This is a genomic window from Albirhodobacter sp. R86504 (genome assembly GCF_042466415.1).
GTDB lineage: Bacteria > Pseudomonadota > Alphaproteobacteria > Rhodobacterales > Rhodobacteraceae > Albirhodobacter.
The window spans coordinates 1-230,686 of sequence record NZ_JAXHCH010000002.1 but is presented as its reverse complement, the minus strand read 5'-3'; the positions used below and the strand labels follow the sequence as shown (position 1 = coordinate 230,686).

208 protein-coding genes, 4 tRNA genes, 1 other RNA gene, 4 pseudogenes, 1 CRISPR repeat array and 2 riboswitches (1 of these 220 cut by a window edge) are annotated in these 230,686 nt (G+C 59.3%); of the genes and pseudogenes, 75 read left to right on the top strand and 142 right to left on the bottom strand.

Annotated elements, in window-relative coordinates; genetic code table 11:
* From lnt to miaB, 7 genes are all read right to left on the bottom strand, one after another.
* On the bottom strand, positions 1-277 hold the start of the coding sequence (gene lnt, locus SJY32_RS03175) for an apolipoprotein N-acyltransferase (RefSeq protein WP_376871494.1). Its footprint begins 1,346 nt before the window's first position; the window shows 277 of its 1,623 coding nt (coding positions 1-277); it begins with the start codon at positions 275-277; its stop codon lies beyond the left edge, outside the window.
* 81 nt (positions 278-358) lie between these two features.
* Positions 359-1,243 carry a hemolysin family protein gene (locus SJY32_RS03170; RefSeq protein WP_376877547.1) on the bottom strand — a complete coding sequence of 295 codons (885 nt, stop codon included), beginning with the start codon at positions 1,241-1,243 and terminating at the stop codon, positions 359-361.
* A 147-nt stretch (positions 1,244-1,390) separates the two neighbouring features.
* A complete protein-coding gene (ybeY, locus tag SJY32_RS03165) occupies positions 1,391-1,909 on the bottom strand; it encodes an rRNA maturation RNase YbeY (RefSeq protein ID WP_376871491.1) in 519 nt (172 codons plus the stop codon).
* Between the two features lie 114 nt (positions 1,910-2,023).
* The gene (locus SJY32_RS03160; RefSeq protein WP_376871488.1) at positions 2,024-3,037 is read right to left on the bottom strand and encodes a PhoH family protein; all 1,014 of its coding nucleotides are present in this window, start codon (positions 3,035-3,037) and stop codon (positions 2,024-2,026) included.
* A gap of 261 nt (positions 3,038-3,298) precedes the next feature.
* Positions 3,299-3,613 carry a hypothetical protein gene (locus tag SJY32_RS03155; protein ID WP_376871486.1) on the bottom strand — a complete coding sequence of 105 codons (315 nt, stop codon included), beginning with the start codon at positions 3,611-3,613 and terminating at the stop codon, positions 3,299-3,301.
* 10 nt (positions 3,614-3,623) lie between these two features.
* Complete coding sequence (locus SJY32_RS03150; protein WP_376877545.1) at positions 3,624-4,112, bottom strand: OmpA family protein; 489 nt, start codon at positions 4,110-4,112, stop codon at positions 3,624-3,626.
* A gap of 324 nt (positions 4,113-4,436) precedes the next feature.
* Positions 4,437-5,852 (bottom strand): tRNA (N6-isopentenyl adenosine(37)-C2)-methylthiotransferase MiaB, encoded by a 1,416-nt coding sequence (gene miaB, locus SJY32_RS03145; protein WP_376871484.1) that lies wholly within the window; start codon positions 5,850-5,852, stop codon positions 4,437-4,439.
* A 214-nt stretch (positions 5,853-6,066) separates the two neighbouring features.
* Between miaB and SJY32_RS03140 the strand changes: the two genes are divergently transcribed.
* Together SJY32_RS03140 and hemP are read left to right on the top strand one after the other, a co-directional pair.
* The gene (locus SJY32_RS03140; RefSeq protein ID WP_376877542.1) at positions 6,067-6,933 is read left to right on the top strand and encodes a hypothetical protein; all 867 of its coding nucleotides are present in this window, start codon (positions 6,067-6,069) and stop codon (positions 6,931-6,933) included.
* Between the two features lie 534 nt (positions 6,934-7,467).
* A complete protein-coding gene (hemP, locus tag SJY32_RS03135) occupies positions 7,468-7,596 on the top strand; it encodes a hemin uptake protein HemP (protein ID WP_376877539.1) in 129 nt (42 codons plus the stop codon).
* A gap of 181 nt (positions 7,597-7,777) precedes the next feature.
* On the opposite strand, the gene SJY32_RS03130 is transcribed toward hemP, so the two are convergent.
* Together SJY32_RS03130 and SJY32_RS03125 are read right to left on the bottom strand one after the other, a co-directional pair.
* Positions 7,778-7,851, bottom strand: a tRNA-Gly gene (locus tag SJY32_RS03130).
* 181 nt (positions 7,852-8,032) lie between these two features.
* Entirely contained in the window at positions 8,033-9,607 is a 1,575-nt protein-coding gene (locus SJY32_RS03125) for a bifunctional metallophosphatase/5'-nucleotidase (protein WP_376871482.1), read from the bottom strand.
* Between the two features lie 240 nt (positions 9,608-9,847).
* On the opposite strand from SJY32_RS03125, the gene SJY32_RS03120 reads away from it, so the two are divergent.
* Genes SJY32_RS03120 through SJY32_RS03110 form a run of 3 tightly spaced genes read left to right on the top strand, consistent with a single transcriptional unit; the run spans position 9,848 to position 11,573 of the window.
* Entirely contained in the window at positions 9,848-10,186 is a 339-nt protein-coding gene (locus SJY32_RS03120; protein WP_376871479.1) for a DUF952 domain-containing protein, read from the top strand.
* Positions 10,183-11,253, top strand: a complete 1,071-nt coding sequence (locus SJY32_RS03115) for a quinone-dependent dihydroorotate dehydrogenase (protein ID WP_376871477.1) — start codon at positions 10,183-10,185, stop codon at positions 11,251-11,253. The genes SJY32_RS03120 and SJY32_RS03115 overlap by 4 nt, the downstream gene beginning before the upstream one ends.
* On the top strand, positions 11,244-11,573 hold the full coding sequence (locus SJY32_RS03110; protein WP_376871475.1) for an ArsC/Spx/MgsR family protein: 330 nt from the start codon (positions 11,244-11,246) through the stop codon (positions 11,571-11,573). The genes SJY32_RS03115 and SJY32_RS03110 overlap by 10 nt, the downstream gene beginning before the upstream one ends.
* Positions 11,574-11,588: 15 nt before the next feature.
* Here the strand turns inward: SJY32_RS03110 and SJY32_RS03105 are convergent, their stop codons facing one another.
* From SJY32_RS03105 to SJY32_RS03060, 10 genes are all read right to left on the bottom strand, one after another.
* Entirely contained in the window at positions 11,589-13,826 is a 2,238-nt protein-coding gene (locus SJY32_RS03105; protein ID WP_376871473.1) for an exonuclease domain-containing protein, read from the bottom strand.
* Positions 13,823-14,257 carry a response regulator transcription factor gene (locus SJY32_RS03100; protein WP_376871471.1) on the bottom strand — a complete coding sequence of 145 codons (435 nt, stop codon included), beginning with the start codon at positions 14,255-14,257 and terminating at the stop codon, positions 13,823-13,825. The genes SJY32_RS03105 and SJY32_RS03100 overlap by 4 nt, the downstream gene beginning before the upstream one ends.
* A 14-nt stretch (positions 14,258-14,271) precedes the next feature.
* On the bottom strand, positions 14,272-14,784 hold the full coding sequence (locus SJY32_RS03095; RefSeq protein WP_376871469.1) for a hypothetical protein: 513 nt from the start codon (positions 14,782-14,784) through the stop codon (positions 14,272-14,274).
* Between the two features lie 42 nt (positions 14,785-14,826).
* Positions 14,827-16,650, bottom strand: a complete 1,824-nt coding sequence (locus SJY32_RS03090; RefSeq protein ID WP_376871467.1) for a putative nucleotidyltransferase substrate binding domain-containing protein — start codon at positions 16,648-16,650, stop codon at positions 14,827-14,829.
* 90 nt (positions 16,651-16,740) lie between these two features.
* On the bottom strand, positions 16,741-18,483 hold the full coding sequence (locus tag SJY32_RS03085) for a sodium:solute symporter family protein (protein ID WP_376871464.1): 1,743 nt from the start codon (positions 18,481-18,483) through the stop codon (positions 16,741-16,743).
* Positions 18,484-18,495: 12 nt separating this feature from the next.
* Positions 18,496-18,753: a DUF4212 domain-containing protein gene (locus tag SJY32_RS03080; RefSeq protein WP_376871461.1), complete on the bottom strand. Its 258-nt coding sequence runs from the start codon at positions 18,751-18,753 to the stop codon at positions 18,496-18,498.
* 64 nt (positions 18,754-18,817) lie between these two features.
* Complete coding sequence (locus tag SJY32_RS03075) at positions 18,818-19,525, bottom strand: adenylate kinase (RefSeq protein WP_376871459.1); 708 nt, start codon at positions 19,523-19,525, stop codon at positions 18,818-18,820.
* Positions 19,526-19,529: 4 nt separating this feature from the next.
* A complete protein-coding gene (acs, locus tag SJY32_RS03070) occupies positions 19,530-21,491 on the bottom strand; it encodes an acetate--CoA ligase (RefSeq protein WP_376871456.1) in 1,962 nt (653 codons plus the stop codon).
* A 469-nt stretch (positions 21,492-21,960) separates the two neighbouring features.
* Complete coding sequence (locus SJY32_RS03065; protein WP_376871454.1) at positions 21,961-24,249, bottom strand: glycosyl hydrolase family 28-related protein; 2,289 nt, start codon at positions 24,247-24,249, stop codon at positions 21,961-21,963.
* A gap of 243 nt (positions 24,250-24,492) precedes the next feature.
* Positions 24,493-26,139: a lysine--tRNA ligase gene (locus SJY32_RS03060; RefSeq protein WP_376871452.1), complete on the bottom strand. Its 1,647-nt coding sequence runs from the start codon at positions 26,137-26,139 to the stop codon at positions 24,493-24,495.
* A 127-nt stretch (positions 26,140-26,266) separates the two neighbouring features.
* On the opposite strand from SJY32_RS03060, the gene SJY32_RS03055 reads away from it, so the two are divergent.
* Complete coding sequence (locus tag SJY32_RS03055) at positions 26,267-26,689, top strand: tellurite resistance TerB family protein (RefSeq protein WP_376871449.1); 423 nt, start codon at positions 26,267-26,269, stop codon at positions 26,687-26,689.
* Between the two features lie 53 nt (positions 26,690-26,742).
* On the opposite strand, the gene dacB is transcribed toward SJY32_RS03055, so the two are convergent.
* From dacB to SJY32_RS03015, 8 genes are all read right to left on the bottom strand, one after another.
* Positions 26,743-28,245, bottom strand: coding sequence for a D-alanyl-D-alanine carboxypeptidase/D-alanyl-D-alanine-endopeptidase (gene dacB / locus SJY32_RS03050; RefSeq protein ID WP_376871447.1), 1,503 nt, complete (start codon positions 28,243-28,245; stop codon positions 26,743-26,745).
* Positions 28,246-28,316: 71 nt separating this feature from the next.
* Positions 28,317-28,943, bottom strand: coding sequence for a nicotinate-nucleotide adenylyltransferase (locus SJY32_RS03045; RefSeq protein ID WP_376871445.1), 627 nt, complete (start codon positions 28,941-28,943; stop codon positions 28,317-28,319).
* A gap of 99 nt (positions 28,944-29,042) precedes the next feature.
* Positions 29,043-30,098, bottom strand: coding sequence for a diguanylate cyclase domain-containing protein (locus SJY32_RS03040; protein ID WP_376871442.1), 1,056 nt, complete (start codon positions 30,096-30,098; stop codon positions 29,043-29,045).
* A gap of 40 nt (positions 30,099-30,138) precedes the next feature.
* Complete coding sequence (locus SJY32_RS03035) at positions 30,139-30,744, bottom strand: heme NO-binding domain-containing protein (RefSeq protein WP_376871440.1); 606 nt, start codon at positions 30,742-30,744, stop codon at positions 30,139-30,141.
* 63 nt (positions 30,745-30,807) lie between these two features.
* Positions 30,808-31,809: a hypothetical protein gene (locus SJY32_RS03030; RefSeq protein WP_376871438.1), complete on the bottom strand. Its 1,002-nt coding sequence runs from the start codon at positions 31,807-31,809 to the stop codon at positions 30,808-30,810.
* Positions 31,806-32,579 carry a hypothetical protein gene (locus SJY32_RS03025; protein WP_376871436.1) on the bottom strand — a complete coding sequence of 258 codons (774 nt, stop codon included), beginning with the start codon at positions 32,577-32,579 and terminating at the stop codon, positions 31,806-31,808. The genes SJY32_RS03030 and SJY32_RS03025 overlap by 4 nt, the downstream gene beginning before the upstream one ends.
* Before the next feature lie 85 nt (positions 32,580-32,664).
* Positions 32,665-33,372, bottom strand: coding sequence for an HAD family hydrolase (locus SJY32_RS03020; RefSeq protein ID WP_376871434.1), 708 nt, complete (start codon positions 33,370-33,372; stop codon positions 32,665-32,667).
* Positions 33,373-33,404: 32 nt separating this feature from the next.
* Entirely contained in the window at positions 33,405-33,683 is a 279-nt protein-coding gene (locus SJY32_RS03015) for a DUF3572 domain-containing protein (RefSeq protein WP_376871431.1), read from the bottom strand.
* 106 nt (positions 33,684-33,789) lie between these two features.
* Between SJY32_RS03015 and SJY32_RS03010 the strand changes: the two genes are divergently transcribed.
* Positions 33,790-35,190 (top strand): diguanylate cyclase, encoded by a 1,401-nt coding sequence (locus SJY32_RS03010; protein WP_376871429.1) that lies wholly within the window; start codon positions 33,790-33,792, stop codon positions 35,188-35,190.
* Between the two features lie 90 nt (positions 35,191-35,280).
* Here the strand turns inward: SJY32_RS03010 and SJY32_RS03005 are convergent, their stop codons facing one another.
* The 4 genes from SJY32_RS03005 to SJY32_RS02990 form a co-directional block, all read right to left on the bottom strand.
* Complete coding sequence (locus SJY32_RS03005) at positions 35,281-35,793, bottom strand: periplasmic heavy metal sensor (protein ID WP_376871426.1); 513 nt, start codon at positions 35,791-35,793, stop codon at positions 35,281-35,283.
* Between the two features lie 10 nt (positions 35,794-35,803).
* Positions 35,804-36,229: a hypothetical protein gene (locus tag SJY32_RS03000; RefSeq protein ID WP_376871423.1), complete on the bottom strand. Its 426-nt coding sequence runs from the start codon at positions 36,227-36,229 to the stop codon at positions 35,804-35,806.
* Complete coding sequence (locus SJY32_RS02995) at positions 36,216-36,812, bottom strand: RNA polymerase sigma factor (protein WP_376871420.1); 597 nt, start codon at positions 36,810-36,812, stop codon at positions 36,216-36,218. Before SJY32_RS02995 ends, SJY32_RS03000 begins: the two co-directional genes overlap by 14 nt.
* Before the next feature lie 92 nt (positions 36,813-36,904).
* Positions 36,905-37,570 (bottom strand): EF-hand domain-containing protein, encoded by a 666-nt coding sequence (locus SJY32_RS02990; protein ID WP_376871417.1) that lies wholly within the window; start codon positions 37,568-37,570, stop codon positions 36,905-36,907.
* A 241-nt stretch (positions 37,571-37,811) separates the two neighbouring features.
* Here SJY32_RS02990 and SJY32_RS02985 point away from each other — a divergent pair, with 241 nt between their 5' ends.
* A complete protein-coding gene (locus SJY32_RS02985; protein WP_376871415.1) occupies positions 37,812-38,225 on the top strand; it encodes a DUF983 domain-containing protein in 414 nt (137 codons plus the stop codon).
* Positions 38,215-38,883: an NUDIX domain-containing protein gene (locus SJY32_RS02980; RefSeq protein WP_376871412.1), complete on the top strand. Its 669-nt coding sequence runs from the start codon at positions 38,215-38,217 to the stop codon at positions 38,881-38,883. The genes SJY32_RS02985 and SJY32_RS02980 overlap by 11 nt, the downstream gene beginning before the upstream one ends.
* A 27-nt stretch (positions 38,884-38,910) precedes the next feature.
* Here SJY32_RS02980 and SJY32_RS02975 read toward each other — a convergent pair whose 3' ends face one another.
* From SJY32_RS02975 to SJY32_RS02945, 7 genes are all read right to left on the bottom strand, one after another.
* Positions 38,911-39,798 carry an EamA family transporter gene (locus tag SJY32_RS02975; RefSeq protein WP_376871409.1) on the bottom strand — a complete coding sequence of 296 codons (888 nt, stop codon included), beginning with the start codon at positions 39,796-39,798 and terminating at the stop codon, positions 38,911-38,913.
* A gap of 25 nt (positions 39,799-39,823) precedes the next feature.
* The gene (locus tag SJY32_RS02970) at positions 39,824-40,366 is read right to left on the bottom strand and encodes a hypothetical protein (RefSeq protein WP_376871407.1); all 543 of its coding nucleotides are present in this window, start codon (positions 40,364-40,366) and stop codon (positions 39,824-39,826) included.
* On the bottom strand, positions 40,354-40,692 hold the full coding sequence (locus SJY32_RS02965) for a hypothetical protein (RefSeq protein WP_376871404.1): 339 nt from the start codon (positions 40,690-40,692) through the stop codon (positions 40,354-40,356). Before SJY32_RS02965 ends, SJY32_RS02970 begins: the two co-directional genes overlap by 13 nt.
* A complete protein-coding gene (locus SJY32_RS02960) occupies positions 40,692-41,738 on the bottom strand; it encodes an aldo/keto reductase (RefSeq protein ID WP_376871401.1) in 1,047 nt (348 codons plus the stop codon). Before SJY32_RS02960 ends, SJY32_RS02965 begins: the two co-directional genes overlap by 1 nt.
* 157 nt (positions 41,739-41,895) lie before the next feature.
* The gene (locus SJY32_RS02955) at positions 41,896-43,608 is read right to left on the bottom strand and encodes a sensor histidine kinase (protein WP_376871399.1); all 1,713 of its coding nucleotides are present in this window, start codon (positions 43,606-43,608) and stop codon (positions 41,896-41,898) included.
* A gap of 100 nt (positions 43,609-43,708) precedes the next feature.
* Positions 43,709-44,392 (bottom strand): RNA polymerase sigma factor, encoded by a 684-nt coding sequence (locus SJY32_RS02950; protein ID WP_376871397.1) that lies wholly within the window; start codon positions 44,390-44,392, stop codon positions 43,709-43,711.
* The gene (locus SJY32_RS02945) at positions 44,379-44,534 is read right to left on the bottom strand and encodes a NepR family anti-sigma factor (RefSeq protein WP_376871394.1); all 156 of its coding nucleotides are present in this window, start codon (positions 44,532-44,534) and stop codon (positions 44,379-44,381) included. The genes SJY32_RS02950 and SJY32_RS02945 overlap by 14 nt, the downstream gene beginning before the upstream one ends.
* A 112-nt stretch (positions 44,535-44,646) precedes the next feature.
* On the opposite strand from SJY32_RS02945, the gene SJY32_RS02940 reads away from it, so the two are divergent.
* Positions 44,647-45,459 (top strand): response regulator, encoded by an 813-nt coding sequence (locus SJY32_RS02940; RefSeq protein ID WP_376871392.1) that lies wholly within the window; start codon positions 44,647-44,649, stop codon positions 45,457-45,459.
* A 57-nt stretch (positions 45,460-45,516) separates the two neighbouring features.
* Here SJY32_RS02940 and SJY32_RS02935 read toward each other — a convergent pair whose 3' ends face one another.
* Positions 45,517-46,014 carry a gluconokinase gene (locus SJY32_RS02935; RefSeq protein ID WP_376871390.1) on the bottom strand — a complete coding sequence of 166 codons (498 nt, stop codon included), beginning with the start codon at positions 46,012-46,014 and terminating at the stop codon, positions 45,517-45,519.
* Positions 46,015-46,025: 11 nt separating this feature from the next.
* Positions 46,026-46,793 carry an SDR family oxidoreductase gene (locus SJY32_RS02930; RefSeq protein ID WP_376871388.1) on the bottom strand — a complete coding sequence of 256 codons (768 nt, stop codon included), beginning with the start codon at positions 46,791-46,793 and terminating at the stop codon, positions 46,026-46,028.
* A gap of 235 nt (positions 46,794-47,028) precedes the next feature.
* Here SJY32_RS02930 and gndA point away from each other — a divergent pair, with 235 nt between their 5' ends.
* The gene (gndA, locus tag SJY32_RS02925; protein ID WP_376871385.1) at positions 47,029-48,432 is read left to right on the top strand and encodes an NADP-dependent phosphogluconate dehydrogenase; all 1,404 of its coding nucleotides are present in this window, start codon (positions 47,029-47,031) and stop codon (positions 48,430-48,432) included.
* Positions 48,433-48,541: 109 nt separating this feature from the next.
* Here gndA and SJY32_RS02920 read toward each other — a convergent pair whose 3' ends face one another.
* The gene (locus tag SJY32_RS02920) at positions 48,542-48,706 is read right to left on the bottom strand and encodes a hypothetical protein (RefSeq protein WP_376871382.1); all 165 of its coding nucleotides are present in this window, start codon (positions 48,704-48,706) and stop codon (positions 48,542-48,544) included.
* Between the two features lie 121 nt (positions 48,707-48,827).
* On the opposite strand from SJY32_RS02920, the gene glnT reads away from it, so the two are divergent.
* A complete protein-coding gene (glnT, locus tag SJY32_RS02915) occupies positions 48,828-50,186 on the top strand; it encodes a type III glutamate--ammonia ligase (RefSeq protein WP_376871380.1) in 1,359 nt (452 codons plus the stop codon).
* Between the two features lie 55 nt (positions 50,187-50,241).
* On the opposite strand, the gene SJY32_RS02910 is transcribed toward glnT, so the two are convergent.
* Entirely contained in the window at positions 50,242-50,859 is a 618-nt protein-coding gene (locus tag SJY32_RS02910; protein ID WP_376871378.1) for a TetR/AcrR family transcriptional regulator, read from the bottom strand.
* 120 nt (positions 50,860-50,979) lie between these two features.
* Between SJY32_RS02910 and SJY32_RS02905 the strand changes: the two genes are divergently transcribed.
* Positions 50,980-51,984 (top strand): hypothetical protein, encoded by a 1,005-nt coding sequence (locus SJY32_RS02905; protein WP_376871376.1) that lies wholly within the window; start codon positions 50,980-50,982, stop codon positions 51,982-51,984.
* A gap of 802 nt (positions 51,985-52,786) precedes the next feature.
* Here SJY32_RS02905 and SJY32_RS02900 read toward each other — a convergent pair.
* Complete coding sequence (locus SJY32_RS02900) at positions 52,787-53,968, bottom strand: ATP-binding protein (RefSeq protein ID WP_376871374.1); 1,182 nt, start codon at positions 53,966-53,968, stop codon at positions 52,787-52,789.
* 309 nt (positions 53,969-54,277) lie between these two features.
* Between SJY32_RS02900 and SJY32_RS02895 the strand changes: the two are divergent.
* The 4 genes and pseudogenes from SJY32_RS02895 (at position 54,278) to SJY32_RS02880 (ending at position 60,853) form a co-directional block, all read left to right on the top strand.
* A pseudogene (locus tag SJY32_RS02895) lies at positions 54,278-55,444 on the top strand (IS3 family transposase).
* A 43-nt stretch (positions 55,445-55,487) separates the two neighbouring features.
* Positions 55,488-55,850, top strand: coding sequence for a hypothetical protein (locus SJY32_RS02890; protein ID WP_376871372.1), 363 nt, complete (start codon positions 55,488-55,490; stop codon positions 55,848-55,850).
* Between the two features lie 273 nt (positions 55,851-56,123).
* Positions 56,124-58,859 (top strand): AAA family ATPase, encoded by a 2,736-nt coding sequence (locus SJY32_RS02885; RefSeq protein ID WP_376871370.1) that lies wholly within the window; start codon positions 56,124-56,126, stop codon positions 58,857-58,859.
* Positions 58,856-60,853: a DUF7017 domain-containing protein gene (locus SJY32_RS02880; protein ID WP_376871368.1), complete on the top strand. Its 1,998-nt coding sequence runs from the start codon at positions 58,856-58,858 to the stop codon at positions 60,851-60,853. The genes SJY32_RS02885 and SJY32_RS02880 overlap by 4 nt, the downstream gene beginning before the upstream one ends.
* Before the next feature lie 520 nt (positions 60,854-61,373).
* Here SJY32_RS02880 and SJY32_RS02875 read toward each other — a convergent pair.
* A pseudogene (locus tag SJY32_RS02875) lies at positions 61,374-61,688 on the bottom strand (DUF6634 family protein); the annotation flags it as partial.
* Between the two features lie 103 nt (positions 61,689-61,791).
* Here SJY32_RS02875 and SJY32_RS02870 point away from each other — a divergent pair.
* A protein-coding gene (locus SJY32_RS02870; protein WP_376870199.1) for an IS3 family transposase occupies positions 61,792-62,945 on the top strand; the annotation gives its coding sequence in 2 pieces (ribosomal slippage) (positions 61,792-62,059 and positions 62,059-62,945; 1,155 coding nt in all).
* On the opposite strand, the gene SJY32_RS02865 is transcribed toward SJY32_RS02870, so the two are convergent.
* Positions 62,942-63,109, bottom strand: coding sequence for a DUF6634 family protein (locus SJY32_RS02865; protein WP_376877536.1), 168 nt, complete (start codon positions 63,107-63,109; stop codon positions 62,942-62,944). The genes SJY32_RS02870 and SJY32_RS02865 overlap by 4 nt on opposite strands.
* Positions 63,110-63,143: 34 nt before the next feature.
* Between SJY32_RS02865 and SJY32_RS02860 the strand changes: the two genes are divergently transcribed.
* Entirely contained in the window at positions 63,144-64,076 is a 933-nt protein-coding gene (locus tag SJY32_RS02860; protein ID WP_376871366.1) for an IS5 family transposase, read from the top strand.
* Between the two features lie 237 nt (positions 64,077-64,313).
* On the opposite strand, the gene SJY32_RS02855 is transcribed toward SJY32_RS02860, so the two are convergent.
* Positions 64,314-64,730: a helix-turn-helix domain-containing protein gene (locus tag SJY32_RS02855; protein ID WP_349540047.1), complete on the bottom strand. Its 417-nt coding sequence runs from the start codon at positions 64,728-64,730 to the stop codon at positions 64,314-64,316.
* Positions 64,731-64,800: 70 nt separating this feature from the next.
* Here SJY32_RS02855 and SJY32_RS02850 point away from each other — a divergent pair, with 70 nt between their 5' ends.
* The 5 genes from SJY32_RS02850 (at position 64,801) to SJY32_RS02830 (ending at position 69,169) form a co-directional block, all read left to right on the top strand.
* Positions 64,801-65,571 carry a transglutaminase family protein gene (locus SJY32_RS02850; protein WP_376871363.1) on the top strand — a complete coding sequence of 257 codons (771 nt, stop codon included), beginning with the start codon at positions 64,801-64,803 and terminating at the stop codon, positions 65,569-65,571.
* On the top strand, positions 65,571-66,206 hold the full coding sequence (locus tag SJY32_RS02845) for a cation transporter (RefSeq protein ID WP_376871360.1): 636 nt from the start codon (positions 65,571-65,573) through the stop codon (positions 66,204-66,206). Before SJY32_RS02850 ends, SJY32_RS02845 begins: the two co-directional genes overlap by 1 nt.
* On the top strand, positions 66,206-67,096 hold the full coding sequence (locus SJY32_RS02840) for a methyltransferase family protein (protein ID WP_376871358.1): 891 nt from the start codon (positions 66,206-66,208) through the stop codon (positions 67,094-67,096). The genes SJY32_RS02845 and SJY32_RS02840 overlap by 1 nt, the downstream gene beginning before the upstream one ends.
* Before the next feature lie 121 nt (positions 67,097-67,217).
* A complete protein-coding gene (locus tag SJY32_RS02835) occupies positions 67,218-68,192 on the top strand; it encodes an MBL fold metallo-hydrolase (RefSeq protein ID WP_376871356.1) in 975 nt (324 codons plus the stop codon).
* A 71-nt stretch (positions 68,193-68,263) separates the two neighbouring features.
* On the top strand, positions 68,264-69,169 hold the full coding sequence (locus tag SJY32_RS02830) for an AraC family transcriptional regulator (RefSeq protein ID WP_376871354.1): 906 nt from the start codon (positions 68,264-68,266) through the stop codon (positions 69,167-69,169).
* 495 nt (positions 69,170-69,664) lie between these two features.
* On the opposite strand, the gene SJY32_RS02825 is transcribed toward SJY32_RS02830, so the two are convergent.
* Both SJY32_RS02825 and SJY32_RS02820 read right to left on the bottom strand, forming a co-directional pair.
* Positions 69,665-70,936 carry a hypothetical protein gene (locus SJY32_RS02825; protein WP_376871352.1) on the bottom strand — a complete coding sequence of 424 codons (1,272 nt, stop codon included), beginning with the start codon at positions 70,934-70,936 and terminating at the stop codon, positions 69,665-69,667.
* A gap of 425 nt (positions 70,937-71,361) precedes the next feature.
* A complete protein-coding gene (locus SJY32_RS02820; RefSeq protein ID WP_376871350.1) occupies positions 71,362-72,276 on the bottom strand; it encodes an AraC family transcriptional regulator in 915 nt (304 codons plus the stop codon).
* 87 nt (positions 72,277-72,363) lie between these two features.
* Here SJY32_RS02820 and SJY32_RS02815 point away from each other — a divergent pair, with 87 nt between their 5' ends.
* Positions 72,364-73,098: an SDR family oxidoreductase gene (locus SJY32_RS02815; protein WP_376871348.1), complete on the top strand. Its 735-nt coding sequence runs from the start codon at positions 72,364-72,366 to the stop codon at positions 73,096-73,098.
* A gap of 244 nt (positions 73,099-73,342) precedes the next feature.
* On the opposite strand, the gene SJY32_RS02810 is transcribed toward SJY32_RS02815, so the two are convergent.
* The 4 genes from SJY32_RS02810 to SJY32_RS02795 all read right to left on the bottom strand — a co-directional run bounded on the left by SJY32_RS02810 (position 73,343) and on the right by SJY32_RS02795 (position 78,526).
* Positions 73,343-74,341, bottom strand: a complete 999-nt coding sequence (locus SJY32_RS02810; RefSeq protein ID WP_376871346.1) for a metallophosphoesterase — start codon at positions 74,339-74,341, stop codon at positions 73,343-73,345.
* 1 nt (position 74,342) lies between these two features.
* Positions 74,343-74,786, bottom strand: coding sequence for a DUF6634 family protein (locus SJY32_RS02805; protein ID WP_376871344.1), 444 nt, complete (start codon positions 74,784-74,786; stop codon positions 74,343-74,345).
* Positions 74,787-74,875: 89 nt separating this feature from the next.
* Positions 74,876-75,925 carry an AAA family ATPase gene (locus SJY32_RS02800; RefSeq protein WP_376871342.1) on the bottom strand — a complete coding sequence of 350 codons (1,050 nt, stop codon included), beginning with the start codon at positions 75,923-75,925 and terminating at the stop codon, positions 74,876-74,878.
* 321 nt (positions 75,926-76,246) lie between these two features.
* Entirely contained in the window at positions 76,247-78,526 is a 2,280-nt protein-coding gene (locus SJY32_RS02795) for an adenosylcobalamin-dependent ribonucleoside-diphosphate reductase (protein WP_376871340.1), read from the bottom strand.
* Positions 78,527-78,891: 365 nt separating this feature from the next.
* On the opposite strand from SJY32_RS02795, the gene SJY32_RS02790 reads away from it, so the two are divergent.
* A complete protein-coding gene (locus SJY32_RS02790; protein ID WP_376871338.1) occupies positions 78,892-79,308 on the top strand; it encodes a DUF1489 family protein in 417 nt (138 codons plus the stop codon).
* 101 nt (positions 79,309-79,409) lie between these two features.
* Here the strand turns inward: SJY32_RS02790 and hisG are convergent, their stop codons facing one another.
* Genes hisG through hisS form a run of 3 tightly spaced genes read right to left on the bottom strand, consistent with a single transcriptional unit; the run spans position 79,410 to position 82,671 of the window.
* Entirely contained in the window at positions 79,410-80,099 is a 690-nt protein-coding gene (gene hisG, locus SJY32_RS02785; protein WP_376871335.1) for an ATP phosphoribosyltransferase, read from the bottom strand.
* Positions 80,096-81,163 carry an ATP phosphoribosyltransferase regulatory subunit gene (locus SJY32_RS02780; protein WP_376871333.1) on the bottom strand — a complete coding sequence of 356 codons (1,068 nt, stop codon included), beginning with the start codon at positions 81,161-81,163 and terminating at the stop codon, positions 80,096-80,098. The genes hisG and SJY32_RS02780 overlap by 4 nt, the downstream gene beginning before the upstream one ends.
* On the bottom strand, positions 81,163-82,671 hold the full coding sequence (gene hisS / locus SJY32_RS02775) for a histidine--tRNA ligase (RefSeq protein WP_376871331.1): 1,509 nt from the start codon (positions 82,669-82,671) through the stop codon (positions 81,163-81,165). Before hisS ends, SJY32_RS02780 begins: the two co-directional genes overlap by 1 nt.
* Before the next feature lie 196 nt (positions 82,672-82,867).
* On the opposite strand from hisS, the gene SJY32_RS02770 reads away from it, so the two are divergent.
* Positions 82,868-83,065 carry a SlyX family protein gene (locus tag SJY32_RS02770; protein WP_376871329.1) on the top strand — a complete coding sequence of 66 codons (198 nt, stop codon included), beginning with the start codon at positions 82,868-82,870 and terminating at the stop codon, positions 83,063-83,065.
* On the top strand, positions 83,016-84,152 hold the full coding sequence (locus SJY32_RS02765; protein ID WP_376871327.1) for an AbrB family transcriptional regulator: 1,137 nt from the start codon (positions 83,016-83,018) through the stop codon (positions 84,150-84,152). Before SJY32_RS02770 ends, SJY32_RS02765 begins: the two co-directional genes overlap by 50 nt.
* 4 nt (positions 84,153-84,156) lie before the next feature.
* Here the strand turns inward: SJY32_RS02765 and SJY32_RS02760 are convergent, their stop codons facing one another.
* A complete protein-coding gene (locus SJY32_RS02760) occupies positions 84,157-84,852 on the bottom strand; it encodes a YoaK family protein (protein ID WP_376871325.1) in 696 nt (231 codons plus the stop codon).
* 116 nt (positions 84,853-84,968) lie between these two features.
* Positions 84,969-88,427, bottom strand: coding sequence for a DNA polymerase III subunit alpha (dnaE, locus tag SJY32_RS02755; RefSeq protein ID WP_376871322.1), 3,459 nt, complete (start codon positions 88,425-88,427; stop codon positions 84,969-84,971).
* Between the two features lie 327 nt (positions 88,428-88,754).
* On the opposite strand from dnaE, the gene xdhA reads away from it, so the two are divergent.
* The 8 genes from xdhA to SJY32_RS02715 all read left to right on the top strand — a co-directional run bounded on the left by xdhA (position 88,755) and on the right by SJY32_RS02715 (position 98,766).
* Complete coding sequence (gene xdhA, locus SJY32_RS02750) at positions 88,755-90,128, top strand: xanthine dehydrogenase small subunit (protein ID WP_376871319.1); 1,374 nt, start codon at positions 88,755-88,757, stop codon at positions 90,126-90,128.
* Positions 90,125-92,383, top strand: coding sequence for a xanthine dehydrogenase molybdopterin binding subunit (xdhB, locus tag SJY32_RS02745; protein WP_376871317.1), 2,259 nt, complete (start codon positions 90,125-90,127; stop codon positions 92,381-92,383). The genes xdhA and xdhB overlap by 4 nt, the downstream gene beginning before the upstream one ends.
* Positions 92,380-93,285, top strand: a complete 906-nt coding sequence (gene xdhC / locus SJY32_RS02740; RefSeq protein ID WP_376871315.1) for a xanthine dehydrogenase accessory protein XdhC — start codon at positions 92,380-92,382, stop codon at positions 93,283-93,285. Before xdhB ends, xdhC begins: the two co-directional genes overlap by 4 nt.
* 53 nt (positions 93,286-93,338) lie before the next feature.
* A complete protein-coding gene (locus SJY32_RS02735; protein WP_376877533.1) occupies positions 93,339-94,883 on the top strand; it encodes an ABC transporter ATP-binding protein in 1,545 nt (514 codons plus the stop codon).
* Positions 94,880-95,950, top strand: a complete 1,071-nt coding sequence (locus SJY32_RS02730) for an ABC transporter permease (protein WP_376871313.1) — start codon at positions 94,880-94,882, stop codon at positions 95,948-95,950. The genes SJY32_RS02735 and SJY32_RS02730 overlap by 4 nt, the downstream gene beginning before the upstream one ends.
* Entirely contained in the window at positions 95,950-96,879 is a 930-nt protein-coding gene (locus tag SJY32_RS02725; RefSeq protein ID WP_376871310.1) for an ABC transporter permease, read from the top strand. Before SJY32_RS02730 ends, SJY32_RS02725 begins: the two co-directional genes overlap by 1 nt.
* A gap of 95 nt (positions 96,880-96,974) precedes the next feature.
* The gene (locus tag SJY32_RS02720; protein WP_376871307.1) at positions 96,975-98,057 is read left to right on the top strand and encodes a BMP family ABC transporter substrate-binding protein; all 1,083 of its coding nucleotides are present in this window, start codon (positions 96,975-96,977) and stop codon (positions 98,055-98,057) included.
* A 211-nt stretch (positions 98,058-98,268) separates the two neighbouring features.
* Positions 98,269-98,766, top strand: coding sequence for a GNAT family N-acetyltransferase (locus tag SJY32_RS02715; protein WP_376871305.1), 498 nt, complete (start codon positions 98,269-98,271; stop codon positions 98,764-98,766).
* A 106-nt stretch (positions 98,767-98,872) separates the two neighbouring features.
* On the opposite strand, the gene SJY32_RS02710 is transcribed toward SJY32_RS02715, so the two are convergent.
* The 32 genes from SJY32_RS02710 to SJY32_RS02555 form a co-directional block, all read right to left on the bottom strand.
* Positions 98,873-99,754: a hypothetical protein gene (locus SJY32_RS02710; RefSeq protein ID WP_376871302.1), complete on the bottom strand. Its 882-nt coding sequence runs from the start codon at positions 99,752-99,754 to the stop codon at positions 98,873-98,875.
* A gap of 176 nt (positions 99,755-99,930) precedes the next feature.
* On the bottom strand, positions 99,931-100,788 hold the full coding sequence (locus tag SJY32_RS02705; protein ID WP_376871299.1) for a universal stress protein: 858 nt from the start codon (positions 100,786-100,788) through the stop codon (positions 99,931-99,933).
* A 10-nt stretch (positions 100,789-100,798) separates the two neighbouring features.
* Positions 100,799-102,289 carry a SulP family inorganic anion transporter gene (locus tag SJY32_RS02700; protein WP_376871297.1) on the bottom strand — a complete coding sequence of 497 codons (1,491 nt, stop codon included), beginning with the start codon at positions 102,287-102,289 and terminating at the stop codon, positions 100,799-100,801.
* Between the two features lie 143 nt (positions 102,290-102,432).
* Positions 102,433-103,479, bottom strand: coding sequence for an aldose epimerase family protein (locus SJY32_RS02695; protein ID WP_376871295.1), 1,047 nt, complete (start codon positions 103,477-103,479; stop codon positions 102,433-102,435).
* 19 nt (positions 103,480-103,498) lie between these two features.
* A complete protein-coding gene (locus SJY32_RS02690) occupies positions 103,499-104,155 on the bottom strand; it encodes a GntR family transcriptional regulator (RefSeq protein WP_376871293.1) in 657 nt (218 codons plus the stop codon).
* A 176-nt stretch (positions 104,156-104,331) separates the two neighbouring features.
* Complete coding sequence (locus tag SJY32_RS02685) at positions 104,332-105,117, bottom strand: hydroxymethylpyrimidine/phosphomethylpyrimidine kinase (RefSeq protein WP_376871291.1); 786 nt, start codon at positions 105,115-105,117, stop codon at positions 104,332-104,334.
* Entirely contained in the window at positions 105,114-106,127 is a 1,014-nt protein-coding gene (locus SJY32_RS02680) for a HesA/MoeB/ThiF family protein (RefSeq protein WP_376871289.1), read from the bottom strand. The genes SJY32_RS02685 and SJY32_RS02680 overlap by 4 nt, the downstream gene beginning before the upstream one ends.
* The gene (locus SJY32_RS02675) at positions 106,124-106,735 is read right to left on the bottom strand and encodes a thiamine phosphate synthase (RefSeq protein ID WP_376871287.1); all 612 of its coding nucleotides are present in this window, start codon (positions 106,733-106,735) and stop codon (positions 106,124-106,126) included. Before SJY32_RS02675 ends, SJY32_RS02680 begins: the two co-directional genes overlap by 4 nt.
* On the bottom strand, positions 106,732-107,493 hold the full coding sequence (locus SJY32_RS02670) for a thiazole synthase (protein WP_376871285.1): 762 nt from the start codon (positions 107,491-107,493) through the stop codon (positions 106,732-106,734). The genes SJY32_RS02675 and SJY32_RS02670 overlap by 4 nt, the downstream gene beginning before the upstream one ends.
* Before the next feature lies 1 nt (position 107,494).
* Complete coding sequence (thiS, locus tag SJY32_RS02665; protein WP_376871283.1) at positions 107,495-107,692, bottom strand: sulfur carrier protein ThiS; 198 nt, start codon at positions 107,690-107,692, stop codon at positions 107,495-107,497.
* Positions 107,692-108,747 (bottom strand): FAD-dependent oxidoreductase, encoded by a 1,056-nt coding sequence (locus SJY32_RS02660; protein WP_376871281.1) that lies wholly within the window; start codon positions 108,745-108,747, stop codon positions 107,692-107,694. The genes thiS and SJY32_RS02660 overlap by 1 nt, the downstream gene beginning before the upstream one ends.
* Entirely contained in the window at positions 108,744-110,558 is a 1,815-nt protein-coding gene (gene thiC, locus SJY32_RS02655) for a phosphomethylpyrimidine synthase ThiC (RefSeq protein WP_376871278.1), read from the bottom strand. Before thiC ends, SJY32_RS02660 begins: the two co-directional genes overlap by 4 nt.
* 130 nt (positions 110,559-110,688) lie before the next feature.
* A riboswitch (TPP riboswitch) is annotated at positions 110,689-110,812 on the bottom strand.
* A 149-nt stretch (positions 110,813-110,961) separates the two neighbouring features.
* Positions 110,962-112,041: a dipeptidase gene (locus tag SJY32_RS02650; protein ID WP_376871275.1), complete on the bottom strand. Its 1,080-nt coding sequence runs from the start codon at positions 112,039-112,041 to the stop codon at positions 110,962-110,964.
* Entirely contained in the window at positions 112,038-112,796 is a 759-nt protein-coding gene (locus tag SJY32_RS02645) for an ABC transporter ATP-binding protein (protein WP_376871273.1), read from the bottom strand. Before SJY32_RS02645 ends, SJY32_RS02650 begins: the two co-directional genes overlap by 4 nt.
* On the bottom strand, positions 112,793-113,626 hold the full coding sequence (locus SJY32_RS02640; protein ID WP_376871271.1) for an ABC transporter ATP-binding protein: 834 nt from the start codon (positions 113,624-113,626) through the stop codon (positions 112,793-112,795). Before SJY32_RS02640 ends, SJY32_RS02645 begins: the two co-directional genes overlap by 4 nt.
* Positions 113,623-114,540: an ABC transporter permease gene (locus tag SJY32_RS02635; RefSeq protein WP_376871269.1), complete on the bottom strand. Its 918-nt coding sequence runs from the start codon at positions 114,538-114,540 to the stop codon at positions 113,623-113,625. The genes SJY32_RS02640 and SJY32_RS02635 overlap by 4 nt, the downstream gene beginning before the upstream one ends.
* Entirely contained in the window at positions 114,537-115,601 is a 1,065-nt protein-coding gene (locus SJY32_RS02630) for an ABC transporter permease (RefSeq protein WP_376871267.1), read from the bottom strand. Before SJY32_RS02630 ends, SJY32_RS02635 begins: the two co-directional genes overlap by 4 nt.
* Entirely contained in the window at positions 115,598-117,166 is a 1,569-nt protein-coding gene (locus SJY32_RS02625; protein ID WP_376877531.1) for an ABC transporter substrate-binding protein, read from the bottom strand. Before SJY32_RS02625 ends, SJY32_RS02630 begins: the two co-directional genes overlap by 4 nt.
* 467 nt (positions 117,167-117,633) lie before the next feature.
* A tRNA-Phe gene (locus SJY32_RS02620) sits at positions 117,634-117,709 on the bottom strand.
* A gap of 171 nt (positions 117,710-117,880) precedes the next feature.
* Positions 117,881-118,057: a DNA gyrase inhibitor YacG gene (locus SJY32_RS02615; RefSeq protein WP_376871265.1), complete on the bottom strand. Its 177-nt coding sequence runs from the start codon at positions 118,055-118,057 to the stop codon at positions 117,881-117,883.
* Positions 118,054-119,094 carry a ribonuclease E/G gene (locus SJY32_RS02610; protein WP_376871262.1) on the bottom strand — a complete coding sequence of 347 codons (1,041 nt, stop codon included), beginning with the start codon at positions 119,092-119,094 and terminating at the stop codon, positions 118,054-118,056. Before SJY32_RS02610 ends, SJY32_RS02615 begins: the two co-directional genes overlap by 4 nt.
* Before the next feature lies 1 nt (position 119,095).
* Positions 119,096-119,674, bottom strand: a complete 579-nt coding sequence (locus SJY32_RS02605; RefSeq protein ID WP_376871260.1) for a Maf family protein — start codon at positions 119,672-119,674, stop codon at positions 119,096-119,098.
* On the bottom strand, positions 119,671-119,889 hold the full coding sequence (gene infA, locus SJY32_RS02600) for a translation initiation factor IF-1 (protein ID WP_376871258.1): 219 nt from the start codon (positions 119,887-119,889) through the stop codon (positions 119,671-119,673). Before infA ends, SJY32_RS02605 begins: the two co-directional genes overlap by 4 nt.
* A gap of 100 nt (positions 119,890-119,989) precedes the next feature.
* The gene (locus tag SJY32_RS02595) at positions 119,990-120,859 is read right to left on the bottom strand and encodes a carbon-nitrogen hydrolase family protein (protein WP_376871255.1); all 870 of its coding nucleotides are present in this window, start codon (positions 120,857-120,859) and stop codon (positions 119,990-119,992) included.
* On the bottom strand, positions 120,856-121,446 hold the full coding sequence (locus SJY32_RS02590) for a GNAT family N-acetyltransferase (protein WP_376871253.1): 591 nt from the start codon (positions 121,444-121,446) through the stop codon (positions 120,856-120,858). Before SJY32_RS02590 ends, SJY32_RS02595 begins: the two co-directional genes overlap by 4 nt.
* Positions 121,443-121,850, bottom strand: a complete 408-nt coding sequence (locus SJY32_RS02585; RefSeq protein WP_376871251.1) for a ketosteroid isomerase-related protein — start codon at positions 121,848-121,850, stop codon at positions 121,443-121,445. Before SJY32_RS02585 ends, SJY32_RS02590 begins: the two co-directional genes overlap by 4 nt.
* A 6-nt stretch (positions 121,851-121,856) precedes the next feature.
* A complete protein-coding gene (locus tag SJY32_RS02580) occupies positions 121,857-122,306 on the bottom strand; it encodes a low molecular weight phosphatase family protein (protein WP_376871248.1) in 450 nt (149 codons plus the stop codon).
* 2 nt (positions 122,307-122,308) lie between these two features.
* Entirely contained in the window at positions 122,309-122,788 is a 480-nt protein-coding gene (locus SJY32_RS02575; RefSeq protein WP_376871246.1) for a UPF0262 family protein, read from the bottom strand.
* Between the two features lies 1 nt (position 122,789).
* Positions 122,790-124,100, bottom strand: a complete 1,311-nt coding sequence (gene hisD, locus SJY32_RS02570; RefSeq protein ID WP_376871243.1) for a histidinol dehydrogenase — start codon at positions 124,098-124,100, stop codon at positions 122,790-122,792.
* 101 nt (positions 124,101-124,201) lie between these two features.
* Positions 124,202-124,681: a DUF2948 family protein gene (locus SJY32_RS02565; protein WP_376871241.1), complete on the bottom strand. Its 480-nt coding sequence runs from the start codon at positions 124,679-124,681 to the stop codon at positions 124,202-124,204.
* Positions 124,682-124,757: 76 nt separating this feature from the next.
* Complete coding sequence (murA, locus tag SJY32_RS02560) at positions 124,758-126,029, bottom strand: UDP-N-acetylglucosamine 1-carboxyvinyltransferase (RefSeq protein WP_376871239.1); 1,272 nt, start codon at positions 126,027-126,029, stop codon at positions 124,758-124,760.
* 93 nt (positions 126,030-126,122) lie between these two features.
* Positions 126,123-126,314, bottom strand: a complete 192-nt coding sequence (locus tag SJY32_RS02555; RefSeq protein WP_376871237.1) for a hypothetical protein — start codon at positions 126,312-126,314, stop codon at positions 126,123-126,125.
* Between the two features lie 134 nt (positions 126,315-126,448).
* On the opposite strand from SJY32_RS02555, the gene SJY32_RS02550 reads away from it, so the two are divergent.
* The 3 genes from SJY32_RS02550 (at position 126,449) to SJY32_RS02540 (ending at position 133,254) form a co-directional block, all read left to right on the top strand.
* Positions 126,449-126,523 (top strand) — tRNA-Thr (locus SJY32_RS02550).
* A gap of 92 nt (positions 126,524-126,615) precedes the next feature.
* Positions 126,616-128,214 (top strand): integrase, encoded by a 1,599-nt coding sequence (locus SJY32_RS02545; RefSeq protein ID WP_376871234.1) that lies wholly within the window; start codon positions 126,616-126,618, stop codon positions 128,212-128,214.
* 348 nt (positions 128,215-128,562) lie between these two features.
* Positions 128,563-133,254 carry a DUF3320 domain-containing protein gene (locus tag SJY32_RS02540; RefSeq protein WP_376871232.1) on the top strand — a complete coding sequence of 1,564 codons (4,692 nt, stop codon included), beginning with the start codon at positions 128,563-128,565 and terminating at the stop codon, positions 133,252-133,254.
* Between the two features lie 205 nt (positions 133,255-133,459).
* Here the strand turns inward: SJY32_RS02540 and SJY32_RS02535 are convergent, their stop codons facing one another.
* The 10 genes from SJY32_RS02535 to SJY32_RS02490 form a co-directional block, all read right to left on the bottom strand.
* Positions 133,460-133,699: a lysozyme inhibitor LprI family protein gene (locus SJY32_RS02535; protein WP_376877528.1), complete on the bottom strand. Its 240-nt coding sequence runs from the start codon at positions 133,697-133,699 to the stop codon at positions 133,460-133,462.
* A gap of 162 nt (positions 133,700-133,861) precedes the next feature.
* Positions 133,862-136,350: a CRISPR direct-repeat array (repeat unit 28 nt; unit sequence TCTCTCAGCCGCCTATCCGGCGGGAAAC).
* 93 nt (positions 136,351-136,443) lie between these two features.
* Entirely contained in the window at positions 136,444-139,785 is a 3,342-nt protein-coding gene (locus SJY32_RS02530) for a hypothetical protein (protein ID WP_376871230.1), read from the bottom strand.
* Complete coding sequence (cas1f, locus tag SJY32_RS02525) at positions 139,778-140,731, bottom strand: type I-F CRISPR-associated endonuclease Cas1f (RefSeq protein WP_376871228.1); 954 nt, start codon at positions 140,729-140,731, stop codon at positions 139,778-139,780. Before cas1f ends, SJY32_RS02530 begins: the two co-directional genes overlap by 8 nt.
* Positions 140,721-141,320, bottom strand: a complete 600-nt coding sequence (locus tag SJY32_RS02520) for a hypothetical protein (protein WP_376871226.1) — start codon at positions 141,318-141,320, stop codon at positions 140,721-140,723. The genes cas1f and SJY32_RS02520 overlap by 11 nt, the downstream gene beginning before the upstream one ends.
* Positions 141,321-141,379: 59 nt before the next feature.
* A complete protein-coding gene (gene csy3, locus SJY32_RS02515) occupies positions 141,380-142,465 on the bottom strand; it encodes a type I-F CRISPR-associated protein Csy3 (RefSeq protein WP_376871224.1) in 1,086 nt (361 codons plus the stop codon).
* Positions 142,458-143,312: a type I-F CRISPR-associated protein Csy2 gene (locus SJY32_RS02510; RefSeq protein ID WP_376871222.1), complete on the bottom strand. Its 855-nt coding sequence runs from the start codon at positions 143,310-143,312 to the stop codon at positions 142,458-142,460. Before SJY32_RS02510 ends, csy3 begins: the two co-directional genes overlap by 8 nt.
* The gene (locus SJY32_RS02505) at positions 143,309-144,442 is read right to left on the bottom strand and encodes a hypothetical protein (protein WP_376871220.1); all 1,134 of its coding nucleotides are present in this window, start codon (positions 144,440-144,442) and stop codon (positions 143,309-143,311) included. Before SJY32_RS02505 ends, SJY32_RS02510 begins: the two co-directional genes overlap by 4 nt.
* Positions 144,443-144,725: 283 nt before the next feature.
* A complete protein-coding gene (locus tag SJY32_RS02500; protein WP_376871217.1) occupies positions 144,726-146,681 on the bottom strand; it encodes a DUF927 domain-containing protein in 1,956 nt (651 codons plus the stop codon).
* Between the two features lie 129 nt (positions 146,682-146,810).
* Positions 146,811-146,975 carry a hypothetical protein gene (locus SJY32_RS02495; protein ID WP_376871215.1) on the bottom strand — a complete coding sequence of 55 codons (165 nt, stop codon included), beginning with the start codon at positions 146,973-146,975 and terminating at the stop codon, positions 146,811-146,813.
* Between the two features lie 110 nt (positions 146,976-147,085).
* Positions 147,086-147,616: a hypothetical protein gene (locus SJY32_RS02490; RefSeq protein ID WP_376871213.1), complete on the bottom strand. Its 531-nt coding sequence runs from the start codon at positions 147,614-147,616 to the stop codon at positions 147,086-147,088.
* Between the two features lie 986 nt (positions 147,617-148,602).
* Between SJY32_RS02490 and SJY32_RS02485 the strand changes: the two genes are divergently transcribed.
* The gene (locus SJY32_RS02485; protein ID WP_376871211.1) at positions 148,603-150,927 is read left to right on the top strand and encodes an ankyrin repeat domain-containing protein; all 2,325 of its coding nucleotides are present in this window, start codon (positions 148,603-148,605) and stop codon (positions 150,925-150,927) included.
* 355 nt (positions 150,928-151,282) lie between these two features.
* On the opposite strand, the gene SJY32_RS02480 is transcribed toward SJY32_RS02485, so the two are convergent.
* Positions 151,283-152,137, bottom strand: coding sequence for a recombinase family protein (locus tag SJY32_RS02480; RefSeq protein ID WP_376871209.1), 855 nt, complete (start codon positions 152,135-152,137; stop codon positions 151,283-151,285).
* 234 nt (positions 152,138-152,371) lie between these two features.
* A pseudogene (locus tag SJY32_RS02475) lies at positions 152,372-152,851 on the bottom strand (IS3 family transposase); the annotation flags it as partial.
* A 372-nt stretch (positions 152,852-153,223) separates the two neighbouring features.
* Between SJY32_RS02475 and SJY32_RS02470 the strand changes: the two are divergent.
* Positions 153,224-153,474, top strand: a pseudogene (locus tag SJY32_RS02470) (transposase); the annotation flags it as partial.
* Between the two features lie 56 nt (positions 153,475-153,530).
* Here the strand turns inward: SJY32_RS02470 and SJY32_RS02465 are convergent.
* Positions 153,531-154,397 (bottom strand): MurR/RpiR family transcriptional regulator, encoded by an 867-nt coding sequence (locus SJY32_RS02465; protein ID WP_376871207.1) that lies wholly within the window; start codon positions 154,395-154,397, stop codon positions 153,531-153,533.
* A 128-nt stretch (positions 154,398-154,525) separates the two neighbouring features.
* Here SJY32_RS02465 and SJY32_RS02460 point away from each other — a divergent pair, with 128 nt between their 5' ends.
* The 5 genes from SJY32_RS02460 (at position 154,526) to SJY32_RS02440 (ending at position 159,593) form a co-directional block, all read left to right on the top strand.
* Entirely contained in the window at positions 154,526-155,557 is a 1,032-nt protein-coding gene (locus SJY32_RS02460; protein WP_376871205.1) for a PotD/PotF family extracellular solute-binding protein, read from the top strand.
* 115 nt (positions 155,558-155,672) lie between these two features.
* The gene (locus SJY32_RS02455; RefSeq protein WP_376871203.1) at positions 155,673-156,752 is read left to right on the top strand and encodes an ABC transporter ATP-binding protein; all 1,080 of its coding nucleotides are present in this window, start codon (positions 155,673-155,675) and stop codon (positions 156,750-156,752) included.
* The gene (locus SJY32_RS02450; RefSeq protein WP_376871201.1) at positions 156,749-157,633 is read left to right on the top strand and encodes an ABC transporter permease; all 885 of its coding nucleotides are present in this window, start codon (positions 156,749-156,751) and stop codon (positions 157,631-157,633) included. Before SJY32_RS02455 ends, SJY32_RS02450 begins: the two co-directional genes overlap by 4 nt.
* Positions 157,633-158,448, top strand: coding sequence for an ABC transporter permease (locus tag SJY32_RS02445; protein WP_376871199.1), 816 nt, complete (start codon positions 157,633-157,635; stop codon positions 158,446-158,448). Before SJY32_RS02450 ends, SJY32_RS02445 begins: the two co-directional genes overlap by 1 nt.
* Positions 158,445-159,593 (top strand): P1 family peptidase, encoded by a 1,149-nt coding sequence (locus SJY32_RS02440; RefSeq protein WP_376871197.1) that lies wholly within the window; start codon positions 158,445-158,447, stop codon positions 159,591-159,593. The genes SJY32_RS02445 and SJY32_RS02440 overlap by 4 nt, the downstream gene beginning before the upstream one ends.
* A gap of 1,035 nt (positions 159,594-160,628) precedes the next feature.
* On the opposite strand, the gene SJY32_RS02435 is transcribed toward SJY32_RS02440, so the two are convergent.
* Positions 160,629-160,796 (bottom strand): hypothetical protein, encoded by a 168-nt coding sequence (locus SJY32_RS02435; RefSeq protein ID WP_376871195.1) that lies wholly within the window; start codon positions 160,794-160,796, stop codon positions 160,629-160,631.
* Between the two features lie 11 nt (positions 160,797-160,807).
* Complete coding sequence (locus tag SJY32_RS02430) at positions 160,808-161,014, bottom strand: hypothetical protein (RefSeq protein WP_376871193.1); 207 nt, start codon at positions 161,012-161,014, stop codon at positions 160,808-160,810.
* A gap of 297 nt (positions 161,015-161,311) precedes the next feature.
* Here SJY32_RS02430 and SJY32_RS02425 point away from each other — a divergent pair, with 297 nt between their 5' ends.
* The 3 genes from SJY32_RS02425 to SJY32_RS02415 all read left to right on the top strand — a co-directional run bounded on the left by SJY32_RS02425 (position 161,312) and on the right by SJY32_RS02415 (position 163,321).
* Entirely contained in the window at positions 161,312-161,710 is a 399-nt protein-coding gene (locus SJY32_RS02425; RefSeq protein ID WP_376871191.1) for an XRE family transcriptional regulator, read from the top strand.
* Positions 161,707-161,874 (top strand): hypothetical protein, encoded by a 168-nt coding sequence (locus SJY32_RS02420; protein ID WP_376871189.1) that lies wholly within the window; start codon positions 161,707-161,709, stop codon positions 161,872-161,874. The genes SJY32_RS02425 and SJY32_RS02420 overlap by 4 nt, the downstream gene beginning before the upstream one ends.
* A 439-nt stretch (positions 161,875-162,313) precedes the next feature.
* A complete protein-coding gene (locus SJY32_RS02415) occupies positions 162,314-163,321 on the top strand; it encodes a glycosyl transferase family protein (protein ID WP_376871187.1) in 1,008 nt (335 codons plus the stop codon).
* Between the two features lie 54 nt (positions 163,322-163,375).
* On the opposite strand, the gene SJY32_RS02410 is transcribed toward SJY32_RS02415, so the two are convergent.
* The 4 genes from SJY32_RS02410 to SJY32_RS02395 are packed head-to-tail and all read right to left on the bottom strand — an operon-like array spanning position 163,376 to position 168,160.
* A complete protein-coding gene (locus SJY32_RS02410; protein ID WP_376871185.1) occupies positions 163,376-164,476 on the bottom strand; it encodes a DUF1513 domain-containing protein in 1,101 nt (366 codons plus the stop codon).
* Between the two features lie 16 nt (positions 164,477-164,492).
* Positions 164,493-165,506: an imelysin family protein gene (locus SJY32_RS02405; protein WP_376871183.1), complete on the bottom strand. Its 1,014-nt coding sequence runs from the start codon at positions 165,504-165,506 to the stop codon at positions 164,493-164,495.
* Positions 165,506-166,873 (bottom strand): di-heme oxidoredictase family protein, encoded by a 1,368-nt coding sequence (locus SJY32_RS02400; protein ID WP_376871180.1) that lies wholly within the window; start codon positions 166,871-166,873, stop codon positions 165,506-165,508. The genes SJY32_RS02405 and SJY32_RS02400 overlap by 1 nt, the downstream gene beginning before the upstream one ends.
* 9 nt (positions 166,874-166,882) lie before the next feature.
* Positions 166,883-168,160 (bottom strand): imelysin family protein, encoded by a 1,278-nt coding sequence (locus tag SJY32_RS02395; protein ID WP_376871178.1) that lies wholly within the window; start codon positions 168,158-168,160, stop codon positions 166,883-166,885.
* A gap of 400 nt (positions 168,161-168,560) precedes the next feature.
* On the opposite strand from SJY32_RS02395, the gene SJY32_RS02390 reads away from it, so the two are divergent.
* On the top strand, positions 168,561-169,292 hold the full coding sequence (locus SJY32_RS02390; RefSeq protein WP_376871175.1) for a hypothetical protein: 732 nt from the start codon (positions 168,561-168,563) through the stop codon (positions 169,290-169,292).
* Positions 169,293-169,364: 72 nt separating this feature from the next.
* Here SJY32_RS02390 and rpmG read toward each other — a convergent pair whose 3' ends face one another.
* The 8 genes from rpmG to SJY32_RS02350 form a co-directional block, all read right to left on the bottom strand.
* Entirely contained in the window at positions 169,365-169,532 is a 168-nt protein-coding gene (gene rpmG, locus SJY32_RS02385) for a 50S ribosomal protein L33 (RefSeq protein ID WP_011750518.1), read from the bottom strand.
* Between the two features lie 260 nt (positions 169,533-169,792).
* On the bottom strand, positions 169,793-170,503 hold the full coding sequence (locus SJY32_RS02380) for a DUF533 domain-containing protein (protein ID WP_376871169.1): 711 nt from the start codon (positions 170,501-170,503) through the stop codon (positions 169,793-169,795).
* Positions 170,504-170,677: 174 nt separating this feature from the next.
* An RNA gene (gene rnpB, locus SJY32_RS02375) (RNase P RNA component class A) lies at positions 170,678-171,121 on the bottom strand.
* A gap of 72 nt (positions 171,122-171,193) precedes the next feature.
* A complete protein-coding gene (locus tag SJY32_RS02370) occupies positions 171,194-171,871 on the bottom strand; it encodes an N-acetylmuramoyl-L-alanine amidase (RefSeq protein ID WP_376871166.1) in 678 nt (225 codons plus the stop codon).
* 9 nt (positions 171,872-171,880) lie between these two features.
* A complete protein-coding gene (locus SJY32_RS02365; RefSeq protein WP_376871164.1) occupies positions 171,881-172,741 on the bottom strand; it encodes a hypothetical protein in 861 nt (286 codons plus the stop codon).
* Between the two features lie 79 nt (positions 172,742-172,820).
* Positions 172,821-174,299 (bottom strand): Asp-tRNA(Asn)/Glu-tRNA(Gln) amidotransferase subunit GatA, encoded by a 1,479-nt coding sequence (gene gatA / locus SJY32_RS02360; protein WP_376871162.1) that lies wholly within the window; start codon positions 174,297-174,299, stop codon positions 172,821-172,823.
* The gene (gene gatC / locus SJY32_RS02355) at positions 174,296-174,583 is read right to left on the bottom strand and encodes an Asp-tRNA(Asn)/Glu-tRNA(Gln) amidotransferase subunit GatC (RefSeq protein ID WP_376871159.1); all 288 of its coding nucleotides are present in this window, start codon (positions 174,581-174,583) and stop codon (positions 174,296-174,298) included. Before gatC ends, gatA begins: the two co-directional genes overlap by 4 nt.
* 173 nt (positions 174,584-174,756) lie before the next feature.
* A complete protein-coding gene (locus tag SJY32_RS02350) occupies positions 174,757-175,227 on the bottom strand; it encodes a nucleoside deaminase (RefSeq protein ID WP_376871157.1) in 471 nt (156 codons plus the stop codon).
* Positions 175,228-175,352: 125 nt separating this feature from the next.
* Between SJY32_RS02350 and SJY32_RS02345 the strand changes: the two genes are divergently transcribed.
* From SJY32_RS02345 to SJY32_RS02300, 10 genes are all read left to right on the top strand, one after another.
* A complete protein-coding gene (locus SJY32_RS02345; RefSeq protein WP_376871155.1) occupies positions 175,353-176,987 on the top strand; it encodes a pseudouridine synthase in 1,635 nt (544 codons plus the stop codon).
* 287 nt (positions 176,988-177,274) lie between these two features.
* The gene (locus tag SJY32_RS02340) at positions 177,275-178,219 is read left to right on the top strand and encodes a 5-bromo-4-chloroindolyl phosphate hydrolysis family protein (protein WP_376871153.1); all 945 of its coding nucleotides are present in this window, start codon (positions 177,275-177,277) and stop codon (positions 178,217-178,219) included.
* Positions 178,220-178,273: 54 nt separating this feature from the next.
* On the top strand, positions 178,274-179,443 hold the full coding sequence (locus tag SJY32_RS02335) for a toxic anion resistance protein (protein ID WP_376871151.1): 1,170 nt from the start codon (positions 178,274-178,276) through the stop codon (positions 179,441-179,443).
* Between the two features lie 10 nt (positions 179,444-179,453).
* The gene (locus SJY32_RS02330) at positions 179,454-180,512 is read left to right on the top strand and encodes a DUF2927 domain-containing protein (RefSeq protein ID WP_376871148.1); all 1,059 of its coding nucleotides are present in this window, start codon (positions 179,454-179,456) and stop codon (positions 180,510-180,512) included.
* 12 nt (positions 180,513-180,524) lie between these two features.
* Positions 180,525-181,640, top strand: coding sequence for an SPFH domain-containing protein (locus SJY32_RS02325; RefSeq protein ID WP_376871145.1), 1,116 nt, complete (start codon positions 180,525-180,527; stop codon positions 181,638-181,640).
* 15 nt (positions 181,641-181,655) lie between these two features.
* Positions 181,656-182,756 (top strand): primosomal protein N' (replication factor Y) - superfamily II helicase, encoded by a 1,101-nt coding sequence (locus SJY32_RS02320; RefSeq protein ID WP_376871142.1) that lies wholly within the window; start codon positions 181,656-181,658, stop codon positions 182,754-182,756.
* A 128-nt stretch (positions 182,757-182,884) separates the two neighbouring features.
* Positions 182,885-183,811: a carbohydrate kinase gene (locus SJY32_RS02315; RefSeq protein ID WP_376871139.1), complete on the top strand. Its 927-nt coding sequence runs from the start codon at positions 182,885-182,887 to the stop codon at positions 183,809-183,811.
* The gene (dtd, locus tag SJY32_RS02310; RefSeq protein ID WP_376871137.1) at positions 183,811-184,260 is read left to right on the top strand and encodes a D-aminoacyl-tRNA deacylase; all 450 of its coding nucleotides are present in this window, start codon (positions 183,811-183,813) and stop codon (positions 184,258-184,260) included. Before SJY32_RS02315 ends, dtd begins: the two co-directional genes overlap by 1 nt.
* A 358-nt stretch (positions 184,261-184,618) precedes the next feature.
* The gene (locus tag SJY32_RS02305) at positions 184,619-185,959 is read left to right on the top strand and encodes a DEAD/DEAH box helicase (protein ID WP_376871135.1); all 1,341 of its coding nucleotides are present in this window, start codon (positions 184,619-184,621) and stop codon (positions 185,957-185,959) included.
* Between the two features lie 249 nt (positions 185,960-186,208).
* Positions 186,209-186,787 carry a thymidine kinase gene (locus SJY32_RS02300; protein WP_376871133.1) on the top strand — a complete coding sequence of 193 codons (579 nt, stop codon included), beginning with the start codon at positions 186,209-186,211 and terminating at the stop codon, positions 186,785-186,787.
* Here the strand turns inward: SJY32_RS02300 and urtE are convergent.
* From urtE to SJY32_RS02260, 8 genes are all read right to left on the bottom strand, one after another.
* Positions 186,784-187,479 carry an urea ABC transporter ATP-binding subunit UrtE gene (gene urtE, locus SJY32_RS02295; RefSeq protein ID WP_376877525.1) on the bottom strand — a complete coding sequence of 232 codons (696 nt, stop codon included), beginning with the start codon at positions 187,477-187,479 and terminating at the stop codon, positions 186,784-186,786. The genes SJY32_RS02300 and urtE overlap by 4 nt on opposite strands.
* 1 nt (position 187,480) lies before the next feature.
* Positions 187,481-188,221, bottom strand: coding sequence for an urea ABC transporter ATP-binding protein UrtD (gene urtD / locus SJY32_RS02290; protein WP_376871131.1), 741 nt, complete (start codon positions 188,219-188,221; stop codon positions 187,481-187,483).
* Positions 188,218-189,444 carry an urea ABC transporter permease subunit UrtC gene (urtC, locus tag SJY32_RS02285; protein WP_376871128.1) on the bottom strand — a complete coding sequence of 409 codons (1,227 nt, stop codon included), beginning with the start codon at positions 189,442-189,444 and terminating at the stop codon, positions 188,218-188,220. Before urtC ends, urtD begins: the two co-directional genes overlap by 4 nt.
* Before the next feature lie 118 nt (positions 189,445-189,562).
* Positions 189,563-191,551 carry an urea ABC transporter permease subunit UrtB gene (gene urtB / locus SJY32_RS02280; protein WP_376871125.1) on the bottom strand — a complete coding sequence of 663 codons (1,989 nt, stop codon included), beginning with the start codon at positions 191,549-191,551 and terminating at the stop codon, positions 189,563-189,565.
* A 63-nt stretch (positions 191,552-191,614) separates the two neighbouring features.
* Complete coding sequence (gene urtA, locus SJY32_RS02275; protein WP_376877522.1) at positions 191,615-192,874, bottom strand: urea ABC transporter substrate-binding protein; 1,260 nt, start codon at positions 192,872-192,874, stop codon at positions 191,615-191,617.
* A gap of 341 nt (positions 192,875-193,215) precedes the next feature.
* Positions 193,216-193,863: an urease accessory protein UreG gene (gene ureG, locus SJY32_RS02270; protein WP_376871123.1), complete on the bottom strand. Its 648-nt coding sequence runs from the start codon at positions 193,861-193,863 to the stop codon at positions 193,216-193,218.
* On the bottom strand, positions 193,860-194,501 hold the full coding sequence (locus SJY32_RS02265; RefSeq protein WP_376871121.1) for an urease accessory protein UreF: 642 nt from the start codon (positions 194,499-194,501) through the stop codon (positions 193,860-193,862). Before SJY32_RS02265 ends, ureG begins: the two co-directional genes overlap by 4 nt.
* The gene (locus SJY32_RS02260; protein WP_376871119.1) at positions 194,494-195,126 is read right to left on the bottom strand and encodes an urease accessory protein UreE; all 633 of its coding nucleotides are present in this window, start codon (positions 195,124-195,126) and stop codon (positions 194,494-194,496) included. The genes SJY32_RS02265 and SJY32_RS02260 overlap by 8 nt, the downstream gene beginning before the upstream one ends.
* Positions 195,127-195,236: 110 nt before the next feature.
* Here SJY32_RS02260 and SJY32_RS02255 point away from each other — a divergent pair, with 110 nt between their 5' ends.
* Positions 195,237-195,584: a hypothetical protein gene (locus SJY32_RS02255; protein WP_376871117.1), complete on the top strand. Its 348-nt coding sequence runs from the start codon at positions 195,237-195,239 to the stop codon at positions 195,582-195,584.
* Between the two features lie 51 nt (positions 195,585-195,635).
* Here SJY32_RS02255 and ureC read toward each other — a convergent pair whose 3' ends face one another.
* The 14 genes from ureC to gltX all read right to left on the bottom strand — a co-directional run bounded on the left by ureC (position 195,636) and on the right by gltX (position 208,142).
* A complete protein-coding gene (gene ureC / locus SJY32_RS02250) occupies positions 195,636-197,342 on the bottom strand; it encodes an urease subunit alpha (protein WP_376871114.1) in 1,707 nt (568 codons plus the stop codon).
* Positions 197,343-197,378: 36 nt separating this feature from the next.
* Complete coding sequence (locus tag SJY32_RS02245) at positions 197,379-197,693, bottom strand: antifreeze protein (protein ID WP_376871112.1); 315 nt, start codon at positions 197,691-197,693, stop codon at positions 197,379-197,381.
* A 22-nt stretch (positions 197,694-197,715) separates the two neighbouring features.
* Positions 197,716-198,021: an urease subunit beta gene (locus SJY32_RS02240; protein WP_376877519.1), complete on the bottom strand. Its 306-nt coding sequence runs from the start codon at positions 198,019-198,021 to the stop codon at positions 197,716-197,718.
* A 29-nt stretch (positions 198,022-198,050) separates the two neighbouring features.
* Positions 198,051-198,302 (bottom strand): hypothetical protein, encoded by a 252-nt coding sequence (locus tag SJY32_RS02235; protein ID WP_376871110.1) that lies wholly within the window; start codon positions 198,300-198,302, stop codon positions 198,051-198,053.
* Between the two features lie 12 nt (positions 198,303-198,314).
* The gene (locus tag SJY32_RS02230) at positions 198,315-198,617 is read right to left on the bottom strand and encodes an urease subunit gamma (RefSeq protein WP_376871108.1); all 303 of its coding nucleotides are present in this window, start codon (positions 198,615-198,617) and stop codon (positions 198,315-198,317) included.
* Positions 198,618-198,628: 11 nt separating this feature from the next.
* Complete coding sequence (locus tag SJY32_RS02225) at positions 198,629-199,462, bottom strand: urease accessory protein UreD (protein ID WP_376871106.1); 834 nt, start codon at positions 199,460-199,462, stop codon at positions 198,629-198,631.
* A 140-nt stretch (positions 199,463-199,602) separates the two neighbouring features.
* On the bottom strand, positions 199,603-199,944 hold the full coding sequence (locus SJY32_RS02220) for a tRNA-binding protein (RefSeq protein ID WP_376871104.1): 342 nt from the start codon (positions 199,942-199,944) through the stop codon (positions 199,603-199,605).
* A complete protein-coding gene (gene proC, locus SJY32_RS02215; RefSeq protein ID WP_376871102.1) occupies positions 199,941-200,753 on the bottom strand; it encodes a pyrroline-5-carboxylate reductase in 813 nt (270 codons plus the stop codon). Before proC ends, SJY32_RS02220 begins: the two co-directional genes overlap by 4 nt.
* A 28-nt stretch (positions 200,754-200,781) precedes the next feature.
* Positions 200,782-201,285, bottom strand: a complete 504-nt coding sequence (locus SJY32_RS02210; protein WP_376871100.1) for a YbjN domain-containing protein — start codon at positions 201,283-201,285, stop codon at positions 200,782-200,784.
* 204 nt (positions 201,286-201,489) lie between these two features.
* Positions 201,490-201,933 (bottom strand): thioredoxin family protein, encoded by a 444-nt coding sequence (locus tag SJY32_RS02205; protein WP_376871098.1) that lies wholly within the window; start codon positions 201,931-201,933, stop codon positions 201,490-201,492.
* 132 nt (positions 201,934-202,065) lie between these two features.
* On the bottom strand, positions 202,066-204,900 hold the full coding sequence (gcvP, locus tag SJY32_RS02200; RefSeq protein WP_376871094.1) for an aminomethyl-transferring glycine dehydrogenase: 2,835 nt from the start codon (positions 204,898-204,900) through the stop codon (positions 202,066-202,068).
* A 5-nt stretch (positions 204,901-204,905) separates the two neighbouring features.
* Entirely contained in the window at positions 204,906-205,265 is a 360-nt protein-coding gene (gcvH, locus tag SJY32_RS02195; protein WP_376871092.1) for a glycine cleavage system protein GcvH, read from the bottom strand.
* A gap of 32 nt (positions 205,266-205,297) precedes the next feature.
* On the bottom strand, positions 205,298-206,407 hold the full coding sequence (gene gcvT / locus SJY32_RS02190) for a glycine cleavage system aminomethyltransferase GcvT (RefSeq protein ID WP_376871090.1): 1,110 nt from the start codon (positions 206,405-206,407) through the stop codon (positions 205,298-205,300).
* A gap of 159 nt (positions 206,408-206,566) precedes the next feature.
* Positions 206,567-206,657: riboswitch (glycine riboswitch) on the bottom strand.
* 156 nt (positions 206,658-206,813) lie between these two features.
* The gene (gltX, locus tag SJY32_RS02185) at positions 206,814-208,142 is read right to left on the bottom strand and encodes a glutamate--tRNA ligase (RefSeq protein ID WP_376871087.1); all 1,329 of its coding nucleotides are present in this window, start codon (positions 208,140-208,142) and stop codon (positions 206,814-206,816) included.
* 221 nt (positions 208,143-208,363) lie between these two features.
* On the opposite strand from gltX, the gene SJY32_RS02180 reads away from it, so the two are divergent.
* Positions 208,364-209,308, top strand: coding sequence for an MBL fold metallo-hydrolase (locus SJY32_RS02180; RefSeq protein WP_376871084.1), 945 nt, complete (start codon positions 208,364-208,366; stop codon positions 209,306-209,308).
* A 133-nt stretch (positions 209,309-209,441) separates the two neighbouring features.
* On the opposite strand, the gene SJY32_RS02175 is transcribed toward SJY32_RS02180, so the two are convergent.
* Positions 209,442-211,106, bottom strand: a complete 1,665-nt coding sequence (locus SJY32_RS02175; RefSeq protein ID WP_376871082.1) for an NAD+ synthase — start codon at positions 211,104-211,106, stop codon at positions 209,442-209,444.
* A 282-nt stretch (positions 211,107-211,388) separates the two neighbouring features.
* On the opposite strand from SJY32_RS02175, the gene SJY32_RS02170 reads away from it, so the two are divergent.
* The 8 genes from SJY32_RS02170 (at position 211,389) to SJY32_RS02135 (ending at position 222,432) form a co-directional block, all read left to right on the top strand.
* Entirely contained in the window at positions 211,389-213,398 is a 2,010-nt protein-coding gene (locus SJY32_RS02170) for a 2-isopropylmalate synthase (protein WP_376877516.1), read from the top strand.
* Between the two features lie 366 nt (positions 213,399-213,764).
* The gene (locus tag SJY32_RS02165; RefSeq protein ID WP_376871080.1) at positions 213,765-215,324 is read left to right on the top strand and encodes a 2-isopropylmalate synthase; all 1,560 of its coding nucleotides are present in this window, start codon (positions 213,765-213,767) and stop codon (positions 215,322-215,324) included.
* 312 nt (positions 215,325-215,636) lie between these two features.
* Positions 215,637-216,674 (top strand): rod shape-determining protein, encoded by a 1,038-nt coding sequence (locus SJY32_RS02160; protein WP_376871078.1) that lies wholly within the window; start codon positions 215,637-215,639, stop codon positions 216,672-216,674.
* Between the two features lie 72 nt (positions 216,675-216,746).
* Positions 216,747-217,718: a rod shape-determining protein MreC gene (gene mreC / locus SJY32_RS02155; RefSeq protein ID WP_376871076.1), complete on the top strand. Its 972-nt coding sequence runs from the start codon at positions 216,747-216,749 to the stop codon at positions 217,716-217,718.
* A complete protein-coding gene (locus tag SJY32_RS02150; protein ID WP_376871074.1) occupies positions 217,711-218,250 on the top strand; it encodes a rod shape-determining protein MreD in 540 nt (179 codons plus the stop codon). Before mreC ends, SJY32_RS02150 begins: the two co-directional genes overlap by 8 nt.
* On the top strand, positions 218,247-220,211 hold the full coding sequence (mrdA, locus tag SJY32_RS02145; RefSeq protein ID WP_376871071.1) for a penicillin-binding protein 2: 1,965 nt from the start codon (positions 218,247-218,249) through the stop codon (positions 220,209-220,211). The genes SJY32_RS02150 and mrdA overlap by 4 nt, the downstream gene beginning before the upstream one ends.
* A 13-nt stretch (positions 220,212-220,224) precedes the next feature.
* Entirely contained in the window at positions 220,225-221,364 is a 1,140-nt protein-coding gene (rodA, locus tag SJY32_RS02140) for a rod shape-determining protein RodA (RefSeq protein ID WP_376871069.1), read from the top strand.
* Positions 221,365-221,475: 111 nt separating this feature from the next.
* Positions 221,476-222,432 (top strand): 2-hydroxyacid dehydrogenase, encoded by a 957-nt coding sequence (locus SJY32_RS02135; RefSeq protein ID WP_376871067.1) that lies wholly within the window; start codon positions 221,476-221,478, stop codon positions 222,430-222,432.
* Between the two features lie 93 nt (positions 222,433-222,525).
* Here SJY32_RS02135 and SJY32_RS02130 read toward each other — a convergent pair whose 3' ends face one another.
* Positions 222,526-223,353: an SseB family protein gene (locus SJY32_RS02130; RefSeq protein WP_376871065.1), complete on the bottom strand. Its 828-nt coding sequence runs from the start codon at positions 223,351-223,353 to the stop codon at positions 222,526-222,528.
* Positions 223,354-223,616: 263 nt separating this feature from the next.
* On the opposite strand from SJY32_RS02130, the gene SJY32_RS02125 reads away from it, so the two are divergent.
* The 3 genes from SJY32_RS02125 (at position 223,617) to kdsA (ending at position 226,913) form a co-directional block, all read left to right on the top strand.
* A complete protein-coding gene (locus SJY32_RS02125; RefSeq protein WP_376871063.1) occupies positions 223,617-224,276 on the top strand; it encodes an ABC transporter ATP-binding protein in 660 nt (219 codons plus the stop codon).
* Entirely contained in the window at positions 224,254-226,014 is a 1,761-nt protein-coding gene (locus tag SJY32_RS02120) for a capsule biosynthesis protein (RefSeq protein ID WP_376871060.1), read from the top strand. Before SJY32_RS02125 ends, SJY32_RS02120 begins: the two co-directional genes overlap by 23 nt.
* Before the next feature lie 65 nt (positions 226,015-226,079).
* The gene (gene kdsA / locus SJY32_RS02115; RefSeq protein WP_376871057.1) at positions 226,080-226,913 is read left to right on the top strand and encodes a 3-deoxy-8-phosphooctulonate synthase; all 834 of its coding nucleotides are present in this window, start codon (positions 226,080-226,082) and stop codon (positions 226,911-226,913) included.
* A 72-nt stretch (positions 226,914-226,985) separates the two neighbouring features.
* On the opposite strand, the gene SJY32_RS02110 is transcribed toward kdsA, so the two are convergent.
* A complete protein-coding gene (locus SJY32_RS02110; protein ID WP_376871054.1) occupies positions 226,986-228,179 on the bottom strand; it encodes an NAD(P)/FAD-dependent oxidoreductase in 1,194 nt (397 codons plus the stop codon).
* A gap of 96 nt (positions 228,180-228,275) precedes the next feature.
* Between SJY32_RS02110 and SJY32_RS02105 the strand changes: the two genes are divergently transcribed.
* A tRNA-Gln gene (locus SJY32_RS02105) sits at positions 228,276-228,350 on the top strand.
* 226 nt (positions 228,351-228,576) lie between these two features.
* Here SJY32_RS02105 and SJY32_RS02100 read toward each other — a convergent pair.
* Positions 228,577-229,227, bottom strand: a complete 651-nt coding sequence (locus tag SJY32_RS02100; protein ID WP_376871051.1) for a hypothetical protein — start codon at positions 229,225-229,227, stop codon at positions 228,577-228,579.
* 149 nt (positions 229,228-229,376) lie between these two features.
* Between SJY32_RS02100 and SJY32_RS02095 the strand changes: the two genes are divergently transcribed.
* Positions 229,377-230,384 carry an NAD-dependent epimerase/dehydratase family protein gene (locus tag SJY32_RS02095; RefSeq protein ID WP_376871048.1) on the top strand — a complete coding sequence of 336 codons (1,008 nt, stop codon included), beginning with the start codon at positions 229,377-229,379 and terminating at the stop codon, positions 230,382-230,384.
* Positions 230,385-230,686 lie beyond the last annotated feature (302 nt).

The window sequence follows — 230,686 nt, the reverse complement described above, 5'->3', positions numbered from 1 at the left end:
AGAATGGCTCGACGATCCAGCACATCGCCGTGACGCCATAGCCCGCCCCCAGCATGAACCCCGTCCAAACTGCGACGCGGCGCGGCTGGCGCGCCATTACCCGCAAGGCCACGACCAGAGCAATCAGCGTTACCGCCCAAAACTGCAACGGTGCTTGACCGGTTGCGATAATCGCACCCAGCAGGGCCGCGCCCAGCGCCCGCCGCCATGACAGCGGGAACCACCCCGAGCTACGCGCAGCCGTATTGCGCCGGAAGGACAGTCGGTTCCGCGTCATCCAGGTCTCACTTAAACTATGGCCATTCCCGCCCCCGCAGCGCAGACGAGAGTTTCGCCCGACCTCCGGTGGCCAATTCCGTCACTGAGGGATCAATCCCGCAGGCAGACGCACCCGAAGCCGCTTGATACGACGAGGATCGGCGTCGACCACCTCAAATTCCACCCCGTTTTCCATCGGAATGACCTCACCGCGCACAGGAATCCGCCCCAGCAGCATGAAGACAAGCCCGCCGAGCGTATCGATTTCCTCATCCGCCTCACTCAGCTTCGCGCCGATTTCGGTTTCGAATTCGTCAAGTGGCGCACGCGCTTGAACGATGTATTGACCGGGCTTTTCGACCTTCCAAAGATCGCCCTCGACCTCGTCATGCTCGTCCTCAATCTCGCCAATGACCTGTTCGACCAGATCCTCCAAGGTGACAAGGCCGTCCACGCCGCCATATTCATCAATCACCAACGCCATATGCGTGCGCTGGCTTTGCATTTTTTGCAACAACACCCCGATCGACATCGACGGCGGCACGTATAGCAAGGGGCGCATCATTTTGCGCACAGAGAACCGGCCCGAGCTCGCACCGAACCCGTGTTCAAGCGCGAGATCCTTGAGATGCACCAATCCGAGCGGCGTATCGAGCGTGTCCTTGAATACCGGTAGGCGGGAATAGCCGTGTTCGCGGAAAATCTCGACCAATTCGTCGCGCGTGATCGTGACTGGCACGGCGATGATCTCAACCTTCGGCAAGGCCACGTCATCGACACGCATCCGACGCAAATTCCCAATGCCCGGAAGGATTTGAGGCGCAGGAGCCTCGAGCGGGCGGGTGTCCTCTTCCGAGGATTTGCTCCCGAAAATTCGCCCAAAGAAGCCTCGGCTCGAGGCGTCAGCGGACGCATCCCCCCCCTCCTCACCATCGGCCCATTGATTGGGCTCCAAGGCCTCCATCGCGGATTTATCTGCCGCCATTTTATTCGCGGATAAGTGACTAGGCGTACTCTCGCCCTCGTCCAAAGTCTCACTCGACCGTTCTGCGCTCTGTCCCATCAAACCTTCTCAAATTAGCCCAACACGGGCAAACCTTCGCCCCAAACGGGCCCCCTCTGACCGAGGGTCTTAGTCATATGGGTTCGCAAGCCCCAAAGTTGCAAGGATGCGGACCTCGGTATTTTCCATCAATGTCGCATCGCCGTCGCGAATATGATCATATCCAAGTAAATGAAGTATGGCATGGACGATGAGATGCGTCACGTGATCTGCCATCGATTTGCCCTGTTCGGCGGCTTCGCGCTCGCAGGTTTCCCATGCGATAGCGATATCGCCCAGCCCGTCTGAAAACGGGCCATCAAGATCTGGCGCGTCAGGCATGTCGCCCTCGACCTCGGCCGCGAGCTCATCGGCGGGCCAGCTCAAAACATTTGTTGGCGTGGGTTTTCCGCGAAAATCCTCGTTGAGGATCGCAATTCGCGCGTCGTCACAGGCAAGGCAGGACACTTCATGCCCTGCGAACGCGTCGCCCTCTTGCCCGAAGCCGAGCGCGATAAACGTCGCGCGGGCGGCGCGATCCGCGAGCGGTTGCAAATTGAAGCTTTCCCAGCGGGAGTCCTCAAAGACGATATCGACAAGCTGTTCCATTAGTCTGCTCATAGGGGCAAGCGGGCGAGCTCGCAAGACAATCCCGTCACGGGCGCATAGAACCCCGCGCCGCGGTCGAAACCACGGCGCGGGAGGGGAGCGATCCGCTCCAGTTTAGCTTTGCGCTTCGTCGCGCTCATACGCCTCGATCACGCGCGCAACCAGCGGGTGACGGACCACGTCTTTGGACGAGAAGTAATTGAACGAGACGCCCTTCACCCCTTCCAAAATCCGTTCCGCATCCCGCAGGCCCGATGTCGTGCCGCGCGGCAAATCGACCTGCGAGCGATCGCCCGTGATCACCATCCGCGAGCCCTGACCCAGACGCGTCAGAAACATCTTCATCTGCATCGTCGTCGCGTTTTGTGCCTCGTCCAACACAACAAACGCGTTTGACAAGGTGCGCCCGCGCATGAAGGCCAGCGGCGCGATTTCGATGCGCTTATCCTCCATCAACTTCGCGAGTTGTTTTTGCGGCAGAAAATCGTTCAGCGCGTCGTACAGCGGCTGCATGTAAGGATCGACCTTATCCTTCATATCGCCCGGCAAGAACCCGAGCCGTTCGCCCGCCTCAACCGCAGGGCGCGACAGGATAATCTTCTCGACATGACCGCCGATCAACATCGTGACGCCCACGGCAACCGCGATGTAGGTTTTACCGGTCCCCGCAGGGCCGATGCCGAAGGCCATCTCGTTTTGGAACAGGTTGCGCACATAGGCTTTTTGCGCGTCAGTGCGTGGCTCGACCTGTTTCTTGCGCGTACGGATCTCGAAGTGACCGGCGGCGAACATTTCCAACTGATCGTCTATCCGCACCGCATCTGTGCCAAAATCATGCATGCGGATCGCGGCTTCAATCTCTGCGGCATCGACCTCTTTGCCTGTCTCAAGCCGCGCATAGAGCGCTTGCAACACAGCAGCCGCTTGTTTTTGCACCTCTGGCGATCCGACCACCGCGATTTGATTTCCACGTCGCAGGATATGAACAGAGAGCTTATGCTCGATCTGTGCTAAATTGCGGTCAAACTCCCCGCAAAGCTCGATCAAAAGCCGATTATCCGGAAACTCGAGAAGCGTTTCATGCGCATCTTGAGAGGTGGGCGGGGGGGTGATCGCGCTGAGGCCCAATAACGACTCCTTTGCACTAAGTGTGTACAGGTATGGTGCACCCGACCGACGAAACCCGCAAGCCCTAGGTTAACCCCCCCTCAAATTTCATGAAGACTTCACAAACTGCCCGCGTTTTGCGCAGATCCGCCGTGCTATCTGACCTACAGAGATCCAAAGCAAAAGGCCGCGCGAGAGTCGCACGGCCTTTTCAAATCTATTGCATCGAACACACGGGGAGGTCGGGCAGACAAAGTCGCCCCCCTTTCGCCCGCTAAATCCTTAGCCGGTCACCAGTTCCGGACGCGGATCGAAGAAATCGGAGCCCCGCTTGAACGGACCAACGGTGGTGTTCGCAGGCGCCGCACCTGAACAGATCGGCTTGCCGTAATCATCTACGCGCTGGGTCAGGTAGCCCTCGACACCGTCGTCAATGATCCAGTGGTCGCAGCCCTCCGGATCAACCCAGATGCCCGCTTTCAGCTGGCTGAGGTGTTTTTTGTCAACGCCAGCGTCATAGGATTTATCATCTCCCTTCGCGCAGCCCGACACGATCGCCGCGAGCCCGATCAGGACGAGAGGTTTGAGCAAGTTCATGTCTCTATCCTTACTTTACACAGATGATTTCGACGCGGCGATTTTCTGCCATGCCTTTTGTGGTCGCATTGGTTGCGCGCGGCATCCGCTCGCCGTACCAGTTTACCGCGAGAACAGACGCCCCGACGCCCTCCGCAACACCAGCCACCGTGGTGGCGCGGCGCTTGGACAGGCTCATGTTATATTCATCCGAGGCGCGGCTGTCTGTGTGGCCCGTGATGATGAAGGACCGTGCCTGCGCGGTGCGGAAAAAGTTTTCCAAATACTTGCGGCCGGATCCGGTGATCGCGGATTTATCCGTCGCGAAAAGCTGATCGGTCGGGATGACACCGCAGACATCACGGTGGCACACAGGGCGACCGTCGCGCGTTTGGCGGGCATCCATATACCCCTCGACGCCGTCATCCATGACCCAATGCTCGCACCCGTCCGGATCGATCCAGATCGTGGGAACATATTTTTCCTGCACCGAATCCTGCGCCAGAACCGGAGCCGCCATCGTTCCAAGTGCGAACGCCGCAACCGAAACAAGACCACCAACCGATTTCAGAGCTTTGGAGAATTTATAATCCACCGCTTTCGCCTCCTGATAACCATTATCTGCTCGCCTTGATCGAAGGCAGCACAACCGTGTTCACATAATTGCCAGCATTCTACCTAAAAACCGCCGTATGGGAAGCTGTTTCGCCCATATATTGTAGCGATAAACGGGACAAACACTACCTTAAGGGACGAAAGCGGTTATTCTAGCAACGATCAAGGCATTCGCAATTTCGCAGGCGGCTCCGCGGCCGGCCGATATGCACGCGGCACGCGAAACTGTTTAAACCAGTTCAGCCGTGAGGGAGTTCGCTTGCGCTTGCGTTACCCGCACACGCGCCAAAACACCCGCACCGAGCGGCCGATCATCCGTTTCGCGCACATGCACCGCATGGAGGTAATCGGATTTCCCCACCCACTGCCCCTCATTGCGGCCCCGTTTCTCGATCAGCACGGAAAGCTCTCGCCCGACCATCGACGCCAATCCGGCGTCTTGCTGGGCATTCGTGAGATCCTTGAGCGCCTGCAAGCGCGCCTCAACGATGTGATCCGCGATCAACGGGCGGTCCGCCGCGGGCGTGCCCGGACGGGCGGAATATTTGAATGTATAGGCAGATCCGTAATTCACTTGCCGCACAAGGTTGAGCGTCGCCTCGAAATCTTCATCCGTCTCGCCCGGGAACCCGACAATGAAATCGCCCGACAGCATGATATCGGGCCGCGCGGCGCGGATACGCTCGATCAGGTGAAGGTAGCTTTCGGCGGTATGCTTGCGGTTCATCAGCTTCAAGATCCGGTCCGATCCTGATTGCACGGGCAGATGCAGATACGGCATCAATTTGGGCTCCTCGCCATGCGCCGCGATCAGATCCTCCGTCATGTCGTTCGGGTGCGATGTCGTGTAGCGAATACGGGCCAAACCGTCGATTTCGGCCAGCGCCCGCACGAGCTGCGCGAGGCTCCAATGCGCCGTGCCGGATGGATCGGCGCCGTGATAACCGTTGACGTTTTGCCCCAGCAACGTGACTTCGCGCACGCCACGCTCTACAAGCTTGCGCGCTTCGGACAAGATGCGCCCCGCCGGACGCGACACTTCCGCGCCGCGCGTATAGGGCACAACGCAAAACGCGCAAAACTTGTCGCAGCCTTCCTGCACCGTCAAAAACGCCGCAGGGCGCGCCGCCATCGGGCGCTCGGGCAGATGCTCGAACTTATCCTCAACGGGAAATTCGGTATCAACGGGTCGCTCACCGCGCGCAACTGCCCGCACCATCGCCGGCAAACGGTGATAATTTTGCGAGCCAACAACCAAATCAACCGACGGCATCCGCCGACGGATTTCCGCGCCCTCGGCCTGCGCCACGCAGCCCGCGACCCCGATCGTCAAACTCGGCTTTGCTTCTTTGAGAACGCGCAACCGGCCAAGATCGGAATAAACCTTCTCGGCGGCCTTCTCGCGGATATGACAGGTGTTGAGCAACACCATATCCGCATCCGCCGCATCATCGGTTAGGACGTAGCCTTCTGTGCCCATCGCCTCAGCCATGCGTTCGCTGTCATACACATTCATCTGACAACCGAAGGTTTTGATATGCAGCTTTTTGGCGGGCACGGTCGCCGGTGCCTCGCTGGCCACAGCGTCGCTTTGAGGGGCCAACTCGTGAGCGGGCATGGGGGATGGCGTGGTTTTGGGGCTCATTGCGCGGTCTCCTGATCGCGTCTGCCATAGCGCAAACCGCCCCCTTTCCGCAAGCAAGCCGCGCCTTGGCGCCGCCGCAGGTCGGTTGGGCTTGCAATCACCCTGCCCTTGATCAATCTTGGCCCAGCCTGCCGACATGGGCGCGCAAACCACTCGCGCGGCGCGTTCGAGCTTGTTTAAGCGCCCCCAACCGACCAGTTCAGAGTATCTTGATATGGATTACACCTCCCTCGACGACTTTATCGCAAACGCCGAGCCCGGCGCATTCAAGGGGCCGGTTGCGATGATTTTTGTCGAGGATCTCATAGAGGTGGAGAGCACAATCCAATACCATCTGAAGGCGGGCTTCAAACCGGTGATCGTCTTCGCACCGGCGGCGCTGTCGCTGCCCGACGAGATGAGCAGCAAAATTCACCGCGTTCGATACGATCTGTTCAAGCCCAATGCCGTGACGAGCGCCGTGAACAGGCTGATCTCCGAGGTCCCGCCAGGCACATGGATTTATTACTGCTATAATGCGGAATATCTGTTCTTTCCATTTTGTGAAACGCGGACCGTGGCAGAGCTGCTGGCCTTCCATACCGAGGAACGCCGCAGCGCGATGCTCGCCTATGCGGTCGATCTCTATGCCGCCGATCTCGACACCGCCCCTAACGCCGTCGACTTGCAAAACGCGATGATCGACAAATCCGGCTATTACGCCCTCGCCCGCAAAGACGCCGACGGGTCCATCAAGGACCGCCAGCTTGATTTCCACGGTGGCTTGCGGTGGCGGTTCGAAGAATTCGTGCCCAAAGAACGCCGCAAGATCGATCGTGTTGCGCTTTTTCGCGCGGCCAAAGGGTTGGAATTGCAAAATGGCAACTTGTTCAACGTCGAGGAATACAACACCTACGCCTGCCCTTGGCACCACAATCTGACCGCCGTGGTCGCCTCTTTCCGCGTCGCAAAGGCGCTCAAGTTCAATCCGGGATCGACCTTCGATATCACCACATTCAAATGGTACCACTCGGTGCCATTCGAATGGCACTCGCAGCAGTTGATGGATTTGGGACTGATGGAGCCTGGGCAATGGTTCTGACAGCCCATCACTGACTCCCGTCATTGATCCGCCCCTTCAGCCTCCCCGTCTGGTTATCAGGCGGGGCTTTTTCATGTCCGCGAGCGCCATCGGCCCCGCGCAATTGCCTGTGTAAAAGAATCAGATTTACAATCCCGACTAAATAAGTCAGAAATATAAACATACACCACACCCTCGGCGCCACGCCGCAAGAACGGAGAACGATATGCCCTTGATGACCGCGCTCAACCGTCAACGTTTCCGCGCAAACGCCTGCCATCTGGGATGCGCGCTGACGTGCCTCGCCTCCGTTTTTTCCGCAGGCGGACTCTCCCAATTTCTTGACCGTATAGAGGCCATGTCATGAACGCACGCACGCCCTTCCCCGATACATTGAGCCTGAGCCCCGCCGTCGGCGCCGCCATGACCCGGACGTTGAGCGCAAAGATTGATGCGGCACGTGGCGGCATCCACCGCGCCGAAATGCATCCGGCCAGAGATCCGGCAGCAGATGAGGCGCCCCGCGTTGAAGATCGCGCGCGTCATGCCCTGCCGATGACCGACCTACCGGTGCATGACGCGCAATCCCTTACCCAAGGCGGCGCGCAGGCGCTGATCCATCTCGACGGGAAGATCTACACGCTACGCATCACCCGCGCGGGCAAGTTGATTCTAACGAAATAGGCGGGCGGCTGCCCGACACGGATTACCGGAAGAGGTGTCGCAACTGCCTTCCGCGCCCCCGTCCACCCTTCGCGCGTCCCTCATTGGCGTGAAGGGTGGGCGGGTTTTTTGAATCGACATAGAGACGCCCCAGCAAATGCTGAGTCTCAGGCGATAAAGGCATAAAGATATGGGGGGATTTTGGAGCGGGCGGCGGGAATCGAACCCGCGTCATCAGCTTGGAAGGCTGAGGTCTTACCATTACACAACGCCCGCGTTGCCCTCCGTCTATACAATCGCTCGCGGGGCGAGTGCAAGAGACCGCGCGGCAAAAATTGCACTTGCGGCGGCGTTTTGATGGCAGACGTTCAAATCCGCGCACGCGCGCCCTCGCCGGATAAACCAATGGCGCGCAAGAGAGCCCCTGCGCGCCACGGACATCAAAGCTTGGTGTGCGTTATTTTTTGGTTATGCGGCCATCCACATAAGGCTGGTAAGGGCCGGATGCGATCATGAACTCGGCCAGAACATCGGCCAGATCAGGGCCGAAATCATAGGCGTTCGTCCCCTCGGCATCAAACACCGCATAGCCGTCCCCGCCATTGCGCAGGTAGTTATTGGTAACAACGCCGTAGCTTGCAGCTTCATCGATGGGCGCGAACCCGTCCGCCCCCTCAACCAGAACTTCGCTAACGCGCTGTCCCGCAGGCTGGTTGATATCCCACGTGAACTTGATCCCTGCAACTTGCGGGAAGCGGCCCGCACCTTCTTCTGCTTGGCTCAAGCCGTTTTCCAGCGCCGCAATGATGGTCGAGCCTTTGGCTTCAAACGTCGAGAGGGTGTTTTGGAATGGCAGCACGGTCAAAACCTCGCCCATCGTCACCGGACCCGCATCGATCGAAGACCGCACGCCGCCGCCGTTTTGGATCGCGATCTGAATGCCTTGGTCTTTCACACGGTCCAGCATGGCATCCGCGATCAACGTCCCCATCGGGCATTCGGCCGAGCGGCACAGATCGCGCGATCCATCGATTTCTTCCACGGTTTCCGCAACGACCTTGTTGCGGATCTCGTCGAGCGGGATGGCCAGCTCGGCGATGCGCGCAACCGTTTCGCTGTCCTCAGGCACTTCGCCATCCATCAACAACGGCTCGCCCGCAGCTTCCTTGATCTTGCCCTCGTCATCGAAGACGACATTCAACTCGCCCAAGAACTTACCGTAGGCATAGGCCTGAACGATTGCCGTATCGCCCACCATGGTCGGGTAAGGGCCCTTCGCGCCCTCGATCGTATTCGACAACAGCGCGTTATCATGGCCGCCCACGATCACATCCACGCCCGTCGTTTGCGCCGCAATCTTCTGATCGACGTCATATCCCGAATGCGACAGAACGATGATCTTGTTCACACCCTCACTGGTAAGCCTGTCGACCTCCCCTTGCACGGCCTCAATCGGATCGGAGAAGGTCACGTTTTTGCCCGGAGAAGACAGCTCATGCGTGTCATCAGGGGTCAAACCGATCATCCCGATTTTCTCGCCCGCCCGCTCGATCACGGTCGATTTCATCAGCTTGCCTGCCAGCGCCGGCTCGGCCGAAACATCCGCGTTGGACATCAGAACCGGGAATTCGACAGCACCCATGAAGCCTGCGAGCACTTCGGGACCGTCGTCGAACTCGTGGTTGCCGACTGTCATCCCGTCATAACCGAGTTTATTCATCATCTCGGCTGCGACTTTTCCTTTGTAATAAGTGTAGAAAAGCGTGCCTTGGAATTGATCGCCCCCGTCAACGAGGATCGAATTTTCGGCCCGTGCGCGCGCCTCGGCCACCGCCGAAACGAGGCGCCCCGTGCCACCGAAGCATTCGCCCGCCGCGATCGTCTCCGCATCGCATGTGTTGTCATATTTGCTGATCGGTTCAAATCGCGCGTGAAAATCGTTGGTGTGCAAGACGGTCAGCGCGAAATCGGCCTTCGCGGCGCCTGCGCTCAACGCGATCAGGGCGGCGGTTGCGAGAAGGCGTGCTTTCATGAGGAATCCTCCGTTTGGAAAAGATAGATGTGGACGCGGGTCTTAAACTTGTCCGAATGGTCAAACTGTGGCGCAAGTTCAGGCGGCCTGTCAAAAGCCGTTTGCACAATCCGTCTCGCAAATCGGCACGACACTGATATGACAGTTATGTGACGTAACGTCATAGTACGCGGCGATTCATCTATCGCCTCCCCGATAAGCGGGATTGACCATTTTTAGCGCACAGGGCATTTGACGGGAATGATAATTTATAAGATTTTCCGCCGCCCCGAATGGGCGACCTTCGATGCGCAGGGCGAAACCCTCGGCGCGTCCATCGATTTGGCCGATGGGTATATCCATTTCTCGACCAAAGATCAGGCCGCTGAAACCGCCGCGAAGCATTTTGCGGGCGAAGACGATCTGGTGCTCGTGGCGCTTGACGCAGAGACACTCAAAGACGCACTCGTGTGGGAGCCATCGCGCGGTGGGCAGTTGTTCCCACATCTCTATCGCGCGCTAACCCGCGCCGATTGCCTGTGGGTCGCGGACCTACCGCTTGGCCCTGACGGCCACCAATTTCCGAAGGACATGACGTGAAACTGATCGAACGCGCGGGGCTCAAAGCACTCCATTGTCTAGATCCAGAAACCGCCCACACCCTCTCGCTCAAGGCGATGACGGCAGGTTTTGTTCCGCTCAGCGGAATTGTGAGCTCCTCGCGCCTTGCGACCAATGTCGCGGGCTTGGCGATGCCGAACCCCGTCGGACTTGCGGCGGGCATGGACAAAAATGCCACCGCTGTGAGCGCGTTGATGCGCGCGGGCTTCGGGTTTCTTGAGGTCGGGGCCGCGACGCCGCGCCCGCAAGAGGGCAACGCAAAGCCGCGCCTGTTCCGCCTGACGCAAGACCGCGCCGTGATCAATCGTTTCGGATTCAACAATCAAGGCATGGAGGCCATCACTGCGCGCCTCAAAGCCCGCCCAAGCGGCCTGTCCGCCGATATTCCGGTGGGCCTCAACCTTGGGGCCAATAAAGACAGCGAGGACCGCGCCGCCGATTTCGCGCGCGTTCTTGCCCATGCCGGACCGCATATCAATTTCGCGACCGTGAACGTCTCCTCGCCCAACACCGAGAAGCTGCGTGACCTTCAAGGGAAAGAAGCCCTCACCGCGCTGCTTAAAGGGGTGACGGATGTGCGCGACGGGCTGCATCGCAAGATCCCCGTATTCCTGAAAATCGCGCCCGATTTGTCGATTGAGGAAATCGAAGAGATCGCGGAGGTCGCTCTGTCGTCCAAGATTGACGGGATCATCGCGACCAACACCACGCTCTCGCGCGACGGGCTGACCTCCTCGTATAAAGGCGAAGCGGGCGGGCTGTCCGGCGCGCCTTTGTTCGAGAAGTCGACCCGCGTGCTGGCGCAGCTCTCGAAGCTGACAGATCGCCGCATCCCATTGATCGGTGTCGGCGGGATCAGCACAGCCGATCAAGCCTATGAGAAAATCCGGGCGGGCGCCTCGGCGGTGCAGCTCTATTCCGCGTTGGTTTACGGCGGCCTCTCGCTGGTTTCCGAGATCGCGCGCGGGCTGGATGCGCGCCTTGCGCGCGACGGGTTCGCCAATGTCGCAGACGCCGTCGGCACGGGGCGCGCCGATTGGCTGTAACTGTGATCTGGCACAATCCGAGATGTTCGAAATCACGCGAGACCCTCGCGTTGATCGAGGGTTATGCGCCTCAAATTCGTCTATACTTGCAAGATCCGCCCTCTCTTGAAGATTTGCGCGACGCAGCCGAACGCCTCGGTTCGGCGCGGGCGTTGCTGCGCGCCAAAGAAGACGGCGCGCCTGCTCCGGATGCGGACGATGCGGTAATCCTCGCCGCGCTGGTCGCAAATCCGAAATTGATCGAGCGGCCCTTGGTACTGCATAAAACGCGAGCCGCGATCGGAAGGCCTCCGCAAGCGGTGCTCGATCTCTTTTCTTAGCGATCATTGCGGGCTTTAGCTGTTCATGTCTTTCAAAAGCCGGCCATGCTGTCGCTGCGCCGCGACGACATCCCCGAATGTCGCAATGCCCCGCGCTTTGAGCGCCGGCAACAGCTTCAAAAACGCCTCCGCCGTTGCAACCGTATCGCCCAAGGCCGTATGGCGAACCTCTTGCGGGATGGTGATCCCCAAACGATGCGTAAGCGCGTCGAGGCTATGAACCTCTGATTGCCCGTAAATCACCGCGGACAGCAGCACCGTATCGAGCACCGGATGATCGAATTCCACGCCCATCTCGTGCGATCTGCGACGCAAAAACGCCAGATCAAACGGCGCGTTATGCGCGACAAGCACGGCGTCTTGGGCGAATGCGTGGAACTGCGGCCCGACTTGCGCGATCATCGGCGCATCTGACACCATCGCATCGGTAATTCCGTGCACCTTGGTCGAGGCCGACGGTATGGGCCGCTGCGGGTTCACCAGCGTATCGAACACCTCGCCCCCGATACGCCGGCCATTCACGATGCGCACAGCGGCAATCTGACAAATCTCGTCGCCGCGCTCGCTGTGCAGGCCGGTAGTTTCGGTATCGAACACGACGTAAACCAGATCATCAAGCAACGTGTCATGAAGATCAGTGTTGCGCGATTTATTGAGCAAGTCGAAATCATACGCCGCGCGACGCGGCAAAGCGGCGACGGGTTGCACCGCACGGCGGGCGGATCGCACGGGAAGGCAAATCCGCCCACGTTCGCCCTGCGGATCACCCGCGTTAAAGCCCACGGCTTGCCCCCCGATGCGCTCCGGCCAAATATCTGTCCCCAATTGCGTCAAAATCTGGCGACCGGTTTGCCCCCCCTGCTGCAACCCGCTTGGACCGGCGCCCGCAGCCGGCATGACGGCCAGATCAAGCCAACGCTCCAGATCGTTGAGCGGGAGTGGCGGGCCATCCCATTCGAGGGAAATCATCGCACCGGCTCCCTCCTCAACGATCTCCAATCTAAAACCGCGTCTCGGCGCGGTCTCATCGCCCTTTTGAACCATCCGCAAAAGGCTGCTCAGGAATGACACCATAGAAAACCCGTCACAGCGCAAGATGAGCGGGGCGGCGACCACCATCAAATCCGGCAACGCGGACGTCGAAGGCGCGTCTGTTCGCCCGAAAATCTGCGCACGCACGGCGTCCAGCAAATCCGACGCACGGACCGACAGGCCCAATGCGGCCGTGGCGTCCCGCAACGCCTCGCGCCGCGTCGAAAGTTCGTGAATTGCCGAAGAAAGCTGCCCCGCTTCGCTATGGGCGGCGGAACGGATCTTTTCGCGCGCCTCTCCTTGTGGTCCGTCCGCCTCTGTCAGCACCCCAACCAGCGACCGGATCGCCGCTGCCGGACGGCGGACTCGCTCGAACATCTCGTCAATCAACTGATCGCGCGCTGTCTGGGCCGCAAGATCGCGCGAGACATCATGCAGGGTCAAAACATAGCCGCTCGCGAAGGCCGGCTGTCCGACACGGAGCGTGGTCGGGCCGGTCTGCCCCGCGTGGCCGAGCAACCGCATCCGCGCGCCCAAAATAGCGCCGCCGTTCTTCGCGCTACACAACAAGTCTGACGCCCCGTCGCGGTCATATGCGCTCATTAGGCGCTCAAATGCGTGACGGACGGGCGGCTCATGCAGGTAGTCGAACACGCTGCGATCCAATGCCGGGCCTTGGCCTTGCGCATCCATCCCGCCCAGAAGATCAACCGCTTTTCCGTTGTAGAACACAAGCTTATGATCATTGGAGCATAGCAAGACACCTGCCGGAACATCATCCAGAAGCGCCTCCAGCCAATCCTTTTGCGATGCGATGGCGCGGGTTTCGCGGTCAACAAAGTCTGTGAGGGCACCTTGCGCTTGCGTCAGCCGCTGCGTCACGTCCTGCGCCGCCCGCGCAAGATCCCCCATATATGCCATCGCGTCGAGTGGCATCGGGGTTTTGACTTGGCCCTGTGCCCGGGCACGCAACTCACCGGTGAGGCGGTCTATGGGGCGCGCGAGATGGCTGTCTACCACGGTCCATATCAGGGCCGTGAGAGCTAGGATTGCGAAACTCGCCACGATGCCAACGACCATATAGGTGTCGCCTACGGCTTGCTCTGCCGCAGCGCGCGCCGCCCCCCAAACCAAGGCAAGGTTCACTGCGATGACCGCGCCGACACCCAAGACCGCAAATATAAGCAGCAGTTTCAAGCGTATCGACAGCCCTCCGATCATGCGCCAGCACCCCCTCGCCCAGCCGGCGAGTTATGTTCTATCGCGCCGCCGCCCGCGATCAGTCGCCGCGCCTCGGCCCGCAACTCGCCTAACTCAAACGGCTTCGCGATGAACCCGTCTGCCCCCAGCGCAAGGCCCTTGCGACGCTCCATCGCCGAGCCCCGTGCCGTCATCATCAAGATTTTGACGTCAGAGAGCGCCGGATCACGCCGCACCTCCTCGCAGATCTCAAACCCAGATATTTCGGGCAACATCACATCCAGCAACACCAGATCGGGGCGCATCTGGGCAATCTTCGCGACCGCCCCCGCGCCGGTGGCGATGCGTTCCAAACGATAGCCCTCGCGCGTCATTAGATAATCGAGCGCGATGGCGATGTTGTCCTCATCCTCGACCACCAAAACCTGCGGCACGCGCGGCTCTTGCCCCATCAATCGTCCCCCTCCTATGCCTCACATGCAGCTTGCAACACCGGATCTTGCGCGGGCAGTGTGATCCACTGCGCCCCCGTCAGAACGCCCGCCTCCAGTTGCGCGCCCTCGATTAGATCGGCCCTCTTTGACTGCGCGCAGTCGAACACTACCGGAACCTGCAAGGGGGCCTTCCAGCGCGCGATCAACAACAGATCCGCACGTCGGAAATCGCCTTCCGGCACGATCCGGTCCAGCGCGATAAACCGCGTTGTCAGGGGCACAAGGAATGTCCAAGGCCGGTAAATCATGCGGCTCTCGACCTGTTGCGCGATAACCGTTTGCGCGGGCAATTTCGCAGCAAGATCAGGGAACCAGCGATATTCCGCATAGACCGTGTACCCCAACATCGCCACACCCGCCGCCGCAGGCATCGCCCATTTTGGCAAAGCGGTCCCGCGCAGCTTTCGGCTGAGATGGTTGGCGATATAGACACAGATCACCGCAAGCACGGCGGCTGCGATCATCGAGATGAAGTCGTTAATCATGGAAAGTCCTGAAATAAGGGCGAGGGTGGAGGGCGGGCGTGATCATCCAAGCACCCCTTTTCCCTGCGACAGCGCGGATTGCATGGTGCGCACAACGACGAAGGCGTCCCGCAGATGCGAGCGCTCAAAATCTGAAAGATCCGACGGCGCAAGATAGTTATCGGGTTTTCTGCCCGAACGCACAAGGTGCGCCTGCGCCTCCAGCCGCGTCTCTGCAATCAAATCATAGGCTTCGATCAGGTCACGCGCGCCCGACACAGAAATCACCCCGCCCTCCTCCGCCGCGGTGAGGCGCGCGCGCGTGTTCACCTGCGGGAGACGACCTTGCAGGGCGTAAATGCGGCCAAGATCCGCGAGCGGCACAAGGCCGTTCATTTTCATATCGATATGGTTGCGATGCTCGCCCGAACGGATGGTTGCAAAGCCCCGCAGCAGGCCCAATGGGGGCGTATGTTTGAGCGCGTTCGACACCATATGTGCCACGAAAATGGAATTGCCGGAGGCGCGTTTGAGCACCTCTGATTGCAGATCCGAATAGAGCCGCGCCGTGCCACCAATGGGCCGCAGATCAAACATCACCGAGGCCAACATTTGGGCTTCTGTGTCGGGTTTCGAAATCCAGCGGTCAAAATAGCCGCGCCAAACCGATTGCCGCTGACACCAACGATCCGCCGTCGCCATCATGTCGCCGGGGCAGTAAAAATACCCGCAAGCATCCAGCCCGTCCGACACGATCTTGGCCAACGCCTTGAAATACAACATATCGCCATCTGTCGCCGCGTCATCAATGACGAGGCAGTTGTCCTGATCGGACATGCCAGTTTGCTCCTGCCGCCCTTGCGAGCCGCAGGCAAGCCAGAGATAAGGCACTGGCGCCGCCCCAAGCTGGGCCTCGGCCATTTGCAACAGGCGGCGCGTTACGGCGTCTGCGATATCGGTAATCAGCCGCGTTGTAATCTCGTGACGGTGGCTGCCGCCGACGAGCTGCGCGAGAAGTTGCGGAATCTGTGCGGTGACGGCCGCCATTTGCGCCACCGTTTCGGCCTGCGCCACATCGCGGATCAGAACCGCTGAGGAAACAGCTTGGAACCGCGTGAGATCGGTTTGGGTGATCATACCCGTCAACCGCCCCTCATCGGTGATCGGCAAATGACCGATGCGATGTTCGAGCATGACATGCAAGATATCCGATCCCAGCGCCGAAGGAGGCAGCGTCACCGGATCGCGCGTCATCACCTCGCCCACCGGCGTTGCGGCGTCGCGCCCCTCCGCCAAAACTTTTGTCGTCAGATCGCGCACCGTGATGAGGCCAAGCAACTGCCCCGCATCATCGACAACCCCGAGCGAGGACACGGCCGCATCGCGCATCATCCGCGCGGCGTCAAAAACCTGCAAGTCGGGCCCGCAGGATAATGGCGCACGCGCAATCAGATCAGCAACCCGTTGCAACGCGATATCCGTTGCCGGACGGGCCCCGCGCTTGCGATTGAAAAAGCGCGCGTAAGCGGGATAGGCCGCAATCAACACCCGAAACTGCGGCGCAGGCAACCGCAAGATGACGCACTCCTCGCTCGCGCGGGCTTGGGTCGCGGCGAAGCCATCGCGCAGCAGACCCCGCTCCCCAAACGAATTGCGCGGCCCCAGCAAAGACACCAGCGCCCCGTGCGCATCGGTGATCTCAACGCCCCCCGATTTCACGAGATAGAGTCCCGCCATCGTATCCCCGTAGGCATAAATCACCTCACCGGCGGGAACCACCATGCGGCAAAAAGAACGGGCCACGCGGGCCAGCTCGTCAGGCGGCAGGGTATCGTAGGGATGGACAGATTGCAAAAAGGCGAGAACGGCTGGGTTGGTCTTTTCCATCAAGTTCTCCCGTCTTTTAAGGTTATTCGCGCATTGAGAGGTGATTTCGGGCGGCAATGACGCCGCCCGAAACATGCTCATCTGTGCGGCTTAGTGGCCAGTCGCAGCGCCTGCGCCACGTGGGACGCGGATGCCTTCGACAAGCTCTTGCACTTCAAGCGGCGGCTCCTCGGTCGCATTGGACACGAAGTAGGCCACGACGAAGTTGATCAACGCGCCGATCGCACCGAACGAGGTCGATTTGATCGAGAGCAACATCGGCTCCGCATCGGAGAAGGATGCGGTATCCGCGATGAAGAACCAGCCTTTGTGCAAGAAGATATAAAGCAGCGTCGAGATCAGACCTGCGAGCATCCCTGCGACCGCACCCTTGTTGTTGATGCGCTTGGAGAAGATCCCCATCATCAACGCAGGGAAGATCGAAGCCGCTGCGAGACCGAAGGCAAGTGCCACGGTTTGCGCCGCGAAGCCCGGAGGGTTGAGGCCGAGATAGGTCGCAACCGCGATCGCAACACCCATCGCAATCCGTGCCGCCAGCATTTCGTTCTTTTCCGAGATCGACGGGTTCAGTTGACCCTTGATCAGATCGTGCGAGATTGCCGAGGAGATCGCCATCAACAGACCCGCCGCCGTGGACAGAGCTGCCGCCAGACCGCCCGCCGCGACCAGCGCGATGACCCAGCCCGGAAGGTTTGCGATCTCAGGGTTGGCCAGCGTGATGATGTCGCGGTCGATGGTCAGCTCGTTCGCATCCGCATCCGCAACGTAGCTGATCAGCCCGTCGCCATTCTTGTCGTCAAAGGCCAGAAGTCCGGTTTTCTCCCAGTTACGAACCCAATCGAGCGACTCGCTGCTCTGGATATCGGACATCGAGAGCGCCTCGGATTGCGTACCGTTGGGGTAGAAGGTCGTGATCAGGTTGATCCGAGCCATCGCAGCCACAGCCGGCGCCGTGAGGTAGAGAAGCGCGATGAACACCAACGCCCAGCCCGCCGAGGAGCGCGCATCGGCGACGGTCGGCACGGTGAAGAAACGCACGATAACATGCGGCAGGCCCGCGGTCCCGATCATCAAGGACACGGTGAACAAGAACATGTTGAGGGTCGTGTCATGCTGTTCGGTGTAGGAGGTGAAGCCCAGATCCGAAAGCATTCCGTTCAGTGTTTCCAAGATCGGCGCGCCCGTGGATTTCGCATCCGAGAACAGGCCCAGCGCCGGCACAGGATTGCCGGTGAGTTGCAGCGAGATAAAAATCGCCGGAATGGTGTAGGCGATGATCAACACGACATATTGCGCAACTTGAGTGTAGGTGATGCCCTTCATGCCGCCCAACACGGCATAGGCAAACACGATCGCCGCGCCGATATAGAGGCCGGTTTCCTTCGAGACTTCCAAGAAGCGTGAGAAAGCCACGCCCACGCCCGTCATCTGGCCGATCACGTAGGTCACCGAAGCGATGATGAGGCAGATAACAGCCACCATCCGCGCGGTCGGCGAGTAGAAGCGATCCCCGATGAATTCCGGAACGGTAAACTTGCCGAACTTGCGCAGATAGGGCGCGAGGAGCATTGCGAGAAGCACATAGCCGCCCGTCCAACCCATCAGATAGGCCGAAGTATCATAGCCGCCGAAGGCAATAATGCCCGCCATCGAGATGAAGGACGCCGCCGACATCCAGTCCGCGCCGGTCGCCATGCCGTTCATGATCGGGTGAACGCCTTGGCCGGCCGCATAGAATTCTGCGGTCGAACCGGCACGTGCCCAGATCGCGATGCCGATATAGAGCGCGAATGTCGCGCCCACGACCAGCAGGTTAAGGGTAAATTGATCCATGTCCCGCTCTCCTTATTCTTCTACGCCGTGTTCGCGATCGAGCTTATTCATCCGCGCCGCATAGGCGAAGATCAGCACGAGGAACACGAGAACAGCACCTTGCTGCGCGAACCAAAAACCTAGATCCGTGCCGCCGATTTTAATTCCCGAGATGAGCGGGCGTAGAAGGATGCCGAAGCCGAAGGAACACATGAACCAGATGACCAGATAGATTTTGATCGTCGAGATGTTTGCTTTCCAATAGGCGTTGGACGAAGATTTATCGACCATTGCTTAACTCCCTGTTTTTTTTGTGACTCCAGACGGGCCCGTTCGGGCCACGTCCCTCCCCTCATCAGGCCGATATGCGTTGCACAATCGCCCCGAGTGCGGACCCGACCGAAGCGATATCTCCCATCGCATCTACCGTTTCCAAAACGCCGTGACGCCCGTAATGGGCAATCAATGGCGCCGTCTGCGCGTGGTAGGCCTCCAACCTTGCACGTGCAGTTTCCGCTGTGTCGTCGGCGCGGCGCTTGAACGCTGTGCCGCCGCATTTATCGCAAACACCTGCCTTGACGGGATGTTTGAAATCGTCGTGATACCCTTCACCGCAAGCGGCACAGGTATAGCGGCCCGCGACGCGTGCGATCATCGCCTCGTCCTCGACCTCCAGTGAAATCGCCGCCGTGACCGACAGCCCCGAGCGCGCTAGCAAACCATCGAGCGCCGCGGCCTGTCCTTGCGTGCGCGGAAAGCCGTCAAGGATCACGCCATGCGCGACATCCGGCTCCGCCAAACGGTCCTGCAAGACGGCAAGGACAATCTCGTCAGAGACCAGCCCCCCCGCCTGCATGACGGAGCTGGCCGCCAAACCCGCAGGGGTGCCCGCAGCCACCGCGCCGCGCAACAGATCCCCTGTCGAGAGCTGGATCAACCCGAAGCGATCCTCCAGCATCCGCGCCTGAGTCCCCTTTCCCGCCCCCGGAGGCCCCATGAGGATCAACACGAGCGGCTTGGAAACCGTTTCCGACGTCTTTGAGTGTGCCCCTAGCTCGCGCATCCGATCAGACCTTATTCGCGCGATTGTCGATCAGATCCTGCACGACGGACGGGTCCGCGAGGGTCGAAATATCACCCAAGCTGCCATAGTCGTTCTCGGCGATCTTACGCAAAATGCGGCGCATGATCTTGCCCGAACGGGTCTTGGGCAAACCGGGCGCCCATTGGATCACATCCGGCGACGCAATCGGCCCGATTTCCGAGCGAACCCATTTGACCAGCTCCTTGCGAAGCTCCTCGGAGGGCTCTTGATCGTTCATCAAGGTCACATAGGCGTAGATGCCTTGACCCTTGATATCATGCGGGAACCCAACGACCGCAGCTTCCGCGACGGCGGCATGTGCCACAAGTGCGGATTCGACCTCGGCCGTCCCCATCCGGTGGCCCGAGACGTTGATCACATCATCGACGCGGCCCGTGATCCAGTAATAGCCATCCTCATCGCGACGGCACCCGTCTCCGGTGAAGTAATACCCCTTATACTGGCTGAAATAAGCTTCCTCGAAGCGCTCGTGATCCCCCCAAAGCGTCCGCATCTGACCAGGCCAGCTATCGGAGATACACAGCACGCCTTCGGCCTGCGTCTCGGATTGGATCTCTGCCGTCGCAGGGTCCAATACGACTGGTTTCACGCCGAAGAACGGATGCGTCGCGGAACCTGGTTTGGTCGCCGTCGCACCGGGAAGCGGCGTGAGCATATGGCCGCCCGTTTCTGTCTGCCAGAACGTATCGACGATCGGGCATTTCCCCTTCCCGACATGGGTATCATACCAAACCCACGCCTCGGGGTTGATCGGCTCACCCACCGATCCCAGAACCCGCAAGGACGACAGATCGTGCTTCTCGACCCAGTCCGTGCCTTGCCCCATCAACGCACGGATCGCTGTCGGCGCGGTGTAGAACTGGTTGACCTTGTGCTTGGCGCACACTTCCCAAAACCGCCCTGCGTCCGGATAGGTCGGGACGCCCTCGAACATCAATGTCGTCGCCCCATTCGCAAGCGGCCCGTAAACGATGTAGCTATGCCCCGTCACCCAACCGACGTCCGCGGTGCACCAAAAGACGTCGCCATCATGGTAATCGAACGTGTATTGATGGGTCATAGCGGCATAAACCAGATAGCCGCCTGTGGTGTGCACGACGCCCTTTGGCTTACCGGTGGAGCCTGACGTGTAAAGAATGAACAGCGGATCTTCCGCGTTCATCGGCCGCGGCGGGCAATCGGGCGAGACCGTCTCCATCAATGCCAGCACATCGACGTCTCGGCCATCAACCCATGTTGTCTGATCGCCCGTGTGCTTCACCACAAGGCAACGCACCTTGTCCGAGCAATGCAGCAAGGCCGCATCTGTATTGGATTTGAGGGCGGTGCGACGTCCGCCGCGCGGGGCGGTATCGGCGGTGATCACCAGCTTCGCGCCGGAATCGTTGATCCGGTTGGCCAAAGCATCGGGCGAGAAGCCCGCGAAGACGATCGAATGCACCGCGCCGATCCGTGTGCAAGCCAGCATCGCATAAGCTGCTTCCGGGATCATCGGCATGTAGATCACAACACGGTCGCCGCGCATAACGCCCTGCGACAACAGGACATTTGCCATCCGGTTCACTTTGTCGGACAGCTGGCGATAGGTGATGTGCTGGGCAGGCGTCGCCGGATCATCAGGTTCGAAGATGATCGCTGTCTGGTCACCGCGTTTCTCAAGGTGGCGATCGACACAATTCACCGAAGCGTTCAACACGCCATCTTCAAACCACTTGATCGAGACCTGACCAAGCGTGAAATCCGTGTTCTTGACCTTGGTGTAGGGTGTCATCCAATCGAGACGCTTTCCCTCGCGCCCCCAAAACGCCTCTGGTGAGGACATCAATTCAGCGTACATGGCTTGATATTTGGCGGCATTGGCATGCGCCCCGTCAAAGCCCGCCGGAATGCTACGAACTGTCGGTGCCTGAGTTTGATCGGCCATCTGGCGTCCTCCTTTTTTAGCCTGATCAGCTCTGCGCGATCACGCCATTCCCTGCGCCGATCCGTCGATCAGCGCCCTCCATCCTACAGGAAGTGTAAACCGGAAGCCCGACACCATGTAAGCCCTTTTATTAAAATGTTTTTCTTGTAAATTATTTAACTTACACCAAGATAAATGTGTAAATTTTCTACCGCGAGCAGAAAATCGCCATACTGCATCAACCAGTTGTAAGGCGCGATTGGTCAGCTCGCGCACCTCCCCGTAAGCTGAAGCGCTTCCCCAACCGGTAAGGCAAAACAGGCCGGAACAGCGAAGAGTGTCGTAGAGCCAGCTCGTGGCCTTCGCGTCGCATTAGGTGACGCTGCGTGATTCGCTGCGCCGCGACATGCCCAAAAGGGGCGGTTCCCCGCCCCTTTCCGCCGCAACTCACCCATTAAAACGCCGAAGTCCTCGCCCCCCAAACCAGTGGTTAATTGGGGTTATCCATACGGATTTTCAGATGGGTCCGCCCCTTCACGGCTTGCGACCAGTTCACCGTGACTTTGTCTTTGCTCGCCCCTTGCGAGGTCAACACATACGGCATCTCGGTCACGCGCCCGCCCGTCGCAGTGGTCATCATCCCCTCACACACGAGGCTCTCGACCTTCCGCGCATGCCCTTCAAACGGCAGATAGCGCGTCGGATCAATCGTCCACACCGTTTGGGCCGTCGACTGATCGTGCTGGATCAACACCGGATTGATCGTCGGATTGGTGATACCCTGATACGTGTTGCTCTCGAAGGTCACGTTGCGGTTTGACGCATGATCGAGGGCGGCATAGGTCGTATCGACTTTTTCGATGCGATCAATCGCTCCCGAAATTGTGCGGAACACGTTGCACGAAACATTCAGACCGTAGAGATAATGCCCGCTGCCGTAAGGCTTCACCACAAGCCAGCTAAACCACGGGGCAACATCGATGGCGGTAAAGATATTCCCCGTGAGTGACAGCCCGCCAAACGAATATTGAACACCGAAATCGGGATCGGATTCGTATTCATTCGTCCATTCAATCGTGCAATTGTCGATATAATTGCCCGTCACAATGGATTTCACATGGGTCTGTGTGAAGATCAGCCCACCCGTGCGGATGCCGTCGGGTTCGTAATCACTCTGGAACCAGTGGTTGCCAACGATCAAGCTCCCCTCGCCGCCAATCACCATCGTATGATGGAAATTAACGAACCGGTTGTTACGGATCTTCAGGTCGTTCTTGTTGGAATTGAACGCGATAGCGGTACGCTGCGAGACCGGCAATTCCATCTCGGGCGACAAGAATTCGCAACGGTCAATCACCATATCCTGACACCCGTTGCCCGGCGACGTAATCGCCCGCGCTTTGGGGCGCAACATCAGGCAATCATGCATGTGGAACATCTCACCTTCGGGCGCCAACAACACACCCGAACAAATCTTGCTGCACAAGAATTCCACTTGATCGATAAAGAACCGATCAAGTTGCGCCATGCCCGAGAAATCAAGCATGTATTGGTTGCGCGTAAAGGTGAAGGTGCGCGTAGCCGATCCGCCGTAGAGACGATTTGACAACGTGATCGTCGACGAGCCGACATTGACGGCCTTGACGTAAATCTCGCGCCCGACCCCCGCGCCCGTGATCAAGGAGCCAACTTTAATATTCGCGATATTGGGCACATTGGTCAGAACGTAGGGCGAGTTGACATTATAGGTCGCTTGCGATGTCACAACCACAGGCGCCCATGCCGGCCCATCAACAGCGTTCAATTGGCCATTTGTCAACACGCGGCGGTTCGACCACGTCGTCAACCCGGGCGCATAGTCAGACACCATCAAGGGCGCTGTCACTTCGACCCGCCGTCCGCACAGATCAAACACCGTATGATCTGTATAGGTCATCAACGCCTGAAGCCCCTTGCGCAAGCCCAATTCTTCGTTCCCGAAAGCCTCCGCATAGGTCGGAAAATCATAATTCGACAACAGCGCCAACCGGCTCGACGGATCCATTTTAAGCGTCCCCTCGAACTTCACGGGCGCTGAAATGGAGATCGAATTATTGAGGTAATACGTCCCTTTGGGGACAAAAATCTGCCGGCCATTCGCGGCTGCATCCGCCGCTAGAAATGCTGGAATGTCATTGGTAACACCGTCCCCGACGGCTCCGTAGTCTTTCACATCCACCACATCCAGCATATCGCGCAGGTAGATATTGCTGACGTCCTCAATCTCGATCAACTCAATGCGAACAATCCCGCCGTTCGCCCCCGTCAGGTCGAGCCCGAAATGCCCATAAACCGGCGCGGTCCCCCACGCCATAGTCACGCCACCTTTGGCGCCCGTCCCCACAATCGCCGTGACCTCGACAATATCGCCATATGCCGTCAGAGCTTTCGACGGGCCGATCTCCACCAATCCCGATACATGGGTCGAGCCGCTCATCGCGTAGCCGGCAATGCGCACCGACGGAAGATTCCCGCTCATCGCTTTAACGCGCGCACGTATTTGGAGATAACAGCCAGGATATAGCTGCGTCTGCCCCATATAGCGCAGCTTGGTTGTGCTCGAGAGCTTCACAAGTTCAAGACACGATCCGAAATCCTGATCGCCCGTCACAATCGCCGCATTGCCCGCGCCATTATACGTAGCCGATCCCGTCGTTCCGTTTTCGCTCGACCAGACGCCCAGCCCTGCACTGAATGCGGACGGCATGAAAACCAGCCCATCCGTAATCGCCTTATTCATCCACGATCCCCTTCGCCAATACCCGCCACCTTCGCCCTATTCCGCCGACGCAACCGCGCGCGTCCGGAAATCGGTCGTTCTGGCTCAAAACCCCCAAAGCCTGTGCCTCGGTTGTGATGACAGCTATCAACAATGACTAAAGAGACCTTAACCGCACCGTGCGCTGCCTCCCGTGCAAGCGCCCATGAAAAAGCCCCGCCAAGCAGAAGCCTGACGGGGCCGGACATCTCAGCTAGTGGGCTTTTAGCGGGCGAATTCGCCCGCCAAGGCGCGCTCGATGAGGTCGATCGTTTCATTCACCCCGTAAAGCGCGATGAACCCGCCGAAACGTGGCCCTTGGCTTGCGCCCAAAAGGGTCTCGTATAGCGCTTGGAACCATGTCCGCAGGTTCTCGAACCCGTTGTTTTTGCCGACTGCGAAAACAACCGATTGCAAGAATTCGTCAGAGCCGAAATCAGCTTCCGGCAGCGGCTCGTCATTGCCCATATCCGCGTTTTTCTTCGCAATCGCGGCCAATGCCGCCTCGGGGGTTTTCAACGCCGTGACCAAATCGGCCAGCGCCGCGCGCTCGCCTTCCGTGGGGGCACGGAACACGCGGCTCGGTGCCACGAAATCGTTGAAGTAGCGAACGGCAAAGCCTGCCGCTTGGTCCAGATCGGGATGCGTCTCGGGTGTTGCATCTGGCGCGTAGCGCTTGATGAAGCCCCACAGCGCGTCCTTCTCCGTCGCGCCTGCAACGGAAGCGAGATTGAGAAGCATCGAGAACGGCACAACCATCTTGCTTTGTGGAACATCCCCGCCGTGGATATGCCAGACAGGGTTATCCAACTGCTGCGCCTCGGTTTGTGTCTCAAAAGCGCGCAATTGCTGATGATATTCGTCCACGGCTTTCGGGATCACATCGAAATGCATCCGTTTCGCCGTCTTAGGCTTCAAGTACATGAAATAGCTTAGAGATTCCGTCGACGCATAGGTCAGCCACTCGTCAATCGACAAGCCGTTGCCCTTCGATTTCGAAATTTTCTCGCCGTTCTCATCCAAGAACAACTCATAGGTAAAGTTCTCCGGCCCGCGACCACCAAGAACTTTGCAAATCCCGCCGTAGATCGGCGTATTTGCGGCGTGATCCTTGCCATACATTTCAAAATCAACGTCAAGCGCCGCCCAGCGCGCCCCAAAATCAGGCTTCCACTGCAACTTCACGTTCCCGCCAGTCACAGGCAGGGTCCACTCGCGACCATCCTCATCATCGAATGTGATCGTCCCCGCCACCGGATCGACCGATTTCATCGGGACATAAAGCACGCGGCCCGTCTCGGGATGGATCGGCAAGAAGCACGAATAGGTCGCACGGCGCTCCTCGCGCAGGGACCTGAGCATAATTTTCATGATCGCGTCGTAGCGCTCAAGCGCCAGAAGCAAAATCGCATCGAACTTGCCCGCTTTATAATACTCGGTCGCAGACGCGAACTCGTATTCAAACCCGAACGTGTCCAAAAAGCGGCGCAACATCGCGTTATTATGATCGCCAAAGCTCGGAAATTCGCCGAACGGGTCAGGCACGCTGGTCAAGGGCCGCTGGAGATTCTCTGTCAAAAGATCCTGCTGCGGCACATTCTCGGGCACCTTACGCATGCCGTCCATGTCATCCGAAAAGCACAGCAATTTCGTTGGAATATCGGAAATCAGTTCGAACGCACGTTTGATCATCGACGTCCGCGCAACCTCGCCAAAGGTTCCGATATGCGGCAAACCCGACGGCCCGTAGCCCGTTTCGAACAGAACATACCCCTTCTCGGGCGGGGCTTTTTCGTACCGTTTGAGCACCCGGCGCGCTTCCTCAAAAGGCCAAGCTTTGGAGTTCATCGCTGCGTCGCGCAAAGTGCTCATGGTAATCCTCTCAGGGGCGCCCCATGCGCCCAGCTTGATCCACCTATTGAACGCCGTCGCAATCGTCAATATTTTGAACCACAGCAAGGGCAGCTTCCGCCCGCATTCCGTCCCGAAAGGACCCGAAATGACCGAGATTCTCGCCGCTCTCTCCCCACAAGACAGCCTCGTCGCCGTCATGGTCGCCGTTTCCGTCTCTGATGAGGACATCCGCACGGTCGAACTTCTCGCGATAGAACGCATGGTCAACCATATGCCAGTCTTCGCGGATTACGACCTGGACCGGATCAATCCGGTCGCGAGCACTGTCTATGCCTTGTTTGAGGAGGAAGACGGATTGGAGGCCTTGTTTGGCATTGTGCGCGAAAGCCTGCCTGAAAAGTTCTTTGAGACTGCCTATGCGCTGGCCTGTGACGTCGCCGCGGCTGATGGCACATTGCGGGAAAGCGAGCTGCGGATGCTCGAAGAAATCCGCTTCGAGCTGAATATCGATCGCCTGCACGCCGCCGCAATTGAACGCGGCGCCCGCGCGCGCCATTTGAAAATGTGACCTCGCAAACGGCGCGGCTCGCTACCGCCGCGCCCGCGGCTCAAAACGGGCGTTTACCGCCCGTAAAGCCCATCCCAACGCTCGATCAAACGTGATTGCAAAATTTTTGACCGTCGCACCCACGCGCCCGACCCTTCCGGCGTTTCTTGGTCTTTCGCCCGTGCGCGGCGTTGCAAATCTCCGGTGAACACCGCGAAAACCAGCTCAGTGCCATCCTGTGCGGTCATATACCCCGCCAAAGTTGACACAAAGTTCAACGTCCCCGTCTTCGCCTGCACCTGCAACGGGTGCCCCTTGATGACGCCCCCTTGCGCATCTCGCATCCCGAAATCGCGCATCACCCCCCGCAGACCGATCGCAGGCCCATGCGCCGTCAAGGCCCGCACCATATCGAGCGCCGAAATCCGCGAGTTGACTCCCAGACCGGAATGATCCTCGAGCTTGGCGGATTTGAGCCCCGCTGTCTGCTTGAGCCAAGAGCTCATCGCACGCCCGGACGCTGATCCACCACCAGCAACGCCAAGCTGCGCGGACGCCGTCATACCCACGGCTTCGGCCGTGATATTGGTGGAATACCGCAGCATATCGCGCGCGATCTCGCTCAAAGGCTCCGACGTCAAATCGGCAATCACTTGCCCGCGCGGCGTGCCGCGTAGATCGGCAGGATTGGGCAAATCAACTCCGCGCGCGCGCGCCAAAGTCTGGAACACGTCGCCGGCATAGGCGTCCGGCGCCCGAACAGGCAGCCAACGACTTCCCCCCGACCCCAATGCCCGCGCCGAGACTGTCCACTGCTCTTTGCCACCGGTCTGCGCGTAGGTGTAAACCGGCTTCTCCCGATTGCTGAGCCCCGCCGTGACGGTATACGCCCGCGGCCGCTCGCGACTGCCGCGCGCATCCATAGCAAGCTGATACCCACCTTGCCCGCGCTTCCATTCAAAATGAACGCGGTTGTAATTCAAAATAAGCCCCGAGACGGCCGGATTATAACCAACATAGACGGGTTGATCATCGGCGATCTCCTCGCGAAACGGCAAAGCCCCACCGTAGGTCAAAAACCGGCCCGAAATCCGCGTAACCCCGAGGTCCGCCAGCTTGCCCGCCAAGATCGCCAATCCATCGGTCGACAAAGTAGGATCGCCGCCCCCCATCAAGATCAAATCGCCGTTTAAAACACCACCCGCGATCGGCCCTGTCGCGACAAGCCTCGTCACAAACCGATACGAGGTGCCAAGGGTCGAAAATGCATAGCAGGTCGTCAAAGCCTTCATCGTGCTGGCTGGCGCCATCCCGAGATCGGCATTCATCGTTTCAAGAACTTGCCCAGTCTTCAAATCCGCAACCGCGTATGAAACCTGCCCCCCCAGTTGCGCCGCCGCGACCAAATCTGCGGGCAACAATCCTTGCGCTTTTACAGGAGTGGCTCGCCCAGTTGCGCCGATCGCAAACGCAACGCCACCCAAAGCCGCCTGACCCAGCAGCGCGCGGCGTGACACTTTCGCGCAACAGCCTATCTCACCAAGACCAAATGCAGTCGAACCCAATTCCTTGGTCATTTCTTCACTCCCGCCCTCAATCGCTCTACGACGCGGCTCATAGCCATCAGATACAGGCCAATTGGCGTGTATCATGTCGTGGACGATGCACCAAGCTTCGTCGGCCACTGCCCCTGCGCCCGTATCGCAGAAGAGGATTGGCTGCGCATTGGAACATTTACAAAACACCACGCCGGCAAGGGCGCGCGCGCCAAGCCTCGTGCCTGCTCCGCCCCCAAACGAGAGGTCGCGTATATCTCCGCCGCGACCGAGCCACGCGCCGCGAGCCGTGCGCCAGGGCGCGCCAATACGCCGACCGGCACCTGCGCCATGATCTCGCGCCAGTTATCCCACAGATGGAACTGCGCCAAATTGTCAGCGCCCATCAACCACACAAACTTAACACCGGGGTAAAGCGCGACGAGTCTCTCCAACGTTTGGGCGGTAAACCGCGTGCCAAGTTGGGCCTCAAGCCCCGTAACCTCAACCCGAGGATCGTGCATGACCTCGCGCGCCCGTGCGATGCGGCGCTCCATCGGCGCGGGCCCATGTTCTTTCAGCGGGTTTCCGGGGCTGACCAGCCACCAAACGCGATCAAGCCCGAACCGCCTCAAGGCTTCGCGCGTGATATGCGCGTGGCCGTCATGCGCCGGATCAAATGATCCGCCGAGCAATCCGATAACCATACCGGGCGTGGCAATGGGAAATCCCTGTTTCATATTGGAGGCGTAGCCGAAAGCCACCCCGGAATGAAAGCAGAATTCCGCGCACTCGGGCGGTTTTGCCGATCTCTTCTTCCACGCAGCCACATAGGCCGGTTACCCAGCGCGCTGTTCCTCCGCGATAGCATCGCCTTCACGCCGAATAGTGCACCGCCCGCGCCCACGCCGTTTAGAAGCATAAAGCGCACTATCGGCATCCGCGAGAATATCCTCCGCCAATAAATTCGGGTAACTCGGCGACATCGCGACGCCAATCGATCCCGAGATCCGACAACACTCGCCCTCAAACATGACTGGTTGTTCCAGCCGCTCGATAATGCGGTCGCCTAGTCGCTGCAAATCATCCTCATCGGCACGCCCGCGCATCAAAATCATGAACTCATCGCCCCCGACACGGGCAACAACATCCGATCGGCGCGTCTCTGATGTGAGTATCTCGGCAACCGCGAGAAGCACGTGGTCGCCTGCCGCATGGCCCATCGTATCATTCACGCTCTTGAACAGATCAAGGTCAAGATGCGCGACGGCGAAGGGGGTCCCGGTGTCTTGGGTCAGTAGGATAGAACGGGCGAGCGCCTGATCAAATGCCCGCCGATTTCCTAAACCCGTTAACGGATCGGTCAATGCCTGATGTTCAGCGACTTGCCGCGCGGTCTCCAATCGAGAATTCAGTGCCCTGAGCTCCCCCATCACAACCGATTTTGCTTCTTGCAGATAGAGCAATTCCATCGCGAGATCGCTCGGCGCGAAATCGGCCTCCGTCAGAGAGTGATCCCGAACCGCTTCCGCCAGGCCAACGCCGAAGGTCGTGTTAAACAGAAAGCCACGCTCGAGCGATCCAGGCAGGCCGACCGGCACAGCAACGCCGCGCAGAATTGTCGCCGCCGCCCGTTTGGGCACAAGATGGAGGCGTTGGCCGATCAGATCCCCGAGCCGCTCGCCCCGACATGCCGACCTTCCGCGACGAAGATCGAAGTGATCCGAGAACAAGCCGTTCTTCGCGTCCTTACCGATCAGTTTTTCAAGCGTTGGCCCCAGCATCCTGATGCGATGCTCGTCGTCGATCCACAATGACATCGGCATAAGCCGACCGATAACTTCCGGAAGCAAGGGGATCAAATCCCGCTCCGGTGAAGGCGAACCCAAGTCCATCAACACACTCCCGCGCACCACTGAAACGGCGCGACCACACTCATAAAACAGCTTCCGGATGCGTTAAGGCAAAACTCCGCCCCTCAACATAACTCGCATCCAAAAGCTCAACACTCACATACTCTACCCATTCCGACTGATCTGGCGAGACCGGTTTTGGCCGCTGGCTCTCGATGAGCACCAAAGCGCCGTAATCATCCGCCATTGCCCGCACGAGACCCGCCATAACCGCCGACCACCCCGCATGCGCCGCCCGAATGCTGAATTCATAACTACCGCCGCATTGGTCTTCCAACACAATTTCGGGCAACTCCAGATCCGGCAACGCAAGCTGTCCCCGACTTTGAATCTCGTCGAGAGACATCAGGAAGTCCGAAAACCCCGGCCCACCGAATCGCAAAAGGCGGCGCAGGGCTTCAATCGTCGCCAAGAAGGCGCCCAAATCCTCCAGAAAGACAGATATCGGCCGGTCCAAGGCCTTGGCACCGGCCACGACAATTGCCTCCGTCAAACCGTCTTCATAGCGCAGCATAGTCTCAAACCCTGATGCATTGATGCGCGCCTGCGAGGCCACCCGATCCCACTGGGATTGGCCGTAGGTTTCGATCAAGAAAGCCTGAATCGATCTATTGATCAAACCATGCATCAGCACCTCGCTTTGTTTCGCAAAGGGTAGAGACCGATAGTTAAAAAATCCTAAACAACTTCGTTAGGACCGCGGGCGTAGCAGCGCGCCGTCCAGTTCGAAATTGTAGGTTTGGGCGGGCACTAGACGCACGCCGTCCCGCCAAAAAGCGTCAATCATGTCTGAGACGCTCATACCGCTCGGTTGCTCCCAGAACGACTGACGCCGCTCGCCGGCGCCGTCAACAGCGCGCGCCAAAACCATCGGCGTCGCATCAGCACTCAGAATAAGCATCTCTTCGCCCTCCGCGCGGCCATCGACATCCGCTAGCACAATCAAACATTGCGGGTGTCCCGCCTTGGTTTGACGCGCGCAAACCGCCTCAAAATTGCGTAAAGCCGAGGCTTGTCGCCCCACTGCGCCCAAAAGTGATTCCAGCGTTGCATCGTCCAAGGAACGGCCCTCTGGCAACACCGGCACGATGTTCAAAAGTGCCTTTCGCCCCTCCGGAGTATCAAAACCGCTTTGGTCAAAGGCATATCTCGAACCGGATCGATCCAGCACCGCGAGGCGATCTGCCAGTGCCGGGCTCGCATCCTTGCGCAGCGCCTCAAGCGCAGATTCGCCCGCCCGCCCCCACTCATGCGCCATCTCCCAAAGAGGAAGCCGCTCGACATCCGAGGCAGGATCAAGCCGCGCAAGTTGTGACACAACAGCAACCCGCTCCGGTGTCAGCCAAGGGTTTAACCACATCACGCCGAGACCAATGACGCCCAGCGCCACTGCCACATTCCCTGCGCGTATCCCGCGCCGCCACGCCGCGCCGCGCAGCAACGCAAGGAGATAAGCCCCCCCGTAGCTCACGACAATCGCTGACATTGCGGCCGCCGAAACCCGCTCAGGCGTCCATCCGTATTGGCTGACACGCATCCACACAGACGCCACCGCAAGCCCGCCAAGGCAGATCACCAGCGCCGCCATGATCCGCGCCGACAGATATAAAATGCCGTGTGCAGGCCCGTCGAGATCATCTTTGCCCACGACGACCGACACCAAGCCGATCGCGCCCAGTCCCGCCGCAATCAAGCTCCCCCCGTCGAGACCGATCCGAACAACGCCGTGAGACCACGGACCGGCACCATCGCCAAGAAAACGGCCAACACCAATAGGACAAAAGGCGTTAACAACCGGACAAGCCGCAAGGCGAGATCGGGCGAGATCATATCATTCAATTCGGCAACAACCGCGAGACCAAGACCCACCGTGCCGCCGAGCAAAATGGCTATAACCATATCCTCGCGAAGAAGGTCATGCAGCAGCTCGACACCGACCAATCGTAGTAGCTCCGCCGAGGCAAACGCCACCGCCAAAACCAGCCCCGCAAATGCCCATGCCGCCGCGCTGCGGACTAAAATATCCCAAGATTCAATGTATAAATGCCGGTACGATATGCCTGTCCCACGATAAAAGCAGGTCAGGAATGGCAATGGCAGGATTGCCAAAACGAGGAGCGCCGTCGTCGGATGGCCGGCATTGAAAAAGCCCTGCGGCGTCGCGAACCCACCCATCGACACCCAAGCCAGCGCACCGACAAGCCCGCCCAGAATTGCACCGGTCCTAACCGCCCGCGCAGGCCCCAGATATGCAAGCAAAACCCCTGACGCGCTGAACCCGATCCATGCCAAGATCGTCAAGGCCGCCGCAATGCGGCCAACCTCCCCCGCCCCGGAGACCTCGTCCAACGCCCAAAGCGTGAGCCCAGCCAAAATGCCCAAAACGACATGCGGCGCCCGTCCGCTCCGCAGGCGCGGGCCCGCTTCAAGCGTGGTTCTCGTTTGATGATCGCTGTTTGACATGAAATCCTCCTGCTCGCGCAAAGCTGGTCGGCCCCGCGCCAGCGCATCATCACGCTATCGCACCGCATCCGTGATGAAAAGCGCCCTACCGCTGCGAAAGCCACTGCGGCAAATCGGCAATCGAGGGCAAAATCACATCCGCGAGATCCGCAAGATCGGTGTGTTTCGCAGGGCCCGTCAGAACGCCGACCGTCACCATACCCGCAGCCCTGCCCGCGCTCAGATCATGGCGACTGTCGCCGACCATAACGAGGTTTTCGGGGGCGAGGTCGATATGCCGCGCAAACGCTAATAGCGGCTCTGGCGAAGGCTTCGCCCCGTGACCACTATCAGCGCCAATCACCACCTCCAACGAGCCGCCGGCCGCGACATCCGCCACCCCGACAGCCGCAAGATGTGCACGCGCCGAAGCCTCGGAATCATTGGTCATAACCCCCAAACGCAAACCGCGAGTGCCGAGATCCGCAAGGAACTTCGCCAGCGGCACAACTTCGACCACCTGCGCAGCCGCGGCTTGCGCATCAAGATAATCTACCAAATCGGATGGGTCACATCGGGGCAAACCTCCCGCAAGTTGCAGCGCGATTTCGGGCACGGTCGCCGCAATAATCGGACTATTTGGTGCAAACCCTGTCTCGAAACTATACCCGACCCGCGCGCCCAAGGCGTCACGATCAACCTCTGCCTGCGCAGCGAGATCGGTCAAGACGCGGCCGGCCCAAGCCCCCCATGTCGCGTTGAAATCGAACAAGGTGCCGTCTTTATCGAATAAGATTCCTGCAATCGTCGTCATGTTTTGCTGTTCCTCGCCCCAAATCGGGGCCGTTACGTCCAATGACGGGTATCGCCATGCCCCAAAACCGCGCGGGCCATCACCACGCGCTCTGGCGCCATGGACGACGCGGACGCGAATTCGATGACCCATTCATCCTGCAACATCACAAAATCGAGAACCTGCGTCAGGAACCCGTCCTCGCCCGCAAGCGCGCGCAGATCCTCTGGCCGCGCGCCAGTATTCATGAGGAAAGCTTCGAATACAGTCTCTTGTGACGCGATCCAGCCAAGAGCATTTACGCCGATAAGTTGAGCATCTTCTTGCTGCATTTACATTCTCACGATAGGGTGTGGGCGTTGGTAAAGACTTTGTTAACCTTTGATGCCGCAAGCTCATGGCGTCAACCATCGCGACAAAAAGGGAGCGGCGAAACCCATGTCAGGAACTATCCTGATCGTGGACGATGTGGCAACAAACCGTATCGTGCTGAAGGTCAAGTTGACCAGTGCGCGCTACACTGTGCTGCAAGCTGCTTCTGCGCATGAGGCGCTGGAAGTAACGCGAACACATCTTCCCGATCTTATTCTCCTTGATATGCAACTGCCCGATCTCGCTGGCGCCGACCTTGTGCGGCAACTGCGTGCTGCGCCCGCAACGGCGCTTGTGCCTGTCATCATGATTTCATCCTCAAACGATAGTCGATTGCGGCTCGAGGCGCTACGTGCCGGCGCTGATGATGTGATGACCAAACCGCTGGATGAGCTGGGCCTGCTCGCGCGGCTGAGGTCACTCTTGCGGGCGCGCGAAACCAACGAGGAATTGCGCCTACGTGAGACAACATCGCGCGCGCTCGGGTTTGACGAAGATCCCGCTCCTTTCGAACCGCCCTACCGGATTGGTTTTGTCTCGGCTCAGCCCGAGGACGCGATTGGATGGCGCCGTGCCCTCGCGAAATATCTCCCCGATGCGGATCTTCGTTTGATAACTCGCGACAATGCCCTCGCACAATCGCAAGACGACGCCTCATTCGATGCATTCGTTATGACGGCCGATCTCGCGCGGGCGGGCGACGGGTTGCGATTGATGTCGGAACTGCGCTCGCGAAATGTGACGCGGCATTGCGCGATTTGTATCGCTTTGCCAGAGACCATGCGCGAGACGGCCTCGGTTGCGCTGGATCTTGGTGCAAACGATGTCCTCCCCTTTGACCTTCGCACGGAAGAGGCGGCACAAGAGGCGGCGCTGCGTATTTCGGCCCAGATCCGCCGCAAACGCACATTGGATCGTCAACGTGATACCATCGCGAGCGGGCTACGGCTGGCAACGATTGATCCGCTGACGGGGTTATACAACCGGCGCTACGCTTTGCCTCACCTGCGGCGCATCGCACAGCGTGCCGAACAAAACGCGCGCGTGTACGCACTGCTTCTTGTTGACATCGATCATTTTAAATCCGTGAACGACACTTACGGACATAGCGTCGGTGATCACGTTTTGGTCGAAGTCGCGCATCGCCTTTCGCTTAATATGCGCGAGGTCGATATGGTCGCGCGGATCGGCGGAGAAGAATTCCTTGTCGTGATGCCCGACACATCGCTGGAGATCGCAAGATCTGTGGCGCAAAGGCTCTGCGACGTGATCCATAATCGCCCTGTGCGGATCGACTGTGATCACGCTCAGCCGGTAAAATTGCCGGTGTCGGTCTCGATTGGCGTCGCCATTCATCAAACCGGCGATGAGAGTGGTTTGACCTTCGACAACGCCGATAGCGCATTGCTCCTTGCCAAAGCGCAGGGACGAAACCGGGTTGTGGTTTTCGATCCCGACCATCCGTAAACTGAAAGATCTGCGACGCGCGCGCCACAGATCATTCAGGTCCACTGTCATGTCAGCTTTTTGGTGCGACCTCAACGGATCGAAGATCGGTCAGTTCTCCGGCGGTGGCGGCGGCGTTTTACCGCCCCCTTTGCGCGGACCACGGTCCTCCAAACGCTGCGCGAAGGCGGCACGTTCGGTGTCGGTCATCTCCGCCAACCGCTCGATCACGAGGCGCTCCCCCAAACGACCACGTTCCTCAAAACGGGTGCGCATGGCGGCCAAAGCCTCTTCCATCTCGGCCCGATCCCACGGCTGCGCGCGAAGCGCTCCGATCAGGCGGGTCACATCCGCATTCATCTGACGCCGCGCCTCGCGCAGATCAACGCCCTGCTCTTGCACGGCGCGCCGCAAGGCATCACGGTCGGCCTTGTCAAATGCATTGGTCAGCGGCCCCGCAGTGACCGCACCCACCAATTCTTTCGGCGCCGGCCGCTCGTTGCGCGCCATTCCGCCCATAACGACGCCCGCCACGAGAAAATTGAGCCCGAGCGAGACCGCCAGCAAAACGCGCCCCCAGCGGAAGCCGCGCGACGCTTCCTTCGGCGCTTTAAAATCGTCCACTGACATCCCCTTAGCCCTCGATTCCGCCAACCATCGCGAAGATATCATCGCCCGGCATTAGCTCCAACGCATAGGACGAGTTCACCCCGCCCGATGTGCCTTCGAAATATTCCACCCCGAAATAGCTCGCAACATCCGGCCCCGACACAGCGCCGATCCAGACACCGGTCAGCGCCGCCGTCATCAGGCCACCCACAGCGCGTGGCCCGCCAACCAATGCAACAAACCCGCCCAAAATGGACCAAAGGCCGCCGCGCGAACTGCGCCCAGTGTCTGCCGCGGCGCGCGGCTGCGCGGCCGTTTGCGTCAAAAGCACTTGATCCGCATCCGCCATGATCCGCGCCAAAAGCGCGTTTGACGGCTCGACGGCCTGCGTTTCATCGCGCGCCTGCGCCAGCAACCCGTCCAGCATCGCCATCTCGTTATTCTGCGTCATAGCCCAACTCCTCGCGCCGTCCGGCCAATGCCGCCGCCAACGCCCGTTTGCCCCGCGCGGTCAAACTCTCAACCGCCTCGACACCAATATCCAAAACCAACGCAATCTCTGGGTTCGACAACCCTTCGATATGGCGCAATATGACTGCCTGTCGCTGCCGTTCCGGCAATTGATCCAGCGCCTGTTGCAGCGCTTCTGCACGATCTTGATCCATCATCTGCGTCTCGACGCCCGGCGTCTCGTCGGCAACTTCGGACGCCTCATCCAACCCGATGCCAGAGCGTTTACCCTTGCGCTTACGCAGACGGTCCGTCGCAAGATTGGTCACAACGCGGTAGAGCCATGTCGTGACCTTTGCCTCGCCTTGCCGCCATTCCCGCGCGATACGCCAAAGCCGCATCATCGCCTCTTGCGCCACATCCTCAGCTTCCGCCCAATCACCCAGCATTCGCCGCGCGACGCGCAAAGCAAGCGGAGTCAACCGCAAAGTCAACGCCTGCGCCGCCGCCCGATCGCCGTTTCCGTAGAGAACTAGGAGTGCCTCATCCGAAACATCTGATGCTATGTCTAAAGCCATATTCATTCCACAAGTGGCTACCCGTAATTCCGCTTGGACGCAAACCTGATCATCCTCTCCCCGCACCAATTGGTGCGGGGAGAGGCGTTTCGCTCGACTTAGCCGTTGTCTGGCGTTTCAGCTTCCATGCGGCCTTCGCCACGGCGCTCCATGCGCTCTTGCATTTTGGCTTCCATCGCGGTGACTTCATCTTGCGTCACAACACCGTCGTCATTGGCATCGATCCGGTCGAACATGTCTTTACGATCGCCTTTGCGGTCACCGTCGCCTTTGCCGTCGGCCTTCCGGTCGCCTTTATGCGCCCCGTCACCCTTGCGCTCGCCGCCCTTACGGTCGCCGCCTTTGTGATCACCCTTGCCGCCATGCGCCGCCATTTCCTCGGTCGTCAGCACGCCGTCACCGTCCGCATCCATCGCGGCCACCATAGCCTCCGCGCGCTTTTGTGCGCGCTCGGTTGCCATCTTGTCTTGATGCGCAACAAGTTCCTCTACAGTGATCTTGCCATCCTTATCGGCATCGAGCTGCGCGATGCGCTCGGCTTGCATCGAGGCGCGGTGCGCCGCAAACTCTTCCTGAGTGATTTTGCCATCGCCATCTGCATCAACAGCCGCAAAATCAAACTTCGGACGCATCTCGCCGCGCTTGCCGCCCTCATGGCCCTCAACTTGCGCCGGTGCAGTGGTGTCTTGCGCGAAGGCGGGGCTCATTGCAGCGCCCGAAACAGCAACCATGATTGCAGCGGTGATAAAAGTCTTGAAAGTCATCGTCATCTCCTTGGTTGACGTATGCGTCTCTCGACGCTCACATCTAATAAACGGAAGATGGCGGTGTTTCCGTCGCCCCCATCACCGCGACGTGAACCACATGTGATCACGGCCTTTCGCAGCTTCACTATCGAGGCGTTGGGAAGCTGTTAAAATTCGCCTGATGAGGATCACGCTGCGACGTCATGCCTCTTTCACCGACTCAAGCTTGGGCCTATGCTGCCCCAAACTCGGAGGCACAATGTCACACCCTATCCCATCCAGCTCGATACAAGACGACGATCGCCCGATGAAACGTGCAGTCTTGCGCGGCCTGCTTTGCCGTTGCCCCAACTGCGGGAAGGGCAAGTTGCTTCAGGGATATCTCACCGTGCGCGACTCGTGTTCAGCTTGCGGCGAGGATTTCACCGCTCAGCGCGCTGACGACGGCCCCGCCTATCTTACCATTCTTCTCGTGGGCCATCTGATGGCACCATTGATGCTGGCCGCTTTTGTTGCTTATCGCCCCTCCGCGATGACATTGATGCTGGTGTTCGGGATTGGCTGCGTTGCCTTGACGCTCGCGCTATTGCCGCGCTTCAAGGGCCTGATCGTCGCGATTCAATGGTCACGCCGGATGCACGGCTTTGGCCATGGCGAGGCCGATGTCGCCTGATCTCCCGCCGATCCGCGACGCATCCACCCTCATCCTATTGCGCCAAACCGCACAGGGGCCGCGTGTTTTGATGGGCCAACGCGGCGCAGGCGCGGTCTTTATGCCTTCCAAGTTTGTCTTCCCGGGCGGCGCGGTCGACGATACGGATGGCGATGTGACCTTTAGTGCGCCCATCAACCCATGTTGCGCCCGTCGCCTCACGCTGGAAACAGATCCCGCGCGGCAGACCGCAACGCCTCCCGCCCTCGTTGCGGCGGCGTTGCGCGAAGTGTTTGAGGAAACAGGTTTGCCGCTCGGCTCGAAAGAAAGCTGGCCCTGCGCCAGCGGCCCCGCCTGTGCGACGCCCCTGCATTTCATGTTCCGCGCGATTACCCCGTTAGGTCGCCCGCGACGGTTCGATGCCCGTTTCTTCATGGCAGATGCCGCACAGATAGATGCCGATCCGGATGATTTTTCTCGCGCGGAGGATGAACTATCGCATCTGCACTGGGTGCCCCTTCCCGAAGCACGCGCCCTCAGCTTGCCTTTCATCACCGAGGTCGTGCTCGCCGAAATCTCTGCGCTCATCGCCAAATATGGCGAGATCTGCGCCGATCCCGACGGGGTCCCGTTCTTTGACAATTCAACCGAGATCGCACGCTTCAGGCGCTTGATCTGACGCCTGTGCCCTCAAGCAGCCTCGCGCTCAGGTCGCAGCCACGATCATCAGCAGGCTGATGATCACCAACGCCATCCCGCCAAGTTCACGCGCGCTGAGCCTCTCTTTGAACACAAGCGCCGAGACCAGCAGCGTAAAGACAATCTCAACCTGCCCGACTGCGCGAACAAGGGCCGCGTTTTGCAACGAGAACGCAGCGAACCACCCCGCAGAGCCTAAAACCCCCGTCACACCGACCCAAACCGTCTTGCGCCATGCTTGTAAGACGCGGCTCAATTCGTTTGGCTCGAACATCCGCAGATAGATCGCCATCCCAATGGATTGCGCGCATGTCACAAACGACAGGGCAACCAACGCGCGCGCCACAAACGACATCGGCAGAAGCTCGGCCGTTGCCCCACGATACCCGATGGCGGAGATCCCAAACAACGCGCCTGCCGCCACCCCGTAGAGCGCGGCCCTGCGATCGAACCGCACGCCCTTCGCGCCACGGATCAACAGGATCACCCCGATAATCCCAACGGCAATCGCGACGAGTTCAAACGCTCCGACAACCTCGCCCAGAACCAGCCATGAGAAAAGCGCGACCTGCACTGTTTCAGTTTTCGTGAATGCGACCCCGACCGCAAAATTCCGCAAGCTAAACAGCGCCACGGTGAGAAACGTCGCGATGACCTGAGCAAGGCCGCCCAAAAGCGCGAACCCGAAAAACGCGGCGCTTGGGCGGGGAACAACCTCCCCCCCGAGGGTCAGAACCGTGAGCGCCGCCAGAGCCGCAAGCGGCGCCGCGAATAGAAAGCGCGAGAATGTCGCCCCGCCCGTCGAGAGGCCAATCCCTTTCAGGCGTTTTTGCAGCATGAAACGCAGCGTCTGAACGAGTGCCGCGAACAGGGTGATCCAGATCCAAAGGCTCATGCCCGCCCCCCAGGTCGCTGGCGTCTCACTTCGCCAATCCCTCAGGCGCGTAGCCGTTGAAGGCCAAGACCTCCCGCGCCGCAGAAATTAGATCCGCCCGCGCCGCGCCTGGCCGCGCGAGGATAACCGCGTGATGGCCCGAAGGCGCGCCCAGAGCCGCAACGCGGTAATCCTGATCCATCCAAAGAACCCAAAGCGGCTCATCGCCATACCCGCCCGACGGCATAATCCGCCCGCCCGGCCCCACAAGATCCGCCCGCGCTGAAAGCGCCGCTGGGGCTGGCCCCGTGCAATCAATTCCCGAAATATCCCAACCGTAATCGCGTCGCGCCCATGTTTGATCCGCGCCGCGACAACCGGCCGTGTGGCTCGCCTCAACGCGCCATTCCCCCGCGAAGCGATCGGCCTCGAACAGCGAGGCAGACGAAATCTGCGCCGCCGTATCACGCCGGTTTTGCGGCGCGTCTGGTGGTGTTTTTGCGCATCCGACCAGACTTGCCGCACCGATCATCATGATGCCCGCGAGTGTCAGGCGCCGGCGCACATCTGCGCGGTTCAATTTACACATTCTGTGACGCGAGCCCCTGAATTGGTGATAATCTCATTGCACCCGCGCAGGGGCGAAACCGGCGAACAGGTCATTGAGCGCGCCAGACAGGCCCCCTCGCAATCCGAGCCGATACGGCATGATTTGCCGCCGTCGCGCGGCTCTTTGCGGCACAGGCTCAGAACACCCATCTGCACCAACTCGCCCCCTTGCGCCGCGCAAGTGTCGGACTCGAGCGCGATCAACCGGTCGCCGACCGGCGGCAATGGCTCCGGCCCCTCGGGTTCGCACGCGGCGAGAAAACCAAGGGCACATAACGCCATTACCCCAAGGAACGCGCGGCGCATCAGAATGGCATCGGATGGGCGCGATGCGCCGCGGAGATTTTCGCCTTGATCTGATCGTCGAGGACGAGATCCGCCGCATCAATCGCCGGATCAAGCTGTGCGATGGACCGCGCGCCGAGGATCGGAACGCAAGAAAACGGGCGCTGCATGGAGAATGCGACCGCCATCGTCACTGGGTCCAACCCAGCTTCCGCAGCAATGGAGCGATAGGCTTCCACCGCGGGCCAGACCCGCGCCGTCGCCCGCCCGCCCAGATCAGGCACCTTCGAGCGGCGAGAGCCGTCCGGAATGACCGTACCGCCGCGATACTGCCCCCCTAAAAGACCCGCCCCGAGAACGGAATAGGCCAGCAAAGTCACGTCTTCATTGACGCATAACTCGGACATATCCAGATCAAAGTAACGGCACAAAAGGGAGTATTCGTTTTGGATGGTCGCCGCACGCGGCCCGTGCCCCGCTTCCGCGAGGCGCAGCCATTGCGCCGTTCCCCAGGCGCTCTCGTTCGAAAGGCCGAAATGCCGGATTTTCCCCTCACCCTTCATCGCGTCCAGCGTCTCGAGGCACTCCGCCATATGCGCGAATGTCTCCTCGCAATTCTGCGACGAGGGGTCATAATTCCACGTTTTACGGAAGTGATAACTGCCGCGGTTTGGCCAATGGATTTGGTAAAGGTCGATATAATCGGTCCGCAGGCGCTTGAGAGATCCTTCCACTGCGCTGCGCAAGGTCTCGGGCGTTACCGGCGCACCGTCGCGCACCGCTTTCGCACCGAAGGACGCAACCTTGGTCGCAATCACCACGTCGTCGCGCTTTGCGCGCTTTTCCAACCACGTGCCGATGATCGCTTCTGTTCGGCCCGAGGTCTCTTTCGCAATCGGATTTACCGGATAGATCTCGGCTGTATCAATAAAGTCGATCCCGCGAGACAGGGCATGATCGAGCTGCGCGTGACCGTCCGCCTCGGTGTCCTGCGACCCCCATGTCATCGACCCTAGACAGATCGCGGACACGTCCAAATCGGTGCGGCCTAAGCGAATTTTTTTCATGGCATACCCTCTCTCAATTCGCGCGGACACTGCCACAGCGCATGGGTTTGGGAAAGCCCCGCACCGCATTCTCCCGCATAGAAAAGCGCGCGGCCTTTGCATGGCCGCGCGCTTTTCAAGTCATCCGCTGGTGATGTGCGTGCCCAGCTTGGGCGTTTTAACTGGCTTGCGGGGGGGAGAATTCCGCGATGGGGAATTCCACCGTCAGGCGGAACGAGCCTTCAAGCGGCTCCATCAAAGCACGGCCGCGCATCTGCATCGCAAACGCTTCAATCAGTGACGTGCCCAACCCGCCGCCTTCGGAGCTTTGTGTAGCCAGCTCGGGGGCGCTGGAGTTCTCCGCGATAAACCGCGCGCGCTTTGCATCGAGAAGCTCAAGTCGCACTTTGATCCACGCCCGTTCACCCGGGGCAGCTGAACCGTAATATTTAAGCGCGTTCGTAACCGCCTCCCCTGCCATCAACGAGAGCGGCACCGCCTGATCGGGATAAAGCGCAATCGGCGCGTAATCGAGATCAACATCCAACTCGGCCGCCGCCGTCGAACCCGCCTCAATGGTCATATCAACCACCGCATGCAGCAACTTATCCGCCCGCACACGTCCAGACTGGTCACCCTCATAAAGCGACCGGTGCACAGAGGCGATCGACATCACGCGCATCTGGATGTCTTGCAACGCCGCCCGCACACCGGGGGATTGCACCTTGCGCAGCTTCATATTGATGATCGAGGAAATCAGTTGAAGGTTATTCTTGACGCGGTGGTGCACTTCTTTGAGCAAAACCGTCTTGTCATGGATCGTCCCTTCCAGCTCGGCCTCGTCGCGCACGACCGTCTCGGCCAAATGCAGCCAAGTCTGTTCGATTTCGCGGATCTCTGTCGGCATTGACCGGCTGATCGGTTGCGGGTTGAATTTGCGCGTATCGATGAACGCGTTCATCTCCGCCCCCATGCGCTTGATATGGCGGATCACCAGCGAATGAATACCGAAGAACGCAATCGCCAGACAGGCCGCCCACATCAAAACCGGCAGAACCAGCGGCGAGATCACCGTCCAGAAGCTTGAGAATACAAAACGTTCGCGCGGCCATGCGCCAATCGCGTAGAGCGTGCCCTCCACAATCGGCACAACGGCGAAGGCCATCTCGTCACCGCCATTCGTGCGTCCGGTGAAGGCCATTCGGCGATCCGTTGTCAGCGCCGCGAGATCGACTTTGGCTGGCAACCGTTTCTCCACCCCTTCCAAACCGTCCCGCGCGCTCATCACGACGCCGGTCTTGTTGAATGTGATCAGATCAATTGGCACCTGCCCTTTTTCTACCGCATCGAAAATACGCGCATGCGGCAGGGAGACGGCAACATAGCCTTCAAAGACGCCCTCAACAAAATAGGGCTGCGACAAGATAACCACCGAGGTGCGCGAGATTGGCGCGTCCGCGTTCATCGTTGCGCGGCGTTTAGGGTCGCCCGATTGCGCGGTGAACGAGGTCGAAGTTTCCAAGCTCCGTCCGACACCTGAATTGGCGCAAACCAGTAGACCGTCTTTATTGATGTAGCCGGCAAAGGAATAAACCGCGCTATTGGCCACATAGCTCCGGAAGAACTGCGAACATTCGGCAGGGTTTTCGAGCAAACGCGGCATCGCCAACATCATTGCATCCAGTGCGCCGAACCCCTCGCGCACCAGCGCGATTTCGTTCCCCGCAGCCTCCGCAGTCAGCGCCAAAAGCGCCTCTTCGGAGCGTTGATCGACTGTTTCAGCGATGTGGCGCGATTGCAAAACCGCAATCAGCCCGATGGGAAATAATGCAACCGCGAGTAGCAGCGCCAACCGCACCGCGACTTTGTCAAACCGACGTGTTAGCCACATCTGCCATCCCATCTAATCTGCTTGCGCCCTGAACGATCAAGAGCAGCGGTAAAATTTGCTCACCGTTGCGCTCGGTGCGTATAATTCAGGGGGATGGCCGTCACATAGACCGCCCTCCCGCACTCATATTCACAACGGCAACAGTCGCGCGGTCTGTCAATTCCAGTGTCTCAGTTTCCGACATCTGCAAGAGTTCTACAAGCCGTTTCCGCCCCCTATTTACCCTACTCTTAATTGTGCCCACCGCGACATTGCAAGTCTCTGCCGCCTCCTCGTAAGCAAAACCGGATGCCCCGACCAATATCAACGCCTCGCGCTGCTCATCGGGAAGTTGCGCAAAAGCCGTAAAGAAATCCTTCATAGCGAGACGGCCATCATGATCAGGCTTGCTGGAAAGTTGTGCCGCAAAGACGCCATCAGGGTCAGATACTTCGCGCTTTGCACGGCGACGGTCAGAGTAATACGTGTTTCTGAGAATGGTAAAAAGCCACGCGCGCATGTTCGTACCGACCGTAAATTTGTCGATATTGCGCCACGCCTTCACGATAAAATCTTGGACAAGATCATCCGCACTTGCCCCGTTTCGTGTGAGCGAAAGGGCGAAAGCACGCAGCGACGGCAGGTGCGTCACGATCTCGTCTCGCGGATCGGTAAAACTTTCATCCGGCGACTGAGGATCGGAATTCTGCCCATGCACGCCGGCAGATTTTGGCTCACCCAAATCGCTTACGCGTTCAATTCCATCCGCCGCATCGACGGGTTGCAATTTTTCATGCGCGGTCATGCTGGTCTTCCTGATCTTTCAACTCTTTGAGAAGTTGCAAGAATTTATCTGGAACAGGCTCCGAAATCTTTTCCTGAAACACCCGGCGCAGGTTCACTTCGATCTGGCGATCCAAATCATTATCTTGATTATTGTGCTTCATGTTCTGGCTTACTCCGGGCATTTTTCTGTGCAAAAACTATCTGACCTATGGAACTAAACTCGATGACGGACGTTTTGTTCCCGAGATAAACAGAAAAATATGAGGAAACATCATGACGGCTGACGCTTCGCCGCAACACCTCTCGCGCATCATCGCGGATTTGCTGCCTTACCTGCGTCGCTACGCGCGCGCCCTGACCGGAAGCCAATCGGGGGGGGACCGCTATGCTGCGACGACACTCGAAGCTTTGCTGATAGATCGGTCCGTGTTCCAGCGTGGCCTGTCCCATAAGGTTGCCTTGTTCCACAGCTTCCACCAAATCTGGTCCAGCTCTGGCGCGCCGGTTGAGGAGGGTGAGACTGGCCTTAAAGGACGCGCCCAAGAACACCTCAAGCGGCTGACACCGAATACGCGCGAGGCGCTTTTGCTGCGTACCATTGAAGAATTCGAGCCTGAAGAAATCGCAACCATCATGGATATCGAAACTGACGAAGTTGAATATCTGTTGCGTGTTGCCGCGGACGAGATGCGTGATGCGGTCGCGGGCCGGATCATGATCATCGAGGACGAAGCGATCATCGCCCTTGATCTGCAATCTATCGTGGCCGATATGGGACACCGCGTGACAGGCGTCGCGCGCACGCATGAAGAGGCCGTCGCGCTGTTCGAGGCCGAGCGACCCGATATGATCCTGTCGGACATCCAACTTGCCGATGGCTCCTCGGGGATCGAAGCCGTGAACGAAATCCTCGCCACGGCGGGCGATGTTCCCGTCACATTCATCACCGCCTTCCCCGAGCGCCTGTTGACGGGCGAACGCCCGGAGCCGGCCTTCGTGATCACCAAGCCTTACTCGGAGGCGCAGGTCCGCTCCGCGATTTCGCAAGCAATGTTCTTCGCCTCGACAGAGACGCTGATCGCCTGATCACACCGCATCGATGATACCGAAAGGCCCCAATTCTTTTCGGGGCCTTTTTATGTATTATCCCTGCAAAGAGGCCAGAAACGCCGCCACGATCTGCTCGGGGGTGAGATCGACAGAAAGTGTCACTGCGGTCTCATCGGGCGCTGGCTCCTCCAAGCTTGCCAATTGGCTGTCGAGCAGCGAAAGCGGCATGAAATGGCGTGTCCGCTGCGCCATGCGGCGCAATAAGACGTCGCGACTGCCTTGCAGATACAAGAACTCGACTCGCCCCCCCGCCTCGGCCGCGATCAGATCTCGGTAGCGACGCTTGAGCGCCGAACATGCGATCACGCAGGGCGCGCTCAACTCCGCGGCGTCCTCTGCCGCGCCGCGCCGGAAGACCCCTCCGACCCGCCGCAACCACGGCAAGCGATCCGCGTCGTCGAGCGGCTCCCCGCGTGCCATCTTGTCGATGTTGGCCTGCGGGTGCAGCGCATCCCCATCAACAAACACGCCCCCGATCCGCGCGGCAAGGAGCTCCGCGATCGTGCTTTTACCGCATCCGCTTACGCCCATGACAACCACCCTCATAGCGACGCCGTGATGCCGCCGTCGACGTAAATCGTCGTGCCGTTGACAAAGGAAGATGCCTCGGACGACAGGAAAATTGCTGCTCCGATCAGTTCTTCGACCTTCCCCCACCGCCCCGCGGGCGTCCGCTTGGCCAACCACGCGCTAAACTCGGGATCATCGACGAGCGCTTGATTGAGCGGTGTCTCAAAATATCCGGGGGCGAGGCCATTGCACTGTAGCCCGTATTTCGCCCAGTCCGTCGCCATCCCCTTCGTCAGATTGGCAACAGCGCCCTTGGTGGCCGTGTAGGGAGCGATGCCCGGGCGCGCGAGCGCGGTCTGCACCGAACAGATATTGACGATCTTGCCCGCACCGCGCGTGATCATATGCCTCGCAACCGCCTGCCCCACATGAAACACCGACGCGACATTGGTCTGCAACAACCGCTCGAACGCGTCTGCCGGAAATTCTTCGAGCGGCCCGCGGTGCTGCATCCCTGCGTTATTGATCAAAATGTCAATCGCACCGGTCTGCGCCTCGAACCCGTCCACCGCGGCGCGCACAGATGCGTGGTCCGTCACATCGAACGCCAAACACTCGACCTCTCCGCCCTGCGCGCGGATCGCCGCCGCCATCGCCGAAAGTTTGTCGCGATCCCGCCCATTGAGGACAATCGACGCCCCCGCCGCCGCAAGACCGGCCGCAAGAGCCGCCCCGATCCCCTGCGAAGATCCTGTGATCAGCGCCCGTTTTCCTGTTAAATCGAATAATTGAAGGCTCATGCCACTCCCTTTCCTCGCTCCCTGAACGACGCCCCGGTTAATTTACGCGTCGATACCCTCAAAACGCGGCCCACTGCCTTGTCACGAAAGGCTCGGTCCGCCTCGTCAAAAAACAAATTTACCCTTAAACAGTCTCGAATATTTTTACGCACAAGCCTATGTAGACCCTGCTTGAGAGAGCGACGACACCGTCGTTCTACCGCGTCAATCTTAACAGCGAAGGGGTTCAGCGCCCATGACAAAAAGTGAAATCGGCCTGATCGGCCTTGGAACGATGGGCTCGGCGCTAGCGCTGAACATCGCTGAAAAGGGCCATGACATCGCAGTCTGGAACCGGACAACGGCGACCACCAAAACATTTTTCGAGACCGCAGGCGATCTCGCCGCGCGGATCACACCCACCGAAACTCTCAAAGAGTTCGTGGCGGCGCTGGCAACGCCGCGTGCCATCATCCTCATGGTGCCCGCAGGACACCCCGTCGACGATCAGATTGACGCGCTCTTGCCGCTTTTGGAGGCGGAGGACCTGATCATCGACGCGGGCAACGCAAACTTCCACGACACCAACCGTCGGATGCGCGCCCTTACACAGCCCTTCCTCGGGATCGGCGTCTCGGGCGGCGAAGAAGGCGCGCGCCACGGCCCGGCCATCATGGGCGGTGGGCCACGCGCGCTGTGGGACCGTGTCGGGCACATCCTACAAGCCATCGCGGCCAAACATGGCGATAGCGCTTGCGCCGATTGGATGGGCGAGGAAGGCTCCGGCCATTTCGTCAAAGCAGTCCATAACGGTATCGAATACGCCGATATGCAATTGATCGCAGAGGTCTACGGCCTCATGCGCGACGGCCTCGGGATGGATGCTGATGCAATCGGCACGATTTTTGAGGGCTGGAATGAGGGCATCTTGCAGTCTTACCTGATCGAGATTTCCGGTAAGGTCGCGAAGGCCCAGGATACCCAGTCAGGCGGCCCTTTGCTTGAGGTCATCAAGGATTCGGCGGGTCAAAAAGGCACCGGCCGCTGGACGGCCATTGAGGCGCAGCATCTTGGCGCGGCGATCCCCGTCATCGAGGCGGCTGTCGTCGCGCGGAATATGTCGGCGCGCAAAGATCAACGCGGTGACATGGAAGCAATCTATGGCAAAGCACCGCAAGCCATTGATGGTGCTACCCTGCCCGTCGAAATGTTGGAGCAAGCCCTCATCGCGGGTAAAATCCTGTGCTACGCCCAAGGTTTCGAGATGATCGCGGCAGCCTCGGCGCAATTTGGCTGGTCGTTGGATTTGCCAGCGATTGCGCGCGTCTGGCGTGAAGGCTGCATCATTCGCTCTGCGATGCTCGACGACATGGCAAGCGCCCTCGCGCAAGCGCCCGATCGTTCGCTCATGGCGGCGCCGTTCTTCTCGGGCAAGCTGAAGGAGACGCATGGCGCCCTGCGTCAGGTCGCATCGATTGCTGCGTTGAACGGATGCCCAGCCCCTGCCCTTAGCGCAGCACTGGCGTATTTCGACACGATGCGCACCGAACGCGGGACGGCGAACATGATCCAAGGCCAACGTGATTTCTTCGGCTTGCACGGGTTCGTCCGCTTGGATGACGCGCGCACCGATCAGCACGGCCCTTGGGCCGCGAAATAATCACCCATTCACCTCCGGCGCCTCCGATCTGCGGCGCCGGAGACCTCACTTGTGCAGGCATAGCTGCCCCAAGACCGAGCTCGCGAGACCTCGGCGCAGGCCGCATCTCTTACGGCCCTTCCTGACAACGCCCCGAAATTTCGCGCTCCGTCTCCCAGATGCGCGCGGCGACGCGCCCTCTTGGCATCTCGCGCACCGCAAGCAATGCGACGGTCGATCGCGCGTCCTCGCAAAGCCCCGTCGCCGACAGCGTCGTCGCCTCGGCTGATCTCATACCCTCTCAAACAGCCCTCTCCGCGTCACGCGCGCAATCCGCCTGATCCATGGCTTGACAAAATTAATTAATCGATCAATCTATTATTACGAATAACAAAAACTTTCACAGGGATATGACAATGAGCGAACCAACGGATTTCGATATTTTACAAGCAGAACTGGCCGAGAAGGGCGTCAAATATCTACTGCCGAGCTATGTTGATATACATGGTGCATCGAAGTCCAAATTGGTCCCGATTGCCCATCTTAAACGCATGATGAACGGATCAGAGCTGTGCACGGGGGCGGCTTTGGATGGTGTGCCGCAGGTGATCAGCGATGATGAGGTCGGCGCACATCCCGATCCGGCCTCCTGCATGATTCAACCCTGGCAACCCGAGGTTGCGTGGTTTGCCAGCGACCTGTGGTGCGCAGGAAAGCCGTTTGAACCTTGCAGCCGCAACATCTTGAAACGTGTTTTGGCCGAAGCAGAGGCGATGGGCTACAAAATCAATCTCGGCATGGAAGCCGAGTTCTTTGTCCTCCGTGAAGGCGAGGATGGCGAGGTGCTGCCTGTCAGCACGCGTCATAACCTTGCTAAACCTGCCTATGACGTGCCGCGCGCGCTGGAAAACATGGGATGGCTTAGTGAAACCGTCGATGCGATGAATGAGCTGGGTTGGGATGTATATTCATTTGACCACGAAGACGGAATTGGCCAGTTCGAAATTGACTTCGCCTTCTCCGATGCGCTGACCACGGCGGACCGTTTCGTGTTCTTCCGCCGCATGGCTGACGCGATTGCACGCAAGCATGGGGCGTTCGCAACGTTTATGCCTAAACCCTTTGGGAATTACGCGGGCAGTGGCGCGCATTTCAACATCTCAATTGCCGATGCCAAGACCGGAAAGAACCTATGTGTGCCGGAGGGCGAAGACCCGCGCGGCTGTGACATCTCCGAGATCAGTTACCAATTCGTGGCGGGAATGTTGAAGCATCTGCCGACCCTCAGCGCCGTCGTTGCACCAACGGTGAACAGCTATAAGCGTTTGATCTTGAAAGGCAGCAACTCTGGATTTACTTGGGCGCCCGTTTTCCAGTGCTATGGCAACAACAACCGCACCAACACGATCCGCATTCCAGGCGGTGGCGGACGCATGGAGTTACGGTTGGTAGACCCGATGTGCAACCCCTATCTGGCGGCAGCTTTAACCATCGCGGCCGGGCTGGAAGGCATCAGGGAAAAGGCAGACCCAGGTAACCCGCATTTCGAAAATATGTACGAGAAAACACCGAAAGAACTTGAGGCATTGGGGGTCAAGACACTGCCTCGAACACTGGAAGAAGCGCTTGACGCGTTTGAGGGCAGCGCGCTGGCAAATTCGGTCTTTGGCGACCGGATGTTTGCATCTTGGCTGGAGTACAAGCGTGGAGAATGGTTGAGCTATCTGAACCACGTGTCTGACTGGGAAGTAAAACGCTACATGCAGTTCTACTAAAGTCCGCCTGATGTGCGGGGGCCCTCAATGGGGCGCCCGCACATCACAATGCGCGTCATGTAGCGGCATAGCCCAAAATCGCCCAAAGGGTCTGCTCGAATTCTTGGATCGCCCGCTCAATGTCATACTCTTCCGCGATCTGGGTGCGGACAACTGCACCGTCCAGAAATGTCGAAATCAAGGTGCTTACGTGCTCAGGTTCTCCGGCCGTGAAGACACCAAGGGTTTGCCCCTTATTGATGCAATCAATGATGAGCCGTTTTTCGGTGTCGTAGAAATGTGCGATGGCCGCGTCAACGCGAGTGCTTTGGCTGCTCGAATGATTGTAATCGATTACCAGTGTGAGAACTTTGGCGATCTCACTATGCAATTCCACATGAAGCTGCAGCCACTCGTGGATCAACCTCACAGGATCATCGGTGCCCTCACTAACCTGCTCAAATCGCTTCAGCGCCGTCTCCAGCGCGTGTTCGATAGATGCGTTAAACAGGTCATTCTTATCGCGGTAATGGTAATAGATCACGGCGGTGGTCACGCCCGCCTCATTACCGATTTCCTTGATGGTTACGGCACTAAAATTTTTCCGCGAGAACAGATCAAGCGCGCTCTGCTTCAGAAGAACGGCGACATCACGCGGCGTGTTAGAGTGCTTTGGCCGCCCGACTTTGGTCATTCCGCCTCCCGCTGCGTGACGCAGATACTCTTGACGTCTCAATCCTCAAAGACACCGCAAGCCCTTTGTGATCCTTCCGGCATCACATGAGGGCAAATTCCATAGAAAGGTCCCCCTTGAATGCGACGCTTTACTGCAAAAAATTTCACTCTGCAATCGGGTACGACGGTGCCAGAACTGCACATCGCCTTTGAAATCTATGGGGAACTGAACGCCAACCGCGATAATTTGGTGGTCTTTCCAACCTATTACACGGGTCGGCAAACCAGCAACGCGCCTTATTTCGCGGCGGGGCGTGCGCTCGATCCGGCGCGTCACTGCATTCTTGTGCCGTGCTTGATCGGCAATTCGGAATCGTCCTCCCCCAGCAATACAGACGGGGCGTTCGCCGGAGCCAATTTTCCCAAAGTCACTCTCCACGACAATGTTCGCCTGCAGCGCGCCCTGGTCAACGCGGTATGTCCTGTTGAGCAGATTGCGCTGGTGACGGGTTGGTCGATGGGCGGATGCCAGGCATTCGAATGGGCCGCGCAATGCGGGGATGGTGTCGCACGCGCTTTACCATTTTGCGCCACCGCCAAATGCAGCACGCATAACCACGTCTTTCTGGAGGGCGTGAAGGCGGCTTTGACCGCAGATCAAGATTGGCATGGGGGGCATTATGATGCTCCGCCTGAGAAAGGGCTTCGCGCGTTTGGGCGGGCCTATGCAGGATGGGCCTATTCAAGCACTTATTTTGACAAGGCACTATACTCGCAACGCGGGTTCAAAGACGTAGACGCCTTGCTGTCAGACTGGGAAGAAGACCATCTGAGCTGGGACGCCAATGATCTGCTGTGCAAGCTTTGGACATGGCAGCATGCGGACATCAGCGCGAACGCCCGCTTCAGCGGTGATCTCTCAACTGCGCTGCGAAGCATCACGGCAAAAATGATCGTGATGCCGTCCCAGACCGATATGTATTTCAACGCGGAAAACAGCGCGGCCGACTCCGCCCAAATTCCGAACGCGGAGTTCAGGCCGTTTCCGTCCGCATGGGGCCATTGCGCGGCAACCCCTTCTGCACCAGATCCGGCATTCTTCGCATTTTTCGATCAGGCAATTGAAGATCTGATGGCGCGTTAGACTCTGCAACATGGCACCAAACGCACCCGCGTCATCGCGCGGGAGTTGACCGAGCGCGTGCGACCGCGTCACTCCCTGACCCGCCTGAAAAAGGCGCGCCGCCTCACGCTTTGCAGACCGGTTCAGGGATTTCCCCCTATCCGCAACTGCTCCCTAAAGGCAGTTCCTCGACCAAGCCGTAAAACCGGCGCGTGCCTCACAATCCGCCAAGGCCCGGCTTGTCTCGCATGCGAATTGTTTCTGCTCCGGCCTCTTATCTCCGCATATTCGAGAGTTGCGATCGACGAGCCAATCTCGAGCCGGCTTCGATTTGCGGCGCAGGGATGGTGCCTGCGGAAGAAACTGCCCTCAACCGACAAGGACTGCCCGCATCCATCCCATCCAAAGCTGACCCAGATATCTCTAGACAGCCCGAATTCGGCGCTCTCGCTTGGGCCATACACCACTTAACCGGACGAAACCTGCACCTGAACCAAGCCTAAGGCAATGCCTGCCAAGCGAATTAACGCTCGACAGGCATTGCGCACCCTATTGCTTCTTTTTGGGAAGACTATTCATGTTTCTGACTACTCTCTGACGTCCGACATAGGTATTACGTCTTAAGACAAACTGATATCAATATGAATCAATGACTTACGCCTTCACGCGACATTTAGGGCCCCGACTTCCGACACGAGAAAACCGTTCTACGACGCATAAAAACCGTTTCTAACCGGAACCAAATACTTCTTATAAAGGAGCAAAAACGAAAAAGCCGCCCAGAGGGCGGCCATTGTTCCGACAGGATATTGAACCTGGGAGTTTACTTGGGGCGGCGCCTGTTGACCTGCCGTTCTTCTTCGTATCGCTGCAATGCTTTCATCGTATCAATCGTCGACCAGTGCTCGGCAACGAAAGGATTCAATTCTTCATCGCAGTCCATACGGATCTCGTAGGCGTCCGCAAAGTGCCCCATATCAATGACGTCGCCTCCCTCCCCCAAGCATCCCCCAATTGCCTCAATCGCCATTTCAATGGCAACACCGAACCGACCGGCGGACGCGTGTATAAGAATTCTGACGAATTCATCGAGAGAAAGAATGCCGGGGTCAGAGATACCCGCATCATTGAACAGCCGCATAAGAGCATTGCGAAGCATCTGCCCGTCGGCATCAAATGTCATTGGGCGCATCTCCATGGGCCGCAGCCTGCGCTTCAGGGGTTCGTCCATATTGACCAAATGCTGGGCCTCTGGCGTTGCCGTCATAATGAGGCAGACCGGCCATTCTTTGTGCTGCATCATGTTGCGAAAAACCTTGAGGAAAGTTTCCACGCTGTCCTTGGTCTTGTAACGCCCGCTGTCCTGAACCTCATCAAGATGAACCGCCGCAACACGGCATTCCTTCAGGTACTCCATGACCAAGTTTGTAAGATAAGTTTCATCCCGCCGCCCCTTCGCCGGGTGCCCCAGAGCATGCAAAATGGCGGTGAGACTTTCCTTAACGGTGGAGCGACCAGGAACGACAACACTCAAAATCCTCGTACCGAAACGCCAATTTCCAGACAGTTTCGTCAACGCTTGGTGTTCCGCGATGATCTCTTCCGCAATCCGCGACTTGCCCGCCCCCGCGGGGCCGATAAGCACCGCCCCCTTCAGTTCGGTCTTTCCAACCCTCAGACGGGACTCGCGCATGGCCAGAACGCCGAAAACACGTTCCCGAAAGCGGTGGTATGTCTCCGTCTTCTCGAAGTGATCTTCAAGACGCACAAGGCGATCTGCCAGCTTAACGCTCTCATTAAAGTCGGCAATAGATTCCGAGCTAACCTGAGTGTCGTAAAGTTGGTCAGGCGTGTAAGGCGCAGCACCGGCGATGGCGTCTCCGCCATCGATGTCGGCAGTAGTTTCGGCGTGAGTATCAATCATGGCATAACTTTCCTGTTCGCGACCATCGTTAGATGACGCGTGATGTTCGGTTTTGGACTTGGGAAAGACCTCTGTGGTCATTTGGCCTGGCTGACGGGACCAGTGATAGATTGTCAGCATGCTTAGGTGTGTAATCGAAAGTGCATGCCATATCCGAATGGCGACCTCACGAAACACAACGCATCGGCGGATGCGGGTATTTACTTGGTGGCGGATGACACCACACCTGAGCGTTAGAGCCTCCTTGTTTTGTTTGTTACGATGACACAAGGGCATCGTACCGTTGATGCAACCTCAGACTGAGGCTGCTTAGGGATGTGCCTGTGGAGTGCCCCCACTGAAGTGGTCCACCAACTGGGATAGTATAATCCCATTTCAGGAGGACCAGAGATGGCTGGAAAGAGAGACAAGCCCGAAGAGATCGTGCTGAAGCTGCGGCAGGTTGAAGTGTTGCAGGGGCAATGCAGCTCGCTTGCCGATGCCGTGCGTCAGATTGGCGTGACGCAGCCGACCTACTATCGATGGCGCAAAGAGTATGGTGGCATGAGCCGGGATCAGCTCAAACGGCTGAAAGAGTTGGAGACCGAGAATACCCGGCTGAGGCGCGCCGTGTCGGATCTGACGCTGGACAAGATGATCCTGACCGAGGCCGCCCGGGGAAGCTTCTAAGCCCTTCCCGCCGTCGTCGATGTATCGACCATGTGCGGCAGACTCTCAGCGTATCAGAGCGCCGAGTTTGCCGCACCTTGGGACAGCATCGCTCGACCCAGCGCAAGGTGCCCATCGGTCTGCCCGACGAAGAACGGCTGACCGAGGACATCATCGCGCTGGCGCGAGAGTTCGGACGCTATGGGTATCGCATGATCACTGGAATGCTGAACAACAGCGGCTGGCATGTGAACCATAAAAGGGTCGAACGGATCTGGCGGCGGGAGGGGCTGAAAGTCCCGCAAAAACAACCTAAGAAGTGTCGGCTTTGGCTGAATGACGGTTCTTGCGTGCGGCTGCGGCCGGAGCGTCCGAACCATGTCTGGTCCTACGACTTCGTCCAAGACCGAACCCATGACGGGCGGATCTTCCGCACGCTAAATATCATCGATGCGCTGCCTGGCAGGCTTTTGCGCAGCAAATGCCGAGAGGGAGTTCACGAAGGAGGCTCTGGTGATCCGTGTCAAACGCAAGCTGAATTCTACAGACGTGGTCGACGCATTGACCGACCTGTTCATTCTCCGCGGACCGCCGGAATACATAAGGTCCGACAATGGCGCCGAATTTATCGCCAAGAAGGTGAGGGCATGGATCGGAGCTGTAGGCGCGAAAACCGCCTTCATCGCGCCGGGTTCACCATGGGAAAACGGCTATCGCGAGAGCTTCAACGCACGGTTCCGGGACGAACTTTTGAACGGCGAGGTCTTCACCACATTGCGCGAGGCCCAGGTCCTGATCGAGAGATGGCGTCGTCACTATAACACCGTCAGACCTCACAGCGCCTTAGGGTACCGTCCACCAGCGCCCAAAAGCATCGTCCCGATAGACCAGAGGCCGACCATGCACTAACATTCAAACTGGACCACTCGGTGGGGGCAGACCAGGAACTTTGATGACTGTTTCCATTTATCGATCTTCAAAATTCAACTACGCGCATGAGCAGTATTATGCTGTCACAAGTGGTCACACGGTGCTCCGCCTGACATTTGGCGCGATCGATGGGCAACCCGGCGGAGCGTTCAAATCGGCCACCGCGAGTGATCTCGGCACGGCGCCAAACTATCCTGATCGGGTCGTGTTGTCCCAAGCGATGCGCCACGGTGTTACGAGCCTCGGTGGTAGAGCGCAGGATGTGAGCATTGCGTTTGACGGCAAGGGGCGCCGCTGCGCGGAAATCGCCTTGTCGGGATCACGGGAGCAGTTCATCAAGGCAATGCACCTGCTCGCCGAGCGAATGGAGCGCTACCTCCGTTGACCGTCGGATGCCGCTCGCGTCAACGGATGTATTACTTTGCGCGGCACCCATTATCAACGTCGCCATGCCGTGGGTGCATGAGCCTCGTTTCCGGCTGAAAAGGCTTCCCGTCGGAAGGTCAATCAGGAAAAACTGCCCGTGACAGTTGGTGAAATGTCATAATTGCCCCCAATTTTTGCCTGATTTCAAAGGCAGATCTTTCGAGGGTGAGCTGGCGAAGACGTCTGGGGTTCTTTTGGCAAACGTTGCCGTGCGCCAGTAGAGGGGGAGAAAATGGAAATGACGGCCGCAGAACTTTCGGAGAGCTTCGGCCTGCTGCTCCCGCTCTGGCCAGACCTGCATACTCTAGCAGACGAGGCAGAGCGAAATACCGACAAGCTCCCTGACTTCTCGACGATCCGGCTGCGCAGCTTTTCGGAGGCCATGGTCAGCCATCTATTCAGGCAGCACGGTTTCCCACTGACCGGCGATGAGACCCAGTTTGATCGCTTAAAGCTGCTTCAGGGCGAGGATCTGCTGGACAGGCGGGTTCTTGGGCTGCTCCACACAATCCGGAAACTGGGAAACATCGCAGCACACGGCAAACGCCCAGTATCGACAGATGAAGCCCGAGATCTTGTTGATGATGCCCGGTCGCTTACTGCGTGGTTTTGCCTCCATATGCGGCCCGATATTGACTGGAACGCGCGGCAACTTTCCTCGCCAACTTCGACTAGGTCGTCTCACGAGACCGCATCCGGGGCACATCCGGTCAGAGCGAGCGCGATCGGAGCCCAAGTGCTTGCCACTGGCTTGGTGACGGGCACTAGCCCGCGTGTGAGGCCGCCGCAGACACGGATCTCGCTGCGGGATATGTTCGAGGAAGAGCTCACGGCCGACCAGCAGAGTTGTATCGCGGCGCTCGACGGTTTTCTGTCAGATGACACCCAACGAGTGTTCCTGCTGAAAGGCTACGCTGGGACGGGAAAGACGTTCCTTGCCGGCGGCCTGACTGAGTTCTTGCTTACCCAAGGGCGGATGTTTTCGCTCGCCGCTCCAACGGGGCGGGCGGCCAAAGTGATCGCTAATAAAACGGGGCAGTCAGCGCGTACGATCCACAGCCTGATCTACGACTATAGCGACATGACCGAGCAGACCGAAGATGACGACGATGGCTCGGCTACTTTCAAGATGATGGCTAAGGTCCGGAATAACGAGGACTTTATCGATGCAGTTGCCATCATCGACGAAGCTTCGCTCGTCTCGAATGTGTATTCCGAAAGCGAATTCTTCCGGTCAGGCAGCGGACACCTGCTGCAGGATCTGATCGCGCACGTAGGTTCAACCCATTCAGGCAATGCCCGTAAGATCATTTTCATCGGCGACCCGGCGCAGCTGCCTCCTGTAGGCATGTCCACCTCGCCTGCGCTAGACGCAGATTACCTTCGCGAGAGATTCGGGCTTGATGCCGCCAGTTATGAATTGACCGAAATTGTCCGCCAGAAGGCCGACAGCGCAGTAATCCGCAATGTCTTGCCGTTGCGCGAAGGTGTCGTCAGCCAACGCTTTAGCAGCCTGTCCTTCTCATTCGACGATGACGTCATCCCCCTGCCCAAGAACAGCGTCACACCGCTCTACATGAAGATTCGCGAGGGTCGCGGCCCCCAAGCGCCAATCATCGTGACCCACTCAAATGCCGAGGCTGCCAATTTCAATCGCGCGATCCGGACGATGCTGTTTCCGGGGACGGCGACCGTTGCCGCCGGTGACAGCGTTATCGTTGCTGCCAATGGCTTTTGCGGGTCGCATTACATTGCCAATGGTGAAATCCTGCGGATCGATTCAGTTGAAACGGCGGTCGAGCGGCGGTCGGTGCAGTTGCGCCAGAAGATTGGCAACAGTGGCATTTCGGAACCCGTTAATATTGCGCTGAGTTTCCGGGACGTCATGGTTGCTCTGCCGCAACCGGATGGCGACGATCTGATCCTGAAGGCCAAAATCCTCGACGATTTTCTGCACGGCGATGACGCCAGCCTGGAATCGGCTCAGCAACGCGCCCTCTACGTCGATTTCCTTAAGCGTCATATGCATATCGATCGGAAGGAGAAGCATGACGAGTTCCAGCTTGCGCTACGTTCAGACCCGTATTTCAACGCGCTTCGCCTCCGGTTTGGCTATGCCATTACCTGCCACAAGGCGCAGGGTGGCGAGTGGAGCCATGTGATTGTCAGTTGCGCGACTCGGCAGAACCCACGCTCGTCGGACTATTTCCGCTGGCTGTATACGGCGATGACCCGGACCAGCGGTAAGCTCTATCTTGTCGACTCCCCGGAAATAAGGTTGCAGCAGGCTGGGACCGGCTTCACACCGTCCTCCGCTCAACCTGTCCGGCCAAGCGGTGAACCGGGACCATCTAACCTGCGCGGCAAGCCGCCTGAACCAAACGGGTCTCCGTCCAGTGCTGCATCGCCACAGTCCGTGTTCCGCACCTGGCTCCAAACTGAGATCCGTAACCGGCTGGATGACACCGGCGTCGAGATCGAGGACGCTGCTCACCACCAGTACCGAGAAGCACACTTCTTCAAGCGCGGCGCAGAAGCTGTTCGAATCGACATTGGCTACAAGGGAAACTGGACGGTATCTGGCGTGACTTGCCACAGACCTGACAGCTTCGCGGAGGAGATCATGGCTCGCCTCGCCGACTTGATTGGGCAGAAACCCGGAGCTGGCGGGTCGAGCGCGTCCGGAGCGAGCGCCCCGGACCGTCCGTTTTTAAAGGATTTCCATGATCGCCTGGTGGCTGCGCTGACGCAAAAGGGCATTAGAGTGCTTAACTTCAAAGAACATGCCTGGAGCCAGCGCTACGCGCTCGCGCGCGGATCGGACTCGGTCACGGTGGATATTTTCTATAATGGCAAGAACCAACTTACCAGGTTCATGCCTGTCAACCCATCGCCCAACCCAGCGCAATCACTCGCGAAACTGCAGGATGATGTCGTGACAGTACTGACACTCAAGGTGCAGCCATGAGTATCATCCGTGACATTGCCAGCCGAAAAGGCCGGGGCGGCAGCAATTGGAACCATCGCTCCAAAGAGGTCACCGAGCTGAGGAAAAGTGGTCAGCTTGAGGCAGCTTATGTGCTTTCGGTGGAGCGTACCGCAGATCCTGAGGCGGATGATTTTGACCGGGCCGCCTATGCGTGGTGCCTCATTGCGCTTGTGAAGCATTACTCCGCCGACCACGATCGACAGATGCTCTCAGAATATCTGGAACATTTGCGGCGCGTCGAAGTCCCCGCCACAGATGGGATGTTGACCGAACACCGCGACAAGGCACTGGCTCTTGCGGACCCCGATCGGCGCGCCGCACAGGCTGCACGCAACCTCAGCAAGCAGGGTAAGCACGAGGAGGCCGCGCGGATCTACGCCAACATTAATGCCAGCGGAAATTTGGAGCCGGACGACCGGAAGTCCTGGGGCTGGGAACTCTACCGGCTGATCAAAGGCGAGCTTGAAGGTAAGCAGGATGACGAACTCTCATCGCCAATCGTGCAGCGCGTAAAGAGGCATCTAAACACCTACCTGAAGCTGGACGTTGGAGGTCCCGATCTACTGCACAGCCTCATGCTGCGTCAGGCGTTGCGGCTGACTAAAGGGGACCACATCAAAGTACTCCCCTTCCTTCGCCTCTGGAACCCGGACAAATTCAGTGACGAAGATTTCACGCGGCAGACGGGAAAGGACGGTAAGATCTACCCTGCGCTCGTCGAGCAAGTGATCCAGGCCGCAGCGTCCGAGGCCGCCGAAAGCGACCGCGCGGATAATCGCCATTTCATTCTGCCGCTTGTTCAGGATGCCATGAAGCGCTTCTCGGATAACATCTGGCTGAAGCTCAACCTTACAAAACTATTACGGGTTATGGGGCGCACTGATGAAGCGCTGAAGCTGGCTGTGGAATTTGCCCAGGAGAAGGCTTCTGAATACTGGGCGTGGGAACTGATCGGCGACCTGGTGCCAAACGATATCGATCTGAAACGTTCTTGCTATGCCAAGGCACTGAGCTGTTCACAGGACGATGATTTCATCGGCAAGCTCCGCGTCAAGTTTGCAGCCTTGCTGGAAGAAAGCCATCCTGCCGAGGCTCGTTTCGAGGTCGAACGGATGATGGCTCACCGGGCCCGCACCGGGTACCAGATTCCGCGCGAAGCCCTGAGCCTTGCCGAAAGGCTTGCGGCTATCAGCCAGAACCCGACTGATCGCACCTTCTATGGCGAGCTTAGCGATGCGGCTGAAGCTTTGCTCTTCTCTCACTTTCCATGGACTGATGCTTGCCTTGGGGACGTTTTCACTATCGATGCGCGGGATGGTCAGAAGCCTCGACGGCGACGTCGGATCTATGTGAAGGGGAATCCGTTCGCAATCGAACTGAGCCTGCCCGAGAACCATGCGGACATCCGTGGAGTGCCTGAAGGCACGCCAATCAAAGTTCAGCACGAAGCCTCGAAGGCCGAGCCATGGCGGGCAACAATTCATCGGATTTGCCCACGAGTTGACGGCAAGCCTATGGATATCATGGCCTCCCGCGTCGGCGTCATCGACCACATCAATCTGGAGAAGTCTTTGATCCATGTGGTTGTCGCTCGAGGAATTGATGGCATCTGTCCGATCGCGCTTTATTCCGGCCAAGCCAAGATCGGCGACGCCGTCGCAGTTCGCCTTGCTCAGCATAATTCAAAGAGCGGCCCCCGCATGCGGATTGTTGAAATCGAAGCGACAGATCAAGCACCTTCCGCCGAAGTATGCCGCCAGTTTCGAGATACAACCGACGTAACGCCGAACGGGCTAGGGTTCACAGGTGAAGACATATTCATTCCGCCGCACATAATCACGGCTGAAGGGATTCAGGCCGGTGATATTGTTGAAGGTATCGCTATTGCCAGTTTTGACAAAAAGCGCGGGAAATGGGGGATGAAGGCAATCCAGGCCAAGTCAGTAGCACCGAATCATTTCGATTTCGTGTAGGAGTGGACCTACCCGGGTTTGGTTCCAGTGAGGTGCTCATGTTGGGCTAACCTTTGTGTTTGAAGGCAAGCCGTGCCATCGACGAAGCCACGTGAGGCCAGTATTTTGGGCCCGAAAAGGTACAGGAACTCTCCGGTTGTTCCTGTATGGGGCTGTAAGAGGGCAGCCTTCGCCAGCCGAGGTCAGCGCCTCGCCACCGTTATCGGCAACCCGGCGCGGTTCAATATAGATGTTCCCGATACTGCGAGCGGCTTCGGCTGCCAAATATCACTACTTATCATCAGTATCGCCGCCTTCTCCCTTGTTTGCCCGGTAAAGGTAAACCCCCTTTTGCGCTCTCTTTCCTGTGAGAAACGAAACCCTGTCAAACCGTAGCTTTCGAAATGGCATGTTCTCCCGCTGCAACTCGCTTGCCGAGACTTCTCCTCGTGCGAGGCGTTCTTCGTCATTTTGGCGGCTACGTGCTTTCTGCTGCTGGCGTATTTCAAAATCGATGTGCTTTGGGCGATCTTCGGACAAATTATTTCCCTCCCGAGTCGTCCTGTGATATCCGGTCCCGCCAGGCCACCAGAAGTTGATTGAGCAGCGACATGTTATCAAGCGGCCGATAGCCAGGAACATCGATCTGCACGAAACCAGCAGGCGCCGCCTCGATCCCAAGGCCTTGGGCTATTGTTACCTCATAAACGGAAAAGGGTTGGCCCAGCGCGTACCACCGCGACGCGGTGCGCGCCCAACCCTGGTCGACCTCAATCGCGACAAGCTGGGAGGTTGTGATCCAGCCGCCTCTCAGCCGAGGGTGACGAGACGCGATCCCCCAAAGTATGGGTGCGCCATGGCGGGATACATGTGGACGCCTGAGCTACCCCCTAAAATTAGGACACTGACGTAAGCTGCGATTTGTTGTCTGTTGATCTTCAACACGAAGGAGATCGACGATGTCGAAACGGAAGCAACATCATCCAGAATTCAAAGCCAAGGTAGCGTTGGAAGCGCTGAAGGGCGAAGAGACGGTCAGCGAGCTGGCCAGTCGGTTCGGCGTGCATCCCACGATGATCCATCAATGGAAACGTGCTCTGCTTGAAGGTGCGTCTGGCGTATTTGAGCGTGGCGGCCGGAAGGCACCGGAAGTCGATGAAGAGCAGGTCAAAGACCTGCACGCCAAGATTGGGGAGTTGGCCGTCGCCAACGATTTTTTGGCAAGAAAGCTCAAACCCTGGACCGACAAATGAGGTGCAAGATGGTTGAGCCCAATCTGCCTGGGCTGTCTGTTGGGAAGCAATGCGCGTTGCTGTCGATCTCTCGATCCTCGTTCTATTATGAGCCGAAAGGCGAAAGTGAAATGAACCTCGACCTGATGCGGCTGATTGATAAGCAGTTCCTGGAAACCCCGTTTTACGGCGTGCGCCAGATGACTTGGCACCTGCGAAATGAGGATCACGTCGTAAACGAGAAACGGATCAGACGCATTATGCGGCTGATGGGCCTCATGCCCATCTATCAGAAGCCGAACACCAGCAAGGCGGCAAAGGGGCACAAGATTTATCCTTACCTGCTGCGTGGGTTGCGGGTAAATCGGCCCAACCAAGTCTGGTGCGCCGACATTACCTATCTGCCAATGCGGCGCGGATTCTTGTATCTTGTGGCAATCATGGACTGGCACACACGCAAGGTGCTGGCTTGGCGCATCTCAAACACGCTGGAGGCAGAGTTTTGCGTCGATGCGTTGAACGAAGCGATCCACAAGTTCGGCCCGCCTGAGATTATGAATACCGACCAAGGCTCACAGTTCACATCGTTTGCATGGACAGACCGACTGAGCCGCTCAAATGTCCGCATTTCAATGGATGGCAAGGGCCGCTTCCTTGACAACATCTTCGTCGAACGACTGTGGCGGTCCCTGAAGTATGAATGCGTCTACCCGCATGCTTGGGAAACCGGATCGGAGGCGAAAGCAGGCATCAGAAAATGGATCGAGTTCTACAATCACAAGCGACCGCATTCCTCGCTTGGCGGCAGGCCACCTGCCGTGGTCTATTGGCAGAGAATTAAAACAACCAACCCCGATCAGCAGGTGCAAAGAGTAGCTTAATTTACGCCAGATCCTGTCCAACAAATGGGGAGTAGCTCACGCCAATATGTCAGTATTGGAGCCTCGGCGAGGTCGGTTTCGGAAGGTCCAGCATCAGCAGCCTTAATGGCTGAACGTAATTTCTGAGCCCAGAAGGGCTCTGTTGCACAAAGCCTGTGAGGGATTCATCTTGTGAATCCAGCGTGGTAGCTGGTATGCATGAGCAGACACACACCTCCGAGCTACAAGACAAGAAACTGGCCAGCCTACAATGAAGCGCTCAAGCGCCGGGGCTCGCTGACGATCTGGTTTGATCCCGAGATGACCTGGGATGCCGCGCCGACAGGCAAGCGTGGTCGCCAGCAGACCTACAGCGATACTGCCATTCAGACTTGCCTGACGATGAAGGTGTTGTTCGGCATGGCACTCAGGCAGACGACAGGGTTTGTCGAAAGCCTGTTGCGCCTGGTCGGCCTTGACTGGTCGGTGCCCGATTTCAGCACTCTGAGCCGCCGCCAGAAGACCCTCGCCGTCAACATCGCGTATCGTGGATCCAAAGGGCCGCTGCAGCTGCTGATCGACAGCACCGGCATCAAGGTTGAGGGCGAAGGCGAGTGGCACGCGCGTAAGCACGGCGGCCCCAAACGTCGGGTTTGGCGCAAGATCCATCTCGGAATTGATGAGGAAACACTGGAAGTCCGCGCCGTCGAGATCACCGGGAGCCATATCGGTGATGCACCGGTCCTGCCCGACCTGCTCAGCCAGATCCCGGCAGGCGAGGAGATTGGCAGCGTCACCGCTGACGGCGCCTATGATACCCGGAAGTGCCATGACGCGATCGCTGAACGCGGCGCTCACGCCGTCATACCGCCCCGCAAGAACGCGAAGCCGTGGAAGACCCTCACCGCTGGTGCTGTCGCCAGAAATGAGGCCCTGCGGGCGGCGAAATATTTCGGCCGGGCGATCTGGCGAAACTGGAGCGGATACCACCGACGAAGCCGTGCCGAAACGAAGATGCACTGTATGAAACTGCTGGGTCAGCGCCTCATGGCGCGGGATTTTGACCGACAGGTCGCGGAGGTCCAGATCCGCATCGCCGTCATGAACGGCTACACCGCGCTTGGCATACCTGTCACAGAAAGCGTGGGATGAATCCGTCCGGGGAAAGGGGAACCTCGGACATCAGAGGCTTTGTGCAACAGAGCCCCTTGGCGGTTATCGGACTTGTTTCTGTTATCTCTTGGTTCTACTGATTCAGCCAAATAGGGCCGTTCGTAGCTTCCGACAGATAGGGCGGAAAGCCGACCTTCGCTGCGCCAAGCACCGAGGTGGGCAGTGCGGACAAACCGCTCTTTCGCTACGGCTGCGCCAATGGCCGCTATCGACTTTTCAATGATCTCTTTCACAAAGCTCATGATCGGCCAAAGACGCCAGCACGTAACAGTCTTCGGATATGCCGTGCCCATCACAGCCCTTTGAAATTCGCGTAAGTTCCTTTTCCAATAGCTTGAGCCGTTTGATCTTCTCGCGCACGTCAACCAGCTGCGAAAAGGCGATGGCTGTCGCAGCCTCACAGGATCGGTCTGGGTGTTCTTGCAACTCGATCAGCGAAGAGATCGCCCCAATCGAAAAGCCAAGATCACGCGCGTGGCGAATGAAACTCAGCCGTTCCAGTCCTGTCTTGTCATAGCGCCGTTGGTTGCCGCTTGTGCGCTCGGCCTCTGCCAACAGCCCCATTTCCTCATAGTAGCGGATGGTTGGAACCTTGACCTTGGTGCGCTTTGAAAGCTCGCCGATAGAAAACATGGAGAAACCTCTTGAACCTCTAGTCACTAGAGATTGTAGATAGAGTGGGACACAGACTCAAGAGGCCACCATGACTGACCAATACCTGTCCCCGACACCCCTGCTGGACTTCGAAGCGTGCCCCATTCAGTGCCTAGTAACTGACCGTGGCTGGCTGTCCCTTTCGCAAACCGATCGGATCGGCGCAGGGTATGACTTTGTCCGCAACGAAATTCTGTTCGGCTACAATTCTGATGATGCGTTGCCAGCTTCTAGGGTGCTGGCTGATGGCTATGGGCAGTGCAACACGAAGGGCACTCTGCTTATGGCGCTCTTGCGCGCTCTTGGTGTGCCTTGCCGCTTTCATGGCTTCACCATCGACAAGCGATTGCAGCGGGGGGTCGTGCCAGAGCTGGTCTATCCGGTTGCCCCCCCAAACATTATCCACTCATGGATCGAAATCCATCATGGCGGAAAGTGGTTGAACCTTGAGGGCTTCATTCTGGATGCAGCCGTGCTTGCAGCCCTGCAAGGTGCGTTTCCGGGGCGTCAATCATTGTGCGCCTATGGTGCAGGCACAGATTGTCTGCAAAGCCCAAACGTCGAATGGCGTGGGGCCAGCACCTACATCCAAAAGACCGGTATCAACCACGACTTCGGCACCTTCGACGATCCCGATACATTCTATGCATCGCACCGCCAGTTGACCGGCATCAAGGGTCTTCTCTATCGCCTGCTCATTCGGCACTGGATGAATCACCGCGTCAGGAAGATGCGGAGCGGTCATGTGCCGAGCATTCCCGGTGGCGAGGCAAGCCTCGTTCCAACTCAATCAGACCTTGAAACGCAGGAGGTAATCTAATGGCCGGTTGCTGCGGACACGACGCCAAGTTTGACGGCGTATCAGACGACTACAAACGACGACTCTGGATCGTCATTGCCCTCAACGCGACGATGTTCGCGGTTGAAATGACTGCGGGCCACTTGGCTAAGTCACAGGCTTTGCAAGCCGATGCTCTCGACTTTGCGGGCGATGCAATGACCTATGGTATCTCTCTGGCCGTCATCGGGGCATCACTTCGCGCCCGCACCAATGCCGCGCTTTTCAAGGGGTTCAGCCTTTTGTTAATGGGACTTTGGGTCTTCGGATCGACTGTTTACCGCGTCTTCTATGTCGGGGTTCCCACGGCTGAGATCATGGGCGCTGTTGGCTTTCTGGCTTTGCTCACGAACCTTGCCAGTGTGTTCTTACTGGTGCGCTACAAGGATGGTGACGCCAACGTGCGTTCAGTCTGGCTCTGTTCGCGTAATGACGCCATCGGCAACGTCGCCGTCATGTTCGCGGCCTTGGGCGTCTGGGGTACAGCAACAGGCTGGCCTGATTTGATCGTCGCAACAATCATGGCTGGGCTGTTCCTGTCGTCCGCTTTTCAGATTGTGCGGCAAGCCCTCGCAGAGCGGCGGGACAAAATCGACCACAAACACGCAGAGGCATGATGCAGGGCTCTCTGATTATTCTGGGTCTAGGCGTCGCCGCCATGACGCTAGCGGCAATCCTCTGGTCGATTGCCTTTCCTGATCGGCGCATATGGCCGCCAAAACGCTACACGACATTCACGCTTTTCTTTGTCTGGCTGCCAACATTCACGCTGTTCGGGGTTCTCATCCTGCTTGGTGTCTGGGGTTGGGCTGATTTGGACGTACCGGGTTGGTTGCGGTTTGGCGTCGGCCTGCCTCTCATCCTGATCGGCAACATCGTAGTTTGGATGGAAGTCTCACATTTCGGTGTCCCGCAAACGGGTGGAGCCAAAGGCACCCTGCGCACCAAGGGTATGTACCGCTATTCGCAGAACCCGCAGTATATGGCTGATATTGGCATCGTCGGTGGTTGGATGATCCTGTCGGCAGCGCCTTGGGCAATGGCAGTCGGATTGGCTGGAATAGCAGTGCTTATTGCCGCACCGTTTTCCGAGGAACCTTGGCTCAAAGACCAATACGGCACCGCATTCGAGAACTACTCGGCACGCGTGCGGCGGTCCTCTGAGGTGGGGCCAAAATCTGCAAAGCTGACGCTCGTGCATCGTGCAGCATCGGTGACTATGGGCTCAAAGTTGCCGTTCGCCGCGCTCAGCACGAATGGCAGCTATGGGCCGGTCGCCACCTTGAGCATCAAGGGGCGGAAAGCCGACCTTCGCTGCGCCAAGCACCGAGGTCGGCAGTGCGGACAAATGGAGCTTTCGCTGCAGTTGCGCCGAGGTCTGCAATCGGAAAGCATTGGGCGGCACGTGGCAGCCGATATGATCTTTCGATTAACTCTACATCGTGAAAAAGTTGAAGAGGAATTGGGCTACGTTTGTATTTTGGCGAAACATTCAGTTGGAAATTGAGATGGTATGAGAACTTAATGTAATTTTGGACTATAAGTATGGATTATTAATCTTTCGGTTATTCAAAGTCCAATAATTTTACCCGATATGTGTTTCCCAACCATTCAACACGGAGACATACATGTCCTATCTAACAATCAACCGTCGCGCAGCTCTTATGGGCGGGGCTTTAGCTGTTGCTGCACCCGCCGTCATTGGATCTGCGACTAAGGCACGAGCAGCTGGCTCTGACCTACCCTTGCGCGCCCTTGCACAGTTTTCTGTCGGTGACATGAAAATTACTGTCATCGACGATATGTTGTTTACTGTCCCGACAGCCATCTTTGGCGCCAACGCACCTGAGGGCAGCGTAGATGCACTTTTTGCCAAATATGGCCTGGCTCAAGACTTTGCGAATATGCAGGGTGCAGTCTTTTTGGTCGAAACTGGCGACGCCAAAGTGCTTATCGATACTGGTATGGGCGACATTACCTTGCCAGATGCTACAGCTGATAACGGCCGCCTTTTCGCAGGGCTTGCCGCCATTGGTGTGTCGCCGGATGACATCACCCACGTGTTCTTGACCCACGGCCACTATGACCACATCGGTGGCGTCACGAAAAATGGCGCCGCATGCTTTCCGAATGCAGCACACTTTATGCCACAGGCCGAGCTGGACTATTGGACATCAGCACCAGGGTCCGAGGCCAATTTTGCCAACCTGATGCTCAGCTTTGGCAACGACAAACTGAACCCGATCAAAAACATGATCCAGATCGTTGATGACGGCGACGAAATCGTTCCGGGCATCACTGCTATCGCGGCTCCTGGGCACACGTTTGGTCACATGGCCGTCATGCTGGAAAGCAATGGCGAAAAGCTGCTGCATTTGATCGATACCTCTGTTCACTACATCGTGGGCACGAACGAGCCGACATGGGCTTTGGGTATTGAACAAGATCCTGCTGCGGCACATGAGACACGTGAGCGGCTGTTTGGTTTGGCTGCTGACGAAAACCTTCTGGTTGCGGGCTACCATTTCCCGTTCCCTGGTGTTGGCCGCATGTCCCGTACTGAGGCAGGTGCATTCTTGTACACGCCTGTTTCAGTGTCATAAACTGATCAAAGCACCCTTTGGCGGCGGTCTGATGCCGCCGAAGGGTCACACGAAAAAAGAAAGCAAGCAAAATGGATCCACTCAGTGATGTCCTTGAACTGTTGGGGTTTAGAAGCTCTATCTATTTTCAGAAGAATTTTTGCGGCAATTGGAAAATGTCAGTAGCCGATACCGGTTTCGCACAGTTCCATTACATTGTCCGTGGCACCGCAGTTATTGAGCATGATGATCACGCCGAAAACCTAACTGCAGGCGATCTAGTTTTGTTTCCCAAGGGCGCCTCGCACGCGATATGTGACAACCCTGATAGCCCGGCCACATCTGGTCAGGACGTTATCGCAGGCCTTCAAGCCGGTAACGAGCCTTTCCTTGAAGGAGATCCAACGACCCGGATGATTTGCGGTCATTTCGAATATGATTTGGCCCATCAACACCCTCTCGTGAATGATCTGCCATCCCGGATCTTGCTTAAAACAAGCGAGATGGAGTTGGGAACACTCTTCTCCTCGCTCATTTCCTTGATCGTGAATGAAACTCTCACAAATGAAATGGGCAGCCGCACGGTCACGCAATACCTATCCCAAGCCTTGTTTGCCTCAATACTGCGCGCGCATTTCGTACAGGAAGGCGGCCAAATCGGTTTCTATTCCGGGATACGCGACGCGCGGATTGTATCCGCCCTTTCCGCTATTCATGAGCCTGACGGGTGGAAATACAACCTTGCTGATCTGGCGTCGATTGCTGGGATGTCTCGATCGTCCTTTGCCGCGATTTTCAAAAGGCATATGGGCCAGACGCCGGGAGACTACGCCTTGAACTGGCGCATGTTCAAAGCGCGCCAATCGCTCGAAAAGCCCGGTCAAACCATTGATCAGATCGCCCACGTTTATGGGTACGGGTCCAGTAGTGCCTTCTCGAGGGCGTTTCGCGCAGTGATGGGCGTCAATCCGAGCCAGCTGAGAACAACATCCCATTAACAGACATTCAGCAAAGATGCAGCATTCAGCAATTCGGGCTCGAACCTGCCGTTCGCCTCACAGAGCCCGAAGGTCCGCTAAGGGCCGGAAGTAACGTTTAACAAAAAGGGCGGAAAGCGGGAGTTCGCTGCAGGTGCGCGTTCATTGGTTCGTATTGTGAAAAGCCGACATTCACCGACCTGCCTGCGCGGTAGCTCTTGCCGCGCCATGCACCAAGGTCAGAAATGCGCAGATGGCGGGCTTTGCAAAGTCCCAGCCGTAGTGCTTTATTGGATGCCCTAAGCTGACCTTGGTCAGCATTCGCCTTGCCGCTGCGCAGCTTCCCAAAAGCGGACTTCCAACTACGCACCAGATCTAAACACCATCTCCACGGCCTGATTTTACTAGGTGTCTTCTAGTGGCGCATAAGCCATGAATTTTGCACCAAAACTGGATCAAAACGCGGGGCCTATCGGCTTTCTATGTCACGATCGGGAGTACTGAATGGTAGGCGTTTTATAGGGTTCCTATCCTTGGCTCAATGTGCTCTGGGACGTTATAAGCTTGAACTGTCACCGTCATCTCTCTATTTGCATCTTCGGGCTGAGAAAATAGATATCTCCAACTTGTCTCAGAGCATTTTGCGACAAGCTTTTTGTAGTTCGGGTGCGTCAATGTAGTCTCTTGAATTTTTTCAAGAACGGCCGAAAAATCTTTGTTGCGGTTGAAAACCAAGATCGAAGCCTTGGTATCACGCCAGCTAGTATAACGTAGCAATTGATCAATCGTTTCGAGGTAGGATTTTTCGCCTTTCCAAAACTTACACTCTCCAACAAAGATGTTTCGTCCATTAACCTTGACCAAGATGTCAGTCTTCCCCTCGAAATTGAACGTCTCGCCTGTCGCACCTCCCTCATAGTGACCATTCAATTGGACGAGAAAATGTGTTCTTAGGCTTTCCTCGTCCATTTTTGAAAACGCGCCGGGGCTCTGCTCCATGACTTTCACCATGTTTTCGAGAACCCCTAGGATGTGATTGTATTCCGCATCTTCGAGAACTGGCTCCGGCTTATAGGGAGCGGAACTAGCCGATGGAGGGCGAGGACTAATTTTCCTTCTGACGTTTGGAGCTGCATAGGTTTTGGCGGCTTCAGGGCGTTCGCGCATCTTGAATCCGAGACCGGCCACGAGATTTCTATCGGCAAGAAGTTTCTTTTTTCGCGCCTCGATCTGAGACCTTGCCTGATCAAGTAACGAAGCATTGAAAGGAGTCGCCGTCTGACGCAACCACCCAAGATACTGTTCGATACTATCTAGGCGCGAGCCAATTTCCCCTTGGACTTTCTGTGCAGTTAGGTCAGTTCCTTGGATTGAGAAGTGCAGAACACCATTTGAAATATATGCTCTTGGCGGGTTCATTGTGTGAGTGGTTGGCTGCACATTGAAGACACCTTCATCTCCGGAGAATGTTACCTCAACATCTACAGCAGTTCCCGTGATGTAATGTGGTCCAGAATTGTCAGAAAAGTACCGGAATCGGTCATGGCTTACATCAATCTTTGCCTCCCTCTGTCCTACTGTGACGTTATCCATATCAAGCATAGGAACATCTATTGCGAATTCCTCTGAATAGTATTTCGCAAGGTCTTCCGTCGAAGTATTGAGGAGCTGGTCACCGTTCTTCGTCGCTATGTCTTGATCCATTCGCTGCTTTTGGGCAGCGGAGACACGAAACCAATCTCCCTTGTTAAATAGTAATTCCTCGCGTGAACTGTTTCGGCCGTACATGACTATATCCTGCTGCAGAGCTCTAATCCGAGTCAATATATAGTGCCCTCTCAATGAAGCAAATCTTTTTGAGTACCCTCTTGTCGCCCAAAGTCGCATAGCCCTTGTTTGTGATCTGCAGTACATCACCAAGCCGCTTATGCTCCGCTGGCTGAATGTCCGCTCAATCAGCAGCGCCATGATCGGCTCGCACTCGCAGCGAATGACCGGAATTCGCCCGACCTGCATATGCAACCTTTGCGCCTGCACGGCAGATAGCCGGACTGCTTAGGGCTGACAGCGGTCATTCGGTTGGTCGCGCTGAAGCCTGCGAGGTTAAGATCTGCGTGCCGCACCGCCGCAAGTCCGGTTTGAGCCCAATATGACTGTCAGACAGATCATTTAATTTATCGTAGAACAGGCTTCACCATCTTCGTCACACCCCGTCATGGCCGGAGCGTGCTTTTAGGCGTTATTCCATATGCGCGGCGGAACGCTTGGCTGAATGCGCTCTGCGAGCAATACCCGACGCTGAACGCGATGTCGGCCACCGATGCGGCATCTTTTTGAGACAGAGCTGCATGCGCTACAGTCAGACGCCAGCTGCGCAGATACGACATGGGCGGGCGACCGAGACGATGCGTGAATTCTGCCGCGAAGGCTGCGCGCGACATGCCAGCCACATGGGCCAGCCGAGCGATGGTCCACGGTTGAGCGATATCGGCGTGAAGGGCTGCAAGTGTGCGCCCGATACGGGGATCAATGAGGGCACCCAACCAACCTGGTCCTGCCGGTTCGGTCAACTTCGCGTAGGCCCGGATTGCTTCGACCAGCAAGACGTCGGCAAGGCGACTGCTCACAATCCGATGCCCCATTTGCTGCCGCTCCACCTCATCCGACATCAAACGCAGGATCGTTGAAATCACGTCCGATCCCGCATCACCTGCTCGAACGATCATAAAATCGGGCAGCATGTTGAGAAGAAATTGTGCGGCCTCATCTTTGAAAGTCACGCTACCTCCCAGAGCGACCACCTCATCGCCGCCAAGATGGACGTCATCATTCACACCGAAAAAGCGTTGCCCGTCCAACGGGGGTAGAGCCGGGTCACTGGTCACCACGTATGTTGTGCGCCCGATAAGGCATACATCTCCGGCTTGCATCCAAAGGGGCGCTTGCCCGGGCAGACACATCCAGACGCTCCCATTCATGACAGCCACAAACTTCAGTCGTTCGAGATCAGGGAAGGACAGCGACCATTGACCTCCCGCCTCGAGCCGTGTGCGCCGCGTGACCCGTGCGCCGAGAACCTCAAGAACGTCAGTAAGAGGATCGGCTCCAAAGTTGGACGATTGAAACAACTATAAGGACTCCTTGATCTCGTGCGTCTGCGATCGTGGGCATATGTCATCGATTGTCACAACGGAAGCCATTTGAAGGAAACATCCATGACACTCGCAGGGAAAGTCGTTGCCATTACCGGTGCCAGCAGCGGGATCGGTCGCGCAACCGCCAAGTTGCTCGCGCGGAGCGGAGCATTTGTCGTCCTCGGAGCACGGCGAGAGGACAAGTTGCAGGAGCTTGCTGCCGAAATCACCAAAGACGGTGGTCAGGCGACCTATCGTGTCACCGACGTGCGCAGGCGTACGCATGTGGAGGCATTGGTCGCTACCGCTCTGGAGAGATTCGGGCGGCTGGACGTCATGATCAACAACGCGGGGATCGGTCCGATATCGCGTTTTGACGCTTTAAAGGTCGATGACTGGGACGCCATGATAGATGTCAATTTACGAGGAACACTTTACGGCATAGCTGCCGCCCTCCCGGTCTTCGCTCTGCAAAACAGCGGTCACGTCGTCAATGTCGTTTCGACTGCCGGTCTCAAGATGGTGCCAACCATGGGCGTCTATGCTGCGACCAAGAACGCCGTGCGCACAGCGACGGAGATCCTGAGGCAAGAGGCGGGGCCCAACCTGCGCGTGACCGAAGTATCACCTGGGATGACCGGCACCAATTTCGCCAGCAGCATCACCGACGCGTCTGTTCGGAAAGCGACCGAGGACAGCCTTGAGCAGATCGCGATCTCGCCAGAGGCGATTGCACGCGGCATCCTTTTTGCAATTGAACAGCCCCCCGAGATCGATGTGGGCTCGATCGTAATACGCCCGACGGCACAAGGCTGAAGCTACGGACATAACATATTCTTGTCGCCGCGATGCGAGCTAGTTCAGCGGCTGCATTAAACCGTTCGTACAATGGGGTGCAGAACGGCTCATGCGCTGGCGCGTGGTCAAAGCTAAAAGTTGCTTTGTCCGCACACCGTCATTTGGGCTGCCAAAATGCTGCGCGGCGCACGAATGGCCGGTTCGGTGAAGCTGCAGCGCAGCGCTGACCGATGGAGCGGGCGGCGGCTTAGGGCCGTTCGCTTCAAGAGGCTGGCTTACTCACCGCACGGATCTGAACCTCAGTCTTGCCTGCATGCGTCCTAAAATGTGCGAAGGCCAATTGAGGTCTGTACGCGGCACCGATATCGAGGGCGACCGTTCGATAGTTATCAACGCCGTCACAGATATCCAGATCCCCGGCATCAACAAGGTCCTGGCGCACCGCTGGCGTGTGGCCATGCACGACGACCGTCGGCTTTTGTGCGCGCCGCTCCGGATCAGGATCGTTGACGTCCCACCCGCCGCGGTGGGTCAGAAATGTATGACGGATATTCGCCCAGTGATCTTCCATTTTGATGAAGCGACGGGACAACCCCAGAAAAGCTGTGCGGTTCTGAAATGGGTGTATACCTGCATGCACGAACAGGAGGTCGCCAAGATGGAGATGTGTCGCCCCCGAAGCCATTGCGCTCAGATATTCAGGGTGCAGATTATCTTTCAGCTTTGCCGCAATCTCGTCCCAACTGTGCGTTTCTGCCGACAGACCAAGCTCGGCCATGACCCTGTCACCGCCCAGCATTCCCCAGAAGTCGAGATATTTTGGACCCTCGAGCGCCAGCATCAAAACGAGATCATGATTACCGGGTAGGACATGCAGATCGTCAACATCTGCAAGCTGCCCGGCTCTCATCGCCAGATCAACAGCGCGGATGGATGCAGGTCCCCGATCAATAAGGTCGCCCAAAAAGACGAGATGCCGTTTGTGCGCTTCGCGTGGGGTATTCCTGATTTCGCCGAGAACTTGTTCGAGTAGCTCAGCCTGCCCATGGACATCACCGATAGCAAAGATATCGATGTCTTCTGGAAGAGAACCGGGAAGGTCTCGCCATGGCAAGTAGAAGGAATTGAAGGCTGTCAGTCCATCGGGCATGTTGATCTTGTCCATACTGGTTGTAGCTTCATAGCGGCCCCCGGCGATGTCAATCGTAGGCGGAATCCGGTCTCTTTCTCGAACCCAAACTGCGGTCTTTTCATTGAACATTTCAGTCCCCTCCCGTGTCGTCCTGCCGGATACGGTCCCGCCAAGCCATCAAAAGTTCGTCGAGCAGCGACAAGTCATCCAGCGGCCGATACCCAGGTACGTCCATCTGCACGAACCCGAGAGGGGCCTCTTCCATCCCGAGACCCTTGGCTATGGTCCTCTCATAGTCGGAGAATGGACGACCCAACGCATACCACCGGGATGCCGTGCGCGCCCAACCCTGGTCGACGTCAATCGCGACAAGCTGGGATGTCGTGATCCAGCCGCCTTTCAGCCTTGGGTGACCAAACGCGATCCCCCAGAGTATGGGGGCGCCATGGCGAGATACATGTGGACGCCAATATGTCAGGATTGGTGCGCCGGCGAGGTCGTTTTCTGAAGGGCCACTGTCGGCAGCCGTGACGGCGGAACGCAGTTTCTGGGCCCAAAAGGCTTTATTATTCATGGGGAACTCCATTAGATTCTGATAGTGTGATTGAAGGACGGTCATTAAGGTCATGCGGACGAGACACACCTCGGCCCCGCCGACATTGTTCAGTGCAACACTGGACGGTTCATCGCCTGGTCGACAGCATCCAGCATCCGAACGACCGATCTCAGGCTGACGTTGTGCGGCTTCTTGATTGCCCCGATGACGTCCTTGACGGCATCAACGGCACTTGGGGGAAGGTCACGTCGTAACCCTTCGCGTTCAGCAAATCCGAACAGGTGTTCTTGCGTCAGGGCGCGCAGTTCGATGGGAGGGCATCGGCTCAGGAACGGGGCTGGCAGACCGCGCAGGCTATTGGCTGTCAGCACCCAGGCAATCCAGGACATGTCGAAACCAATACGGAAGTAAGGGCATGACCAACGACGCGCGGTGGACCTCTCGAGGAAGGGCAGCAAACCCTCAGTCAGAGAATACCGCTGACCGCCTGCTGACTGGAGATCCCCTGCCTTCTCGATCTCGTCGACCACGATCACAGGATTCGCAATCTGAGACGCCATGATCCCTTCCAGAACCTTTCCCGGGCCCGCTGATCCCCATCCCTTTTGAGACCCCGTAACCGCAAATGCAGCGGGTTCATTCGTGGCCTCTATGATTGTCGTCGGCACGGAGAGCTGCGCGCCCAGCAGTCGAGACCAGTAGCTTTTACCGATCCCGGGCGGACCGACGAGAAGCATTGGCCGGACAAGGGGCGCAGGATCACCATTGCGGACCGAGGCTCGCATGTCGTGCCAAAGGCGCTCTGTTGCAGGAGCCATCCAGGGCATCTCCGTGTGGAGACAACTGGCGATTTCGTCCGCGCAGTGCTCGGTCTCTACGCACTTTAGCTCTGCACCCCCTCGGAAAACTTGCAACTTTCTGCGATCTTTTTCGTCGAGATGGTCCATGCCTGATCGGCGTGAAACCGCGCTAAGATACGCAGCCGATCTCCGTTTGATTTTTAGCCGGTCGGCTTCGGACAGCGCGTAGTCAAATTTTGGGCTACCGATCCGTTCTCGGAAGCTGTCCAAGAACTTCTTTAAACGGACTTCGATGTCGTGGGCCGAAGGGATGTTGTGATCTGGGAAACTGACCTGAGCAAATTGAATGCGTGGCATTTGGTGTCCTCTCTGAACCGGCCCGCCCATCTTTTGGGCGGCCAGCATCTGGCAGCGTGTGGCTGCCAAGGGTTTCAGTACGAGGATCCGGATCCTTGAGAACTTAATGAGAACATTTTGCGGGGTCGGTCAACCTCAGCGCCGGGAGTTCAGCCCTGAAACGAAAATGCCGACCCTCTTGGATCGGCATTTCTAAGTTTCAACAATTTCAATGTCTTAGCTGTCAGTGGTCACTAAAGCCCCACCCAAAGGTCGTTTTTTTGGGCCGAATGGCTCTCAATTGCCCCCCATAACAGATACTCTCTCACCGACAACGGCGGATCAGCCGCATTTCGAGTGGCCGCAATCTGCGCAAGTCATGCAACCTTCGACCTTGCGCATTGCGTAGCTTCCGCACGATGGGCAGGCCGCCCCGCGCGGGCGCTCACCGAGGGCCATCACTTCGGCTTGCGGATCGGATTTCAGGCCCATGCCTTCACCCTCAATGAAACCGGTCGCGATGAGGTGACGCTCGATCACTCCGCCGATCGCGGCGAGGATCGACGGGATATATTGCCCCTGCATCCAGGCACCACCGCGTGGATCGAACACGGCTTTGAGCTCCTCAGAAACGAAGGACACATCGCCACCGCGACGGAACACCGCCGAAATCATCCGGGTCAACGCGACCGTCCACGCGAAATGCTCCATGTTCTTCGAATTGATGAACACTTCGAACGGGCGACGATGACCGCCGTGAATGATGTCGTTGATGGTGATGTAGATCGCGTGCTCCGATCCGGGCCATTTCAACTTGTAGGTCGACCCTTCCAACTCCGACGGACGATCCAGAGGCTCCGTCAAGTAAACGACATCGCCACCATTCATCGCCGCGCCTGTATCGGCCTCGGGGGCTTTTTCAGCATCCGACGACACCGACAAAACCGACCCTGTCACATCATTCGGGCGATAGGTGGTGCAGCCTTTGCAGCCCTGATCCCACGCGGCCATATAGACCTCTTTGAAATCTTCAAAGTTGATGTCTTCTGGGCAGTTGATCGTCTTGGAAATCGAGCTGTCGATCCATTTCTGCGCCGCCGCCTGCATCCGCACGTGGTCCAGCGGTGCGAGGGTTTGCGCATTGACGAAGTAATCGGGCAACGGCGCATCGCCCTTCAGATCACGCCACATTTGTACGGCGTAATCGACGACTTCTTCTTCGGTCCGCGACCCGTCTTTTTGCAAAACTTTGCGGGTATAGGCATAGGCGAACACCGGCTCAATTCCGGAGGACACGTTGCCCGCGTAAAGCGAGATCGTTCCCGTCGGCGCGATCGAGGTCAGCAGCGCGTTGCGAATGCCGTGAGTGCGGATCGCCTCGCGCACATCATCATCCATCTGCATCATGTTGCCGGATGCGAGATAGGCTTCCGCATCAAACAACGGGAACGCGCCCTTCTCTTTCGCAAGATCGACCGAGGCGAGATAGCTCGCTCGCGCGATCAGCTTCATCCAAGCATCAGTCTGCGCCGCGGCCTCCTCCGACCCGTAGCGCTGGCCAAGCATCAACAGCGCATCTGCGAGACCGGTCACACCAAGGCCGATGCGACGCTTGTTTTGTGCCTCGATGCGCTGCGCTTCCAACGGGAAGCGCGAGGCATCCACCACGTTATCCATCATCCGCACAGCCAGACGCACCAACTCATCCAGCTTGGTCGGGTCCAATTCGGCATTGGCTTCAAACGGGTTGGTGACCAACCGCGCAAGGTTGATCGACCCAAGCAAGCAAGCACCGTAAGGTGGCAGGGGCTGCTCACCGCAAGGGTTTGTCGCCGCAATCTGCTCAACGTAGTTGAGGTTGTTCATCTTGTTGATGCGGTCGATGAAGATAACGCCCGGTTCCGCGAAATCATAGGTCGCGCGCATGATCTTGTTCCAAAGGTCACGCGCTTGCACCGTTGAGTAGACACGGCCGTCGAATTTCAACTCCCACGGGCCATCCGCCTTCACCGCTTCCATGAACGGGTCTGTGATCAATACGGACAGGTTGAACATCCGCAGGCGTGCGGAATCTTGCTTGGCCGTGATGAAATGCTCCACATCAGGATGATCGCAACGCATCGTCGCCATCATCGCCCCGCGACGCGAGCCCGCCGACATGATCGTGCGGCACATTGCATCCCAAACATCCATGAACGACAGCGGACCAGATGCATCCGCCGCAACGCCTTTCACCGCCGCGCCACGCGGGCGGATCGTCGAGAAGTCATATCCGATGCCGCCACCTTGCTGCATCGTCAGCGCGGCTTCCTTGAGCATGTCGAAAATACCGCCCATCGAATCGGGCACGGTACCCATGACGAAGCAGTTGAACAGCGTTACCGCGCGGCCCGTACCCGCACCCGCCGCGATGCGGCCCGCTGGCAGGTATTTGAAATCTTCGAGCGCGGTGTAGAACTTTTCTTCCCATGCCGCCTGATCTGTTTCGACCTCAGCCAATGCGCGCGCGATCCGGCGCCAGCTGTCCTCTACAGATTGGTCAATCGCGGTGCCATCGGCATCCTTCAGGCGGTATTTCATGTCCCAGATTTGTTCAGCGATCGGGGCGGCAAAGCGGGTCATGTCTATCCTCGGCGTAATGTCAGGGGAATCGGCCAGCATGGCAGCGGCACCGATATGAAGTGTGTGTATGGCGACCAACTACTATATGATGTGGATGCATGGCAACCAACTCTTAGAAGAAATTCGGCGTTAGAGCCGCCAATTGCTAGGGGTGTTGCATTTCATACCAGCCCAATTCCCGCACGGCCAGCTATGATAGCCCGTAAAACATTGGCATCGGCGGAGTTTTCCAAAGAGCGGCCCACCGCCCCATGCGGCGAGGATGAGAAATGTTTTGTCAAAGATGGCACGGCCGGTCGACCAATCGCGGGTTCCGCCCTATATACGAAACCGCCCTTTAAATTCCTCGCCACCGGAGCAACGCTATGACCACACATCTGATCAAACTTTGCGTCGGGGCCGAGAAAGTTGAAGATCTGATCGAGTGGCAAGCCAGCCGCTACGGCAAGGGCACCGCGCATCATGTGACGCGGATGTGGCCCAAACGTGAGAGCGAGATTCTCGACGGCGGATCTCTCTATTGGGTGTTTAAAGGCTTGGTACTCGCGCGGCAGAAAGTCGTCTCTCTGGATGAAGCAATTGGCGCGGACGGCATTCGGCGCTGTGCCATCGGTTTGGATCGCACCGTGATCCGCACCGAAGCAATGCCGCGGCGCGCGTTTCAAGGGTGGCGCTATCTCTCGCCTGAGGACGCCCCCGCCGACCTCCCGCAAGATCGCCCGCGCGAGGAGCCGTTACCGCGCGAGCTAATGGCAGCGCTGACGGAGATGGGTCTGCGCTAAGCGCCTCCCCCTCGCGCGCATGTTGGGGCGCGTGATCCCGCACTGTCGGGCCGCAAGCCCCCCCCCCTCAACCTCGATGTTTGGTGACCGGAACGCCCGTGTCACACCACCCCGAGCATCTCCCGCAGACGCGGCGCGGCGGGCGCGGCCGACCAGTCGGCGCTGCGCGAGGCAAAGAGCGTCGCTTGCGATGAATGGATCAGAGCATCGGACAAGATCTTCAGGTGGTTTGCATGCAACGTCGCGCCCGATGACGTGATATCGGCAATCGCCTCGGCCGTCAGGTTCTTGATCGTGCCTTCGGTCGCGCCCTGACTATCGACAAGCTGATAATCCGCCACACCCTCACGCGTCAGATACTCGCGCACAAGACGGTGGTATTTCGTGGCGATCCGCAAACGGAACCCATGTGTGCGGCGGAAGGCAGAGGCGGCCGCATCGAGATCTTCGATCGTATCCACATCCGTCCAGCACGTCGGCACCGCCAGAATGAGGTCGGCATGGCCAAAGCCCATCAACGCCAGCTCATCCACTTGGGTCGCCCAATCGGCCAGCTTGTCGCGCACCAAATCGGACCCCGTGACCCCCATATGAATGCGCCCCGCCGCCAGTTCGCGCGGAATTTCTCCCGCAGATAGCAGCACAAGCTCCACCCCGTCGAGCCCTTCAACAGCGCCCGCATACTCACGCTCGTTACCCGTGCGCTTCAACGTCAGGCCACGTTCAGCGAACCATTCGAAGGTTTGCTCCATTAGCCGCCCCTTGGACGGCACACCGAGTTTCAGCGTCATGACAAGCCCCCCAACGCCGCGACAAGCGCCGGACGTATGACCCCGCCAACCGCAGGGATTTCGGCCGGAACGTCAAGCCCCTGCCCCAGCACCTTCGTCAGCGCATCATAGCGCCCACCTGTGGCAACTGGCGGCATGTCATCATGCCCCTTAAACGTGAAGACGAACCCGTCGTAATATTCCATCGTTGTCCGACCGTGGCTGGCTTCAAATCGAACCCCGCCAAGATCAACGCCTTGGGCTTGCAACGCCGCGAGGCGCGCCTCGAACCGTTCAACGGCAGCCTCGGGCAGGCCCAGCGCCCGCAGCTTTGCAGGGGCCTCCAACGCGGGGCACCGCAGCGCGAAAAGCGCATCGAGACGGGCCATATCATGTGCGGCGATCGGCGCGGCCGCCGCATCCTCGCGCAACCGCTCGATCCGCGCCGCGACCTCTGCCTCCGAGCGCAACCCGATCCATGGCATCTCCGACGCCGTACCGCCATCAAGCACCGCTTGACGCGCAGCAGGCATCGGTAGCTGGCCCGCATAACGTTTCAACAAGGCATGGAAACGCTGCGGCCGCCAAATATGACGTAGCAATGCGCGCTTGCGCGCCGGAATCGTATCCAACGCCTCCACCGACGCCGTGAGCAAACCGATATCCCCGATTGTCGCAGTCAGGTTCAGCGGCGCAAGAATACGCGCAAACAAGGCGAAGACCTCTGCATCAGCCGCCTGCGGATTAACCCGGTCAAAGACCTCAAACCCCGCCTGCAAATATTCCGACTGCCGCGCCGCGCCGCGATGATCTTGCTTACGAAACACCTCGCCCAGATAGGCATAGCGCGCAGGCTCGGCGCCCTCGCGCATATGCGTCTGCACGACCGGCACCGTGAAATCAGGCCGCAGCATCATCTCGCCGCGGATCGGATCATGGGTGACAAAGGCGCGGCCGCGAATATCCTCGCCGTAGAGATCCAAAAGCGCCTCGGCGGGTTGCAAGATATCGGCCTCAACCGGCACTGCACCCGCCTCCACAAACTGCGCGAGGATCGTTTGCCCGACAGCTCTCGCAGCCTGCATCAGCCCTGCTCCAACATTTTACGCACTTCGGCCACCAAATCGCCGCGCGAAATTTCGACCTGCGCAGGGCGGGCTTTCCATTCCTCGAGGCTGGCGTTTTCGGCGATCTTCGCGCCCAAAATCAGGTCTTTGAGGATCACTTGCCCCGCATCGCGTTCCGATGACCCTTGGATCACCGCGACAGGGCTTTCGCGTTTATCGGCGTATTTCAATTGGTTACCGAAGTTTTTCGGATTGCCGAGATAGACCTCCGCGCGGATGCCCGCGTTGCGCAGATCGGTGGCCATGGCGAAATAATCGGCCATCCGGTCGCGGTCCATCACGGTGATGACCACGGGGCCTTGCGGCGTTCCCGTGCCGATCCGACCCTTTTCGCGCAACGCCGCCAAAAGGCGATCAACACCAATGGAAACGCCCGTGGCCGGCACCGATTGGCCGGTGAACCGCTTGACCAGATCGTCATACCGCCCGCCGCCCGCGACCGATCCGAATTGCCGTTTGCGGCCCTTCTCGTCAAAGATCTCGAACGTCAGTTCGGCCTCAAACACGGGGCCAGTGTAATAGCCAAGGCCGCGCACCACGGAAGGATCGATGTCGATCCGGTCCGCGCCGTAGCCCTGCGCATCCAACAGCTCGGCGATGGTTTCCAGCTCTTGCACGCCCTCGACACCGATGGCCGAACCGCCCGCCAATTCGCGCAAACGCGCCGCCGTCAACGCGCCCGAGGCCCGTTTGGCAGACATGAAGCCCATCACGATCTCGGCCTGCTCATCCGACAGCCCAGCGCCCTTGGTGAAATCGCCCGAAGCATCCTCGCGCCCCGCGCCCAACAGCGCGCGCACGCCGTCCTCGCCCAAGCGATCCAATTTATCAATCGCGCGCAACACGATACCGCGCTCAGCCTCCCATTTGGCCGGATCGGCCGGGTCCAAAACCCCCGCCACTTCCATCACGCCGTTCAAAACCTTGCGGTTATTCACGCGCACGATGTAATCGGCGCGGTCAATCCCAACCGCCTCCAACGCATCCGACAGCATCGCGCAAATCTCGGCATCCGCCGCCACCGAAGGCGCGCCGACCGTATCCGCATCGCATTGATAGAACTGGCGGAACCGGCCCGGACCGGGCTTCTCGTTACGCCAAACGGGCCCCATCGCATAACGGCGATAGGGTGTGGGCAAATCATTGCGGAACTGCGCGGCCACGCGGGCCAGAGGGGCCGTGAGATCATAGCGCAGCGCGAGCCAGTCGCCCTCTTTGCCGCTGTCAGATTCTTCTTGCCACCCGAAGACACCCGCATTCGGGCGATCCACGTCGGGGAGGAACTTGCCTAAGGCCTCGACGGTCTCGACAGCGGAAGTCTCCAACGGGTCGAACCCGTGACGATGGTAGACCTCGGCAATCGTATCGAGCATTGCCTTGCGTTCAGTCACATCCGTGCCGAAGTAATCGCGGAACCCTTTTGGGGTTTCGGCACGTGGTTTGCGCTGTGGTTTTTCCTTGGCCATATTCGCCTCGCTTATTTCGGGGGGCGGTTGTAATCAGGGGCGGTGTAGCGGAGGATTGACGCGCGAACAAGCGGCCACACCTGCGCGGCCTGTCGCAAAGCGGGCCGATGGGCAACTCGACGCCCTGATCGCACCGCCGCGCGCTAGATTTCTGCGCCCCATGACCAACGCCAGACTTAAAAACGAGACGAATCGCATGTCACAAGAGATCGAAGAACAAATCGCGCATCTCACCCGAACAGTAGACGACCTCTCGGACGTCATTGCCCGCCAGGAACGCGAGATCGCGCGCCTCGCCCGCCGCGTCGGCCTATTGCTGGAACGCGAAGCCGAACGCGAGGCGGATGGCGCGGGAACGATTCCACTCGCCGATCAACGTCCGCCCCACTGGTGACCCCGTGCCGCTTCGCCTGACGCGCCTCCCTGATACGCTCGACATCCCCGCGATTGCGGTGACGGTTCTTATCGGAACGACTGGCGGGTTTGCGGCCCAAGCTGCGCATCTACCGCTGCCGATGTTGCTGGGATCGATGCTCATTGTCGCGGCGCTCGCGCTGGGGCGGGCACAGCTAAAAGGCCGCCCCGTAACCTTCCCCCCCGCGCTGCGCCTCGGGTTTCTGCCTGTGCTCGGCGTGGCGATTGGCGGCGCCTTCTCGCCGGCCGTCTTGCAAGACATGCCGAGTTGGTGGCCGTCGCTGCTTGCTGTGTGCGTGTTTGTCCCGCTTGCGCATATGCTGTCCTACCTCGCGGTCACCCGTTTTGGATCGCTTGATCGCGTCACAGCCTTTTTCGGCTCCGCGCCGGGCGGTCTGATCGAAGCGGTACAAATGGGCGAGGAGCGCGGCGCGAATGTGCCGATGCTGACCATGCTGCAATTCTTGCGGCTGATCCTTACGGTTGTTCTTGTGCCCGTCGCCTTCACCGTGATGACAGGTCACGCGGTCGGTTCCGCCTCAGGCGCGAGCCTGTCGCACTCGGCGCTGACCTTGCATGATCTCCCTTGGCTGATCGCCGCCGGGGCGATCGGCGCATGGCTTGGCAAGCGGTCGAAACTCCCTGCAGGGATGATCGCGGTGCCGATGATCCTATCCTCCGCGCTCCATGCGATGGGCGTTGTCGACGGCGGCCCCCCGCAATGGTTGATCAATGCGGGGCAAATCGCGATTGGTACGTCGCTCGGGGTGCGGTTCAAGGGGATCGGACGCGGAGCATTTGTCACAGCCTTGCGCATGGCGATGATCTCGACAGGGGTATCACTCGCATTGGCGGGGCTATTTGCCGTGACCTTCGCGCAGATCGTCGCCAAACCCATCGGCGCCGTTTTTCTTGCCTTTGCGCCGGGTGGCTTGACGGAGATGTCGCTCATCGCGCTCTCGTTGAATATGAGCGTCGTGTATGTCACCGCACATCATTTGATCCGAATTCTGCTCGCTGTCGTGATGGCGCAACTTCTGGCAAAACGGGTTTTGGGCGCGCCGTAACGGCCTAAGGGCGGTGCGCGCGCAAAACCTCCGGCAAGGCAATCGCGAGGAGTAACGCCGCCGCGGCAGCAAATATCCATGTGCCGATGACACCGAACAGAACAACGCCGCAGACGCCCCCCGCCGCGAATGCGATCAATGTCCAGCTATGCAGCTTCAATTTCGGAAGCACCGCGCGCCGCATCTGCGCGCACCCAACCATCGCTGCGAGTTCAATCCCGACATCCGTTGCCATCCCCGAAACATGCGTGGTGCGAACGCGCGCGCGCGTGATCATCGTGGTGACGGCATTTTGCAATCCCATCACGAAACTCAACGCAATCAGCAAAAGCGCCTCGAACCCGCCCGCGAGCCAGACATGATAGGCCATCGCCAACGCCGCAAGGATCATCGCCTCCACCACAATCGCCAACGCGAAAACTGACCGCAACTGGTATCGTAGCCCCGCCTGCACGCCCAGCGCCGCGCAAGTCGCGCCGGCGATAAACGCCACCACTAAACCCAAGAACGAAAACGCCAGCGCCACCGATCCCTTGGCGAGATAATCGGCAAAGGCGGAGATATTCCCCGTCATATTCGCGGTAAAAAACCCCGCGATCACAAAACCGACCGCATTGAGCGCGCCCGCAATGGACGACAAAAGCCCCGCGATTGCCATATCGATGGCTTCGCTGCGCTCATCGCCTACATGGATCAGCATTTGCGCCCTCATCCCTCAACTGGATCGCGGCGCGAACGCCGCCCATGGCGCAAGCCTAGCGCCCGCGCGAAAGCCTGTCATCCACCTTACGAAAACTCACCCGCAGGCGCGGCGCGTTATACTTCCTCAACCTCGATCACGCCGCGCAAAGACCGCAGCGCGCCCTTGACTTGCGGGTTGATCGGGAAGTCCTGCCCAGCGGACATCTGATACCGCGCGCCACGATCTCGATCAAAAATCATGAACGAAACCGGCCCCTTGGAACGCACCTTGCCTTCCTCCGCCACACGCGTCAGCAACGCGGCGATCGACGGCAAAACAGCGGGTTCCTCCAGATGGATCATCAGGCCGGACGCACCCGCATCCGCCGTCACCGTATCAATCGGCTGCGCCCCGCGCGCGAGCAGCTTCAACGTCTCGCCCTCAAGTGTGGCCTCAACCGTCAAGACAACCGCAGATCCCGGCTCTAAGAATTGTCGCGTGGCCTCCAACGTATCGGAAAACACCGTCACCTCATAAAGACCGGTGGGATCAGATAGCGACACAAAGGCAAACCGGTTGCCCTTGGCAGATTTACGTTCCTGTTTGGCCGAAACCGTTCCGGCCAGTTTGCCAATAAACGCCCCGTTTTCGGCCTTCGCGGCGATCTCAGACAGAGTCATCACCTTCTTGCGCTTGAGCGCGGGCAGATAGTCATCCAACGGATGTCCCGAGAGATAGAAGCCAATCGCCTTATGTTCCTCCGCGAGGCGCTCGGCAGGCAACCAGTCATCCGTATCGGCCATGCGCGGCGGCGGCAGATCGTCGCCCGCCTCACCAAACAGAGACACCTGCGCCGAGACCTTCGCCTCAGCAATCGCGCCCGACCACGCGGCGAGGGAATCCAAGCTCTCGAAAACACGCTTACGATTGGGGTCCAACAAATCAAACGCCCCCGCCCGCGCCAGCATCTCCAACGGACGCTTACCGATCCGCTTGAGATCGCACCGCCGCGCGAAGTCGTGCAAATCACGAAACGGCGTCTCGCGCCCCTCAACATCCCGCGCGGCGACGATCAGCTTCATCGCCTCGAGCCCGACATTCTTCAACGCGCCCAGCGCATAGACCACCTGCCCGTCGCGGACGGTAAAGCTCGCAAGCGACCGGTTGACGCAAGGTGGGATGGTCTTGATCTGTAGGCGATCCACCTCGCGCTTATACACCGCCAGTTTTTCGGTCAGATGCATATCGCAATTCATCACGCCGGCCATGAACTCGACAGGATGGTTCGCCTTCAGCCATGCCGTCTGATACGACACAATCGCATAGGCAGCGGCGTGGGATTTATTGAACCCATAGTTGGCGAATTTTTCCAGAAGATCAAAGACTTCGCCCGCCTTCTTGGCCTCGATCCCGTGCGTTTTCTTCGCGCCTTCGAGGAATTTCGGCCGCTCCTTGGCCATCTCCTCGGCGATCTTCTTCCCCATCGCACGCCGCAGCAAATCCGCGCCCCCGAGGGAATAGCCCCCCATGACCTGCGCGATCTGCATAACCTGTTCTTGGTAAACGATAATTCCCTGAGTCTCCGCCAAAATCGGATCAATCGTCGGATGGAGGGATTCGAGCGGCCGCAGCCCGTGCTTGACCTCGCAATAGACGGGGATGTTCTCCATCGGACCGGGGCGGTACAGCGCGACGAGCGCGACGATATCCTCGATGCAGGTCGGTTTCATGCGCCGCAAGGCGTCCATCATGCCGGTCAATTCAACCTGAAACACCGCGACCGTTTGCGCCTTCGCGTAAAGCTCATAGGTGCGCGCGTCATCAATCGGAATCGCAGAGATATCGACCTCAACCCCGCGCAACCGGATCAAATCGACAGCATTTTGGATCACGGTCAGGGTTTTCAGGCCCAAGAAGTCGAACTTCACCAATCCTGCCTGCTCGACCCATTTCATATTGAACTGTGTCGCGGGCATGTCCGATTTGGGATCTTGATAGAGTGGGACCAGCATATCCAACGGGCGATCCCCGATCACCACACCCGCGGCGTGCGTGGAGGCGTTCCGCAAGAGGCCCTCAACCTGTTGCGCATAGCCCAACAGACGGTCGACGACTTCTTCCTCGCGCGCCGCCTCGCGCAGGCGCGGCTCATCCGCCAGCGCCTTCTCGATGCTGACGGGTTTGACCCCCTCAACGGGAATCATTTTGGATAAGCGGTCAACCTGTCCATAGGACATTTGCAGCACGCGGCCCACATCGCGCACCGCCGCCTTTGACAAAAGCGCGCCGAAGGTGATGATCTGACCGACCTTGTCACGCCCGTATTTCTTTTGAACGTACTGGATCACCTCCTCGCGGCGATCCATGCAAAAGTCGATGTCGAAATCCGGCATCGAAACCCGCTCGGGGTTCAAGAACCGCTCGAACAAAAGGGAATACCGCAGCGGATCAAGATCGGTGATCGTCAAAGCATAAGCCACGAGCGACCCTGCGCCCGATCCACGCCCCGGGCCGACAGGGATGCCCTGATCTTTGCCCCATTTAATGAAATCTGCAACGATCAGGAAATAGCCCGGGAAGCCCATCTGCTCGATAATGCCCAGCTCAAACTCAAGCCGCGCGTTATATTCCTCAACGGGGGCGGCATGCGGAATGACAGCAAGACGCGCCTCCAACCCCGCCCAAGACTGGCGGCGCAGCTCCTCGACCTCGTCATCCGCGAATTTCGGCAAAATCGGCGCGCGCTTATACGCCCCGAAGGCACAACGTTTCGCAATCTCGACCGTGTTGGCCAATGCCTCCGGCAGATCCGCGAACAGCGCCGCCATCTCGTCCGGCGTTTTCAGATAGTGTTGCGGGGTCAAGCGTCGGCGCGGTTGTTGCTGATCGACATAGGCCCCTTCCGCGATGCAGATCAACGCATCATGCGCCTCGTACATCTTGGGATTAGGGAAGTAGACATCATTCGTCGCGACAAGCGGCAAGCCAAGCTCATACGCCCACTCGATGAAACTCTGCTCCGTCGCCTGTTCGCCTTCGGTCGTTTTGCCGCCCTCGCCGGGGTGGCGTTGCAGCTCGACATACAAGCGATCCCCGAAAATCGCCGCGAGATCCTCGAGCAACGCCCGCGCCCGCCCGTGCTGCCCATTCTGGATGAACTTTCCGATCGGCCCTTCCGCCCCGCCCGTCAGGCAGATAATGCCCTCCGAGTATAAAGCCAGCTCGTCGCGGGTGACCTGTACAAGATCGCCGCCCTTATCGATATAAAGGCACGAATTCAGCTTCATCAGGTTTTCATAGCCGCGCTCGTTTTGCGCGAGCAGCACCAAAGGCGCGGGCAGCCGCAGCTTTTCACCGGGCAAGGCAGGATCAAACGCATAAGATACCTGACAGCCCATGATCGGCTGCACGCCTGCGCCCTTTGCGATGACAGAAAACTCAAGCGCGGCGAACATATTGTTACTATCAGTCACCGCCACCGCAGGCATTTTCAATGCCTCGCAGGTCTTGATCAGTTTTTTGACCGGAACCGCCCCTTCTAAAAGGGAGTATTCCGAATGGACGCGGAGATGAATGAATCGGGGATCTGACATAGCCGCAAACTAGCGTGTCTGTCCGCCGCATACAGCCCCAATTCGCGCGACCTTGCGCCATGCGGCGCAAAATCGACATCCCCTCGCGCGCCAAATTTGAAGCCACGCGCGGCGCATACCGCCAAAGTTTTCGCCGCGCGCGGCACTTTACGCCCAAAAATATGGCAAATTTCGTTCAGTTCCGTCACGACTTGCGCTATAAATTCGCAAATCGGGCTTGCCAAACCCGCTATTCCGCGCGTTCAATTGTTTGGACAGGGGGGCACGGTCTACGCCGCATCGACAGCGTCCCCATTTAGAATCTGGTATCGCGGCAGGCTACACCCCATGGAAATTGCGTTCCGGCTCAACGGAGAGGTGCAAAGCGCCAGCGTCACGCCCACGACGACCCTGCTCGATTGGCTGCGCGAAACTCGCGGCCTAACCGGCACCAAAGAGGGCTGCAACGAAGGCGATTGCGGGGCGTGCACCGTGATGTTGGCCGATGATACCGGACGTCGCGCCGTCAATGCCTGCCTTTTGATGCTGCCCCAGATTGCGGGAAAATCCATCACGACGGTCGAAGGGCTCACCACGCCTGCCGGCGATTTGCACCCCGTTCAAGACATGATGATTGAGCATCACGGATCGCAATGCGGGTTTTGCACACCTGGCATCGTGATGGCATTGGCGACAGGTCACGCGAACAAGCGCCGTGACCATGAGGTGGTGCTGGCGGGCAATTTGTGCCGCTGTACGGGCTATGCGCCGATCCTGCGCGCGGCGCGGGCGGCGGAAGACCTGCCATGCGCGCCATGCGGTCAACCGGACGATCCTAACACCGGTTCGGCGATATTCGGCGCGCGCTCGGCGGAAAACGCGCCTCATTTACCCAAAACAAGCGACGATCTTGCCGCACTCTACGCCGCAAACCCCGATGCGACCTTGATTGCGGGGGGCACGGATGTCGGGCTTTGGGTCACGAAATCGCTTCGCGAATTGCCGCATCCGATCTTCTTGGGCCAATGTGACGATCTGCGCGAACTCACCCAGCAAGGCGATACGCTCCGCCTTGGCGCGATGGTCACCGTTGAGGCATTGCGCAACCGTATCGCCGCAACCCATCCCGGATTGCACAAGATGCTCACGCGCTTCGCATCAGATCAAATCCGGCAAATGGCAACGGTGGGCGGGAATATCGCGAATGGCTCCCCGATCGGCGATTTACCACCTGCTCTGATCGCGCTGGGCGCACGGCTGCATCTGCGCCAGCAAGACGCGCGGCGCGAGATGGCGTTGGAAGATTTCTTCGTCGATTACCGCGAACAAGACCGTCGCAAGGGCGAGTTCGTCGAGGCGATTAGCCTTCCCGCCACGGCGCCCGATCTCGCATGCGAGAAACTCTCGAAACGCAAAGATCAGGACATCTCTGCCGTGATGGCTGCGTTTAACATCACCCTGAACGATGGGCAAATCACCGCGGCACGGCTCGCGTTCGGAGGTATGGCGGGGACACCCAAACGGGCACTGGCCGCCGAGGCTGAATTGATCGGCGCACCGATGGATGAGGTCACGATCCGCCGCGCGATGGAGGCTTTAACGCAAGATTTCCAGCCTATGTCCGATATGCGCGCCTCCGCCGCCTACCGGATGCAAGCCGCGCAAAACCTGCTGCTGCGTCATTACTTTGATCGCACGCGCGTTCAGGAGGCCCGCACATGAGCGTCGGAAAACCCCTCCCCCACGATTCCGCGAAAGAGCATGTCACCGGCGCGGCGCGTTATGTGGATGACATTCCAACGCCCGCGAATTGCCTGCATCTCGCATTTGGGCTCTCGGACGTGGCGCATGGCGCAATCTCGTCATTCGATCTCGAAGCCGTGCGCAGCTCCGAAGGCGTAATCAAGGTGATGACCGCCTCGGATCTGCCGTTTGCGAATGATGTCTCCCCTTCCGCGCCGGGCGAACCCCTGCTGGCGGATCATTTCGTCCATTACCTCGGCCAGCCGGTCTTTGTCGTTGCCGCCACCTCGCACCGCGCCGCACGCATCGCCGCCGCCAAGGGCAAGGTCCGCATCCGTCCGCTGCCCGCAATTCTGACCATTGAGGATGCGATGGCCAATGACAGCCGGTTCGAGCAGGTGACATGGGCGCAGGGCGACGCCCCATCCGCCCTTGCCACCGCGCCGCATCTTGTCGAGGGCGAGATGGATGTCGGTGGTCAGGAGCATTTCTACCTCGAAGGGCAAGCGGCACTTGCCCTGCCGGATGAACGGCGGATGGTGATCCACGCCTCCACGCAACACCCCTCCGAAATCCAGCATAAGGTCGCGGATGCGTTGGGGGTGGGGCAGCATGACGTTCAGGTCGTGATGCGACGGATGGGCGGCGGCTTCGGCGGCAAGGAATCGCAAGGCAATGCTCTCGCCGTTGCCTGCGCGGTGATGGCGCAGGTCACGGGCCGCCCATGCAAAATGCGGTATGATCGTGACGATGACATGATGATAACCGGTAAGCGCCACGATCTGCGCATAGAATATCGCGCGGGGTTTGACGAGACCGGCAAGATCCTCGGCGTTCAGTTCAAACACCTGATCCGCTGCGGTTGGGCGCAGGATTTGTCGCTCGCGGTGGCGGATCGCGCGATGCTTCATGCGGCCAATTGCTACGCGATCCCCGCAATTGAGATCGAGAGCCACCGCCTGCGCACCCATACCCAATCGGCCACTGCCTTCCGCGGTTTTGGCGGGCCCCAAGGGATGATCGGGATCGAGCGCGTGATGGAACACGCGGCACATCACTTGGGGATCGCGCCCGATGACATCCGCGCCCGCAACTTCATGCGTGAAGGCGACACCACCCATTACGGACAAGTTGTCGACGGGTTCATCGTCCCGCAGATCTGGGATCGCCTGCGCGCAGATCTTCCGGCCCGCGAAGCCGACATTGCGACATGGAACACCGCCAATCCGGGACGACGCCGCGCCCTCGCGATGACACCGGTGATGTTCGGCATCTCCTTCACCCTCACCCACCTCAATCAAGCTGGCGCTTTGGTGAACCTCTACGCGGATGGTACGGTTGTCCTATCGCATGGCGGCGCGGAAATGGGGCAAGGCCTGCATCAAAAAATCGTTCAAATCGCCGCGCAGAGCTTTGGGATTCTGACCGATGATGTGCGCATCACCGCCTCGGATACGACCAAAGTTCCCAATACCTCCGCGACGGCCGCCTCCTCCGGCGCGGATATGAACGGGATGGCGGTAAAAATCGCATGTGACACGATCAAATCACGCATCGCGGCGCATCTCGCGCTCAAGGCAGGGTGCGAGCCCAAAGACGTGCACTTCCGCGATGGAAAAGTCATCGCTGGCGACGTGATCGTATCGTTTAAGGATGCTGCGAAATCTGCTTACGAGGCGCGCGTCTCGCTCTCCTCAACAGGTTTCTATGCCACGCCTGAAATCTCATGGGACCGGAAGCTGGGCCGTGGCCGCCCGTTCTACTATTACGCCTACGGCGCGGCGGTGACCGAGGTCGAGCTCGACACCCTCACCGGCGAGGCCACCATCTTGCGCGCCGATATTTTGCATGATGCCGGCACGTCGCTGAACCCTGCAATCGACCGCGGCCAGATTGAAGGCGGCTATGTGCAGGGCGCGGGCTGGCTGACGACCGAGGAACTTGTCTGGGATAATGAGGGGCGGCTGCGCACCCATGCGCCTTCGACTTACAAGATACCCGCCGTCACCGACGCTCCGCCGGTCTTCAACGTTGATTTATGGGACGGCGAAAGCCCTGTGCCGACCGTATTTCGATCAAAAGCCGTGGGCGAGCCGCCCTTCATGCTGGCCATCTCGGTTTGGGCGGCCCTCTCGCGGGCCTGCACGGGCGTGAATTGGCCTGATCTGCCAGCCCCCGCCACGGCCGAGGCCCTGCTTTGGGCCTACCAACGCGGTTTTGAGGCGGCCGAATGACTACCTGCATCCGCATCCTGATCGTGGAGGGCAAAGGCTCACTTCCGCGGCCTGCGGGCGTGTCGATGTTGGTGTACCCCGCGCTTATCGAAGGCACGATCGGCGGTGGCGCGATGGAATGGGAAATGATGCGTGAGGCGCGCGCGATGATCGCCGCGCGCGCGACATCGGGTCGCGTGATGCGCCTCGCGCTTGGGCCGCAGCTCGGTCAGTGCTGCGGGGGGCATGTCACGATGCTGCTGGAACCTTGGTCCGGCGAGGCCCCGAACCTGCGCCCCGTTTTGGCGGAAGCGGGCAGCGAGCCGCCCGCCCCCCTGAAACGGCTCGCGATGAAATTACGGACAGGGCAGGCCGCCAATCGCGTGCCAAAAATGGAGGGCGGCTGGCTGTTCGAGCCGCCGATGCCCACGCGCGCACCGGTTTGGGTCTGGGGCGCAGGGCATGTCGGGCGGGCGGTTGTCGATGTGCTCGCACCATTACCCGATTGCGCGTTGACGTGGATCGACTTTGCACGGGACCGTTTCCCTGATCACATTGCGCAGGATGTGGATCTTTTGATCGCCTCCGATCCTGCCTCCTTGATCACCCATGCGCCGCGCTCCGCCCATCACCTGATTCTTACCCATTCACATGCGCTGGATTTGGCGCTGTGCCACGGCCTCTTGACGCATGGTCACGCGAGTATCGGGCTTATCGGCGCGCAGACCAAAGCCAATCGTTTCCGCACGCGGTTGAGGGAATTGGGGCATTCAAGCGCCCAAATTTCCAGCATTGCCTGCCCAATAGGCGACGTAACGCTCGGAAAACACCCGCAAGCCATTGCGATAGGCATTGCGGGCGGGCTAGTCAGGGAACTCAATCGCGCCAAGGTGCCGCCCAAGACAAAGGAATTCGCAGGGTGACCGGAACTGGATCAGATCCCCAAGGGGCCACCGCTACCGCCGCACAAGCGCCCATGCTGCTTGCTGTCGACGGGCTCACGAAATCCTATCCGGGTGTGCGGGCAAATGACGCGATCAGCTTTGGTGTGCGCGCGGGCGAAATCCACGCGCTGCTGGGTGAGAATGGCGCGGGAAAATCGACGCTTGTGAAAACGATCTACGGGTTGGTGCGCGCGGATTCGGGCACGATGCAAATGTCGGGCACGCCCTACACCCCTGACGAGCCGCGCGCCGCACGCGCTGCGGGCGTTGCGATGGTCTTCCAACATTTTTCGCTGTTCGAGGCGATGACCGTCGCGGAAAACGTGGCGCTCGGGATGGAAAATCCGCCAGCGATGCGCAGCCTTGCCGCGAAGATCACCGAAGTCAGCAAGGCCTACGGCCTCCCCCTGTCTCCTGACCGCATCGTGGGCGATTTGTCTGCCGGCGAACGCCAGCGCGTCGAGATCATCCGCTGCTTGCTGCAAGACCCTAAATTGCTCATCATGGACGAACCGACATCGGTTCTCACGCCGCAAGAAGTCGATATCTTGTTCGCCACGCTCCGCCAATTATCGCGGGAGGGCACGGCCATTCTCTATATCTCGCACAAGCTGGAGGAAATCCGCAGCCTGTGCGAAAGCGCAACCATCCTGCGGGGCGGCAAAGTTGTCGGCACATGCGACCCCAAAGCCCGCTCCGCGCGCGAGATGGCGGAACTGATGGTCGGGGCCGCGTTGCATCAGACGCGCCGCGCTGAACGTCACCAAGGCGATACTTTACTGACGGTGACGGGGCTTTGCCTACCGCCCGCATCGGCCTTCGGTCCGGCGCTGCGCGACATCGATTTTCGGCTGAACGCCGGCGAAATTCTCGGCATTGGCGGCGTGGCGGGGAACGGTCAGGAGGAACTGCTCGCAGCCCTCGCAGGCGAACGCGTCAGCGCGAAGGGGAGCATCCAGATCGGCGGGACAGATGTCTCGCAGCTTGGCCCCGAGGCGCGCCGCCAGATTGGTATTCTCTCCGCGCCGGAAGAACGGCTGGGCCATGCCGCAGTGCCTGACATGTCTCTGACAGAAAACGCGATTCTAACCGGAACGACGCGTAAATCGCTCGCGCGTCGCGGATTTATCAATTTTAACAGCGCGACGGCTTTTGCGCGCGACGTGATTGCGAAATTCGATGTCCGCACCCCCGGGCCGGAGGCCGCAGCCCGCGCACTTTCGGGTGGAAACTTGCAGAAATTCGTCATCGGGCGCGAGATTTTGCAAGCTCCACGCGTTTTGATCGTGAACCAGCCGACATGGGGCGTTGACGCCAGCGCAGCCGCCGCGATCCGGCAAGCGTTGATGGATCTTGCCGCGACGGGTGCAGGGGTGATTGTGATCAGTCAGGATCTCGACGAGCTTTTGGAAGTAGCCGACCGGTTCGCCGCACTCAATGACGGGCGCCTGACGCAACCACGGTCGACGTTCGGACTATCGATCGACGAGATTGGCTTGATGCTGGGCGGCGCGCACGGAATGCACGAGCCCGAGAGGGATGCCGCCAGCCTTATCCCAACGGAGGCGTCGCAATGATCCGCCTGATCCGGCGCAGTGCGCCCTCAAAAACTTTGGTTTATCTGACTCCTGTCTTGGCGGTCATGGCGACGATGATCGCGGGCGGCGCATTGTTTGGCGCGATGGGCAAAGACCCGTTCGAGGCGATCCGCACGATCTTCTGGGATCCGATATTCGGGCAAATGGGCGGGTATTACCGCGGCCAGCTTCTTGTAAAGGCAGGGCCGTTGATCCTGATCGCGGCGGGTCTTTCTGTGGGGTTCCGCGCAGGTGTGTGGAATATCGGCGCGGAAGGACAGTTCATCATCGGGGCACTGTGCGGTGGCGCGGTCGGTCTTGCGGCCTACCCTGCCGAGAGCCCTCTCATCTTCCCTGCGATGGTGATTGCGGGCGCAGCGGGCGGCTATTTGTGGGGCATGATCCCCGCCGTCCTCAAAAACCGCTTTGGCACGAGCGAGATTCTCGTGTCGCTGATGCTGGTTTATGTGGCGATAAACCTGCTGTTTTTCATGTCCTACGGGCCGCTCAAAAACCCTGAGGGCTACGGGTTCCCCGGATCTCGTAACCTCGCGCAATATCCCTCCGCCGCAAACCCCGAATTGATCGCCGGAACCGGCATTCATTGGGGCGTCATTGCGGCGCTGGCTTCGGTCACGGGCGTGTATGTTTTGATGCACCGGCATTTGCTCGGGTTCAAAATCCGCGTTGCCGGCGCCGCCCCCAAAGCGGCACGGTTCGCGGGCGTCGTGCCTGCGCGGCTGGTGTCGTTATGTCTTGGCCTCTCAGGCGCTCTGGCGGGTCTCGCGGGTGTGTTTGAGCTGTCAGGGCCGGTCGGGCAAATCACTGATAGCTTCTCGGTCGGGTACGGGTTTACTGCGATCATCGTGGCCTTCCTTGGCCGCCTGCATCCCGTCGGGATCGTCGCCGCGGGGCTATTAATGGCGCTGACATACATCGGTGGAGATCTCGCGCAGCTCACTTTGCAGATGCCTGCCGCCGCGATTCAGGTGTTCCAAGGGATGCTTTTGTTCTTTTTGTTGGGGTTTGATGTGATGGTGCATCACCGGATCGGGAGGGCGCGCTAATGCTCGGCGGGATTGATATTGTTGCGCTGATCGCCACGCTCATGGTCGCATCGACGCCGGTGTTGCTGGCGGCAACGGGCGAGTTGGTCGCGGAGAAATCCGGCGTTCTGAACCTTGGCGTTGAAGGCATGATGATCGTGGGGGCCGTTGCGGGATTTTGGGCCGCTGTGGCCACAGGCTCACCACTCGCTGGCTTTGCGATGGCGGCGGTTGCGGGGGCCCTGATGGCGATGATTTTCGCCTTCCTGACGCAAGTCCTCTTATCCAACCAAACGGCGACAGGCCTCGCGCTGACGCTATTCGGTCTCGGCCTTTCGGCGCTGCTGGGGCAAAGCCTGCAAGGCGTGCGCCCTCCCCCAACACCGAAGCTGGATTTTGGGTTCCTGTCAGATCTGCCGGTTCTCGGACGCATCGTATTTTCGCATGATGCGATGCTCTATCTGTCTTTAATCATGGTTGCGGTGGTTTGGTTTGTCCTTAACCGCACTCGGGCAGGCTTGATTTTACGCGCAGTCGGGGAAAGCCACGAGGCCGCGCATGCATTGGGCTATCCGGTGGTGCGCGTCCGTGTGCTTGCCTTGATGTTTGGTGGCGCATTCGCAGGGCTTGGCGGCGCCTACCTCAGCCTGATCCGTGTACCGCAATGGACCGAAGGCATGACGGCGGGCGTCGGCTGGATCGCTCTGGCGGTCGTCGTCTTCGCAAGCTGGCGCCCCGAGCGCGTTTTGTTTGGCGCCTATCTGTTTGGCGGAGTTGGTGCGTTGCAACTGCAACTCCAAGCCGCGAATTACCCCATTCCGGTGCATCTTTTGTCGATGGCCCCCTATGTCACGACGATCGTTGTTTTGGTGTTGATCTCCGCGCTGCACAAACGCGGCGTTCAGGCCGCGCCTGCCGATTTGGGTAAGGTTTTCCACGCCTCAACCTGAGGCCGGATCACAGGCCTCACGTTGAGGCTTGATCGTATGCCTCTGCTGGGGCCAATTAAGAAGGGCATGTTGCCCGCATCACCAAGGGAGTTCCTATGAACCGCAGATCCTTCCTCCAAACCTCTGCCGCAACCGCCGTTGTTGCCGCAGCAGGTGTCCCTGCCCTCGCGCAAGACGTGACCAAAGTCGGTTTCGTCTATGTCGGCCCCGTGAATGACGGCGGCTGGACCCAAGGGCATGATCATGGCCGCAAGATGATGGTCGAGCATTTCGGCGATAAGGTAGAAACCACCTATCTCGAAAACGTGCCGGAAGGCGCGGATGCGGAGCGTGCGATCACCGGTCTTGCACTGGCTGGTAACCAGCTCATCTTTACGACCTCGTTCGGTTACATGGACCCGACGATCAATGTCGCCGCGAAATTCCCGGATGTGAAATTCGAACACGCGACCGGCTTCAAATCGGCGCCGAACGTGTCGAACTACGCCGCGCGCTTCTATGAAGGCCGCGCGATTCAGGGCACCATCGCGGGCCGGATGACCAAAACCAACAAGATCGGCTACATCGCATCCGTGCCGATTCCGGAAGTTATCCGCGGCATCAACTCGGCCTATATCCACGCGAAAAAGGTCAACCCTGATGTCGAATTCTCGGTCGTCTGGGTTTACACTTGGGTTGATCCGGCCAAGGAAGCTGATGCGGCCAAGGCTTTGATCGAGCAAGGCTGCGACGTCGTGATGCAACACACCGATTCCACCGCGCCGCAGGCCGTCGCGAAAGAAGCGGGCAATGTGATCACCTTCGGCCAAGCCTCCGACATGATCGAATACGCGCCAATGCCGCGCGTCACATCCACGATCGACGACTGGGCACCTTACTACATCGAGCGCGTGCAGGCCGTCATGGATGGCACTTGGGCCGAGAAATCGACTTGGGGCGGGATCGACACAGGCATGGTCGGCATCGGCGAGATCACCGACGCTGTGCCCGCAGAGGTTAAAGCAGAGGCGCTCAAGCTCAAAGAGGATATCTCCTCGGGCGCCTATCACCCGTTCACGGGCCCGCTCAACAAGCAAGACGGTTCGGCTTGGCTTGCTGAAGGCGAGACCGCCAATGACGGCGATCTGGCGGGTATGATGTTCTACGTTGAAGGCCTGACGGCTGAGCTGCCGAAGTAAGCAGCGGCTTCTAGCGTGACGCAAACAAACGCCCGCCGGAGCAATCTGGCGGGCGGATTTTTCTCGCTTGCTGACGCGAGGATCGCGCGCTTCGCGATGCGGCGACGTTCACGAACAGGGCGGCGAAGGGTTGGTTTGAGCCCACACCTACAATATGAAATCGCTTTCGCTGCCGCAGATAAGATGTCATTCGTTGGGTATGGCACTTCGCATGGCAAACCACTCAGATGCATCAAGCATCGCGGCGATTTCTATTGAGGTATGGGTGGGCACATACCTCAAAAAAGGCGTCACCGCATTCTTAGCGGATTATGCTTTAGAAGAGTTCACCGTTCATAAAATTAGAAGCCTCATCGATGCCCCCAATCAGTTCATTTTGGTCTCTCAGAATGAGGAAGGTATTGACGGCTTCATTCGAGTGTCAGCCAAGAGCCCAGCTCCCGTAAGTTATTGCTCGGATGTGCAAATATCCACGTTTTATGTCCAACCAAGACACCACGGGAAAGGGATAGGCAAACGCCTCTTGTATGCTGCGCTCGAGCACTGCCGTGAAACGTGTGTGAAATCAGTCTGGTTGACGACGAACGCAGAGAATGATCCTGCGATTGCTTTCTATCTTGCGCAGGGCTTCGAACACGTTGGTGAGACCAACTTTTGTATTGATGACAAGGGCTATCTGAATAACGTCTATCGGTACTCTTTTTACTAGTAGACACGTGAAAACCAAGGCCTGAATCGTCCCGCACTCCGGACATCAGAACTCGGCGCCGCGATGTGTGACCACCGCTTGATGGCAGGCATCGCGGCGGTTCATGTTACCCTGCCGCGCTGTCTTCCGCGACCCTGCCCCAATACGCAACAATCCGGTCTTTGAGCGGGCCCAGCGCGCGGCGGGACCAGATCAGGCGGCGGCCTTTGCGGTCCACCACCTCCGCCCCGTCGGTTAGCGCGAGCAGCTCGTTGAACTTCACCTCCAAGCCGGGGAATGTCACCGCCAGCAAGCCCGCCCTACGCGCCGCAACCCAAGGCAGGGCTTGCAGCCCGAACGCCATCCAGCGCCACGGCCACATGAATTCGGTCGGGAACTTCACCGCGATTTTGTTCGACACGGCTTGCATGTGATCCTGCGCGATCCATGAGATAAACCGCTCATCCGCCCGCAATGGTTTAAAGCCCGCAATGCCATGCTCCGCCTCGAGCCGTTTGAACTCGGCGGCGATATAGTGGCACTGCGCGGGATGGAACGCGACAATCGAACTATTGCCCCGCGCGTAGCGTTTGCCTTTCGTCACACGCTTAAGCCAGCGTGCGAAGCCACCAAAGGGCAGCACGGCCGATTGCAAGATCGCCACAGCCTGCGGATCAGACAGCGCCTCCAGCACCGCGCGCATATCGCCCATGACCATCGTATCGAGATCAATGTAGAGCGCAGGCAAATCCTCAGGCAATACGCCCTTTTCAAACATCGCGAGCTTGGCTTGGCAGCCGCCCGTGCAAAACTCAGGCCGCAACCAAAAGTCGGGGAAGCGCGTGGTCGCGATATCCGCGTCCAGCCCCGGCCGATCACGATCGGTGAGCAAAATGACCCTCGGCGCAATTGCCGCCTGCGCGCGAACCTGTTGCGCGATCAGATTGATCTCCGCGACCGGATATTTATCGCCCCACGCGATCAGCACCAACTGCCAAGTCTCAACCATGCATCACCCTTTGATTACTCACCAACCCTAGCCATCGCATTCGCGCGAGAGCAAGCCCTCCGCGATCACAAACGCCAGACTGCAAAATGCCCCGCTGCCAAACGCCGAAGGCAGGGCGCAAACGAAAAACACCGGACGCGCGGCCCGATGTTCCCCTGTTGCATGACGTCTGCGCGTTATCGCACGACAAATAAAGGCACTTTGCACCGCGCGATCAGGTCGGTTGCGGTCGACCCCAACACGAGCGACCGCAGACGCGAATGGCCGTAACTGCCCATCACGACCATGCCAAAGCCCTCCGACTCTGCCATCGCAGAAATCACCTGCGCGGGTTCGCCCTCAACTGTTTTGGCCTCGACGCTCATACCTACCGCTGCCAAGCGCGCGCGTGCACTGTCCAAGGAGCGTGCGCCCGCCTCAGTGGGCGCGCCAACCGACACCAGTCGCACGTCAAGCCCTGCGAACAGGGGATCCTGAGACATGATCTCAACCGCGCGGGTGATCGACGCGTGACCATCCCATGCAACAAGCACTTTCGTGATCGGTTTGAACGCCCGCGACGCAATCAGGACAGGCTTGGTCGCCGCGCGCAAGATACGCTCCAGATGCAGACCGATCCGCGAGTATTCCGCCTCCATCGTGCTGCCTTCACCACGTTTACCGATCAACACCATCGCCGCGTCAGCCTCTTGCTCGGTGACGGTTTGGGCGAAATCGCCGTGGCGCAGCTGTGTCGAAACATCGGTCAGACCCGCCTCGCGCAAAATTGCCGACGCATCCTCCAAAATCGCGCGCCCGCGCTGCCCCATCAACTTGGAACGCTCCGCATCCAAGGAAGCGAGTTGCTCCATCAGCGCCGAACGCGCGCCAAGGCTGATCGCGCCCGAAAGATCCGCCCCCTCGGACGCCTCGCGCGGGCCCAAGACATGCAGCAAGCCGACGCTTAATTGACTGCGCTGCGCGATCCATGCGGCGTGCTCGCACACAGATTTCGAATAAACAGATCCATCGATGAAAGCGATGATTTTGGACATACCCATCTCCTCAGTGGCTGTTCAGTTGATCGAGCGCGCCGGGCTTATCGTGGATCGCCAACTTATCGACGATCGTCTCCGATGCCTCGTTCATCCCCTTGATTTCAACCTCGGCCCCGTCCCGGCGGAACTTCAGAACCGCCATATCCAGCGCCGCTACGGACGAAATATCCCAGATATGCGCGCGGCTGACGTCGATCACGACCCGATCAAGGGCCTCGCGGAAATCAAAGGATTTCATGAACTGCTCGGACGAGCCGAAGAACAATTGCCCCTCAACAATATAGGTGCGCGAACGCCCGTCGGCGGAGAGTTCGGAGCGCACGGCAAAGAGCTGTGCGATTTTCGCGGCGAAGAAGATCCCCGAGAGCAAGACGCCAACCAGCACGCCGATCGCGAGGTTATGTGTCACCACCACAAACCCGACCGTGGCCAGCATTACCACCGAGGACGAACGCGGATGCGTCCGCAGATCCTTGAGCGACGACCACGAGAACGTGCCGATGGATACCATAATCATGATCGCGACCAGCGCCGCCATTGGGATCAGCCCGACCCAATCGCCCAAAACAACGCAGAAGATCAGCAACATCACCCCCGCGAAGAAGGCAGAGAGACGGCCGCGGCCACCCGATTTTACGTTGATCATCGATTGCCCGATCATCGCGCACCCTGCCATGCCGCCGATAAATCCTGTGCAGAAATTGGCGATGCCTTGGCCGATGCATTCTTGATTACGGTTCGTCGTTGTATCGGTCAGATCATCGACAAGCGTTTGCGTCATCAAGCTTTCCAAAAGCCCCACGACCGCCACGGCCAAGGAATACGGGAAGATGATCTGCAGCGTCTCGAAGGTGAAAGGCACATCCGGCAACAAGAACACCGGAAGCGTATCTGGCAGCGCGCCCATATCCGAAACCGTGCGCACATCGAGGTTCAGCAACAGCGACAGGCCCGTGAGCACCACAATCGTCACCAGCGGCGACGGGATCGCCTTGGTAAGGCGCGGGAACAGGTAGATGATCGCCAGCCCGCCCGCGACCATGGGGAAGGTCAGAAACGGTACTTTGGCCGGATCAATCTCGGGTATCTGCGCGAGAAAAATTAATATTGCCAACGCATTCACAAAGCCGGTCATCACCGACCGAGACACGTAGCGCATCACAAATCCGAGCTTCGCGACCCCCATCAGCATTTGCAAGACACCCGCAAACACTGTCGCCGCGAGCAAATATTGCAGTCCGTGATCTTTCACCAACGTCACCATTAAGACAGCCGTCGCGGCCGTCGCGGCGGAGATCATACCCGGACGCCCCCCGAAGATTGCGGTCAGCACCGCAATCGAGAAGGACGCGTAGAGACCGACCTTCGGATCGACCCCCGCGATGATTGAAAACGCGATGGCCTCGGGGATGAGCGCAAGCGCCACAACCAGTCCCGAGAGCAAATCTGCACGGATATTGCCGAACCATTCGGCGCGGTAAGCATCAAGAGAAAACATGGGATCTCCGCTTGCCGACAGCTTGGCCGGCCTGTCTAGGGGTGTCATTCGGGGCCACTGCTCGGCTGGTTACGAATGACACAGGCGCAGCGGCGACACCAAGCCACTACACGAAACACACGGCGATGTGAAGGCGCAGGCCGTTAATGCCCGAAGTGCCACGCGATGCGGCTCAGGTGCGGATGGTCAGGCGTCGTCAGATTAAAGGGAAAATCGGGCCGGTTTATCGCATCGACATAGGCCTGCGGCTCGAGGCAAAGCCCCGCGCGCGCGCGCAAGGGCGCCTCCGCTTTCGAGGTCCCTGCGCCCAGCCCGTTGCCCGTGTAGAACATTGTGACCGGCTGATCCGTCCACAGCGTGAGCGACACCCCACCAGGCAGGCTCAAACCGCCAACTTCGCGCATCCCTTCGCCGTCGAGACACAAAGCATGATCAAAGCCCCCGCGGGCCTCGATCTGCGGGTCAACGCCGTCCAATACTTCGCCGATCCGCTTTGGGGTGCGGAAATCAAAGGCCGTCCCTTCGACAGGGCGCGGCGCACCGACGGGGATACCCTGCGCATCGGGCAAGAGATATTGCGCCGCGTTAAGCTGCAAGACATGATCGGCAACGGCACCGCCGAGATTAAGATAGGCATGGTTTGTCATCGAGACCGGTGTCGGCGCGTCGCTCACGGCGCGGTGGGTCATTTCCAGACCCTCCGCCGTGAGCGCGTAAGTCACCTCCGCCGCGACGCGTGCCGGGAACCCTTGATCGCCGTCTGCACTCACCAACGAGAGCGTCACAGCCGTCTCGGTCACCTGTGAAATCGACCAAATCCGCTTGTCGAAGCCTTGCGGCCCGCCGTGCAAGCCTTGATCTTGGGGCACACCAATCTGATAGGCGACGCCATGAAGCGTGAACCGCCCGTCGCGGATGCGATTGCCCAGACGCCCGATCGTCGCGCCCAGATAGGCCGTCTGATCACCGAGATAGGCATCAAGCGTGGCATAGCCCAAAACAATATTCTGCGCGCCAACCCAAAAGCCCTGCAACGTGCCGCCGTATGTCATAATCTGCGCGGCGAAACGGCCTGACACCAACGAGATCGCGTGCACCTCCGTCCCGCACGGCAGATGGCCGATCGGGCGCACCTGTGCAATTTCAGGCCGGGGCAACCGCGATTGTGCGGCCGGGTCGCTAGCTAACATCGTGATCTCCTTGCGAAGCTTACTGCCCCGCGCGCTTTAAACTCGCCATCAAGGCATGAAATTTCTCGCCTTGCACCGCCACATGATCACGCAGCGCCTTCGCCGCCGCTTCCGGATCGCCCGCCTCCAATGCCGATACAATCTTTTCGTGCTCGGCCATAGATTGCGTCATGCGCCCACGCAGACGGAGTTGCTGGCGCCGGAAAGGCTTGAGGCGCTTGTGAAGTTTCGCCGCCTCTTGCTCGAGAAAACCATTTCCGGACTGTCGGTAGATAATTTGGTGGAACTGTTCGTTTTCCGAATAATAGCCGTCGACATTTTGCATCGCAACGGCCTCTTGGCATCGGTGATTGGCAGACCGCAGCTCCGCCAATGCCTCCTCCGAGATACGTTTGGCCGCGAGCCGCCCGCAGACCGCCTCCAGTTCAGCCATGACTTCAAACATCTCCATCAAATCGACTGGCCCCGGCTGACGCACGAAGGCCCCGCGACGGGGAACAAGTTCCGCCAAGCCCGAGAGCGCCAAGCGGTGCAACGCCTCGCGCAGGGGGGTGCGCGAGACGCCGAATTGCTCAGCCAAGCTTACCTCGTCGAGGCGGTCACCGTCCGCGAAGGTGCCGTTGAAGATCAACTCCTCAAGCTGCTCCGCGATTTTATCCGCACGTCTTTGTTCCATAAATCTACCTGCGCCCGACGGTTAACTGAACAACTGCAAGTTTCTTGTATACAGTTACTATTCGCGGCAAAAGCCCAGATCGCAAGTGGGTGAGATGGGGGGAATAGTGATAAATTGTAATCTATTGGATAAATATCGATAAAATATCCTTGGGCGCCTTCAAACCGCGCCTTGCGTCATTTGGCGGCCCGTCTCTCGAATTCCAGTGTCAGCGCGGCCTTCGCCTCGGAAATTGCCGTAACAATCGCATGCGCGGGATCACCATCCGCACCCATCCTGCGCGCCAAGGAAGCCGCAATCGCGCTCGCGAGGAAGCATCCCGTGCCGCGCATCTCGAAGGCAAAGCGGCGCGTGGGAAAGCGGATCACGCCGCCGTCGCGCAGATATAAGACGTCGCAGATCATCCCGTCCACGGCTTCCCCGTGCCCCCCTTTCGCCAAGACTGCCCCGGGCCCGTTCGCCATCAGTGCGCGGGCAATCGCAGCCGGGTCCTGCGTCGAAAGGCCGTAAAGATCCCCAAGGGCCGCAAGCTCGTGAAGGTTGGGCGTTATCAGATCCAGTTGCGGCAAAAGATCGTTTTTAAGAGCGCGCAGCCCCGCCGGCGAGAGCAACATGCCCCCCGAACTCGCGCGGATCACCGGATCAAGCACGCGCGGCGGATCGGGCAGGTTGCGCACTGCCTGTGCGACACCGCTCACGCCCTGCGCATCCCCCAACATCCCGATCTTGATCGCACCGATCGCGGCGCCTTGGGTTGCGGCGCAAAATTGCGCCCTCACCCCCTCCGGCGCTGTCTGCGCGACCCACCCGACGCCGGAATCGCTTTGTGCGGTGAGTGCTGTCGCGACAAAGCGTGCTTGGCCGCCCATAGCACTCACCGCCGCCGCATCTCGGATTAGCCCCGCGCCGCCGCTGCTATCCAATCCGCCGATCAGCAAAACAGGCGCGACGGAAATGCTCATCCGGCAGCGACGATCGCTGTGGTATTGTCAAACCGCGACTGAAGCGCACGCGCCCCGTGCCACGCGCGCAACCCGCTCGCGCAGATAAGCACAATGCGGCCTTTATGCGACGGAGTGAACTGCGCGAGATCGTCGGGCAAGATCCGCATTGCGGCCGGATGCGCGGGGGCGGGCGCTTCTTGCTGCCCTCGAAGCTCAATCACGATATCCTCGGGGGTAATCTCGGACAGCGCGATGATTTCGGGCGCATCAGCGGCTTGCCCGCCTCCGCCCAGCGCACCGCCCCCGTCCCCGTCCCCGTCAAAGCGAAATGATGAAACACGCCATGTTGCAAGATCCACCGACATCATCTGTCCCAACGGGCTGGGCGTGTGGTCGAGCAACACCGAGAGCGTCATCTGCGCCTGCAACGCCCCCATCACGACGACCGCAGGCCCCATCACCCCCGCCTGCGCGCAAGTTTGCATGCGCATGGGAAGATCAGGAAACACCGAGCGGTAATCGGGCGCGGCACTCATGGGCGCGCCGCAAAAACCGCCGACCATCCCCTGCCGCCCGAGAACCGAAGCGCTGATCAGGGGAACACCCGCGCGCGCGCAGACATCTGATACCGCATAGGTCAGCGCGGCACTATCGGCAGCGTCGATCACGACATCAAATCGCGCGCGGGGTGCTTCGATCATCTGCCGCGCACGGGCAGGATCCATCCGCGCAACATGCGCCGTCAGGCGGCATTCCTCATTCAAGCCGCGCAGATTTTTCACGGCACAAAGCGCCTTGGGCTGCCCGATATCCTCCGCACGAAACAGAGTTTGTCGGTGCAGGTTGGAGAGTTCCACCTCGTCGTGATCCATCACCTCTACCGCCCCGACCCCCGCCCCGATCAGCGCGGGCAGGAGACCCGCCGCGAGCCCCCCCGCCCCGATGACCAGAACACGCGCGCGCGCGAGGCGCTCCTGCCCCGAGACGCCGATTTCGGGCAGGCTGATCTGGCGCGCGTAGCGGCTCATCGCGCAGGCTCCTGCGCGGCGGTATCGAGCCATGTCTTGCACCGTGCTTCGGGACTTTGCGCCTGTACGATATCGGTGACCACGGCGCAGCTTTGCGCGCCAGCGCCCCAAACCCCCGCCGCCCGCTCAGGCGTAAGCCCGCCAATAGCGACCAGAGGCGTGGACCCGATCCGCGCCTTCCAATCGGTGATCCGATCAAGCCCTTGGGGCGCCCAAGGCATCTGTTTGAGCAAGGTCGGATAGATCGGGCCAAGCGCGATATAGGCGGGCTCGAAGCTCATCGCGCGCGCGAGTTCCGCCTCATCATGCGTGGAAAGGCCAAACCGCACCCCCGCGCGCCGCAACGCATCGATATCCGCACCCGCCAGATCCTCTTGCCCCAGATGGACGAAGTCGATGCCCAATTCCAGCGCCAGTTCCCAATCATCGTTGAGCACCAGCTGCGCCCCATGCGCCGCGCAACACGCCTGCGCCCGCAGCGCCTCCGCGCGCAATGCAGCGCGGCTGAGACCCTTCGCCCGCAATTGCACGAGCTCCACCCCCAAAGGCACGAGCCTCTCGAGCAGATCTGCATCGCCCGTGATCAAATAAAATCGCGAAAAGCTCATAGCGCCAACTCCGCCAAGCCAAAGATCGGCGTCGATGCGCGGGCCATATCGCGGGCGGGCATCAAACCGGCCTCGACCCCCCGCCGCCCAGCCGCAACGGCCTCGCCAAAAGCGCGCGCCATGGCGACAGGGTCCGCCGCCTTGGCGACCGCCGTGTTGAGAAGAACTCCGTCAAAGCCGAGCTCCATCGCGTGGACGGCTTGCGAGGGCGCGCCGATACCGGCATCGATAATCAATGGAACCCCGTCAAAATGCGCCCGCATCCGGCGCAGCCCGTCGATATTGCGCAAACCCTGCCCAGATCCGATCGGCGCCCCCCACGGCATGAGGACTTGGCATCCCGCCGCGATCAGGCGCTCCCCCACGATCAAATCTTCCGTTGTGTAGGGGAACACTTTGAACCCTTGCGCGCATAACTCCGTTGCGGCCTCGACCAATCCGAAGGGATCAGGTTGCAACGTGTCGGCGTGGCCGATGACTTCAAGTTTGATCCAATCCGTCCCGAATAGCTCGCGCGCCATGAGGGCTGTGGTGATTGCTTCACGCGCGCTGTGACATCCGGCCGTATTGGGCAAGACCCGCGCGCCGCTCTCGCGCAGGAGCGCGCGGAACGCCTCCCCCTCGGCCCCTTCGCGGCGCAGGGAAACCGTGATGACCTCCGTCCCCGAGGCCACAATCGCCGCGCGCAAGATGGCGGGCGAGGGATATTGCGCTGTTCCGAGCATCAAGCGCGATGTCAGTTCTGTGCCGTAAAACATCCTAGCCTCCCTGCATCGGTGAAAGCACTTCGATTTTGGCCCCGTCGATCAGGGAGACCGCAGCGCGCATCCCGCGCGGCACAAACTGACCATTCAACGCCGTCGCGACGCTTGTCGCGTCGAAGCCGCGCTCCTCAATCAAGTCGTGCAAGGTGGCGGCCTGTGTCGCAATCGTTTCGCCGTTAAGATCGACCAGCATCAGTGAGCTCCGTAGGAAAGGACGCCCGCCGCGAGCTGCGATGCAAGGCGTTCAGCGAGGATCGGGGCCATCAAGAACCCGTGACGATACAACCCGTTGAGATGTATTCTGCCCATATCTGTACCGGTTTGCGTGGCCTCGGCATCTGGCCCTTCAAACCGCAGCGCGGGCAGATTATCGGCAAATGCAGGGCGCAGGCCCGTGCCAGTTTCCAACAAGACCGCCTCCGCAAACGCAGGGTGGAGCGCATAGGCTGCCGACAACAGCTCCATCAGCGCGCGGGCAGTGATGGGGCCGCTGCGTGCGCTTTCGATCATGGTCGCCCCGATCATAAAACGCCCCTCGCCGCGCGGAACGATGTAGCAAGGGAACCGCGGATGCAGCAGACGGATCGGGCGGCTCAACGTTATGTCCGCACTTTCCACCAGCATCATCTCGCCGCGCACGGCCCGCAGATCGCGCACCGCCCCCCCTGCCACATTGCCCCCCCCTGCCACACTGGCCCCCTTCACCGCAGACATACCGCGGCAATCGATCACACGGCCCCGTGGTGCGGCAGAGCGAAATTCGACCCCCCGCGCAGCAAGGGCGGCCCGCAGATCCTCCAGCGCCGCGCGCGGATCAAGATGCGCCTCCTGCGGATAGTGCAACCCGCGCGCGAAACGACCTTTCAGCGACGGCTCCAGATCGTCTGGCGTGACCCATTGATGCGCTTGGGGGTCATTGCGCGCCGTTGCGCGGGCGAAGCGATCAAGCTCCTGCCCGTCGCGGGCGGGTGCCACGACCAGCGTGCCGCGTTTCACATAGGATTTGGCCCGCGCCGCCCACCACTCCAGCGCCGCGCGACCTTGGACAACAATCTCGCGCGGTGCGGATTCGCCTTCGCAATCGGGCGCAAGCATTCCGCCTGCCAGCCGCGATGCCGCAGGCGGCGCGTCGCCTGCGGGGGACGGGGTGATGACCTCGACAGCCACCCCCCGCTCCGCGAGGGCCGTGGCGGCGCAAAGCCCCGCCACCCCTGCCCCGAGAACCGAATAGAGCGCCGCCTCACTCATTCCGCAGGCTCTGTTTTGATGTCCGCCGCAGGCACGTAGAGCGCGCCGCCTTCGCGGAACTTCGCCGCCATGCGCTCCATCCCCTCCTCTTTTTCGGCCGCCGCCCGAATATCGTGGCTGATCTTCATCGAGCAGAATTTCGGCCCGCACATTGAACAAAAATGCGCGACCTTATGCGCGTCTTTGGGCATGGTCTCGTCATGCATCGACATCGCGGTTTCAGGATCGAGCGAGAGGTTGAATTGATCCACCCAGCGGAATTCAAACCGCGCCCGCGACAATGCGTCATCGCGCAGCTGCGCCCCCGGATGCCCTTTCGCGAGATCTGCGGCATGGGCGGCAAGCTTGTAGGTAATCACCCCCACTTTGACATCGTCGCGGTCAGGCAGGCCCAGATGTTCCTTAGGCGTGACGTAGCACAGCATCGCCGTGCCATACCAACCGATCATCGCCGCCCCGATCGCCGAGGTGATATGATCATAGCCCGGCGCGATATCGGTCGTGAGCGGCCCAAGCGTGTAGAATGGCGCCTCGGCGCAATGTTCCAATTGCTTGTCCATATTCGCTTTGATCTTGTGCATCGGCACATGGCCGGGCCCCTCGATCATCACCTGACAATCGCGGGCCCATGCGATTTTCGTCAGCTCGCCCAGCGTCTCCAGTTCGGCAAACTGCGCCTGATCATTGGCATCCGCGATCGACCCGGGGCGCAGCCCGTCTCCCAGAGAGAAGCTCACGTCATACTTGCGGCAAATCTCGCAGATTTCTTCGAAATGCTCATAGAGGAAGCTCTCACGGTGATGATGCAAACACCACTTCGCCATGATCGAGCCGCCACGCGACACGATCCCTGTGACGCGTTTCGCGGTCATCGGAATCATATGCAACCGGACGCCCGCATGGATTGTGAAATAGTCAACGCCCTGCTCGGCCTGCTCGATCAGCGTGTCCCGGAAAATCTCCCATGTCAGATCCTCCGCGATACCGTTTACCTTTTCTAACGCCTGATAGAGCGGCACTGTCCCGATCGGCACCGGCGCATTGCGGATGATCCAATCACGGATGTTGTGGATATTGCGGCCCGTGGATAGGTCCATCACCGTATCGGCGCCCCAGCGGATCGCCCAGACCATCTTCTCCACCTCCTCCTCCATCGAGGAAGTCACCGCGGAATTGCCGATATTGGCGTTGATCTTCACCAAGAAATTACGCCCGATGATCACCGGTTCCAACTCGCGGTGGTTGATATTGGCGGGGATGATCGCGCGGCCTTTGGCGATTTCTTCGCGCACGAATTCAGGCGTCACCAGATCAGGGATCGATGCGCCGAAATCCTCGCCATCGCGGGCCTCGGCCCATGCCGCGGTGCGCCCCATATTCTCGCGGATGGCGACGAATTCCATCTCTGGCGTGATGACCCCCGCCTTTGCATAGGCAAGCTGTGTGACGGCGCGGTCACCCACGGCGCGCAAGGGGGCGCGTTGATGCGGGAAGGCAGGGGTCAGGCGGTCGCCCTCGACAAACCCGTTGTCGGCAGCGGTGACTTCGCGGGCCTCATACGCCTCAACATCGCCGCGCTTGCTGCGCCAATCGCCCCGCACATCGGCCAAGCCTTTCGCGATGTCGATCTGCACCGCGTCATCGGTATACGGGCCGGAGCTGTCATAGACAGTGATTGCAGGCTCGTTCGAGATCGCAATCTCGCGCATCGGCACTTTGATATCGTGGATATGCCCCGCGACATGGACTTTCGTTGAGGCCGGCAAGGCGCCGGTGGTGATGGCGGGGATGATTTTGGTCTTCGCGTTCATTCAAGTGTCTCCACAAACAAGGAGACCCAATCCGAACATCAGCAAGAAAGGGGCCATCAGCCCCGACGCGCCCCTTTCGGATGCGCAAAAGGGCCCTGAGGCCCGAAGGCCCGCCCATGATGATGGATGCGGAGATACCCTTCGGTCTTCCTACGCCAGTGTCAACTGGGTCAGGTTCAAAGGGTCGCTGCACCGTGCAAGCCATGCACATTCAGCCTCTCAGTCCCTTAGGCGGGACTCCCCTGACGTGGGGCAACTATCGGAAAGGAACGACGCGTCGTCAACCGGAAAATTTCCGGCGCGGCACGTGTCGCGCGGCAGCATAAGGCGCCCGCCAAGAGCTGTAATGTAAACCAGCCCCGCGAGGCGCAACGGGAACCATCGCCATCAGGGCAAATCGCGATCAGGGCTTCCAGACGCGGTCCAACACCGCAAACCAGTTTTCGTGGCACAGTTTTTTCATTAACTCCCCGCCGTAGCCATGCGCCGTCAGCGCCGCGCGGAACGCCACCAGGCCTGCGCTATCGCCCATAACTTTGGGCACCTGCGCGCCATCGAAATCCGACCCGAAGCCCACGTGATCCTCTCCCAAAACCGACAGAAGATGATCCAGATGCCTAAGCATCGGATCAAAGCCGCGATCGTCCGATTTCGCGCCATCCTCATTGAGGAACCCTGTCGCGAAATTCAGCCCAACCATGCCGCGCGTGTCGCGGATGATCGCAAGCTGCCGATCTGTGAGGTTGCGCGAGGAGGGCGTGATTGCATGGGCGTTTGAGTGCGTCGCCACCAAAGGCGCATCCGACAGCGCGGCGATGTCATTGAACCCCGCCTCGTTGAGATGCGACAGATCAAGCATGATCCCGAGCTCGTTGCAAAGCCGCACGAGATCCTTGCCGGCCGCCGTCAGACCATCGCCAGTATCGGGCGATGAGGGATAAGCAAACGGCACGCCGTGGCCAAATACCGTCGGACGCGACCAGACCGGACCTAGCGACCGCAGCCCCATGTCATGAAACAGATAGAGCGCATCGAGATCCGCCGCGATCGGCTCGGCGCCCTCAATATGCATGATCCCGGAGATGACGCCCTCGGCTTGACACGCACGTAATTCGGCCACCGTGCGGCACAGGCGAAACGCCCCGCCCGACGCGCGCTCCATCCATTTCAGATGACCCGCCATTTCCATGGCAATCGGCAGCGCTTCGCGGTGGTCAATCAACGGCGGCAGCGGCGCTTTATACGGCGGATTGGCCATCAGGTCGTCGATATCAACGGGCTGATCGGGCGAGGAGATGTAAATCGCAAAGAACCCGCCGCCCAGTCCGCCACGTTTCATGCGCGGCAGATCAAGATGCCCCTTTTCCGTATCGGTCAACCACGTAGCTTCGCGATTGGCGGGATCGCGCAAAAGCCGCAGCAAGAAATCGTTGTGACCATCAAAGATCATCGGCGTGTCGTGCGCGTTCATTGTCTCGCTCATGGGGCTTTAAATCCTTCGCTGGCGACCAGCAAATCTTGGGTGTAGCGTTGTGTTGCGGCGCGGCTTTGTAAGGCCTCGCGCGGGAGTTCCTCGACGCAAGCGCCGTGTTGCATTACCAAAAGCCGCTCGCACATATGGGCAACCACGGCGAGATCGTGACTCACCAGAAGATATGTCAGCCCCTTTTCAGCACGCAGCGCATCTAAAAGGTTAAGGACTTCGGCCTGAATCGACGCGTCCAGCGCGGAGGTCGGCTCGTCCAGCAAGAGGATCTCGGGTTCCAATATCAAGGCACGCGCAATCGCCACGCGCTGGCGTTGCCCGCCGGAGAGCTGATGCGGGTAGCGGAACCTGAAGCCCTTGCCCAAACCGACATCCTCAAGCGCCTTTTCAATCCGCGCTTCCGCATCGGAAAAGCCGTGAATTGCGAGCGGCTCGGAGAGGACGCGGTCGATCGTGTGACGCGGATGGATTGACCCATAGGGATCTTGAAACACCATCTGAACCTGCCGGTAGAACGCAGGATCACGCGGCGTTTTCAAAGGCACGCCGTTGATCCTGACCTCGCCCCCCGAAATCGACGCGAGACCGCAAATTGCCCGCAACACGGTCGATTTTCCCGATCCGCTTTCCCCGACCAGCCCGTAGCTTTCGCCTTGCTGAACATCCAAACTCACGTTTTTCACCGCGTTGACGGCGGCGTGGCCCTTTCCGTAGGTCACGGCAAGATCACGAATTTCAATCAACGCCGTCATGCCAGCCACTCCGGATCGCGGGTCAGGGTTTGCAAAGGCGCACGGTCTCCGTCGATCTTGGGCAGGCAGTTCAACAAGCCCTGCGTGTAGGGGTGGCGCGCATTGTGCAGATCACGCGCGGCGATCTCCTCCACAACGCGCCCCGCATACATCACCATAACGCGGTCGCAAAACGACGAAACAAGCCGCAGATCGTGACTGATAAAGATCAACCCCATCCCGCGATCGCGCACAAGATCATCGAGGATTCGCAAAACATCCAATTGCACCGTCACATCCAGCGCCGATGTCACCTCATCCGCGATGAGCAAATCCGGCTCCGCGATCAACATCATCGCGATCATCGCGCGCTGCCCCATGCCGCCCGAAAGCTCGTGCGGATAGGCGTTGAACACGCGCTCGGCGTTGCGGATCTGAACCGCCTCCAACATGGCAATTGCGGCGTCTTTTGCCTGCGAACGGCTGGTCTTGCCGCGCCGCGCAAAGGCTTCGACAATCTGGCGGCCGATGGTCATCACCGGATTGAGGGAATATTTCGGATCTTGCATGATCATGCTCATCCGCGGGCCGCGCAAGCTGCGCCACGTTTTGGTGGAGGCCTTGCGCAGATCAATCCCTTCGAATTCGAGGCGCTGCGCTGTCACCGTGCCCGCCGCGGGCGTCAAACCCAAAATGGCGCGGCCCGTTTGGCTTTTTCCTGATCCGCTTTCTCCCACGATCCCGAGCCGTTCCCGACCCAAGTTGAAGCCGACATCGCGAACGACCCGCCGCGGCCCTTCCCGCGTGGGAAAGGACACGTTCAGGCCCTCTACTTGAAGCATATCTGTCATTTCTCACCTTTCGGATCGAGCACGTCGCGCAACCCGTCGCCCAGCAAGTTGAACCCGAGCGACACCGTAAAAATGGCGATCCCGGGCATCGTGGCCACCCACCAAAAATCGATCATGAAGCGCCTGCCCGCCGCGATCATCGCGCCCCATTCAGGTTGGGGCGGCTGGGCGCCGAGGCCCAAGAAACCGAGCCCCGCAGCCGTCAGAATGATCCCCGCCATATCCAACGTGACCCGCACGATGACAGATGACAAACACAGCGGCACAACATGCCCCAAGATGATGCGAGGGCTCCGTGCGCCTTGCAACCGGATCGCCGCGATATAATCGGCATCGCGGATGGTCAGGGTTTCGGCACGCGCGAGGCGGGCATAGGGCGGCCAACTGGTGATTGCAATTGCGATGATCGCATTCTCAATGCCCGGCCCCAAGGCCGCGACGAAGGCGAGCGCAAGGATCAGACGCGGGAACGCGAGGAAGATGTCCGTAATCCGCATGAGAACGGTATCGACCCACCCGCCGAAATACCCCGCCGTTGTGCCCACCGCCAACCCGATCGGCGTTGCGATAACGGCAACGAGTGCGACAACCATCAGCGTCACGCGCGAACCGTGGACGATACGGCTAAAGATATCGCGCGCCTGATCATCCGTCCCCATCAGATGATCCCAAGACGGCGGCAGCAAACGCTCGGTCCGCAGATCGCCCCCTTTCAGGGGATCGTAAGGGGCGATGACGGTTGCAAAGATCGCCATAAGGATCAGCACCACGACGATCCCGAGGCCAACCATTGCGAGCTTGTTGCGCCGCAGTTGGGACCACGTCCTATAAGCTTGCCCCAACCGCGCTTGACGGCGCGAGGCAGGATGATCGCTGAGCAACCATTCGCGGGTGGAAAGATGTGGCGCGCTCATTTGCGCCGCCGGACGCGCGGATCGAGCACGCTGTAAAGAAGATCGGACAAAAGATTGAGCCCCACAAAGATAATGCCGATGACCAATGTCCCGCCCAGGACCGCATTCATATCGGCGTTCTGGAGGCTGTTGGTCAAATATTGCCCCAGACCCGGCCAAGCGAAGACGGTCTCGGTCAGAACCGACCCTTCCAGCAGGCCCGCGTAAGACAAAGCGATGACGGTGATCAATGGAACGGCCGCGTTGCGCAGCGCATGCACCCAGATGATCCGCCATTCCGCTACGCCCTTCACTCGGGCGGCGATGATGTATTCCTGTCCCAATTCGGCCAACATGAACGACCGCGTCATGCGGCTGATATAGGCCATGGAGAAATAGCCCAGAAGACTCGCGGGCAAGGCAAGATGCGCCAGAACATTCCAAAACGCATCCCACTGCCCCTGCATCGCGGTATCAATCAGCAAGAGGCCCGTCGTTTGCGTTACGGAATACTCATAGGCAATATCAATGCGCCCCGGCCCCGCGACCCAGCCAAGCTTGGCGTAGAAAATCAAGAGGCCCAGCAGACCGAGCCAAAAGATCGGCGCCGAATATCCCACCAATCCGATAACCCGAATGATCTGATCGGCCAGTTTGCCCTGACGCACCGCCCCCCAAATCCCCAAAGGCACGCCAAACAGCGTCCCCAAGATGATGCCTGCCGTCGCAAGTTCCAGCGTTGCCGGGAAGACCCGCGCGATATCTTCCGTGATTGGCTTTTTCGTCAAAACGGACGTTCCAAGATCACCCGACATCGCATCTTTCAGGTAGATCACGAATTGCTCGTAGAGCGGCTTGTCCAGACCAAGCGCGATATAGGCAGCATCATAGGTGGATTTCGACGCGCGATCCCCTACCACGGCCAGCACCGGATCGACCGGAACAACGCGCCCGATAATGAAGGTCACAATCAACAGACCGAGGAAGGTGATCGCCACCGTTGCCAAAAGCTTGATCAGCTTGGCTATGATGGCAGGAAGGGCGCGCCAGCGCCCCCCCAAATGTGTTTGGGCCGAACTCATTCCGATTTGCTCACTTTGCGGAAGGAGTTATCGTTGAACGACGGCCCGATGATGAACCCGTCAACAGACGTCCGCTCCCCGAGCACTTCGATCTCTTGGAACATGATCACGAAGGGCGACGTTTGCTGATGCTCGGTTTGCAGATCGAGGTAGAGATCCGCGCGCGCGGCCGTGTCTTTCTCCAACACGGCTGCGTCAGCTTTTGCCGTCATCTCGGGAATATCCCACGCATTGCGCCACGCGAGCGGCTTGGCAGCGGCGTCATCCGAATTGTCAGGGTTGCGTGCGAAGGTATCGGCGTTGGTATGCGGATCTTGATAATCAGGGCCCCAACGACCGATATAGATGTCATGCGCCCGTGCGCGGTATTTCGTAAGGGTCTGCTGCCCGTCGCCCGGAATGATTTCCAGATCGATGCCTGCTTGCGCCCACGTTTGCTGGATCGCCTCCGCCATGCCGGTAATCTCGGGCGTGTTGCGCGTATCCATCGTGACCGAGAACCCGTCAGGCACACCCGCCTCCGCCAGCAGCGCCTTCGCCTTTTCAACGTCGAGCGCATAAGGCGAGTCATTGAGCGCGCCCAAGAAGCCCTCAGGGAGGAAGGCTTGGTGAACCTTCACCTTTCCGTCCATGATCGTTTCGGCAATCGCGGAATAATCCACCAGATATTTAAGCGCCTCAGCGACTTGCGGCTTGGCGAGGAACTCGTTTTTCTGGTTCAGGCCGAGATAATAGACAGAGCCCTTGATCCCGCTCTCAAATTTGATGTCCTCATTGTCCTGAAGCGCCTTGATTTCCTCGGGCCCCAAGTTGCGCGCGATATCGATATCGCCCTGCTCCAACAGCAAACGCTGCGTCGAGCCTTCGGGAATGTGACGGTAAATCGCGCGCGCGAGTTCCGGCGCGTCGCCGCTGTAATTCTCGTTGCGTTCCAGCACGATGACCTCATTCGCGCGCCAGTCGCGAATGGTGAACGGGCCCGAGCCTGCGTAGTTGGTCTTGAGCCATTCATAGCCCAGATCGTCATTCGCCGCGTGGCTCATCACGAGCTCTTTATCGACCACAAAACCGACGGTCGCCGTCAGGCAATAAAGCAGAAGCGTCGGCGCATAGGCCTTATCCATTTCCAGCTCGAACGTCATATCGCCTGTCTGGCGGACCATTTGCTCCACGTTCTCTGCCGTCAAACCGAACTGCGTCAGAATGAACGCGGGGGATTTGTCGAGCTTCACAGCCCGCTGCAACGAGAAGACAGGGTCTGCCGCGGTGATCGGGTTGCCGGAGGCGAATTTCAGATCCGGTTTGATCGTGAACGTGAAGGTCTTCCCATCTTCCGAGACCTCCCAGCTTTCCGCGATGACGCCAAAGATGTCGGAGACATCGTTCACGTCATACCCCACAAGCGGTTGGTAGCTGTTGCCGAGCACTTCAGACGCCGTGAATTCGAAGACTTCAGCCGGATCGAGCGAAATCACATCGTCGATCTGCCAGGCTTGGATCAAAGTATCTTGCGGCGTTGCGGCCCATGCAGGCATCGACGCCATGCCGAAGGACGCCGACAACATCGACGCGACGACAAGTTTGGAGAAATATGTCATGTGGTTTTCCCTGTTGAGGAGACGGTCAGTGCAACGCCTCTAAGCGAGGGCGCTTTCGCACCATTCGCGGAGTAAACGAGCGCAGTGCCAAGCGAGTCAAGATTTGAATCAATGGTCAAAAATTTTCCGCCCAGCAATTGGGCGCAAGCGCATGGCCCTTCAAAGGCGCGGTCGACCCTGCGTCAGGCGCACAAAATAGGGGAAAATTACGCGAAAATGCGGTGCATTGGCGCGGCACTGATCATCGTCTCGTGCCCCAAAGGGGCGGACCCTTCGCGCAAGAATTATGCTGCGCCGCATTTCTAATCGCCAATGACCGCTACTCGCGCAGTTTCATAGCACAGGCCCGAAACACGCCGCGATATGCGAGCGAGACTCACAGGAAACATGTGGCGCCGAACAAGGACGCAAGCAGTTGATTTCGGGAAAATTAATGGTGCCCGAAGGCGGACTTGAACCACCGACACGCGGATTTTCAATCCGCTGCTCTACCAACTGAGCTATTCGGGCACCGGGGATGATCTGGTCATCCGGTCTTGGTGTGGCGTATTTAGACGAGGCCGCAGGGGCTGTCTAGAGGGATTTCAAGAATTTTTCACGCCATCCGCAAAAACTTGAAATATCGAAGGAAACTCATAGGCTCCAAGGGATTGCAGCCGCATGTCCGCAACCGCCAGCCCCTCAATTCTCGCCGTCATACCCTTCCAAGGGACCTGCGAGATCATCTTCTTCCAAAGCTTCGCCCGGGATCACGTAGGACCCGTTGAGCCATTTCGCCAAATCAAGATCGGCACAGCGCTTGGAACAAAACGGACGATATTTCGCGTCCGTTTCCTTTTTGCAGATCGGGCAGCTCATGGGGCCTCCATCAAGCTCGTCAGGGCGATACGATCGCGCTTGCGCTGCAGCTCGTAATTGCCCAGAGGCGTCCATCCGGCAAGGCTGGTCTCAGCCGCCTCCCCCTTGAACGCGCCGCGCAACTGCTGTTCGAGAACAGCGCGGTCCTTCTTCGGCATCGGTGCGAAATCAACCACCAATTGCCCGCCCAAACCGCGCAAACGCAATTGGCGCGGCAGGTCCCGAGCCGCGGCGATATTGGCCTTCAGCGATGCGGCAGGCGAAGTATCATTGCCCGTGTTTACATCAATCGCAATCAACGCGCGCGTGGGCTCGATCATCATATGACCACCGCCCGACAGCTCGACGCGCGGCTGGCACAGGGCCTCCACCGCTTCCAAGACGCCGTGCTCTTCCATATCGCCGTGAACGACCTCATCAGGCACCGGATCGGCCCATTCGCGCCACGCCGCCTCATGCGGGGTGGGCGCATCGACCAGCAATTCCGGCTCGCCTTCGAGATCGACCGTCACGGCCTCCGCCAGCGCCCGCATTCCCGCGATATCTTCCGCGATCTCCGTTGTATCCGCCCCCTCGCAAGCCGAGCGCACGATCAGGCCCATGTCCGAGCCCTCCATCGTCGCATCTGCGAGCGCGGACAACTCTTCGCGGATGTCCTCATCCCGGATCCGGCGCGAAATGTTGCGCCCCGGCGCACCGGGCGTCACAATGCAGTAGCGTGATTTGAACAACAGCCGAAGCGACACGGGAAACGCTTTGCCCGCCTCGGACCCGCCCGTCACTTGGCACACGACCGTTTGACCGGGCCGCAAACCTTTAACCTCGCGCAAGAACCCTTTTTCGCCATTCGGCAGGCGCACGAAAACGCCGCCCTGCCCCTTCATCTGCCGATCCACCACGCCGCGACAAATCGCCAACGGCGCCAGTGCGACCGTGTCGGAAGTATCGATCAGCAGATCTTCGAGCTGACCATCAACCATTAAAGCCGCAGCCTCACGCCCCGAAAGCGTGCCCAGGATGACAACACGTCCTTGCATTTTAATGTCCTTCAAAACTCGGATGGATCCCGAAAGACCCGAGCAGTGTCGATGTTTCTGCCAAAGGCAGCCCGACGACACCGGTAAATGATCCTTGGATCCATGACGCAAAGGCGCCGCCCAAGCCCTGAATCGCGTAGCCGCCTGCCTTCCCTTCCCACTCGCGCGAGGCGAGATAGCCGTTCACATCGGCATTCGAGAGGGGGCGGAACTTTACGATCGTGTCCACGAGACGGCTCCGAACCGTCTCGCCTTGGCGCACAACAACAGCCGTCAGCACATGATGCCGCCGACCCGAGAGCAGCCAGAGAAACTCGGCCGCCTCTTTTTCATCTTCGGGTTTTCCTAAGATCCGGCGCCCGCAGGTCACCGTCGTATCGGCGCATAGGACAACTTCGTCCTCGCCACTGGCAATCGCCGCGGATTTCTCGCGCGCAATGCGCATCACATAATCGCGCGGCGCTTCGCCTTTTTTCGGGTCCTCATTGATATCAGGCACCCGAACAGCCTCAGGCGTAAGCCCGAGCTGCGATATCAGCTCCCGCCGACGGGGGCTGGCCGATCCGAGGATCAGTTTCACTTGAAGCGATAGTTGATACGGCCCTTGGACAGGTCGTAAGTGTTCATTTCAACTTGAACTTTATCGCCAGCAAGAACGCGAATGCGGTTTTTCCGCATTTTTCCTGCCATATGCGCAATGATCTCATGGCCGTTTTCCAGCTCGACCCTGAATGTCGCATTCGGCAAGAGTTCCTTCACGACGCCTGGGAATTCGAGCAATTCTTCCTTGGCCATGGTCACTCCTTTATTTACCACCCGCGAGTCGCGAGCGCGCGATAAATGCGCCGTGAAGGTTCAAATTTCAAGCACAGAGTCAAGGTTTTCGCCATGAAGGTTAGGTAAATGTGACGTTTTTCGTGTTTTGGTCCTGCTCAGGCCAGTGTTTGAACGGCAAAACGGCCCCGTCTTCTCGTGAACGGGCGACCAGAGACACGTCGATCTGCGCCCGCAGCCAGCCGGTCTCGTTCATCCCCATCTGGGCAATCACGCCGGTTTCGGGCCAGCCACGATCGGGCGGGCCATAGATACCAGCCGCACCAATATTCTCATCCACCGCAGGGCACCATGGCGCCGCATCGACCGTCGGGGCGTGGACAACAACGCACTGATTTTCCAAAGCCCGCGCCATCGCGCCGATTTTGACGCGCGCATATCCCGACAGCGCATCCGTACACGAGGGCACCAAGAGGATCTCAACACCGGCCGCGCAGAGCGCGCGCGAAAGCAACGGAAACTCGCTGTCATAGCAGATCACGACGCCGATGCGCCCCAAGGCCGTGTCAAAAACCCGAAGCCCCTGCCCTGCGTCGATGCGCCAATCTTCCCGCTCGAACCTTGTCATCATCACCTTGTCTTGGTGACCGATACGCCCCTCCGGCCCGAACAAACTGGCCCGATTGAGCCGCTTTCCGCCCTCAAGCACGGGGCCCGACGGCGCAAGGATATGGCATTTAGCGCGCTTGGCGAGGCCCTCGAACAAGCGATCCATCTCGTCGCGCAATTCCGCAACAAACTGCAGGCTCCGTTCCAGATCCTGCGCGACATCGGCCCCGCCGAGCGAAGCAAGCTCCATCGCGCCGTATTCGGGAAAGACCAACAGATCAGCCTGCGCATCGTTAACCCACCGCGTGATTTTGGCGCAGTACGCCGCCCAATCACGATGAAACTCAACAGGGAACGCCGCCGCCGCGATACGGACGATCACAGGGCTCGCCCCCAAAACTGCAGCGTTTTTTCCGTTGGCTCCGCCTCGTCAACGTCCGACCACGTGAACCGCGCGATGACACCTTCCATCGGTGCATATCCCCGTTTGCGCCAAAACCCGTCCAGCGGCCGGTAGGTTTCGGGCCGTAGCGGATGCGTATCGGGACGGATCACAGAACAAAACGCCGAGAACTTCGCGCCGATCGCGCGCGCATGTGCCTCTCGCGCATCGAAAAACGCGTGACCCAGCCCGCGCCCCCGATACGCGGGCAGCAAAACCGACTCGGCACAATAAAACACGTCGTCCAACGCCAGCCCTGTGCCCGCAAACGGCGCGGCAAAATCGCCCGCGTGATCTGCAAGCGGCGTGCCCGTGGCAGCACCGACAAGCTGATCGCCGTCAAACGCACCAACGACAACAGCCTTGGGCGCATTGCGGTAGGTATCGATATAGCGCCGCTCATACGCAACAGTGCCGTCATAAAAATAGGGCCAATCGCGAAACACCGTGACACGAAGCTCCGCGACATCGTCGAGCACCGCCTCCAATTCGGATCCGGTCAGGATCCGTGTCGTAAACGCGCTCATGACACCTGCGCCAGCCAGTCAGCAAGGTTGTAATACGTCGTCAATCGCGTAATTTTATCGCCTTGCAACGTGAAGAAGGACCCCGCAGGCAAGGCGTAATGCTGGCCACGCGCAGGGGGCAAATTGCCATCAGTGTCCAGATAGACGCCCTTCACGATAAACTCGGCCGCCGCGCGCGTGCCCTGATCGTTGGCGAGAATCACCAAATCGACGAGCTGTTCTCTGTAGCAACGCGTCATATGGGAGTTGAACTCGCGAAACGCTTCAACCCCTGTGCGGACGCGGCCCTCATTCACATGATGCTCGAAATTATCACTCACCAAGCTTTCCATCGCAGAGGTATCCCCTTGGTTGAAAGCATCAAAATAGCGCGTGATGGTCATAAGGGCAGTCGTGCGTGGCATTGAGTTTTACTCCTTAGGAGGGCCGAAACGATCAATCATTCGGGCGCGTATTTGATCGCGGGTTTGGCGATAGGCATTCAGCTTGGCCTCGCGCCCCTCGCCGATTCCTGTCGGGTCCATGATCGGCCAGTATTCCACATCAAGATGGAAAAAACGCGTGAGTTCAAGCGCTTGTCTTTGCGAGGCGGGCGAGAGCGCCACCACCAAGTCAAAGGCTGACAGATCGTCACCCCAATCCTTGAGTTGGTCAAAGCTCCGCGAGCGGTGGCGTTCGAGATCAATTCCGATTTCGGCGCAAACGGCGATGGAGAAGCCGTCGACCTCCATATCCGCTTTCACACCGACCGATTGTACATAGCAACCCGTGCCGTAAAAGGCCTTCATCATCCCCTCCGCCATCGGCGAGCGCGTGGCGTTATGGTCGCAGCAAAACAGGACCGAGGAGGGCAGATGCATGATTACTTCACCGGATTAAGCGCGCAGACGAGTGTGAAAAGCCGGCGCGCCGTGTCGATATCGAACTCGGCCTTGCCCTCCAGCCGCTCTTGCAAAACACGCGACCCCTCATTGTGGATACCGCGCCGCGCCATATCAATCGCCTCGATCTGGCTTGGAGGCATGGTCTTGACCGCCTCGAAATAGCTCTCGCAGATCTGGAAATAATCCTTCACCACCTGCCGGAACGGGCCGAAGGACAGATGGAATTCCGCGACTTTCTCGCCGTCCTCGCGTGTGGTGTCGAACACCAACCGCCCCTCTCGCACCGAAAGTGAGAGGCAAAACGGCCCGTCTGGCGCGGGTTGATCGGCGCGGGCGGGAATCGCAAAGCTATTGTCCTCGAGCAGGTCATAGACCGCGACTCGCCGCTCTTGCGCGATCTCTGGCGTCGGCGCGGGCAAACCGCTGTCGTCTATTTCAATGCGAGAAATCCGTGGCATTTCAATCAGATCCTTCATTGAGCGCATCGAGACGCGCCTGCACAGACAACCCGTGCGCTTGCAACGACTCCGATGTCGCCAGCACCGCCGCGGAGGGACCGATCGCGCGCAAGCTCGCAGGCGTCATCTTCGCCAGCGTGGTGCGCTTCATGAAATCAAGCACAGACAGGCCGGACGAGAAACGCGCCGAACGCGCGGTCGGCAAGACGTGGTTTGGTCCACCGATGTAATCACCGATTGCCTCGGGCGTATAGGCCCCAAGGAAGATCGCGCCAGCGTGGGTGATACGCTCTGACAGCCCGTCAGGATCGTCCACGCACAGCTCAAGATGCTCCGGCGCGATCCTGTTTGACAGCACCGCCGCCTCGTCAAGATCACGCACCGTAATAACCGCGCCGAAATCACGCCAGCTTTTGCCCGCGATCTCGCGCCGCTCCAAGGTTTCCAGACGCGCCTCAACCGCGCGCGCAACCGCCTGCCCGAACGCGGCATCATCGGTGATCAAAATCGATTGCGCACTTTCGTCATGTTCCGCTTGCGACAATAAATCGAGCGCGATCCAGTCGGGATTGTTGTCACGATCCGCAATCACGAGGATCTCCGAAGGGCCCGCGATCATATCGATCCCCACCTTCCCGAACACCCGCCGCTTGGCCGCCGCGACAAACGCATTGCCTGGGCCGGTGATTTTATCCACGGGCGAGATGGTTTGCGTCCCGTAGGCAAGGGCCGCGACCGCCTGCGCCCCGCCGATCCTGTAGACCTGATCCACCCCCGCAATCTCCGCCGCCAAAAGGACAAGCGGGTTCACGACGCCGTTGGGCGTCGGGCAAACAACAACCAGCCGTTCAACCCCCGCGACCTTGGCCGGAATCGCATTCATCAACACGGAAGAAGGATAGCTCGCCAACCCACCCGGAACATAAAGCCCCGCCGCGGAAACAGGCGACCAGCGCCAGCCCAAGCGCGCGCCGGTTTCATCTTCCCAAGCCTGATCATCCGGAATTTGCCGCGCGTGATAGGCGCGAATGCGCTGCGCGGCCAACTCAAGCGCGGCGCGCTCGGCGTCGGGCACACGCGCGATATGCTCTGCGATTTCTTCTTTGGTGAAGGCAAGCGTGTCGGGCGTCAAATCGAGTTTGTCGAACTTCGACGTCATCTCGATGACAGCCGCATCGCCCCGCGCGCGAACATCCGCGATGATCCCTGCGACGATAACATCGACGTCAGGGCTGTCTTCGCGCTTCATCCCCAAGAGGGCAGTAAAACGCGCCTCGAAATCGGCATCTTGAGAGTCGAGAAATTGGGGCATCGGGCACTCCTTTAACACCGGATTAAGCCCTGATCGCGCGCCCTGCAAGCAAGACCGGCGCGTCTTCCGCCACAGATCCGCGCAGATCGCCCTGAAACAGCTTAAATTTCGCCGTGATCGGGCACTTTGCCGGATGGTGCGATGTAAGGTCGCGTTACGTCGCGCAGATCGATGTTGAGGCATTCCGCCGAAATCGCAAGCGCGCCATCCCCGGCAAAAGTCAGGATCACACGGCCTGTGCCATCCTCGCCCGGCTCCCAAAACAAGCCAAGGAGCGACAAGACCGTATCAGAATCACCCTTATCAATGCCCTGCGCCGCGATCTTCGACACATCCGAGATGATCAGTAGCGAGCGGACACGCTCATACGGGCGCCCTGCAAGCGTCGCCGCCGCACGGTCTTCCCATCGGAACCGGTTGAGCAACAAGACGAGACGCCGCGCCTTCGCATCCCACCGCATATCTGCGGCCGTCAGAACAGCATCTTGAACCAATGTCGACACAACCGCGAGATCATCAGCCTCTTGCGCCATCAACGCCAGAGCGCCGCTTTCGCCTTCCTCAAACCGTGCATCAGCCATCTCACAAACCCCTTCGGTCATTCGCTGGTATCGCCTCTCCCCCGATATAGGAAGAGAGGCGCGCATTTGTTAGGGGTCAGCTTTCCTTGACGCGCTCGATGGAGGCACCGACTGCCGAGAGCTTGTCCTCGACATGCTCATACCCGCGGTCCAGATGGTAGACGCGGCTTACGACCGTCTCGCCCTCGGCCGCGAGCCCCGCGAGAATCAGCGACACCGACGCGCGAAGATCCGTCGCCATCACCGGCGCACCTTTCAACTTATCGACACCCGTCACCGTCGCATGACCGCCGTGCACATCGATCTTGGCGCCCATACGGATCAGTTCCGGCGCGTGCATGAAGCGATTCTCAAAGATCTTTTCTTCGAGCGTGGACGTTCCCTCCGCCGTGCAGAGCAGCGCCATCATCTGCGCCTGAAGGTCAGTCGGGAAGCCGGGGAACGGCTCTGTCGTGACATCAACCGCCTGAATCCGGCCATTTTTGCGCGACACTTTCAGGCCTGTCTCAGTCTGCTCGACACTCGCCCCGGCGGCATCAAGCTTCTCACAAAACGCGCCCACAAGATCGATCGTGCCGCCCAGACATTCCACAGTGCCGCCGCATACCAGCGGGGCAAGCATGTACGTGCCCAGTTCGATGCGGTCCGTCACGACGGGATGCGTCGCCCCGCCCAGACGATCAACCCCCTGAACGGTGATGACGGACGTGCCCTCGCCCTCGATCTGTGCGCCCATTTTGCGCAAACACTGCGCCAGATCAACGATCTCCGGCTCGCGCGCGGCGTTGCGAATCTCCGTCGTGCCTTTTGCCAAAGTCGCGGCCAAGAGAGCGTTCTCGGTTGCCCCGACGGAAGCGAAGTCGAAATTGATCACCGCGCCCTTCAAACGCCCGCCCGGCGCTTTGGCGTGAACATAGCCGTCGCGCAGGTCCAGCTCCGCGCCCATCGCCTCGAATGCTTTGAGGTGCAAATCGACAGGCCGCGCCCCGATCGCACATCCGCCCGGCAAGGACACGACCGCATGGCCATCGCGCGCCAACATCGGCCCGAGCACCAGAATCGAGGCGCGCATCTTGCGTACGATGTCGTAATCAGCGGTGTGATTGTGGATGTTATGCGATGAGAGCGCGAGAACCTTGCCGCCCTGCATCGCGGCCACTTCCGCCCCCAAAGAGCCCAAAAGCTCGGTCATCGTTTTGATATCCGACAAGCGCGGCGCATTCGTCAGCGTCAGCGGCTCCTCGGTCAGCAGCGTCGCGGGCATCAACGTCAAAGCCGCGTTTTTCGCCCCCGCAATAGGAATCACCCCGTTGAGCTCACCGCCACCTTTTACAATGATTTGATCCATCTCTCGCGCCCGCCTTTATCTGTTTACTTTGTTATGCATCTCTTCGCCCAAGGGCTGCGCGGCCCGCGCGCGACGTCTTGACCGGTCTACTCGTCACGGCTCGTCACTGCGGGGCGTAATGGGGATCGCCTGATCCGTCTCACCACATCCCGCGCCGGCATCATCATCGGCCCGCCCACGCGTCTGGGCTTTGCGGCGCTGAAGGTTTGCCCGCAAAGCTGCCTTCAAGCGCGCCTCGCGCTCCGCCGCAGCGGCGTTTTGTTTTTTGCCTGATCTCTCGTTCATATCGCCTTCTCTAGCGGGTGTTTTGAAAAGGGTCCAGATTTCGTGTGAATTTGCTCTTGCACCCTGTGAAGTTTGCGTCTAAATCCGCGCCACAGTCGAACGACACGGTGCAAACCGGCGCGGACGACACGGATGCTGTGGTAGCTCAGTGGTAGAGCACACCCTTGGTAAGGGTGAGGTCGAGAGTTCAATCCTCTCTCACAGCACCATCCTAACCCCTTGAAATGAAATATACCCCTTGCCTTATTGGGCATTGTGCCATTTCTCGTGCCAGAAACGGTGCCAGAATGAGGGTTATGCGATGGCCGGCAAGCTACGATATTGGAAAGAAAAAGACGGCCGGTTTTACGCGCGCATCGCAGTCCCGAAACCGCTTATTCCGTTCATTGGCAAGTCAGAGCTTCTGGAGCCACTTGGCGCCGATCGCAGCGCTGCAATTCGCAAACACGCGGGCGCAGTGGCGCGACTCCGAGCGCAGATCGTTCACGCAGAGCAACGTGCCGCCCAGGCGGGTGTTGGAACCATAGAAGCAGGCAGGTTTGCGTTGCCGCCCGAGCAAATCGCAGCGAGCCACTACGCACAGCGCCTCGAGCTCGACGACGAACTCCGCAACGATGTGCGATACGCGCAGACCGGGGTCGATGACGGACTTGCTCAACGTCTCCGGGATGCCATGGCTGGTAGACTAAGCGACGAGGAACTGTTCGATCTTATCGGGTCACGAATTGAACGGTTCCGCTCCTCTGGGAACCTCACTGCAGCGCCAATGACGGAGGAGTGGCGGCAGATCGCCCGCGCGCTTTGCGTTGCCGAATATGAAGCCCTCTCCCGTGTCGCCGAACGTGATGAGGGCGATTTCACGGGCAAACCAACGCACCCCCTGCTGGTGAATGCCAAGCCACCAGAGGAGGCTCTGCCACCTGTCCCCCTGAAAACCCTTTTCAGCGACTACATCGCCGTGCGCCAAGCCCTCGGCAAGCATAAGGACGGGGCGCGAGGATGGCAAAACGCCGTCGTGCATTTGATCAAGTTCGTGGGACATTCAGACGCGAGAAGACTCACCAAGCGAAACCTTCTCGACTGGCGCGACGCTTTGCTGACCGAGAAAAAATCCCCAAAGACGATCTCCGATGTCTATCTTGCCTCGGTGCGGGCGGTATTGCGTTGGGCGTTTGAAAATGACCGGCTGCCAACCAACGAGGCGGAGACTGTTCGTCAAGAGGTGCCCAAGAAAGTGCATCTTCGCGAGCGCGGCTACACGACACCAGAAGCGCTCAAAGTTCTGGAAGCCTCGCTCAACTACTGCCCGCCAGTGACGAATAACCCTGCCAACAGAGAGAGCCTTCCGGTCACTGCCGCGAAGAGATGGGTCCCGTTGCTCTGCGCATTTAGCGGTGCGCGCGTCACAGAGATCACTCAATTGCGCAAAGAAGATGTGCGACAGGAAGGCGATCGGTGGGTTATTCGGATCACCCCCGATGCAGGTTCGGTCAAAACAGGCAGCTACCGGGACGTGCCATTACATAGGCAGGTTGTCGCCCTTGGCTTTATCAACTTCGTGAAAGCAGCCAAAGCGGGGCCTTTGTTTCACAACAAAACCAAGCCAAAAGAGTATCTTGCGGGAGCGCGAGCGACTTCCGGCAGGCTATCCGGATGGCTGCAAGAAGCTGGCCTTGTTCCCGACGGCATCCAACCGAATTATGGCTGGCGTCATCGTTTCAAAACACAAGGCCGCGAGTTAGGCATTTCTGACCGGATCATAGATGCGATTCAAGGCCATGCCGGCAGAACCGCCAGTGACAGCTACGGAGACGTAACTCTCATCGCGCGGATGCGAATGATCGACATGCTACCTGACTATGAGCTTCCGGCGGCCGTAAACCTTCCGGCGCATTCCTGAACAAATGTTGGAGGTGTTTGGACGAGATACCGCGCTCATGCGTGCCATTAAGCGTGAGCGCGGTGGTGAGAAGCGGGAAGTGGCCAAAAATCCCAATAGCTCGGCAATCGCTAAGAGCATGTCACTCGAAGTTCTTTGAGCTACGGCCCGCCTCCGATTGTCGTTGTTTCGGCATCTATCGTTTAATTCTGACGTCAGACCAGCACACTCTAAACGACCATTGACGTTGCCTAGCATTTTCGATCGGTAGCACCGCTTTATCCGCCGCGCAGAGGGCTTTTCGCAGATGGTCACTTGACAGACCGAGCCAAGCGCGCAGTATCCAAGGAGTTCATTTTGGCGATAGATATGTTTGAAAATACTGACAAAACAATTGCAAAAGTCCTTGAAGCGGCCCGTCGAAAATTGCTCGAAACGGGAACACGAAACCGGCTCATCCATGTTAATAGGTCGAACCAACGCGCGAACTTCCTGAATATAATCAATGAGCGCTCCGACGACATATACTCGATATTGCGCGTTCAGAATAAGCGCATGCGATTCAAGGCTATGGGCAAAGACAAGGCCGATGGCGAAGAACTCATGCTTGCGGGACCTGACGCAGAAGCCTCTTTAAGCTCGGATCGTCGAACAGATAGCCTGTTGGAAACACCACTTGGCCCTGATGCGCTTGCCAAACGTCTGCTGCGGCTTGCGACCGATGCTAAGGTTGCCGAAGAAGAACAAGGCCTGAATATCCTTTACTTGGCGATGGGTTTTCTGAGCTGGCGCGAAAGCGCTACGTCTGACGTAAAACGTGAGGCCCCGCTTATCTTGCTGCCTGTGCAGCTGACGAGAAACGAGCGCACATCAACCTTCGATATCCTCTGCCGTGATGACGATATCACAACCAACCTTCCCTTGAAGGAGCGCTTGAGGCAAGACTTTGGCATTGCTCTACCTGAGGTCGAAGAGACCGACGAATGGTCTCCTGCAGACTACATGAAAAGCGTCGAAGGAGCAGTCTCGGCACAAGTTGGCTGGTCAATTGACACAGACGGCATCCAACTTGGCTTCTTCTCATTCGCCAAATTGTTGATGCACAGAGATCTTGACCCTGAAAGCTGGCCGGAAGAAGCGTTTAACGACAATCCGTTACTCAACGGCCTTTTAGCCAGCGGTTTCGATGCAGATACGCCATTGTTCGGGCCGGAAGACAAGCTCGACGACAAGCTGGACCCGGCACAGATCATTCAAGTTATTGACGCCGATGCGTCGCAGACGAAAGTCATCGAGGAGGTGCGCCGAGGCGCTAGCTTGGTCGTGCAGGGGCCGCCAGGAACCGGCAAGTCTCAGACCATCACCAACATCATCGCGGCGGGGGCCCACGACGGCAAATCGGTGCTCTTTGTGGCGGAAAAGATGGCGGCACTTTCTGTGGTGCATGAGCGTTTGGTGAAGTCAGGCCTCCGCGACGTCTGCCTCGAACTTCACTCGCGCACAGCGAACAAAAAGGCCCTCGTTCAGGAACTCGGACGCACGCTTGCCGCGAGCGCCGCGGCGGTTCCAGCCGCATCTGATCCCGCGCAGCTCCGCAAAAGCCGTGACGAGCTAAACCGGCTCGCCAACATTCTTCACGAGCCGCTTGCACCGACGAAGGAGACCCCATTTAGCGCAATCTCTGAGATCATTGGCTTCATCGGCCAGGATGCCTCCGCGCCTTCGATCCCATTAGACGGACTGGAAGCGATCGACAAAGACGCCCGATCTCACGCCCGCCGGACGCTCGATGCCTATCTTGATGCAAGCCAACACGCAGGTGCGATCGGGAAACATCCCTTCCGCGGCACCCGTGACCTCGATTTGCAGCCAACGGATCTAACGCGTCTATCGCAAGAACTGGAGCAGGCGCGCAAAAAAATCGCCGCCCTTCTGAACGATATCTCAGAGCTCTCAAACGCCCTAAACCTACCCCTGCCGCGCTCGATTTCTCAAATCGAAAAATTAGGGCAAGGGCTTGGACTCCTCGACAAAGCGCCCGTTGAAATCTCTCGGGTGCTGTCGGTCTTGTTCAAAGCCGCAGAGCAAACACGCCTTCATGAAGGCTTGGCCGCGGGTGCTGCATGGTCTGAAGCGCATAGCAAAGCCGCGAATAAGTTCTCGACCGCGGCCTGGACGAGCGATATTTCAAACCAACGCACAGCCTTGGCGCGCGGCCAAGCATCCTTCCTATCTCGCATATTCGGCGGATATCGGCGCGCATCGGCAGACCTCGCGGCGATGCTGAGCACTGCGCTACCTGCGGATCCCGCAGGCCGCTTGGCACTGGCGGATGAGCTGATCGAGGTTCAATCGCGACGTAAACACCTCGCCGAGGATGAAAGGTGGCTTCAAGACGCCTTAGCGGATGAGTGGCGCGGCGAACGCACTCCATTTGCGGCGTTAGCACAGGCCGCCAAATGGATCGTAACAGTAAAAAAGTCCGGCGCTTTCAGCGAAGAAGCTGAGCTTGCGGCAGCGCTTAGCTCTGCTGTCCATCCACAGAAAAAAGCCGACGCTCTGCTCAGTGCCGCAGCGGCATGCAGCGAAGCGATCCAAGCACCAATTAGCCGCCTAAACCTAGACCTCGCTGCCGCTGGATTTGAACAAACTATTAGCACCGCAATACTGGCAGATCTTTCCGCGACTTTGGGCGAAATGTCGGCAGACGTGACACGGTATGGCGAATGGGCCACGCTGATGCGCGCGCGGGCCGCGATACAAAAAATCGGCGGCGCAGCACTTCTAGATTCGATTGAGACCGGACGCTTGCAGCCTGATCAAGCACAGACAGAGTTTCTGTATGCCTGCGCTGAGGCGCGCTGGAACGCTGCGCGCAAAGCTAGGCCAGAGTTAAACGAATTGACCCAGCTAAATCGTCACGATCTTGTCGAGACTTTTAAAGGCCTCGAAAAGGGACGCATTGAAACGGCCAAAAACCTCATCCTGTCCCGCCATTTCGACCAGATGCCGAAAGGCACCGCGGGCGCGATGGGAATTATTCGTGGAGAAATCGCACGGAAACGCGGGCATAAACCAATCCGCTGGATGATGAAAAACGCCGGCACGATGGTCCAGCGCATCAAACCAGTTACACTGATGAGCCCGATCTCGGTGGCGCAGTTTATTCCGCCGGGCAGCATCACTTTCGATCTACTGGTGATTGATGAAGCCTCACAAATTCGCCCCGAGGATGCGCTCGGCGTGATCGCGCGGGCGCGGCAGATCGTCGTCGTTGGAGACCAGAAGCAACTCCCGCCAACATCATTCTTCGACCGGCTTACCGACGATTCAGAAGACATCGAGGACGAGGATGAAATGCCCGTCGGCGCCACGGCCGCTGATATGGAGAGTGTCTTGTCGCTATGCGAAGCGCGCGGCCTGCGACAGCGCATGCTGGAATGGCACTATCGCTCGCGAGACCCATCGCTAATTCAGGTCTCAAACGCAGAGTTTTACGGTGACAGCCTCGTGCTTCCGCCGTCGCCGCTGCAACTTGACCCTGATTACGGCTTGAAATTCAATCGCGTCGCTGGCGTTTACGCGCGTGGCGGCACAGGTGTTGGAAGACAAGGCACAAACCGCATCGAGGCAGAAGAGGTCGTAAAGGCCATCGCGGACCACGCGCGCCGGTGGCCGGAGCTGTCGCTGGGCGTCGTCACCTTCTCGAAAACCCAAGCGGACATGATGACCGAGGTTCTCGAGCGCGAAAGGCGGAAAGACAGCGTGCTCGACGCTTTCCTGCGCGAAGGCAAGTCGGAGGATGTCTTCGTCAAAAACATCGAGAACGTGCAAGGCGACGAACGAGACGTAATTCTGATATCGGTCGGCTACGGCCCTCAGGAAGCCAACGGCCGATTGAGCGCGATGACGTTCGGACCGGTCAACAGTGAGGGCGGCGAGCGCCGGTTGAACGTGCTGTTTTCGCGCGCACGCGTGCGCTGCGAGGTGTTCGCGTCGTTTGATCCCGCCGACATTGATCCGAGCCGCGTCAAACGCGACGGACCGCGCGTGCTCAAGCGCTTCCTCGACTTTGCTAAGACTGGTGTGATCGACGAACGCTCTGTGACCGGGTTGGAGGCCGACAGTCCCTTCGAGGAGGATGTTACCTCCGTGATCCGTTCGCTGGGCTATCTCGCAGATCCACAGGTAGGAACATCCGGTTTCCGCATCGATATCGGCGTTCGGCACCCTGATCGCCCGGGCCAATATCTTATGGCGGTCGAATGTGACGGCGCGACATACCACAACGCGCTCTGGGCCCGCGAGAGAGATCGGCTGCGGCAAGATATCCTCGAGAACCTCGGTTGGAGCTTCCACCGGATCTGGAGCACGGATTGGTTCCATCACCGCAAACGGGAGATCGAACGCCTCAAGATCGCCTTGGAGGAAGCCCGCGCAGCGTCAGAGAAAGGCATCCGCGTTCGCGGTTCAAATGAGGGTGGCGCAACGCCGATCGCTCAGACGGAGAGCACGCCTGTTGTTGACATCGACATCGGGCACCTGGAAATGAAGGCGCAACCCTATATCCGATCCAACGTGCAAGTTCGATCCAGCGTCGAGCCACATTTGGCACCATTGGGGCAGCTCGCCAACCTGATCTCTAAGATCATCAAGGTCGAGGGCCCGATCCACATCGATGAGCTTGCACGACGCGTGAGCGCTGCCTTCGGAAAATCTCGCACAGGCGCGCGTATCACGGAGGCCGTCGCCAATGGCGCCAAAGCCGCTATGCGCGAGGACCCCTCACTCATCATGGACGGATCGTTTATGATGACCACGAGCCAAGCAGAGAATATGCCTGTCCGAGATCGTAGCGCAGAAAGCGGGAATCTGACCAAGGCCAGCTACCTGCCGCCAATGGAGGTCATCGCTGCCGCAAATCAAATCCGCACAGAATGCGGCGAGATTTCAAAAGACGATATGATCCGCGCCGTGGCACGCTTGCTTGGCTTCCAACGTGTCGGGCCAGAGCTTTACGAGACCATCGGCAACGCCTGCCCCGTGCCATCCGATGCGTAAAACGACAAAGGCGCGCGAGTTGGTAGCGGAGTGAAGCTCGCTTGGAAAGCGAAGCCTGTGAGAATAGGGATGCGTGGACACGATCGCTATCCTCATTGCATACCGGAACCTCAATGCGCTCCCATGCAATGAACAGGCTGTCCCGAATGAGGGGAACGCAGGCTGATTAACGTTCAACAGTTGCTGCGCTGAGTTCGAGCACACGTTACTCGACGTATCCGCCTATCTCGTTTTTCAAGTCCTCGATACGTTGCATCGTCAACCGCGCGTGACACTCAGAAATACAGGCATCACTACCGTTCATGAGTGCGCCGAAGGAGACAGCCAGCTCACACGTTGTATCTCTGGCTGCCAGCCACGCGCTCTGAATAGCCGCTTGATAGAAGCTATTGAGCAATCGATCCGCCTTATCAAAAGCTGCCGGACCACAGCTTTTTTTTGATATAGATACGATGTCTCACCTTCGCCTTATGCTGCATCCATACAAGCATTGATCTGCTTTGAAACACATGCAGATATCCAGATGGTTTGCGGAATTTCACAAACGATCATGTTAAGATGTTCAGACGCTTCGAAAGCGCCGACTGAAAAAGGAAGGCCCAGCAAATCTCTAAGCCGCCTATCCGGCGGGAAACTGGGGGTTCACATACAAATCGCAGCTCGTTTGTCTCTCAGCCGCCTATCCGGCGGGAAACATGCACTTCAAGTTAGGGCCAGTATATATTGATCTCTCAGCCGCCTATCCGGCGGGAAACAATATTGGTTGAGCCGCAAGCCGCGACTAGCATCTCTCAGCCGCCTATCCGGCGGGAAACAACGGCGTCCGTCCTGGGTAACGGCTGCCGATTCTCTCAGCCGCCTATCCGGCGGGAAACCGCAGTGCTCGCATATGTAGAGCACTGTTTTGTCTCTCAGCCGCCTATCCGGCGGGAAACGGCTGGTCGCGCAACTGCCGTGCTTTGTGTGCTCTCTCAGCCGCCTATCCGGCGGGAAACTGGGTGAGCGGTCCAGCCGATCGTGGGTGAGCTCTCTCAGCCGCCTATCCGGCGGGAAACCCTGATCCAGTGATCCCAGCCCTGAACCTCTTTCTCTCAGCCGCCTATCCGGCGGGAAACTCGATGCCGATGCGATATGTGCATTTGGACGATCTCTCAGCCGCCTATCCGGCGGGAAACCACTCTGGCCGAAGCCCGCACAAACACTTTCGTCTCTCAGCCGCCTATCCGGCGGGAAACAAAGAGGCGAGGCGAGTGCGGATCAGCGCCAATCTCTCAGCCGCCTATCCGGCGGGAAACCGGTCGTGGGTGAGCGGTCCAGCCGATCGTGGTATCTCAGCCGCCTATCCGGCGGGAAAACGGTATATGGAGGCACTTGAGCGGTATCTTGACTCTCTCAGCCGCCTATCCGGCGGGAAACGAATACACCCGCAACCCGTTCGATCCGGCAGTTCTCTCAGCCGCCTATCCGGCGGGAAACATTAACGCCTACCTAGCTGCAACGCAGGCTATTCTCTCAGCCGCCTATCCGGCGGGAAACGGCATGCCGCATGTAGCACGTCGCGCGGTCCATCTCTCAGCCGCCTATCCGGCGGGAAACCACGGCACAAGCCTAGCTGGTTGTTCAATATTTCTCTCAGCCGCCTATCCGGCGGGAAACGGATCCTCCTCGATGGCAACGGATTGCCTCACTCTCTCAGCCGCCTATCCGGCGGGAAACAATGTCTTTGCGTCCTTAATGTCCTGCATTGTTCTCTCAGCCGCCTATCCGGCGGGAAACACGGTCATTACCATCCCGCCTTCAGGGTTCATTCTCTCAGCCGCCTATCCGGCGGGAAACATGCAATTGCCTGCGAGAAAGGCCGCGATGATTCTCTCAGCCGCCTATCCGGCGGGAAACTGTGGCGCTACAAGATGAGATGACTGGTGGTTTCTCTCAGCCGCCTATCCGGCGGGAAACGATGAAGATGAGCGCCCCTTTGCGCCCGCTGATCTCTCAGCCGCCTATCCGGCGGGAAACCGCTTGCCCGCAATGCTGAGGAGATGGTTGGCTCTCTCAGCCGCCTATCCGGCGGGAAACCGGGTAAGTGCTAGGTGTTTGGTGTAGCTTTATCTCTCAGCCGCCTATCCGGCGGGAAACTTTCCTTTGTGTCGCGGGCCTCGGCCTCGCTGTCTCTCAGCCGCCTATCCGGCGGGAAACATTGGCGTGTGCGGGGGCGGCGCATGTTGATATCTCTCAGCCGCCTATCCGGCGGGAAACTTTGCCCATCCACGCCTCCGAAGCGACGTTATTCTCTCAGCCGCCTATCCGGCGGGAAACATCCAGCCGAGCGATAACCGTTGCGTCGGAGGTCTCTCAGCCGCCTATCCGGCGGGAAACCGGATTCTGGATCGGCTTGGCTATGCTGGTGGTCTCTCAGCCGCCTATCCGGCGGGAAACCTCGCCTGCGATACTGCCGCCGAATACATGATTCTCTCAGCCGCCTATCCGGCGGGAAACTGGGCGCTCGCACACAGGAGCAAACACTGGCATCTCTCAGCCGCCTATCCGGCGGGAAACAAACCAATCCCAGATGCGCTGGCAGAGCATCGTCTCTCAGCCGCCTATCCGGCGGGAAACGATGCAACCAAGCTGCGGCCCTGCTCGTGGCTTCTCTCAGCCGCCTATCCGGCGGGAAACCTAGGCAGTTCGTTGCCGTAAACTGCGGTGTTTCTCTCAGCCGCCTATCCGGCGGGAAACGGATGACATGCAGATTTCGGAGGATGATTCTATCTCTCAGCCGCCTATCCGGCGGGAAACATAGTTGGTGCCGACTTCTGGATTTCCCACGATCTCTCAGCCGCCTATCCGGCGGGAAACGCGTCGTTGAACCGCGCCGTGCGACTTACTCATCTCTCAGCCGCCTATCCGGCGGGAAACTGTATGGTTCTAGCCATTGAAGCGGGGGCACATCTCTCAGCCGCCTATCCGGCGGGAAACTTGGATCGAGATGGCTCCCTTTGTCAGTCACGTCTCTCAGCCGCCTATCCGGCGGGAAACTTCGGTCAGGAGATTGTCGTGCGCTATTTCAGTCTCTCAGCCGCCTATCCGGCGGGAAACAGTGCTTTTTCGCATGAAAAACGCGTTATTTCAACGCATTGCATGCTAAAACCATGCAATACCATATTGTAAAAGAGCGATCACAAGCCCTTGTTACTTCAGGCGTTTTCCGAAGGGCGCAAAAAGATCTTCGACGGTTCCTCGTGTGAAGCCTGTGAAATCGGTATAAGTTAGCTGCGCCTCCAGCCCATTTTCAAAACTGGGGATCGAACAGCGCAGAAGGGCGTTTCGGTCGCTCTCGGCCATCTCCCGCGTGCCGCCCGTTAGGGCCGTCCAACCAAGCCCCGTGAGGTCTCCGAACAGGGCGGCCGCCTCGAGGTTTGGCTGCGCGAGCAGCAGCGCCTCCACCGCGCGCGCGGCCCGCACAAACGGCGTCAGGGTAACAAACCAACGCGCGGCGTCAGCGCTCTCGCCCATTTGTGCATATACAACCTCCGCCGTATCGGACCGTCGGAACCTGCGCGTCTGGGTCATTTTTAGGTTCCAACGCGCGGTCGGCTGGGTGAGATATTTGCCCAATGGAGCGCGCGCATCGGTCGAGATCAATCGTGCGCGCAGAGCAGCCTCGGCATCGCGAAGCGGAAATGGACCGTCCTCCGAGAGCAGCGGGGCGGCGGAGATCGTTCCGAACCCAACCACCCCCGCGAGCGCCGCAAATTCTCTGCCCTCGTAAGCGTCCAATGCGCCCAACCTCGGCACACCCGTCTCGGGGTCGCTGGGTGTCTCCACACCAGGATGCGCCAAAATCCCACTCTGCATTGCAATCGGACTGCGCCCAAGGATCAGCACATTCGCCCCCAGCCCTATCGCAGGCCGATGGCGGCGCACGCGGCCTGCGGATTGGATAATCGCGCGGGTCGAGATCGGGTCCAAAATCGCCCAATCAAAATCCACATCATTGCCTGTTTCAATGACAGGAGTCGTCACCACCACGATCTCAATATCGCGCGCGCCGATCAGACGGGCGCGGTCAAAAACCTCGAACTCGGCACAGAGCGAGCGCAGGTTGGCCTCGGGGTCAAAATCCGGCGCCAGTGGCTTTCGGGTCAGCGCGCTCTTGAGGCGCATCTCGATAAAGCCGCGGTGCAGACGGGGCATTTGCGCATGAAGACAAATCATCAGACGCAGCCGCGCGCCAAGATCGCCAGAGGGGAGCTGGGCTGCGAGTGCCGTGGCATGGGCAATGCGGGTCATGCGCACAAGCCCGACCGAAACGCGCAGCCCGTCGAGGGCCACGGCCGTTTCCTCATGGAGCCGCAAAGCCCCTTGGTCGATCTGCGCGACCAAATCCGACCAGCTCTCGCAAGGGGGCAAAATCGCGCCGCGCCGGAGTGCGGGGGCCTGGACGATCCCTGCAAGAAGTGCGGCGCGACAGCGATCCAAGAGCGCGCCAATCTCTTCGCCCTGCGCGTTGGTGCAGACCGAATTCGGCGCATCGCCCGTCAGCAAGAGATTGACATGCATGGGCGCACCAGTGGCGCGGGCGTGCTCTGCCCAGCCAGTGCGATAGGCCAGATAGAGCGCCTGAGCGATATCGGGGGTGAGCGTGGCCGACATCGCCATAACCCGCCGCCCCGCCGCACCGGCCTGAAACACCAGACGCGCGATGGCGGCGAGATCCTCTCCATCATACTGATCGATCTCATCTAAGATCAGATCCGAGGTCATTACCCGCACCGTTTGCAGCAAGAACCGCGAATTAGTCGGGGCAGCCACCCCCATCAGGTGATCCACCGTGCCGACCATCACTGGGGCCTGAACAAAGCGCTTCGCAGCGATCCCCTTGCCGCTGCGCTCTTCCAAAATCATCGAGAGGAACGCCGGAAGGCCACGATCTGTATCCATCGATAGCCCTGCAAGCCATTGCGCCTCGGCCGCGTCGCCCGCTTGCGGGATACGCGTTTCGGGGCTCTCAACGCGCAGCCATTCAGGAAGCGTGAAGAGACTCTCCGAACCATCCGCAACCTGTTGCTCTTTAGGCTCAAACGCTAGCGGCGGATCGCCGATCATCACCGCGATATCGCGCGCCGAAAACCCCAGATCATCGACATAATCCTGCGCGGATTGCGTAGCCAGAACCCGCAACCCAAGCGCCAACGTCATGCGGACATACCGCCGCTCGGCGCGTGCATCGCCCATCGCGGCATTGGCGAGAATGGTCGGGGCGGCGCGGGTCTTGCCGCTGCCGGTTCCAGCAAGGATCGTCGCGAAGAACCCGCCCTCGCGCTCGGCACACATCCGGCGCGCGGCCCGCGCCGACTCGGCCTGCCACGCGAACCGCGCCAATTTAGAGACATCCGGAAGCGCCACAGCCGGCGGCAGCGCGGCCTCATCCAAAGCCGGATAGCGCTCGCGCAGCGCAAAGAGCATCTCGTGCGAAAAGCGGCAGTAGCGATAAACGCGCTGAACATGGCGCGACAAGCTATCAGCGGGGAGGGGCTTGCTATCAACGTTGATGGTATTGGCCAGATGATCGGCGATCTCGTTTGCGGGCTGTTTTTTCGCGGAGCCGTAATGATCGGCAAACATCAAAGCGGCGCGCAGGCCGATATCAGCGCTGGCCATCCGGGCGTCAGGGCGCAGCAGTGCCGCCTCGCGCGCCATAGCCCCCAGCCACCATTGCGCATGCCAAAACGGCTCGCCGCGCGCCACGCACAGATCCTCGGGCGAGAGTGAGCTCTCCGCGCAAATATGGCGCTCGGGCAAAAGGGTCACATGGTCCCTATCGGAGTTTGGGAGCTTGTGGTGGGTCAGGATCAGAAGCCCGATCGTATAGGCCAGCGCACCCTCTTCGCCCAAAAACGCGAAGGTCAGCGGGTGAGGCGTGTGCGCCTGTCGAAATAGCGCCAGCAACGATGGACGCACGGCGTCACAGGCCGCATCCACTTGCGCGGGCGTAAGGGTTTTAAGCGCTTCGATCAGCGCGGCATCGGGCAGCGCGCCGAAGAGATGATCCCAGACCGCCGCCGAAATCAGCTCATGGCGCACCGCATCACCTTCGCCTCGCGCCCCCTGCAGGGCCCGCCGCAGCTTGGTCTGGAACAGCGTAAACGCCTTGCCCAAATCATGAAACAACGCCGCAATCGCCAGAACCGCGCCCGAGGATCGCTCAGCTTGGCTGCGCGCGGCGCCAGCGCGATGCTCGGCGGGATGGGTCGCCACAGGCACAACCCCCTCCGTTGAGAACGCATGGCGCGCGCCGATACGGATGATCGGCTTGCGGCTCTCGGCGGTGCTGCGGATTTCATGCACGACCACGGCCGTGTTGCGGGTCGCACGTTTGCGGAGCTCTTTTGCCACCCGATCGAGGCACGCATTGGTGGCCTTGCCGCGCCATGTTCGATCGCCTATCCGCCAAAAATATCGGTCCAAAACTCGCGCCACATGGTCCCGCGCGCGCTTTTCCGACCGGCAAACGGCGATGATCTCACGCATCCGCCGCCTCTAGCATCCGATCCACCGTTGCAATCGCTAACTTCAAAACCTCGCGGTCGTCGAACGCGTTGATAAGTCGTCCACGGAAAATACTCTCGGCTTCGTCAGTGTCTTTCTCCCGCGCCAGTGCGAACGCCAGTGGCAAGACCAGCGCGTCTTTGAAACTATCCGCCAGATCAAAAACGAAGCCGCCTGCACGAGTTTTGCCGTGAAATACGCTCATATGCGGCGGGATGCCAAGCGCCCATAGAGCTGCGCCCGCCATACCATAGCAAAGATAATTACCATGATCTATCAAACGATTAACGCGCGAAATCGGATCTGTTGCCTCGCCCCCTGTCCCCGCATCGCGCTTGAACGGCACCTCTTTACCCAAATCCGCATAACGCGAGAACTCCGCGTAGCAAGCTTTTGAAAACTGACCCTCAAAGCCGAGCAACTGCTGAACATCCTCCGCCCGCGCCAGAGACTCGTCAAATTTTACGCAAAGTTTGCTCAGCCCCGAGGTCTCACGCTGGCGTAGATGCTTTTGCGCCCCTGCCCCACCAAGCTTGCGCATCCGTTCTGTGCGGTCCCGCATCACCGCTTTTGCGGCGTGTAGAGAAAGCACAGGGTCGAGATAGATCGGCAAGAGCGCGCGAAAATGGCGGGTGCCGGTGTAGGTCGTAAGGCTGCCCATGTGCAATGGCGCGCCGCCGCTCCCCGTTACAGCGACATGCACCCTTTCCTCCGCCAAAAGCCGCATCGCAGGCTGCGAGATTGAGGTGCCTTGGCCCAAAAATAGCACTGCAAGATTGACGTGTGGAATGTTGAAATGGCGCTGCATCTCGTCATCGGTGATATGATAAACAACACGCTCGCCTTCTACATCTACGCGCGCGCGCTCCAGATACAGCGCTCCTTCGCGATCCGTGATCAAAAGGCGCGGGCCGCCCTTATACTGCATCGTGCGCCTTTATGTGCGCATCTGCATAAACGGGCAAGACTGCAAGCTCGCCCGCCCGCGACAGTCCATAAGTCGAGACCATCAGAGGCGCGCCCGTATAGATCCCCAAGACCTCGCGCACATGCAAAACCGCGTCCCCATGCTGCAAAACTAAGGTTTTGGTGTCGTTTGCGCGCGGTTCTACGGGTTTGCCAAGCGGCTTGCCGCGCCGCTCGGCCCGCGCGGCACTTCGTCGAAGCCAGCCTGCGGTGTGCCTCTCGCAGGACCGATCGCGTAGATAGGCGGCCCCTTCCTGCCCGATTTCGGCAAAGCTCTCGCCGATTTCGAATGGCTCGATCATCCCGCGCCGCTCAAGCGTTTTCGTCCCGTCCAACGCCTGAAAAGCCGCCAATGACGTCTCCGACCCGAGCAATTCCAGATCATCCCCAGGCAGCATCATGGCACGGCCCATCCTCATCTTCGGAAAGGCGATGGCGACAAAATCCTCCCGCGGGCAATGACGGTTGGCATGATGAACCGCGCGCAGTGCTGTCGCCAGAACATCCCCTCCCGCGCCCAGCTCAATTGCCGCGCGGACGGGCCGTATCAATAGCCGCGCCTGCGCTAAACAAAGCCCTTGCCCGGAGTTCAAGGATGGGTTGGGAACGCTCATCCGTTCGCCTCCGCCTTTTTCCCGCTCGCGCCGAAGACACCGCCACGGATCAGGTTCGCCATCACGAAATGCGCATCGCCTGAGATTTCGCCATCGAGCGTGGGGGTCTCAAGCCCAGAAATCAGCGCTTCAGCCTTGGCCCGCAGATCGTAGAAAGAGCGTTTCGATTTCGGATCGCGGAGCACAGCGCTGGTCTCTTGCACGCCACCGTAAGGGTTGACCGCAATCGGCGCATCATGCGCCTCGCTTCCATGCCAAATGTCGATATGACGCAGCGCAGCACCAATTTTTTGCGAATGCATCGAAGCTTGCTGTAAGTCGCGGCCCGCAAAGAAGGTCGGAAGTTTTGCGAAAACGCGGCTCGGCAGTTTTTCGGCTTTCTCGTCGCGCACGTATTCCTGCGAGGGGAAGATCTCTTGCGCGGGTTCCATTACCGCATCCCAAGCCACTTTAACCACAAACCCCGCATGAGAGTCGTTGGAAAGCCCCTCAGCCACACCGGCAAGAAGCCCGTCGAGTTCCGCATCCCCCCCCAGCACCAGCGCCGCGAGCAGATCCGCGCGGGTGGCGGGCGCCTCGAGCGAGAGGCGGAACGGATCAAACACCAACTTGCCCGCAGCGGTCTCTACGTAGACCATCATTGCGTCGGATTGGAACCTGTTGCGCCATGCAAAGCGCGCATTGGCAATGTTCCAGACATAGAGCAGCGCCAGCGTGCTATAGCCCCCGCGGTCGCGATACGCCTGTGCCAAACGGACATAGGCCGCCCCCACATCAGTGTTATTGCAGGCATGCGGGCGCAGCGAGAGCGGCATGAACCGGACCGAGAAGCTAAGCCGCACGCCATCATGGCCCTGCGGCACGATCGCATATTCCACCGATTGAGGATTGCTCAAACCAGGGTTCTTCGCCCTATCCTCGGATGATTGTCCGCGGACACCTTTTTCAAGGATCTCAATTGGCGTCAGAACACCCAGTTTGCCCGAGTTCGTGGCGTAAAACAGCCCCTCGGTGATTTGCACAGAACGCGCAAACGCGAGCATGCCGGTTTCGAGCGAGAGAGTGGAAGGGGATTTAACCATGAGTAATAAACTCCTCAGAATGATCGGAAAATACAGGGTGATAATCAGGGTGGCCGAGAATGAGATCGCCGCGTGCATCCCATGCCCAAAGAGCCGCGCCAAGGTCGGCATTACTTAGGCCCGTGAGCCGTTTATTGCGCACCGAGACCAGCTCCGCGATGCCGACCACCGGCTCGGCGAACACATGCGGGATATCTTTGCAACGGGTGCGAATCCGCGCGGGAGCGGTCTGCGGGTCTTCCAGCAGGCGGTAGCCTACCGCCGCTGGCACGATCCAGCCAAAACCCTCATGCCGCTCCGCCGGATATAGCAGAGCCGCCAGATGCGCGAGGCTGGGCTGCTCGGGCGTCGTGTCGCCCATTGCGATAAAGCGGCGTTCGGCTTGTTCGGGGCGCAGCATTGCGTAGCCGCGCTTGAGGGTGCGGAAAGCCGAGCCATCGGGCGTCACCGCCTGCACGTCGACACAATCATTCTGGATCAAGCCACCTGCGATGCGCCGCCCTTGCATCTGCGCGCGCAGAGCGCTCTCGCTCTCGCAGCCAGGAAGATTGAGCAAAAGAGAGACATGCACCGAGCCTGTCAGGTCTTCCATCGTCTCAATCGGTTCAAAAATCCCCGATTTATTCTCCATCTCGGGCTTTGAACGGCCGTCAGACACATCCACCCGGTGCAAGATAGGCAAAACACGCGCGCTCCAGGGTGCGAGGCCAAGATTACGCGCCAAGAGATCAGCCAGACCGAGGAACGAAAGAGGGCTCGGCAAGCCCGCGGCAAAATCGTTCATCAAGAGATTGACGCGGGTTGCACGCAAATCCTTTACCAAAAAGAGATCCCGAAACTCGCTCATTGCGCGCCCTCCTCAATCCCGCTCTTGTGCAGCCTGTCTTCAAAGTGAGCGCTCGAGAGCGCATTTAGCGCCAGCTCTCGCTCATTTTTCTTCCAGCTCCGCCGGATCAAAACCAGCGCCAGACGCGGCCGAGGAAGGGGTTTATCGGGGGCCATATGCGCGGCGTCGGCTAGTGTTTCTGCGATAAAGCCCTGCGTATCGCGGATCAGCCTATCCGCCGTGCGATCAAGTGCAGCGCGAGTGTCGGAATTATTATATTTGGAGTCCGCCGCCAACATGTCGCCATAGCGCAGCAACCAAATGCCCACCCCCTCATCGCGCCAACGCGGGAAAGCCCCGCCATGAACGTAACGATGCAGCTCGGCTTCGGCTTGCTGCATCACGGGCGGCATTGTCGCAAAAAACCGGAGGCGCGGACCACCAATCGCGCCGGAGATATTTTGGGGTTTGGAGCTTATGGCCTGCTTGGTCCAACGCCCACGCGGCGGGCGAGGATTGTCCGCTGTCGTTTTCTGAAAATAGGCGTCGGCAACGCGCTTCATCCCCATAAACGCCAAAGCGGGCGAGACCGGCGTGATCTGCAGATCTCCACCACCCGAGCGCGGAATAAACACAATCGGGAACTCTCCCGCGCCGAGTTTCAGCGGCGCTTTCGCAGGTTCTAGCAGACCCGCGCGCAGCACTTTCAGCACATCCTCGCCAAACACTCGACCAAAATCGGCAAGCACCTTCGGTGAGACATCAACCGGGTTGAGGATATGATCGACGACACTCATAGGCCCATGCCCTGCCACTTCTAGCGGCCGGAAGACAACCTTACAAAAGGGGATATCGGGGGCGTTTACCGAAGGCAGGATGCAAGACCTGCGGTTCTGCTGTGGCGGATCGAGTCGCAAAACCGCATGATCCCCGTCCACTCGCGGACTTACTAATTTAAGCAAATGACTGCCGCTTTTCGCCGTGATCCTCGCTGCGATCTGCGCTGTCAGCGGCTTGTCGAGGGCTTCGCGCATCAGCACAAACTCGTCATGGATCTCTTGCAGGGTGAGAAGGCGTCCAGTGGGTTTAAATGATAGCAACACCTCTTTTTTCGGTCCGTCGGGCGCATCCATTTTGGAAGACTTAAACATTACACAACTCGCTCCTGGGTAGCGATGAGCCTACCCGTGAAATACCAAAGATCAATCACCCCAGACCTCAAAGCCTTGGAAACAGAGTTTTCAAAGCATGACAGCTAACTATGCCTATTTCAAATAGATACATGTCGGTGTCATCTTTTGCCCAATTGTTAGAATGAATGCGGACCACCGTGCAATCACCGCCCTAAGCCAAACCTTCCGCCTTCATTTGCCATCGCGCACGACCAGCGCTGGGACCAGCGGGACCGATGGGCCCGCTGGTCATAGTCTATAGTCAACGCGGTTTATAGTTCATCACATTTTCCACGACAGCCGTGTAGACACGTTTACGCGGCCCTGGAATCGACCGGGGCGCTTTGCGCGCGAGGCGCTTTCCCTCCCCTGGCATGAGCATCTGAAGGTCCACCATTGCTTTTGCTGCTTGGGTGCCTTGCTCGCCAGGGTATATCTGCTCCCATGTCTCAACCGACAGATAAACCGTTGACGCATCGCGCCAACCGATAGGTTGCACGCCATCTTCGTGCGGTCCCTTGACGACGGGCATCGCATTCAGGTTGGCACTCAGGAACTCCTGCAAAGGTTTGACATAGGCTTCAACGGCTTCGAATTTTGGTCCCAAGCGGCGCTCACACCAATCGAGGAATGCGGACTCCGCCGCGGCAACCGCCTCCCCTTCCTCCCATCCGGTCAGCCCGAACTGCGTCGCCATTTCCCCCGCCACACCGATCAACGAGAAACGCGCGGCGACACGCGAGACCTGCCCTTCAGGGGCGATGTTCAGATGACCAAGCCACGTCGCGGCGTATTGCCGGGCATCGCGTTTGACGTCCAAAGACATTTTCTCAATATCGCGCGCGAAGAGTTGCCGCACGAATTGCCGCCCGACAGCGCCGTAGGTCTGCCGCGTGGCAGTTTGCACCGCCTCCGCGAACTGCGCGCCATCCGACATGCCGTGCAGCCAGTCGAAAACGCCGTGATCACGACCGTCGGCCTCGATATCGATCAGACGAACCTCATGCCCCGGCATCACCTCCAGCCGTGCCTCGCGCAGCTTTTCACCAATGCTGATTTCACCCGAAGAGATCAACGCCAGCGTCCACGCTGCTTGCTCGGCCAGATTGGCATCCTTGTTCATCCGCGCCTTGCCGGATCCGTTGCCCAACATGTAAATCGTGCCATGCAGAGCTTTTGCCGAGATTTCCGCCAATTCGTCGAGCGGCAACAGCATCCCGTTCATCCGCGCCGCAATCGCCTCGAGCCCGTTCTGCGTCGCATGCCAAGGCGAGATTAAACGCGGACCGCCCCAGACAGAGGCCGCCAACTTCAGGAGCGTGGTTTTGCCGGAAGAGGAGGCGCCGCGGAAATGAAGCCCTCCGCTGTCACGCCCGCCCAGTTCCAGCAAGGGGCCAGAAAAGGCGAGCGACGCGGCCAAAATCATCAGCGGATTTTTCCGACACAAGGCACCGACCGAGTGCTTCCAGCTCTCGGCATCGCCAGCTTCGGTCAAGGCCTCACTCTGCATGACGCCGAGCGGCAAAACATCTTGGCACCCAATTTTTGTCCCGCCGATTAAAAAGCTGCGATTGGTATCATCCACCCACCCCATACGGCCCACAGATTGGAGGTGACGATTTGGCTCTGCGCGCTTCAAGAAGATGTGGAGGCTCTCCGCGGCGCTTTTTGAATGCGCGAGCTCCAAGCCATAATCAAGGAGCGCGGCGAGAACCTTTTGGGGGCTCGTCTGCAAATCGGAGTTCCGCACTGGGATATCGAGCCACATGCCGCGCGCAGATTTCACACTGACCAACCGCCCGTTGTTCTTGCCCTCACGGTCCGAAAACCGTGCAAGCACCTTGAGCGGGGTGCAAACGAAGACCGGATCAGCACCCTCCTCCTCGGGCACAGCATAGAGCCCGCCGGGACCGTTTGAGAAGCCCGCGACACTGCACTCCGACGAGAGGTGAGCGGTGCCCTGAACCTCAGACTGTGCGACCTGTGTAGAGGGGATACGCGTGATGTCGGCACCGCCCTGCCCGTCCCCTTCGAAATCGATGGGGGCGTCTGGGACAGCCTCACAAACTGACACTTCCGTCTCCTCAGGTGCGCGGATCACATACAGTTCCCTACGAAGTTGAGCGTGCTCCACCTCCTCATCCCAAACTGACGGAAAAGCGGGGTCGCCCGCATCGAACTCTGCGGGAATGTGTGCGACGATATTTAAAGCGTTCATTTATAATTTTCTTTCTACCGAATTTCGGCATGACTTGATGACCCACAGCCGAGGCGGCCGCAGTTTGTGTTGGTTCGACTTGAAAAGTAGCGTTACGGCGCAGTGGCTCCGCTTAGCTGACCCAACGCATCAACCGATGCGTCGGCCGCGGTCCGGCTTCGAATGAGGCGCGTCTATTTTGCGCGCAGCGAAGGCACCCGCACCGATGAAGGCGTCCAAACAATCGTCGCAGATATCCTGCGCGGGCCTCGTCAAGGTTGCCGCCGCGGCGGCGCTCATGGTATCGGTGTCCATATGTCGATCCTTTAGGTCTGTTTATTGGAGAGGCATAGTCTCAAGACAGGGGCGCGAAACCTTCACAGTTTCCTAGGCGGCGTCGGTTTTCGCCCTCTGTCAGGGGCTTTTCAGCCCGTTACCTTCCATTGCGGAAAGGTGATGCGAACCTGCTTTTCGAGCTGATCGAGCATTTTGTTCAGCCGTGCGGCCTCGTTGAGCGCGCCCCGTTTCGCCTCGACGGTTGAAAGATCAGACGCCTCTAACTCCGCCAGACGCGCTTTGATCTCAGAGCGCTTGTAGGCATTGACCGCGGTCGCCAGCATCTCGGCCGCTTCCTTCAAACTCCCCACCATGAACTCCGCACGGCGCAGCGACCCATGCGAAAGATCGGGGAAAATCTCATCCAGCGCCTCTTTGGGGAAGGCTTCCGCGGAGAACGCCTCTGGTCCCTGGTCCCCCTCAAACCCAGGGGCGCTGACCCCAGCTTCGTCGAGGTAGTAACCAAAGTCATTGGCATAGGCTTGCAGCTCCTCATTCCACGCCTGCCAAAACGGGCGCTTGAAGTCGGCACTTGTAGTGGTGACCTTGCTCGCCAATGCGTCCTTTTCCTTCTGCCGCTCGCGGTAGCGTTTTTGCTTTTCTGCGGATGTAAGTGCCATTTTCGAATCTCCCGTTAAGATGGTAACTTGTAACTCGTTACCAAAACCATCCGCAAGCCGTATTTCAATGAGTTAAAAAGTTTCGTTTTCAGAGCAGCACCGATCGCCGTTTCGTCCATCCTAAATAATGAAGCCAAAACAGCTTGTCTTGCGGCAATTGCAGGAGATTTTGTCGTTATATAACATGTTCTTATGTGAAAAATTCCGACACTTTTCGTCAATATCACAAATGCGTGATCGCCCGGCCTTCGCGTTTTGACATGTTTTGCACCTTCCTGAAGCGACATGACATGCAAACGGGTCGCCAAAGACCAACCGCGCCGGAACCCGCATGGGGACCACCGCATACGCCATGGATTGATAAAGATGGGACCGCGGGACCACTGAGCCAGCGGTCTTTAGCCAAAGAACCCAAATCATTGCTGATCGAAAGGTCGATCAGTTTTGTGACTGTATTCCCGATTTCCTCGTTGATGTGGGCAGCTTCGATTATCCCTTTTTTCTGTCAAGCGACACTCAGTTGCTAGGCTGGAATTGGATCAACGAAAAGGAACTAGATATGGCAAACCCGCGCCCCGAAAACGGCCCTTCAACCACCGGAAACAAATCTGGCTCAGATCGCGGAAACAATCCGCCCAAGGGGAAATAGTGGATTGATAGCCAGCCGCACCCGGCATGCAGAAAGGCCGCGGCGAAGGGCTCGGCGACGACAACTCCTGAAAACAAACCGATTGGGATGGTGGTTGCACTGCCATCCCGTTAGCGAGGTAAAAAGTGTATTATTCAAAAGATAAAGCGTTGAATGTGGTAATTTCTGAGGAAGTGAAGTCTGGGGCGCGTTATGTCTCTGGAAAAAAGCACGCAAAGCTATTCTTAGCAGGTGGCGGCTTATTGGTATTTTCTCGAACGCCGAGTGATCGACGGGCGTTTAGAAATGTGAAGGCAGAACTTTCCAGGTTGCACCGACAACAGGCCGAGGTGTGAGCATGCCCGACACTCTGCCGATGGCCCAGCTCCCGACGTCAAACTCCGCACTTCTTTACGTGGTGTCGCTATTCTGCCCTCCCAAATGGCAGCACCTAGAACGCCTCCGCTATGCACGCTCGGAGATGCGGTTGGAGGGAGGGATTGATCGAACGCGTGAGTTGCTCGACCTGTTAAGGCAATCGTTGAGACAGAAGCAGGGTTCAGCTCCATGGCGCGATGTTGAAAGACTAGTCTTTGGGATCATGGCCATCCAGGACGCGCTGGAACTCCATACGCGGACATATTCAGCCACTCCGCCGCAGGCTCTTTGGCTGCTTTTTGCATACGACATTATGCCTAGCCTCGGCAGAACCTGGGGTTTTTGGTGCCAAGATGAGGCGTTTTTGCCTCAGATGCCCCAAAACGATCTTTGGTTTTTACCGCATCAAGACCCTGCGAACCCAAATCGTTTAATTTTGCCAGTCGAGGCATTGCTGACATGGTGGTTAGAGCAAGTTGAAGGCCCAATGGACAGTGTCTGGGACGATGCTGTTGATGATAGGCTTCGCAGTATTCGAAATTGGCGTTCAGGCCGGACGACGCCAGCGATCACCAAGATCATGGAGTGGTTCAGCGATGATAACCAGTTCTCATACAAGAGCTCTATTGCAGTCCCTCTGTCGACGCCGCAGTTGCGAGCGTTGCTGCTCTGGGCGCGCGCTATCGAACAAGCCTACAAGGATCTCGTTGGCTTCCTGACGCCGGATATCGAGCCGAACGACCCGAACCCAATGCGCAACAAGGCTTTGCAATTGCTCGAACTCTTCAGATGGGGCCACGAGGCCACCGTCGCGGCAGGCCCGACCAACCCAGCACTGGCCAATCAGGCTTTCGTTGAGGCGCTACCGTCGTGGCTAAAGGAAGGCCCGTTTCGTGCGATTACGCCGGCCCGGTCCGGAGAGCTTCTTGCCGCCGAGCGGGTGGCCGAATTTCTGAGCGAGATTTTCAGAGCAATACAGCGTGACGATACGCTGAGTGATGTTTTCGTTGATTTAAAGCTGCGATCGCCTGCGCCATTTGTTCAGGATCGAGTGCTATTGGCACAGCGCCAGACTGTCGAGGAAGCGCTTAAAAGCGTCCTTATGGCTTGGGAGGGCAACGATCCGGATCGTCAGCCCCATGTCGCTGCTGGACTAGAAAGGCTTCGAAAACTGCCCGGCATTGCCGAGTTTGAAGCCGACCTCGCCTACCTAAGCGCCCTAAACGCTGTTTCTTCCGGGAATTTTGACGAAGCGCGCGAACATGCCGAGAAATCGCTGGATATCTGCATCGCGCGGTCTATCGGACCTTCGAAACTGCTTATCGCAAAGCTTAACTTCTCACTTGCGGTTGCGCAGGACGCATTCAACCGAAACAGTGCGGAGCGGAGCTTTCGAATTCTTTGCAAATCGGTCCAGCCCCAAGATGCCGCTCGCTGGAAACTTGGCGAAGGCCCGATCGATTATTCCATGCGCTTAGCGGCGGCGGATCATGCGGATTGGTTCTGGCGCGACATCGCTCGCCCGTATCAAGGGGTTAAAATTGAACAGCCCCTTAACGAGAGTTCTGAGATCATTCGCGCATACCAAGGATTGCTTTTCCGCGAGGCTGCGGAGGTCGAGTTGCGCGGATTCATTAAACAGTTTCGCGGCACATTGAAGCGCAAGTTGCGAAATGTGCGTGGCGACACGTTCTTCACAGTAGCATCAAAGATGGCGTCGGACCTAGTGCGCCGAATGCGGCAAATGCCAACATATCCGGGGATCCCCAAAGACCCTTCCGAACTTGCCAAATCGATGGCCGCAACGCATCTGAAACTGACTAGCCTGCTGCCCACTGACGTTCTGAATGCGCGTGACTATTTAAACCAGACTGTGCTGATGTTGGCGGCCGATCGAGACGATGTGGACATGGCAAAAGCACTCATTGCCCGTCATGTGGATATCGACGCGCAGGATGTCCTTGGTCAGACGGCATTGCATACTGCAGCGAAGATCGGAGCCAATCGATGTTTTGAAATTCTTCTTGCCGCCGGCGCGAACCCAACTCTCGAGACTTGCGCCGGAAAGACACCAGCTATTTTGGCCGCAGAATTTGGGCGCGCTACAATCTTCGGAATGAGACTGGTATGCGCGGCATACCCAATGGGCCGAAATGAGCTAACTCAAGCACATAAGCTGGCGGAGGCCTCCGCGGAAGATTTTAACGCAAAGCGCAAGGCATATGCAATTGCGGGACATGACATTGCCGGACGGAAGGGCTTCGAGCGGATTACAGAACTGGCGTTCAATATGCTGGATGACTAGCTGTAGGCTTTTTTTGCCCACGGCCGATTGTCAGGCCGGAGAGGGAGGGAGTTTCGCTGTATCGGATCCACCGATTGCGACACCAAGGCCGCTCGGCTCCGATTAAGCCGCTCGGGGCAGATTCAACCCCACACAAGCGCAGGAGCGCGCCCCACAGGCCGTCAGCGAATCAAGCCGCCGCGAGTCAGGTCAGAGCGCCGGAGAGGCGCCCAGAGTCCTGAAAATGACCGACACGACAACAACCTCAGGACGCCGTCCGCGACCGAAATACTGACCCGCCGATCGCGGATGGCAAGCGCGCCAAGCGGCACGACCAAAACAGCTCTATAGCTAAACGAGCCTTGCGCCAGTGCGCTCACGCGCTGAACATCCCGAATGTCGGAAGCGCGCGCATTTCTTCTTCCTCGGCCAAAGTTTCGGCATCCTGCGGCGCGTCCGTTTGCTCAGGATGAACCGGGACAGTTGCAGCGGGCGCGATATCTGCTTGCTGAAGCGGTTCTTGGTCCTCTTCAGCCTCAAACTCACGCTGCAACACGACAGCATCCTTGGCAGCGATATGGTGACGGCGCACACCATTCCTAGTCCAAGCCTGTCCTGATCCGGAGAGAATTCCGCGGCGGTTCAAAAGGTCAGCCATGGCTTCGTGGGTCAGCGTCTCAAAAGCCTGATCCTCTGAAATCACCGCCGCGATCCGATCAACGACTTCGCAGGCTTTGAGTTTTCTTGCCCGCACTGAGGCTTGCGACGCGCGCTTGCGGACTTCTGACAGATCGACATTGGACTGCCGCGCGCCCCTCGCGAGCGCGTCTTTCGTGCCCTCTCTGATCGAGAGCGCACTTTCTTCACCGCGCCGGACAGCGGACAGGAAAGCCTTGACCCCAAGAATACGATTATCGCGAACCGAAAAAACCTTCAAATCTGAATTCTTAAAAAACTCACGCGCGACAGAAACATTCCTGAACAACCGCGTTGGCTCGGTCACAATCAAGATCGCACCCGCATTGCGCGCCGAGAGACAGGCATCAGATAGACCAACGCGCTGGGAAAAACTTGTCGCCGAAGCGGCGGAGCAGACATCCTCATATATCTGAAGAAGGTCAAAACCCTGCTCCAAACACGCGTCCCGAATTTTCTTAGCTTGCGTCTCAAGCTGCTGCGGGTCTTTTGCTTGGATATCTGTAGAGACACGAATGTAACCTACTGTCCTCATTGACACTTTATCACGCTTCATCTTCTTTTAGCACCATCGGTTGGGGGTGAGCACGGACGCACGGTTTTGGTCCATCACACGGTATAATATTTTGCTAATGATACGATATCTGACGATAAGACAATGAGGAATTTCAACAGCACCGGAGGAGGTTTCACGATTTCAACCCAAGGGCGGAGCGTTGCGGCAAAGTCGTAAGCTACCGAGGGACGCGCGGCGTCAATCAACCTTGCATAGTTTGTCGATCTGGTGCATCAGCTTTAGATCGGCGTCCGGCACAGGCTGGGGCTTGTAGTAGACACTGCCCCGGCTGATCCCCAGCATCATCGCTTGGCGGCTGACGCTCAGCTTGGCGGTGGGATCGATCATTTTTTTGCGCTCGGCAACAGACCCGCCTTGCCGAGCGCGCCGGACAAAAAATCAGTCTCCAGCGTCATCTCTCCGATCTTCGCATGCAGGGTCTTCACATCGATCACCGGTTCCAAGGCCGCCTTCTGGGCGTCCCCAAACACCTAGGTCGCACCTTGAAGCAACTGGTCGCGCCACTGCTTGATCTGGTTCGCCTCTCGGTGTTTGCAGGCAAACACCTGCCGGTTACAGATGAACGTCAAAATCTTGCGCCAGCTCGATCAAGGTTTTCTCGCCCTTAATCGCGGCTACTGCCACCTTCGCCTTGAATGCCGGGCTGTGATTCCGGCGTGGTCGTCTTGCCATGGTCTTCTACTTGCTCGCAGCATCATGCCGCTGTTGCACAGAAAATCCACTTATCCCGACTGTTAAGATTTCCGGAGCCGCCTCTTTCCAGAAGACTGCACCCAATTATGACTACAAAATGTTTGATGCCGTCGATGGCAAGACCTATTCGGCGGTAAACAACACGATCCCTCAGGCAATACAAAATGTCGCTCGAACTGTGGTTGATTTAGCGAAAAGCGTTTAGGCTGCGGATGCGTAAGACCTTCATCTTTGGAAACGGACTTGGGATGTCCATTTCATCGGACGCTTATAACCTAGGCTTAGACCCATTAAATTGGTTGAGGACTTGCGACGCTCGTGGTTCAATTCCCACTGAGAGTGGGGGAAATTATGAGCAATCTTTACTGGCTAAACGAAGAGCAGATGGCCCGGCTGCGGCCTTTCTTTCCGAAAAGCCATGGCAAGCCACGCGTGGATGATCGGCGGATTTTGAGCGGCATTATATTCATTAACCGCAATGGCTTACGTTGGGCGACGCTCCGAAGGAATATGGTCCTGCGAAGACGCTCTACAACCGCTGGAAGCGATGGGGCGACATGGGAGTGTTCGCTCGAATGATGGAGGGATTGGCCTCAGAGGCCGCCACGCCGACAGGCCGACAGGCAAGTCTTAGATTAAGGCCCCGCGCGCCACCGCTTTAGAAGAGCTTTAACTGACGCGAAAAGCCCTTCCATTCGCGCAAACGCTCCCCCGCAGCGTCGGGTTGGCTGTTGGCCACCCCGTGGATCAACAAAGCCAGCGCTGCATTTAGCCCCAAGGTCGATTCCAAAAACAACCCTGTCGCGGAAGGCGCGTTAATGACTGCATCCGCAAATTCACGCGCCCAATGGCAATATTCATCCGTGACCACCACCAGTTTGCGCCCCTGTTCCTTCGCGAGCGCCGCCAACACGAGCGATTCCGCCGCATAAGGCACAACGTCGATCAAAAGCAAGCAAGAGCTACGACGCGGGCGCGGGCCAATCCATTCAGAGAGCATACTGTCATGCGCCGCGAGAAACCGCACATCTTGGCGCGCCAGCGCCAGCCTGCGCGCGCTATCCTCTGCGAGGCCCCTCACGGTTTGAAAACCAGTGACAAACACCTCCTCCATCCCTGCAAGAAGATCCTGCGCACGCAGAAAATCCTCGCCCTCAATCAGATCGTAAATCGACTGAACCGCTTCAATCTCAGCGCCGAGCTGATCGCGCCAGCGTTCGGATAAATCCCCGCCCCTGCGCGCCGCGGCCTGCCCCGCGATCGAATAGCGTTGGCGCAGCAGAGCCTTAAACTCTTTCATACCCGCACACCCGAACCGCCTCAAAACCCGCCCGACCGTAATCTCCGACACCTTTGCCTTTTGCGAAATCGTTCGCCCTGTCTCGAAAGAGATCGAATCGAGGTTTAACAGGATGTATTGCGCAACCTTCGCCTCCTGCTTGGGCAAATTCGGCATGTCCGCCTCAATTTTACGCACCAGTTCTTTGAAAGACCCCTCCGGATAGGACGCAAAGCCTTCTTGCATGACACAGCCCCATAAGACAGAAAAATAACATTTGACAAAAATGACAGTAAAAAACCAGACTAAGAAGTCAAATAAAAAACGTCGCGCCCAACAAGACGCTCCGAAACCTCTCAACAGGGACCACCCGAATGACCCGCAACCAAACCACCCTCGCAGCCCTCTTCGCACTTACGCTCGCCCCCGCGATGGCCAGCGCCGAGGAAACGCTTAACCTCTACAATTGGGGCGATTACATCAATCCAGCCGTGCTTGAAAAATTTGCCGAGGAAACCGGCATAAAAGTGACGCTGGACACCTACGGCTCCAACGAGGAGATGCTCGCCAAGATCCAAGCAGGTGCAACGGGCTATGATATCGTTTTCCCCTCGGTGCATATGCATGACATCATGTTCCAGCTTGGCCTGCTCGCGAAAACCGACATCGGCAGCGCTCCCGATTTTAAAAACATCGATGCCCAATTTATTCGCGCTGAAACCGACCCTGATGCGAGCTACTGCTTGCCCTATGCGTGGGGCAATGTTGGTATCGTTTATAACAAGGCCGAGGCGGGCGAGATAAAGGGCTGGAAAGACCTCTTTGCGCTCGGCGATGCTGGCAAGAAAATCATCTTGCTCGACGATCTGCGCGAAACCATCGGCATCGGCCATATCATGAACGGAACTTCGGTAAACTCCACGGATCCGGACGAGTTAAAAGCCGCTGCGGATTACGTGATTGAGCACATCAAGGGCGTCTCTGCCTTCTCCTACGACTCGATCCCGCTCGTGACCTCCGGCGATGTGGCCGCGGCTCAGTGGTATGTGGGGGCGAATATCTTCGTCGCGCAGAACCCAGACATTCTGGGCTATGTGATCCCCGAGGAAGGCGCGACAATGTATCAAGAAGATATGTGTGTGCTAGAGAGCGCGCCGAATAAGGCGAATGCGGTGAAATTCCTCGAATTCTACCTGCGTCCTGAAATCGCCGCGCTCAATGTTGAACAACAGATGAACGGCACGCCGAATATTCCTGCGCAGGCGTTGATCCCTGCTGAGATCGCGCAGAATAAGACGATTTATCCCGATCAGTCGGTGATTGATAAATTGCAAATCTTCCAGGATCTGGGCCGCGGATTGCAGCTCTATAACTCCGAATGGACGCGGATTAAGACCTCGCAATAAGCCGTTTGGGCGGGGTAACCCCGCCCATCCGACCGCATCGTTTCGCAGCGACCTCCCCGCCCCTGTCACAAGTTTGGCCCTCGCGCCGCACTGACCAGATAAGCAGATTGGCCCCATGCCCGCACCGCTTCAAATCCTCTCCGCCAGCAAATCCTTCCCCACGCCGGAAGGCGGCGTCATCACAGCGCTCGATCAGGTGTCCTTGACGCTAGATCAGGCGGAATTTGTGACTTTCCTCGGCCCATCCGGCTGCGGCAAAACCACCCTTTTGCGCACAATCAGCGGGTTCGAGGGGCTTGATGCGGGCGAGATCGTGATTGACGGAACCCCCGTCACCCAACGCCCAGCGCATCAGCGCCCTGTCAACACTGTGTTCCAGAAATACGCTCTGTTTGCGCATATGTCCGTGGCGCGCAATGTCGGCTACGCGCTTGAAATTGCTGGTATTGATCGCAAGACGATCCGCACCCGTGTCGGCGAAATGCTGGAACTTGTCGGCCTGCAGAGCATGGAAAACCGCAGCATTTCGCAGCTTTCCGGCGGCCAACAGCAACGCGTTGCACTGGCCCGTGCACTGGTGGCAAAACCAAAGCTGCTGCTGCTCGATGAACCTCTCTCCGCGCTCGATAAGAACCTGCGCCAGAAGATGCAGCACGAATTGAAAACCCTGCAACGCGAATTGGGGATCGGCTTTATCTTCGTGACCCATGACCAAGAAGAAGCCCTGACCATGTCTGATCGGATTGCCGTGCTGGCCAAGGGCCGGATCCAGCAGATCGGCGCGCCGGATATGCTCTATAAACACCCCGCGAACCTCTTCACCGCCGATTTCCTTGGCGAAAGCAATCTGATCCGCGTCGAACGCGCGGGCGCGATAGCGACACTTGCCGATGGCCAAAGCTTTCCCTGCGCGCACGGGATTGGCCCCGCGACCCTCATGTTGCGACCAGAGGCCCTGCGCCTAACGCCGGAGGCGTTTGCGTCAAGCGCCGCACCCGTTTTGCGGTTCACAGGGATCATGCGCGCGGCCTATTACACCGGAAAAGATCAACAGATCGACTTTGACTGCCCGCAATTTGGCCCGATGCAGGCGTTGCTGCGCGATACAGGCGAGGCCCTGCCCAAGGCCGGAGACCAGATCACGCTTTACGCGGCGCAAGATGCGCTGCACCTGGTCGACGAGGTCGCACCATGACCCTCGCCCGCCGGACGCTGCGCAATCTTCTTGCCCTTCTCGGGGCCCCCACCCTGTTTTTGCTGGTGTTCTTTTTCTGCCCGCTGGTCATCATGCTGGTCTATAGCTTCCTCACCCCGGGCCTTTATGGCGGGGTGGAATGGACTTTCTCGCATCTCAATTACGGCCGGATCCTTGGCTGGGCCAACACCGCCTATGACAAGTTTGATCCGGTGTTTATCGAGATCTTTCTGCGCTCGTTGAAGCTGGCAGGGCTGACGGTGCTGACCTCGCTCATCATCTGCTATCCCGCGGCCTTCTGGATCAGCCGGATGACACCCGCACGCCGCGACCGTGCAATTTTGCTCATCACACTGCCATTCTTCGTCAGCCTGATTGTGCGGCTGTTTGCGTGGGTGCTGATCCTGCGACCAACGGGCTTTTTAAACCAAGGGCTAATGGCCCTCAAGGTGACCTCCACGCCCATCGACTTTCTCTACACCGATTTTGCGGTGATCCTCGGCATGACCTATGTGTTCATTCCCTTCATGTTTCTGCCGCTATACGCGTCAATTGAAAAGCTCGACATCAGCCAGATCGAAGCCTCCGCCGATCTGGGCGCAACGCGGTTTCAGACTTTTCGCAAAGTTGTGCTGCCCGCGACCCTTCCAGGCATCTTTGGCGGCGCAGTCATCACCTTTATCCCCGCATTGGGGAATTTTATCGTGCCCTCGGTGTTGGGCGGCGCGAAGGTCATGATGATTGGCAACTTGATCGAGCAACAGTTTCTCTCTGCGCGCAACTGGCCCTTCGGCGCCGCGCTGGCGATGCTGGTCATGGCGGCGGTGCTGATCCTGCTGATCGTGCAAATCCGGCTTTCCAGAACAGGGGAGAGCGCATAATGGCCCTCAAGCGCCTTCTGAGCCTCTACGGCTTCATGTTTTTTGTGTTTGTCTACGCCCCGATCCTGCTCGTCGTGGTGTTTTCGTTCAATGCCAACCCGATCAATATGATGATCTGGGACGGGTTCACCCTCGATTGGTATCGCCTCATCCTCGGGTTACCCACAACGATTGCCGATAGCCCAACCTATATCGACTCCACCCCCCAGCTCTACGCCGCGGTGCGCACCAGCTTTATCGTTGCGATTTCCACCACGCTGATTTCCACCCTCTTTGGCACCGCCCTTGCGCTCGCAGTTGCGCGGTTCCGGTTCCGGTTCGCAGGGTTTTACCGTGCGATGATGATGGTGCCGATGATCATGCCCGATATCGTTCTGGGGATCGCGCTTTTGATCTTCTTCATCACCATCGGCATCAACCTCTCGATCATCTCGATCATCATCGGGCAATGCACCTTTCTGATCTCTTATGTGTTTGTCACAGTCTCTGCGCGACTTGCACAATTAGACCAGACGATTGAGGAGGCCTCTGCCGATCTGGGGGCCACACCCGCGCAAACGTTTCGCAAGGTGACCCTGCCCGCGATCGCCCCTGGAGTGTTAGGAGGGGCGCTGCTCGCCTTCATCATCTCGATGGACGATCTGGTGATCACCTATTTCATTGCTGGCACCGGCAACACAACGCTACCGATGCATATCTGGGGGATGCTGCGCCGTGGTATCAAACCCGAAATCAACGCCATCGCCACCTTGATGCTTCTGTTCACAATTGTGATCGCTGCACTCGGCCTCTACCTCAGATCGAGACAGAAATGATGCCACAAAACACGCTCCTCACGCGGCCTGCGCCCACATCCCAGCCCGCCGAGAAACCCCGCGCGCGTGATCTAGCCATACCGTTGCAAGGCACAACTGGGCCGCTCAACGCGATCACCGATGTCGCGGGGATCGAAGTCGGGATGATGGAACTGACCTCTGCCCAAGATCCCGCGCTGGCGACACGCGGCATCCAAGTGCAAACCGGCGTCACGGCAATCTTGCCGCGCGGGCATGACACAACGCCCAAGCCGGTCTGGGCAGGACAGTTTAGCCTCAACGGAAACGGTGAGATGACAGGCGCACATTGGGTGCGCGATGGTGGATGGCTCTGCGGTCCCATTCTGATCACCAACTCACATGCGATCGGCCCCGCCCACAGTGCCGCTGTGCGTTGGATGGTAGAAACCTACGGCGAAACATGGGAGAGCCACCACCTCTGGGCTATGCCTGTTATTGCCGAGACCTATGACGGGGTTCTCAACGACATCAATGGCCTACATATCACCGAAACCCATGCTCGCGCCGCAATTGATTCCGCGCGCGCGGGGCCAGTCCGCGAGGGGAATTCCGGCGGTGGGGCAGGGATGATCTGCTACGAGTTCAAGGGCGGAACGGGCACCGCCTCACGCGTGATCGACATCGACGGCACGGCGTTTACGCTGGGGGCTCTGGTGCAGGCCAATCACGGGTTGCGGCCATGGCTGACCGTTGCTGGGCAGGCCGTTGGCGCACAGATGATGGAAGACCGGATCCCCGATATGAAAACCGAGCGCGGATCAATTATCGTGATCCTCGCGACCGATTTGCCCCTCTCACCCAGCCAGTTAGAGCGACTTTCACGGCGGGCCTCCATCGGCATTGGGCGCTCTGGATCACCAGGGGGAAACAATTCGGGCGATATTTTCCTAGCCTTCTCCACCGCGAACGAGATGCCCCTCCCCCAGCTTTCCGGCACATGGCGCGAGATGCGGACACTCAATGACGAGCGGCTCGATCCGGTTTATCTCGCGGCTGTAGAAGCCGTGGATGAGTCCATCCTCAACGCGCTCTGCGCGGCACAGGATGTGCCCTTTGCGCGCCCCGCATCGGGGGTATGTCGCGCGCTGAACACCGAGCGGCTGGCCGAGGTGATGGGGCTCTAGATATTCATAGACGCGCCGTTCCTCACTTCAGCAACAAGCGGGCCGCTTGCCCGAGATCTACACACCGATTCAGAGCGCAGCATATACCTAGGGCAAGGTAGTGATGAAAAGGTTGGAAGCGTTGGCGGGTCAGGAGACGATTACTGAGTTGGTAAGTCGGTTGGCGTGCTATCCGATGATTATCTGTCAATGGAAGCGGGATCTGCTTGAAGGCGCCTCTGATGTATTTGAGCGCGGTGGCAATCGAAACACGTCTAAGAGTGAAAGGCGCAGACAATATTCTGAGAGCGAACAGACCGCCCCGTGCCGACCAAACCTTCACCCTTTCGTTCGGCCGAGAGCGGACCCCACCAAATCAGGGCGCGAGGGAAGTCGATCCGCAGCCCCATCTTGGCGGGGGCTGAGTCGCGTCCAACTCGAAATATACGGCTTACTAGCTGCCGAACCCATAAGCGCGCCCAGAAGCGCTTAGAACGAGCCTGCGCGCATCCATCGGCCGAAAGCCCAATCCATCGCGGGCAGGTATTAGCTAAATAGCCCAGCAGGCATAGAGCTAGATGCAGCTTTGTGGTCGGCCGCCAGTGGAACCGGCAAGAGCAGTCGAACTGCCCATACGAAACGAATGCGTCTCGGAAAGCGCCATTTGTCGCGATGATTGCTTCGATTCATTGAAGTCCGTTTTCGTTTTACTGCACTCTCGGCACGATCACTTCGCTCCGGAAAATCCCGAAATCGGGTCAAAAATGGAACATTTTGTCTCATCGCGCGAGGCATAAATCTCGAAATACCCAATAAAATAAGGCCAACTTACGGGAATATTTTGAGCACTTCTTCCCTAGAGGGAACATTTACGCGATAGTTTCGCGCTCTTTTGCACCCCAAATGTTACGTTTTCGCGCAACAATGTAACATTTTAGGCCAATTATGTTACACCTCACTTTCCGAGTATTTTTGTCGGAAAGCATCCTCTGCGCCTAACCCGGAAGGTTGAGCCGCCCCCGATCTGCGGCGCCAGAACGCGTCCCCGTCATGGGGTCAGATTTCCTCTAGGACTTCGCTCATGCTAACGCTCTCGCGATATTCATCAAGCGCCAACACGATCGCCGTGCCGCCGCCAAAATAGCATCCAGCGCCCGAATGAAGCGCACCATCGAGGCACCGCAGAACGGCAAGGATGTCATTGTGATGTGAACGCCGGAACATGCGCGCCGCCATCAAGCGACCAACAGATGACCGTTGCCATACTTCGCAACAAGCATGTCGAGGAGGGCTTGCTCATCGGGTGTAATCTCGTCCTGCCGAACAAACCGCCAGTTCCGCTCGTAGAGCGCAAGCGCGACTTCACCGTCCACGACGGCATCGCTAGGACGATTCCAGCATAGCTGGCGCAGCTGCGGATAATTTTTCACTACGACGTTCATGTGATCCTCGGATGGTTGACCGTCATCCCTGCCGCCCAAAAGTAGGCTGCACCGAGCGATTTGCGAAGCCATTCTGTCGCACGACAATCAAAGCAGCGTTGACCCCGTGGATGAGAAGATCACGCGAACCCGGAAGGTTGCGGCATCCCCGATCTGCGGCGCCAGAACGCATCCCCGTCGACCGCGCGTATTTCCCCTAGGACTTCGACCTGATTTTCACCGATATGAAAGTCCCACCCGACTGCGAACGCAAGACACGATAAGTAAGTGATATCAACAACATGAGATATCACACCGATGAGCACACCGTTCAACAACACACCCGCCGCGAAGCTGATCGCGGACCGTATCCAAGCCCTCTCGCATCGCAAGACCCAAGGCGAGATTGCGTCCGAGGCGGGGTTTGCCAATGCCAATATGATGACCTTCCTCAAAAACGGCCGCAATAAAGTTCCTCTCGATCGGGTGCCCGCGCTCGCGAAGGCGCTGGAGGTCGATCCGGCCTATCTGATGCGGCTGAGCATCGAGCAGGCCATCGGCGTCACCGCGGCTCAGGCTGTCGTTGAGATCTTCGGCACGCCCGCGACCGAGAATGAACGCGGTTGGCTCACAGAGCTGCGTGAGGCGTCCGACAACAGCGACCCACGTCTGACCGCCCGCTCCCGCGCGGCACTGCGGGGGATCTTCGGCAAATGAGCGAAACTCCGTTCACCACCCCAACCTCTCCCAGCGTCAGCTGGGAGACCCTGTCCGCCAATGAGCGCGCATGGATCGAGTTCATCCGCGTCATCAGCAACGGGCACGACCCAAGGCCGACACCCGCGCGTATCCGTGCGCTGACAGAGCTATTGGACATTTAGTGCGCCACCGCTTGCTGCGAAGAGTGGATCGAAGACTTCCCAGACCGCCAGAGCAGGTTAGCGTCACGAGTCGACGAGCGCGGCGCTACCTGCAAGCGTGGCCGACAGTCACCTCTAGGCGCGCACTGCTTGCCTGTGTAAGCGTGTGGCCGACAGAGCTCTGCTCTGCCATCTGCTGGCCACTTGACGCAAGGTAATTAAGTGCCAGAATTCGGCCGTTCCAGCGTGCCAATATGCAACGTAACACATTGATTTTAATTAGATGGAATAGAATTCAATCCTCTCTCACAGCACCATCCTTTTCTAGATGAAATAGACCTCGTGCTGCGCTTTGATCGCGTCTCTCGGTTGGGCTTTGGCCCTGCTGACTTGCGGATGGCTTGTGTAAATGAGACGGTGCAGCGATGATCCGCGCTTCATCCTCAAACTAAGGCCCGCCATGACCGAACCAGCCCCGTTCACGCCTGCGCAATCCCTCGCACCTTACGTGCAGCAACTCGGGCGCGGACCGAGCAAATCGCGCCACCTGACGCGCGACGAGGCACAAGACGCAATGACGATTGTGCTTGAACAGCGCGCTGCGCCGGAGGCGGTTGGGGCGTTGTTGATGTTGTGGCGCTACCGTTCGGAAAATCCTGACGAGATTGCGGGAATCGTTCTGGCGATGCGCGCGCGCCTTGGGGTTTGGCGTAAGATTGCGCCTGATCTCGACTGGCCGTCATATGCGGCAGGGAAATCACGCGGATTGCCTTGGTTTTTGCTGGCGGCAAAGCTGACGGCCTCGGCCGGGCACAAGATCGTGCTCCACGGCCTGAATTCACATCAGGCGAATGCCGCGGCTGTGCGCCCTGCTCTGCCGATTGTCGGAATTGCACAGGCCAGCACGCCGGACGCGGTTAAGGCCGCGCTGGATTTGACGAATATCGCTTACATTCCGCTGGAGGCGATGGATCAGCGCTTTGTCGAGTTGCTCGCGCTGCGCGAGCATCTTGGCCTTCGCTCGCCCGTCAACACAGCGTTGCGCGCGCTCAACCCATGTGCCGCACGTGCGCAGGTGCAGGGCGTGTTCCACCCCCCTTATCGCGCGCTGCAACAAGATGGCGCCCGCGCCTTGGGGGAACAACATCTGCGGGTGTTGAAAGGCGGCGGCGGCGAGTTCGAACGTCAACCCAACAAGGCCGTCGAACTGATGGGGCTTGACCACGGCGCACCGTTTGACACCGTTGCGCCCGCCCTCCTGCAGGGCGCCAAGCGCATGTCGGAGGCCGCAGACGGCGCCACCGACCCTAGCGCGCTGGCGGCGCTTTGGGCGGGCGATTTGACAGATGAATTCGCGCTGATGATCGTGCTCGGGACAGCGGCTTTGGCGCTTGGCGTCCTTGAGGGGTTGGATCACACAGACGCGTTCAGGCGCGCCACGGATCTGTGGTCAGTGCGCCCCCGCTAGACCGCACGCCTCGCCCCTGCGGGTATAGCAGGGCCCTTCGGGGCCCCGCCCGTGCTAGAGCGATATCAGATGATTATCGAACGCGACTTGCGAGGTCACTTCACCGCCGGCGCGGGCTTGCCCCTCATCGGTCACGGTAATGCGGGAGGCGCCGCCAAATCCGTCGGTTGCGATGAAACCATCCGATGCGCCGATTTGATCCGCCCCGCGATCAGGCCCGAGGCCGCAAACATCCGCCACCGCGACAGAGGCCAGCGGCTTGCCGTCGGCGGTGTAAATCTGAACGCGGCCACCTTTGGGCGACGTAATCGCGACCCGCGCGCCAGAGGCTGAAAACGCACAGGAACCGGCATAGCCTTTCATCGCGAACTCTTCGCCGAGCGCAGGCTCGCACAACTGCGCCGTCGCCCCCAATCGGTGTAAACCGAGGAGTGGAACCGGTTCAAACGCGTCGCCTTCCCATTGCATCGCAAACGCAACGAGGCCGTCTGCCCGCACGGACAGGTGGCGAATCGAATTCTGTGCGAGGTCGGGGAGCTCAACCTGATCAAGCACCTCGCCAGCATCGCTCAAATAGGTCAGGTTCGGGCGCATCCGGTCGATATTGAGGGGCGTGCGATCGGACGGATCAGTCTCGATGCCGCCATTCGCGACTATGAGCGTTTCCGTCCCGGGCAGGCGCAAAATTTCGTGCGGCCCGATGCCGTGGCTCGCGAACTGATTGATCCGCTTCCACGTTTTGGTGTCCCACACGCCTATCTGGCCAATCGAGCCATCCGCGATCACTTCCGATGTAAACAGGCGCGCCCCATCTGAGGAGAATGCGCCGTGGCCGTTGAACTGGCGTCCGGTCGGCGGCTCCAACCGCGCGATGACCTTGCCATGCACGCAATCAATCACCAAACCGAACACGCCGGGCCTGCGCGCAAAGGCGACGGCGACAGGCAGGCTGGGATGCGCCGCGCCGGCATGTCCGCGCGATGGCAACCCGAGACGAAAAATCTCCTCACCGAGGGCGGTTAAGCCCAAAAGCGCATAATCCCCCGCAGGCAGCCGCGCCGCCGCAAGGAATGCGGGGCTGCCTGCCGCCGCCCAACCGGTTTGCGCCAATCCAGCCGTCGCCGCGAGCGACGCGAGGAAGGTTCTGCGTTTCATGCTGCTCTCCTTGCAATCAATCGCCATCTGCGGAGTTGAACCCCGCCGAGACCCCGAGCGTCAGACCGATTTCGGCCTCCGCCGCGTCCCCAGCCGCGATAATCGCCTGCTGCAAGATCTCCACCTTGAGACGGCCGCTCGGGTCCACGACGCCTGCGAAATCTGGATCGTCCATCTTGCCGAGCAACTCCTCGACCCGCTCGAACGCCGTTTTCGTCACGGGTGCGCCATCGGACTTACCCTCGATCTGCGCGAGATCCTCAGCGAGGCCGCCAAGAGCCTGCATCGAAAGCGCTAGATTACGCTTGGCGCGATGGGCGAGCAGCGCCTCCGCGCGTTCCGGCCGCGGCGCATCGAACGTGCCCAGCGGGCGCGCAAGCCGCGTGCCCTCGTTAAACTCAATCCCCGCCAAAAGCTGGGTGAAAAGCGCCTGACGCGCCTCGTCGGCGGATCGATAGGTGCTGTTGCCTGCCTCGCCTGCGGTCGTCAGCAAAGGCGCATACTCAACCCAATCCTGCGCGAGCCCTGCCGATGTCGTGGCGAGATCGGCCGTCATGGCGCGCACCAGATCACAGGCGTAATCGCCCTGCGCGTAGGTCTCGCCGTGGAGGATACGCTCGATCCCGTAGAGGCCGCGCGCCGCGATAGACACCTGCGCCATGCCACCCTCCGCGGTGAGGTCCGGGTCCTCGGCCTCCAGCATTGCGGCCATCTGACGCGCGCCGAGGTTTTTCGGATCCGGCCAGTAGGCGATCGTCAAGGCACGGCCCCCCGCTTCGGATGGCCCAATATGATAATGTTGAACCTTGAGCCACGCATCGAACGCCACATTCCAAGGCGCTTGCAAAGCGGTGGCTGAACAGTCGTCCGCCGCGCGCGAAGCGAGATCCTGCGCGGCCGCATCAAACTCCGCAAACCCCGGTAGGATATTCCGCTCCACCACCTCGCGCACATCCGCAGCGGCTGGCATTCCCATCACCGTCATGGCGACGCCGCCCGCCAAAATTTTCCATGCCCAATTGCCGCTCATCACAGGCTCCTTAAATAATCCAGTAAAGCTTCGCGTTGCGCCGCCGTCATTTGCGCCACCCTATCACGCGCCGCGCGCGCTTCACCACCGTGCCACAGCACCGCTTCCAATAATGTGACCGCGCGCCCGTCATGCAGGTAGCTCGTTTGGGGCACATTCAACCCCCAAAGCGGCGCGGTCCGCCATTCGCGCCCCCCGTCATCGCCCAAATCCTCGCCCATATCATGCAAAAGAAAATCGCTATAAGGGCGTGCGCCGTTCGAATAGGGATCGCGCACATGGCATGCCTCACAGCCCGCCTGCGCAAAAAGATCGGCGCCGGTTTGCGCCGCGCCAGATGACACCTCCCCGATCAGCGGCGTCGTCACGGCGAGATCAGCAACAAAGCGCGTCACAAGATCCAACGTTGACGCAGACACCTCGTGCCCATCGCGCAGCCCCGCATCCCCGCCATGCGCCATCCCCGCACAGGTCAGGCAGTCGCCCTGCGGATCAGGGAACAGCGGCGTGGATAAGCCCATATCCGTGGAGAAGGCATCCGCAGATTGATCCATCAGCGTGACCGCCCCGCCCCGCCACCCGAAACGTGCAAGCGCCGCGCGGCCCAATTCGGGGGAGTAGGCCTCAGCCACACGGCCGGATATCCCGTCGCCATTCACGTCAAAAGGATCGGCACGGGCGCGCAGCTCGGCCTCCCCTATGCCCGCGATCAAGCCCATGCCAAACAACGGTGGCGAGACACGCAAAGACAGGCCCTCAACATGCGCCGCCGCGCCCGAGATCTGCGGCGAGACACGGCGCATCGTCACTTGGGTTCCGTCGCCAAGTGTCATCGGCCGCATGTCATACCGCAGGCGCAATGTGCCCTCAGGGGTCAGCGGCTGGCGCGCGGGGGTCTCGCCCGCCTGCGCGCTGTGATGGGCCCCTGTCACGGTGCGGTCTTGAAGCTGGGTGCCGAACGCGCGTTGCGCATCAGGGCTGGTGAATTTGACGACGGTTCCAATCGTACTCTCCACCACTGCGCCCGAAACATGCGCCTCCGGCAAGGATGAACGCCCGCCTTGCGCGTGACAATTCGAGCAGGCACGCGCGTTAAACATCGGGCCAAGCCCGTCTGACCCCTTGGTCGAGCTGGGCGCGGCGACCCAGAGCTTTTCGAACAAGGCGCGACCGATTTCGATCTCCAACCCGCCCAAACTTGCCCCGGACTCGGCGCCCTGCGCCTTCGCCCGCGCGTCGCCGACGGGCGCCGTATCTTCGCCAGACGAAAGAGGGGCGGGCTCCGCGAAGCCCACCCCCGTCATATGCGCCAATCCGGCACTCGCAAGCGCCGCACCGACCAGCCCTGCAATCGCACGCGACCGCATCGTCGTTGCTTACTGCAAGACCGATTCTGGGCTGTCGAGGCTGTCAGACCCCTCGACTTCGATCTCGGTCCCCAGCGCAGTCACCGCGCGCTCGATCGAGCGGGTCTGTGCGACGAGCGCATCCACAACCTTGTTGATGATGGCAGCGCCCTCATCATTGCCCATGCCGAGCATCTGATCGTAGGCCATTCCGCCTTCGGCTTTGACTTTCATCTCGTCAAGCGCCGCCACAGAGGCCGCGATTTCCGTCGTCAGTTGCGCATCGACATCTGGCGCCACAGCCGCCACCAGATCGGATACCGATGGCCCCTCGACGACAGTTCCGTCGACGCGGGTATAGCTGCCGGTGTAAACGTTCTGGATGCCCAAACCATCATAGTAATGCGACAGATGCGTCATATCCGAGAAACAATCCTGCTCTTCTTCGGGATCGTGCAGCATGAGGCCCAGCTTGATGCGCTCGCCCGCCAACTCACCGTAAGACAGCGACCCAAGACCGGTCAGGATGGCTTTGACGCCCCCCTCGTTCAATGCCGCTTCGCGCGCAGCGCCGCCGTCACCCCAAGCGTCGACCATCTCGCCCAAATCCGTCACAAGCAGATCCGTGACAGCCTTGAGATACGCCGCGCGGCGATCGCAATTGTCGCCCGTGCATGCGTCTCCCACGACGAAATCGGTATAGGGACGCGCACCCGCGCCTGCTTCCGTCCCGTTAAGATCTTGCCCCCAGAGGAGGAATTCGATCGCATGATACCCCGATGCGACATTCGCCTCGATGCCCTCGGCCTCGTGGAGCGCCCCCGAGATCAAATCCGGGGTGATCGCGCTGGCGTCAACTTCCGTGCCGCCGATTGTCAACGTCGGGTTCGCAATCACGTTGAGAAGCGCGTAATCATTCTCCTCGTTCACGGCCGCCGACCCCATATCGACGTAGTCGATCAGGCCTTCATCCAGCGGCCAGGCGTTCACGCGGCCTTCCCATTCATCCACAACCGGATTGCCAAAGCGGAACGCCTCGGTTTGCAAGTAAGGCTTGCGCGCCGCGATCCAAGCGTCCTTCGCGGCGTCTTGCGTCTCGGCCGAGGGCGCTTTGAGGAACGCATAAACCGCCGATTGAAGCGCCTCTGCCGTGCTCAGCGAGTCGCCAAACGCGGCCGCGCCAATATCGGCATATTGCGAAACCACGGCGGCCTCATCGACGGCTTGCGCCTGCGCTACGCCAGCGAAGCCGCTCAACGCTAAGATCGTCGTGGCCAACAATTTTCCGGTCGCACCAATGTGTCGCATGTCAGTATTCTCCGCCTATTCCACAAGTTTTGCGAATAATTGATTTAAACAGTCAACTTTGTAAACCCGCAAATTGACCCATTCCGCCGCGAAAACTTGGAGGGGCACACATATCGCCACGCGGGGCTTAACGCTCTAGAAACCCATCCCGTGCAGTCTCTCGTGATTGAATAGCCAGAAAGGCTCCATCATGATTCCATCAACGGTTTCGCATTTTTCACTGCCAAGCGATGCATCTTATCAAGAACCGCACGCAGCCTCAAAGCCGCAAATCGCCCCGCGCGATACGATGCGCGAGCGTGACGGCCCTCCAGACCTGCCCCCCGCTACGCTTCGTTCAAAACAAGGCGTAGGAAGCTCAAGCCCCCCCGCCGCCGCAGGAAATGGACGCGGTCGCACTGTGGCGCGCAGCCAAGCCCCCTCAACGATGGAGCCTGGTGAGACTGCACGGCAGGCAACCGAAAGGTCGCAGCAACCGCGCGCGCGCGCGCACCGCATTCTCGCGCTGCTCGGCACGGCGCGACGCCACCGCGCGGCGACCACTCCCGCCTCCGCGCCATTGACACCGATGGCAGCGGATCACGAAACCGCGCCCCCGCAGATGACACCAGATCTGAAAACAGCATCGGCCGTAGCAACGCCTGAGTCCGCGATCGAAATCGACCAGGCAGAGCATCTCTCTCCGCCCGAGGACACCGCACCGGAACAATCGGCGATGAAGACAGCCCCCCTCCCCTCAATTGCGCCAGATGTGATCGCGCCAACGCCCGTGCCTTCTCGGACGGCGCGCAATATGGAGCTACAAATCAGCGGGATACGGGCGTTTATCTCTCGCCTCGAATGCGAAATCGCGACGCGTCACGGCCAGCGCGCCGAACGGGAGCTGACGATCAAGGGCGTGCGGCTTGAGGTCAGCGCCCTCGAGACCGCCCTCTCCCAGATACAAGGCAAGGAATGGCTCGATCTCGTCGAGCATTACAACACGGTTAAGACGAAACTCACCGCGCTTGTGGAGGCCGATAAGCGGCAAACGGCAATCGATATCTCCGACGATCCACACATGGAGGCCGAGCTGATAAAATGGCGCCAGCGGCTGAGTTTGGTCACCCAAGGAACCAGCGCCCGTCATTGACGGGTGCACTACTCAGCGCAAACGAAAAGGCCGCCCTGAAGGGCGGCCTATCTGATTACAAGAAGCGAGATCTTACTTGATCTTGCCCTCTTTGTATTCCACGTGCTTACGCACAACCGGATCATATTTGTTCACGGTCATTTTTTCCGTCATGGTGCGGGCATTCTTCTTGGTCACATAGAAGTGCCCGGTGCCCGCCGTCGAGTTCAGACGGATCTTGATCGTCGTCGGCTTCGCCATTTTCAAGTCTCCTAGACAAGGCACCCATGTGCCCGCAAATTCGTTGGTCCCGCCTTTTACTGTTGCCACGTGCAGAGTCAACAGGGCAGCGGGCCAAAAACGAATTTTTCCACATAATCGCGCGAAGAAATTTAAAACGCGCCCGCGCAGAACCATTCAAGCCGCGCTAACCGCGTTTTTAGCGGGCCGCAGCCGCCGTGATCGAGGCCCGAAGACGGCGCGTTACGGATAGATCACGCCGCCCTCGGGAATCGCGCTGTTTACAAGGCGGGCTTGCCCATCGTCGCGTGAATCTGCGCCACGCTTGCATCGTCCAGCATCAAGCCCTTCGCCAAAGCTTTGAGATAGGTCCGCTCCGCATCGGTATCCACCGTGATCGCCATCAGCGCGGCAGAATAGACCTGCGACTTGCTGGCCTCGCCCGCCGCCGCCGCCAAGCCCGCCGCATCCAATGGCGCATCAAGTTGTGCCTGCACGAAGGCCATTTCTTCTTCCGATGCGTCCGACAAATGATCGAGAATCTTGGCACGTTCTTCAGCGTCGATCTCGCCGTCCGATTTCGCGGCCTGAATCATCGCGCGGATCATCAGCTTGGCGTTTTCTTCCATCATCGCGTTGACTGGTGTGCCGGCCGTCACCGCGCCCATCATATCCGACATCGATTTTGCGCCGGTCGCCGCCGCCCCCGTCATCGCCGCCATCACAGACCCCAAACCGGCCTCTGTCGCCTCGGTCGCTTGCAAGGCCGTGCCGGAAAATTTGGCGAACATATCGCGCACGGCGTCCGCGCCGCCGGGCACCCCGTATTTATCGGCCATGGCACCCATCTGATCCGCCATACCGCCGCCCTGCCCCGCACCGCGCAGCGCGTCTTTCACGCCGGTCATCCCGCCGACGTCACGAAACTTCTGCACACCCTTCGCCGCCGCGAACCCGACAGCCAATGTCGCCAATGTTTTCACAAAACTCATTTCGGCATCCTCTCCTCAACCCGCTTTTCGCGGTTTCCCCCCTCATACTGCACGAATATGACGCTGAGCCAACAGGTGAAACGGCAGGCGCTTTGACCTCTGGCGGAATCCCCCCAAATACGACGCGGCCCGACGAGCGCCGAGATGGGGTGGTTGTGGAATGAGCGGAATTTTTTGCGCGGACGGCCTGTAAGCCGGATTTTGTCCAAGGGGCGAACCCCTCTGGATGACCATTCCTCTTGCCCTACGATTGCTCGCAGGATCTAGCTGCCAACCCGGATCCCTCGGGGCGAAGGCCCCCTACGGTGACTTGCGTCCCGCGCGTGATCCCTATTCGGCGTTGCTCCCGGTGGGGCTTGCCATGCCGGTCCTGTTGCCAGTCCCGCGGTGGGCTCTTACTCCACCGTTTCACCCTTACCCTGCCAGATCCCGCGCACCAATGCCGAGGCATCTTTCGCTTGGGAAGCAGGGCGGTCTGTTCTCTGTGGCGCTTTCCCTAGGGTTACCCCCGCCGGGCGTTACCCGGCACCGTTCCTTCATGGAGTCCGGACTTTCCTCGCGCCCTCAGGTATCTACTTACGCAGACCTATGAGGACCCGCGGTCATCCAGCCATCCGCGCAAGCGTCCTGTTACGCGCAGCCGCCGCCTCGGTCAATGGGCTCAAATCATCTAACGGGTCAGATCCGGCCTTACGACGCCCGCCACTGATCCCCATCAACACCAAAGCGCGCGGCAAGATCCGCAATGATCGCCATATCTTGGGCCGCCAGCTCGCCAGTCGCCAAGGGGCGAAACCGCAGCCGAAACGCCGCAAGCACTGTCTCGAATGCGGCATCGGGATAGCCGAAGCTCTGCGCCAGCGCCATGAACACGCGCGGATCGGGCGCGATATCCGCGGCGCGCTCATCGGGCCAGATCGACAGCCCCTGCCGCGCCAAGCGTCGCCAGTCAAACCGCGGGCCAGGGTCGATCTTGCGGCCCGGTGCCATATCCGAATGACCGATAATCCCCTCGGGTGCGATCGCCCAGCGCGACATAATCCCGCGTAACAGATCCTCAAGCGCGGCAATTTGTGGCTCGGCGAAAGGATGGTTGCCGCGATTGGCAAGCTCGATCCCGATCGACCGCGAGTTCACATCACAGCGCCCCTGCCACGATCCCGCGCCTGCATGCCACGCGCGCTCCGCCTCATCCACGAGACTAAACACGCCCCCATCCCCCCCGATCAACCAATGGGCCGAGACCTCGGCAGACGCATCGCAAAGCCGCTCATGCGCGGCTTCGCAACTGGTCATCGCGGTGTAATGAATGACCACCAACTCGGGCTTGAGCCCGTCACGACGGGGGCCGAAATTCGGAGACCGCATCCCCCCGCCTTATTGCGCGCGCGCCGCTTGGAAGGGGCGCGGGTCCCAAGAACAGGCAAAGCCATCGCCATCGGGATCGAGGTTTTTACCATCTTTTTGCGGCCCGCCCGCCTCCAGGAAGGCAATTTGCGCCTTATCGGCGGAGGCATATTTCCGGCAAGCGCGCTCGTTCGAAGTCAAATGCATACCGCCGCGCGAATACACCGACTGGCCCAGCGTGTTGCTCGCGCTCAAAGCGTAGCTCGCCAGATTTGGCCCCGTATCACCAGTCCGTTCAGGCAGGTTTGTGGGCGTGATCTGCTGGTAATTTGCGCGCATCTCCGCAAGGCGGGCCTTATCAGAGGCGATACTTTCACGCCCTGCGACAGCGTCAAAGCTGTTCTCATCCGAGATTCCGGGCGTGTTGGCCGGCACAGGTGCGGCGGCGATTTGCGAGGTGACAGGCGCGGCAGCGGGCAGGCTCGATGTGGTTTGCGCGCCGAGAGGTGCGCTCAAGGTTTGGCCGTAGCTTGTCGTTTCGCCGTAAGAAGTTGTCTGTCCGTAAGGCGTGGAGGTCGTGCTTCCCGACGCCCCTGGCACGGCTGCGAGGATCGAGGCAGGTAGCGGCGCAGAGGGGCTTGTTCCCCCAAGGGATGTCGCCGCGATCGGCTCCGCGCCGATGGCGGCGCCCGCGTTGGCGACGGTCGCCTGGCTTGTGCCCGCGGACGGGATCGCCGTGCCGTTTTGCAACGCGGCCTCACGCTGTTTGAGGTAGGATTGGTAATTGCCAAATCCAACGCCACCCGTAGGCCCGCTCTCGGGAACCGCCGGTGAGCAAGCGGCCAGAATGACGCCCGAAACCGTTATCAAAGGTAGAAAGAACAACCGCATCGCATCACCTCGTCGTATTCAGGCCTCGCCGTTGGGCCCGTTCCTAAAAGGCCCCCGCATCCGCGAGGGCCCCTATCTTTTACCACCATTTCGCAGGTTTTGCCGAGAAACCTGCCGCACGTTCCAAAACAAGCGCGTGATTGAGCAAATCGCCCTCTTCCCACGGCTTGCCGATCAATTGCAGACCCATCGGCAGGCCCTTGCTATCCAACCCGACCGGGACCGCGACCCCTGGGAGCCCCGCGAGATTGAGCGTGACCGTGAAGATATCCTCGAGATACATCTCCACCGGATCCGCGGCCCCTTTCTCACCGATACCCCAAGCCGAGGACGGTGTTGCAGGGGCGAGGATCGCATCAACCCCTGACGCGAAAACGAGTTCGAAATCGCGTTTGATCAGGGCGCGCACCTTACGGGCACGGTTGTAATACGCATCATAGAAACCGGCGGACAAAACATAGGCGCCGACCATAATCCGGCGCTGCACCTCAGGGCCGAACCCTTCGGCGCGGGTGCGCGAATACATATCGTCGATGCCCTCGCCCGCCCGCAGCTTCGCACGGTGGCCATAGCGCACGCCGTCATAACGCGCGAGGTTTGAAGAGGCTTCAGCAGGGGCAATCACGTAATAGGCCGGCAGGGCGTATTTTGTGTGCGGAAGGGAAATATCAACGATCTCCGCCCCCGCATCCTTCAGCATCAAAGTGCCCTCATCCCAGAGCTTTTCGACCTCCGCCGACATGCCCTCGACGCGATATTCGCGTGGGATACCGATTTTCTTGCCGCGGATATCGCCCGTCAAAGCGGCCTCGAAATCCGGCACAGGAAGATCCGCGCTTGTCGAGTCCTTCGCATCCGCCGACGCCATCGCGCCCAGCATGATCGCCGCATCGCGGACCGATTTCGTCATCGGTCCGGCCTGATCCAATGACGACGCATAGGCGACAACACCCCAACGTGAGACACGGCCATAGGTTGGCTTGATACCCACAATCCCCGTCAACGCAGCGGGCTGACGGATAGATCCGCCGGTATCGGTGCCCAAGGCGCCCAAGCAAAGATCGGCCGCAACCGCCGCCGCCGAGCCGCCCGAGGAGCCGCCCGGCGTCAGGGCACGGTCATCGATTTTCCAAGGGTTGATCGCGGCGCCGTAGCAGGCGCTCTCATTCGACGACCCCATCGCAAATTCATCCATCGAGACTTTGCCGAGCATCACCGCACCCGCGTCCCAAAGATTTTGTGTCACGGTAGATTCGTATTCCGGTTTGAACCCCGCAAGGATGTTCGACCCGGCCTGCGTCTCAACACCCTTCACCGCGAAGAGATCCTTCACGCCGACAGGAATGCCGCACATCGCAGGCGCATCGCCCGCGGCAATCCGCGCATCCGCCGCCTTGGCCTGATCGCGCGCCATCTCGGGCGTGTTATGCACAAAGACGTTCAACGCCCCCGCGCCCTCCACGGCCGACAGGCACGCCTCGGTGATCTCAACCGCGGTAACTTCGCCTTTGCGCAACGCATCGCGCGCGCCCGAAATCGTGAGTGAATTCAGGCTCATTCGACCACCTTCGGAACAGCAAAGAAGCCCTCGCGAGCATCGGGCGCGTTTTTGAGGATTTTATCTTGGTAACCACCGTCGGACACGACGTCCTGGCGCTTTTTCAACCGCATCGGCGTCACAGAGGTCATCGGCTCGACCCCCTCCACATCCACCTCGTTCAACTGCTCCATAAAGTCGAGAATCCCCGACAGTTTGCCAGCAAGCTCGGGCAGGTTTTCTTCAGGCACCGCAATCCGCGCGAGATGCGCAACTTTGCGGGCGGTCTCGATGTCAATCGACATGGCGCCTCTCCGTATCCGGTAATTGGCTGCGGTTTACCGCGCAAAGGACAGCACTTCAAGCGCCGCCACACGCGACCAACCGCGATCGCATGATCCCGCATCCGGTTGCCATAAATATCCCGGGGTGAATTTGCCGTGAGGCAAAGAGGGGCAGCGCCCCTGCCCCGCCGCACTCAGCCACCGCGTCGCTCCGCGAAAAACCGTCGCAACATGTCTTCCGCGTCCCGCGCCGCGATGCCGTCATAGACCTCGGGGCGGTGATGACATTGCGCATGGCTATAGATCCGCGCGCCCTGCGCGATGCCGCCCGATTTGGGGTCCGCCGCGCCGTAATAGAGCCGTGCGATCCGCGCATTGGAAATCGCCGCCGCACACATCGGGCAGGGCTCCAACGTGACATACAGGTCATAACCGACGAGACGTTCTGCCCCTTGCCCTGCGTTGGCCTGCGCGCAGGCCTGCCGGATTGCCACGATCTCGGCATGGGCGGTCGGGTCGTTCCACTCGCGCGTCCGGTTGCCGCCGCGGCCCGCAATCGTGCCGTCGGGGGCCACAACGACCGCCCCGACAGGCACCTCGCCGCGATCCCCCGCCGCGCGCGCCTCCGCCAAGGCGATATCCATATAGCTTTGAAACTGTGTCATGCGTGTTCATCCCCCCTTCAGGCTGGTATCGCAAGCCCCTTCCCACATGCCCCACAATAGTCTATCAGCCCTGCTTTGCGCCCGAGTTGGCTCGCGCGCCCCATTCCCGATGAAGGAACAGACCTATGACTGATGACATCCCGCATGTCCCGACCTCCCCTGAACGTATCGCAAAAGTCATCGCACGCTCCGGCGTAGCCTCGCGCCGTGACGCGGAAAAGATGATTTTGGAAGGTCGCGTATCCGTGAACGGCAAAAAGACCGTCACCCCAGCGATTAACGTTTTGCCAACCGACCGCGTGACGATTGATGGCCGCGCAATTGACGCGCCGCAAGAAACGCGTCTGTGGCTATATTACAAGCCACTTGGCCTGATCACCTCCGAAAAAGACGAACAAGGCCGCCGGACCGTTTTCGACGAGATGCCGCAGGGCATGCCGCGCGTTTTGAACGTCGGGCGCCTCGATTTGAACTCCGAAGGCCTGCTGTTGCTGACCAATGACGGCGGGTTGAAGCGCCGCTTGGAGCTGCCTGAAACAGGCTGGCTGCGCAAATACCGTGTCCGCGTGAATGGTCGCCCCGATTCAAGCGCGTTTGATCCGCTCCGCGCGGGCATCACAATCGACGGCGAAGATTTCCAACCCATGGAGATCGAACTGGATCGCCAGCAGGGCGCAAACGCATGGCTGACCGTTGGGATCCGCGAAGGTAAAAACCGCGAGATCCGGCGCGCGATGAACGAAATCGGCCTGATGGTGAACCGCCTGATCCGCGTCAGCTACGGCCCGTTCCGCCTCAACGAGATGAACCCCGGCGACGTCGTCGAGATCAAGAAAAAGATGCTGCGCGATCAGTTGGGCGACCGGCTGCTGTACGGATTGGAAGACGGGCGCGAGTCCCGTCACGAGCGCCGCGAAGCATCCCAAGCCCTGCGTCAATCGCGCTATGATGCGACCCATCCGCGCCACGATGCGCCAAATCGCTTCGAACGCCCCGGCGGCAAGATGATTGGCGATGATCGCGGCACCGATCGCGGGGCGCGCCCGTCTGGCGATCGCCCGCGCCGGTCGTCGGATGATAAATCTGCCTACGGTGAACGTCCGCGTCGTGATTTTGGGGATAAACCTTCCTACGGCGACAAGCCACGCCGTGATTTCGGAGATAAACCGGCCCGTCCGGGGTATGGCGACAAGCCACGCGCATCGCGCGATGAGGCCGGAGCGCCGGAACGCAAATCGCGTTGGAGCAAATCCGACCGCGGTGCAGAACGTCCGCAATCGGGCGATCGCCCAGCCTATGGCGACAAACCGCGTCGTGATTTCGGGGACAAGCCGTCCTACGGTGACAAGCCGCGTCGTGATTTCGGGGACAAGCCGTCCTACGGTGACAAGCCGCGTCGCGATTTCGGCGATAAGCCGTCCTACGGTGACAAGCCGCGTCGCGATTTCGGCGATAAGCCGTCCTACGGCGACAAGCCGCGTCGTGATTTCGGAGACAAGCCGGCCTATGGCGACAAACCGCGTCGTGATTTTGGGGATAAACCTTCCTACGGCGACAAACCGCGCGGCGGTTACGGTGGCAAGCCGGCGGGAGACAAACCTGGCTTCAAATCGCACGGCGCTCGCTCGCACGGCGGGCCAGCGGGCGGAGGGCGCGCTGGCGGGTTTAAATCCCACGGCGACCGTCCTGCGGGCGGCGGATACAAACCGCGCGGTGGCGGAAACTCGGGTGGGAACTCGGGCGGCGGCTCTCGCGGTTAAACTTTAAACGATCTCAAATCTGGAACGGCGCGCCTTGTTTATCGGGGCGCGCCATTTGCATTCGCGAAGGCGAGAGCCCAACTCCCTCATAGCTTTGGGAAAACTCCTGCGTCTTTCCCCCGCTAGGCACTGGCAGCGAAGCGCCAGAGGCACTATAACAATGATAACGCCCATGTCGGGCAACTGGAAAAGGGGTGCCCATGTCGAAGACGGCTGTGCGGCGGATCGCTTTTTATCTCGCTCTCGCGCTGACCCTTTCGGTCGCGCTGACAGGAGGGGTTTAGCCCATGGCGCAACGGTTTGGCGGCAGGTTCAGCCCGAAAGCTGCGCCACAAGAGACTTCCCGAAACACGTCGGGCGATCGGCAAGCTTATCCCGTTTCCGATCGCGTGACGCGGGGCGGCGCGACACCCACCCCCAAACATCCTTTGGACGGCAGACCCGTCTGGATCGTCGGCTTCGCCTCACCGCTTTTGCTGCTGGGGATCGGTGACGGGGGCGTGACACTTGTGCGCTCTTTGGGTGGCTTTGCCCTGATTTGGGCTGCGATGATGTTGGTGCGCGAAGGGTTGCGGGCGCAAACCGCTTTTGACGCGCGCCGCGTCGCACGGCGTCCGGCCTTGCCGCGCAAAATTTTAGGCTCGCTCGCCTTTGGTGCAGGGCTTGCCCTCGCCGCCGCGGAGGCAACTCTACTCAACGCGCTGACGTCCGGCGCTGTCGGAACGGTGCTCTCGCTCGTCGCCTTCGGCATCGACCCGCTCCGCGATAAAGGGATGGAAGGGATCGATACCTTCCAACAAGATCGCGTTGCGCGCGTGGTTGCGGAGGGGGAGAAACACCTCGCCGCGATGAAAGACGCGATTTTGCGCACGCGAGATCGCCAATTGGAGGCACGGGTTGACCGCTTTTGCGCCCATGCGCGGGACTTGTTCCGCGTGGTGGAGGAAGATCCAGCCGATCTGGCGCAAGCGCGACGCTACATGGGCGTGTACCTTGAGGGTGCGCGCGATGCGACCATCAAGTTTGCCGATCTTTGGGCACAGACCGCCGACCCATCGGCACGACAAGAGTACGAAACCCTCCTCGATGATCTCGAGAGGAATTTCTCGGCGCGAACCAAAGCCCTGATCGCGGATGGCCGCGGAGAGCTTGAGATCGAAATCGACGTGCTGCGTGACCGACTGGCCCGCGAAGGCCTCGCCCCCGCCGCAAATCCTACACCAGACGCATAAACAACCGATATCCATGATCGCGCCGCCGCGCGCGCCCCCCATCAGGAGACGAGTATGACACAGACCACCCGTGAAAAAGCCGCCGCAACGATCACCGAGATTGAAGCCGTGACGGCGGTTATTCTTCCGGAGCCGGGCGGCGAAATCATGGCGTTGGAGGCCGCAGAGCCTCCGATGGCGGCGGATATTCGCCGCCGGATGGACGAGTTGGACATGACCGATACCGGCTCGATCGTGCATTTCGGCTCTCGTGCGCAAAACGAGTTGCAATCAATCTCGCAGGCGATGCTCGCCGATGTCACGAATAAGGATGTCGGCCCCGCTGGTGATAGCTTGCGCAAGATCGTGACCACGATCCGCGGCTTTTCAATCTCCGAACTGGACGTGCGCCGCACGCGGTCGTGGTGGGAGAAACTGTTGGGCCGCGCCGCGCCCTTCGCGACCTTCCTCGCGAAATTCGAGAAGGTGCAGGGCCAGATCGACAAAGTCACCGATGACCTTTTGAGCCACGAGCACAAACTGCTCAAGGACATCAAATCGCTTGATATGCTCTACGACAAAACCCTCAAATTCTATGACGAGCTTGGCCTTTATATCGCCGCCGGCGAGGCGAAGCTCACCGCAATCGATACCACGGACATCCCCGCCCGCGAGGCGGCGGTGACTGCTGCTGCAGAGGCGGATCAGGTGATGCGGGCGCAGGAATTGCGCGATCTGCGTGCTGCGCGCGATGATTTGGAGCGCCGTATCCACGACCTCAAGCTGACGCGTCAAGTCACGATGCAAAGCCTGCCTTCGATCCGTTTGGTTCAGGAGAATGACAAGTCGCTGGTTACGAAGATCAACTCGACGCTGGTCAACACCGTCCCCCTTTGGGAGACCCAACTCGCACAGGCCGTGACGATCCAGCGCTCTGCCGAGGCCGCCAAATCCGTGCGCGCCGCGAATGATCTGACGAATGAACTGCTGACCGCAAACGCGAAAAATCTACGCAGCGCCAATCAGGTCGTGCGTGAGGAAATGGAGCGCGGCGTATTTGATATCGAGGCCGTGAAAACCGCGAATGCTGAGCTCATTGCCACTGTCGAGGATAGTTTGCGGATCGCGGATGAGGGCAAGGCCCGCCGCACTCAAGCAGAGGCGGATCTTAAAAAGATGGAAGGCGAGTTGCGCGACACGCTCGCGGCGGCGCGCGCGCGAAATTCCGGCGTTGCGGCGAAGTAATCGGGGCATCATGGAGGCAACTGGCATCCTTTCGGGGGGCGGCGGCTCGACTTGCGCCCCCTGCATCGTCCCGACATCGCGGGTCGCACGGCGCAGATCGCGCGCGCGCCCGTGGGGGATGATGCTCGCAGCATCGCTCGCCATGTCGGCCTGTGGTGGCTCGCCCTTTTACCCGACGCCAACGCGGAAAGGCCAAGATGCCTCGGTGCCATTGCCGCCGAGCCTACCAAACGGCCCGCCGGTTGCGCCGCCGGAGATATCGACCCCGGCCCGTTCGACCACATCAACCTATTACGCCAAGCTGGAGGATAGCCTTCAAAATCGTGGCCTTCTGCGTGAAGATATTGCCCCCGCAGATGCGCCGTTCGGTGTCCGGCAACTCGTCGATAACTTCGTAAAAATCGCGCTATACGACGAGTTTTCCGACCCCCAGGGCCGCTTGATTGCGGGCGAGCGCGTCTCGGAATTGCGCCGCTGGGAGGCGCCCGTCAAAATGCGCGTCGAATTTGGAGAAACCACACCCGAAATCAAACGGGTCCAAGACCGCGCCCAGATTTCCGCCTATGCGGGGCGGTTGTCGCGCGTCACCGGTCATCCGGTGCGACTGGTTGATCGCGGGGCAAATTTTACGGTGTTCATCGTCAACGAGGACGAGCGCCGCGCCTTGGGGCCGCGGCTGAGCACATTAATCTCCGGTATTTCCGCCGCCTCGATCGACGCGATAACCTCGCTGCCGCCATCCACGCTATGCGTTGTCTACACCTTCTCGGAGGGGCGTTCCCCGATCTACACGCAAGCGGTTGCGGTGATCCGTTCCGAGCATCCCGACCGCCTCAAACGCGGCTGTATTCATGAGGAATTGGCCCAAGGGCTCGGCCTCGCGAATGACAGCCCGCGCGCGCGCCCCTCGATTTTTAACGACGACGAGGAGTTTTCGCTCCTGACCCGCCACGACGAGCTGCTTTTGCAAATGCTTTATGATCCCCGCCTGAAACCGGGGATGAAAGAGGCAGAAGCGCGCCCGATTGTCACGACACTTGCCACAGAACTTCTGGGTGGCGACAGCTAAGGAGGCCCTCGCATGGGTATTCTCGATTTCCTGACCGGCGAATTTATTGACGTCATTCATTGGACAGATGACACGCGCGATACGATGGTGTGGCGGTTCGAGCGCGAAGGCCACGCCATCAAATACGGCGCGAAACTCACCGTGCGCGAAGGGCAAGCAGCTGTGCTAATCCATGAGGGCCAACTCGCGGATGTTTTCGGGCCCGGGCTTTACATGTTGGAAACCAACAACATGCCCGTCATGACAACGCTTCAGCATTGGGATCACGGGTTCAAATCCCCGTTCAAATCCGAGGTCTACTTCCTCAACACCGCGCGTTTCAATGATTTGAAATGGGGTACAAAAAACCCGATTATCGCGCGTGATCCTGAATTCGGCCCTGTCCGAATTCGGGCGTTTGGCACCTATTCGATGCGCATTACCGATCCTGCGAAATTCATGTTGGAGATTGTCGGCACGGATGGCGAATTCACAGCCGACGAGATTTCATTCCAAATTCGCAACGTGATCGTCCAAGAGGTCAGTCGCGTGGTTGCCGGATCGAACATTCCGGTGCTGGACATGGCGGCAAACACGGCCGATCTGGGGAAACTGATTGTCGCGGCGATCGAGCCTTTGATCTCGGGTTATGGGCTGTCAATTCCCGAGTTTTATATCGAGAACATCTCACTCCCCGAGGCCGTCGAAGCGATGTTAGATCAGCGCACATCAATGGGGATTGTCGGGGATCTCAACCGCTACACCCAATTTAACGCCGCGCAGGCGCTCGGCAATTCCGGGGCAATGGGCGCCGCTGTGGGCGCAGGTCTCGGCATGGCGATGGGCGCACAGATGGGCGCCGCACACCACGCCGGCCCGTGGGGGGCCGCGCAGCCCGCTGCCCAACCCGCCGCGCAAAACATCGCGCCCCCGCCACCACCGGTCGAGAAAGTCTGGCATGTGGCGGCGAATGGCGCGGCAACCGGCCCGTTCGGGCGCGGCCATTTGGGGCGGATGGTGGCGGATGGCTCCCTCACGCGCACTACGCTCGTCTGGACGCCGGGCTTGGCGGGATGGCTCAAGGCGGAGGAGGTGACCGAACTTGCGCAATTGTTCACGATTGCGCCGCCGCCCCCGCCACTTGGTTAAGCACGGCCACGCAAGATGAGCACTCAAAGCCATTACCCTTGCGAAGCTTGCGGGGCGGATCTCAGGTTCGCCCCCGGTCAGACGCGTTTGGTCTGTGACCATTGCGGGCATGTGCAAGACATTCCGCAAGCCGTGCGCCGCGGCGATCATCTCCTGCGCGAGCTGGATCTTGCGACGGCATTGCGTGCCGAATTGCCCGAGGCCGAACATGAGGAACATCGCACCCTCTCCTGCCCGAGTTGCGGCGCACAGATAGAATTCGCAACCGATCATCACGCCACGAATTGCCCGTTTTGCGCGACACCTGTTGTCGCCGATACCGGTGAGCGGCGTATGATCAAACCGCAAGGCGTCATCCCGTTTCAACTGACGGAAAAGCAGGCGCGCGATGCTCTGAGCCTTTGGTTGGGGCAGCTTTGGTTTGCGCCCAATGGCCTTGTGGACTACGCGCGCAAGGGCCGGAAGCTGACCGGCATCTACGCGCCCTTTTGGACATTTGATGCGGCGACCCTGTCCGATTATGCGGGACAGCGCGGAGATTACTATTACGAGACCCGCACCGTTACCGTGAATGTAAATGGCAAATCAGAGCGCCGCGCTGAGCGCGTGCGCAAAACCCGCTGGCATTCCGTACGCGGCCGAGTGGCGCGCGCATTTGACGATGTGTTGGTCTATGCCGCGCGGTCTCTGCCGGCGCAAAATATCGACGGTCTGCGGCCTTGGGATCTTTCTGCGTTACAGCCCTACACGCGGGATTACCTCGCCGGGTTCGAGGCGGAAGGCTACACGGTCGAGCTGCGCGAGGGGCATCATCTGGCAAAGGCCGATATGGCGCGCGTGATCGAGACCGATGTCCGGCGCGATATCGGCGGCGACGAGCAGCGCGTGGCACGTGTTGATACCCGGTATTCGGATGAGACCTTCAAACACATCCTGCTGCCGATCTGGACCGCAGCCTATCGTTACAGAGGCCGCGCTTTCCGCTTCGTCGTGAACGCACAAACCGGCCGCGTTCAGGGCGAGCGCCCCTATTCCGCATGGAAAATCGGTTTCGCGGTTGTCGCGGCGCTTTGCCTTGCCGCCGTGATCGCTTATTTTGGACAGAAAGCTCCGTAGGGCCTGTTGGAACGGCCTTGCGCGAAGTGTCGCCGTCGATATGTCATTTCACTTGATAAATATCACGACGCGCGTGTAATGGTGTCGCCAACGGCCCTTAGGTGCCTGCGTTTTGGAGGAGAGACCCGATGATCCTGTGCTGTGGAGAAGCCCTGATTGACATGCTGCCGCGTGAAACCACGCTGGGCGAAACCGCGTTTTCGCCGTATTCGGGCGGCGCGGTGTTCAATACCGCGATTGCTTTGGGAAGGCTGGGCGCGCCGACGGGGTTCTTCTCGGGTCTCTCGACAGATCTATTTGGCAAGCAACTGATAAAGTCGCTCTCTGCGTCCAAGGTCGATGTTGCGCGCGCCGCCCGCGCTGACCGTCCGACGACATTGGCTTTCGTGACCCTCTCGAACGGGCATGCCAGCTACGCCTTCTACGATGAGAATACTGCAGGGCGTCTTTTGACGGAGGATGATCTGCCACAATCTCTGGACGATCTGGATGCCTTGTTCTTTGGCGGAATTTCCTTGCCGGTCGAGCCATGCGGCGCGGCCTACGAAGCCTTGGCGCTTCGCGCCTCGGGGGACGGCAAGCTGGTGATGATCGATCCCAATATCCGCCCGAGCTTCATCACCGACGAGCCGCGCTACCGCGCGCGCTTGAACCGGATGATGGCCGCGGCCGATATCGTGAAGCTCTCTGACGAGGATCTCATCTGGCTGGAAGGCGAAGGCGATATTGCGGCCCTCGCGCACGGCCTGATCGAACGCGGCACCACGCTCGTGTTCATCACCGAAGGCGCGACAGGCGCCCATTGCTTCTCAAAGGACGCGAGCTATTTCGAGCCGTCGCGCCGTGTCGAAGTCGTCGATACAGTTGGCGCAGGGGATACATTCAACGCGGGTATCCTTGCCGCGTTTGATCGCGCCGATGCGCTCTCCAAAGCGGGCGTCTCCGCAGCGGATGAGACGCTGATCCGGTCCGCGCTAACCTTGGGCGCCTCTGCGGCCGCGATCACAGTCTCCCGCGCGGGCGCGAACCCGCCTTGGGCGGAAGAACTCGCCTGATGCGGGCGCTGTTGCAACGCACCACCGGCGCGAAGGTCGAGGTTGACGGAAAGCTGATCGGCCAATGCGGCCACGGCTTTTTGATCCTCGTCTGCGCGATGGCGGGCGATACGCAAAGCGATGCCGACAAGCTGGCCGCGCGGGTCTCGAAGCTGCGGGTGTTCCAAGATGATGCGGGCAAGATGAACCGGTCGATCCTTGATACGGGCGGCAGCGCGCTTGTCGTGAGCCAGTTTACGCTGGCTGCCGATACCTCGCGCGGCAACCGCCCCGGTTTTTCGAGCGCCGCAGCGCCAGACATCGGGCGCACGCTGTATGAGCATTTCGCAAGCGCCCTCGGCACGCTCGGGATCAAGGTCGAGACCGGTGAGTTCGGGGCCGATATGGCGGTCACCCTGACGAATGACGGACCGATTACGATCTGGATGGACAGCGCGGATCGCGGCTGATCGGCCTGCCCTCGCGACGTAGGTCGGCGCAGGGTTACGCCTCTTGCGCGGGTGCCCTGCGCCGCGCCGCGGCAATTCTCTTGACTTATCTCCATTTTTACGTCATTGGGGGCGCACCCGATGTCCGCTGCCGCGTGAGCAGCCGCGCGAGACGACCTCACTTTTGGTGAATGGCCGCGCACGGACTGGGAATGGCCCACTTCACGCGGGGGGCCGGCAGCTCGGATCTTCGATCCTTCTGCGCCCCGCCCGTCCGCGCCGCTCTGGCGCCTCGCATGGCTGCCGCGAAATCGCGCGCGCCTTGCGTGCTTTTTGTTTTCGGCCTCCACCTTCCCTTGGGGCCAATCTGGAATATCACATGGATAACTTTGAAAACCTCGGCCTTTCGCCGCTCGTGGTGAAAAACCTCACGGGCATGGGCCTGACAACGCCAACACCGATCCAAGCGCAAGGCATCCCGCCCTGCATGGAAGGCCGCGACATTCTTGGCCTCGCGCAGACCGGCACAGGTAAAACCGCCGCGTTTGGCCTGCCGATGATCACGCAGATCCTTGCTTACGGCAAACGCCCTGCGCCCAAAACCGTCCGCGCTTTGATTCTTGCGCCGACGCGTGAACTCGCGACGCAGATCTATGACAATCTCGCAGCATTCTCAGCCGGCGCACCGGTGCGGATCTTCCGCGTTGTGGGCGGCGCATCGATCAATGTGCAAACCGAAAAGCTCTCGAAAGGCGTCGACGTTCTGATCGCGACACCGGGCCGTTTGCTTGATCTGCTGGAACGCCGCGCATTGATCTTGTCGGAAACCAAATATCTCGTCCTCGACGAGGCTGACCAGATGCTCGACATCGGGTTCATTCACGCGCTGCGCAAAATTGCGCGCCTCATTCCTGAGGAGCGTCAGACGCTGCTGTTTTCGGCAACGATGCCCAAGCAGATGGAAGAACTTGCCGCAACCTACCTAACCAATCCGGTCAAGGTGCAAGTTGCCCCTCCAGGCCAAGCCGCCGAGAAGATCGAGCAAGGCGTGCATTTCACGACGCAAGGCGACAAGGCTGCGCTGTTGGCGGAATATATCGCCAAGCACCCCAAAGAGCTCGCTGTGGTATTCAACCGCACCAAGCACGGGTCGGACAAGCTGGCGAAACTGTTGGAAAAATGGGGCTTCTCGGTCGTGGCGATCCACGGCAATAAATCCCAGAACCAACGCGAGCGCGCCTTGGCGCAGTTCCGCGCCGGCGAGGTCGAAATCTTGGTTGCGACAGATGTTGCGGCCCGTGGGCTCGACATCCCAGAGGTCGCGCATGTCTATAACTATGACCTGCCCAACGTGCCCGAGAACTATGTACACCGCATTGGCCGGACAGCTCGCGCGGGTCGCAACGGTCGCGCAATCGCTTTTTGTGCGCCGCTCGAGATGGCCGATTTGCGGTCCATTGAGAAAGCAATGAAGAAATCGATTCCGGTGATCGGTGGCGAAGTGCATATGGAGGCCCCTGAGGGCTTCAAACGTCCTAATGGTGGAAACCGCGGTCCACGCGGCCCGCGCCCGGGTGACAATCCGGCGGCGAAGCCGCGCGGCAAGTCGGCTGGCCGTCCGCAATCTGCGGTCGCGTCCAAGAAGGCCAAAGGCGCAGAAGGTGGCGCACGCCCGCCGCGGCGTCCCTCGCGCGCGCCCAAGAGCAAACAATCGGTTTGATCTCACATAAATGATCCCCAAAGGCGTCCCGTTCGGGACGCCTTTTTTCGTTAAACTGAACCGCCAGAAGCGCATCGGCGGGCCTTGGACGGGTCGGCGTCAGGCATAAAAAGCCAGCCGTCAGGAGGAGGACGGGACGCACAGCCGGTTTCCTCACCCGAATGGGGGCGGCAATTGCGATCTGATGGATTTTAAAGGCTGGCTGCAAAGCGCCTTGCCGAATCCGCTCCACGCGGGCTAACCACGCGCATGGCAAAGCTGTATTTCAATTATTCGACGATGAATGCGGGCAAAAGCACGATGCTGCTTCAGGCCGCGCATAACTATAGCGAACGCGGGATGTGCAGCTATCTGCTAACGGCCCGGCTTGACACACGGGCAGGCGAAGGCCGCATCGCAAGCCGTATCGGCATTGGCGCGCAGGCCGATCTTTACGATCAGCAAACCAATTTGTTCGAGATGGTCGAGGCCCGCTTGAACCTCGGGCCGCTCGATTGTCTCTTTTTGGACGAGGCGCAGTTCTTGACGCCCGATCAGGTCTGGCAACTCGCGCGGATCGTGGATGATCTCAACCTGCCTGCGATGTGCTATGGCTTGCGCGTTGATTTTCAGGGGAATCTCTTTCCCGGCTCTGCTGCATTGCTCGCCCTCGCAGATGAAATGCGCGAAGTCCGCACGATCTGTCACTGCGGCAAGAAGGCGACAATGGTGGTGCGCAAAGCCGAAGACGGCACAGTGATCCACGACGGGGCGCAAGTCGAAATCGGCGGGAATGACCGCTACGTGTCGCTCTGTCGCCGGCATTGGCGCGCGGCGATGGGCCGCTAAACCGATACGGTCGCGCGCAGCCGCGCCTCGCCCAGTTCGGCTTTGCTGCCCGACATCGCAACCGCGCCGCGTTTGAGCACGTAAAAGCGATCCCCGAGATCGAAAGCGAAATCGAAATATTGCTCAACAAGAATGACGGCCATGCCCTTCTCATCGCGCAGGTATTTGATAACGCGGCCGATTTGCTGGATGATATTGGGCTGGATACCCTCTGTCGGCTCATCCAGCAGCAGAATTTTCGGCTTCATAATCATTGCCCGCGCGATGGCGAGTTGCTGTTGTTGCCCGCCAGATAGATCGCCGCCACGCCTGTGCGCCATATCTTTAAGAACGGGGAACAGGTCGTAAATCTCGTCAGGAATGAACCGCTCACCGCGCGGCAAAATCGAAAATCCCGTCTCGAGATTTTCCGTCACTGTGAGCAGCGGAAAAACCATGCGCCCCTGCGGCACGTAACCGACACCGCGTTTGGCAATATCTTGCGGGCGTAACTTGCCGATCGTCTCACCATCGATCGAAATTTCACCCCCCGAGCGCGCATGTGTGCCCGCAAGCGCTTTGAACAGCGAGGTTTTCCCCACACCGTTCGTGCCCATGACGCAGGTCACCTCGCCCGCCTTTGCCTCAAGGTCGATCCCGTGGAGGATCTGGCTGCCGCCATAATGGAGCGTGAGATCTTTGGTTTCCAGCATCTTATCGCCCCAAATAGACATCAATAACTTGTTGGTTGGCCGTCACAAAATCCAACGACCCTTCCGCCAGAACAGACCCTTCGTGCAGCACCGTGACCTTGCATTCCAGCCGCCGCACAAATTCCATATCATGCTCCACCACGACGACTGCGCGGGTCTTGGCCAATCGAACGAGCATCGCAGTTGTCTGCTCGCGCTCGGCCAATGTCATGCCGGCGGCGGGTTCATCCACGAGGAGAAGGCGCGGCTCTTGCGCGAGCAACATCGCGATTTCCAACCATTGTTTTTGACCGTGGGATAGCTCGCCTGATTTTCGTGCCAGCGCATCCTCCAAGCCCACCTCCGCCGCGATTTCAACGACGCGCGCACGGTCAGCCTCAGTCGGCTTCCAGAACAAAACCTTCCACGGCGCGCGGTCAGCCTTCAGCGCCAGCATCAGATTATCTTCAACCGATTGATCCTCAAACACGGTCGGGCGTTGGAACTTTCGCCCCACCCCAGCGCGCGCAATTTTTGCCTCGCTGAGTTTGAGGAGATTCACCGATTTCTCGCCCCAAATCACGCTGCCTGCATCGGGCTTGGTCTTTCCGGTCACGATATCCATAAAAGTCGTCTTGCCCGCGCCATTGGGCCCGATAATGGCGCGGAGTTCGGCCGCGCCGATTGAGAAGCTCAGATTGTTGATCGCGCGAAACCCGTCAAACGTGACGGAGATGCCGGAGACTTCCAAGAGTTGGCTCATCGTGTTGCCTCCTGTTCTTGGAACGATCCGTCAGAGGGGCCCATCGGCGTCCCACCGCGCTTGGGCGCGCGCAATCCGCCGAGCAGATCAAACAAGCCGCCGATCCCCTTGGGCGCAAATAGGGTCACAAGAACAAACGACAGTCCGAGCAGAATTTGCCACCAATCGACCCATTTGACCGTGTAAAACCCAAGCGGAATATCCGGCGCGCGACCGCCGGTGAACCATGTCGAGACCAACGAGACAAACGCCGCCCCGATCACCGCCCCGTACAGACGACCACGCCCCCCGATCGCCACCCAAACCGCGAGATAAATCGACGCGATCGGCGCCATTTCGGCAGGGTTGATAATGCCCGCCTGCGGATAATAAAGCGCGCCCGCGATGGCGGCGATCACCGCCGTGAGCGTGAAGATAAACAGCTTATAGCTCTCAACAGAGTAGCCAAGGAACCGCACGCGGGCCTCGTCATCGCGGATACCGCGAATGACTGACCCGAATTTGCCCGACACTGCCCACGCGCAAAGGGTATAGCCAATCCCGAGCGCGAGAGCCGACCCCCACAGGAACCAAACCGACAGTTGATCTTGCGAGGCGGTCGAGCCGGGGATATTTTGAAGGCCGGACAATCCGTTGTTGCCGCGCAGGCCGCTATCGTTTTGGAACAAATAGAGGGCTAATGCGAGGGTCATCGCCTGGGTGAGAATGGACAGGTAAACGCCCGTGACGCGCGACCGAAAGGCCAGCCACCCAAAGATCAGCGCAAGCACGCCGGGAACTAGAACGACCAGCGCAAGCTGTGCAGGCAGGGAACCTGCAAGGCCCCAAATCGCGGGAAGTTCAGACGTTCCCACCACGCCAAAAATCTGGCTCGCGATGGCGTCGGATAATTCCTGCGGCGTCATGGGCAAGGGGCTGGCGGCGGACGCGATGACGATGTCACGCGTGCGCGCGAACATCAGCCACATACCGATCATATATCCGCCGAGGCCGAAGAAGGCGAAATGGCCGAGCGAGAGAATGCCCGCGTAGCCCCACACCAAATCCATCGCGAGCGCGATCAGACATAAGCAGAGCGTTTTACCGAGCGTCTTGACCATCGAGGTCGAGATCACATCCGCGCCATAAGCATTGGACAAGAGTGTGATAACCAAGGTGAAGACCGCCAAGCAGGCAATGAACACGAGGGTCGATGGATGGCGGGTGAGGAAGCTCTGTCTCATTTTGCACCTCCAGCGGCGTCGGGAATGGCACGGGCAGCGGGCAGGTTTCCCCCCCATGACGGCTTATTCAAACGCGCCGCGCCTATAAAATAGGTATTGTAACCAGATGCTTGCATGATCAATCCCCCGCCGCGCGGCCTTTGAGGGCGATGATCCCTCGGGGGCGGAACTGGATAAAGACAATGATGAAGATGATCATATACGTCTGGGCGGCCAAAGTGTTGGACGGGTTGAGGAACTCGATGCCCTTTTGCAAGAAGCCGATCAGCGTCGCCCCCGCCAGTGTCCCCCAGATATTGCCGACCCCGCCGACCACAACCGTCATGAAACTTTGCACGATATAATCCGAGCCGAGTTCGGATGTGACTTTGGCAAAAAGACCAATGGCAACGCCTGCCACCCCTGCGATCCCCGATCCGAGACCGAAGGTCAGCATATTGATCCGGTCGGGGTTAATCCCCATCGACGCGGCCATACTCGGGTTTTGTGTCACGGCGCGCACTTCGAGGCCAAGCCGCGTGCGTTTCATAATGAACAGGAACAGGGCGAGGAATAGCAGGGCGAGGATGAAAATTGCGATCCGGATATAGCTGATCGAAACAACATCGTTGAACGAAAGCGCCCCATCAAGCCATGCAGGCGACGTAAGGGGCCGGGCCTGTGTGCCAAAGATATTTTTGAATAATTGTTGCAAGGCAATTGAGATGCCGAAGGTCGCGAGCAGTGTTTCCAACGGACGTTTGTAGAGATGGCGGATCACGAGGCGCTCCATCCCGACCCCTGCCGCGAAGGTGATCGCGAAAGCGACAGGCAGCGCGATGAGGATGGCGAGCGTGTAATCGGGCACGAACAATTGGATCACATAACCGGTGTACGCGCCCATCGTGATGAATTCTCCATGCGCCATATTGATGACGCCCATCACGCCAAATGTGATCGCCAGGCCGATTGCCGCGAGAAAGTAGATCGATGCGAGAGAGAGGGCGTCGAGGCTCAAATCCACCGCCTGCATCGCGCCGACTTTTGTCGCGATCTTGGTGAGCGCACGTTCGGCCGCCTCGGCAACCTCCTGATCAGGCTCGGCGTATAACTCGGCGTAGCGGAAGGCGCGTGTTGCGGCGCTCACCTCGTCATCGGTGGCGGCAACAGGGACGAGGCCACTGGTTTCCAATGCGGTGTAGGCGGTGTCGCGCGCGCTGGCTGTATCGAGATCGGCAACCGCGACGCCCCCCACTGTGCCCTCCACGATATTGGCCTCCAACGCGGCGATCAATGCAGGACGCGTGAGCCGCGCGGGCGCGAGATCTTGCGCGACGAGCAAATCGTAGGCCTCGGTCTCAGTCAGCCCGCGACCCAAGCGCAATTCGCTTTTGATCGACCCACTCGGCTCTCCCTCAAATGCCTTGCGCGTGGTCACTGTGAGCGGGTTGAGCGCGCCGCGCAGATCAAGACCAAGGTCAGCCCCGAACCCGTCAATCGCGGCGATCCGCTCCGCCGGATCGGGATCGAACCGGATGGTCAACAGCCGCTCAAGTCTTGTTTTCTGCGCGAGCAGAGCAGGATCATCCTCCGTCTCGATCGATGCGCGTAGCGGCGTCAGATGTTCGGAAGCGCCGTCGCGGGCAAGCGATGTCAGCGCCGCCTGACGCAGTTTGGGATCGGGATCTTGTAACTGAAATTCCACGAGAGCTGATGCGATCAGCCCGCGCACACCGGAGTTCGGTTTAATCTCCTTGATCTCGGATGTCTTCGCAGCCCCAATCACAGCACCCGTCGCCGGATCCGTCAGGGCGTAGCCGTCTTGCGTTGTTTCCAACAGAACGATCGCGCCAGTCGCATCGACACCCAAGGCGCGATCGGCCCATGCCTGCAAAACAATCGGCGCGCGCGGCCCGGCCGCGCCAATCGCGGCGATTACAGGGGCGATCGTCTGGCGCGATGGCTTTTTGATCGCATCAGCATTCTGCGCGATGACCTGACCGAGAGGTGAGAGCGCGGGCGTCGCCACTTGCGCGGTATCAGGCGCATTCGGTGCTGTTGTTTGAGCCGCGAGCGGCAGTGTTCCGAGGCAGAGAGCCGCCGTCAGCGCAAAGAGGATCGTTCTCATGAGATGTCCCAAGATTGGAGAAAGCGGGACGAGCAGCCTGCCCGCCCCGCCTCGCGGCGTTGCTTAGTAGTTGGATTTCAACTGAACGCAGGTCTTGGTTTCGGTGTTGTACATACCGCAACCAAGATCTTTCCAATCGGATTCCAGCACGGCAGATTCCGGCAGGAAGTCCGTCCACGCATCGCCTGCAACAGGCTCGGTTTGCGAGATGATGTCGAACTGCCCGTCAGCCTGAATCTCACCGATGAGGACTGGCTTGGTCAAATGGTGGTTCGGCAACATTTCAGCTTCGGTGCCGGTGAGGTTCGGGAAGGTCTGCCCGATCATCGCCTTTTCCACGGTGTCGACATCCGTCGTGCCCGCCTCGGTCACGGCCGATACCCACATATTGAAGCCGATATAGGTGGCCTCCATCGGATCGTTGGTCACACGCTCTTCGCCCATTTTCGCCTTCCACGCCGCGACGAATTCGTCATTCACCGGGCTTTCAGCCGATTGGAAGTAGTTCCATGCCGCCAAATGGCCAACGAGGTTCGAAGTATCGAGGCCGGAGAGTTCTTCCTCGCCCACCGAGAACGCGACAACGGGGATGTCATCTGCCGAAATGCCGGCCGCTGCGAGTTCTTTGTAGAAGCCCACATTCGCATCACCGTTGATCGTAGAGATCACACCGACCTTTTTGCCATCCGCGCCCAGCGCCTTTACATCCGCGACGATCTTCGACCAGTCGGAATGCCCGAACGGGGTGTAGTTGACGAAGATATCATCCGCCGCGATCCCTTTGGACCCGAGGTAGGCCTCCAAGATATTATTGGTGGTGCGTGGGTAGACATAATCTGTGCCGAGCAGCGCAAACTTCTCCACGCCAAGCTCGTCGAGGAAGTAATCAACGGCGGGGATTGCTTGCTGATTGGGCGCAGCGCCGGTGTAGAATACGTTTTTCGAGCTCTCCTCGCCCTCGTATTGCACGGGGTAGAACATCAGGCCGTTGAGTTCTTCGATCACCGGCAAAACCGACTTACGCGATACAGAAGTCCAACCGCCGAAAATCACATCGACCTCGTTTACGGTCAAAAGCTCGCGTGCTTTTTCCGCGAACAAGGGCCAGTCCGACGCGGGGTCGACAACAACCGCCTCGAGCTGCTTGCCCAGCAAGCCGCCCTTTTTGTTTTGTTCCTCGACGAGCATCACCACCGTATCTTTCAACGTGGTCTCGGAAATCGCCATCGTCCCCGACAGCGAATGGAGAACGCCGACCTTGATTGTCTCGTCTTGTGCGTAAGCGGTCGAGGCGAGAAGCGTGGCAAGGCCGGTGCCAAGCATCAGGGTTTTGATAGAAGTCATCTTTGTCCCTCAAAAAATGGGCCGCAAGAAACGAGCGCGCAAAAGCGCGGCATCGGGCGGCTCCCTGTTGTGATGCCCTGCTGCGGGAGGCGTGGCCTCGCTCGGCGCAGGGATGGATTATGTATCGGGGATGTTGCCTCCCCGCGCTCAGATCAAATCGCGAGGATGTGATTGCGGCAAGTGTCGCCGCGTTGCCGTCGGGCGCGAGAGGGTACGGCGGGCCGCCGTGTCACATATTTGTGCGACAGGCGGCCTAATTGATTAAAAAATAGACGAAAACTGGTAGCCCAGATGATTCGATAGCCACCCAGCGCAGGTGCTCACGCACTCTCCGACACGACAGGGCGCAGCGCCAAACCACCGTCAGTTTCCAAAAACGCCACGATCTCCGCGACGCCGACGCCTGATTTAAGCTGCGCCATCACGTATGGCCGCGCGCCGCGCGCCGCGGCGGTATCCGCCTGCAGCAAGACTGGATCCACACCCACATAAGGGGCGAGATCCGTCTTATTCACCACCAACAGATCCGATCGCGTCACGCCGGGCCCGCGCTTACGCGGGATATCTTGCCCCGCTGCCGTATCGATCACATAGATCGACAGATCCGCCAGCTCGGGCGAGAATGTCGCCGCGAGATTGTCCCCGCCCGATTCAATCAACACCAGATCGAGTTCGGGAAAGGCCACAGTCAAATCACGGATTGCCGCAAGGTTTATCGACGCATCTTCGCGAATAGCAGTATGCGGACACCCCCCCGTCTCGACACCCCGAATCCGGTCCGCCGGCAAGACCTGCGCACGCATCAGCGCCTCTGCATCCTCGCGCGTGTAGATATCATTCGTCACCACCGCCATCGAGCAACGCTGCGCAAGCGCGCGGCAAAGCTGCTCCGTTAACGTGGTTTTTCCGGCGCCAACGGGGCCGCCGATACCAATGCGAAGGGGGCCGACATGCGAAGGGGTGCTCATGTTTTAAAGATCCTGACGGTTTGTGTCTCGTGGGCCATGGCGGCGATTTCCGCGCCAAAGGCCGCTGTGGTAATATCATCGGGGGTGGATTGCGTTGCACGCACGGCCAAACGGTGGATCAACGGATGCAACCCGCGTAGCACGCCCTGCCCCGCGTTTTGCCCCAAAGGCACAAAGCGCACGGCAGCGGAGGTAAGATTGGACGCGAAGCTGTGGAGATAAGTCGCAATGACGTGTTCGGGCGGCAGATCCAACCCGACAGCGGCCAAGCCAACTGCGATCGGCAAGGGATAGGCGCGCCCTTGCGCGACGCCAATCGCGTGCGCGGCCAAAGCAAAAGCCGCGCCTTGTTCACAAGTCTCGCGCAGCCGCTCTTTCGATCCGGCCATTGCATACACGGTATCCGACAAAGCCTCCGGATCCGCGCCGCGCAAAACACACGCGAGGATAACGGCATCGCCCCAAGCCGCGCCATGCTCCAACACATCTGCCAGCCAGCCTTCGACCGTTTGCGCATCATGCACGTCGCCCTGAGACACTGCCCATTCCAGCCCGTGCGAATACGCATAGCCACCGGTCGGAAACGCGGGAGAAAGCCACTGCACGAGGCTGAGAAGACCGAGCGTTGCATCAGCCATGCGAGGGGTCTTTAACGGCGTGGGCATGCGTGTGGCCGGAAAGGTCGTGATCATGGCTATGGCCATGGCTGTGCGCGTGGCTATGACTATGAACATGACTATGCGCGTGGCTGTGGTCATGTTCGTGCGAATGGCCATGATCGTTCGCGCCGTGATAATCGGCGCTATGCGCCTCGTCCCCGTGGGAATGCCCCATCGTCCGGCCCAAACCATAGGCCCCGCCTTCGGGCGTGAAAGGCGCGGTCGTCCGCGTCACATCAGCCCCAAGCTGTGCCAGCATCGCCTCCAACACATGATCAGGGCGAATCGTCAGGCGATCAGACTCAATCTGACAAGGCGTATGCCGATTCCCGATATGCCACGCGAGTTTTGGCAAATCACCGCGGATCACCAAGACGTCTTCCGTTGCCGGTACGACCTCAATCACGCGCCCGTCGTCCAGAACGAACCCTTCTCCGCCCTGCAATCCCGTGACTTCAGCGAGCGAAACCAGAAACGCTATCCCCCCTTCGGAGACAAGCCGTTTGCGGCGCAAAATACGTGCGTCATATCCCAAGGACACCGTATCGGCGGCCGTGAAACTTGCGGCTGGAACGAGCTGATGTGACACGGGTGTTGAGGTCATGGATTTTTCTTTCCTTCGAGGGTTCGTGAAAGGATTCGTTAAGCATTTAACGTCAGATTGAGCATGTAGACAGAATGTCTCGAAACGGTGATCCGAGAAGGAAACCCGCAATGCAAGACCTGTGCCACCCGCGCCGCAACTGCGCTCTTCGCGATCAAAACGCGTTGAGCTTGGCGAGCGGGCCCATATCGCAGACGGAAGAATTTCGTCTGAATGAGAATGTCGGGACAAAGTGCCCGCCTGATTTGGCGCAGTATCGTCACGGCGAGGTGTTGGTGCAAAACGCCCAATCCTCTAACGGCCGTGACACCCCTAACCTGCTGACAATGCGGACGGAAGCGCGTGAAAGCGCGCTTCCGGCAACCCCTGCCTCCGTCACGATACCGCCGTGCCTCGATCCCGCTGGCCAAGCCATCAAGACCGCGCTTGCGCGATGGGAGCGCCTGACACAGGAATAAGCGCGCCCGACCTCGGAAGGGAATGAGATACGGCGTCACTGCGATCTGCCTTCAATACAGGAAGTATCGCTGAGCAAGAGGCAGTTCTTCGGCAGGCTCACAGATCAACAGCTCGCCATCCGCACGCACCTCATAAGTTTCCGGATGTACTTCAATCTTCGGCGTGGCTGAATTGTGGATCATGTCGGATTTACCAATACCGCGCGTGTTTCGAACCGCGAGCGTCTCTTTCGCCAGCCCCAATCGATCGCGCAGCCCGTCCTCCTGAGCCGCCTGAGAGACAAATGTCACGGCAGAACGCGACAGCGCCCCGCCGAGCGTGCCGAACATCGGGCGCATGTAGAACGGCTGCGCGGGGATAGATCCGTTCGGATCCCCCATCTGCGCAGCAACGATCATTCCGCCCATCAAAACCATCTCGGGCTTCGCAGCGAAGAAGGCAGGATTCCAAAGCACCAAATCCGCTCGTTTTCCCACCTCGACCGAGCCGATATGCTGCGAAATCCCATGCGTGATCGCGGGGTTGATCGTATATTTCGCGATGTAGCGGCGCACGCGCATATTGTCATTGGCGCCAATCTCGCCCGCCAAACGCCCACGCTGTTTCTTCATCTTATCGGCGGTTTGCCATGTGCGAATGATCACCTCGCCCACGCGGCCCATCGCCTGACTGTCGGACGAAATCACCGAGAACGCCCCGATATCGTGCAAGATATCCTCCGCCGCAATGGTTTCCTTGCGGATCCGGCTCTCGGCGAAGCTCACATCTTCGGGCACACGGCGATCAAGGTGGTGACACACCATGAGCATATCGAGATGCTCTTCCACGGTGTTTTGGGTATAGGGGCGCGTCGGGTTGGTGGAGGACGGGATGACGTTTTGTTCGGCCACAACCTTAATGATATCAGGGGCATGACCGCCGCCCGCGCCTTCGGTATGGAACGCGTGGATCGTCCGGCCCTTGATCGCCGCAAGGGTATTTTCCACAAATCCGCTCTCGTTCAGCGTATCGGTGTGGATCATCACCTGCACATCCATGTCCTCGGCCACACCAAGGCAGCAATCAATCGCGGCGGGTGTCGTGCCCCAATCTTCGTGCAATTTGAGACAAGACGCGCCCGCCCGCACCTGTTCCTCCAACGCGGCAGGCAGCGAGGCATTGCCCTTGCCCGCGAACGCCAGATTCATCGGCAAAGCATCTGCCGCCTGCATCATCCGCCCCAGATGCCAAGGCCCCGGTGTGCAGGTGGTCGCCAATGTGCCATGCGCGGGGCCAGTGCCGCCGCCGAGCATCGTGGTGATGCCGGAAAATAGCGCGTCTTCAACCTGTTGCGGGCAGATGAAATGGATATGCGCGTCCATCCCCCCCGCCGTCAAAATCTTACCCTCGCCCGCGATAATCTCGGTGCCGGGGCCGATGATGATGGTCACGCCCGGTTGTGTATCGGGGTTGCCCGCTTTGCCAATCGCATGGATCAGCCCGTCGCGAAGGCCGACATCCGCCTTATAAATCCCCGTGTGATCGACGATCAGCGCGTTGGTAATCACCGTATCCATCGCCCCGCCGGCGCGGGTGATCTGGCTCTGGCCCATCCCGTCGCGGATCACCTTGCCACCGCCGAATTTGACCTCCTCGCCGTAGGTGGTCAGATCGCGCTCCACCTCGATGATCAGATCAGTATCGGCCAGACGAACCTTGTCGCCGGTCGTCGGGCCAAACATATCGGCATAGGTCGCGCGGGAAATCAGGGCGGGCATCACAAACTCCTGTCGGTGCGGGGCCTGCCCGCTTTGCTATTTCGGCTTGGGCACGCTGGGCCCAAGATTGCCAAGTCTCTTGGCATTCGCGGCCGTTTTGCGGCCAATCGGCTTCAACCCCGCTCGCATGACGTCCGCAGGTGACTTTCCTGCTAGGGCAGCACGCTGAGCGGCCTGCATGGAATCCATCGCGGCGGTGGTCTTTTCGGCCACCATCCGATCCATTTCAGAGGGTTTGGTTGCCCAAAACCCCATCATTCCAGCGGTGCGCATGGCGATCACGGCTTGCGCCTCGGCCGCCATCTGCACCATTTCAACGCCCAAGTACCAAGGGGCAAACAGATGTTTCATCTCTAGACCTCGCGCGAGCGGATCAGAGTTGCCCCATCACCGCTTGATTAAATCCGTAGACTTCCCGTTTACCAGATAAAGGGATCAAACGCACTTCACGAGTTTGCCCGGGCTCGAATCTTACGGCAGTCCCTGCGGCGATGTCCAAACGCTTGCCGCGCGCGGCTTCGCGATCGAATGAAAGTCCGCCATTGGTCTCCGCGAAATGGTAATGCGAGCCGACTTGCACAGGGCGATCACCGGTATTGGCGACTTCCAACACCGTGACCTCGGCGCCGGCATTCAACTCGATCTCCCCCTCCACGGGGAAAACCTCACCAGGAACCATGCCCGTTGAGGAGGCCGCGACACCCGCGCTCATTTTACGGGCCCGCAGCTGACCGCCCCATGACTAAGCTTGTCGCGGCTCTGGCTTCGTGCGGCGTCACGGCGCGACTGGCGGGATTTGAAAATCACCGCCCCCAATGCCAGCAAGCCGACCGCAATCATCGCCGCGTGATCAGGCTGCGTCAGCGCGTGCCACATCGTCAAAGGCTGATGCGAATGATCGGCATGGGCGAAGGCCGCTGCAGGCGCCGCAGTTGCCGCACTAAAGATAAAGGCTTTCATACGTCTCTCCCGTTATCGGATCGGATGATGAACGGTCACCAGCTTGGTGCCGTCCTTGAATGTGGCTTCAACCTGAATCGACGGGATCATCGATGCGATCCCCTCCATGCAATCAGACGCTGCCACGACATGCGCCCCGGCCTCCATCAGATCGGCCACGCTACGCCCCTCGCGGGCGCCTTCGATGACAAAGTCAGAGATCAGCGCGATTGCCTCGGGGTGATTGAGTAACACCCCCCGCTCACGCCGCCCGCGCGCCACAATCGCGGCGAGCGAAATCATCATCTTGTCTTTCTCACGCGGAGTTAGGTTCATTCGTCTCCCTTTCAGATTTGCCAGACGCGCGGCATTGGATCGCGGCGCAAAACGCCCATCAATGCGAGGATTTGCCGCCGTAATGGCCAGCCATCCGCAGCCATCATCCGAACAATACACTTCCCGTCGAAACCGCTGACGGCCGCCGTTACGCCCTCAACCGTGAGCGCCGAGCGCGCCCTATCCGCAGCATCTTCCGCCCCCTGCCCGACAATCGCCAAGGTCGCGAAAGCCCGCGCGGGGATCATCGCGGGCGTTTTGCGCATCAAACGCGCGGTGTCGAGATGCAGTGGCTCAATCAAAACCGGTTTGCCTTTGCGGCGCACCTCCCGGCGATCGGAGAAGGTCAGAGTTTCCAATGTCTCGCCCATCGCCGCGCGGCCAAGGACGACAGTCTCCACCAACATGCACCCTGCGCCCTCCTCCAGATCAATGATCGTGTGGCGCGCGAGGGAGCTTGCCTCGTAAAGGATCGTCTCTTGCGGCAACCAATCGAGCCAAGCCCCCGCGCCTACTTTGTGATGCACATTCATAATCGCGGGCGGCGCCCCTTCGGAGGCGCGATAGGCTCGTTCCGCCGTTTGCGTGGTCGCAACCGCCCGCCCGCCCGCACCAAGGTGCAGCGCGAATGACATCTCGTCGCCCCCCGTCAAACCGCCCGACGTGTTCAGAAAAACAACCTCGGGCAGCGTGCCGACGCGCGGCAGCATCGCCTTCGCAGACCCCGCCTGACGCAGATCGGTGAGCCGCATGCGCCCCGCGTCAGAGACCAAGCCGACAAACGCCTCTCCGCGCGCGCGCTGCATTCGCGATGCAGGGTTCGAAAAGGGGTGACGGTCCAGCATGATAGCTCCTTCGCGCCTACTAAAATCCGCCCACCCGCCCTGTGCAAGATCGGGGACGCGGGGAATTGGAGGCGGCGCGTGCGCAAGGATTGTCTGCTTAAGTATTAAACACTTCGATCATTATTTGACCACCCGGAGAATCAGAACATCCGCGCGCCCAGCGGCACACCCTCCACCGCAGAATCAGGGCCAAGCAAGACCACTTCGCCCTCCGCATCGGGCACACCGAGGATCAGCACCTCCGAACGCACAGGCCCGATCTGGCGCGGCGGGAAGTTCACAACGCCAAGCACCCGCCGGCCGATCAGCCCCTCGGGCGTGTAATGCTTTGTGATCTGCGCCGAGCTTTTACGCTCTCCGATCTCGGGACCAAAATCGACCCAAAGTTTAATCGCAGGCTTGCGCGCCTCGGGGAAGGGCTCCGCACGGGTGATCTTGCCCACACGGATGTCGACTTTGGCGAAGTCTTCATAATCAATCACTTGCCCAACTCCCGTCCACGATCAGCAGCGGCTTTTACCGCCTGTGCCAACAGGTGACCAAACCCGGTTTGTGCATCCATTAAGACTTCAAGCGCCGCCGCCGTTGTGCCCCCGGGCGAGGTTACATTGATGCGCAACTGCTCTGGCGTGTCGGTTGCGTCCTCGGCCAATTGCCCCGCACCCCCGACCGTCGCCTTGGCCAACCGCATCGCGAGATCGGCGGGCAGGCCCTCCGCCTCGCCGGCCTTCGCCAGCGCTTCGATCAAATGGAACACATAGGCCGGCCCAGACCCAGACACCGCCGTCACGGCATCCATCTGCGCCTCGTCATCCAGCCGCGCAACCTGCCCGACGGCCAATAAAAGCGACTCCGCGAGATCCAGATCCGCCGGACCCGCCGCGGCATTGCCGATGATCGCCGTGATCCCCCGCCCGATTGCCGCAGGCGTATTGGGCATCGCGCGCACGATCGGCGTCTCGTCCCCCAGAACCCGCGCATAGGCCGTGAGTGTGGTGCCCGCAGCGACAGTCACAAATAACGTCGAACCTCCACCCATCGCCGCGAGCACCGGCAGCGCCTCGCCCATCATCTGCGGCTTCACCGCGATCAGCACAACGGCAGGCGCTTCGGGAAGATCGGCATTCAGATGCACGCCGGTCTCGCGCAACCAATCGGACGGATGCGGTTCAATGACATAGACCGACGCAGCCGGAAGACCCCCTTTGAGCCAGCCCGCAAGCATCGCAGACCCCATCTTGCCGCACCCCAAAAGAACGAGACCACGCTGTGGAATATGGTTGAAATTCATAAGGTCCCCCATTGATTTGGGGACAAGACTAGGCGCGGCCGAAAGCCTCTGCAATGGCGACTTTGATCGCCGCTTCGGGGGTATCGCCACCCCATGTCGTCAACTGGAATGCAGGATAAAATCGCTCTGACGCGGAGACTGCGGCGCCGATCATGCGGTCCACTTGTTCCGGTGTCGCGAACTCCGCGCCCGTCAAGACCAACCCATAGCGCCACACCATCAATTTCTGATCCGCCCAATAGGTGAAAGCTCCCGTCCAGACCTCATCATTGGCGCGGTTCATCACATCATAGAGCGCAGGCAACCGATCGGCAGGAGGATCCATCTCGAAGGTCGAGATCAGGCGGAGCGTCTCATCCTGAGCCCCCCAAGCGAGCGTGATCGAATAGCTGCGCCATTGCCCCTCGACGACCATCGAAATCTGATCTTCGGTAACGCGATCAAAATCCCATGCGTGGACAGCGGCAAGATGTTCAACCACATCAATGGGATGAAGCGCATCCGTATGGAGGCTACCGTCGTGAAATGCCATCGCTTACCCCTCCTTGTCGCGCCCCTTCGCTAGGACGCTAAAGATTGTTATCCACACAAGGATCGGGGAACTTGCCCTCTACCCTCACCACATATGGTGTCTGCAATGAGTCATTGTGTAAAGGTATTTCCGCAGCGCTGGCCTCGCCCGCGCGCAGAAAACTGGGGACAACTTGGTCAAAATCGGTGATTTAGCGCGACAGGATCACGTTCGGGGCAACTTTGCCCGCACTTCGGCCAGCAATTGCGCCGCGGGGCGAACCCCTGCGAAGCGCGCAATTTCACGGCCTTTCACGAATAACACGAACGCAGGTATTCCCTGAACGCGATAGGTCTGCGCGACTTTCGGATGGGCTTGCGTATCGATCTTCGCCAGTCGAACATCCGCCCCGAACTGACGCGCAGCTTGTTCGAATTGCGGCGCCATCTGGCGGCAAGGTCCGCACCACGGCGCCCAGAAATCCACCAGCAACGGCACATCATCGCCCTTCGCGGCCTTACCCAGCGTTTGCGCATCGATCACCGCGACTTTACCAGTGATCAAACCCGCTCCGCAAATTCCGCATTTGGGTTTTTCCGAAAGCTTGTCCGCGGGCACGCGGTTTGCCTGACCGCATTCCAGACAAATCAATTTCTTAGCCTCGGCCATTCCGCGCCCTCCGTCATCAACCTGATCCTATATCGGTCGCGGGGCGTCGATCTTCAACCCGTCGACGGGCCAATGACGCCCGCCGGAGGGGCGTTGCACACCTCCGGCGGGACGGATCAGACCCTGCGCGGGTTATTCGGCGTAGCTCTCCACCGGCGGGCAGGTGCAAATCAGGTTGCGATCGCCGTAAACGTTATCGACGCGACCAACCGGCGGCCAGTATTTATCAACGCGGAAGGCCCCTGCCGGGAAACACCCTTGCTCGCGGGTATAGGGACGATCCCAATCCGCAACGAGATCCTCGACCGTGTGCGGCGCGCGCCTGAGCGGGCTATCCTCCGCGCTGATCTCCTCGCGCTCCACCGCACGAATTTCCTCGCGGATTGCAAGCATCGCAGTGATGAAGCGGTCAATCTCGGCTTTCGTTTCCGATTCCGTTGGCTCCACCATCAGCGTGCCCGAGACCGGCCACGACATCGTCGGGGCGTGGAAGCCGTTGTCGATCAAGCGCTTGGCGATATCGTCAACACTCACACCGACCTCCGCAAACGGGCGGGTATCAAGGATACATTCATGCGCGACGCGACCGCGATTTCCCATAAACAGGATCGGATAATCGGCCTTGAGGCGCGCCGCGATATAGTTGGCGTTCAAGATTGCAACGCGCGTTGCCTGCGTGAGGCCTTCGCCACCCATCATCAAGCAATAAGCCCATGAGATCAGCAAAATCGACGCCGATCCATAAGGCGCCGCCGATACCGCCCCTTCTGCCATCATATCCGCCGCTTCGGGATGGCCCGGAAGATAGGGGGCCAGATGCGCCTTCACGCCGATTGGCCCCATGCCCGGGCCGCCGCCGCCATGCGGAATCGCAAAGGTTTTGTGCAAGTTGAGGTGGCTGACGTCCGATCCAATTTCACCGGGCTTCACCAAACCCACGAGCGCGTTCATATTCGCACCGTCCAGATACACCTGCCCCCCATGCGCATGGGTAATGTCGCAAATTTCACGGACAGTTTCTTCAAACACCCCGTGCGTCGACGGATAGGTGATCATGCATGCGGCCAGATTGTCGCCTGCCGCTTCTGCCTTCGCCTTGAAATCCTCCAAATCGACATCGCCGTTCGGTGCGGATTTCACAACGACAACCTGCATACCTGCCATCTGGGCGGAGGCGGGGTTCGTGCCATGCGCGGAGGTCGGGATCAGGCAGATCTTCCGGTTTTCCTCGCCGCGCGCGCGGTGATAGGCCGAGATTGTCAAAAGCCCCGCGTATTCACCTTGCGCGCCGGAATTGGGCTGCATCGAGAACGCCTCATAACCGGTGATTTCACAGAGCTTCTCGCTCAAATCCGCGATGGCCTCGTGATAGCCCTCCGCTTGATTGGCGGGCGCAAACGGATGCAGGGAGCCGAATTCAGGCCATGTGATCGGCATCATTTCGGCGGCCGCGTTCAGCTTCATCGTGCACGACCCGAGCGGGATCATCGCACGATCCAGCGCCAGATCACGATCCGACAAGCGCCGCATGTAGCGCATCATCTCCGACTCCGCGCGGTTCATGTGGAACACAGGGTGAGTCAGATAGTCACTGTGTCGCAACATCTCCTCGGGGAAGCCCAGCGCTGTTGGCTCCGGCGCGGCGTCCGTGATCCCGAAGGCATCCAACAAGCGCGTGATGATCCCCTCATCCGTCAGCTCGTCGCATGAAATCCCCACGCGGTCATTGCCAACACGGCGAAGGTTTAGCCCCCGATGACGCGCCGCCGCCATGATACCTTGCTGCCCGACACCGACCCGCACCGTGAGCGTATCAAAGAACGCCGCAGGCTCGACATCCGCCCCGGCCGCAATCAACGCATCGCGCACTCGCACGGTGTTCAGATGGACCATTTCCGCAATCGCCCGCAGGCCCGTCGGCCCGTGGAATACCGCAAAGAACGATGCCATTACCGCCAACAACGCCTGCGCCGTGCAAACGTTGGAGGTCGCCTTTTCGCGGCGGATATGTTGCTCGCGCGTTTGCAAGCTGAGGCGGTATGCCTTGTTGCCCTTCGCATCGATCGACACGCCGACAATCCGCCCCGGCATCGACCGTTTGAGCCCGTCCGAACAGGACATGAACGCAGCATGTGGCCCGCCATACCCCATCGGCACACCAAAACGCTGTGACGAGCCGACCGCGATATCGGCCCCCATCGCGCCCGGTTCTTTCAGAAGACACAAAGCGAGCAAATCGGTCGCGACAACCGCAATGGCCTTTGCGGCGTGCAAGGCCTCGCAGTGCGCCGTAAGATCGCGGACATGACCGTGCGTGCCGGGATACTGGAAAATCGCGCCAAAGACTTCATCGGCTTTGAGCGCCTCGATCGGCCCCGAAATGATCTCAATGCCCAGCGGGATCGCACGCGTACGGATCACATCCACTGTCTGGGGGTGGCAGGCCTCGTCGACAAAGAATGCCCGCGCTTTTGATTTCGCACCGCGCTCTGCCATGGCCATCGCCTCAGCAGCCGCCGTCGCCTCATCAAGCAACGACGCATTGGCAACGGGGAGCCCCGTCAGATCCGCGACCATTGTTTGGTAATTCAGCAACGCCTCGAGCCGACCCTGCGCGATTTCAGGCTGGTAGGGCGTGTAGGCCGTATACCAAGCCGGATTTTCCAGAATGTTGCGCTGGATCGCGGGCGGCGTCACCGTACCGTAATACCCCTGCCCGATCAGCGAGGTCATCACGCGGTTTTTGGCGGCAACCGCCCGCATCTTTTCCAACAGCCGGTATTCCGACAGCGGCGCCCATGTCAGCGCCTCCGCCTGACGGATCGACGCGGGAACCGTCTCATCGATGAGCTGGTCGAGGTCACGCACCCCCACCGATTTTAACATCTCCTCCATCTCCGACGGGCTTGGCCCGATATGCCGGCGATTGGCGAAATCATAGGTGTTATATGTCGTGGGGGTGAACATAACTCTTATCCGATCAGGTCGTTATATGCGTCTTCATCCATGAAATCATTAAGTTGACCCATGTCTTCCAACTTCATTTTAAAGAACCAAGCCGCGCCGGTGGGATCGTCATTGATCATCGCGGGGCTGTCGACGATGGCCTGATTGATTTCGATAATCTCGCCATCGACAGGCGCGAGAATATCGGAGGCGGCTTTCACGCTCTCGATCACGGCGCATTCATCCCCTTTGGCGACTTTCGTTTCCGGTTCGGGGAGCTCGACGAAGACAACATCCCCGAGCTGTTCGGAGGCATGTGCCGTGATGCCAACGACGACATAGTCGCCCTCGACGCGGAGCCATTCGTGATCTTCGGTAAATTTCATTTTGAGGCCTCTGGCGTTTGAAGTGGCTGGTGTCAGCGCTTGTAGGCGCTGGGGTGGAAAGGAAGCGCCGCGATCACGGCAGGGAGGCGCTTGCCGCGCACCTCGCCGTAAACGACGTCGCCAACAGTCAGGGATGCGGGCAAGTAAGCCATCGCAACGGGCCGCTCGACCGAGGGGCCGAACCCGCCCGATGTCACGGTGCCAATCGGAGAACCGCCCTCACGCGCGGCGTAAATCTCGACGCCCTCGCGCATCGGCGCGCGGCCTTCTGGTAAAAGCCCGACACGGCGCGTGGCGGGACCCGCACTGAGTTGGCGCAGAATGACGTCCGCTCCAGGGAAGCCACCTGCGCGCGCGCCGTCCGAGCGCCGCGCCTTTTGAATGGCCCATGTCACCCCGGCCTCGACCGGTGTTGTTTGGGTACCGATGTCGTGCCCGTAAAGGCAAAGCCCCGCTTCAAGGCGCAGGCTATCGCGCGCGCCCAGACCGATCGGCGCGACCTCCTCCATCGCCAAAAGAGCTTGCGCGAAATCGACCGCGATCGCATCGGGCAGGGAAATTTCAAAGCCGTCCTCGCCGGTGTAGCCAGACCGCGAGATCCACAGATCATGGCCACAATAGCTCAAGGTCCTGACATCCATGAAGCGCATCGATGCGACATCCGGCATCAACCGCGCCAGCGCCGCCTCCGCCGCGGGGCCTTGCAAGGCCAACAAGGCACGATCCGTGACCACCTCGACGGCAGCCTCCCCCAGATGCGCGCGCAGATGGGCGATGTCTTCGGATTTGCAGGCCGCATTGACCACCACAAAGAGATGGTCGCCGCGATTGGCAAACATCAGATCATCCAAAATCCCGCCCGCCGCATTCGTCAGCAAACCATAGCGCTGGCGTCCTTCGGCGACGCCAATGACATCGACCGGCATCAACGCCTCGAAGGCCTGCGCAATCCCCGCCCCCCGCAAGATGACCTGCCCCATGTGGGACACATCAAAAACGCCCGCCTGCGCGCGGCAATGCAGATGCTCCTTCAACACCCCCATCGGATATTGAACAGGCATTTCATAGCCCGCGAAAGGCACCATCTTTGCGCCTAGCAAAATGTGAAGGTCGTAAAGACCCGTGCGCTCAAGGTTGGACATATCGTCCCCCTATTTTAGGCCGGATCGCCGGCACCGAAACCATGAGACACATGCCCGAAGGCCTGTCGTCCCGCTCGATGCCCCCTCTGTCTTTACCTTTTCAGGCGCCTGAGATCGTTATCCCTTCGGCGGGCGCGAGGCGCCACTCTCCAGAGTATACCGTCAAAAAAGGTCCTTTTGCCTGAGAGTTTACCGGGGCGGTTGCTCCTTCGGCCCTGAGGCAAGCCCCAGCTTCTCCCGATTCTGACGCTCAACGATTAGCCCGACGCCCCCTAATCTCGCAAGAGGAGAAATCCAAAATCGACGCTTTCCAGCAAAAATCGACATCCGGCACCGTGGCGCAAAACCAAAAAGGCGCCCCGAAACCGGAGCGCCTTTCTTAATTTATTCTATCAGGATCGGAGGGTTAGACCTTCGCCCGCACCGTTGACAATAATGGCATCAACTCGCCCATATCCGGCCCATGCGCCTGACCCGTCAAAGCTTTGCGCAATGGCATGAACAAGGATTTCCCCTTGCGGCCAGTCGCCTCTTTGACGGCTGCGGTCCAGTCTTTCCACGAGGTTTCCGTGAACGGCTGCGCTGGCAAAATGGCCATGGCATCGCGGACGAATTCGGCATCTTCGGCGTCGATCACAGGCTCCGCGCCGTTGAGGCACAGATCGGCCCAATGGTCGAGATCGCTCAGCTTATCGATATTTTGCGACGCGACCGCCCAGAACTGCTCGGCTTGATCATCTGCAATCCCAAGCGCCTTGATCTGCTCGGAGACCTCCGCGAAGGGCAGTTGCTGATTACGCGCGCGCGTCAGCGGGATCAGATCGTTCGCGTCGAATTTGGTCGGCGCGGTGCCGAACTGCGACAATTCGAAGCCTTCCGCGATTTCGTCCAACGTCAAACGCAATTCGATCGGCTGGCTCGACCCGAGCCGCGCCATCATCGAAAGCAACGCTTCCGGTGCGATGCCGCTTGCGCGCAGGTCGCGCAGGCTCAGCGCGCCGAGACGTTTGGAAAGTTCCTCGCCTTGCGGGCCGGTCAACAAGGAATGGTGCGCGAAACTCGGCGGCGTGCCGCCCAGCGCCTTGATGATCTGGATTTGCGTGGCGGTATTCGTCACGTGGTCTGCGCCGCGCACGATGCTGGTCACGCCCATATCCGTATCGTCCACGGATGACGCGAAGGTATACAAAACCTGACCGCCCGCCTTGATCAAAACCGGATCCGAAACCGATGCGGCGTCAATGGAGATCGGACCGATGATCCCATCCGTCCACTCGATCCGCTCGAGATCGAGCTTGAAACGCCAATAGCCCTCACGGCCTTCGGCACGCATTTTGGCCTTCTCGTCTTCCGTCAAGTGAAGCGATGCGCGATCATAGACCGGCGGCTTGCCCATATTGAGCTGCTTCTTGCGCTTGAGGTCCAGCTCCGCAGGGCTTTCGAAACACTCGTAAAGCTTGCCATCGGCCTTCAGGCGCTCGGCCTCGGCATGATAGCGTGCGAGGCGCTCGGATTGCCGCTCGACCCGATCCCACTTCAGGCCCAGCCATTCGAGATCCTGCTGCAACGCGTCGATATATTCCTGTTTCGACCGTTCCTGATCGGTATCATCGAGGCGCAAGATGAACGTACCGCCGGTTTTACGGGCGATCAGATAGTTCATCAGCGCGGTGCGCAGATTGCCGACGTGAATGTAGCCAGTCGGAGAGGGAGCGAAGCGGGTAACGGTTGTCATCAAGGTTCTCCTGTTGCCCCCGCTCTCTCATATGGCGCGCGTTTTGTCCATATCGGGCGCGCCTTGGCGCCCAGATAGGGTGCGCCTGTGTTCACGATCCAGTCATCGGCGGGAACTCGCAACAATTAAATCGTGACTAATGTGCTGGCCGCCCTAGTCTTTTTGGCGAGAGGGCATTCCCCCTCATCTTAGCCACCCTTGCCTAGATCCGGAGATCTTTGATGACAACTTCGCCTCTGACACGCCGTTCGGCCCTGATGATCGCGGGCGCTCTGCCTTTGATGGCCACTGCAGCCGCCGCGCAAGACGCGCCAACGGACGCTGCAAAAACTGATATGACCGTTCAGGTTCCGGCAATCGCGCCCTACCGCCGTATGACGCTTGGGGCGTTCACCGTCACGACATTGCTCGCCGGCCTTCGTCCGCTGGAAAGCCCGCAAGAAACCTTCGGGATGAATGTCACCCCGGAAGAATTCGCGGAAGCGTCGAAAGCGGCGTTTATCCCTGAAGACAAAAGCATGAACTTCTTCACGCCGACCGTCGTGCAGACAGGCGAGGAAGTTATCTTGTTCGACACCGGCCTCTCGCCGGAGGGCATCACCACCGCGCTGATGGCGGCGGGCATTTCGCCTGAGGATGTGACCACAGTCGTAATCACACACATGCACGGCGATCACATCGGTGGCCTGTCGACCGACACACTGCCGACCTTCCCGAACGCGCGTTACATCGCAGGGCAGATCGAGTTCGACCACTGGGCCGCAGCAGGCAACGAAGGCTTCGATGCGAAAGTGCGCCCTCTGTCCGAGCGCATGACCTTGATCGAAGACGGCACCGAGATCGTGCCGGGGATCACCGCGATGCTCGCGGCGGGCCATACGCCGGGCCATATGATCTTCATGCTCGAAAGCGAAGGCGCGAAGCTTCTGCTGACCGTCGACACGGCCAACCACTACGTCTGGTCGCTCGGTTATCCGGATTGGGAAGTGCGCTTCGATGCGGATAAGGCAATGGCCGCGCAAACGCGCCGCAAGGTCTTCGGAATGTTGGCGGAAGAACGCATTCCGTTCATCGGCTACCACATGCCATTCCCAGGCGTCGGCTATGTCGAAACAGCGGGCGATGGCTTCCGCTTCGTTGCGGCAAGCTATCAGCTGGACGTCTAAGTAAACGCGCCCTGACACGATCGGGGCGATATGACATGCGATCAGGGCGGATGGATATGCGCCCTGATCCTCTCACCGCCCTCGCATCAGCGCGCCCACGCGTCCGGCGCGGCGCTCTCTCAAGCGCCCGACCTCAAGCGCCCGACGTATCGCGCCAGCGGTTCACCATGGGGTAGCGTCGATCGAGCCAGAAGGCGCGCGTCGTCAAACGCGGGCCAGGCGCCGACTGGAACCGCTTCCACTCCGAGATATAGAGAAGGTGCTCGATCCGTTTCACGGTCGGGCGATCAAATCCGGCTGCGACGATTTCCGCGACGGATTGCTCCTGCTCGACCAACCGTTCCAAAATATCATCTAGCACCTCGTAAGGCGGCAGGCTGTCTTGGTCCTTTTGATCAGGGCGCAGTTCCGCCGATGGTGGCTTGTCGATAATCGACACCGGAATGACCTCGCCCGCAGGGGCTTTCATCCACGGACGATGGTTTGCATTGCGCCAGCGGCAGGTCTCAAACACGCGGGTTTTATAGAGATCCTTGAGGGGGTTATACCCGCCGGACATATCGCCGTAGATCGTACAATATCCCACAGCCACTTCGGATTTATTGCCCGTTGTCAGAAGCATCGCCCCGAACTTATTTGACAGCGCCATCAGCATCACCCCGCGAAGCCGCGACTGGATGTTTTCTTCGGTCACATCAGGCTTGGTGCCCACCATCAGATGCGCCAGCGCGCCCTCCACCGCGTCACGCGCGCTCTCGATCGAGACGGTGTCAAGACGCGTGCCAAGACGGCCCGCGATATCTGCGGCATCGTCGAGCGAGCTTTGCGAGGTATATTCAGAGGGCAACATCACGCAATGCACGTTCTCGGGGCCCATCGCATCCGCCGCAATTGTCGCGACAAGCGCAGAGTCGATCCCGCCCGAAAGGCCAAGGATCACTCTCGAAAATCCGCTTTTGGCCAGATAATCGTGCAGCCCCATCACCATCGCCCGGTAGTCTTGCTCCCATGCGTCAGGTTGCTTGACGATCCGTGACGGCACGATCTCCCAACCCGCATCCCCACGCGCCAAGTCTACGTGCTCAATCACCTCGTCGAACGCCTCAAGCTGCATCGCGAGCGCGCCGCCACGGTTGAGCGCGAAGCTCGCGCCGTCAAAGAGCTGATCATCCTGCCCGCCAACCGCGTTGAGATAAATTGCGGGCAAGCCGGTCTCAACAACCCGCGCGACGACGACATTCATCCGCAGATCAAGCTTCTCGCGCCGATAGGGCGAGCCGTTCGGGATGAGCAGGATCTCCGCCCCCGTTTCGGCCAGCGTCTCCGACACCTCGGGGTGCCATGCGTCCTCGCAGACAGGCGACCCGATGCGCAAAGGTCCAATTTTATACGGGCCGGAAATAGGGCCGCTGTCGAACAGGCGCTCCTCGTCGAACACATCGTCATTGGGCAGGTTGTGCTTGAGCAGCCGCGTAGTAACCTTGCCACCTTCCAAAATCCAGTAAGCGTTAAAAAGCTTGCCGTCTTGCGCAAACGGCCCGCCGATCCCCATGGCCGGCCCGTCCGCGCAGCGTAGGGCCAGCGCCTCGATCATCGCCATTGCATCCGCGGTGAACTGGGGCTTCATCACCAGATCCTGTGTCTGATAGCCCGTCACGAACATTTCCGGCAGGGCCACCATCTGCGCGCCCGCCGCGCGCCCCGCTTCCCATGCCGCGAAGGCCTTATCGGCATTGGCTTGCAACGCGCCGACGGTGGGGTTGAGCTGTGCAAGTGTGAGGCGGAAGGTATCGGCCATGACGGTCTCCGTGGAAAACTTGAGCCAGACATAGCAGATAGGGCGGCGAGGGAAAGGTTCGCTGCGCGTTTTGCGCCCGCCCCCCTGCGCGGTAAGGCGCGAACATGAACCTCATGCACTGCGCGCGCGACCGTGATGGACAAAAAGTGACCGGAACGAGGAGGGGGTAGCCCCCCTACGCGGCTTGTATCAAAGGCAGGCGCGAATTAGGGTCGTGGCAGGTTTCGCGCGCGTTCAGCTGCGCAACAAAGGCTTAGGGCGGGTTTGGATCACTCAATGACGATGACGAAGGCACTGTTTGTGGCACTCAAAGCGGGCAGCATCGCGCCGGTTCTGGCCCTCACCCTGACGCAGACCGTCTTTGCGCAAGATACGCAAACCAAGCAATACGACAATGGCGGCATCTATGAAGGCACCTTCAAAGATGGCAAGCAACATGGCTCGGGCATTTACCGCCTGCCTTCGGGATATGAATATGAGGGCGAATGGGTCATGGGCGAGATCCGCGGCACGGGCCGTGCGAAATTCCCCAACGGGTCGGTCTATGAAGGGCAATTCAGCGCGGGAAAACCCGACGGCAAAGGCAAAATCACCTTTGCAGACGGCGGCACCTATGAGGGCGATTGGGTCGCGGGGCAAATCACCGGCACCGGCACCGCGCAATACGCCAATGGCACGCGCTATACCGGCACATTCACCGGCGCATTGCACGACGGGCGCGGGGTTATGGAAAGCGCGAATGGCTACCGCTACGAGGGGGATTGGGTGCAAGGCGCCAAGCAAGGCACCGGCAAAATCACCTATCACGACGGCGGCCAGTATGAAGGCGATATGCGCAACGGCGAGCGCGACGGTATCGGCAAGCTGACACTCACCGATGGCACGACCTATCAGGGGGCGTGGCAGGGCGGCCAGATGAATGGCGAGGGCGTTTTGACCCAGCCGAGCGGAGATATTTACGCCGGTTTGATGGTGAATGGAAAGCGCGAAGGCAAAGGCACCGTGACCTACGCCAATGGCGATACCTATGTGGGCGATTTCTTGAATGATCGCCGCCACGGAACTGGCGTGTTCACCGGCACGGACGGCTACGTCTATGAAGGGGACTGGGTCGAAGGCAGGATCGAGGGCACCGGCCGCGTGCGCTATCCTGATGGCGCAGTCTACATCGGCAGCTTCGCGGCGGATCTGCCCGAGGGCACCGGCAAAATCACCTATCCCGATCAAGCAACCTATGAGGGCGAATGGCTTGCCGGCGTGATCGAAGGGCAAGGAATTGCGAGCTACGCGAACGGGCTTGTCTATGAGGGCCAATTCGTTGCCGCCAAACCCGACGGGACCGGACGGATGAGCTATCCAGACGGCTACGTCTATGAAGGAGATTGGAAAGCCGGCCAGCGCGACGGCACGGGCACCGCCACCTATGCGGACGGCACTGTCTACACCGGCGGTTTTAAAGACGGCCAACGCGCGGGCACAGGCACGATCACGATGGTCGACGGGTTCACCTATGCGGGCGAATGGCGCGATGGTGAAATCAATGGAACGGGGGCCGCGACCTACGCGAACGGCAACCGCTATGAGGGGAATTTCAGCGCGGGCAAGCGGCAGGGGCGCGGCGTGATGACCTACGCGAGCGGAGAAGTTGTCGAGGGGGAATGGCAAGAGGACAATGCCGTGACCGCGTCTGAGGATGGCGCGCCCGATGTTGCGCCCAATGTTGCGCCGTCCGACACGGCAGAACCTACGGCGGACAATCCCTCCGAGACAGCGCCTCAAACTACCCCCCAAACTGTGCCACAACCGGATGCGCCAGAGGCAACAGCGCCTGACGCATCCGACACAGCCGCGCCAGAGGAACAACGCCCTGCACCTGAAGCGCCAACCGATGCGGAACCATCAAATGCCGTCCCCGCGCCCGAAGAACAGGGCGCTCTTACCCCTTCCGACGCGGCGCAACCGGTAACTTCGGGCGCGGCGCCAGCACGAGACCAGGCACCCGATCCAAGCGAAGCAGCCCCTGCGCCTAACGCGGCGGACCCAAAGCCCTTGCCTCGCGTCATTCGACACAGCGGATTTGGGCAAACGGGCCTTGATCCGGTCGCCGCGAAGGCCGCCGCCGAGGAAGCCGCCGCCGCCGCAAGCCCGCCGCCCCCTTCCGAGGACGGGATCATCACTGTCGCGCCGAGCGCTATTCCAGAGGGGGCAGCGCGCGCGACAACGATCTCGCCGCAATCACAAGAGCAGGCTCCGGCGCCTGGCGAGATCCCCCTCATGCGGGCCTTGCAATAAGTTTGATGCCCGCTCGCGCAATGGCCAAACCGTCCCGCGGGGCAGGATCAGGTTACTTCCTGACCCGCGCGCGAAGTTTTTGGCTTTCCTCCGCGCGAATCGTGGCTATAGTCCACCCCATGAAACAGATTTGCCCCCTTCCCCATGCACAAGCTGCGGCCCCTGCCGCCGCGGGTCTTTGCATGGCGCAAGCCGGCCTCTTGCTTCTTAGCTGCCTCTGAGCGTGCCTTCGGGCGCGACCGCTCGGAGGTATCAAGCGCCCAAAGCTCCCACCCCGAGCGACGATGCTTTCAGGCCGATGCCTTGCTGGCATTCGGGGCCCAACACAGCTAAGACATACGAAAGTTTCAAATAATGGCAAATCCGATGACCGACAAATCCCGCGTTCTGATCTTTGACACCACCCTGCGCGATGGCGAACAATCGCCGGGTGCAACAATGACCCACGCAGAGAAGCTCGAAATTGCGATGCTGCTCGATGATATGGGCGTGGATATTATCGAGGCCGGTTTCCCGATTGCCTCCGAGGGAGACTTCGAGGCGGTCTCCGAGATCGCGAAACGCTCCAAAAACTCGATCATTTGCGGGCTTTCGCGGGCGAATTTCAAGGATATCGATCGCTGCTGGGAGGCCGTGAAACACGCCCCAAAACCGCGCATCCACACATTCATTGGCACCTCGCCCTCGCACCGCGATATTACCAAGCTGAACCAAGAGGATATGCTCGTCCGCATCCATGAGACGGTGACCCATGCGCGCAACCTGTGCGAAGATGTCCAATGGTCGGCTATGGACGCGATCCGCACCGAGCGGGATTATCTTTGCCGCGTCGTGGAAGCCGCGATCAAGGCGGGGGCGACCACGATCAACATCCCCGATACCGTCGGCTACACCCTGCCTGATGAGAGCGCGGACATCATCCGCATGCTGTTCGAAAAGGTTCCCGGTGCGGATGATGTGATCTTCGCGACCCATTGCCACAATGACCTTGGCATGGCGACCGCGAACTCGCTCGCGGCAGTGTCGGCGGGCGCACGCCAGATTGAATGCACGATCAACGGGCTGGGCGAACGCGCGGGCAACACCGCGCTGGAAGAAGTCGTGATGGCCCTCAAAGTGCGCCGCGACCTCATGCCCTACAGCACCAAAATCGACACGACCAAGATCATGAATCTGTCGCGTCGCGTGTCACAAGTGTCGGGCTTCCCCGTGCAGTTCAACAAAGCGATCGTTGGTAAGAATGCCTTCCTGCATGAAAGCGGCATCCACCAAGACGGCGTTCTCAAAAACGTTGAGACGTTTGAAATCATGCGCCCCGCCGATATCGGGATTACCGAGACCAACATCGCGATGGGCAAACATTCGGGCCGCGCGGCGCTGCGCTCGAAGCTTGCCGATCTGGGCTATGATCTGGCCGATAACCAACTGAACGATGTGTTCGTGCGGTTCAAGGCGCTGGCCGATCGCAAGAAGGAAATATACGACGAAGATCTCGTCGCGCTGATGACCGATAGCGCCGCCAATACCGACGCCGATTTTATGCGCGTCAAATGGCTGCAAGTGATTTGCGGCTCGGACGGGCAGTCGGCAGAGCTCAAGCTGATGGTTGACGGGGTTGAGCACCACGCCAAAACCGAAGGCGACGGGCCAGTCGATGCGGCGTTCAACGCGGTCAAGGCGATCTATCCGCATAACGCACGCCTCAAGCTCTACCAAGTGCATGCCGTCACCGACGGCACGGACGCGCAGGCGACTGTCTCTGTGCGGCTGGAGGAGGATGGCCGCATCGTGACAGGCTCGGCGGCGGATACCGACACAATTCTCGCCTCGGTTAAGGCCTATGTCGGGGCACTCAATCGGCTCCTCGTGCGTCGCACGAAAACGGCACCGGATGCGGATATGAAATCGGTTAGCTTCAAAGAGTAATCTCTGCGCCAAGTTGGATACCGAATGCGGGCCTTGTTCGTCAGGGCTCGCATTTGAATTTATCCCGAAGCCTCCGGCGGGGATATTGAGAGCAACCGGAAGCGGCATCACGCCCCTCGTCCCTCCTCGTTTTGCCCGCCGGGTTAGCGACGCACCCAAGGTCATAAGATCGGCGCGACGCTTCACATTGGCGACAAGCCGCCGTCCTTGCGACATTTCTCCTTTTGTGACAGGCCGCGCACCGATATATGGGGCGGCAAACCACGGCTCGACCTGAGTCGGGGACAGCGTTGTATTTGGGACGGAAGCACAATGGCGGGATTTGGCGGGATTTTTTCCTCGGACATGGCAATTGACCTCGGCACGGCGAATACGCTCGTCTACGTCAAGGGCAAAGGCATTGTGCTGAATGAGCCTTCGGTGGTTGCCTATCACGTGAAAGACGGTCGCCGTCAGGTTTTGGCCGTTGGTGAAGACGCGAAACTGATGCTCGGCCGGACGCCCGGATCGATTGAGGCGATCCGCCCGATGCGCGATGGCGTCATCGCTGATTTCGACTCCGCCGAGGAAATGATCAAGCATTTCATCCGCAAAGTTCACAAGCGTACGACGTTCTCGAAACCCAAGATCATCGTTTGCGTGCCGCATGGCGCGACCCCTGTGGAAAAGCGCGCGATCCGTCAATCCGTTCTGTCCGCGGGCGCACGCCGCGCGGGCCTGATCGCGGAGCCGATTGCGGCCGCGATCGGGGCTGGCATGCCGATCACCGATCCCACGGGCTCGATGGTTGTCGACATCGGCGGCGGAACAACCGAGGTGGCCGTACTTTCGTTGGGCGATATCGTTTACGCGCGCTCCGTGCGTGTGGGCGGCGACCGGATGGACGAAGCCGTGATTTCCTACCTTCGTCGCAATCAGAACTTGCTCGTCGGGGAAGCCACCGCAGAGCGGATTAAAACGACCATTGGCACCGCGCGGATGCCTGATGACGGTCGCGGCGCGTCGATCCTTGTGCGCGGGCGCGACCTGTTGAACGGGGTTCCCAAGGAAATCGAGATCAACCAAGCGCAGGTCGCAGAAGCGCTCGCAGAGACCGTGCAGCAAATTTGTGATGCTGTGATGCAGGCGTTGGAGACCACACCACCGGATCTGGCGGCGGATATTGTTGACCGCGGCGTAATGTTGACGGGCGGCGGGGCTTTGCTGGGCGAGTTGGACTTGTCGTTGCGCGAGCAAACCGGCCTGTCGATTTCCATCGCGGATCAATCGCTCAACTGCGTGGCATTGGGGACAGGCAAGGCACTGGAATATGAAAAGCAGCTCCGCCATGTGATCGATTACGATAGCTGATCTCGGTCAGATCGGCTTTTACCCATGCGCGGCCCGTGTTGGGCCTTGACGCTTTGAACCGCGGGGGATGCTTTGGCGCGCGACCGTGATGATATCGACTATCTCGCTCCGGTGCGCCGGATCCTGCTCGCTCTGGTGATCGGGATTTTGGCGCTGAGCTTCGTTGTTTGGCGCATCGACAGCCCCCGCGTCGAACGTCTGCGCATGGCGTTTGTGGATCGGTTTGTGCCCAGCTTTGAATGGGCGATGGCGCCGGTGACCAATGTGATGGGCATGGTCGAAGGTTTTCAATCCTACGCGCGCATTTACAAGCAAAATCAGGAGCTTCGTCGCGAGCTTCAAGACATGAAGTCTTGGAAAGAGGCCGCCGTACAGCTTGAACAGCAAAACGCCAAGCTTTTGGCGCAGAACAAGGTTCGGCTCGACCCGAAGCTGACCTCCGTCTCGGGGGTGGTGCTTGCGGACAGCGGCTCGCCGTTCCGTCAGTCGGTTTTGCTGAACGTGGGCGCGCGTGATGGCATTCGCGATGGCTGGGCCACAATGGACGGGTTGGGGCTGGTCGGGCGAATTTCCGGCGTGGGTCAAACCACAAGCCGCGTGATATTGTTGACCGATACGTCGTCCCGCCTGCCGGTCACAATCCAACCCTCTGGACAAAAAGCGTTTTTGGCGGGGGACAACTCGTCGTTCCCGCCGCTCGATCTGATTGAGAACCCCGATCAGGTCCGCCCCGGCGACAGGGTGATTTCCTCCGGCGATGGTGGCTTGTTCCCGGCCGGCCTTCTCGTCGGGCAGGTCACGCAAGACAAGGAAAAGCGCATCCGCGTGCGTTTGTCGGCCGATTACGAACGCCTCGATTTCCTCCGCGTTTTGCGATCCCGCCCGCTTGAACGGATCGAGACCTCGGGCGCGCTCATCGTGCCGGAAGGGCGCGAACCGGATGCCCCGCAAGAGGGCGATCTTGACGGGGACGCGTCAGGCGAGCGCGCGCCGCAGACCGATGATAGCGACAGCTCCGCAGCCGGAGACGACCAGAATGGTTGACCCCGTCACCCGCGCAAAACTCTGGCATCGGGTGTTGTTTGTGGCCATTGCGGCCGTGGTTTTGTTGATACGGCTATTGCCGATTTCGCCCGCCTCCGCTGGCTTCGCCGGCCCCGACATAACCCTTGCCCTCATCCTTGCTTGGGTGTTGCGTCGGCCGGAATACGTTCCGGCGGCACTGATCCTGCTGGTCGTGGTCACGGAAGATCTCTTGTTTCAGCGCCCGCCCGGTTTATGGCCGTTAATCGTTCTTGCCACGACGGAGTCCTTGCGCAAACGTGAGGACGGTTTCCGCGCGCTTCCCTTTGCCTTTGAGTTCGGGCTGGTTACGCTTACGCTTCTTGCGATGCTGGCGGTTCAGCGAGTCGTGTTGTTCGTCACGGTCGTGCCACAGCCGCCGTTAGGGGCGGAGCTTTTGCATATGCTCTACACGCTTGCGATCTATCCCGTGGTGGTCGTGGCATCTGCCCTGTTTTTGGGGCTCAAGCGCCCCGCACCGGGGCAAGTGGATGAATTGGGACACCGGCTATGAGACGTTCACCCAAAGACGCGATTGAAAGCACCCGCAAAATCACCCGCCGCGGCTTGATGCTGGGCGGATTGCAGGCCGCGATGGTGACCACGCTCGCGCTCCGAATGCGGTCATTGCAGCTTGAGCAAGCGGATCAGTTCCGGCTTCTAGCCGATGGTAACACCGTCAAAATACGCCTTATCCCGCCCGCACGCGGCCTGATTTTTGATCGGAACGGCATTCCGATTGCGGAGAACATGCAAAACTACCGCGTCACGATCACCCGCGACGAAGCGCATGACGTGCCTCAGGTTTTGGCGGATCTCAAGAAGCTGATCGCGCTGAGCGATAGCGAGGTCGAAGACCTGCTCCGCACGATCCAGCGTTCGGGGCCGAGCACACCGGTGATTATCCGCGACCGCTTGAGCTGGGACGACCTGTCGAAAATCGCCGTCAACACCCCTGCCCTACCCGGGGTGGAGCCCGTGGTTGGCTTATCGCGTGCCTATCCGCGGGGCGAGGATTTTGCCCATGTCATCGGCTATGTTGGCTCGGTGTCGGATTATGATCTGTCTAAACTGGAGAACCCCGATCCGCTTTTGAAAGAGCCGAAGGCGCAAATGGGTAAATCCGGCGTGGAGTCGAAGTTTGAACAGGAGTTGCGCGGAACGGCCGGCGCACGGCGCGTGGAGGTGAATTCCGCGGGTCGGATTATGCGCGAGTTGGGCCGCACCGAGGCAGGGCCGGGCGAGAACTTGCGCCTGACGATTGACTACCGGCTTCAGAACTACGCGTTGAAACGCCTTGGCGATGAAAGTGCTGCGGCGGTCGTGATCGATGTTCGGAACGGCGACATTATGGCGATTGCCTCCGCCCCATCCTTCGACCCCAACCTCTTTGCACAGGGTATTTCCGTCAAGGATTACAAAATATTGCTGGAAGACGATCACCGTCCGCTCGCAGATAAATCCGTTCAAGGAACCTATCCTCCCGGGTCGACCTATAAGATGGTCACGGCGCTTGCCGCCCTGGAAGCCGGGCTCATCACGCCCGGCGAGAAGATACGTTGCCCCGGATATCACGAAGTCGGCGGTACGCGGTTCCACTGCTGGAAACGCGCAGGCCATGGGCCCGTCAACTTGGTGCAATCGCTGGAGCAGTCGTGCGACGTTTACTATTACGAATTGTCGCAGCGTGTCGGGATTGAGAAAATGTCCGAGATGGCGCGGCGCCTTGGCTGCGGCATCCGTCACGATATTCCCATGTCGGCTGTTGCGGAGGGGCTCGCCCCCACGAAGGAATGGAAGGCAGAGCGCTTCGCCAATGACACCAGCGGCCAGACGAAAGAATGGCGGATCGGGGATACGGTGAACGCCTCGATCGGTCAGGGGTATGTGCTGGCGTCGCCGTTGCAACTGGCGGTGATGACGGCGCGGATCGCAAGCGGACGCGAGGTGACGCCACGGTTGGTGCGGGCCATCGGAGATAAGGATATTCCGATTGAGCAATTCACCGAACTCGGGATCAAACCTGAAAATCTGGAGGCTGTTCGCGCGGGGATGAACGCGGTCGTCAATTCGGCGCATGGCACCGCGAAAGGATCGCGCGTCGAGGCGGCCGAGTGGCGGATGGCTGGCAAAACCGGCACATCTCAAGTGCGGAACATTTCCGCCGCCGAGCGCGCGCGCGGCGTTATTTCCAACGCGGACTTACCTTGGAAGCGTCGTGACCACGCGTTGTTTGTCTCCTATGCGCCGGTGCATGACCCTCAATATGCCATCGCTCTTGTGGTTGAACATGGCGGCGGCGGCTCCTCGGTCGCGGCGCCACTTGCGCGCGATATTTTGCTCTACGCGCTTGCCGATGGTCTGCCGCCACTGGCCGCTTACCCCTCGTCGCAGCGCACGCGCGTCAAGAACATCAATTCCACCCTCGATCTGGTCGACCCTGAACAAGTGACGACCACAAAGACACGGGCATAAGGCGACGCATCCGATGAGCTACCTTGAGCATAGCCTGAAAACTGTCCCGACAGGGTGGCGCAAGCTCCTTGCGTTGAATTGGTCAGTGATTGTTTTGATCACAGCAATCGCCTCCGTCGGTTTTTTGATGCTCTACTCCGTATCAGGCGGGCGGTTGGAAACCTGGGCCGAGCCGCAGATGAAGCGCTTTGCCGTGGGGATGGTGATGATGATTGCGATCGGGATGGTCCCGATCTGGCTCTGGCGGAATGTCTCGGCACTCGCATATCTCGTCGCGCTATTACTGCTGGTGGCGGTCGATCTCGTCGGGGTGCGCGGCATGGGCGCGGAGCGGTGGCTGGAACTTGGGCCGTTGCGGATCCAGCCCTCTGAATTGATGAAAATTTCCGTCGTGATGTTTCTGGCCGCCTACTATGATTGGCTGGATGTCGACAAGGTCTCGCGGCCGCTGTGGGTTTTTGTGCCGATCATCTTCATCCTGCTGCCGGTTTTTCTGGTCTTACGACAGCCTGATCTGGGCACAGCGATCCTGTTGATGATGGGCGGCGGGGTTGTGATGTTCGCGGCGGGCGTCAGCTTGTGGTATTTCGGCACGGTCATCGCGATGGGGGTCGGGGTGATTTTTCTCGTGTTTGAATCGCGCGGCAAAGACTGGCAATTGCTCCATGATTACCAGTTTGCGCGCATCGATACCTTCCTCGATCCGATGTCGGACCCGCTCAAGGACGGCTACAACGTCATTCAGGCGCAAATTGCGCTTGGCTCTGGTGGCTGGGCGGGGCGCGGCTTTATGCAAGGCACGCAATCGCGCGGGAACTTTGTTCCGGAGAAACACACCGATTTTATCTTCACGATTTTGGCCGAAGAATTCGGCTTCGTCGGCGCGGTCTCGCTTTTAGCGCTCTACACCCTCGTCTTGGGGTTCTGTCTGTACTCCGCTCTCTCGAACAAGGATCGCTACGCCTCGCTGTTGACGATCGGGGTTGGCGCGACACTCTTTTTGTTCTTCTCGGTGAATATGTCGATGGTCATGGGCCTGATGCCCGTGGTCGGTGTTCCCTTGCCGCTGGTAAGCTATGGCGGAACGGCGATGATCATCTTGATGATGGCATTCGGACTAGTGCAATCCGCCCATGTTCACCGCCCCCGCTGATTCCGCCGATCAGCATGCGCGAAAGACTGCCGAGCGCGCCTCACGGCGGCACAGTGCGCGGAACCAGCCCTGCGTGCGCGGCGTTACTCAACGAACAATCAATGAGGCATCATGCTCACCCTTCTATACGCTGGCGCAGATGCGCAATGGCCCCTCTACGAAACCGCTTTGCCTGACGCTGTGGCCTCCCTTGGTCTCGACGCAAAGCTGACCCGCGAGGCGGACCCGAAAGATGTTGATTACATCATCTACGCACCCAACGGCCCGATCAGTGATTTTACCCCCTTCGAGAACGCCAAAGCGGTTTTGAGCCTTTGGGCGGGGGTCGAGAAAATCGTCGGGAACGAAACCCTGACACAACCGCTTTGCCGGATGGTCGATCGTGGCCTTGCGGAAGGAATGGTTGAATATGTGCTAGGCCATGTCCTCCGCGGCCATCTTGGAATGGATCGGCATCTCCTAAATCCCGACGCGAAATGGGAGCAGATAGCGCCGCCGCTTGCCCGTGATCGCAAGCTCGTCGTTCTCGGACTGGGGGAGTTGGGGACGGCTTGCGCAAGGATGCTCAAAGCCATCAACTTCAATGTCCACGGCTGGTCGCGCAGCGAGAAAACGGCCGCGCGCTCCGGGGATCTCGACGCGTTGCAAGGCGTCATCTTGCATCACGGACCGGACGGGTTGGAAACGGGGTTGCAAGGGGCGGATATCGTCGTCACTTTGCTCCCCGATACGCACGAAACCCTTGATTTGATGAATGCCGAGCGCCTCGCCCTGCTTGCACCGGGCGCGCATCTGATCAATCCGGGTCGCGGGGTGCTTGTTGATGACACGGCGCTTTTAGCGGCGCTAGACAGTGGCCAGATCGGGCATGCGACACTTGATGTATTCCGCACGGAACCTTTGCCGCCCGAGCATCCCTATTGGAGCGATCCGAAGGTCACCGTCACACCCCATATCGCCGCAGAAACGCGCGTGGAGAGCGCCTCGGAAGTTATTGCGCAGAATATACGACGCTTTGAGGCAGGCGAACCGCCTCTCTATCTGGTTGATCGCGCGCTGGGATATTGACGCCGCCACCAGCGCCATGAAAACACGTAAAAGTTGAAAAAGTGATGGTTTGAATAACGGGCGCGCCGCCATAAAGGCGCGCCCGAATTCGTTTTAACGCAAGATCGGGGGTTTGGTCGGGTCCATACCGGGGGCCTTGTGCTCCACGATCTGTGCGGTCTCCTCCTCCCGTTCGGGGATCACCAAAACCAACGCTTTCGCCAGCAGATCATCCGCGCCGCTATCATCGGGCGAGATGAAAATGACATCCAACTCCCCCGCTTCAATGCCCGAAAACATCAAAGCTTCCGACATCGCCTTCGCGAGACCTGCCTCGGAGCTTTCATGCGCCCCCAAAATAGCAAGGACATGGCCGCGACGCCCTCCCTCATAGGTCACCCCTGCGAGCAAGGCGTGGGTGGCGAGACCGCGCAATGTCTCGAATTTCGCGTCGAAGGCCGGCATCAACGAGGCCAAAATAGCCGGCGGCAGGGCCGGCGCGTGGAACGCTGTAATCCGTGCTTCTTCCGGTTCGGGCTGATGGGTGAGCGTATTGGCCAACCATTCCAGCGCCTCGGGCGGCAAAAGCATCGCGCTTTGCGCCACATCCAGATTGATGCCGAGCCCGGTGTTCTCACCAATCAAGGATTGCGCAATCACCCGCCCCGGCAGAGCGGCATAGGGAACCGGCCCCTGCGCGAAGGCGGACAGGCGTTCTTCTTGATCGAAAGCGAGAATGAAATCGCCCTCCTCCGTCTCGAAGGTCTGCGGGATGATCGCCTCTCCGACGGGCTCCGCTTCCAGCAGAATGAAGAGTTCGGTATCCGCGAGACGGCTGAACAGCGCGAGGCGCAGCGCGTCATTCTCCGGGTCGGCCTCCATCGCCGCATGCGCGATATCGAACGGTGTCAGCGTCAAAGAGGGCGGTGTTGAAAGGCTCATCATAGGCTCCGCTGCGTGAATAGGCGAGGTCTGACCTAGTTTGCACGCCCCCCTGAGGCAAGGGAAAAGCCCAGATCACATCGCAGACGCCTCCGACAACGCTGGCCCCAGACGGAAACAATAGCCCGCCAGATATGGCATAAGGAGGCATTCCGACATAATATCGCCCCAATGAACCGATAGTGAGCAAGGCGTTAACCCTTGCCGTGTCACCTTCTTGCCATCATGGCACGGGAAACCTGTAGCGATCGGAACCGGAGCGAATGCTCGAATTCGAGAATGTCAGCAAGTCCTTCTGGACGGGAAAGCAGCGCAAGGTGATCCTTGATCGCGCCTCGTTCCGCGTTGAGCTTGGCAATTCTCTCGGCATTCTGGCGCCCAACGGCACAGGAAAAACGACCCTTATCAATATGATGGCGGGTCTGGAAAAGCCCGATGAGGGCACCATCCACCGCGGGTGCCGCGTCTCTTTTCCGCTTGGGTTCATGGGCGGCGTCGTCAATAAACACACCGCCCGCGAAAACTCGCGTTTTATTGCGCGGCTCTACGGACTCGATCCTGACTATGTTGAAGCCTTTTGCCGCTGGCTTTGCGGAATTGCGGAATATTTTGACATGCCGGTGGGCACCTATTCGCAAGGGATGCGGGCACGGTTTACCTTTGCGCTCCTGCTGGCGCTCGAATTCGATATCTACTTGATCGATGAGGGCATGCCTTCAACGACGGATGTAGAATTCAACCGAAAGGCCGGCGCGATTTTACGAGACCGGCTGAAGGAGGCCACGGTGATCGTCGTCTCCCACCAAGCGCAAACGCTTGAAAAATTCTGCCGCACGGCCGCAGTTTTACACGCAGGCCGGCTGCATATGTTTGACACTCTGGAAGAAGCGAAGCGGATGTATGACTACAACACTCAAGGCTAGAAAATACCGCATTCGTCGCGCCAATCCTGTGATCGGGATGATGGAGGGGGCCGCAAAGCCCGCCGCCCAAGACCCAGCGCCCCAACGGCCTGATCCCGCGCGCGCGCAAGATCCCGGCGCGTCCCTTACCGGCCGCAGCGACGGCTCGCAGCTGTTTGAGGCCAACGAGGACGGGTTCGAATCGCTTGGCATCAAATCCGCGGGCAAACAACTTGCGCCCGAGGGGGCGGCGGTCATTGCGCCTAACGAGGTCAGCTCGGAAGACGAAATCGCGGCAATCCGCGCCGAGGGTTTGACGGGGCGCCAGCTGCGCATGGCGCGGCGGATCGCCCAGCGCCACCAGATTCAGGCGACATCCGATTTCGACGCCGTACGCCAACTGCGCCGAGCAGGGATTGACCCGTTCGACAAGGGCGCGATCGCGTCGATGCTCTCGCCTGATGCCCTGCCCGCCGCATCTGGCGGCGATGGCGTCACGCGCGCGCTCGCAAAGATTGACGGCGCGGGCGCCGATACGCGCGTGCAATTACCGCAAACGATGTCGGCAAACGCGAACTTGCCCGCGCCGAATGTGACGCCGACCGATGATCATCGCGCCTATGAGATCATGAATATCCAGCGTGATATCGCACGCCGTCGCCGCCGCAAACTCGCGCTCTTGTTCACACGATTGGCGTTCTTCGTGTTCCTCCCGACAATCGTAGCGGGTTATTATTTCTACGCGATGGCGACGCCGCTCTACGCGACCAAAACTGAATTTGTTATTCAGCAGGCAGATGCGGCAGGAACCGGCGGATTGGGCGGCCTATTCTCGGGAACGCAGCTGGCGACAAGTCAGGATTCGATCACCGTTCAGTCTTATCTGCAATCGCGGGATGCGATGCTGCGGCTTGATCGCGATATCGGCTACAAGTCGCATTTCTCGCAAGACTGGATCGACCCGATGCAGCGCCTCAAGCCCGAAAGCACGAATGAGGCCGCGTATAAGCTATTTAAAGACAACACAAAAATCGGATATGACCCTTCCGAGGGGATCATTAAGATGGAGGTTGTCGCCGCCGATCCGGAAGTCTCCGTCGAATTCTCGCAGGCGCTCATCTCCTACGCGGAAGAGCAGGTAGACCAACTCACCCAACGCTTGCGCGAGGATCAGATGCAGGGCGCGCGTGAGAGCTATTCCGATGCGGAAGCAAAAGTTCTGGCCGCGCAACAGGCTGTTTTGGAACTGCAAGAACAGATGGGTGTTCTCGACCCTGTCACCGAAACCCAATCCATCATGACGCAAATCGGCACGTTTGAAATCCAACTGCAAGCCAAGCGACTGAGCTTGCAGCAGCTTTTGGATAACGCCCAGCCCAATCAGGCGCGCGTCGATGGCACACGTGGCGATATCTCCCGTCTTGAAGCGTTGATCGCAGAGCTTCGCTCGGGCCTAACGCAAGGCATCGGTGGCAACTCCTCCCTCGCATCCGTGACGGGTAAGTTGCGCATCGCGGAGGCGGATCTGCAAACGCGCCAATTGATGTTGTCGCAAGCCGCTCAACAGCTTGAGACGGCGCGCATCGAGGCCAACAAGCAGGTGCGCTACCTGTCGATGGGGGTGAGCCCCGTCGCGCCGGACGAGCCGACCTACCCGCGTAAATTTGAGAATACCTTGCTGGCGTTCCTGATCTTTTCCGGTATCTATCTGATGCTATCGCTCACCGCGTCGATCCTACGCGAACAGGTTTCGGCCTGAGGCAAGATAGAGAGCATCGCTCTGCCTGCCCCTTTTGGGGTGGGCGTTTTTGAAAAGGAAGCCCCATGAAAGACGTCAAGATCGGCGCTTTGACCCTGAGCAACGCACGCCCCCTCGCGGTCATCGCCGGCCCGTGCCAGCTCGAAAGCTTCGACCACGCCATGATGATCGCGGAGGCCATGAAAACGGCCTGCGCAGACGCAGGTGCGCAATTCATTTTTAAAGGTAGCTTCGATAAAGCCAATCGCACGTCGCTCAACGGCAAGCGCGGTGTCGGCATCGATGCCGGCCTGAAAATTCTTGCTGACGTGCGCGATCGCCTCGGCTGTCCGGTCATTACCGACATCCACGATATCGAACAGACCCGCATCGCGGGCGAAGTCGTCGATATCTTGCAGATTCCCGCGTTTTTGTGCCGTCAGACAGATCTTCTGATTGCCGCGGGTCAGACGGGAAAAGTGATCAATATCAAGAAGGGCCAATTCCTCGCGCCTTGGGATATGGCAAATGTAGCGGATAAGGTTGCTTCCACCGGCAATCACAACATCATGCTGACCGAGCGCGGGACATCATTTGGCTACAACACGCTTGTTGCCGATATGCGCGGCCTGCCGACCATGGCGAAAACCGGTTATCCGGTTATCATGGATGCGACCCATTCCGTGCAGCAGCCAGGTGGGTTGGGCGGCGCTTCGGGCGGCCAACGCGAATTCGCACCCGTGATGGCGCGCGCGGCGGTCTCTCTGGGGATCGCGGGCGTCTTCATCGAAACCCACGAAGCGCCAGATACGGCACCCTCGGACGGGCCGAACATGATCCCGCTGGATCAGATGCCCGCTTTGGTGAAATCCTTGATGGCGTTTGATGCGCTGGCGAAGGCCGATCCAATCCGAGTCTGATCCCACCTTCACGCCCCCCGCGCGAGACATCCTCGCGCGGGGGGCGTATCTCAGATCGGGCTGAGATCGGGCCTAGGCGACTTGCCCCGCCGCCCAACCCGAAGCCCACGCCCATTGGAAGTTATATCCACCGAGCCAGCCCGTCACATCGACGACCTCCCCGATGAAATACAGGCCCGGCACGCGCTTTGCTTCCAGCGTTTTCGCGTCCAGCTCTGCCGTGGACACCCCGCCCAAGGTTACCTCCGCGGTGCGATAGCCTTCAGATCCGACCGGACGAATCTCCCACGCATGGACCTTGCTCGCGAGTTGGTCGATGACAGGGTTGGAGAGATCGGCAAGCCGCCCCGCAACCTGTGCCTCCTCGCACAAATATTGCGCCAAACGTTCAGGCAGCAACCGCGACAGCGCATTATGGATCGCGACCTTCCCTGCTTGTCCGCGCATATCCTTAAGCGCGCCGGCGATATCGGTCTGCGGGGCGAGATCGGCAACAAGTGCATCACCTTCCCGCCAGTAGCTGGAGATTTGAAGAATCGACGGCCCCGAAAGCCCGCGATGGGTAAACAAAAGCGCCTCGTCAAAGCGGGTCTTGCCGACCCCTGCCCGCGCCATAACCGAGACCCCCGCCAAGGGCGCCGTGCGCGCCAATTCCTGATCCGCGAGAGTAAGGGGGACGAGCGCCGGCCGCGTCTCTTCCAACGCGAGGCCAAATTGTTCAGCGATCTTATAACCGATCGAGGTCGCGCCCATTTTCGGGATGGATTTTCCACCCGTCGCCACGATCACGGAGGCCGCACGGACATCGCCTTCACTGGTCTCGACCGTAAAGCCATCCGCGTCTTTGCTCATGTTGTAGATTTCACAACCGAGCCACAGAACTCCGCCCGCGTCGCGCAAGTCATCCGTCAACATCGTCACGATTTGCGTTGCCTTGCCATCGCAAAACAACTGACCGAGCGTTTTCTCGTGCCAAGTGATTCCCGCGCGATCCAGCCGCGCGATGAAGGCCTCCGGCCGATGCCGCGTCAGCGCCGAAAGCGCGAATCGCGGATTTTGTGAAACGAACCGAGTTTGGCAAAGATTGCGATCCCCAGCCGAGAGATTCGTGAAATTGCAACGCCCGCCGCCCGAAATCCGGATTTTTTCGCCCGGAGCCCGCGCATGATCCACGACCAGAACACGCCGTCCGCGCCGCCCTGCCTCGATCCCCGCGTAGAGCCCAGCGGCTCCAGCACCAAGTATGATTACGTCAAAGTTTTCCATAACCCGCGCTTACGCGAGGCTTCATGACGGCACAATGAATTTTCTGCATTTTTCCCCTTGCAGCCCGCGAGCGCCTTGGCTAAACACCGCGGCAGTTGGGATGTAGCCAAGTGGTAAGGCAACTGTTTTTGGTACAGTGTACCGTAGGTTCGAATCCTACCATCCCAGCCAATTCACCCCCGTTATATCAGTGCTGCGCCTCAGGGCGTCACTCAAAGAACGCTACCGGCAAGCGCCGCGCTTAGGGTTGCTTTCATCTCGTGAACCGCGCTTTAGACCGATCCATTCGAGGGATCTCGCCGCGCGTGTCGGCGGATAGGTAAGCGCCCCCTGAACGAAGGCGCTACTGGTTCACATCGCGCATCACCCTCCCCTTCGGGGCGATCGAATGTTCGCCTCAATCCTCGGGGACGAAACCACACCATCCCCGCAAAGGCAGATCGCCGTCGGCCACCGTCCGTGCGCCCTCCACCGGGGGCTCGTCGAACAGCTCAAAAACTTGGCCCGCGCGACGTAAAAAGCTGACATTGACTGCGCCAAGCTGGTGACGCGCCACGCAGACCGCGCCCATCGATTCGAGCGTTGCCTCAAACGGCGCCAGCGTTGCCACGCGAAGGCCAAAGTGATCGAGCCCATGTGCGCGCCCGCCACCGCCACGCAGCGTACAAAATTCGAGCGGCCAGTCTTCCGGCGCATCGAAGAAAACATACCGCACACCGGTTTCCCAAAACTCCTCGATCTCGCGCGGGCCCTCGGGAGTGACCCGTGAAAACTTCGTTGGCATTTGCGCCAGAACTGGCCCCAAATCAGGAACTTTCAGCGCCAGATGATCCATCCGGAGTGGCAAAAAGCCGGAAAGACCCTCGGCGCCATCGCTCACGAGCACGGTGAGGTCTCCGTAGCCGACGCGCCCCTGCCCGAGATCTTTGAACCCGAACGCCTCACACAGCTGCGCTATCCCCGCCTCGGGGTCCGCCAAAGCGAGAACGGGCAACAACTTGGCTTGCCTGTCCGCCTGATGAGCTCCGCCCTCTTGACCCGTATTCATCGTCCACTCGCCCCTATAGTCAAAGCGCAAACCGTTCACGCCCGATATTATGCTCTCCTAGCCGTGCGCCACGCCAGAGCAAAGCCCCACCACGCCAGTTGCACGAACTGCGCGCCCGCGCTACCCATAGCCAAGCAACGGAGAGCCCCATGACCAAAACCGCCCTTATCACCGGAGCCGCAGGCTTCATCGGTTCCGCGATTTCGCATGTTTTGCTCGTGGAGGGATGGCGGGTTATCGGCCTCGATGCGATGACGGATTACTACGACGTGAGCCTGAAAGAGGCGCGCGAGGACAAGCTTACCGCTCATCCAAACTATCGGTCGATCCACGGTAAAGTTGAGGATGAGGGCCGTCTGATGGCGCTTTTCGAACAGGAGCGCCCCGATGTCGTCATCCATCTCGCCGCGCAAGCCGGCGTTCGGTATTCGATCGACAATCCGCGCTCCTATCTCGAAAGCAACATGATCGGCACTTACGAGTTGCTCGAGGCCGCACGCGCCTATCCGCCCGCGCATATGCTTTTGGCATCGACCTCCTCGGCTTACGGCGCGAATACCGTGATGCCTTACGTTGAGACAGCGCGCGCGGATCACCAGATGTCGTTCTATGCGGCCACCAAGAAGGCGACGGAAGCGATGGCGCATTCCTATGCCCATCTCTACGAATTGCCGGTGACGATGTTCCGGTTCTTCACCGTTTACGGGCCTTGGGGGCGGCCGGATATGGCGTTGTTCAAATTCACCAAGGCGATTTTGAACGGCGATCCGATCGATGTGTATAATCACGGCGATATGAAACGGGACTTTACCTATATTGACGATCTCGTGCGCGCGATCCGCCTGTTGATCGACGCGGCGCCTGCGCGGCTAGACGCGGTGCCTGAGGGCGATAGCCTGTCGCCTGTTGCTCCATTCCGCGTGGTCAATATCGGCAATTCCGAACCGGTGCAGCTGCTCGCGTTTATTGAGGCGATCGAGGCCGCAACGGGGCTTAGTGCGCAAAAGAACATGATGCCAATGCAGGCGGGGGATGTGCCTGCGACTTGGGCCGATGCGCGTTTGCTCACGAGCCTGACGGGGTATGCGCCCAAGACGCAAGTCAAGGAAGGCGTGGCAAAGTTCGTGGAATGGTACCGCGCCTATTACAACGCCTGAACGGCCACCATAAACTGGCTCGGCTGGGTGTCGTTGCGTGGCATCGGTTTCACATCAAGGCCTTAATCTCGCCCAATCTCAACGTCACAACGGCGCGGTAGCCGCGCGACGCGTAGGCATTTCATCATCGCCGGTGCTTTGTCACATGCGCGCCCAACAGGACACATCCTATGATCCAAGCTGCTCAATCTCCCGTACTTATCCTCGGCGCGCGATCCGATATGGCGCGCGCCACTGCCCGTGCGTTTGCCGCGAAAGGCCATCCGATCCAGCTGGCCGCGCGCAATGCGGCAGGCTTGGCA

Coding starts and splice junctions, on each gene's coding strand:
- SJY32_RS02860 (WP_376871366.1), top strand. CDS start 63,144: ATGAGCAGACACACACCTCCGAGCTACAAGACAAGAAACTGGCCAGCC.
- SJY32_RS03120 (WP_376871479.1), top strand. CDS start 9,848: ATGATAATTTATAAGATTTTCCGCCGCCCCGAATGGGCGACCTTCGAT.
- SJY32_RS02770 (WP_376871329.1), top strand. CDS start 82,868: ATGTCACAAGAGATCGAAGAACAAATCGCGCATCTCACCCGAACAGTA.
- SJY32_RS02765 (WP_376871327.1), top strand. CDS start 83,016: ATGGCGCGGGAACGATTCCACTCGCCGATCAACGTCCGCCCCACTGGT.
- SJY32_RS02800 (WP_376871342.1), bottom strand. CDS start 75,925: ATGCCACGCATTCAATTTGCTCAGGTCAGTTTCCCAGATCACAACATC.
- SJY32_RS02545 (WP_376871234.1), top strand. CDS start 126,616: ATGGCCGGCAAGCTACGATATTGGAAAGAAAAAGACGGCCGGTTTTAC.
- SJY32_RS02150 (WP_376871074.1), top strand. CDS start 217,711: ATGGTTGACCCCGTCACCCGCGCAAAACTCTGGCATCGGGTGTTGTTT.
- SJY32_RS02135 (WP_376871067.1), top strand. CDS start 221,476: ATGCTCACCCTTCTATACGCTGGCGCAGATGCGCAATGGCCCCTCTAC.
- SJY32_RS02795 (WP_376871340.1), bottom strand. CDS start 78,526: ATGACCCGCTTTGCCGCCCCGATCGCTGAACAAATCTGGGACATGAAA.
- SJY32_RS02120 (WP_376871060.1), top strand. CDS start 224,254: ATGACTACAACACTCAAGGCTAGAAAATACCGCATTCGTCGCGCCAAT.
- SJY32_RS02265 (WP_376871121.1), bottom strand. CDS start 194,501: ATGGCTGATGCAACGCTCGGTCTTCTCAGCCTCGTGCAGTGGCTTTCT.
- SJY32_RS03000 (WP_376871423.1), bottom strand. CDS start 36,229: ATGACGCAGAATAACGAGATGGCGATGCTGGACGGGTTGCTGGCGCAG.
- SJY32_RS02130 (WP_376871065.1), bottom strand. CDS start 223,353: ATGAGCCTTTCAACACCGCCCTCTTTGACGCTGACACCGTTCGATATC.
- SJY32_RS02835 (WP_376871356.1), top strand. CDS start 67,218: ATGTCCTATCTAACAATCAACCGTCGCGCAGCTCTTATGGGCGGGGCT.
- SJY32_RS02230 (WP_376871108.1), bottom strand. CDS start 198,617: ATGAACCTAACTCCGCGTGAGAAAGACAAGATGATGATTTCGCTCGCC.
- hemP (WP_376877539.1), top strand. CDS start 7,468: ATGACCGACCTACCGGTGCATGACGCGCAATCCCTTACCCAAGGCGGC.
- SJY32_RS02320 (WP_376871142.1), top strand. CDS start 181,656: ATGAGCACTCAAAGCCATTACCCTTGCGAAGCTTGCGGGGCGGATCTC.
- SJY32_RS02640 (WP_376871271.1), bottom strand. CDS start 113,626: ATGACAGATATGCTTCAAGTAGAGGGCCTGAACGTGTCCTTTCCCACG.
- SJY32_RS02425 (WP_376871191.1), top strand. CDS start 161,312: ATGAGCACACCGTTCAACAACACACCCGCCGCGAAGCTGATCGCGGAC.
- cas1f (WP_376871228.1), bottom strand. CDS start 140,731: ATGCAGTATAAGGGCGGCCCGCGCCTTTTGATCACGGATCGCGAAGGA.
- SJY32_RS02635 (WP_376871269.1), bottom strand. CDS start 114,540: ATGAGCGCGCCACATCTTTCCACCCGCGAATGGTTGCTCAGCGATCAT.
- SJY32_RS02910 (WP_376871378.1), bottom strand. CDS start 50,859: ATGACCAAAGTCGGGCGGCCAAAGCACTCTAACACGCCGCGTGATGTC.
- SJY32_RS02615 (WP_376871265.1), bottom strand. CDS start 118,057: ATGAGCTGCCCGATCTGCAAAAAGGAAACGGACGCGAAATATCGTCCG.
- SJY32_RS02530 (WP_376871230.1), bottom strand. CDS start 139,785: ATGCGTGAGATCATCGCCGTTTGCCGGTCGGAAAAGCGCGCGCGGGAC.
- SJY32_RS02885 (WP_376871370.1), top strand. CDS start 56,124: ATGGAAATGACGGCCGCAGAACTTTCGGAGAGCTTCGGCCTGCTGCTC.
- SJY32_RS02735 (WP_376877533.1), top strand. CDS start 93,339: ATGCTGCTTGCTGTCGACGGGCTCACGAAATCCTATCCGGGTGTGCGG.
- SJY32_RS02400 (WP_376871180.1), bottom strand. CDS start 166,873: ATGCGGTCGCGTGCGATTGCAGGGCTGGTCGGTGCGGCGCTTGCGAGT.
- SJY32_RS02645 (WP_376871273.1), bottom strand. CDS start 112,796: ATGACGGCGTTGATTGAAATTCGTGATCTTGCCGTGACCTACGGAAAG.
- SJY32_RS02815 (WP_376871348.1), top strand. CDS start 72,364: ATGACACTCGCAGGGAAAGTCGTTGCCATTACCGGTGCCAGCAGCGGG.
- SJY32_RS03100 (WP_376871471.1), bottom strand. CDS start 14,257: ATGGGGCAAGAGCCGCGCGTGCCGCAGGTTTTGGTGGTCGAGGATGAG.
- acs (WP_376871456.1), bottom strand. CDS start 21,491: ATGGCCGATCAAACTCAGGCACCGACAGTTCGTAGCATTCCGGCGGGC.
- SJY32_RS02225 (WP_376871106.1), bottom strand. CDS start 199,462: ATGCTGGACCGTCACCCCTTTTCGAACCCTGCATCGCGAATGCAGCGC.
- SJY32_RS02450 (WP_376871201.1), top strand. CDS start 156,749: ATGACCCTCGCCCGCCGGACGCTGCGCAATCTTCTTGCCCTTCTCGGG.
- SJY32_RS02680 (WP_376871289.1), bottom strand. CDS start 106,127: ATGAGCCGCTACGCGCGCCAGATCAGCCTGCCCGAAATCGGCGTCTCG.
- SJY32_RS02480 (WP_376871209.1), bottom strand. CDS start 152,137: ATGAGGACAGTAGGTTACATTCGTGTCTCTACAGATATCCAAGCAAAA.
- SJY32_RS02460 (WP_376871205.1), top strand. CDS start 154,526: ATGACCCGCAACCAAACCACCCTCGCAGCCCTCTTCGCACTTACGCTC.
- SJY32_RS03170 (WP_376877547.1), bottom strand. CDS start 1,243: ATGGCGGCAGATAAATCCGCGATGGAGGCCTTGGAGCCCAATCAATGG.
- hisG (WP_376871335.1), bottom strand. CDS start 80,099: ATGACGCTGAAACTCGGTGTGCCGTCCAAGGGGCGGCTAATGGAGCAA.
- SJY32_RS03035 (WP_376871440.1), bottom strand. CDS start 30,744: ATGCATGGTTTGATCAATAGATCGATTCAGGCTTTCTTGATCGAAACC.
- SJY32_RS02625 (WP_376877531.1), bottom strand. CDS start 117,166: ATGTTGTCGGCGTCCTTCGGCATGGCGTCGATGCCTGCATGGGCCGCA.
- SJY32_RS03060 (WP_376871452.1), bottom strand. CDS start 26,139: ATGAGCACTTTGCGCGACGCAGCGATGAACTCCAAAGCTTGGCCTTTT.
- SJY32_RS03020 (WP_376871434.1), bottom strand. CDS start 33,372: ATGACGACGATTGCAGGAATCTTATTCGATAAAGACGGCACCTTGTTC.
- SJY32_RS02905 (WP_376871376.1), top strand. CDS start 50,980: ATGCGACGCTTTACTGCAAAAAATTTCACTCTGCAATCGGGTACGACG.
- urtA (WP_376877522.1), bottom strand. CDS start 192,874: ATGCTTGGCACCGGCCTTGCCACGCTTCTCGCCTCGACCGCTTACGCA.
- proC (WP_376871102.1), bottom strand. CDS start 200,753: ATGAATTTCAACCATATTCCACAGCGTGGTCTCGTTCTTTTGGGGTGC.
- SJY32_RS02365 (WP_376871164.1), bottom strand. CDS start 172,741: ATGCGGTTGTTCTTTCTACCTTTGATAACGGTTTCGGGCGTCATTCTG.
- SJY32_RS02780 (WP_376871333.1), bottom strand. CDS start 81,163: ATGCAGGCTGCGAGAGCTGTCGGGCAAACGATCCTCGCGCAGTTTGTG.
- gcvH (WP_376871092.1), bottom strand. CDS start 205,265: ATGAAATTTACCGAAGATCACGAATGGCTCCGCGTCGAGGGCGACTAT.
- SJY32_RS02825 (WP_376871352.1), bottom strand. CDS start 70,936: ATGTACGGCCGAAACAGTTCACGCGAGGAATTACTATTTAACAAGGGA.
- SJY32_RS02890 (WP_376871372.1), top strand. CDS start 55,488: ATGACTGTTTCCATTTATCGATCTTCAAAATTCAACTACGCGCATGAG.
- SJY32_RS02380 (WP_376871169.1), bottom strand. CDS start 170,503: ATGAGTTTTGTGAAAACATTGGCGACATTGGCTGTCGGGTTCGCGGCG.
- SJY32_RS02980 (WP_376871412.1), top strand. CDS start 38,215: ATGTCGCCTGATCTCCCGCCGATCCGCGACGCATCCACCCTCATCCTA.
- SJY32_RS02900 (WP_376871374.1), bottom strand. CDS start 53,968: ATGACCACAGAGGTCTTTCCCAAGTCCAAAACCGAACATCACGCGTCA.
- SJY32_RS02985 (WP_376871415.1), top strand. CDS start 37,812: ATGTCACACCCTATCCCATCCAGCTCGATACAAGACGACGATCGCCCG.
- SJY32_RS02405 (WP_376871183.1), bottom strand. CDS start 165,506: ATGAGCGGCAATTGGGCATGGAAAATTTTGGCGGGCGGCGTCGCCATG.
- xdhC (WP_376871315.1), top strand. CDS start 92,380: ATGACTACCTGCATCCGCATCCTGATCGTGGAGGGCAAAGGCTCACTT.
- dacB (WP_376871447.1), bottom strand. CDS start 28,245: ATGACCAAGGAATTGGGTTCGACTGCATTTGGTCTTGGTGAGATAGGC.
- SJY32_RS02930 (WP_376871388.1), bottom strand. CDS start 46,793: ATGAGCCTTCAATTATTCGATTTAACAGGAAAACGGGCGCTGATCACA.
- SJY32_RS02715 (WP_376871305.1), top strand. CDS start 98,269: ATGGCAAACCACTCAGATGCATCAAGCATCGCGGCGATTTCTATTGAG.
- SJY32_RS02420 (WP_376871189.1), top strand. CDS start 161,707: ATGAGCGAAACTCCGTTCACCACCCCAACCTCTCCCAGCGTCAGCTGG.
- SJY32_RS02415 (WP_376871187.1), top strand. CDS start 162,314: ATGACCGAACCAGCCCCGTTCACGCCTGCGCAATCCCTCGCACCTTAC.
- SJY32_RS03040 (WP_376871442.1), bottom strand. CDS start 30,098: ATGGACTTGGGTTCGCCTTCACCGGAGCGGGATTTGATCCCCTTGCTT.
- SJY32_RS02630 (WP_376871267.1), bottom strand. CDS start 115,601: ATGAGTTCGGCCCAAACACATTTGGGGGGGCGCTGGCGCGCCCTTCCT.
- infA (WP_376871258.1), bottom strand. CDS start 119,889: ATGGCCAAGGAAGAATTGCTCGAATTCCCAGGCGTCGTGAAGGAACTC.
- SJY32_RS02175 (WP_376871082.1), bottom strand. CDS start 211,106: ATGGCCGATACCTTCCGCCTCACACTTGCACAGCTCAACCCCACCGTC.
- SJY32_RS02325 (WP_376871145.1), top strand. CDS start 180,525: ATGGGTATTCTCGATTTCCTGACCGGCGAATTTATTGACGTCATTCAT.
- SJY32_RS02255 (WP_376871117.1), top strand. CDS start 195,237: ATGCAAGACCTGTGCCACCCGCGCCGCAACTGCGCTCTTCGCGATCAA.
- xdhB (WP_376871317.1), top strand. CDS start 90,125: ATGAGCGTCGGAAAACCCCTCCCCCACGATTCCGCGAAAGAGCATGTC.
- SJY32_RS02575 (WP_376871246.1), bottom strand. CDS start 122,788: ATGCCACGGATTTCTCGCATTGAAATAGACGACAGCGGTTTGCCCGCG.
- ureC (WP_376871114.1), bottom strand. CDS start 197,342: ATGCCCGCCCTGATTTCCCGCGCGACCTATGCCGATATGTTTGGCCCG.
- SJY32_RS03010 (WP_376871429.1), top strand. CDS start 33,790: ATGTCAGGAACTATCCTGATCGTGGACGATGTGGCAACAAACCGTATC.
- SJY32_RS02990 (WP_376871417.1), bottom strand. CDS start 37,570: ATGACTTTCAAGACTTTTATCACCGCTGCAATCATGGTTGCTGTTTCG.
- SJY32_RS02205 (WP_376871098.1), bottom strand. CDS start 201,933: ATGGCCGAGGCTAAGAAATTGATTTGTCTGGAATGCGGTCAGGCAAAC.
- SJY32_RS02660 (WP_376871281.1), bottom strand. CDS start 108,747: ATGAGTGAGGCGGCGCTCTATTCGGTTCTCGGGGCAGGGGTGGCGGGG.
- SJY32_RS02180 (WP_376871084.1), top strand. CDS start 208,364: ATGACAACTTCGCCTCTGACACGCCGTTCGGCCCTGATGATCGCGGGC.
- SJY32_RS02440 (WP_376871197.1), top strand. CDS start 158,445: ATGATGCCACAAAACACGCTCCTCACGCGGCCTGCGCCCACATCCCAG.
- gndA (WP_376871385.1), top strand. CDS start 47,029: ATGACAAAAAGTGAAATCGGCCTGATCGGCCTTGGAACGATGGGCTCG.
- SJY32_RS02760 (WP_376871325.1), bottom strand. CDS start 84,852: ATGCTGATCCATGTAGGCGATGAGCGCAGCGAAGCCATCGATATGGCA.
- SJY32_RS02840 (WP_376871358.1), top strand. CDS start 66,206: ATGCAGGGCTCTCTGATTATTCTGGGTCTAGGCGTCGCCGCCATGACG.
- SJY32_RS03105 (WP_376871473.1), bottom strand. CDS start 13,826: ATGATCGGAGGGCTGTCGATACGCTTGAAACTGCTGCTTATATTTGCG.
- SJY32_RS02675 (WP_376871287.1), bottom strand. CDS start 106,735: ATGAGCTTTTCGCGATTTTATTTGATCACGGGCGATGCAGATCTGCTC.
- SJY32_RS02590 (WP_376871253.1), bottom strand. CDS start 121,446: ATGAGCGCGTTTACGACACGGATCCTGACCGGATCCGAATTGGAGGCG.
- ureG (WP_376871123.1), bottom strand. CDS start 193,863: ATGAGCACCCCTTCGCATGTCGGCCCCCTTCGCATTGGTATCGGCGGC.
- SJY32_RS02370 (WP_376871166.1), bottom strand. CDS start 171,871: ATGCGGTCTCCGAATTTCGGCCCCCGTCGTGACGGGCTCAAGCCCGAG.
- SJY32_RS03065 (WP_376871454.1), bottom strand. CDS start 24,249: ATGAATAAGGCGATTACGGATGGGCTGGTTTTCATGCCGTCCGCATTC.
- urtD (WP_376871131.1), bottom strand. CDS start 188,221: ATGAGCCAACTCTTGGAAGTCTCCGGCATCTCCGTCACGTTTGACGGG.
- SJY32_RS02315 (WP_376871139.1), top strand. CDS start 182,885: ATGATCCTGTGCTGTGGAGAAGCCCTGATTGACATGCTGCCGCGTGAA.
- rodA (WP_376871069.1), top strand. CDS start 220,225: ATGAGCTACCTTGAGCATAGCCTGAAAACTGTCCCGACAGGGTGGCGC.
- SJY32_RS02955 (WP_376871399.1), bottom strand. CDS start 43,608: ATGTGGCTAACACGTCGGTTTGACAAAGTCGCGGTGCGGTTGGCGCTG.
- SJY32_RS02240 (WP_376877519.1), bottom strand. CDS start 198,021: ATGGTTCCTGGTGAGGTTTTCCCCGTGGAGGGGGAGATCGAGTTGAAT.
- SJY32_RS02565 (WP_376871241.1), bottom strand. CDS start 124,681: ATGGCTGATGCACGGTTTGAGGAAGGCGAAAGCGGCGCTCTGGCGTTG.
- xdhA (WP_376871319.1), top strand. CDS start 88,755: ATGGAAATTGCGTTCCGGCTCAACGGAGAGGTGCAAAGCGCCAGCGTC.
- SJY32_RS02170 (WP_376877516.1), top strand. CDS start 211,389: ATGACGAAGGCACTGTTTGTGGCACTCAAAGCGGGCAGCATCGCGCCG.
- SJY32_RS02690 (WP_376871293.1), bottom strand. CDS start 104,155: ATGGAACAAAGACGTGCGGATAAAATCGCGGAGCAGCTTGAGGAGTTG.
- SJY32_RS03045 (WP_376871445.1), bottom strand. CDS start 28,943: ATGAAACAGGGATTTCCCATTGCCACGCCCGGTATGGTTATCGGATTG.
- SJY32_RS02720 (WP_376871307.1), top strand. CDS start 96,975: ATGAACCGCAGATCCTTCCTCCAAACCTCTGCCGCAACCGCCGTTGTT.
- SJY32_RS03090 (WP_376871467.1), bottom strand. CDS start 16,650: ATGGAAAAGACCAACCCAGCCGTTCTCGCCTTTTTGCAATCTGTCCAT.
- SJY32_RS02410 (WP_376871185.1), bottom strand. CDS start 164,476: ATGAAACGCAGAACCTTCCTCGCGTCGCTCGCGGCGACGGCTGGATTG.
- urtE (WP_376877525.1), bottom strand. CDS start 187,479: ATGCTGGAAACCAAAGATCTCACGCTCCATTATGGCGGCAGCCAGATC.
- SJY32_RS02395 (WP_376871178.1), bottom strand. CDS start 168,160: ATGCGACACATTGGTGCGACCGGAAAATTGTTGGCCACGACGATCTTA.
- SJY32_RS02235 (WP_376871110.1), bottom strand. CDS start 198,302: ATGAAAGCCTTTATCTTTAGTGCGGCAACTGCGGCGCCTGCAGCGGCC.
- hisS (WP_376871331.1), bottom strand. CDS start 82,671: ATGGCCAAGGAAAAACCACAGCGCAAACCACGTGCCGAAACCCCAAAA.
- SJY32_RS02455 (WP_376871203.1), top strand. CDS start 155,673: ATGCCCGCACCGCTTCAAATCCTCTCCGCCAGCAAATCCTTCCCCACG.
- SJY32_RS02505 (WP_376871220.1), bottom strand. CDS start 144,442: ATGTTTAAGTCTTCCAAAATGGATGCGCCCGACGGACCGAAAAAAGAG.
- SJY32_RS02685 (WP_376871291.1), bottom strand. CDS start 105,117: ATGAGCATTTCCGTCGCGCCTGTTTTGCTGATCGGCGGATTGGATAGC.
- SJY32_RS03085 (WP_376871464.1), bottom strand. CDS start 18,483: ATGGATCAATTTACCCTTAACCTGCTGGTCGTGGGCGCGACATTCGCG.
- SJY32_RS02970 (WP_376871407.1), bottom strand. CDS start 40,366: ATGTGTAAATTGAACCGCGCAGATGTGCGCCGGCGCCTGACACTCGCG.
- SJY32_RS03150 (WP_376877545.1), bottom strand. CDS start 4,112: ATGGCGGCTCCGGTTCTGGCGCAGGATTCGGTGCAGGAAAAATATGTT.
- urtC (WP_376871128.1), bottom strand. CDS start 189,444: ATGAGACAGAGCTTCCTCACCCGCCATCCATCGACCCTCGTGTTCATT.
- SJY32_RS02650 (WP_376871275.1), bottom strand. CDS start 112,041: ATGAGCGAGACAATGAACGCGCACGACACGCCGATGATCTTTGATGGT.
- SJY32_RS02965 (WP_376871404.1), bottom strand. CDS start 40,692: ATGCGCCGCGCGTTCCTTGGGGTAATGGCGTTATGTGCCCTTGGTTTT.
- SJY32_RS02585 (WP_376871251.1), bottom strand. CDS start 121,850: ATGCCACGCACGACTGCCCTTATGACCATCACGCGCTATTTTGATGCT.
- SJY32_RS02335 (WP_376871151.1), top strand. CDS start 178,274: ATGACACAGACCACCCGTGAAAAAGCCGCCGCAACGATCACCGAGATT.
- SJY32_RS02340 (WP_376871153.1), top strand. CDS start 177,275: ATGGCGCAACGGTTTGGCGGCAGGTTCAGCCCGAAAGCTGCGCCACAA.
- SJY32_RS02490 (WP_376871213.1), bottom strand. CDS start 147,616: ATGGCACTTACATCCGCAGAAAAGCAAAAACGCTACCGCGAGCGGCAG.
- SJY32_RS02810 (WP_376871346.1), bottom strand. CDS start 74,341: ATGTTCAATGAAAAGACCGCAGTTTGGGTTCGAGAAAGAGACCGGATT.
- SJY32_RS02725 (WP_376871310.1), top strand. CDS start 95,950: ATGCTCGGCGGGATTGATATTGTTGCGCTGATCGCCACGCTCATGGTC.
- SJY32_RS02485 (WP_376871211.1), top strand. CDS start 148,603: ATGCCCGACACTCTGCCGATGGCCCAGCTCCCGACGTCAAACTCCGCA.
- SJY32_RS02705 (WP_376871299.1), bottom strand. CDS start 100,788: ATGTCCAAAATCATCGCTTTCATCGATGGATCTGTTTATTCGAAATCT.
- SJY32_RS02555 (WP_376871237.1), bottom strand. CDS start 126,314: ATGAACGAGAGATCAGGCAAAAAACAAAACGCCGCTGCGGCGGAGCGC.
- gcvP (WP_376871094.1), bottom strand. CDS start 204,900: ATGTTCACCCCCACGACATATAACACCTATGATTTCGCCAATCGCCGG.
- dtd (WP_376871137.1), top strand. CDS start 183,811: ATGCGGGCGCTGTTGCAACGCACCACCGGCGCGAAGGTCGAGGTTGAC.
- murA (WP_376871239.1), bottom strand. CDS start 126,029: ATGGATCAAATCATTGTAAAAGGTGGCGGTGAGCTCAACGGGGTGATT.
- csy3 (WP_376871224.1), bottom strand. CDS start 142,465: ATGGTTAAATCCCCTTCCACTCTCTCGCTCGAAACCGGCATGCTCGCG.
- SJY32_RS02790 (WP_376871338.1), top strand. CDS start 78,892: ATGACCACACATCTGATCAAACTTTGCGTCGGGGCCGAGAAAGTTGAA.
- gatC (WP_376871159.1), bottom strand. CDS start 174,583: ATGTCGATTGACATCGAGACCGCCCGCAAAGTTGCGCATCTCGCGCGG.
- thiS (WP_376871283.1), bottom strand. CDS start 107,692: ATGCTGGTCGATCTTAACGGCGAAACGATTGCGACACAGGCCGCCACC.
- SJY32_RS02700 (WP_376871297.1), bottom strand. CDS start 102,289: ATGTTTTCTCTTGATGCTTACCGCGCCGAATGGTTCGGCAATATCCGT.
- SJY32_RS02500 (WP_376871217.1), bottom strand. CDS start 146,681: ATGAACGCTTTAAATATCGTCGCACACATTCCCGCAGAGTTCGATGCG.
- SJY32_RS02695 (WP_376871295.1), bottom strand. CDS start 103,479: ATGTTAGCTAGCGACCCGGCCGCACAATCGCGGTTGCCCCGGCCTGAA.
- SJY32_RS02160 (WP_376871078.1), top strand. CDS start 215,637: ATGGCGGGATTTGGCGGGATTTTTTCCTCGGACATGGCAATTGACCTC.
- SJY32_RS02950 (WP_376871397.1), bottom strand. CDS start 44,392: ATGACCGCGCATGAAAAATTGCAACCCGTCGATGCGGCGGATGGAATT.
- SJY32_RS02260 (WP_376871119.1), bottom strand. CDS start 195,126: ATGACCTCAACACCCGTGTCACATCAGCTCGTTCCAGCCGCAAGTTTC.
- SJY32_RS03055 (WP_376871449.1), top strand. CDS start 26,267: ATGACCGAGATTCTCGCCGCTCTCTCCCCACAAGACAGCCTCGTCGCC.
- SJY32_RS02435 (WP_376871195.1), bottom strand. CDS start 160,796: ATGTTCCGGCGTTCACATCACAATGACATCCTTGCCGTTCTGCGGTGC.
- SJY32_RS02710 (WP_376871302.1), bottom strand. CDS start 99,754: ATGGTTGAGACTTGGCAGTTGGTGCTGATCGCGTGGGGCGATAAATAT.
- SJY32_RS02975 (WP_376871409.1), bottom strand. CDS start 39,798: ATGAGCCTTTGGATCTGGATCACCCTGTTCGCGGCACTCGTTCAGACG.
- SJY32_RS02330 (WP_376871148.1), top strand. CDS start 179,454: ATGGAGGCAACTGGCATCCTTTCGGGGGGCGGCGGCTCGACTTGCGCC.
- SJY32_RS02510 (WP_376871222.1), bottom strand. CDS start 143,312: ATGAGCGAGTTTCGGGATCTCTTTTTGGTAAAGGATTTGCGTGCAACC.
- SJY32_RS03140 (WP_376877542.1), top strand. CDS start 6,067: ATGGATTACACCTCCCTCGACGACTTTATCGCAAACGCCGAGCCCGGC.
- hisD (WP_376871243.1), bottom strand. CDS start 124,100: ATGCCCCAATTTCTCGACTCTCAAGATGCCGATTTCGAGGCGCGTTTT.
- SJY32_RS03025 (WP_376871436.1), bottom strand. CDS start 32,579: ATGTCAAACAGCGATCATCAAACGAGAACCACGCTTGAAGCGGGCCCG.
- SJY32_RS02540 (WP_376871232.1), top strand. CDS start 128,563: ATGTTTGAAAATACTGACAAAACAATTGCAAAAGTCCTTGAAGCGGCC.
- SJY32_RS02880 (WP_376871368.1), top strand. CDS start 58,856: ATGAGTATCATCCGTGACATTGCCAGCCGAAAAGGCCGGGGCGGCAGC.
- SJY32_RS02300 (WP_376871133.1), top strand. CDS start 186,209: ATGGCAAAGCTGTATTTCAATTATTCGACGATGAATGCGGGCAAAAGC.
- SJY32_RS02940 (WP_376871392.1), top strand. CDS start 44,647: ATGACGGCTGACGCTTCGCCGCAACACCTCTCGCGCATCATCGCGGAT.
- SJY32_RS02805 (WP_376871344.1), bottom strand. CDS start 74,786: ATGAATAATAAAGCCTTTTGGGCCCAGAAACTGCGTTCCGCCGTCACG.
- rpmG (WP_011750518.1), bottom strand. CDS start 169,532: ATGGCGAAGCCGACGACGATCAAGATCCGTCTGAACTCGACGGCGGGC.
- SJY32_RS02670 (WP_376871285.1), bottom strand. CDS start 107,493: ATGTTTTACGGCACAGAACTGACATCGCGCTTGATGCTCGGAACAGCG.
- SJY32_RS03095 (WP_376871469.1), bottom strand. CDS start 14,784: ATGATTAACGACTTCATCTCGATGATCGCAGCCGCCGTGCTTGCGGTG.
- SJY32_RS02095 (WP_376871048.1), top strand. CDS start 229,377: ATGACCAAAACCGCCCTTATCACCGGAGCCGCAGGCTTCATCGGTTCC.
- ybeY (WP_376871491.1), bottom strand. CDS start 1,909: ATGGAACAGCTTGTCGATATCGTCTTTGAGGACTCCCGCTGGGAAAGC.
- SJY32_RS02845 (WP_376871360.1), top strand. CDS start 65,571: ATGGCCGGTTGCTGCGGACACGACGCCAAGTTTGACGGCGTATCAGAC.
- gatA (WP_376871162.1), bottom strand. CDS start 174,299: ATGAGCCTGAATTCACTCACGATTTCGGGCGCGCGCGATGCGTTGCGC.
- SJY32_RS02305 (WP_376871135.1), top strand. CDS start 184,619: ATGGATAACTTTGAAAACCTCGGCCTTTCGCCGCTCGTGGTGAAAAAC.
- SJY32_RS02210 (WP_376871100.1), bottom strand. CDS start 201,285: ATGGCATTTCACGACGGTAGCCTCCATACGGATGCGCTTCATCCCATT.
- SJY32_RS02125 (WP_376871063.1), top strand. CDS start 223,617: ATGCTCGAATTCGAGAATGTCAGCAAGTCCTTCTGGACGGGAAAGCAG.
- dnaE (WP_376871322.1), bottom strand. CDS start 88,427: ATGTCAGATCCCCGATTCATTCATCTCCGCGTCCATTCGGAATACTCC.
- SJY32_RS02855 (WP_349540047.1), bottom strand. CDS start 64,730: ATGTTTTCTATCGGCGAGCTTTCAAAGCGCACCAAGGTCAAGGTTCCA.
- miaB (WP_376871484.1), bottom strand. CDS start 5,852: ATGAGCCCCAAAACCACGCCATCCCCCATGCCCGCTCACGAGTTGGCC.
- SJY32_RS02445 (WP_376871199.1), top strand. CDS start 157,633: ATGGCCCTCAAGCGCCTTCTGAGCCTCTACGGCTTCATGTTTTTTGTG.
- SJY32_RS02110 (WP_376871054.1), bottom strand. CDS start 228,179: ATGGAAAACTTTGACGTAATCATACTTGGTGCTGGAGCCGCTGGGCTC.
- SJY32_RS02610 (WP_376871262.1), bottom strand. CDS start 119,094: ATGCAAGGACGTGTTGTCATCCTGGGCACGCTTTCGGGGCGTGAGGCT.
- SJY32_RS02960 (WP_376871401.1), bottom strand. CDS start 41,738: ATGAAAAAAATTCGCTTAGGCCGCACCGATTTGGACGTGTCCGCGATC.
- SJY32_RS02730 (WP_376871313.1), top strand. CDS start 94,880: ATGATCCGCCTGATCCGGCGCAGTGCGCCCTCAAAAACTTTGGTTTAT.
- SJY32_RS02245 (WP_376871112.1), bottom strand. CDS start 197,693: ATGAAACATCTGTTTGCCCCTTGGTACTTGGGCGTTGAAATGGTGCAG.
- SJY32_RS02100 (WP_376871051.1), bottom strand. CDS start 229,227: ATGAATACGGGTCAAGAGGGCGGAGCTCATCAGGCGGACAGGCAAGCC.
- SJY32_RS03080 (WP_376871461.1), bottom strand. CDS start 18,753: ATGGTCGATAAATCTTCGTCCAACGCCTATTGGAAAGCAAACATCTCG.
- SJY32_RS02430 (WP_376871193.1), bottom strand. CDS start 161,014: ATGAACGTCGTAGTGAAAAATTATCCGCAGCTGCGCCAGCTATGCTGG.
- SJY32_RS02945 (WP_376871394.1), bottom strand. CDS start 44,534: ATGAAGCACAATAATCAAGATAATGATTTGGATCGCCAGATCGAAGTG.
- SJY32_RS02165 (WP_376871080.1), top strand. CDS start 213,765: ATGACCGACAAATCCCGCGTTCTGATCTTTGACACCACCCTGCGCGAT.
- SJY32_RS02580 (WP_376871248.1), bottom strand. CDS start 122,306: ATGCATCTGCCCTCCTCGGTCCTGTTTTGCTGCGACCATAACGCCACG.
- SJY32_RS02495 (WP_376871215.1), bottom strand. CDS start 146,975: ATGGACACCGATACCATGAGCGCCGCCGCGGCGGCAACCTTGACGAGG.
- SJY32_RS02465 (WP_376871207.1), bottom strand. CDS start 154,397: ATGCAAGAAGGCTTTGCGTCCTATCCGGAGGGGTCTTTCAAAGAACTG.
- SJY32_RS03075 (WP_376871459.1), bottom strand. CDS start 19,525: ATGCGCGAGCTAGGGGCACACTCAAAGACGTCGGAAACGGTTTCCAAG.
- SJY32_RS03155 (WP_376871486.1), bottom strand. CDS start 3,613: ATGAACTTGCTCAAACCTCTCGTCCTGATCGGGCTCGCGGCGATCGTG.
- kdsA (WP_376871057.1), top strand. CDS start 226,080: ATGAAAGACGTCAAGATCGGCGCTTTGACCCTGAGCAACGCACGCCCC.
- SJY32_RS03125 (WP_376871482.1), bottom strand. CDS start 9,607: ATGAAAGCACGCCTTCTCGCAACCGCCGCCCTGATCGCGTTGAGCGCA.
- SJY32_RS02350 (WP_376871157.1), bottom strand. CDS start 175,227: ATGACACAGTTTCAAAGCTATATGGATATCGCCTTGGCGGAGGCGCGC.
- glnT (WP_376871380.1), top strand. CDS start 48,828: ATGAGCGAACCAACGGATTTCGATATTTTACAAGCAGAACTGGCCGAG.
- SJY32_RS03015 (WP_376871431.1), bottom strand. CDS start 33,683: ATGCAGCAAGAAGATGCTCAACTTATCGGCGTAAATGCTCTTGGCTGG.
- mrdA (WP_376871071.1), top strand. CDS start 218,247: ATGAGACGTTCACCCAAAGACGCGATTGAAAGCACCCGCAAAATCACC.
- SJY32_RS02920 (WP_376871382.1), bottom strand. CDS start 48,706: ATGAGATCAGCCGAGGCGACGACGCTGTCGGCGACGGGGCTTTGCGAG.
- gltX (WP_376871087.1), bottom strand. CDS start 208,142: ATGACAACCGTTACCCGCTTCGCTCCCTCTCCGACTGGCTACATTCAC.
- SJY32_RS02995 (WP_376871420.1), bottom strand. CDS start 36,812: ATGAATATGGCTTTAGACATAGCATCAGATGTTTCGGATGAGGCACTC.
- gcvT (WP_376871090.1), bottom strand. CDS start 206,407: ATGTCCAACCTTGAGCGCACGGGTCTTTACGACCTTCACATTTTGCTA.
- SJY32_RS02830 (WP_376871354.1), top strand. CDS start 68,264: ATGGATCCACTCAGTGATGTCCTTGAACTGTTGGGGTTTAGAAGCTCT.
- SJY32_RS02935 (WP_376871390.1), bottom strand. CDS start 46,014: ATGGGCGTAAGCGGATGCGGTAAAAGCACGATCGCGGAGCTCCTTGCC.
- urtB (WP_376871125.1), bottom strand. CDS start 191,551: ATGAGAACGATCCTCTTTGCGCTGACGGCGGCTCTCTGCCTCGGAACA.
- thiC (WP_376871278.1), bottom strand. CDS start 110,558: ATGAACGCGAAGACCAAAATCATCCCCGCCATCACCACCGGCGCCTTG.
- SJY32_RS02850 (WP_376871363.1), top strand. CDS start 64,801: ATGACTGACCAATACCTGTCCCCGACACCCCTGCTGGACTTCGAAGCG.
- SJY32_RS02345 (WP_376871155.1), top strand. CDS start 175,353: ATGACTGATGACATCCCGCATGTCCCGACCTCCCCTGAACGTATCGCA.